Below are 230,686 nucleotides of genomic sequence, written 5' to 3'. Positions count from 1 at the left end.
ATGGAAGTTTTAGAAAATAATATCTATCCGATTTTCGACCGTATGCTGGGTCGTGAGGATAAAGAGGCGCTTTTGGGACAAAGGGGCGTGATGGTGTGGTTCACGGGTTTGAGTGGCTCGGGGAAAAGCACGATCGCTATCGCTTTGGAGCGTGAGTTGCATAAACGGGGATTGCTTTGCCGCATCCTCGACGGGGATAATATCCGCAGTGGTATCAACAATAATCTCGGGTTCTCGCCGGAGGACCGGGTGGAGAATATACGCCGGATCGCCGAGGTGGGTAAACTGTTTGTCGATACGGGTGTTATAACCATAGCGGCTTTTATCAGCCCGAACAATGAGTTGAGAGAGATGGCGTCCGCTATCATCGGTAAAGCGGATTTCTTGGAGGTTTACGTAAGTACGCCGCTCGCCGAGTGCGAACGCCGTGACGTGAAAGGCCTGTATGCCAAGGCCCGGAAAGGCGAGATCAAGGAGTTTACCGGGGTTTCCGCCCCGTTCGAGGCGCCGGAACGTCCGGACCTGTCCTTGGATACCTCCGTATTGAGCGTGGAGCAATCCGTGAGCCGGTTGTTGGAGTTGATCGTACCGAAAGTAGAAATTAAACACTGAAAAAAGATATGTCTGATTACAAGTTAAGTCATTTACAGGAGCTGGAGGCCGAGTCTATCCATATCATTCGTGAGGTAGCCGCCGAGTTCGAGAATCCTGTTATGCTTTATTCCATCGGGAAGGATTCTTCCGTGATGGTCCGTTTGGCCGAGAAGGCTTTCGCTCCGGGTAAGGTTCCTTTCCCGTTGATGCACATCGATTCGAAATGGAAGTTTAAGGAGATGATAGAGTTCCGTGATTCTTACGCGAGGAAATTCGGCTGGAACCTGATCGTGGAGTCTAATATGGAGGCTTTCCATGCGGGCGTGGGCCCGTTCACGCATGGAAGCAAGGTGCATACGGACTTGATGAAGACGCAGGCTTTGCTTCATGCCTTGGATAAATATAAGTTCGACGCCGCTTTCGGCGGCGCTCGCCGTGACGAGGAGAAGAGCCGTGCGAAGGAACGTATCTTCTCGTTCCGCGATAAGTTCCATCAATGGGACCCGAAGAACCAGCGCCCGGAGTTGTGGGATATCTATAACGCCCGTGTGCATAAGGGCGAGAGCATCCGTGTATTTCCGCTATCGAACTGGACGGAGCTGGATATCTGGCAATATATCCGTCTGGAGAATATCCCGATCGTTCCCTTGTATTTCGCCAAGGAGCGTCCGTGCGTGGAGATCGACGGTAATTTGATCATGGCGGACGACGACCGCTTGCCGGAGCAATACCGGGACCAGATCCGTATGCGTATGGTCCGTTTCCGTACGTTGGGCTGCTGGCCGCTGACCGGCGCCGTGGAGAGCGAGGCGGATACGATCGAGAAAATCGTGGAGGAGATGATGACCACGACGAAGAGCGAGCGTACGACCCGTGTGATCGACTTCGATCAAGACGCTAGTATGGAGCAGAAGAAACGGGAAGGGTATTTTTAACACAGAAGAGACATGGCAGATACAAAATTAAATATAAAGGAATTCCTAGATAAGGACGAGCAGAAGGACCTGCTGAGATTCTTGACCGCCGGCTCGGTGGATGATGGCAAATCGACCTTGATAGGCCGATTGCTGTTTGATAGTAAGAAAATATACGAGGATCAGTTGGATGCCTTGGAGCGTGACAGCAAGCGTATGGGCAACGCCGGCGAGCATATCGACTACGCTTTGTTGCTGGATGGCTTGAAGGCCGAGCGTGAGCAAGGTATCACGATCGATGTGGCTTACCGTTATTTCAGCACGAACAACCGTAAGTTCATCATCGCCGACACCCCGGGGCACGAGCAGTACACCCGGAATATGATCACGGGTGGTTCCACGGCGAATCTGGCGATCATCTTGGTGGATGCCCGCACGGGCGTGATCACGCAAACCTGCCGTCACACCTATCTGGTATCTTTGCTGGGGATCAAGCATGTGGTGCTGGCTGTGAATAAGATGGACTTGGTGGACTTCGACAAGGATACGTTCGACCGGATCGTGGCGGATTATAAACGTTTCGTGGAGCCGCTGGATATCCCGGATATCACGTATATCCCCTTGTCGGCCTTGGATGGCGATAACGTGGTGGAGAAGAGTGATCGCACGCCTTGGTACGAGGGTACGTCTTTATTGGATTATCTGGAGAACGTGCCTATCGACTTGGATCGTAACTACGAGGACTTCCGTTATCCGGTGCAATACGTGTTGCGCCCGAATCTGGATTTCCGTGGGTTTAGCGGCAAGGTGGCCAGCGGTATCGTGCGTAAGGGAGATACGGTGATGGCGTTGCCTTCCGGGAAGACCTCGAAGGTAAAGAGCATCGTCACCTACGAGGGTGAGTTGGAGCAGGCTTTCCCTCCTCAATGTATTACGATCACCTTGGAGGACGAGATCGATATCTCCCGTGGGGAGATGCTGGTGCACCCGGATAACTTGCCGATCTGCGACCGTAATTTCGAGGCCATGCTGGTGTGGATGGATGAGGAAGCCATGGACGTGAACAAGCAGTTCTACATCAAGCAGACCACTCATACGACACGTGCCCGTGTGGATAGTATCCGCTATAAGGTGAACGTGAACACGATGGAGCAGTCTTCCGTGGATCATCTGGAGCTGAACGAGATCGGCCGTGTGGTATTTACTACCGGCAAGGAGTTGTTCTTCGATCCGTATAGGAGGAATAAGCAAACCGGCTCGTTTATCTTGATCGATCCGATTACGAATAATACGTCCGCCGTGGGTATGATCATCGACCGTGTGGACGCTAAAGATATGGTGACGGAAGACGCTTTGGCTACCTTGAACCTCCCGGAGATGGGAATCGGAGAGGAGCACTATGAGGCGATCCGTAAGGTTTGTGAGGAGTTGGGCCGGCAGGGCGTATCTGTGAAATGTATAACGGAAAAACGATAGGATATGGGATTGTTGGAGTTTGATAAGCTACCGATCAATACGTTGGTCGGGGCGGATTGGGATACGTTCAGGAAGGTGACGGCCCGGCAGCAGATAGACAAGGGCTTTAAGGGTAAGTATCGCCTTACGACCGGTGTTTGCCGCCTGTTGAGCGCCTTGAAGCCGATCGAGGATAGCCGGTTCAAGAAATTGGCCGATAAGCCGCTTGAGATGGACCCCTTGTTTATCTTGGGGCATTGGCGGAGTGGTACGACTTTTGTTCATAATATCTTCGCCTGCGATAAGCATTTCGGTTATACCACGACGTACCAGACGGTATTCCCGCACCTGATGCTCTGGGGACAGCCTTTCTTCAAGAAGAACATGGCTTTCTTGATGCCGGATAAGCGTCCGACCGATAATATGGAGTTGAAGGTGGATCTTCCGCAAGAGGAGGAGTTCGCCTTGTCGAACATGATGCCTTATACGTATTATAATTTCTGGTTCTTCCCGAAACGCTGGATGGAGTATTGCGATCGTTACTTATTGTTTAACGATATCACGGAGGAGGAGCGGCGGATCTTCATGGATACTTTCATGCGTCTGGTTAAGGTTTCCCTCTGGAATACGAACGGTACGCAGTATTTGAGCAAGAACCCACCGCATACGGGGCGTGTGAAGACATTGCTGGAGATGTTCCCGAACGCTAAGTTCATCTACTTGAAGCGAAATCCGTATACGGTATTCGAGAGTACCCGCAGTTTCTTTACGAATACGATCCAGCCATTGCGTTTGCAGGATATCACGAACGAGCAGATCGAGGCGAACTTCATCGAGGTATATCGCCGTCTTTTCTACAAGTACGAGGAAGAGAAGCACCTGATACCGGAAGGCAATCTGGTGGAAGTGAAGTTCGAGGATTTCGAGAAAGACGCTTTCGCCATGACGGAAAATATTTACGGGTCATTAAACTTACCCGGCTTTAAGGAGTCTAAGGCGGATATAGAGAAGTATCTGGGCAAGAAGAAGGGCTACAAGAAGAACCAATACAAGTACGAGGATCGTACGGTCCGGCTCGTAGAGGAAAATTGGGGCATGGCCTTGAAGGAATGGGGCTATAGCTTATAAATAAAGGGTTAGATAGGTATTAAATTGATAGAGGGATGGGTTTGAGTTTAAGAAAGAAAGCGTTATTTTTGGCAATCGCTTGTATGCCTTTGTCCGTGGTTCTCGCGGACGGGGATGGGGTGACATCGGAGAATGTGGTGCCCTTCGCTTATGGAGACATGGATAATTGGATTGTCCGTGAGATTCATGAGTCTGGCATTATCGGGGGAAATACGAAATGGCTTTATGAGCTGGGGCCCTCGGATACGATTGTCGGTAATACGGCGTTTCGTAATATGGGCGGTTCTCCGTGGGCTACTTCCAACGTGATGGCGAAAGTGGCGGGAGTGGTGAAAACCAATACGTCTGTTTTCCCGGAGAAACGGGGGGATGGGATGTGCGCCCGCATGGAGACCCGTTATGAGAGCGTGAAGGTTTTCGGTTTGGTGGATATCGAGGTGATCGCCGCCGGCTCCGTTTTCTTGGGTACGGTGCATGAGCCGATCAAGGGAACAAAGAACCCCCAAGCGATGTTACAATCAGGAGTGCCTTTCTCCAAGAAGCCGAAAGCGTTGCGGTTTGATTATAAGGTGAAAGCCGCTCCCGAGAAGAATCGGGTACGTAGTACGGGGTTCAGCCGTAAGAGTACGGTGGCCGGGCAGGATTCCTTGGCGGTGATCTTGTTGTTGCAGAAACGATGGGAAGACGAGGAAGGGAATGTTTATTCCAAGCGGGTCGGTACGATGGTGCAACGCTATACGGAATCTACCCCTGATTGGGTAAATGACGCTACTTACCCGATCCTTTATGGAAATATAACATCCAAGCCCGAATATAAACCGTATATGCGTATACAAGTAGAGGAACGTTATACGTTAAATAGTAAAGGAAAAAGCGTTCCTATCCAAGAGGTAGGCTGGGCGGAGCCGGGCGAGGCACCTACGCATATGGTGTTGCAGTTCACCTCCAGCCACGGAGGGGCCTATATCGGCTCTCCGGGAAATACGTTTTGGATAGACAACGTAGAATTAATATACTAATATGGTCGAAGCAAAGATAAAAGCCCTGCGTGATGAGCTGGAGCGGCATAATTATAATTATTATGTGCTTTCGGCACCGACAATATCAGACTTTGAGTTTGATAAGATGATGAAAGAGTTGCAGGAACTGGAGGCGGCGCATCCCGAGTTCGCCGATCCGGATTCCCCGACTCGGCGAGTGGGGAGCGACCTCTCGAAAGAGTTTGAGCAAGTAGTACATAAATATCCGATGCTTTCGTTGGGTAATACGTACTCCGAGGATGAGATCCGAGATTTTTATGATCGTACGGTCCGCTCCTTGAATGAGCCTTTCGAGATTGTGGCGGAGCTTAAATATGATGGTACTTCTATCTCTTTGACCTATGAGAAAGGACGCTTGACGCGTGCCGTGACCCGTGGCGACGGTACTCGTGGTGATGACGTGACGGCGAATATCAAGACCATCCGTTCGGTTCCATTAAGACTCCGGGGCTCTGATTTTCCGGAGGAGTTCGAGATCCGTGGCGAGGTATTGCTGCCTTGGGCGGAGTTCGATCGCTTGAATAAGGAACGGGAGGAGCAGGAGGAACCCTTGTTCGCCAATCCTCGCAATGCCGCTTCCGGTACGTTGAAACAGCAGAACCCGGCTATCGTGGCCTCCCGTAAGCTGGATGCTTATTTCTATTATTTATTGGGTGAGAACCTGCCGGCCGAAGGGCATTATGAGAATTTGCAGGCGGCTCGCGCATGGGGTTTTAAGATTCCGGACGTGATCCGCAAATGCCAGAGCCTACAGGATATATTCGATTATATCGCTTATTGGGATGTGGAACGTAAGAACCTGCCCGTGGCGACGGATGGAATCGTGTTGAAGGTAAACTCGCTTCGTCAGCAGAGGAACTTAGGTTTTACGTCGAAAAGCCCTCGCTGGGCGATCGCTTATAAGTTTCAGGCGGAGCGTGCCGAGACTCGCTTGAACTCGGTCTCTTTCCAAGTGGGACGGACGGGGACGGTTACTCCGGTGGCGAATCTCGAGCCCGTATTGTTGGCGGGGACGGTGGTGAAGCGGGCTTCCCTGCATAACGCCGATATTATCGAGGGGCTTGACTTGCATATCGGCGACCAAGTGTATGTGGAGAAAGGCGGGGAGATCATCCCGAAGATCGTGGGAGTGAACGTGGAGGCTCGTTCGATGCTGATGGGGGATAAGGTCCGCTTTATCCGTGTGTGTCCGGAGTGCGGGACTCCTTTGGTGCGTCCGGAGGGAGAGGCGGCGCATTACTGTCCGAACGAGTCGGGCTGTCCTCCTCAGATCAAGGGGCGTATAGAGCATTTCGTGACCCGGAAGGCGATGAATATCAATATAGGCCCGGAAACGGTGGAGGATTTGTACAACGCCGGTTATGTAAAAGACTCGGCGGACTTATATACGTTGACGGTTGCCGATTTATTGCGTCTGGAACGGTGGGCGGAGAAGAGCGCCCAGAATCTGATGTCGAGTCTGGAGGAATCCAAGCAAGTTCCTTTTGAGAGGGTCTTGTTCGGTCTGGGGATTCGTTTCGTGGGAGAGACGGTCGCTAAACGCTTGGTCTCGGCTTTCCATTCGATCGAGGCATTGGAGCAGGCGTCCTTAGAGGATTTGGTAGCCGTGGACGAGATCGGCGAGCGGATCGCCCAGAGTGTATTGAGTTATTTCTCGGACGAGAAGAACCGTACGTTGGTGAACCGATTAAAGGAACAGGGCTTGCGGATGGCGGTTTCCGAGGAGCAATTGGCGAACCGTTCCGAGAAGTTGAAAGGATTGACGATCGTGATCAGCGGGACATTTTCCAAGCATTCACGTGACGAGTATAAGGCGATGATTGAGCAACATGGCGGCAAGAATAGCGGCTCCGTCTCAGGGAAGACCGATTATATCCTTGCCGGCGAGAATATGGGACCGGCCAAGCTGGAGAAAGCGGCGAAGCTGGGTGTGAAGATTATCAACGAGGATGCGTTCTTAAATATGCTGGAATAAATGTTTACGAATTATTTTATCAAGAAGAAGATACAGGCTTTAGTGTCGGACGCCGGGGGGCGTCCGCATCGTTCCCTTTCCTTGGATGAGGCACGTTCGCTTTTGGTCTTGTATAATATAGAGGATCACGAGGACGTCATGAGGGCCTTGGAGCCTTTGCGCAAGGCGAAGAAGGATATCAAGACGTGTGTGTATGTGCCGTCCGGAGGAGCGGATATTCCTTTCGACGATTCCAATATTCCTGTACATTCAAAGAGCGATCTCAATGCGTGGGGATTCCCTTCAGATAGTGTCTTGGAAAAGGTGGGCGCTCTCAAGGCGGATATCTTGATCGATATCACCCGGCCGGGTTGTTATGCCTTGCAATACATCGCTCTCCGGCATCCATCCGCCTTCAAGGTCGGGATTAAGTATCCGGGCCAAGAATGGTACGACTTAGGCTTGACTGTAACAGATAAGGACGATATTCAGTATTTATTCGGACAGATATTATTTTATTTGCGTTCCATCCGTGCTAAATGATATAATTTCCTTATTTTTGCAGTGCTAAATAACAAAAAGGAATATTTTCCCCATGGCAGACATAAATTTAAAAGGAATGGGTGTGGCGTTGATCACGCCATTCAAGGAAGATGAGAGTGTAGATTACGAGGCGTTAGGCAAGCTGGTGGATTATCAGGTGCAGAACGGTACGGATTATTTGGTAGTGCTGGGTACTACAGCGGAAACCCCTACACTTACGGAAGAAGAAAAGAAAAACATTATAAGCTTGGTAGTGACTCGTGTACGGGGCCGTATCCCTATCGTATTAGGCGTGGGAGGTAATTGTACACGGTCGGTTGTCGAGAAGTTGAAGACAGATAATTTTGAGGGTATCGACGCTATCCTCTCGGTCGTACCTTATTATAATAAGCCTTCCCAAGAAGGGATTTACCAGCATTACAAGGCGATCGCCAACGCTACTCATTTACCGATCGTACTCTATAACGTACCGGGGCGTACGGGTGTGAACATGACGGCCGAGACCACGCTTCGTATCGCCCGTGAGTTCGATAACGTGATCGCCGTGAAAGAGGCTTCCGGCAATATCACCCAGATGGATGATATCATCAAGAACAAGCCGGCCCGTTTCAACGTGATCTCCGGTGACGATGGTATTACTTTCCCTTTAATGACATTAGGTGCGGTGGGAGTGATCTCCGTGATCGGTAACGCCTTCCCTCGTGAGTTTAGCCGTATGGTACGTCTGGCCTTGGCGGGTGATTATGATAGCGCACGTACGATCCATCACAGCTTCACGGAGCTGTTCAGCCTGTTGTTCGTGGATGGAAATCCTGCCGGAGCGAAGAGTATGTTAAATATGATGGGCTTTATCGAGAATAAGCTTCGTTTGCCTTTGGTTCCTACACGTATCGTCACGTATGAGAAGATCCGTGAGGTGTTGCGACAGTTGAGCATTAAGTGCTGATCCGCTTTTAACGGCAACGATTCTTATTATTTATATAGGATAACAAAAGGGGCTTCATGTGTCATAGAGGGCATGTGAAGCCTTTTTCTATTGATATGCTCCAACTCCTCATACCGATACTTCAACCTTGATTTCGGTCACTTCATTATTTTATACGGGGCAGACAAACGCTTACCTTTTATTTTTGTAACTATTATATTAAATAAATGAAGTGATGTTTAAAGCGATTGTCCATTTTTCTATTCAGAAGAAACTATTCGTTGGGTTGACAACCTTGTTTCTGCTTCTGGGGGGAATCTATGCCATGATGACTTTACCGATAGATGCCGTACCGGATATAACGAACAATCAAGTGCAAATCGTGACGGTATCGCCAACCTTGGCCCCGCAAGAGGTAGAGCAATTGATCACCATGCCTATCGAGATAGCGATGAGTAATATCATGAACGTGGAAGAGATCCGCTCCGTTTCCCGCTTTGGCCTGTCATTGGTAACGGTCGTGTTTAAGGAAAGCGTGCCTACCTTGGATGCCCGCCAACTTATAAACGAGCAGATACAGACCGTGGCGGGAGAAATCCCCACGGAACTGGGTACGCCGGAGCTGATGCCTATCACGACCGGCTTGGGCGAGATTTATCAATATGTATTGAGCGTGGAGCCCGGTTATGAGGAGAAATACGACGCCATGGAACTCCGTACCATTCAGGACTGGATCGTGAAACGGCAACTGAGCGGTATACCGGGTATCGTGGAGATCAATAGCTTTGGCGGCTATCTGAAACAGTATGAGGTGGCGGTAGATCCGGATGCCCTTTATTCCTTGAATATTACGATCGGCGAGGTGTTCGAGGCGCTCAACCGGAATAACCAGAATACGGGCGGCAGTTATATCGAGAAAATCAATAAGGCTTACTACATCCGTAGCGAGGGAATGATCGGCAAGATAAAGGACATCGAGCGCATCGTGATCACGAACCGTGGAGGGATACCGATTCATATAAGCGATGTCGGCTCGGTTCGCTTTGGTTCCGCCAAGCGTTTTGGAGCCATGACAAAGGATGGCGAGGGAGAGTGCGTGGGCGGTATCGCCATGATGTTGAAGGGTGCGAACGCCAATGTCGTGACCAAGGAACTGGAGGCACGGGTCGAAAGGGTACAGAAAATGTTGCCGGAAGGTGTTCGTGTAGAACCTTATTTGAATCGTTCCGAATTGGTAGACCGAAATATATCCACCGTGATCCGTAACTTGATAGAGGGAGCGTTGATCGTCTTTATCGTATTGATCATCTTCTTGGGGAATGTGCGGGCCGGCTTGATCGTGGCTTCCGTGATCCCGTTGGCGATGCTTTTCGCTTTTATCTTGATGCGTGTTTTCGGGGTCTCCGCCAATTTGATGAGTTTGGGGGCCATCGATTTCGGTATCGTGGTCGATGGATCGATCGTTATATTGGAGGGGATGTTGGCGCATATCTATTCGAGGCGGTTGATGGGGCGTACGCTCTCTGCCGAGGAGATGGACCGGGAGGTCGAGGCCGGAGCCGGTCATGTCGCCCGGAGCGCTACCTTTGCCGTATTGATCATTTTGATCGTCTTCTTCCCGCTACTTACGCTGACCGGGATAGAGGGCAAGTATTTTACCCCCATGGCGAAGACCTTGGTATTTTGTATTATCGGAGCTTTGATCCTTTCGCTCACCTACGTGCCGATGATGGCCTCCCTGTTCCTAAAGCGTACGATCTCTTCGAAGCCTACATTCGCCGATCGTTTCTTCGGGAAATTAAATGGGGTTTACAGGCGTACGCTTCATTTCTGTCTGCGTCATATCTGGGGAACGATCGCTTGCTCTTTCGCGGCTCTGGCTGTGTCCCTTTTCTTATTCACGAGGTTAGGGGCGGAGTTTATCCCTACGCTGGATGAGGGGGATTTCGCCATGCAGATGACGCTTCCCGCCGGTAGTTCCCTGACGCATAGTATCGAGCTATCGAAGCAAGCGGAAGAGACCTTGATGAAGAGTTTCCCGGAGATCAAACACGTGGTAGCCAAGATCGGAACGGCCGAGGTTCCGACCGACCCGATGGCGGTGGAAGACGCAGATATCATGATCGTGATGAAACCTTTCAAGGAATGGACCTCGGCCTCCAGCCGTGCGGAGATGGTGGAGAAGATGAAGGCTTCCTTGGAACCGATTACGGGGGCGGAGTTTAACTTCAGCCAGCCGATCCAGCTTCGCTTCAATGAATTGATGACGGGAGCCAAGGCGGATATCGCGATCAAGCTATATGGAGAGGATATGGCGGAGCTTTATAAGAAGGCGAAGGAAGCTTCTCTTTTCGTGGAGCAAGTACCGGGAGCCGCCGATGTGATCGTGGAGCAGGCGATGGGGCTGCCGCAATTGGTCGTACACTACGACCGTGCCAAGATCGCCCGTTACGGGATGAATATAGAGGAGTTGAACACGATCATCCGTACGGCTTATGCGGGAGAGGCGGCGGGTGTCGTTTTCGAGAATGAGCGACGTTTCGACTTGGTGCTTCGTCTGGATAATGATAAAGTGGCGGATCTGAATTTGGATAAGCTCTTTGTACGGACTGCCGAGGGAATCCAGATCCCGGTTAGCGAGGTCGCTACGATCGAGCTGGTCAACGGGCCTCTACAGATTAACCGGGATGCCACGAAACGCCGTATCGTGATCGGGGTGAATGTCCGTGACGCTGATATCCAGAAAGTCGTGCGTACTATCCAAGAAACCCTTGACAAGCATATCAAGCTGGAACCGGGATACTACTTTGAGTATGGCGGCCAGTTCGAGAACTTGCGGAATGCGATCGATACGCTTACGATCGTGATACCGGTCGCCTTGTCATTGATCTTATTGCTGTTGTTCTTTGCCTTTAAGAGTGTTACCTACTCGCTGGTGGTATTTTCTACCGTCCCGTTATCCTTGATAGGGGGTATTCTGGCCCTTTGGTTACGAGGGTTGCCTTTCAGTATATCGGCGGGGGTCGGCTTTATCGCCTTGTTTGGCGTAGCGGTTTTGAATGGTATATTAATGATTAATCATTTTAATAACTTACGAAAACAAACTAAATATCAAATGACAACGAATCGTATCCTTGCGAAAGGATGTCCGCATCTACTTCGCCCCGTATTCTTGACCGGCTTGGTAGCTTCTCTAGGATTCGTGCCGATGGCGATAGCGAAGTCCGCGGGCGCGGAGGTGCAACGTCCGTTAGCGACGGTCGTGATCGGAGGCTTGATTGTCTCCACGATCTTGACGTTGATTATTATCCCGGTATTTTATCGGTTGGTAAATAGCTCGGCCGCTTGGAAGCGCCAACACTGGTTGAAGCGCCTATTGCCGTTTCTTCTTTTTTTAGGTATCTTATTCCCCACGCATGCCCAACAGACGGTGTCGTTGGAAGAAGCCGTGACGATCGCCTTGGAGAATCATCCTCGCCTGAAGACTGCCACGGCATCCATTGAACGTAGTCGTGCTTCACGGGGAGAGAGCTGGGAGGTGTCACCGACCACCTTTAATTATTCATGGGGGCAGATCAACGGTGAGACACGAAACGACAATCAGATGGAGATCACGCAATCCTTGGGCTCTCTATTGACCCCATTTTATAAGAACGCCTTGGTGAACCGTCAAGTCGCCACGGGAGAATATTACCGGGACTTGGTGAAGAAGGAGATTACGGCCGAGGTAAAACGGGCATGGGCTTATTATCAATATGCCTTTCATCTATGTGCCTTGTATAAAGAGCAGATCGAGTGGGCCGGACGTTTGCGAAAGGCAAGTCAGTTGCGTTATGAGCAAGGGGATATCACGCTATTGGAGCGGAATATGTCATCTACCTTGGTCGCCGATCTACAGACCCGTTTGTCGCAGGCGGAAGAGGAGTTGCAATTGGCTGCCCGTCGTTTCTCATGGACTTGTTATTCGGATTCCCCATTGCTGCCTATGGATACGACATTGGTTTTATTCCCCGCTCGCGTAGCCGAGATCGCTCCGTCCGATATCCATCTGAATTACTTCCGGAGCGTGGCCGATGAGAAGAAAGCCATGCTTCGTATCGAACGAAGCCGTTTCTTCCCGGAACTATCGGTAGGATATGTGCGTCAGAAAATAGCCCCGTTGAGCGGTCTGGACTCTTGGATGGTCGGGATCTCGTTCCCGGTATTGTTCTTCCCGCAGCATAGCCGGGTAAGGCAAGCGAAGATCGATTCCTATATCGCCCGCACGGAAGCGGAGAGCAACATCCGTCAGTTGAACAATAAGGTGGAGGAGTTGAGCGTTGCGCTTCGTAAGGAAGGAGAGCATATCCGCTATTATACGACCGGCGCTTTACCGGAAGCGGATGCTTTGTTGAAGAGCGCGACGGTACAGTTCAAAGAGAGCGAGACAGATATCACGCAGTTTGTCCAAAGCCTGAACGCCGCCCGGGAGATCCGGCGGGGATATATCGAGGCCGTATATGCCTATAATATATCGGCGCTTGAGTTGGAGTTGTATAGTAGATAACCAGAAAAATAGTATAAGATGAAAAAGATATGGATTCCTGCGGCTCTTATGGCATTGGCCGCATGCAGTATGACAAACAATGCGGAGAAAGGACAGGGCGATTCGCAAGACATAACTGCCCGGCCCGCTATTACTCAAGTAGCAGAAAACGTACCGTCCGAACCATCCGTGGATAGCGTAGAGGTGGATGGGATTTCCTCGGCTACGGCCCTTCCGAATCACTCCTCTTTCAACGGGATCATGGTAGTTCCCCCGCAGCGGCAGGCTACGGTTACATTGACGATGGGAGGCACGGTTCATGCTACTACGCTGCTTCCGGGCGATTATGTGAAGAAGGGCTCCGTGGTCGTCAGCTTGGAGAATCCGGATTTTATCACGTTGCAACAGACCTATTTGGATGCCCATGCCCAAACGGAATACTTAGAGGCTGAGTATAAAAGGCAACAGCGTTTGAGCGAGCAAGAAGCGGCCTCGCAAAAACGTTTCCAGCAAAGCAAGGCGGATTATCTTTCCATGAAGAGCCGTCAAGATGCCGCCGCTGCGCAACTTGCTATCCTAGGTGTCTCCGCCGGCGATCTTCTGGAAGACGGTATCCAACCTTATTTGGAGGTAAAAGCGCCACTGAGCGGTTATGTCGCCGGGCTGTCCATTAATCTCGGTAAATACGTGAACGCGGGCGAACCGATCTGTGATGTGATCGATAAAGGCGAGACTCTTCTTTGCCTGACCGCTTATGAGAAGGATTTAGCGGACTTATCCATTGGGAACCAAGTGCAGTTCCGGGTGAATGGAATGGGGAAGGAGACCTTCCATGCGGTCTTGATCTCGATCGGACAGGAGGTGGACGAGACGAGCCGTTCCTTGGAAATGTACGCTCGGGTAAAAGAGACAAATCCTCGTTTTCGTCCCGGTATGTATGTTTCCGCACGGGTAGAGAAGAAATGACTATCTTTGCCTTCATGAAGAAAATGAATATAAAGAATAAATATGTGTTCTCGTTGGTCATCATATCGATCATGGTGGCCTTCTTGATCCATTTCCCGGAATTGGTGTCGTTGTTTGACGTTACCGGGCAGAACGCTCTTTTTCCGGATATGTCGGTATTGGATGTAGCGAATGAGGTCTTTTTCACCTTCGTGTCCCTCTTACTGTTATTTGCGATGAACACGTATGTCTTTGGTTTCAATCGGCAGAAAGCGCATATCTCTTGGCGGAAGGTCCTGCTCTCGTTCGTGATGACTTGGTGCGTGAATAATTTATTAGGAAAGGGTTTCGTGTTCTTGCACCATCAGTTTGATATCCCGGCGATCGACGCCTTGGTGCATCATTATCTGCATCCGTTGAGGGATTTTATCATGTCGTGCGTCGTTACGGGTAGTTGCTATATGATTTACCTGATTCGTCAAAGCCAGCAAGTACAGGTCGAGAACCAGCAATTGCGGGCGGAGAATCTATTGAACCAATATGAGGCCTTGAAGAGCCAGCTTAATCCTCATATGTTATTTAATTCCTTGAATACGCTCCGTTCCTTGATCCGGGAGACTCCCGGGAAGGCACAAGAATATTTGCAGGAGTTATCCCGTGTCTTACGTTATACCTTGCAAGAGAATGAGTGCCGTAGTGTTACTTTACGGGAGGAGATGGATTTCGTGAACGCTTATATCTTCCTTTTGAAAATGCGCTATGAGGATAATCTGGTCTTCGATATAGACTTAGGGAAGGAGCACGAGTCTAAGCAACTGCCTCCTATGTCGGTGCAGCTTTTGATCGAGAACGCCGTGAAGCATAACGAGATTAGCAACCGTCATTCATTGACCATTTCCGTTCGTTCTGACCATGATTCCTTGACGGTTAGCAATCCCATCCAACCGAAATTGACACATAGCGGAGGCACCGGTATTGGTTTGGTGAACCTGAGTAAACGTTATAACCTCTTGTATAAGAAAGATATTTCCATAAAAGAAGATGCTAGTATATTCAGCGTAACAATTCCTTTGGTATGAAAGCTTTGATAATAGAAGACGAGAAAGCGGCTGTCCGTAATTTGATGGCATTGCTGGGAGAGGTTGATCCGGATATCGAGGTGATCGATGTCCTAGATAGTATTACGGATAGTGTCGAATGGTTTCAATCGCATCCAATGCCGGAACTTATCTTTCTGGATATCCATTTGGCGGATGGTTCGGCTTTCGAGATCTTCGGTCATGTGGATATCTCTTGCCCGGTCATTTTCACGACAGCCTATGATGAATATGCGCTGAAGGCGTTTAAAGTGAATAGCGTAGATTATCTGCTGAAACCGATCGATGCGGATGATATACGGAAAGCTTTGGATAAGCTGTCACGGTTACAATCGACGGCTGTGGAGAAAGAAGCGATCGATTATTCCGCTGTCATGCAAGCCTTGAAGCGGGTGGAAGGATATAAAACGCATTTCTTGATCCCTATGAAAGGGGATAAGCTGCTACCTGTTTCCGTGGATATGATCTTATTTTTCTATATAGCGGACGGAAATGTAAAGGCGGTGATGACGGACGGGAAAGAATACCTTTTCACGCAGACCTTGGATGAGCTCGCCGATAGCCTTGATCCCGCCTTGTTCTTCCGGATCAATCGTCAGTACTTGATATCCAGAAAGGCGGTGCAAGATATCGATCTCTGGTTTAACGGACGCCTTGCGATCAATTTGATCGTACCGACCTTGGACCGTATATTGGTTAGCAAGGCGAGAGTGCCGGATTTCAAGACGTGGTTTACGTCATGATGGATTATCAAAAGGGTTGTAGGGATGGAGTACGATGAACCGGGCTCCATGCTTATACGTCGGGTCTAATTGAATGGAGCCACCTAAATGCTCGATAATTGTTTGGCTGATGGATAACCCTAAGCCTGTACCCTGTGCATATTCATCTACCTTTTCGAAACGCTCGAATATGGCTTTCTGCTTATCCTCCGGTATTCCACATCCGGTATCGGTTACGGTGATACGTACATGCTGCTTGTCCTCATCTATTTGATAAGATAGGTTGATCTCTCCTTCTTTCGTGAACTTGCAGGCATTGGTCAATAAGTTTATCAATAATTGTTGGAGACGTATCGAATCTGTCTGGATATGTAAGGGGTCTTCAGAAGGTGTATAGGTCAATTGAACACCCGGAAAGACCCGGTGCTCTACACTTGCCAAAGCGTTCCGGCAACAATCTGATAAGCTTGTCTTCTCTATAATGAACTTCATATTCCCGGATTCTAGGCGAGAAAGGTCAAGAATGTCATTTATCAGATTAAGTAATAAATAAGAGTTATTGTTGATAATGGAGAAAAACTCTTTCTTTTCGCCAGCGGAAATAGATTCATCGGATATTAATTCCGAAAAGCCGACAATTGCGTTAAGTGGCGTACGGATCTCATGGCTGATATTGGCGATAAACGTGCTTTTCATCTGGTTGGCGTGTTCCGCTATCTCTTTGGCTGTACGAAGTTGACGCTCGGACTCTACTAAGGCTTCCTTGTCTTTCATAAGTTCTCGTTGGTAGCGGCGTGCGGAGCGATAGGACTTGTATACGATGTATAGCATCACTAAAAGAACGATCGATACTACGAGTAGAATAATCATTAACAACCTTTGGGTATGCAGTTGTTGTTCACGTAGCTGTAGTTCATATGCCTGCATCTCTTGATTGTTTAGATCATGTAATGTCCGGAGCTGATTGATCTGCCGGTTGAAGGCCTCGTCATGCAACATCTTGGTATGTTCTACAACTTCTCTACTAAATGCGAGCGCTTCTTTATAACGTCCCAATGCTTCGAGTATCTCGACTTTCAGCTCCGAGGTTCGTATATCTTCTTCTGTTAATTTATTTTTATCTATGATATTCAGCGCCCTTTCATACATACCTATTAAATAGTAATACTTGGCGAAAACGAAGTTGTAGCAGAATTCCGTATAATCATCTCCGGTTTTCTCTACGATCGGTGTCGCTTTCAACAAGGCGTCCAATGTCTCCTTGGGCTTGTCTTGAAGGACATACATATCCGCATAAAAAACATACATTAACGCACGGCAACGATCCACGGGGAAAGCGGTTCCTTGCTCTTCATTCTCTCTTTCTCTATCTTGGATCATTTCATCGTAACGAGTTAATAATTCCTTGGCTTCGGTGAAATGGTCGGTTCGAAGATAAGATTCGATGAGGTTTCCCATGTATTGCATCTCGAATTTCGGATTGTCACCTCGTTTCTGTAATAAATCGAGACCTTCCCGATAAGCTACTATCGCATCACTATCCCGATGTATCTCTTGATAGATTAAACCTAGGTTCTCATTGCAACAAATCAATCCATATTCACTTTTTGTATCACGGGCATAGTTGTATAGGCTGATCGCCCCGTTCATTGCTAACTCATAATTGCCGTCCCATAGATCCATTTGGCAAATGAATCCTCGTGCATCGAATAATGCGTCTGGAACCTCATTCTTGGCCGCGGCCAATGAATCTATCTTATGCGACCAGTAAATCAGGCTATCCCTGTTTTGTATATTGTAATAATGGCGGGATAAGTTGGCCCATGCGTAATATAAAGAAGCATGACCTTTCAAAGTGGAGCTTGCCACATCCGCCATTTTGTTTAGGTAAACAATCTCCTTGGGCGTTTGCCTGTACATTGTCGCTAAATCTTTATATAACTTGATCTGTTCATCTACGGTTGGCGAGGACTTTAATAGGGATAAAAGACTATCTTCCCTTTGTTGGGTAGTATAGGTGTTTTCCGCTAAAGAAAACATTGGGATCATTAAATAGATAAATAATACTAAATAGGTATTTCTCATGATATTGTATGATGTTCAATACAAAAATACATTTTAATATTAAATATCAAGCGTATGTTATGGAATTTTCGAGGTCTGCCTCATAGTTTCTTTTTCAAAGTGAAGAAAAAAGTAACCCCTTTTCCCGGACTGCTCTTCGCCGATATTTGTCCTTTATGAAAATTAACCCCGTTTTTAACGATAGATAATCCTAATCCGGTTCCTCCGATCTTACGACTGCGTCCCTTGTCTACCCGGTAGAAGCGCTCGAATATGCGATTGATATGTTCTTCCGGGATACCCACTCCATTATCGGAGAAGCTAAAGTAATAATATTTAGGATCTTCTTTATAGCAGTTGACGGTAATCTTTATGTTTTCTCCCGCATAAGCGATCGCGTTGTCATATAGATTCCGGAATATGGAATAGAGTAGGGAGTTATTCCCGAACACGGTCGGATCTCCCGGGAGGATAATTTCCGACGTGATGTGTTTTTCTTCCATATCTTGGGAGCATTCTTTTTGTATCTCGGCGATAAGCTTCGTGATATTTACTTCCGTGAGGTCGAACATCTCGGATGCCTCGTCAAGTCTGTTTAATACGGAAATATCTCGTAATAATCCTGTAAGGCGGGTACTTTGGGAATAACAACGTTCCAAGAAAAATTGACGTTTGTCCGGACTCAAATCTGGGTTGGATAGGATTGTTTCCAAATACCCTTGAATGCTGCTGACCGGTGTTTTCAGCTCGTGAGAGACGTTCTGCGTAAGCTGTCGTTTCATCCGGCTTTCTTCTTCTTGACGGGATATATCATTAATAGAGATCTCATAACTATTATCGAGGAATAAAATACATTCGATCAAGAATATTTTACCGTTCTTGTCAATAGTCACGGACTCTCTTAATACTTTCTTTTTCCGATTCAGATTCCGGATATTCTTATTCAAGAAGGTACGGATTGGTTCTAATTCGGCTATATCAGTAACGTCTTCCACTTGGTGGATCTGGGTGTCGGATATGACATTTATGAATTGAATGAATAGGATGTTAGAAAGAATCTCCCGCCCTTCACTTGTAAACATGGCGAAGCCTTCCTTGGAATATTGGAAATGTTTGATAAGCTTTTCCCGCTCCATGGATAACTCGTTTTTCGCTTTCTGCTGCCGATGGTATAAGGTTACGATATTCTGTGAGATGTCACCTAGCTCATCATTCGGGAAAACATAATCGACCGCAGGCATTCGATCTTTCTCTACGTTTAAGGCGAAATCCCTTAGTTTGGATATCGTTTTACCTATGCTGAAAGTAAAACGGGAAAGGACAAAGAAGAAAATCAAGGTCATCAATGCCATGAAATAAATGAAGTCCTTGTTTACCGTCAATATCCCTCTTACATATGGATCATAGGGCAGGGCTGAGCGGTAAATATAACCTCCTATATTCGATGCCGAATAGAAATACCTTTTTCCCGTAGATTCCGAGGAACGGATAGCGAACCCTTCATTATATAATCGGGCTTTGCGTACCTCGCTTCGATCGTTATGATTATTGAACTCATCCGTCCCGCTATTATCAAATAATACGTCGCCGGACGGATCTATAATGGTTACCCGCAAATCCTTTTGAGGGATGTCGTCCATGAAACTTATTACGGTCTGGTTGATGTCCGTACTTTGTTGGCATTTGCGGAATAATTGGTAATTATAGTTACTCAACACATTGTTCAACTTTTCTTGCGCGAACTCCCTTTCCCGCTGATATTGGAATAGCAGGAAACAGACCGTAAAGCCCAAGAACATAAAAAAGACCGACCAGAAAAGCCGTTGGCTAAACGGTATCCGGTGTCTTTTCTCACCATCTATCTTTACCATGATTCAGCGACAATATTAGCATTCAAAACAATAACCGAAACCTAAGCGAGTTACGATGTTCTTTCCATAAGGACCTATTTTCTTACGTAACCGGGTGATGTTGACATCGATGGTACGGTCTAGAACATATACCTCGTCTTTCCAGATGCGAGACAGTATTTCCTCTCTGGAGAAGACGTTCCCTTTATTTTCCAATAGAAGTTTTAGTATCTCAAACTCTTTTTTGGTCAATGGAACTTCCACCCCGTCTACCGTAGCCTTGATGCGTTTCGTATCAAGAGCTAATGTCTCATACTCGAGTTTCTCAATCTCTTTTTCTTTTGATTTCTCGGAAGTTCTTCTTAGTACGGCCTTAACACGCGCTATCACTTGGCGGATGGAGAAAGGCTTGGAGATATAGTCGTCCGCCCCGAGATTGAACCCTGTGAGCATATCGTTCTCCGTATCTTTGGCCGTGAGGAAGATGATAGGGGTATTAGCCGTCTTCTCATCTTGTCGCAGGATACGTGCCATCTTGAAACCGGAGATTTCTCCCATCATGACATCCAACAATAATAAATTGTAAACGGTCAGATCCTTTTTCAATGCCTCTTCCGCACTATAGGCGGTATCTACTTCATAACCTTCTATTTCTAAGTTGAATTTAAGGATCTCACACAAATCCTCTTCATCATCCACTACAAGAATACGAGTTGTTGCCATAAGCTGTTCTGTTTTTAAAAGAGTGCCTTACGGCTCTCCATATACAAATATAATTATTTTTGGCAAAGAACGGATATTCTTATTTCGGAGAAATGAAATATATGTTACATTGCTGTTAAAATCGCTCATGTAACATTTCTGCCGCAGGATATGTGTTAGTATAATAGATCATTAGGGATGCTACTTCCTATAATAATTATAATCCGTGACAAAACCCTCGCAAAGCCAGTTGGCCAAGGCTTGCCGATTGTTGCTGAGGATGATCCGTTGTTGGTCGTATTGGTTTTGTATGTTGCCCAATTCGACGAATACGGAGGTCGGGGTCGTGTGACGTAATACATATAAGTTACGATCGTCTACCGTGCCCGAGAATCCCCGGCCCGGCTGGTGGCGGTTGTATTTGCGCGAGAAAGTGGATTTCATCGTTTTAGCCAAGCGCTTGCTCGCTTGATCCTTGGGCTTATGATAGAAAAAGACATCGGTCCTTTGATGCCGGCTCCGGCTGTCCACATGGATGAATATCGCTCTCTTATAAGTTTCTTTATCTTTCCGGCTCAAGCTGTTTATCTTGGCGCAACGCTGATCCAGACGGCTTACTTGGCTGAGGGGGATCGGACTACCCATACAAGTTTCCCGTTTGCTGTTATTGAGAAATTGCTGGTCACGTATTCCGTCCTTTGCGTCTTGGATGATAATATATACCTTTGCGCCTCGCGTTAAAAGATTGCGTGCCAGACGTAACATGATGTCGTAAGCGTATTCATCCTCATGCAATTCATGGGAGCCCATTTTACCGATCGCCCCGGGGTCCGGACCGCCATGACCGCTGACCAGATAAAAGCAAGCTCCCTTTAAATCGGAAGAAGTTACTTTGTAACTGGCTAGTGACTTGCCGAATAGGGGCTGATAATTCTTCTTCTGAGGGGCGGAGGCGAGCGGAGGCAAGGTATATTTTACGCCCATGCGCAGAGTGTTATTTTTACCCAACTTCCCTTTATTAAGCTCGATAAACTCTTTCTGATACGTCCCGCCGGTACGGTTGAAGCGTTTGAGAAAAAGAGTGATGCCCTCTCCGTTTTTCGGATACGCCTTTTCTTGGGCAGTCAAGGAACCTGTATATACGAGAGCGATAATAAAGATGAAGAAAATACGGATACTATGTTTCACAGACATCTTAAAAATTGATTCTACGCCGTAAAGATAATTAAATCAACCTATAGTCAAAAACGATAATTTATAAAAAGAATCAATCAACCCATAAATGAGAGGGAGGATATCCTATTATAAATCTCTTTGGTTAATTGAATATCATAGGACGCGTCGTGCAATTTCGCGGAATCTATTTGTATGCCTAAAGCCCTTGCCACCGTTTCCTGCTTGAAATCTGTCATCTCATGCCGTTTGCGCATCAAATGCTGGGTAGACAATACCATTACGTCGATCGAGTTCACCCAGAACCATGAGTAGAAATAATGATCTCCGTTCTGTACGAAGAAGGCTTTCAAGAAGTGATTATCGAAAGAGGCGTTGTTGTATCCTACGAGAAAGAACTTGTCTTTTTTATCAAACTTGTCCACGTATTTGGACAGCATGTTCACAAATTTAACGTACACCTCTCGCATGGGAGGATAAGCCTGTATCTGTTCTTTGGACACGTTGCAAATGCGAAGCGCTTCTTCCTCTATCTCACATTGGGGATGTGGGCAGACATTGAAATTAAAAGATTCCTTCGTAACTCCATCAATTACGATCTCCCCACTTATTTGGTGGACGCCATTTCTCCAGTATTTTATGCCGGTAGTCTCTAAATCAAAAAAAAGTAGTTTCATAAATGCTTTTTGGTATAGGATGCAAAAGTAAGTTTTTTTATTCTTAAATGAGAGGATCTATAAGGTTTTCTCCGTTTATTTTATTATCTTTGCGAAAGTTTGAGTCTAGAATCATTATCGACATAGTTCTTCTTTTTATATTATTATTAAGCGGATCTCTCCTTTAATCATCAATTCTCACGCTAAGTTAGTATAAACAACGCTTCACGGAACGTGAGGCCCTAGTATAAATTAAAATCGACTGTATGGCAAAATACGCATCATTTGGTAAACGTGAAAACGAGAAAAAGAAACAAGCCCGCCGAGTAGAGAAACAGAACAGGAAAGAGGAAAGAAAATCGTCCGGCAAGGCGACTAGCTTTGAGGATATGATCGCTTATGTGGATGAAAATGGGATGATCACCTCTGTCCCTCCCGAACTTCGTCAAAAAGAAGAGATAAATCAGGAAGATATCTTGATCTCGACTCCTAAGAAAGAGGATGTGGCTCCCGTTATCTTAAGGGGCAGGGTAGACTATTTTAATGAGGCAAAAGGGTTCGGGTTTATCCGTGACTTGTCGGGGACGGAAAAGTATTTCTTTCACGTGAACAATGTTGTGGATGATATCTCCGTGAACGATATCGTGACGTTCGACCTTGAACGTGGCGACAGAGGCTTAAGTGCCGTGAATGTTTGTCTTGAAAATAAATAATAATACTTACCTTTGCGGCCGAAACAATTAATAAAAATATAATATGTCTGTCGCAAAAGTAGATGATAATAGAAAGGTGACCACACATCGCTTGATAGAGATGAAGCAGCGTGGCGAGAAAATATCCATGCTTACCGCCTATGATTATTCGATGGCGAAATTGATCGATCAAGCAGGAATGGATGTGATCTTGGTGGGAGACTCCGCTTCTAACGTAATGGCTGGAAACGTGACCACTTTGCCGATTACGCTCGACCAGATGATTTACCATGGTAAATCGGTCATGAAAGCGGTGAATCGTGCGCTGGTGGTGGTAGACCTGCCTTTCGGTACGTATCAAGGAAACTCTAAAGAAGCCTTGGCCTCCGCTATCCGGGTGATGAAAGAGACGCATGCCGATTGTATCAAGTTGGAAGGCGGGGCTGAGGTTCGGGAATCTATCGAACGTATCTTGTGTGCCGGTATTCCAATTATGGGACATTTAGGATTGACGCCGCAATCGATCAATAAATTCGGTACGTATACGGTACGTGCCCGTGAAGAGGCCGAGGCTAATAAACTGATCGAGGATGCCCATTTGCTAGAGGAGATAGGTTGTTTCGCCTTGGTGTTGGAAAAGATCCCGGCGGAGTTGGCGGCTCGTGTCGCTTCGGAGCTTACGATCCCGGTTATCGGCATTGGCGCCGGTGGAGGCGTAGATGGTCAAGTGTTGGTTATGCATGATATGCTCGGTATCAATCAAGGCTTTTCTCCCCGTTTCTTACGTCGCTACGCTAATTTAGGGGAGGAGATTACTCGTGCCGTACAAGCGTACATCGAGGACGTGAAATCTCAAGACTTCCCGAACGAGAAGGAGCAATATTAGAAACAGAATACATGAGATCTCATTTGCTAATAGGCGCCGCTTCGTCGGGAAGCGGGAAGACTACTTTTACCTTAGGATTGCTTCGTGCCTTGAGAAATCGTTCTTTACGGGTGCAGCCTTTTAAGTGTGGGCCGGATTATATAGATACTCGTCATCATAAAATGGCGGCTGGTTGCGCTTCCGTGAATTTGGATGGTTTCATGATGTCGGAAGGGCATATCAAGGATTTATATGCCCGGTATACCTCGAATGCGGATGTAGCCGTGACCGAAGGGGTGATGGGGCTGTTCGATGGCTACGATGCCATGCGAGGGAGTAGTGCGGAGATCTCCGGTTTATTGCGGATACCGATCGTATTGGTGGTGAACGCTAAAAGTACGGCTTATTCGGTAGCTCCCTTGCTTTATGGCTTCCGGAATTTTCGGAAAGATCTGAATGTCGTGGGGGCGGTATTTAATTTCGTGGCGTCGGAGAGTCATTATTCTTTCTTGAGACAAGCGTGTGAGGATGCGGGTGTGGAAGCGTTAGGCTATCTACCGAAGTGTGCGGATGTAGAGATCCCGAGCCGGCATTTGGGGTTGTCGTTGGATGAGGATTTTTGCTTTGAGGAGTTTGCGGACCGGGTTGCTTGCTTGGTGGAGGAGCATGTGGATATAGACCGCCTGTTGGCAATCACGGCTTTGCCAGAGCGACAGCCAGTTCCTCGGGTTAAGGAAGTCATGAGGACTGTTTCAAAGGCAAACTTAAATATAGCCATCGCCCGTGATCCCGCTTTTAATTTCTCATATGAGGAAAATATACATTTCTTATCTACTCTAGGCAAGATTACCTATTTCAGTCCATTGAGGGATGATTGTTTACCGGAGGCCGATTTTGTCTATTTGCCGGGTGGATATCCCGAGTTATATTTATCGGAGTTGAGCATGAATTCCGGGATGCGTGAATCGATTCATTCCTTTGTGGAAGTGGGGGGCAAGTTGCTGGCGGAATGTGGGGGGATGATGTATCTCTGTAAAGAGATTATCGGTACGGATGGGAATGCCTATCCAATGGCCGGTGTATTACCGCAATCCGCCACGATGGAGAACATGAAGTTACGTTTAGGGTATCGGACTTTATGCTATAAGAATGATGTCTTACGAGGGCATGAGTTCCATTATTCCCGGATCGTGCCTATGGAAAGTCCGCTGCCTTCGGTAGCGAAAGCCTTTACGGCGAAAGGAGGTCAAACGGATACCCCGCTATATCGCTACAAGAACGTATTGGCGGGGTACACGCATTTATATTGGGGAGATCCTTGTCGGAACGATTGGTTTATTGATTATCTGTATGGGGAAGCCCCAGATTGTTCTCGATAAACATTTTCAATATATTGATGGCGATCTGGTTGCTTCCTCCTTCGGGTATAATTAGGTCGGCATATCGTTTGCTAGGCTCTATAAATTGCAGGTGCATAGGCTTTAGTACCCGGGTATAGCGTTCCATTACCGCTTCCGCCGTGCGTCCTCTCTCGATCATATCCCGTTGGATCACACGGATAAGACGTTCGTCCGAATCTGTATCGACAAATACTTTCAAGTCCATCAAGTCTCGTAATTGAGGGTCGCATAAAGCGAGGATCCCTTCGATGATGACAACATCACGAGGCTCGATATGAATGGTCTCGGGCAATCGGCAGCAGGTAAGATAAGAATAAGTCGGCTGCTCGATGCATTTCCCCTCTTTCAGCAAGGTGACTTGCTCTGAGAGGAGCGGCCAATCAAATGCGTCGGGATGGTCGAAATTAATATATTGACGTTTCTCTACCGGCACATGGCTGTTATCTTTGTAATAAGAATCTTGAGGGAGTAATACGACCTCACCGGGAGGTAAACTTTCTATGATCTTTTTTACCACTGTAGTTTTCCCGGAACCAGTCCCGCCCGCTATACCTATAATTAGCATGATTTCTTATATTAATCCATATTTATGTTTATAAATGCAAAGGTAAGAAATATTTATAGTGGTAGTATTTCGCTATTAATAGAAAAAACGAGATAAAAAGAGCTGAATTCTATGTTGTATAGCATGTTTGTCTTAAATAAAGTTAATGAGTAAGCTTTTCTTGTTGGAAAATTATGCTGCATAACATAAAGTCTCTATATTTGCACTGTGTTTTTCATGGTATTAGATTTAAGGTTAACAATGAGATTGGCTGTCCGTGACGGATGGCCTTTTCTTTTATAGTAGGTCACCTCAACAATAATGATAGTTAGATGCGTTCCCCATTGTATTCATGATTTATTACTGTAGAACCTTCCTGTTGGATAAAGGTATTATCGGAAGTAGCTTGTACGCCTGTATCCAAAGATCTTTTCACGGATGTGAAATGATCTTTTCACAAGGGTGAAACGATCGTATCACGAGCGTGAAAAGATCTCTTCACATCCGTGAAAAGATCAGATCGTCCGGAGCTTGGCTATATTATCCACCGTTCTTATCCCCTGAGTGGGATTACTTGCGGCACAGATCTTCAATTGATTGTTACGATATCACGAGTCCATCCCCTTTATTTACTAAAGATGGGAATCAGATAGGTTAGTTTCGCGGATATTATTTGGCTGGAAGATTTAGAGAAAGTGTCTCCTTTACGACTATTGAACATATCGCCCAGCGCATAGTAATAACGACCTTCCAACAAGAAAGAGCCTATTCCGGTGCGGAGCTCGATTCCCGGTCCGCCGCAAAGCCCCCAATCGAACTTCTTTTGGACTTCCAATGTATGTTGTTCGTCCGGACGGTTCGCGTTCGGGTTCTCGCCATTAAGGTTCGACTCCGTGCTTTCGCTCAGCGCATAACCGATTTTAGGCCCTAGATTGACGAATACACGCACTCGCTTGCTTCCGAAATGGATGTGAGTCAAGAACGGAAGCTCCATATAGTTTACCGTACGGCTATATTTATATTGAGGTTTCTCCTCAAACTTCTCTTCCCATCCATGTTGGGTAAAGTTCAATTCCGCCTGTATGCCTAAATTGGGTTCCGTATTCCAACGTATCGTCGCTCCCCCGTTAAACCCAAGTTTCATCTTCGTAGGGACTTTTGGGGCAAAACTTACGCTAGAGAAATTTAATCCGAAGGACGCTCCAACCGCAAGCTCTTGCTTAAAAGTACTTTTCTGCGCATAGCAAATCGATAAGCTTGCCATGCACAGAAATATCGCTACAAATATCTTTTTCGTCATCATATCAATTATCTTACCTCACCGCGGGTTACCGTATAATCATTCTTGTAATGTACAATAAACAAGTTCGTATTGATAAAACCGCCCCAATTATTCACTCTATGGAAATCGAATCCGGTCTGGATGCTCTTATAATGGATCTTGTCTAAATTATTCTCGAAGTTCGAGCCATATTTATTGATGGCGCCTAGGAAATACATACCCGTGTCAAAGCCTAGGATTCCATATTTCGGGAATGTGTTGATTAAATTCTTGCTATACCAGTTTTTATAATCGGAATAAAAGCTATGGACTTCCGGAGATAAGTTGTCCGCATAGAAATTACTATAGATATAGGTGTTCAATGCGTAGAAGTCCTCCAGACACTCTCTTGTATAGGTCTGCCATTCCGGATAACCGAATAGGTTGACCATATAAGGCTCTTTCTCCTCCTCTTTCAACTCGGAAAGCATACGGAGCGGTGCCTTGATCTTATTCACCGCATCTAAGGAGGCGGAGGTTGGCAATACCACATTCCGCTTGTCCCTTACCATGGCTGCCTCTATATCCGTGGCGAAAGTATCCCCTTTATAAGTTACTTCCTTGAACGGGATATCGCGTTGCTGCATCTCCGTCTTGAAGGCTTTGATAAATTCTGGCTTTTCTTCTTTATCCTTTATATTGACAAGTATGATATTGTAATCCGAGAATAAATCGCATCCGGCTTGTGCCGCCTTGGAGTATAAATAGGAATGAGGTGTGTTTACTTGATAAACATTTGCGTTTGACAAGACATCATCATTCTTGGAGGTGAAAGGGATCACGTATTTGATATTATGCTTTTGGGCAAAATCAGCGATCAATCCGATTTGGTCGTTCTGTACGGCGCCAATGATCAAATTAGCGTTTGATAACGCATCTTCTTTCAATATCTCCTTGACTTTCTTCGTACCGTTTCCAGTATCATATACCGATAGCTCGATAGAGGTTCCCATATTTCGCAAGCTGTCGACCGCCAATAGCAATCCCTCGTAATATTCCACGAAACGGGAGGTCGCGGATGATTGCGTTGTCTCGTTCGTCATGAACGGCAACAATAAGGCGACTTGGATACGGTTCACCTTCTTTATATCTTTAGGAGTAGAGAGGAGGGCGTTCACCTCACGCTCTTCCGGCTGTCTTATGTTTTGGGTGATCACTTCTTCACTGGCTACCGGTATCTTGATAACCATGCCCGCTTTCACTCCGTTTTTCAGCTCGGGGTTGAGTCTTAAAAGCTCCACGCTGGAAATATCGAACTTCCGGCAGATACGGTACATGGTCTCTTTTTTCTGTATGGTATATTCCATTTCCTTCTGTACGGTCTTTTTTTCCGTAGTAGGCAAGGTCTCCAGTCGTGTCGGCGGGATCCGGATATTCTTACCAATCGTAAAGGTCGATGTGGAGAGACCCGGATTGGCGGCGATAATATCCGTAGCGGGCACTGAATATTTAATGGATAAAGAGTACAAGGTCTCTTTCGACTGGATCGTATGGTATGTATAGTTATCTGCTTTGCCGGAAGGTGCGATAGCGGAGTCCTTCTGCGGGATTCTTAACGTAGAACCGGCCTTGATCCCTTCTTTACTTTCCGGATTCAACCGATAAATATCCTCTACGCTTACGCCATACATGGTCGCTATGGCGTATACGGTTTGTCCGCGTTCGATGGTATGATAAAATATATCGCTCCCTTGTTCGTTAGTAAAAATAACTTGCTTATTATTCTTTTGGGAATAAACGGTTACGCTCGATAAACTTAAAAAGAACGTCAATGCGTATATACTAATCTTGTTCATTTGCTGTTCGGAGTATTTTGTGACAAAGATAGTGAATTTTGCTTATCATGCTACGTATGTCCTTTTATTTCCCTAATTTTGGAACCGTAATTTTTAGACTATATATGCTAAAGAAGGAATTAAGAAAGATACTGTTATCGCTAAGTTTTGTGTTTGTAGTGGCTGTCTCGTATGCCCAATATGTGGTGACGGGAGGAAGTGGTAGCCCGATGAAAGCCACGCAGAGTTCCGGCGATTCCGCCGAGCGGCTTGAGGTCTACTTGGTGTATGGAATGGATAATGTGACGATTAGTTATACTTCATCTTCTTCTTCGCATCAATGGTACCGTTATAAAACCAAACGATTGGAGGCTGAGAAAGTCGCTTCCACCCAAAATGGAACTACTTCCACCATTCGGAATGTAGAGGAGGGATATGGCTATTTTGTTGAGGAAGGAGCCGTATCTCGTTACGTCTGGATCGTTGATTACAGCAAGTACACCTTAAACATATCCAACCTGCATGTCTCCGATAATAGCGATCCATGTAGCGGATTGGTCTTGGCTGGGACAGGTACGATCCAACCTATTTATTATTATTGGCCGAATACGGGAACAAGACGTGAACTGTCTCGCCAATTTGATGTTATTTATAATACATTGGAATATAATTCGGATAAAAAAGAATATACCTCTAAACAAGAGACGGCGGTCATCGAGGGTAATTTGTTCGGTAAATCCATTCCCGCTCCTTGGTGTGATACGGAGATCTGTGTGAAAGGCGATTATTTCGCTCGTCATTTTGGAAAGGAGGTCACGCTTTGTATCGATGAATATCAGGCCGCTGCGGTAGATGCTCATATAGACACGTTGCTGATTGAGCAAGAGGCCCCGAATATGAATACGACGAAGAGCGGTTATTGCGCTCCCGCCACTGTTCAATTCTCGGCTATCGCGAATACGCCGACAGCCGCCCTGTTTAATTGGAAAATCTATCGGCAAGGGGAAGAAGATAATCCGGTTGTTCGTTTTACGGGTGAGGAAGTGGATTATACGTTCAACCAATCCGGGACTTTTATCATCAAGTTGGAAGTAAGCGACCAAAGCACTACTTGCAGCACGGAAGATGAGGTTCAGATTGATATCTCGGAGTCTTATCTGATGATACCGAACACATTCTCCCCGGGTACCACGCCCGGAATTAATGATGAGTTCCGGGTTGCCTATAAGTCGTTGGTGAAATTTAAGGCATGGATATTTAATCGCTGGGGCCTACAGATGTATTACTGGACAGATCCGGCCCAAGGATGGGATGGTAAGAAAGGTGGTAAATACGTTCAGCCGGGTGTGTATTTTTATGTGATAGAAGCCGAAGGTTCCGATGGTATTAAGTACAAGGAAAAAGGCGATATAAACATTCTTAGACCTAAAACAATTCAAGATGAAAATGAGAATATCCAAGAATAATTTAGCTAGTTTTTTATGTGGAGGCGTCGTTTGCTTGACCGCATGTATCTCGATGGGTTCGAATGACGTGGAAAAAGTGATAGAGAGCCGTCCGGTTGTCTCATCCATGACCCTGTCGCCGGATGTTCCGTCCTCGGTTCCTTTTTGTGGAAAACTAATCGATATTACCCGCTATGATATGCGGGAAGCCTATGACCGTGAATTGAGTAGCTTTACTTATTTCCATTCTACGACGATGCTTCTGATCAAGCGGGCGAACCGTTATTTCCCGGTGATCGAGCCGATCTTGAAGGCGAACGGCATTCCCGATGATTTCAAATATCTAGCGGTGATAGAAAGCCATTTGGACCCCCGTGTATCCTCTCCGGCTCGTGCTGTCGGGATGTGGCAATTACTGGAGGGCACGGCAAGGGAGTATGGTTTGACAATTACTCCGACGGTCGACGAGCGTTGCCATGTGGAGAAAGCGACCGGGGCGGCTTGCCGCTATTTGAAGGCCGCCTATAAGAAATATGGAGATTGGGCGGCGGTAGCCGCTTCTTATAATGGCGGCATGGGACGTATATCCGGTGAGCTGGTCAAACAAGATGCGGATTCCTCCTTTGATCTCTGGCTGGTGGAGGAGACTACCCGTTATATTTATCGAATCATGGCGATCAAGCAAATTTTCGAGAATCCGTCGAAGTACGGTTTTGTGCTTCGTGCCCGTGACCTGTATAAGCCGATCCCTACCGTAGACGTGGCTGTAAGCCAAGATATACAGAATCTGTCGGCTTTCGCTAAAGAGCATGGGATCACTTATGCGGACTTGAAACGTTTTAATCCTTGGCTCCGTGATCGGAAGTTGGTGACAGGTGGGAAGACCTATAAATTAAGCATTCCTCAAGGAAAGGATATGTATTATAAGACCCCGAATACGGAAGTATACGATTCGGCTTGGGTCGTGTCGGAGAATTGATCCGATTTTTATTGATACAAAAAATAAAGTGTTTCATTTAGATGGTATAACTGCCCATCGTAATGAAACACTTTTTCTATACTATTTCTCGTTTAAACTGATTCAGTCTATTAGTCAACGATCGTCACACGGTGACCGTTGAACACGTTCAATCCGAGTTTATTCATTACATACTTAATAGCAAGCTGTGCCTTTACAGAGTTACCAGCTTGGTCAATAGGAGGAGCGAATGCGGAAATACCGAATTGTCCGGGAAGTACACCCATGACACCACCGCCTACGCCAGTTTTTGCGGGAATACCGGAAGTGTACAACCAATCACCGGTGTGTTCATAAAAACCTACGGTAGAGATCATGGAAGTGATCTTCGGAGATAACTCTGCATCGAATACTTGTTTCTTTGTCACAGGATTAAGACCTAAATTTGCGACCGTAGCGGCAGCGACAGATAGTTGCTTAGCCGTGATACCCAAAGAACATTGACGGGTATACAGATCCAAAGACATATCCGGATCGTCATAAATGCGATTGTAATTCTTTAGCAACCAAGCGATGGAGCGGTTATTGAAGTTCGTTGCAGACTCGGATTTGTAGAGTTCGTCGATCAACTGCGGTGCGCTTCCGCACAAATCCGTGATATTGGCTACGATAGCATCCCACTTCTGTTTGGAATCACCGACAGGCTTCACCATACTACAAGCCGTGATAGCGCCGGCATTTACCAATGGGGTAGAAGGATGGTCGTTTTCCAATAGGATAGCGATGATGGAGTTAAATGGCAATCCGGTAGCGTCGGCACCAATTTTCTCCAATAATTCTTTCGCTCCGTATTGGCGCAGTACCAAGATAGCGGTGTGTACTTTCGATACGGATTCAATACCGAAACGATATTCGGAATCTCCCACCTCGATGGTTTGTCCGTTTAAAAGGCAAATACTGATTCCGAATAGATTTTTATTGATATTCGCCAGATAAGGAATGTAATCGGCATTCTTACCATCCGTATTTGTCTTGTAAAGATCGTAAGCCTGTTGAGCTACTTCCTTAATTTGGGCGATCGTTATTTTTTTGTCCATATATGAATTGGATTAAAGAAGGCGTGTATGAAAACACTGATAGCCCTTTCATGCACGCCTTGATGAATTTTGTTTTTATTTCTTAGCGTTGCTCATTGCGGTGTGAGTAAATACCTTACCCTTAACCGGAACGTTCTTGTCTTGAGCGATGCGAGTAGGAGTCGGATATTCAAGTTTCTCCAATGCCTCTACAGCGTTCTTGATATCACCTAATAACATATCGGCCATATCACGGCTGAAACCTTGACGAACTACGACACGCATAACCACGTAGTTATCCAGCTTCTTCGGTAGTGTATACGCTGGAACCATCCAACCGCTTTGTTGCAATTTATCTTGCAAATCGTAAAGTGTCCATTTGGCGTTCTTAGCGTAATCCGGTTTCATGTACCAAATAAACAATGGATTCACAACCTCGTTGCTGTAATTAACGAATGGGGCCATCTTACCGATTTCTTGGTGGATGTATTTCGTGATTTCCATACTGTTATATTGGATTTGTTTGTAGCCCTCGAATCCGAGACGAATAAACTGATAGTATTGTCCGAGGATTTGTGCGGCAGGACGAGAGAAGTTCAAACCAACCTGAGTGATATTCGCTCCAAGATAGTTTACGCTGAATGCCATTTCTTCCGGCAAATATTTCTTGTCTTTCCAAACAACCCAACCCAATCCCGGGTAAACCAATCCGAATTTATGTCCGGATGTGCTGATAGAAAGAACCCATTTCAAACGGAAGTCCCATTTTGTCTCCGGGCTTAAGAACGGAAGGATAAAACCACCGCTGGCGGCATCTACGTGGATAGGTATATCATAACCGGTCTTGGCATTGTATGCGTCGAGCGCTTTGTCCAAGGCTTCTACGTCATCGTTCAGTCCTGTCCATGTTACACCTTGGATAGGAACGATACAAATCGTGTTCTCGTCACACATCTTAAGCGCTTCTTCCGGATCAAGTGTCGTCTTGTCTAAAGTCAAGGGAACTTCACGCATTTCGATTTGCCATAGCTGGGCGAATTTCTCCCATACGACTTGGAAGCCAGTAGAGATCACGAAATTAGGCTTGTCAGTTGGTTTACCTTGTGCTTGTCTCTTTTTGCGCCAACGTAACCAAGCGGCTACACCACCTAGCATACAAGCCTCTGAAGAACCGATAGCCAAGGCTCCGGTTTTCCATTTTTCTTGCTCGGGAGAATTCCAAAGACTCGCCATGATATTAATACATTTGGCGTTCATAACAGCGATTCTCGGATACTCTGTTTCGTCAATATAGTTGATGTTGATAGCTTCGTTCATCAATTTTGTTGCGTACTCGTCCATATACGTAGTAACGAATGTAGCTAGGTTCAAGCGAGGCTGTGTTTGTGCGAAAGTCTCGTCTTTAACCATTTGATAAGCGATCTCCGGGGTTGTAGGGCCATCTGGAATCTTATCTACAGGAGAGGGTGTCAACATCACTTCTGAGCCAAAAATCGCTGTTTTGGCATCGCCATTTCTGAAATTTGAGTCTTTCATTTTTCTTTAGTTTTTTTGTTAATAAAATGATTTGAGTCAATGGAATACTGCTTCCACTGAGCGTTTATGCCAAAACAGATTATGGATTGGAATGTTTTTTGGATTTACATTATTTGGGGTTTATTAGCGATACAAGTCCAGTCCTCTTGGAAAGAGCGAAAATGATGAACTTTCACATAAAATGTTTGTTTTGATTAGATAAAAACGTAAAACTAAATCTTTATGAGAATACAGACAGGCCGGGGCACAATTCCCCTTATAACTCTGGTAGGGATATGGTCTATCTCCGCTTTAAATGCATTACCGGGTTTAGCGGTTTCTCCGATATTAGGGAAACTTTCCGTTATTTTTCCTCATTCTACGGAACTGGATATTCAGATGCTTTCCTCTTTGCCATCGTTATTGATAATTCCATTTATTATATTGTCGGGTAAATTAACGGAGAAAGTAAATGAGATACGTCTATTGCAATTAGGCTTGGTGATCTTTGCCCTAAGTGGTATTCTATACTTACTCTCTAATAAGATGTGGCAGTTGATAGCGGTGAGCGCCTTAATGGGAATCGGATCTGGCTTGATCGTACCCTTATCGACCGGTTTGATTTCTCGTTTCTTTATCGGGAAATACCGGACGAAGCAATTTGGTTTAAGTTCTGCTATTACAAATGTAACGTTGGTATTAGCCACGATCTTAACGGGATATCTGGCGGAGGTGAATTGGCATTTACCGTTTGCCGTTTATCTATTGCCCTTGATTTCCATCGTACTTTCCGTATACTTGAAAAGGAGTATGGAGAATGAGCCGGCGATCGTATCGAAATCAGAAGTGAAAGCCCCTGTTGCGGCAGATCCCGTCACGGTTCCGGGTAAATATGGTGTGGATATAAAGCATCTGGTACAAATCATGTGTTTTTATGGATTGGCTACGTATTTAGTGATTATAGTCAGCTTTAACTTACCGTTTTTAATGAAGGAATATAAGTTTACAAGCGGTAATTCCGGATTAATGATTTCATTGTTTTTCTTGGCTATTATGGCTCCCGGTTTTATCTTGAATCAGATCGTTGATTTATTTAAGCAAAAGACAAAATTTGTCAGTCTATTGGCGATCGCTTTAGGGATGGCCTTGATTTTGATATCTCGTACGGAATGGCTAATTGGATTGGGATGTATTTTTATCGGTTTCGGATATGGTGTTATCCAGCCAATCGCTTATGATAAAACGACTCGTACGGCCATTCCTGAGAAAGTTACATTGGCATTAGCTTTCGTGATGGCGATGAATTATTTGGCGATATTACTTTGTCCGTTTATTATCGATTTCTTCCAGTCTATACTCCATGTCAAGAGCCAGCAATTCGCGTTTATTTTTAACCTCTGTATTGCGCTGGTCGCTACGATCTGGGCTTATGTAAAACGAGACTCGTTCCTTTTCAACGATAAAATTTGATTTACGAATATAAAACTAAAAAATGATAGACAGTGAAAAATAAGAAAACAGAAGCTAATATTAGCATGGTGGTCTCAAAAACTTTCAGTGGATTGAATATGAACGCCTTGAAATACTTGCTTCCCTTATGGATGAGCCCGTTGACGGGCGCTTCTTTCCGATGCGTGTTTGCGGCCGTGGCGTTTTGGGTGATCGGCTGGTTTATGAAACCGGAGGTTTCTACGACGAAAGATAAGGTGTGGCTATTCTTACTAGGCGCTATCGGTATCTATGGTTTTATGTTTCTTTATTTAGTGGGGCTTAGCAAGACAACGCCGGTCTCGAGTTCTATTTTCACGAGCTTGCAACCGATCTGGGTATTTTTGATTATGGTATTCTTTTATAAGGAAAAGGCTACTTGGATGAAAATACTCGGTATCTTGATTGGTTTATCTGGGGCCTTGGTTTGCATCTTGACCCAGCAAAGCGACGATTTAGCGGCGGACGCTTTTAATGGAAATATGCTATGTCTGGCTAGCTCCGTGTTTTATGCCGTGTATCTGGTATTAAGCCAGCGGATCTTACAAAAAGTAGGGACGATGACGATGCTTCGATATACATTCACGGGCGCCGCTTTCTCCAGTCTATTGATTTTGCCGATAGAAGGCTTTCATGCTCCTTTATTCTCGGAGCCATTTCATTGGTGGCCTTTTGCCGTATTGATGTTTGTGCTTATTTTCCCTACGGTAATTAGTTATCTGTTGATTCCTATCGGATTGAAGTATTTGAAAACTACGTTGGTGGCTATTTATGGCTATCTGATCTTGATAGTGGCAACGATTACATCCCTATTGATCGGGCAAGACCGTTTCAGTTGGACACAGACGTTCGCCATTATCTGTATTTGCGCCGGGGTTTATCTGGTTGAGATAGCGGAAGGAAAAGAGAAAAAGACAGTCAAGGTTTGACTTATTAAATATGAACTATTAAATTGTAGCGTTATGGATAAAAAACAAGAAAAGAAAATCTGGAACTCTCAACTTGCGATTGAGAATCCGAAGAATGATAGGATCGCTGTTATTTACTCTGTAAAAGTTAGTAGTGTACGAATCCTAGAGAAACCTCGTAATCCGAAAAGAGGGAAGACCCGTTGACAATCATCATCCCCTATTCTATATATAAATATATGAATAGGGGATGACTGTCTATTTATTCTCCACTTCCATGCTCATGATATAATCGTTCATGAAATAGCCGTTTCCTATATGATGGTCCCGTGTGCCTATTTCCCGTAATCCCATATGTCTGTAGAAGCCTATGGCGGGATTGTAACGGTTTACGTATAATTCTATAGTGAAAGGCCCGGTATGTACCTCCTTCAAATAATTAATACCTTGTTCGATGATAAAACGCCCGATTCCCGTGCCATGCATTTCCGGTAGGGAATAGATCTTTTGAAAATTGTACGTGTTTTCACCTGTTTTCTCTATGGATAAATAGCCTGCCGGCATATCGTCCGCCAATATAATAAAATATTGATGATGTAACTCTTCCATTTGTTTAAGAATGTTATCCGGAGCGTACATCATATCGAACATATAATCCAATTGCTCTTTAGAAAGTATCTTTCCATACGTGTTCTCCCAAATGCGTGAGGCAAGATCATGAATAAGAGAACGATCATCAATAGTCGCTTTTCTAATCGTAAACATGTTAATTTTGTATTTTGACTCACAAAGATACAAATAGACGAACAAAAATACAATATAGACGAATGTAAATAGAATTTTACTTGACTAGTGTTATTTTTTAGCTTGATTTCACACTTATTTTGATGTTAATCCGCGAAAAATAATAACTTTGTGGGCGTTTACTATTGAAAAATACAATTCAAATACATAATAGGAAATGGATACAAAGATTCAGGAACTAACAGACAAGATCTACAAGGAAGGTGTAGAGAAGGGGAACGAAGAAGCGGGGCGTATAATCGCCGAGGCCAATGCTCAAAAGGATACGATTCTTAAAGATGCGGAAGCGGAAGCGAAACGTATCGTAGCGGCTGCTGAGAAACAAGCTGCCGAGTTGAAGAAGAATACGGAAGCCGAATTGAAATTGTTCGCCACCCAGTCTGTCGAGGCATTAAAGAGCGAGGTGACAAACCTTATCACTGGTGATATCGCTAGTTCGAATGTGAAAGCGGCGTTGATGGATCCCGCCTATATGCAGAAAGTGATCCTTGAGCTTGTGAAAAGCTGGCCCGCTAATGAGTTCTTGACTATCCAAGCTTCTGATTCCGATGGCTTGAAGGCGTATTTTGAGGCCAATGCCAAAGGCTTGCTAGAGAAAGGGTATAAGATCGAGAAGGTAAGCGGAAAGAAAGCGTCTTTCTCTATTATCCCGGCGGATGGGTCTTATAAAGTGACGTTTGGCGAAGACGAGTTCATCGAGTTTTTTAAAGAGTTCTTGCGTCCGCAATTAGTAGAAATGCTGTTCTGATATGAGTAAGTATTACTACTTAATCTCCGGACTTCCTAACATAGCGTTGGATGATAGTAAACTAGCCTATTCGGTCTGTGAGTTCCGGACAGAAATAGAGGATATGCTATCTTCTAAGGACAAAAAGCTGATTGATTTATTTTATTTGAAATATGATAATATAAATCTGCTGGCTCACGCTAAAAGACCGGACTCCGATCCGGATCAAAGAGGAAGAATAACGTATGATGAGTTCAATACTTTATATAAAGCGTTGAAGGATGAGGAAAAAATTCCCAAAAATGATAATCTCCCGCCTTATTTCGTGGACTTTTTTAAACTGTATCTAGCCGAAGAGGCTAAGGACACCAAAAATGAGAAAGAATATATATCATGGGAAGACCGCTTGGCTGCGTTATATAATGAATATGCCATGAAATGTGGGAATAAGTTCGTTGCCGATTGGTTCGAGCTTAACCTGAATATCAACAATGTTCTTACTGCGATCACTTGCCGTAAATATGGATTTGATAAGGCCAATTATATCGTGGGGCATAATGAGATAGCAGAAAATATCCGTACGTCGAACGCCCGTGATTTCGGCTTGGGCGATTCCGTGGAATATTTGCCCGAGTTACAACGCATCGCCGAAGAGACCGATCTGATCGTTCGTGAGAAGAAAATCGATCTTTTGAAATGGAAATGGCTGGACGATAATACCTTCTTCAAGACGTTCGACATAGAGAGTGTATTCGCTTATTTATTGAAATTGGAGATGATAGAGCGCTGGGTAACCTTGGATAAGGCGAGAGGCGAGAAGACTTTCCGTGAATTGGTAGGCGCCATGAAGATGGGTAGTGAGAATGCGTTGGAAGAATTTAAAAGAAACAATATAAAATAAATTATGGCTACGAAAGGAATTGTAAATGGAATCGTATCCAACCTAGTAACCGTAGAGGTGGATGGTCCGGTTTCTCAGAATGAGATCTGTTACATTTCTGTCGGAGGCGTGAAGCTGATGTCGGAAGTAATCAAGGTGATAGGTAAGAATGCCTTTGTACAAGTATTTGAGAGCACACGTGGTATGCGTGTCGGCGACGAGGCTGAATTCCAAGGGCATATGTTGGAAGTTACGCTGGGTCCGGGTATGTTGTCCCGCAACTATGACGGTTTGCAGAATGACTTGGACAAGATGGAAGGTGTATTCTTGAAACGTGGCGATTATACGTTTGCGTTGGACAATGATAAGAAGTGGGATTTCAAGCCTCTGGCTAAAGCGGGCGATACCGTGAGCGCCGGTGATTGGCTGGGAGAGGTGGACGAGAATTTCCAACCTCATAAGATTATGGTCCCCTTTAAGTTCGAGGGATCTTATACTGTGAAATCGGTGGTTCCAGCCGGACAATATACCATCAATGATACGATGGCTGTCCTTACGGACGAAAATGGCACGGACGTAAACGTGACGATGATCCAGAAATGGCCAGTAAAGAAAGCTATCACTTGTTATAAGGAAAAGCCCCGTCCATTCAAATTGCTGGAGACGGGCGTTCGTACGATCGATACCGTGAACCCGATCGTTGAGGGTGGTACCGGATTTATCCCCGGTCCGTTCGGTACGGGCAAGACGGTGCTTCAGCACGCTATCTCTAAACAAGCGGAAGCGGATATCGTGATTATCGCCGCCTGCGGTGAGCGTGCGAATGAGGTCGTAGAGGTATTTACGGAGTTCCCGGAATTGGTAGACCCGCATACGGGACGTAAATTGATGGAACGTACGATCATTATCGCCAATACATCCAACATGCCGGTAGCTGCTCGTGAGGCATCCGTATATACGGCGATGACCATCGCCGAGTATTATCGCAGCATGGGTTTGAAGGTTCTGTTGATGGCCGACTCTACTTCCCGCTGGGCACAGGCTTTGCGTGAGATGTCCAACCGTTTGGAGGAGTTGCCCGGACCGGATGCCTTCCCGATGGACTTGTCCGCTATCGTGGCGAACTTCTACGCTCGTGCGGGATTCGTCCATTTGAAAAACAACGCTACAGGTTCCGTCACTTTCATCGGTACGGTATCGCCGGCCGGTGGTAACTTGAAGGAGCCGGTGACCGAGAATACGAAGAAGGTGGCCCGTTGTTTCTATGCCTTGGAGCAGGAGCGTGCCGACCGTAAACGTTATCCGGCCGTAAACCCGATCGAGAGTTATTCCAAGTATATCGAGTATCCGGAGTTTCAGGAATACATCGCTAAACATATCTCCCCGGAATGGATCGAGAAAGTAAACGAGATCAAGACCCGTATGTTGCGTGGTAAGGAGATCTCCGAGCAAATCAATATCTTGGGTGATGATGGTGTGCCTGTCGAGTATCACGTTACATTCTGGAAGTCCGAGTTGATCGACTTCGTGATCTTGCAACAGGATGCTTTCGATGCCATTGATGCGGTTACTCCGTTGCAACGTCAGGAATTCATGCTGGATAGAGTCGTGAACGTTTGCCGTTCAGAGTTTAAGTTTGATAACTTCCTTGAGGTTATGGACTACTTTAAGAAGATGATCAACATCTTTAAGCAGATGAACTATTCGGAATATGAGAGTGACCAATTCAAGAAGTTTAATACGGAACTGGATGAACTTTTGAAGGAGAGAATCGAAAATTAAAAGAGTTATGGCAACAAAAGCATTTCAAAAAATATATACGAAGATTACCCAGATTACAAAAGCTACCTGTTCGCTGAAAGCAACGGGAGTTGGGTATGATGAGTTGGCCTCTGTAGACGGAAAGCTGGCTCAGGTGGTAAAGATTATCGGTGACGAGGTGACGTTGCAGGTATTCTCCGGAACGGAAGGTATCCGTACGAATGCCGAGGTGGTATTCATGGGGAAGGCCCCTTCCTTGAAAGTAGGTGACCAGTTAGCCGGACGTTTCTTCAACGCTTATGGCGAGCCTATCGATGGCGGCCCGATCCCCGAGGGACGTGAGGTCGAGATCGGTGGTCCGTCCGTGAACCCGGTACGTCGTAAACAACCCTCTGAATTAATCGCTACGGGTATCGCCGGTATCGACTTGAATAATACCTTGGTAACCGGTCAGAAGATCCCGTTCTTCGCCGACCCCGACCAGCCTTTCAACCAAGTTATGGCGATGGTAGCCTTGCGTGCGAAGTCCGATAAGATTATCTTGGGAGGTATGGGCATGACGAACGACGACTACCTGTTCTTTAAGAATACATTTAGTAACGCCGGAGCCCTAGACCGTATCGTTAGTTTTATCAACACGACCGAGGACCCGTCCGTAGAGCGTATCTTGATCCCGGATATGGCGTTGAGCGCCGCTGAGTATTTCGCCGTGGAGAAGAACGAGAAGGTCTTGGTATTGCTTACCGATATGACCAACTACGCCGATGCCTTGGCGATCGTATCAAACCGTATGGACCAGATCCCGTCTAAGGACTCTATGCCGGGTTCCTTATATTCGGATTTGGCGAAGATTTACGAGAAAGCCGTTCAATTCCCGGCGGGAGGTTCCATCACGATTATTGCCGTAACGACCTTATCCGGTGGTGATATCACGCATGCCGTACCTGATAATACGGGTTATATCACGGAAGGTCAGTTGTATTTGCGTCGTGATAGCGATGTGGGTAAGGTCATCGTCGATCCGTTCCGAAGCTTGTCTCGTTTGAAACAGCTGGTAACCGGAAAGAAGACCCGTGAGGATCATCCACAGGTAATGAACGCCGCCGTACGTTTGTATGCCGATGCCGCCAACGCTAAGACCAAGCTGGAGAATGGTTTCGACTTGACCGACTACGACACCCGTACCTTGTCTTTCGCCAAGGATTATTCTTCTAAGCTGTTGGCTATCGACGTAAACTTGGATACGACGGAGATGCTGGACGTAGCTTGGGGATTGTTCGCTAGATATTTTAGCCCGGAGGAGGTAAATATCAAACAAGGATTGGTTGATAAGTACTGGAAGTAAATTAAATAAACATGGCAATAAAGTTTCAATATAATAAAACCTCTCTTCAGCAATTGGAAAAGCAACTGAAGATGCGTGAACGCTCCCTGCCTACGATCAAGAGCAAGGAGAGCGCCCTGCGTATCGAGGTGAAGCGGACCAAGGACGAAGTGAATAAATTGGAACTTCAGCTAGAACGAGAGATTCAGAGTTACGAGAATATGGTGGCTTTGTGGAACGAGTTCAATCCGGAGCTGATCTCCGTGAAGGACGTGACGCTTTCCACGAAGAAGATCGCCGGCGTGATCGTCCCGTTATTGGACGAGATCAAGTTCGAGATCGGACACTATAGTCTCTTTAATGCCCCCGCATGGTATACGGATGGTATCGAGTTGCTGAAAAAGCTGGCTCGTACCGGTATCGAGGCGGAGTTCTCGGGCATGAAGCTGGAGTTGTTGGAGCATGCTAGGAAAAAGACCACTCAGAAGGTGAACCTGTTTGAGAAGGTACAGATTCCGGGTTATAAGGATGCGATCCGTAAGGTGAAACGGTTTATGGAAGACGAGGAGAGTCTTTCTAAGTCCTCACAGAAGATCATGAGAGCCAATCAGGAGAAACGTAAGGCAAAAGAAGAAAAAGAGGAGGCCGAGGTATGATAGTAAAGATGAGTAAATATGCCTTTATGGTGTTCCATAAGGAGTATGATACGTTCCTTTCTACGCTTCGTGACTTAGGTGTCGTCCATATCAAGGAGACAAACTCCGTGATGGATAACGAGAGGTTGCAAGAGCTTCTGGCTGAGCGTAAACAGATCAATACGCTGATGCGTTACTTTAAGAACCTCCATGCGGCGGAGAAAGACGTTAAGTTTGCCCCGGCCCGTGAGTTGACGAAAGAGGAAGGCTTGAAGTTGGTGCGTAAGATAGAGGAATTGCAAGATAAGAAAGCGCAATTGATCGCTTCCAAGCAATCGATCGAGAAGGATCTGGCTTATATGGAAATATGGGGTGAGTTCAGTTATCAGAATATCAACCGTCTGAAAAGAGCGGGATACGATGTTACGTTCTTTACCTGTCCTACCGCTAAGTACGAGCCGGAATGGGGCGTGCTGTATAACGCCATTCTGATCAATAACTTCCAATCGGTAACGTATTTTATCACGATTACCAAGGAAGGTACCTTGATCGATATAGACGCTGAACGTCCGAAGATGCCGGTTCAAGGATTGGCGAAGTTGCGTGCCCGTCTGGATCAACGTACCAAGGATATCCAGAATGTGGAGGATGAGCTGAAACATCGTGCCGTGGGGGATTATAAAACGTTGGAGGAATTCGATAAGAACCTGCAGGACGAGTTTAATCTTTCTAATGCGTTAGTGCAGACAGATCGGCAAGCGGGTGATAAGCTCATGTTGTTGGAAGGTTGGGTGCCGACGGAAAACGCTCCGGCCTTGGAGCACGAGCTGGATAAGCAAGGTTATTTCTTCCAGCAATTAGAGATCGAGGATGGGGATAAGGTGCCTATCAAGCTACGGAATAATAAATTCAGTAAGCTGTACGAGCCTATCACGAAGATGTTCTCCTTGCCTAATTACGGTGAACTTGATCCGACCCCGTTGTTCGCCCCGTTCTTTATGCTGTTCTTCGGACTTTGTTTCGGCGATGGCGGATATGGTTTGCTGGTCATGATCGCTTGTACGATCTTGAAGAAGAAGGTGAACCCGGATTTCAAGCCTTATTTGACCTTGTTCCAGTATTTAGGCTTTGCCGCCTTATTGGTGGGTACTTGTACGGGATCTTTCTTCGGAGTGGCCTTGGCGGATATCCCGGCTTTGTCAAAGATCAAGAACTACTTTGTGAATAGCGACAACTTGATGACATTCTCTATTGTCATCGGTTTGGTACAGATCATATTCGGTAAATGTGTCGCTGCTTACAAGATCAAGATACAGAAAGGAACGAAACACAGTATCGCTCCGTTCGCTTGGGTGTTCGTGATCATATCCTTGGCATTGGCGTTCGGACTTCCGATGTTGAACGTTCACTTGCCGAACGCTGTCGTTATGGTATGTTACGGAATCGCCATCTTGGGTCTGGTTATCGCTTATTTGTACAATACACCGGGCAAGAACGTATTCTTGAACTTTGGTACCGGACTTTGGAACACGTACAATATGGCCTCCGGATTGCTGGGGGATACGTTATCATACATTCGTTTGTTCGCTATCGGTCTGACCGGTTCCATCTTGGGTGGCGTATTTAATACGTTGGCGGTTACGATGACAGACGGTATGAATATCGTGGCACGTGCGATCTGTATGTTGTTGATCTTGTTAGTGGGTCACTCCATCAATATCGCTCTTTGTACGATCAGCTCCTTGGTACACCCGCTTCGTTTGATCTTCGTGGAATATTACAAGAACGCGGAGTTCGAAGGTGGAGGTAAGGCCTATGAGCCATTCAGAAAAGCATAACAATTAAACGAGAAAATAAAACAATAAAAGAATAATTTAAAAACACATTTTATTATGGAACCAATTTTATTAGCTTATGTAGGTATTGCGTTGATGACAGGTTTAACTTTTATCGGCAGTAGTTATGGTGTTACGATCGCAGGTAATGCGGTGGTAGGTGCGATGAAGAAAAATCCGGATGCTCTGGGTACGTACATCGCTTTAAGTGCGTTGCCTTCTTCACAGGGCTTGTATGGATTCGTGGGCTACTTTATGATGCAGAAGTTCTTGGTCGCTGATATTTCCATGTTGGCTGCTACGGCTGTTTTCGGCGCTGGTTTAGTGTTAGGTTTCGCTGGTTTTTACTCTTCAATCCGCCAAGCTCAAGTTTGCGCGAATGGTATCGCTGGTGTTGGTGCCGGACACAACGTATTCGGTGCTACGATGGTAATGGCCGTATTCCCAGAGTTGTACGCTATCTTGGCCTTATTGGTTGTGATCTTGATTGGCGGAACGATTCCTGTCGCCTAATCATTCAAACATCTGGATATAATAGAGGCCGTCCCGGACATTCCCGGGGCGGTTTTTTTGATTGGATCAATGAATAAACTATCTCTTTTAGTTTATTAACTATACAAATTAGTTTGGTAACTAAAAGTTTTAGTTACTTTGTCGCAAACAAGATAAGGTTATGAAACGACTTACGGTGAAAGAAGAAGAAATCATGGGCTGGTTCTGGCAGAAAGGCCCACTGTTCGTGAAAGAGTTACTTGAATATTACGAGGAGCCTAAACCTCATTTCAATACCCTTTCTACGATTGTCCGAGGCTTGGAGGAGAAAGGTTTCCTCGCCCATAAGAATTTCGGGAATAGCTATCAATATTATGCGGTCTTAACAGAAAAGGAGTATAGTAACGGTACTTTGAAAAATGTGATCGCTAAGTATTTCAATAATTCTTATCTGGGGGTTGTCTCTACGCTGATCAAGGAAGAGGATATCTCTGTGGATGATCTGCGAAAACTAATAGATGATGTAGAACAAGGGAATCGTAAATAAGAGCGAATATGGGAATCTTCTTTGTATATATCCTTAAATCATCCGTGTGCTTGACGATATTTTATCTGTTTTATAAGCTATTGTTGAGCCGTGATACCTTCCATCGTTTCAACCGGATCGCTTTATTAAGCTTGATCATGCTTTCGGTTATCATCCCATTTTGTGAGATTACTTTGGAGAAAGCGACGGCCATTCAGCGTCCGGTCATGGATTTGGAGAATTTGCTAGCGGCGGTTTCCATGAGAACGTCGGCAGAATCCGCTAGCCAACCTGTATGGTTACGAGTTATGGTGATAGCCTATATAATCGGAGGGATATTAACGCTTTGTCAATTCGCATATTCATTTTATGCCTTGTTTCGGTTGATGAGACAAGGTACACCGAAGCTGGTGGACGGAATCCATCTGATTCTTACGGACCAACCAGTCGCCCCGTTCAGTTGGATGCAAACGATCGTAATAAGCCGGAAGGATTTTGAGGAAAGTGGGATAGAGATCATGACGCATGAGATGGCGCATATAAAAGCCCGTCATTCCATTGATCTGCTGATCTCCGAGATTTGTATCCTGTTCCATTGGTTCAACCCATCTGTCTGGTTGTTGAGACAGGAATTGCAAAATATCCATGAATACGAGGCCGACGAGAGCGTATTAAATCAAGGCGTCGACGCAAAAAGATATCAATTATTATTAATTAAAAAAGCTGTTGGTGCACAGCGCTTCACTTCTATGGCCAACAGCTTTAATCACAGTTCACTTAAAAAGCGAATAGCTATGATGTTAAAACAAAAATCAAGTCCATGGGCACGGTTGAAGTATCTGTATGTACTCCCGTTGGCAGCCTTAACGGTGGTAGCCTTTGCCCGTCCGGAAATCTCTCACGAATTGGAGAAGATTTCGAGTGTCAAAATTAGCGAAATTATTCCGGTTCAGGAAAAAAAAGAGCCTAAAAGAAATGTAGAAGTTGAGACCCTCGCAAGGGATTCGGTCGTTTCTGAAAAAGATATGCAAGCGATACAGGAAAAGGTCTCGGCCGTGATGGAGAAATACCAGCCGGAGATTGACAAGGCGGTTGAAGAGGCAGTGAAAGCGGCGAATATCGACGAGATCGTTTCTGCGGAAATGGCGAAACACCAGGCTGAGATCGACAAGGCTGTGCAAGCGGCGATAGAGGCCGCCAAGATAAATGAGACTATCGCCGCCGAGATGGAGAAGATTCAACCGGAGATCAACCGAGCCATAGAGGAGGCCATGAAAGCCATAGACATCAATGAGAAGGCTGCTAAGGAGGCATCAAAGGAAAAGTCCTCTTTCTCCGGTATTGTCTACATCGATGGGATGGAATCTTCTAAAGAGAGGATGGACAATTTGAATCCCGATCGTATTGCGTCTATGAATGTGTACAAAGGAAACGAGGCGATCGCTAAATTCGGAGAGAAAGGTCGTAATGGCGTTATCGAGATAAAATTGAAGAAATGATTTTCGCGTATATATGCAAGGTAGGCTTGTTCGGCTCCCTCTGTGCGGGAATGTTTCTAACCTCCTGTATGGAGCGTGAAAACGAAGAAGCGAGCAAGCGGGTGATTGAGGTAGGTAAAGCTATCTCATCGCCTGCCGAGCTGAAAGCCTCTGATTATTTTGATGAGATCCGGTATGTCCCTTTAGAGACGAGGGATGATTGTCTAGTCGGAAGTTCTCCTGATATCAAGTTATTGGATAAATATATTCTGATCACTTCCGCTAACCGGCAATGTCTTTTGTTTGATAAGGCTACAGGAAAGTTTAAATGTCAGATAGGGCATGTAGGGAAGGATCCGGGTGGCTATAGAAACGTAGACTGCTTGGTGGACGAGTTGAACGGGCGTTTGCTGTTTAATGGATGGGGACATGATTTGATTAGCTATAATCTGGATGGCAATTATATCGGAAAGATAGAGCTTCTTATTTTTCTAAGAAAGTATTCTTGAGGTTAGTAAATAGATAATTTGGAAACAGCTTTATTCGATATAACACGGCCTTGTCATGACTGACTTGTGCCGTGTTTTTTTATTTATTTACTTGATCATTGTAATGATATTCTTCCCAAGTATGATCCCAAGGAAGACCGCTATCAAACCAAGGATATTACTGGCAAGTACATTGAGTAGTGCCATCTTGTATTCTCCGGTACGCATAAGTACCATCGTGTCGAGAGCAAAAGAAGAGAAAGTCGTGAAACCACCGAAAAGACCAGTGAATAGGAAAGCTCTTGTATTGATAGAAAAATTATAGGCTTCCGCTATACTCCAGCAGAAACCGATTAAAAAGGAGCCGATCACATTGACCGACAAGATACCAAAAGGAAAGGAGTAAAGCATCGATCGTTGCACCCACGTGGAAACTCCGAACCGTAGCGCAGATCCGATAGCTCCTCCTATTATTAAAAGAAAAACCTTTATCATATCAACCTAGTGTGTTTCCCCCGGGCTAGGTTAAGGCCCGGGGAGATGGTAAATGATTTAGGTTTTCAATTTAATTGGCCGACTCAAACTGTCTCAAGAAACGAACATCGTTTTCCGAGAACATGCGTAAGTCTTTTACTTGGTATTTCAAATTGGTAATACGCTCGATACCCATTCCCAATGCGTAGCCTGAATAAACCTTGCTATCGATACCGCAGTTCTCAAGCACGTTCGGGTCTACCATACCGCAACCGAGGATCTCTACCCAACCGGTTCCTTTACAGAAGGGGCAACCCTTACCTCCACAAATGTTGCAGGAGATGTCCATCTCGGCGGATGGCTCCGTGAACGGGAAGTAAGAAGGACGCAAGCGAATTTTTGTATCCGGACTGAACATTTCCTTGGCGAAGAACAACAAGGCTTGTTTCAAGTCGGCGAATGAGACGTTCTTATCTACATATAACGCTTCTACTTGATGGAAGAAACAGTGAGCACGATAGGAGATAGCCTCATTACGATATACACGTCCCGGACAGATGATACGGATAGGCGGTTCTTGCTTTTCCATTACTCGGGTCTGTACGGAAGAAGTATGTGTGCGAAGCAATACATCCGGGTTATGCTGGATAAAGAACGTATCTTGCATATCGCGGGCAGGATGGTCCTCGGCGAAATTCAAGGAAGAGAAGACATGCCAGTCGTCCTCGATTTCCGGTCCCTCAGCGATGCTGAATCCTAACCGTCCGAATATATCGCAAATTTCTTTCTTTACAAGTGATAGAGGATGACGAGTGCCTAGTTCGATCGGGTAAGCCGTACGAGTCAAATCGATATCATCGTTTGCGGTCTGTACATTCTCAAAGCTTTCTTTTAATTCGTTGATCTTGCTCTGGGTTGTTTCCTTTAGTTCGTTCAAGTATTTGCCAACCTCACGTTTTTGATCAGCCGCTACATTACGGAAATCATTCATCAACGCCGATATCTCGCCTTTTTTGCTGAGATACTTTATACGTAAAGCTTCTAGTTCCTCGGCATTTGCCGCTTTCATATTCTCTACTTCTTGAAGCAGAGCCTTAATTTTATCGAGCATTTCTAATCACACTTTGTATTTGTCATGCAAAAGTACGCCTTTCTTTTGAAACCGCAAGGGATTCGTAAGGTTTTTTAGTTAAATGTAAGCGCAGACACTTAGGTGTCTTGTTTTATATATTAAAGTATTTATATATCTTCGCAGCATAATCAAACTATAAATTAATTAATGGAAATAGTCATTATTATTGGCCTTATCTTACTGAATGGAATTCTTGCGATGTCGGAAATCGCCTTGGTCTCAGCCCGGAAGGCTAGGTTGGAAACCGAAGCGAAACGTGGTAATAAATCTGCGGGCACTGCTTTGAAGCTGGCAAATGAGCCGGATAAGTTTCTCTCAACCATCCAGATCGGAATTACCTTGATCGGTATCTTGACCGGTTTGTACTCTGGCGAGGCGTTAGCTCATAATTTCGCTGTTATAATAGCGCAAATACCGGCCCTAGAACCGTATGCGTTGGGGATCGCTAAAACGACGATCGTTATTATCGTGACGTATCTTACACTTATATTCGGAGAGTTGGTACCGAAGCGGATCGGCATGGGGTGTGCCGAGAAGGTCTCTATGTTAGTTGCTAAACCCATGAATTTTCTTTCCTTGATATCCTCTCCTTTTGTTTGGCTACTTTCAAAGAGTACGGCGTTGGCTGTGAAGATGACGGGCGTGGATACGAAAGAGGAAAATAGGGTAACAGAGGAAGAAATCAAGGCGATCGTGAAAGAGGGCTTCGACGGTGGCGAGGTGCAAGAGGTAGAGCAGGACATCGTAGAGCGAGTCTTTAATCTGGGAGACCGTAACGTGGGTTCTATCATGACGCATCGTAGCGAGCTGGTTTGGCTGGATGTGACGGATAGTACGGAGAAGATTCGGGAGAAAGTGGAGGAGAACTTATTTAATATATATCCCGTGGCCTCGGAGAAGTTCGATAATATAGTAGGGGTCGTTTATCTGAAAGATTTGTTCGGAAGGATCGACCAACCGGATTTCTCGATCAACCAAGTACTTCGCCCGGCACAGTTCGTTCCCGAGAACCAGAGCGTATATAACGCCTTGGAATCTTTCAAACAGACACACGTGAAATATGGACTCGTTACGGATGAGTTCGGAGGTATCCAAGGTATCGTAACCTTGAAGGATATTATGGAAGGCTTAATCGGGCAAGTACCGGAAGTCGGAGAGGAGTCCGAGATCATACAACGTGAGGATGGTACTTGGTTGGTGGACGGCCAATATTCTTTCTATGATTTCTTGGAATATTTCGACATGGAGGATTTGTATGCCGAGCATGATTATAATACCTTGAGTGGCTTGATCCTAGAGATATTGGAACGTGTACCGAAGACGGGTGAGAAATTAAAGTGGCTGGACTTTGAGTTCGAGATCGTAGATATGGATGGTGCCCGGATCGATAAGGTTTTGGTTAAGTACTTGAAAAATGGGTAAAATGTCTTTTTAGAAGAGTACGCCGAGTGAGATACTCATCACGTTCGTTCGCTTGTCAATATTGATATCATAATTAATCTCGGGAACTGGATTGTTGACTTTCTCGAAATCGGATTCCACTTGATTCAATCCGAACTCATAGACAAAGTCGAAGAATAGCCGTCCGATGCTAACCCCTACGCCCGTAGCGATATTGACTCCGAACGGGGTGTTGTCATTCACGTATTCTACATGCGTGGTGGAAGATTCTACCGTATAGGCGATCTTATAGTTGTATTTTAATTTGGGGCCGACCATAAGGCTAAGTCCGTAAGGCCCTTTCTTCACTAGGTTATAGCCTACCATTATGGGAACCTCTAAGGAACTGGTTTTCATCATCAAGAGGTCGGTAGTTGCCGATGTATTGGACATCATATTATTTTCCGGCAAACTTTGAGGTATGGAAAAACGGATATTTCCCTCAGAACGATGCCATGAGAAACTTGGCTGGAGGAAGAACCGTTCGATATTGACCCGGCAAAAGACCGCGGCCAGATAACCTACCTTATATTCGATGTCTATATTCTCCGCTTCCTTCCCATTGATGGAAAGGGAGTTTATGACTGGGAAAGTGGCGTTGAATCCCACTTTGGCTCCAAAGTTGAATGCCTTGTCCTCGAAACGCATGAAGCTCTGGGCTTCTGCTAACAGACCGAAAGATAGCAACGCTCCTATAAGGTAGACTTTTTTCATACCGTTATTTTTTCTTTTTCACGGACCAGCCGAATTTACCGACAAATTCACCTAACCCGTAATACTTACCATGCGAGTAAGCCAAAAGATCCGCTTTCTGCATATCAAAAGCCCCTGTCTCTGGGTCTAGATATCGGTCGTCGGCCTGTACGTTTACGACATCAGCGATAAACATATCATGACTTCCGAGAGCGATTACCTCTTTTACCCGGCATTCGATACAAAGCGGAGACTCGTCTATCGTAGGGGCGTTAACGACGGTCGCTTTTCCGGGAGTGAGCTTCATCTCTTCGAATTTATGATGGTCTTTCCCTGAGTTTACCCCGCACCAATCCGTGGCGTAGGCCAGCTCACGATTCGTCAAGTTGATGACGAATTCCATATTCTTCTTCAAGATCGGATAAGAGAATCGTTCCGGACGTACGGATATATAGCACATCGCCGGATTCGTACAAATCGTACCGACCCATGCGACTGTTATTATATTGTACTCGGAAGGCTCATTCCCACAACTCACCATTACGGCTGGCAATGGATAGATCATGGTTCCCGGTTTCCAATCGTGCTTCATAATAAAAACTGCGTTTTTATAATTGAAAGTTGAGAATTGAGAATTAAAGATTCCGTAAAGCTAATTCTCAATTCTCAATTCTTAATTTTCAATTATCTAATGATTATGTCTTCTTTATTAATCTTACGTTCGCAATAATGACATTTAATGGTTCCCTTCTCCTTGTCGATCACGTGGAAGCGGGAAAGCATCGGCTCATTATTGGTGATACATTTCGGATTGTTACATTTGACCAAGCCAATCAGCTCGTCGGGTAAAGTAACCGTCTTCTTCTCTACAACCTCATAATCACGGATAATGTTCAATATAATATTCGGGGCGATCATGGCGATACGGTTGATCTCGTCCTCCTCGAAAAACTTGTCGGCGATCTTGATCATACCCTTGCATCCCATCTTGTTGCTATGGAAATTATTGCCGATCGTGATCGTATTGTTCATTTTCTCCAGTCCCAGTAAAGAGGCTACCTTGAATAATTGGCTGGGAGGAATATGGTCTATGGCGGTACCGTTCTCTAAAGCGGCTACCTGCAACTCTTTTTTCTTTTCTGCTGACATAAAACTTCGTTTTTATTCGTCGATAGATATACCTAAAACTTCGCAAATGATAGCTTGGCGTGCGAACAGCCCGTTGCGTGCCTGCTGGATGTAATAAGCCTTTGGATTGTCATCTACATCGTAAGCGATCTCGTTCACACGGGGTAGCGGATGTAAGATACGCAGGTTTTCACGGCTGTTTCTCAGCATGTCGTTACGCAGGATATACACGTTCTTTACCCGCTCGTACTCTTCCAAGTCTGTGAAACGCTCACGTTGTACACGGGTCATATAAAGGATATCCGTCTGGTTGATGATATCTTCCGTGAAATCGGTATGCTCTTCGTATTTGAGCCCGTGCTTGTCGCAGAAGTTCTTTTGCTCGTCCGGCATGCGCAGCTCGTTCGGCGCGACGAAGTGGAAGGTCGGATGGAAGTGAGACATTCCCACGATCAAGGAGTGAACCGTACGGCCATACTTCAAATCGCCGACCATCGTGATGGTGAGGTTATCCAGCTTGCCTTGTGTCTTGCGAATGGAATACAGGTCCAGCATGGTTTGCGAGGGATGTTGGTTCGCCCCGTCACCAGCGTTGATGATAGGGACATCCGTCACCTCAGAAGCATAGCGGGCGGCTCCTTCCAGATGATGTCTCATAATGATCAAGTCCACGTAATTGCTTACCATCAAGATCGTATCTTTCAAGGTCTCGCCCTTGGAGGAACTAGTCGTGGAAGCGTCCGAGAAACCGATCACCCGTCCACCTAAACGGTTTACGGCTGTCTCGAAACTCAGTCTCGTACGTGTAGAGGGCTCGAAGAACAGGGTGGCGGCGACTTTGCCTTCCAGTAATTTCCGGTTCGGATTCTCCTCAAACTTCCTTGCGTTATCCAGAATACGAAGAATGTCCTCTTTGGAACATTGATCGATAGAAACTAAACTTTTACTTTTCATAGGTTGTGTATATTCTGTCTTATGTACGCGAATGTATAAAAAAAGCGGAGACCGAAGGGCCTCCGCTTTATATTTTATTTTAAGAAATCAACTAGACTTGCCGGAAGATAGAACGTGTTATTTTTATCGACATAAACGACGACAGAGTTTAACCGTATCTCATCTTGGCCTTTCTTCCCGGACTTCACGATATTGGAGAACGGGGTGATCGTTAGCTGTTTTTTCTTATCTTTCTTGTTCTTAACGATCAAGGTTGGAGAACCTTTCTCGTCGGTGGCAGGGACGATCTCGCAAGTGTAATCCTCGAATACGTCCGTGTGGCGTGCGAAGTTCTTGCTTGTAAGATCTTCCAAGTTTCCGTGTGTCAATCCGAACAAATTGCATAAGTACTCATTCAGCTCGATGTTCGTATTCATACCTAGGGGTAAGGTTCCTTGCGGATGGTAAGCGGCTAGGAATACTTCCTCGCCCGTATGACCGCCGGTCGTGAAACCGAAGCAAGTGCGGGAAGTGATGATATGCGCCATCAATCCGGTTAACGAGCCACTGTACATGGAGGAATTATCTTCCGGTTTGCGTTGGTCTTCTGGTATCGGGCTGTTCTTGTAGTCCTTGCAATTGTTCAACGCGTTCATCTCTTCCGGAGTCAGCTCGAAGCCGGCGTAGGTGCGGAATACGTTTTGCACTTCTGAGTTAGGAACGCTGTTTACCTTGTTGGCGAAACCCTCGGCTGTCAATTTATACAGGGAGAATTGGTGGAACAATTGGTCTTTCGTCAATTTATCGTAACCTTTACAATCTTTTCTACCTAAGCTGATACCGCTGTTTCCGTGGTCGGGTACGATGACAACGGCAGTCTCGCCATTATTGCGTGCGAACTCCAATGCGGCACCGCAGGCACGATCGAATGCCAAGAAATCGGTAGCCATACCTACCGGGTCATTTCCATGAGCGGCCCAGTCTACCTTACTGCCTTCTACCATTAAGAAGAAGCCATTCGGGTTCTTGGATAATTTGTCGATCGCCTTACGAGTCATTTCCTCGATAGAAGGTTGCTCTTCCGGATTGCGGTCGATATCGTAAGCCATTTCCTTGTTGCCATATAAAGCCCACATCTTCTGATTATTATCGGCACGCATACCTTTCAAGTCATTTTTATAAACATTGTATCCGTTCGCCAATAGATAATCTTCCATATCCTTTGTAAGGATAGAAACTCCACCACCGATAACGACATCGATATCATTATGAACCATCTGCGGAGCGATCCAGTCGTATTTACCACGGTTGTAGCTATGAGCGGAGCAGTCCGCCGGGGTAGCGTGCGGGAATTCGCAAGTGAAAACCAATCCCGTGGCTTTGCCCTGCAACATCTTTCCAGCCTCCAATACGGTGGTAAGCGGTTGGAAAGCACGGGCCGGATCGGTCGGATAGATATCGTTATCACCGTCGTTCTCCGGGTAAGTGGATACATAACCCGTACGGCTCGGCTGTCCGGTCATGTAGCATGATGTAGTAGGAGCGGAGTCGCCGATAGGGGCGTTAGAAGAATGCGTACGCACCGTTCCGCACAAATACGGGTCGATGTTCAATTTCGGTTTGCTGGGATCTTGGTACCATTGCAACCAACGGGCGATAGAGATAGTCGCCAATGAGGTTCCGTCCGGGATTAAAAGGATCACGTTCTTGACAGGCTTCACGTTCTCCTTTTCCACGGCATTGGCCGGCATGATGATAATAGCCAGCAAAAGCAGAAAAGCTAATGTTTTTTTCATGTGCTTTAATTTAATAATGTATAACAAATTCTTCTATTAAATCCTAATTTCCAAGTGGGATGATCTCCTCGTTGAACCGTGTCAACTTCTCCACGCCCGTCTCCGTTACAAGGAAACTGTTCTCGATACCCACGGCACCGACACCCGGGATCACGAATTTGGGCTCCAAGGCGAACACCATATTCGGTAAAAGCTCCTCTTTCGAGCGAGGGGTAAGCACAGGTAGCTCATTGATCTGTATACCGATGCCATGTCCTACGAATTTAGCCTGTTGCTCGGTTCCCATAAAGTTAGCCGAAAGACCTTCTTTCTTAGCGATATTCGCCGCTATATTATATAAATCCGAACAAGCGGTTCCCGGGCGGGTAGCGTTTTCTACCTCCTGCTGTATCGTAAGGGCCACTTGATGCGCCCGATAAGCTTCCTCCGTCAGGCGGCCTACGGAGAAGACACGGGTCATGTCCGTCATATAAGCCGTATAATTGCCGGCCATATCCACCATGATAGCGGTACCTTCTTTTAATAAAGTACCGTTAGCGCCCAGCGGACAAGAAGCGTCTATGCCGCCTCCACCCAAAGCGAAATCAAAAGGGGATGGGGTCTCGGCGTTTTCCCCGGCGAGAATACTGCCCATATAGATATCCATATTGGCTCCGAAAGCACGGAAAAGACCGATCGAGCCGTTCTTGCGCATACGTTTCTCGATCTCGTACTGAAACTCCAAGTCTGTCATACCGGGACGGAAACATTCCGGGATCTCGCTATAAGTAGCCTCATGCTTGCGGGCGGCGATACGGAATTGCCCGATCTCCCAAGGGGTTTTTACCCGGCGAAGGTTTCGCATGAAAGCGGTGGCGTTACCGGCCTCCTCCGGTTGGAATACCTTTTGTAAACGGATATATTCATTATAAGTTAACTCATCTGCCTCTAATAAGAGTCTTTTCGGCATCTTAATTCCTCGTTCCGCAAATAAGGTTGGGATGTCTTCCGGCTTACGGATGTATTCCACTTGATGTCCTGAAAGCCCGTTCGGTCGCTTGATCAGGAACCACGGCTCACCGTCTACCGGCAAATAAAAATAACCACTATAGATTTGTCCTGTCGTATAATAAAGATTTACATCTACGGTAAGCAAACAGGCATCCATACCCATCTTTGCCATACCATCTCTCATCCGATCCCATTTTATCTTTAGGTCGTTCTTCAATTCTTCTGAAATCATCTTCCTTTGTATTACTTTTATTTTGTACCGGGCATCAAAGGTAACAAGAATTTACGAGATTTAAGTGGATTTGAGGTGAATAAAGTATTACAAACGCATATATGCGAATATACGGTTGAATAGGGAAATCTTCTTATGAATAAAGATAATCATATCTGTATCTATTCCTTGATTCTCGTCGTGAATCCTATAAACCACGGCGTGGTCTTTACAGATCATGGCGTGGTTTACAAAGACCACGCCGTGGTTTGTAGAATAGAAGTAGATCCGATATAGAATATATAAGTATTCAGCTGGTTATTCTTGCGGAACAGATAGGGTATTCGATACTATTGGACCGGGATCTTGATAACCACCTTCCGGATATTCCCTTGGCCGATACCCGGGGCGTGCCCGTCTTCCGGGAAATAAATGGCGAATTGTCCGGGATAGATTTTCGTATAGGCGGTAGGTTTGTCGATATAAAAGGCGATATCTTGCTCCTCGTTGTATGGAACGGACTCCTCTAGTAATTGATCTCCCGGTTTCCACCCGATTTTCTCTACGCCCAATAAGGGGAATTGGATATCGATAAATTTCTTGTGGGTCTCGATGGCCGCTTCCGACTTCTCCTTTCCGAAGAGGCTGGCGATGCTAACCGTGAAACCAGCGTCCGCTATATCGTATTTACCATCTTCCATTTTTGAAAAATCAGTAGACTTAACATAGTCAAAAGCCTGCTTAAACAGCGGATGGATACATTCGATCCGCTTAGAGTTCTCAAGTGAGTCTAGAATCATATTGTTATTAAGTTTTAGTAATTGGTTTGAAAATCCTTACAAAGGTCGGGTATTTCCCTGTTAAATAATAGTCATATTTCTCAAATAAATCTATTAAGTTCCTAGGTTTCTTAACGTACGTAAATACTGTTTCGTAAAGTTTGCAATCTGGTTGCAATCATATTTATCGTATCTTTGTTATTCATTTATATATAACTAAACAGGTGATACGATCTATGAAAGATTTGGAGACAATTATATTACCGGTTCTCGAGATGAGTTGCGCCGTATGTGCCAATAACGTAGAGAATACGGTGAAGGGACTTCCCGGCGTGGAAGAGGCATCGGTGAATTTCGCGGCGAATACGCTTTCCGTCAAATACCATCCATCCTTGATTACTCCTCAGAAAATGAGAGAGGCCGTGCAGGAGGCCGGATACGATTTGGTCGTGGAGGTAGAGGATCCGACGGCGGTACAGGAAGAGATGGCACGAGAGCATTACCGGAAGCTACGCCGGAATACGATCGGGGCGTGGGTACTTTCCATTCCGCTGGCCCTGCTGGGAATGGTGTTTATGCATACGCCCGGCGGTAACTGGATCATGATGGCGCTGGCCTTGGTGATTATGATCGTGTTCGGGCAGTCGTTCTACGTGAACGGCGTGCGCCATGCGTTGCACGGTAGCGCCAATATGGATACATTGGTGGCGTTGAGTACCTCGATCGCTTTCCTGTTCAGTTTCTTCAATACCGTATACCCGCAGTTCTGGTATGAGAAAGGATTGGAGCCGCATGTTTATTATGAGGCATCCGGCGTGATCATAGCATTCGTTCTGTTGGGTAAACTTCTGGAGGAGCGGGCGAAGAACAGCACTTCTTCCGCTATCAAGAGCTTGATGGGATTGCAGCCTAAAACCGCCCGTCGTGTGCGAGATGGTCAGGAGGAAGAGGTCTCTATCTCGTTCTTGCGGGTGGGAGATCTTGTCAGTGTCCGTCCCGGTGAGAAGATCCCGGTGGACGGCACGGTGTCTCAAGGTTCCTCTTCCGTGGATGAGAGCATGTTGAGTGGCGAGCCGATTCCTGTCGTGAAATCACAAGGCGACCGAGTCTTGGCCGGGACGATCAACCAAAAGGGCGCTTTCTTGATGGAGGCGACCGGGGTGGGGAGTGCTACCGTATTATCGCAAATCGTACAGATGGTACAAGCCGCTCAAGGAAGTAAGGCGCCCGTGCAGCGTATCGTTGATAAAATAAGTGGTATATTTGTACCGATCGTTGTCGGATTGGCGATACTTACTTTTATCGTCTGGCTGGTAGTAGGAGGAAGCGGGTACTTCTCGTACGCTCTCTTATCGGCGGTATCGGTATTGGTGATCGCTTGCCCTTGCGCGTTGGGACTTGCTACGCCAACTGCCTTGATGGTCGGGATGGGTAAAGGCGCCGAGCATCATATATTGATCAAAGACGCTTTTGCCTTGGAAAACCTTTGTAAGGTGGATACCGTCGTGCTGGATAAGACCGGGACCTTGACCGAGGGCGTGCCCGAGGTGACAGACTCTTTCTGGATATCGGAGGCGAGCCGGGATATGCTGGATATCCTTTATACCGCCGAGATGAAGTCTGAGCATCCTTTGGCGTCCGCTATCCTCTCATGGTTGAAAGGAACGGAGGCCGCGGAGATCGACGCTGATAGTTTCGAGAGCGTAACGGGGCGTGGTATCCAAATGCAGGTACATGGCGTGACGTATTGGGTAGGAAGCAAAGGCTTTTTGGAAACCTTCAAGGCGATGGTTCCGCCCGAGGCTGGGCGGGAAATCATCCGGTGGGAAGAGGATGGCAAGAGTATCGTTTATTACGGTTGGGAATCGGAATTGCTTGCGGTCATGGCTATTTCGGATCGGTTGAAACCTACGTCGGGAGAGGCGGTAGAGGCCTTGAAAGAAATGGGTATCGAGGTTCATTTATTGACCGGCGATGGAAAACGGACCGCCGAGACCGTTGCGGCCATGCTGGATATCCGTCATTATAAGGCAGATGTCTTGCCGAGCGATAAGGAGGAGTATATCCGTTCCTTGCAAGCCGCCGGAAGGAAAGTGGCTATGGTTGGGGATGGTATCAACGACTCGCAAGCTTTAGCCCGTGCGGATGTGAGCATTGCGATGGGTAAGGGAACGGATATCGCCATGGATGTGGCGATGGTCACGTTGATTACTTCGGATTTGATGTTATTGCCGGATGCGATCCGCTTGTCGAAACGTACGGTTCGCTCGATCCACCAGAATTTATTCTGGGCATTTATCTATAACTTGATCGGAATCCCATTGGCGGCGGGTGTCTTATTCCCGGTGAACGGACTGTTACTGAACCCGATGTTGGCGAGCGCCGCGATGGCTTTCAGTTCCGTGTCGGTGGTATTAAATAGCTTACGGTTGAAATGGAGTAAACTTTAAATAATAAGTAGAGATATGGCAACATTAAAATTTAAGACAAACGCTAAATGTGGCGGATGCGTGGCGGCTATCGGCGCTAAATTGAATAAATTAGTAAAAGAGGACGCATGGTCGATCGACTTGAAATCCCCGGATAAAACATTGACTATAACAACCGATCTTCCGGCGGAGACAATTCTTTCCGCCGTATCGGAGGCCGGTTTCAAGGCTAGCGCCTTGTAGTCGTAGCGATCGGATGGATGAGAAAACAAAGACAGACTCATGGTGAGGAAGTAGCGAATGTGCTTACGCATGGTGCGGGCATGTTGTTCGGCTTAACGGCGATTGTCGTCTTGATGATCGCCGGGATTCGTACAGGTGATCCGTGGGTGATCGGTAGTTTCGCCGTTTATGCGTTGTGCATGACTTCCTCGTATGTGACCTCTACCTTTTACCACGCCGCTTCCGATCCCAAGCGGAAATGCCAGTTGCGCCGTTGGGATCATAGCGCTATTTATTTGCATATCGCGGGTACTTATACGCCATTTACCTTGGTGGCTCTCCGCGACGAGGGTTTCTGGGGCTGGGGATTATTTATTACAGTTTGGCTGGCAGCGGTTATCGGCGTATGGTTTAGCTTCCGTCGGATGAAGAAAAAGGATAATCTGAAAACGGTTTGTTATCTGCTGATGAGCTGGGTGGTGATTATCGCTTTCAAACCATTGATCGATGTTTTCCAGCGTACGGATTCGATGTATGTCTTATATTGGTTGATCGGAGGAGGCTTGTTCTATTCCTTAGGAACGATTTTTTTCTTTCTGGATAAATATAAATATATGCATTCCGCATGGCATTTATTCGTTCTCGGGGGAACGGTTTGCCATTTTATAGCGATCTATAATTTGGTGTAAGGAAAAATAAAGAAGCCGGAACTGTGTTTAGCGGTTCCGGCTTCTTTTATTCTTGTTCTTCCGGATGTTGTTTCTTGTATTTATAATCCGCTAAAATCAACCCCATTGAAAAGCAAGGAAGGGATTCGCCAGCTGGAGGATAGGCGGGGGTCGTTTCCGACTTCCGCTAGGTTACTCCATAGGGAGAGCATATTACCCGTGGCGTTCATCTCGGAGATCGGTTGGGATAGCTTGCCTCTCTCGATCAAGAAACCTTCCACACCATACGAGAAATCGCCGGTCGTGCTATTGCAGTTTCCACCGTTGAAGCCGGTCACCAATATACCTTTGTCGATAGAGGCGATCAATCCGTCCAGATCCTTATCACCATTCCGCATGGTAAGAATCGAGGGAGAGCCGATCGTTTGTTCCATGCCCATCTTGTTGGCGGAATACGTATCGATATAATACGTTTTCAATATACCCTGCTCGAATACCGGAAGACGTTTCGTGGCAACACCTTCGCTATCGAAATAACGTGCGCCGGAAGCCTTTACCAAATGAGGCTCATCTATCAAGGTCATCTTGTCGCTCGCTACCTTTTGGTCGATCTTATCCAACAAGAAAGAGTTCTTTTGCTGGATGGAGGAACCATAAATGGCTCCGATTACTGGAGAAAGCAGACGACTGGAGTTCATGTTATCCACGATCATGGTATATTTACCGGACGCCACTTTCCGCTGTCCCAGTTTTCGAAGCACCCGTTCCAGCGCTTTCGTACCGATACCGGTCTTCACCAGCTCGTCATAATACAAGGAAGAGTCGTACCAATAAGACTCGGGACGGGCGTCACCCTCCCCACGGATGCTGACACTCCCCACCAAGCCATAAGAGGAACCAGAAGCCTCGCCTTCGAAACCGTTGCTGGCTACCATGTACTTAAAGTCCTTCTCGTCGCTGTAGGAAGCGTTGGCGGAGATGATCCGGTCGTCTTTGCCCATGATTTCCTCACAGACGCTCATGGCCAACGCTACCTTGTCGTCCGGTTGCACGGAGTCGAAATTCGGGTCGACCAATCGCAAGTCCGCCGCCCCACCTTTATAATACAAGGAAGCGTCCGGCAGCGTGCGAGCCTTGTCCTCGGCGAGGAAACGAGTGGCGGAGATACCATCCTTGATGAACTTCTCCAGCTCTTTCTTATCCAAGCGATTGGTAGAGTAGGAGCCGTAACGGCCGTCCACGAACAAATGAACCACCATGCTGTTCTCGGACGCCTGTTGCAGACGGTCTATTTTCATATCCCGTATCTCAAACGAACTGCTGGAACCATTGTAAAGCGTGACACGTGAAGACTGACAACCATTCTTCAAGGCATATTCCATGGCCCATTGAGCCAATTTCTTATTTTCGTTTGTTATCATATTAGTTTTCTCCTCCTACTGTAAGTTTGCTGACTAAGGCCGACGGCATACCGCAGGTTACCGGGCAAGACTGTCCATCCTTACCGCAGGTCCATGTGCCGTTATCCATTTTATAATTATTACCCACCATCGTGATATCCGCCAACGCTTTCGGGCCGTTACCGATGATATTGATATCCTTGATAGGTTGGGTGAGCTTGCCGTTCTCGATCAAGTAACCATCCTTCACGAAGAAGGTAAAATCGCCTGCGCCAATCTGTACCTGCCCGTTCGTGAAGTTGGCGGCATAGATACCTTTCTTTACGGTAGAGATGATCTCCTCTTCCGTCACGTTGCCCGCTTCCATATAAGTGGCACGCATACGGGGGATAGGCATCTGACGGAAAGACTCCCGGCGGCCATTGCCCGTAGAGGGGATGCCGTAATGTTTTGCGCTGATACGATCGTGCAGATAACTGGTCAAGACTCCCTCCCGTACGATATAGGTTTTTTGTCCGTCCACACCCTCGTCATCGATATTGACCGAGCCCCGGTTGAAAGGAATCGTGCCGTCGTCCACCACGTTGATATGCTCGTTGCAAACTTTCTTGTTCAGCTGATCGGAGAAAATAGAGGTGTTCTTACGGTTGAAATCCGCCTCGAAAGCATGGCCGATCGCCTCGTGCAATAAGATGCCAGAGCCACCGGCACCCATGACAACAGGCATTTCCCCGCCTTTTGGCTTGATCGCCTGAAATAAGATAGAGGTCTTATCCACTGCCTCTTGGGCAAGCTCGTCGATCAGGTCGTCCGTCAGGAATTCCGCTCCCATACGAAAAGCCCGTGCGGCGTACGAGTTCTCGATCTTCCCGTTATCCTCCATGATGCAGACGGCGCTCAAGGCGCTCATCGGGCGATAATCGTAATAAATCTGCCCTTCCGAGTTACAGAATAAGATATGAGAGGTCGTGTCTCCCAAAGAGGCCATCACCTTGGTGACCCGCTTGTCCTTTGCGAATATCTGATCGTTCAGTTTCTGCAAGAAAGGCATCTTGTCATTAATGGCTATCTCGTCCCAAGGTGTTTGTACGCTATAGAAATTGTTCGTATGCTTTTCTTCCGTTAAGTTGATAGGAGCGGTATTCGCTGATCCGGTGGCGATCCGTGCGGCCGTACGAGCCGCCTTTAGCATCTCGTCCAAGCTGACGTTCTCCACGTAGGCATATCCCGTTTGGTCGCCGGACAAAACACGTACGCCCATCCCAAAATCGATGTTAGATGAGGCACGGTTTACGGCACCATCCTGCAACCCTACGTTGTTCCTGTATGAATGCTCAAAAAACAAATCGGCATAATCCCCGCCTTTCTCCAAGGCTGCCGCCAATACCTTCCTCAAATCCCCCTCACTCACCTTGAAATAATTCATGGCGAATGAAATACCGGCTGCTTTATCCCCCTCACTACCGGTGCAACTTCCTAGTAAGGAAGGAGCCGCTAATGTTCCAAGCATAACCATACCTCCTGTTTTAATGAAATCACGTCTGTTAATATTCATGTTGTTGTTGTTTAGCCCAATCCATCACGTTTGCGGGTGGACGTTGATTCAATAATTCTTTTTTCATAAAGTCCATGTAAGGAGCTACATGCTTGAAGAATTTCTTGTATCCCTTACATAGATAATTTAGTCCCGGCTCTCCATTCGGCGTATGGAGAAACCGGTTTTTCGGGCACTCTCCATGGCAAGCGAAAAGATATTCGCATTCCTTGCATTGCGTAGGGAGCTTATCTTCTTTATCCGTTCCAAACTTTTGTTGTACCGGACTGTACATCATCTCCGTTAATGTCTTTGTTTGGATATTCCCGAGTTTGTATTCCGGGAATACGAAATGGTCGCAAGCATATACGTCGCCATTGAACTCCATTACCCCGGCGTGACCGCAATGGCGGGCCAAGGAGCAGACCCCGGGTTGTTCGCCTACCCAGTTCGCCAAGGTGGAATCGAATAATTGGATGTAGAACTTGCCGACATCCTCTTTTAGCCACTCGTCGAACAAGGCGCAAAGGAAATCCCCCCATTTCTCGCTATCTACCGAGAACGGAGCTAGCTCGATCGCTGCGTCTTGCTCCTCGGGAGAAGATAGCTTGGTGCCTTCCTTGTGCCGGCCGATACGCTCCACGATCGGGGCGAATTGGATGAAACGGCAATCCAGTTCCTTGAAGAAATTATAGAATTCCAGCGGATAATCCACGTTATAATCATTCACGACGGCCATGGCGTTATACTCTACCCCATGTTTTTTCAGCAACTCGATTCCCTTCATCACCTTATAGAAAGAGGGGAGTCCCTGCCGGTTCCTACGGTATTCGTCGTGGAACTCTTGCGGGCCATCGATAGATACACCCACCAAGAAATTATTTTCCTTGAAAAATTGGCACCACTCATCATTCAATAGGGTACCATTGGTTTGGATACAGTTATCTATTTGCCGTCCTCCCGCATACTTACGCTGCAACTCCAAGGCTTTTTTATAGAAGCTGATCGGCCGCATCAGCGTCTCGCCTCCATGCCATGTAAACAAGACTTCTTGCATGGTTTGGCATTCCATGTATTCCTTGATGAACTTCTCGAGTATCTGATCTGTCATGATGTGATTCTTCACGTCTGGATAGAACTTACTTTTCTCAAGGTAATAACAATACTCGCATGCCAAATTACAAACAGAACCAACCGGTTTCAACATGATGTAGACCGGCTTAGCGAAAGGGGAAATATAGGAACTATTCATGGTATATTATTAGATGTTACATTTCTATTTCAACTCGAACTCGCTAAGTACAATTTTTTGTTTTAGCTCGCTGAACGTTTGATCGGACTTAGTCAGTGTACGGAAGGTATATTTATTCCCGTATGTGGAAAGTACCTTTTCCATCTCATTTTCTCCGATCAGGAAATAACCTTTGGCGGGTGTTTCTTTATCGAAGTCATGGAAGATATTTCCCATATAGAAGTTTAACCCGTACAGATTCCGATAAATCCGAAGGTTATTTACGACATATACATTCTTTTTATTCAATGGATATTCTTTCAGGATACGTTCAGCGAAAATGCGGCAAGAATCCCCTTCACGAATACCTCTCATAATGACACCGTCGATTAATAAATTAATCGAGAATGTTAAGGCTATCGTAGCGTAGAGAATCTTGATATTTATTTTCTTGAACATCTGGTAATAGACCGTTCCTAATATCAATAGATTTATGAAGATAATACAGATCGTAAGCGTGCTGGGATGAACCAATACTTTTGATACCATTCGTACCATGTCCAAGGTCGATGCGTTTTGTGTATATTGACCGACGATACCAACAGGATCAATAATACCGAATACCGTAAGCAAGATCGCTATCATGACGACACTTACTACGGAAGCTAAAAAGGCAGCGAATACCCGAGTTACTTTCGTACGGTATTCTGTAATATATAAGGCATACTGAGCCAAGAACAAGGCAATGAACGGATAAGCCGGCATTAAATATACGCTTCGTTTACTGGAAGGGATCGAATAGAAGAAAAGGATGCCGATTAAAGCAACCAAACTAAATAAACGAACTTTTTCCATGGAGCGGATACGTTTCCACGTATTCTTTAAGATCTCTTTAATAGGTTGCTCAGGCTTGCTAAGTTTCAGCCCGAATAAAGAGAAGAAAAAGAAAATAGTCCAAGGTATAAAGCCTGCCGCCAACGTCATGAAATTGTACCAAACACCATTCTCATGCCCCAGATCATAGGAAATTTCAGGAGTGTTTAGGTGTAAGAAACGAGCGAAATTCTCCGCTAATACGACATTAAGGAACTCATCTCCCCCCTGCTTCCATGCGGCGGTATACCACAACATCGGTAGGAATAAAGAGGAAATTCCCGCATATAATAAAGTCTTGAATATGGTGAGATAACTGTATTGACCTAACATTAATAGATAAATGCCGAATACGAATAGGGGCAATACTACGCCTACCGGTCCTTTGGTCAGAACGGCGCATCCTAATAATAAAGGTATGAATATGGGAAGTCCTTTCAGCTCTAATTTATCTTCCCATCGATATAGCTGGAAAAGCCCTATGACGATGAAAGTAGTGAGCAACATATCCACCCGAGTCGTCATGGCCGCCCGATGTATCTCTACGCAGGTGACCAATAGGAGGGTCGCTATGAATGCCTCCTGAAACTTTACGATTCGTTTACCGAAAAAGACCAATACGAACCCGATCAAGGTAATAAAGGCTAAAGCCGATGGCAAGCGGGAGGTGAACTCGGAAACATATCCCTGTGGATAGGAGAAAGCAGCCATTAACCAATGCGCCATCGGTGGCTTAAAAGCGAACTCGTTGGCGTAGGATTGTGGCAAGACCCAATTGCCCGTCTCGAGCATGGAGATCGCTACGGCCGCTTCCCGGGGTTCCCCTTTGGTGGAGAAGTCGCCGAGGCCGATCCAAGGTAACACAGATATAATACAGATTACTACCATCATGGTTACCGGCTTTTGCAAGTAAAGATATTGAAGTGTAGGTGTACGCATATGACAATTAATATATAGGGCTTTGGCCCATTAATGTTATAAAACAGTTTGCAAAAGAACAATTTTTTATGGACTTTCCCCGCATTTTTAGAAACTTTTTATGTGCCCAATGAATGTTTGATAGCCTTTCGTATCGCTTCCGCATCCTCCTTGTTTTCCTTTAATATGGAGAGAATCAGGTTTAAATAACTCTCTTTGTTACTGATACCGCAGATCGCGCATAGGCGGCTCTGTGGTAACATCCCTTTTTGATTATAAACACGGAGGATGCTTTTGTAGTTCTCCGTTTCTATATAAGACTCGAACTCTTCTTTTATGTTTTTGTATATTTCTTCCACATGGATGTTCAGACGGATACTCTCTACATGTTCGGTTAATTGCTCCACCGTCGTTATCTTGCGATCAACGGTAGTCTCCAGTTTTTTACGGACTTGATGTTTGGCATGAAGGATTACTTGCGAGTCCAGTTCTTTTTGGAAAAGACGTACTACGTTTTCTTTCACTTGCTTGAAAACATCGTCCGGATCTTTCATCAACCGTTTGGCGACCGTCTTGATCACATCCTCTATCATCAATAGGTTCTCCACTTCCGCTACGTCCGGTACATAAATATGTTGTTCCCGTAGATAGTTTATTTCTCCTTGTGTACGCCTATCACGATCTACGATACCTTTGCTATCTAATGTATGGAAGTCTTTCAGTTGGCCGAACGCTTTGGTTGTCTCGATTACTTTTTGGCAACCACCCATCGGTTTCACCAAATAATCGGGGAATATGAAGGGGTAAAGCTTACTGTCGATACTGTTCGTGTCGGTCCCTTCGATAAACAAGATCGGTTTCCGGCTGCCAAGTATTTCCATATATACTTCTTCCGGGAAACTTTCATTACTCTCGATCAACTCGTAATCCCATACGGAATGATCCGCGTCGTAAGAACGAATCCAGATCCGTTTGCTGTCGGAGCGGGAGGTGGCGAAATCAATGTCATGTGTGAGATAAACAAACGTACAGTCCGGACGTATCGCCTCAATCTCGTCCCAAAGCTGGTTCTTTATGGAGTTGTGGAGAAGGGTTTCCGGCTCTTCGATCACGAGCAAGGCGTTCGGGCATGCGCATAATGCGGCCCCAATCAAGTAGAACACCAGTTTCTCGCTATCGCTCATGCGTCCGGCGGTGTAGGAATTTGAATCACGCCCCGTGGATACAAGCTCGATAAATCCCGACTTTCGTATCAGACGATTATGCGGAAACATCTTTTCCCAGATCGCTTGTATAATATCTATCTTGGTGATCGGAGGATCTACTTCGTTATTAGTCTTGCAGGCTTCCTTGAAATTGACTGCCGCCTCGAACTCCTCGCTCTGGAGTTGCAAAATCAGTTTCTCGTATTCAGAAATACGTGGCATGAACAGTCGTTCTTTGATCATAGACTGTAAACGTGCGAATTCATTGGAGGCCGATAATTTAGATTCGTCATCGCTGATGAATAAGGCATGTATACCGGATATTCTTTTCGCTTGACCCGCATATCTCTCCAATAAATCTCTGCCAAAAGAGCTTTTTCCCGCACCGTTCGCTCCGATCACGACTAATATCTTCGTGTCTAGCATGATGGGATGTGTCACATTAACTTTCGTTGGGAGTGTTAGTTCCATACATGTTATTGATTAGGTTTTCAAAGATAAGCTTTTTCTTTGAAAGTTCGCACGAGACCTAAAAAATAAAGTGCCTTTTCCGAAACATCCTTAAAGACGGGAAAGGCACTTTTATTAAAACCTTAGCAGAGTTTTTTCTTATTTGCTCTTCTCCAAGATAACGCGAGCGAGGCGAGCTTGTATTTGCATTAATGTATTAACATCCTCGTTCTCGAAATTGATGTCAGCTACTTTTAAACTTCTTTTGGAAACTACCGGAGCCGATTTAGCAGCCATTAATTCTTGTACTAATTCATCTACTTGCTCTTTGATTTTCTCTGCCTTTTTTGAATAATCTACTGTACGTGCCATAGTTCTTTTGATATTTTATTTTATGAATACTATCGCAAAGATAATTACATTTTTATAATACACATAATAAAACGTAAATATTCTGTGCTATTTTTACGAAAAAGTCCGAGCTACAATATTTTCGCAGCCCGGACTAGGTTATTATCGAGATGAATGTGTGTTATGCTTTTGTCGTATTCGTCTCGGATACGTCATTTTTTACTTCCCAATGGAACGGTTCGAATTCAGTGTTCGGATCTACCCAAGATGCTTTCTTAGACGCATAGATAATAAACGGTGCCGCAACGACAACAATTACACCGATGAAGAGAACGGCGAACCAAACCGTATTATTTCCTGTAGAAATCTGGCTAGGAGGAATGAAACTTAATACGAACGCTAATAAGGAACCACAGAATCCTAAACCTCCGATCAACCACATCAAGCCATTGCCACCTTTTCCGATACGGAAAGGACGACCTGCCTTTTTCATCTTATAACGTAATGCGATCGCTCCGGAGAACATCAACATATACATTATTAAATATAAGATCACCGTAAGCTGTGATAAGATCTGATAAAAGCTTTGTACGGATGGCATTACCACGAATAATAAGCTAAGAAGTGTAACAGCCGCTCCTTGGATATAAAGGATGTTTTTCTGTACGCCGATCTTATTGGTCTTCTGGAAGAACGGGGGCAGATAACCTGCTTTACCAACTGCGAATATACCTTTGGAAGGACCAGCGACCCATGTCAATACTCCTGCTAATACGCCAAATGCCAAAGCGATAGCGATAATTGGGGATAACCATGAGGCATGAATGTACTTGAAGTAATTGTCGAATCCCACTAATAAACTTTGCGTAAGATTGATGTCTTTCTCTGGGATAATAATACCCAACGCAAAAGTTCCTAGTACGAAGATTACAACGGTGATCAAGGCACCGATAAATACAGCTTTCGGATAGTTTTTAGAAGGATTGTCAACGTCTTTCACGTGAATACCGCCCATTTCCATACCTGCGTAAAAAAGGAAGATACTTGCGGCTAAGACTAAGTTGTCGAATTTACTGAAGTCGGGGAAGAAGTTACTGTGGAAATCCATATTGGAATGCCCGCCAGTCGCTAGGTATACGATACCTAAAATGATGAGTAACGCCGCTGGTATGATAGTACCTACCATACCTCCGATTTTCGCTACTTTTCCAACCCAACTCAATCCCTTTAGTGAGATAAATGTAGCCAGCCAATAAATAATTAACACGATCGCTAATGTGTAGTATTTGTTATTCGCCAGCAGCATATCTTCGGGATGATCCATACCGATGAAGGCGATGGATACGGCTCCAAAAGTTAATACTGTCGGATACCAGATCGTACTTTCAATCCATTGAACCCAGATAGCCAGAAAGCCTAGACGTTTTCCATAGGCCTCACCTACCCAACGGAATACACCACCTTGTTTGTCTTGGAACATTGCCGCTAATTCCGCTGCCACCAAAGAGGTCGGGATTAAGAATACGATTGCCGCGAATAAGTAATAGAAAGCCGAACTTAGTCCGTATACGGCTTCTGCTGGCAGTCCGCGTAAAGATACTACTGCCGTCACGTTCATGATTGCTAGGGTAAACACACCTAGCTTTACTGTCTTGTTGATATTTGCCATAGATTTATGTTTTAAAAATGAGAATTACTTCTCTCGTTTAAGTCTGAGTTTATAACAGCGAATCAAAGAAGATGTTTTGTTTTTGCTACGTAAAACTTGGTTAATTAACACATTTCGCTGTTTAAACAAATGGTATATGAGGTTTGTTGTCATAAACCAAAATGAAAAGGATTATAATTAAATAAATAGTAACGCTTATGAAAATGGCCGTATTTGATTTCGCATTGAGAAAGAAGGGAGTATATGGTGTGTTACATATCATTATACTATTGTTGTCGCTGTTCTTGGTTATCAGTATCTCCATCGATACATTTAAGAATATTCCCTTTTACACGCAAACTTCTTATAAGAAGATTCAATTATGGATCTGTTTGTTTTTTCTTTTCGATTTTGTTTTGGAATTTTTCCTGTCGAAAGATAAATTACGTTATTTGCGAACGCACTTTATTTTCTTGCTCGTAGCGATCCCTTACCAAAATATAATAGAATATTATCATATTATCACCTCACCCGAGCTTAGTTATTTCTTACGTTTCGTTCCTTTGGTACGGGGTGGGTATGCGTTGGCGATCGTGGTGGGATGGTTGTCGTACAATAAGGCGTCGGGCTTGTTTGTCTCTTACTTGACGATGTTGCTGGCCACGGTTTATTTCTCAAGTCTTATATTTTTTGTCTTGGAGCACAAGGTGAACCCGTTGGTGGCTAATTATGGGGACGCTCTATGGTGGGCGTTTATGGATGTGACAACGGTTGGCTCTAACATATCCGCTATTACGGTTACGGGGCGAGTCCTTTCGGTCGTATTGGCTGCTTTGGGCATGATGATGTTTCCAATATTTACGGTATATGTGACAAGCCTTGTCCAAAAAAGTAACGAGGAGAAAAAAAGGTTTTATGAGAACATGCAGGCTCCTTCTCCCCAGCCAGAGGTGAAGGATAAATAGAAACTCTAGTTCCTACAGTGGATACTGCGAGGTCTTCCCGTAGGGAACAAACAGGCTGGAGGAAGTGGCGGAGATTACACTATGATTTGCTGGAAAGTTTGATTGGCTTCTGTTTTTTTCGTATCTTTACGGCCCCTAAAACCAGATAGGTAAAAGATGATAAAAGATAAGCAGGCATTGGAAGGCGGGCGCATATCCATACTTGGCGCACGTGTTCATAATCTGAAGAATATAGATGTAGAGATTCCGAGGAATAAGTTGACGGTGATTACCGGCATGAGTGGTAGCGGCAAGTCATCATTGGCGTTCGATACGATTTTCGCTGAGGGACAAAGGCGGTATGTGGAGACATTCTCGGCTTACGCCCGGAATTTCTTAGGGAATATGGAGAGACCCGATGTGGATAAGATAACGGGTCTGAGTCCGGTTATCTCCATTGAGCAAAAGACAACCAATAAGAATCCTCGTTCCACCGTCGGTACGACTACCGAGATCTATGACTTTTTCCGTTTGCTTTACGCTAGGGCGGGAGAGGCCTATTCCTATTTGAGCGGGGAGAAGATGGTGAAATATACCGAGGATCAAGTCTTACGGCTGATCTTGGATGAGTACAACGGGAAAAAAACGTATCTCTTGGCTCCGTTGGTCCGTAATCGTAAGGGGCACTATAAGGAACTTTTCGAGCAGATACGTAAAAAAGGATATCTGAACGTCCGTGTCGATGGCGAGTTGAAAGAGATCTTCCATGGGATGAAGCTGGATCGTTATAAGATGCACAGCATCGAGGTGGTGATCGATAAGATGATTGTCTCCGAGGCAGACGAGCGTCGTTTGAAAGAGAGCTTGAAGATCGCCATGAAGCAAGGCGATGGCCTTGTGCTGATACTGGATGCCGAGACTAACGAGGTTCGCCATTATAGTCGTCGTTTGATGGACCCGGTGACCGGATTGTCTTACAGTGAGCCGGCTCCGCATAATTTCTCGTTCAACTCCCCTCAAGGAGCGTGTCCGAAATGTAAAGGCTTAGGACAGGTCAATTTGTTGGATATGGACAAGATCGTTCCCGATCCATCCTTAAGTATATATAGCGGTGGCATCGTCGCTTTGGGTAAATATAAGAATTCGTTGATATTCTGGCAGATTGAGGCGCTTTGCCAAAAGCATGGCGTGACGATCAAGACGCCTATACGGGATATTCCCGAGGAGGCGATGGACGAGATCATGAACGGTACGGACGAGCGGTTGCAGATCAAGAATGACTCGTTAGGATCGTCTAACTATTTTTTGTCGTATGAGGGAGTCGCCAAGTATATCTTGATGCAACAGGAGAGCGAGGCATCCGCCTCGGCGCAGAAATGGGCGGGACAATTCATCAAGATGGCCACTTGTCCGGAATGTAACGGCTGGCGATTGAATAAGGAGGCGTTGAGCTACCGGATAGCGGGAAAGAATATCGCCGAGTTGTCGGCCATGGATATCTCGGAATTATACGAGTGGCTGGAGGGTATCGAGGAGAAGCTGGACCCGAAACAGCTTCGGATCGCTACGGAGATATTGAAGGAGATACGCTCCCGCCTGCGCTTCTTGCTGGATGTGGGATTGGATTATCTTTCCATGAACCGGGGTTCCGCTACCTTGTCTGGCGGTGAGAGCCAGCGTATCCGTTTGGCTACCCAGATCGGAAGTCAATTGGTGAACGTACTTTATATATTGGATGAGCCGAGTATCGGTTTACACCAACGGGACAACGTCCGTTTGATTAATTCCCTGAAACAATTGCGTGATACGGGAAACTCCGTGATCGTCGTGGAGCATGATAAGGATATGATGCTGAGTGCCGATTACGTGGTGGATATGGGGCCTAAAGCGGGCCGTCTGGGTGGTGAGGTCGTCTTTGAGGGAACGCCCAAGGAGATGTTGCGTGTAGATACCTTGACCTCTTCCTATCTGAATGGAAACACGGAGATAGCCGTTCCTGCCGAGCGTCGGAAAGGCAACGGGCAGTTTATTACGATCAAGGGAGCCAGTGGCAATAACCTGAAGCATGTGGACGTGTCTTTTCCCTTGGGTACGCTTATTTGCGTCACGGGTGTGTCGGGTAGCGGAAAGTCTACCTTGATAAATCGCACGCTGCAACCGATCTTGAGCCAGCATTTCTATCACTCGCTGGAAGACCCCTTGGCATACGACGTCATCGAGGGAATCGAGCATGTAGATAAGATCGTGAATGTGGATCAATCTCCGATCGGTCGTTCCCCCCGGAGCAACCCGGCTACCTATACGGGGGTATTCTCGGATATCCGGAATCTGTTCGTGGAACTTCCGGAATCGAAGGTGAGAGGGTATAAACCGGGACGTTTCTCTTTTAACGTATCGGGCGGACGGTGCGAGACCTGTAAGGGAAATGGCTATAAGACGATCGAGATGAATTTCCTACCGGACGTGCTGGTGCCTTGCGAGGATTGTCACGGCAAGCGATATAACCGGGAAACCCTAGAGGTTCGTTTTCGTGGGAAATCAATTGCGGATATCTTGGATATGACGATTAATATGGCAGTGGAGTTCTTCGAGAATATCCCGACGATCTTATCCAAGATCAAGGTCCTGCAAGATGTAGGTCTGGGATATATCAAGTTGGGGCAACCCTCTACTACCTTATCCGGTGGCGAGAGCCAACGTGTCAAGCTGGCTACCGAGCTGGCGAAGCGGGATACGGGAAAGACGCTTTATGTATTGGATGAACCTACCACCGGTCTGCACTTCGAGGATATCCGGGTCTTGCTGGGGGTATTGAACAAGTTGGTGGATAAAGGCAACACGATCATCGTTATCGAACATAACCTCGATGTTATCAAGAGCGCCGATTACTTGATCGATATGGGTCCCGAGGGCGGTCGTCGTGGAGGCAATGTCCTTTTTACCGGAACTCCGGAAGCTTTAGCAAAGAGTGGCGTCGGGTTTACGGCTCCGTTCTTGAAAGAAGAGTTAGATATAGCAAATAAGAAAAAATGAAGAATCCTATACAAATGATCAAGCAGTGCGTGGAGAAGGAGGAACCTTACTTCGTGCTGAGAGGGCAGGACGTATGTGCGTTGGCTGCCATAGAGACCTATTATGAGGAGGTGAGGAATAAGGTGAAAGATCCTTATTTCATCGAGGAGATCGAAGAGATCATGAAAGATTTCCGGGCGTACCGGGAGGAAGTGTCTAACACTAAAATACCGGATTGATTTATGGCAGACGACAGTTACAAGACCATCAAGCAAGTAGCCGAGGGATATTATACCGAGAAGCGCAGCCGCTTTATCTCGTATGCTATCCCCGTGCGTACGGTAGAAGAGGTGAAGGAGCAACTGGAGAAATACCGTAAACAATATTATGATGCCCGCCATGTATGCTGGGCGTATATGTTAGGTCCAGAGCGGCAGACGTTCCGGGCCAACGATGACGGGGAGCCTTCTTCCACGGCCGGGAAACCGATCCTCGGACAGATCAACTCGAATGAGCTGACCGATTTATTGATTGTCGTAGTACGTTACTTTGGTGGAATCGAGTTAGGAACCAGCGGGCTGATCGTCGCTTATCGCACGGCCGCCGCCGAGGCTATCGCCGCCGCAGAGATCGAGGAACGTACGGTAGACGAGGACATCACGGTCGTTTTCGAATACCCATACCTGAACGGGATCATGCGTATCGTAAAAGAGGATAACCCCGCTATCATCTCACAGAAGTTCGAGATGGATTGCGAGATGACGCTTCGTATCCGTAAAGGGGAGGCCGAACGCCTCAAGAATCGCTTGTTAAAGGTTGAGACCGCTTATCTAAAAGAGTAGCAAGCGATCAACTAATTCAATTTTCAATTGTTTTTTGTAGAGACAAGGCTCATGAGGAACCCTGCCCCTGCATTTTATTGTGTAAATATTAATATAGTTTTATCTGAATGAAAAAAGTTCTTTTATTCTCTTTTTTTCTAGTGTTGGGTTTGGTCGTGTCGCAAATGCTTCCCGCTATGGTGGGGGAACAGTATTCGCTGGTAAAGACGATCTCTAATACATTTTTGTTTATTTGCCTTGCGTTTATCATGATTAATGTGGGGCGTGAGTTCGAGATTGATAAGACCCGGTGGAGGTCTTATACCGAAGATTATTTCATAGCGATGGCTACGGCTGCGTTTCCGTGGATATTCGTGGCTTTATATTATATGTTTGTCTTGCTTCCGGGCGATTTATGGGGAAGTTGGGACGCTTGGAAGGAGAACCTGTTGCTAAGCCGGTTCGCCGCGCCTACCTCGGCGGGTATCTTGTTTACGATGTTGGCCGCCGCCGGGCTAAAAGCCTCTTGGGTGTATAAGAAGGTACAGGTATTGGCGATCTTCGACGACTTGGATACGATCCTGTTGATGATCCCGTTGCAAATCATGATGATCGGCTTGCGCTGGCAATTGGGAGTCATTATTCTGGTTGTGGTATTGCTCTTGATTCTGGGTTGGAAGAAAATGGGATATTATAATGTACGTCAAGACTGGAAAGCCATCTTGTTCTATGCTGTCGTGACGTTTGGTATCACGCAAGTGATTTATCTGGTATCGAAACATATGTACGGGGAGGAGGCTAGCATCCATATCGAGGTACTTTTACCTGCGTTTGTCGTAGGTATGATCATGCGGCATAAGCATATCGATACCAAGATCGAGCATCAAGTGTCCGATTTTATCTCTTATCTCTTTATGTTCCTTGTCGGAGTGAGCATGCCGGTGTTTATGGGCGTGGATTTCGCTCAGCAAGCGGCGGAAGTAACTACGGTGACAGGTTCCCAGCCGATGATGTCATGGTCAATGATCGCTTTACACGTCGTAATCGTCTCATTCTTATCCAATATCGGTAAACTATTTCCTTTGTTTTTCTACCGTGACCGGATGAAACGGGAGCGTTTGGCGCTGTCTATCGGTATGTTTACCCGTGGAGAGGTAGGAGCCGGCGTTATTTTCATAGCCTTGGGATATGGATTAGGTGGCCCTATGTTGATAATTTCTGTGTTAACTATTGTGTTTAATTTAATTTTAACTGGTATCTTTGTCATCTGGGTAGAGAAACTCACACGCAGCGCTTATAACCTGGAGCAAGCAGGAAAAGCCAAAGCTGTCAATTAATAGAAAAAACACTTGAAGGTATTTCAAGATGATATCCCGTTTCCCTCTTGGGAGGGAAAGGGAATAGTCATAGTACGATCAATTGTTGAAGACCTTCATCTAACTTATTATTTATGGACCGTACGATTAATGTTATCCTTAAACCGTTGCGTCGCTTCGCTATACAGAAGCCGAACGCTAGTCTTTTATTGTTTGCCGCTACCATCGTTGCTATGGTCTTGGCCAATTCGCCTTGGGCAGATAGGTATCACCAGTTATTAGCTTTTCCAATCGATCTGCAAGCCGGGCAGTTTAACTTCTTTGCGCATCATGGCGAGACTATGTCTATGCTGGCTTTCGTGAACGACGCCCTTATGGCGGTTTTCTTTTTCGTGATCGGTCTGGAGATCAAGCAAGAGGTATTGATCGGTGAGTTGAGTTCCGTGCGGAAGGCGCTATTGCCTATTATCGCCGCCTGTGGTGGAATGATCGTGCCGGTCTTATTTTATATGTTAGTATGTAATACGCCTCCCGAGGTAAACGGGGCGGCTATTCCGATGGCTACGGATATCGCTTTCGCCTTGGCCGTATTGGGCTTGTTGGGGAAGCGGGTGCCGTTGAGCATGCGTATCTTCTTGACCGCCTTGGCTGTGGTGGATGATATTGGAGGTATCATAATTATCGCCCTGTTTTATAGCGGGCATATCGCTTTCGAGCCTTTGTTGATATCCCTGATAGTCCTCGCTTTGTTGTATGTGGGAGGAAAGTTCCGGGTACACAACCGATTGTTTTTCTATATCGGTGGCTTTATCGTTTGGTTGCTATTTCTGGAGTCAGGAATCCATCCGACAATCGCCGGCGTGTTGATCGCCTTTACGGTTCCTGCCCGTCCGGTTGTTAAGCTAGATGATTTCACGTGTGATATGACCGGGTATTTGAATATGCTGGACTATACCGAGGTTCGTCAGTCCCGTAAAGCGGAAGTGCTTACGCCTACACAAATTCAGGTATTGAATAACATCCATACGTTGGCGGATAAAACGATCAGTCCGTTGCAGACCATCGCTGATAAGTTGCATCCTTTGGTAAACTATGTGATACTTCCTTTATTCGCTTTCGTGAATGCCGGTGTGACATTCGGGGATATCCAACCCCAGACATTAGTTAATGTTCCGTTGGCAGTGTTCGTGGGCCTATTTGTAGGAAAGACATTAGGTATATTCTCTTTCTCTTACTTGTTCGCGTGTACGCCATTTGCCTCCATGCCTACAGGCATGAGCAAGCGTAATTTATTTGGAGTATCCATGTTGGGAGGAATCGGTTTCACGGTCGCTTTGTTTATAGCGAATCTTTCCTTTGACGGCAGTACGGCGGCGGGTGCCGATCTCTTGAATCAGGCGAAGCTGGGTGTATTCACGGGATCGTTTATATCCGGTCTTTGCGGTTATCTGGTATTGAAATGGGTTTTACCTAAAGAAAAAGTGGAAACGATCTAAATAAAAAGGCAGTCCGGCAAGGACTGCCTTTTACATTATATTATGCCGTAACTAAAGTTTCGTGAGATCTTGTTGCCATGTAATATATGATTTGATAATTGAGCACGCCTTCTTAAACCTCTTTGGATTTGTTGAATAGCGAGCCGATCCATAATAACAAAATAGCTCCGACCGTAGAGGTTATCAAGCTTCCTAAGATACCACCGGCCGATATGCCTAGTAAGCTGAATACCCAGCCACCCAATACACCTCCAATAATACCTAGGATCAAATTAACAATGACCCCGAAACCTCCTCCACGCATAATCTTACCAGCCAGATAGCCGGCAACGATACCGATGATAATAGACCAAATAAATCCCATAACGAATAGTTTTATATTTTATTTAAAAGTTCTGATGCTTTGTATTTAAACACATCCGAAAAGTCTTTGGTTGCGCTTTGTATCTCTTTTTAACGAATCATTCCAAAAGATCTAGCGAATCTATGAAGGATTCATAGACGGGATGGTTCAATTGAAAGACAATCGCTTCGAAAGGACGGAGCGTGATATCTTTTTGAGGCGCCATATGACTTCGGTCCCCGTAATTGTCCAATAGGACGTGTGCGTTACTCATATCTATCCCCGGAGTGGAGATTGCCGCCTTGGGGGAGAAATTGAGCATAATCAGATAAGTGTCGGCCCCAGTCTTGCGTAAAAAGGTATAGGATTGGGGATTCTCCGCATCCAGCAAATGATAACTGCCATAAATCAAACTCGGATTCTCCTTACGGAAACTGACTACTTTCTTAAAATAATTAAGTATGGAGGTCGGATCTTTTTCTTCGTCCGCTACGTTTATCCAAGTATAATCCGGATTTACCTTTAACCAAGGGGTTCCTGCCGTAAATCCCGTTTCCGGCGAGCGATCCCATTGGAAAGGAGTGCGGGCGTTGTCTCGTCCGGTCTCTTTCTGTTCGTCCAATACCGCCTGCGGATCTTTACCCTCTGCTTTCGCTTTCTTATAGCGGTTGATCGTATCGATATCGTTATAATCCTCGATACGGTCGAACCGAATGTTACGCATACCTATCTCGTCCCCGGCGAACCAATAAGGCGTTCCTCTCATCGTAAGCAGAAAAGTAATAAGCATCTTAGCGGACAAGGCCCTGAACTCATCCTTATCGCTACCAAAGCGACTGACCATACGGGGCTGGTCATGATTACCCAAGTAGATCGAGGGCCAACCCTTATCTACCGCCTTATCCCATTCCGTAAACATCTTCTTTAGGGCGATCAAGCTATAGTCTATACCGGATTCCGGATTGTCCGGTAGGGTTGTATTCCGGATACGGGCGGCGTCGAAATGATAAAGCATATTCAACTCTTCCCGGGCCGGATCGACAAATTTAGCGACATCATCTACCATCACGGCCGAACCTTCTCCAACACTCATACAATCGTATTTGCTTAATACCTGCCGATTCATCTCGTGAAGATAGAGGTGTAGGCGAGGCTCTTTGGCATAGAAAGAAAAGATATCCGGATATTTCTTGGAATCTATGAGAGGGAATGAGGGATCTTTGGCGATAAGAGAGATAGAATCCATGCGAAAACCGTCTATCCCTTTATCGAACCAGAAGCGCATCATATCGAAAATCTCTTGGCGTACCTCCGGGTTCTCCCAATTTAAGTCGGGTTGTTTCCGGGAGAAATAATGCAGGTAATACGAGTCGGTTGACTTGTTATACATCCAAGCGTTGCCTTCCTCGTCGAAATAGCTGAGGCGCAAGGGAGGCTCACCTTTCTCGGCCGGCCACCAATGGTAATAATTATAATAGGGATTATGTCTGGATTTACGGGCTTCCTCGAACCAAGGATGCTCGTCGCTGGTATGGTTTACTACCAAGTCCAGTACCAGTCGCATCTCCCGTTTATGAATCTCTTTCAGGAGGCGGTCGAAATCTTCCATCGTACCGAATTCCCGCATGATTTCCCGATAGTCGCTGATGTCGTAGCCATTATCATCGTTGGGAGAGAGAAAGATCGGGTTTAACCAGATGATATCCACACCCAAGCTTTGTATATAATCCAAGCGGGAGGTAATACCGTTTAAGTCACCGATTCCGTCGCCATCGCTGTCTTGAAAGCTACGGGGATAGATTTGATATATAATCGCTTCTTTCCACCAAGTCTTTTGAATGTCCTCTTGACCGGACGTACTCTCTGTAACATGCTTTGAATCCATCTTATTATTCTTTAGTTTTTTACTATAACAAAAGGAGGTGGTGGTTAGTTTCAGCAACTTATGACGCTTGAGAAGTGTTGTTTTATCAACAAATAGAAGAAACATATGGAAAATGGAGTAATGATGCAGTATTTCGAATGGAATCTGCCGAACGATGGAATGCTGTGGAAACGGCTGAAGGATGATGCCTCGCATTTACATGAGATCGGGATCAGCGCCGTATGGATTCCACCCGCTTACAAAGGCCATGAGCAAGCGGACGAGGGGTATGGAACCTATGATCTATATGATTTGGGGGAGTTTGACCAAAAAGGGACCATACGCACCAAGTATGGAACTAAACAGGAACTTCAAGAAATGATCGAGGAACTTCACCGGAACCAGATTGGCGTATATCTGGATGCCGTGATGAACCATAAGGCGGGAGCCGATTATACCGAGTGGTTTATGGCGCAAGAGGTAGATCCTGGGCAACGGGAAAACGCTACCAGCGAACCCCATGAGATAGAGGGCTGGACCGGCTTCGACTTCCCGGGGCGTGGCAATATGTATTCTAATTTTAAATGGCATTGGTTTCATTTCTCCGGGACGGACTATGATGTATCCCGCAAGAAGGAAGGTATATTCCAGATTCTGGGAGAGGGAAAACATTGGAGTGAGGGAGTCGATGATGAGAATGGAAATTACGACTATCTCATGTTCGCCGATCTGGATTTCGATAACCCCGAAGTCGTGCGTGAGATGCAGGACTGGGGGATCTGGGTATCGAACGAACTAAACTTGGACGGTATGCGCCTTGATGCGATCAAGCATATGAACGACCAGTTTATCAAGCATTTTCTGGAGGCGGTGAGAGCGGATCGGGGAGAGGGTTTCTACGCTGTCGGGGAATATTGGAAAAACGATACCGAATCGTTGGAGGCTTACCTGTCGCAAGTAGAATATAACGTGGATTTGTTTGACGTAGCCTTACATTATAACTTGAATGAGGCTTCCGAGAAAGGTCGTGACTATGATTTACGCGATCTATTAAAAGGGACCTTGGTCGAGATATGCCCGGATCAAGCCGTCACCTTCGTGGATAACCATGATTCCCAGAAAAACAGTTCTTTGGAGTCGCAGGTGAAGGATTGGTTCAAACCTTCCGCCTACGGTTTGATCCTGTTGATGAAGAAGGGGTATCCGTGTATCTTTTATGGGGATTATTATGGCGTAAAAGGGAAGAAATCTCCCCATCGTAAGGTATTGGATATGCTATTGCGTGCCCGGAAAGAATATGCGTACGGGGAAGAGGTGGATTATTTTGATCATCCGAACACGATCGGCTTCGTACGCTTGGGAGATTCGGGACATGCTGATTCGGGCTTGGCGTTGGTTATCTCGAACGGGGAAGATGGAGAGAAAACAATGTCTGTGGGGGAGAACCGGAAAGGCGAGGTATGGCATGAGATCACAGGCTCGGTAAAAGATACCGTGGCGATTGATGAGGAAGGGAAAGGCCGTTTCCTTGTCAAGGGAGGCAAATTGGCTGTTTGGGTCAAGGTCAAGGCTTAACGGATGCTTTACTTGACCTCGAATTGTATTCTCTTCTGGTTCCCCTCGTTGTCGATGAGGGTAAGGAGATGTTTTCCTTGGCTCACGGAGCAACTGATCTGGTGATTCTCGGTGGTCTCTCCCAGATAGCTTTCGTCCAGATGCCAGTAAATCGTAGCGTCACGGCGGGCGTGGGCGGCCTTGAAGATAAATTTCTCGGACTTCCCGGAGAAGCCTTTCGGAAGGTAGAGAATGGCGTTATGCTCGGGATAGATCAGTTCGATCTGGCGGTTCAGGTCTTGCCCGCAGCCGGGTTTTACCGGAGGGAGCGGGATATAATCGATGTGATAGTTGCGGTAGTAATACTCCTGCGCGGGAGGAAGCACGAACCACGGGCGGCTGATCATCCGGTCGACAGATTCGCAGGAACTATTGACCCTGTACCGTCCGTCCGCCGATAGATGCACGAGCTTATGGTAGGGGCAAATCCCCGTGTTATTGCCGGACAGCGGCATGTATAAGGTGTCCGTTTGCTCGCAGTAGGGCGAGGCTTTATGTCCGCTGTTCCGGCAGATCGCCATGGGAAGCGTCTCATCGTAGGGCAGGTCGAACCATTCTCCACCGGGCAATAGGGAAAAGAGATCGAAAAGGACCGGGGCGGCGTTGCCGACACCCGTAAGTCCTGGACGGCCCTCGCCGGAAGCGTTACCGGCCCATACGCCGACGACGTAGCGGGGAGTCGTGCCGATCGCCCAAGCGTCTCGTCCCCCGTAACTCGTCCCGGTCTTCCACGCAATCCGTTTCATCGACTCGAATTGTTGCCAGTCGGCCTCTTCCTCGGGACGGTTAAGGGCGGACATCGCCTCGAACGTGTACCACAGGGCCGCGGAGGAAAGGAGAGCCTTATCGGTGAGCCGGCTATCGGTAAGGGAACGGATGGGTTCCTTCCTCTCCGCCGGAAAGGGAGTCAGCGGATGGATGTCCGCCGGATTATAGCGTCCGTTGTAAGTACGGTAATGTTTAAGCACACGAGACATGGAGGCATACATGCCGGAAAGATTCCATAAGGTTCCCTCGGCCCCTCCCAAGATCAAGGAAGCCCCGTAATGTTCCTCGGAGAAACGTAAGGTAGTCATTCCCCACGATTTCAGCAAAGACATAAAGCGTCCGGTATTATACTGGGAGAGCATACGTACCAAGGGCACGTTCAAGGAGCGCTCTATGGCTACATGGGCCGGTACCGCCCCGTAGAATGTCTTGTTGTAATTATGGGGGGAGAAGCCATTTATATTCAAGGGCACGTCCGATACCAGCATGGAGGGGAGCAACAGCCCGTCGTGCAGCATACCGGCATACAGGAAGGGCTTGAGGATGCTTCCCGTGCTGCGGGGCGAGGTAATGATGTCCACTTGGTTCCCCCGCCGCTCGTCGGCCGGATAGGTAGCGTTTCCGGCGTAGGCCAATACCTCCCCGGTCTCCACGTCCGCTACGATCGCCGCCAGATTATAGATATGGTTGGAACTGTATTCACGGGCATAACGGTTTACGAGGGCCTGTGTCTGTCGTTGCAGGGCTTGGCGGACGGAGGTTTGGATGCGTTGCCCCGGTTGTTCCGCGGCCAGTCTTTCCAACAGATGCGGGGCATCATTAGGTAAAGGGAGAGGGGCTTCGGGAAGTGGCTCCATGCAGGCCAGCTCGTATTCGGTCTCCTCCAATACACCTTTCTTTTGAAGGGAAGCCAATAAGCGATCCCGCTTCTCCTTCAGTTGTTTCCGGTTTCTCCCGGGGTGGATCAAGGCGGGGGAGTTGGGAAGAACTGCGAGCGTGGCGCTCTCGGCCCACGATAGCTCGGAGGCGCTTCGCCCAAAATAACGCCATGCGGCGGTCTCCAGCCCGATCACGTTTCCCCCGAAGGGAGCGTGCGAGGCATAGAGGTTCAGTATCTCTTGTTTGCTATGGGTGGTTTCCAGAAAGAGCGCCCAGCACATCTCGATCGTTTTCTCGTAGAAGGTCCGATCTTGGTTCCCTCTCGCTATGCGTGCCAATTGCATGGTCAAGGTGCTTCCTCCGCTCACCACACGCCCCGCTTTCCCGTTCAAGCGGATCGCCCGGAAGATGGCGGCGAGGTCTATACCGGGATGGTAAAAGAACCGTTTATCCTCATACGTGAGCAAGCAATCCACGAATTTATTAGGCAAGCTATCCGCCGCCGGGAAACGCCATTGCCCGTCCGGTGCGATACGTGCGCCTAAAAGCTCGCCCTCGGCCGAATATAATAAGGTAGAGCAGGGGGCGGGAAATAATTGCCGGGGCACGATGCCATACATGACACACCACGCCGCCACGCCGATCCCCAAGAGAGATGCGAGGAGGCGCCATGACACTCGTCCCGGCCTCGGTAATAGCGACTTGGATAGATGGCTAAGGCATCTGCCAGTACTCCGTAGGAAGTACTGTAGTACTGTGCGCAAAGTACTGCGGTACTCCTTACGAAGTACTGCGGTACTGTCCGGCTGAGTATTGCGGTACTTTATAAGGAGTACTGCCTCAATCATACCAATTGACACTCTCCTCATAATGATCGAACCTTAGCTCTTCCGTCACTCCGACCCTTCGCAAGGCGTTTAGCACGATCCTTTGCTCTTTAGGTGAGAGTGGAAATTCGCCCCTTCGCCGCTCGAAGTAGGGGTTACGTCCGAAATGGGACATGAGTATCGACATGAATTGCTGGTATTGCGCCGGGAACATCCGGCTCTGCATTCCGGTGAAACCCCGTGCGTAGGTGACGGGAACGGAGTCTCGGAAGTAGGGGCAAGCCCCATCCCGGGTACAGAGGGTGGGGTTCAGCAGCCGTAATACGGTTGCCGGTTGTTCGATGAGCGGCCGGTAGGCGATCTGGTGCAGACACTTCTCGGCCCGAGGGCAATCTTGTTGCTGGCAGACGGCGTAGTCGATGGGGATTTCCTTGTGTAGTTTCTTGGTCATGATGTTGCTATTTATGTATTATCGGGATTGAAATCTGTCGGGAACAAGGTCTCGCTATCGAAACGGTCAAAATCCGATTGGAAGAGACGGTCTTGAATGACCCGATACTTCTCGAACTCGGCTTCTGCGAAAGCTTTGGCTAATTCGGTTGTCACCTTGCCGGCGTTGGTCAATAAGTCATTACCTCCGGCTTCGAGTATCAGGTCGATACGTTTTGCCCAGTCTTCCATGGTCATGGGTATATGTCGTTTAGCCATCCGCTCTGCCATATCCAGAACTGCGTTGACTAAATGTCCCATGTCGTCCAACTCCATCTCGTTAAGGTAGTTCTTGGCAATGGCCACATCTGTTTTTACGATCTTCCCTTTAGGCGCATTTTCCCATGTGGTCAGTCCCATATATTCTTTTTCCGAGTTGGCTCGGTTCACGATTAACTCGGCGGCGGTATGACCGTGTACGGCATAATGTATCTTATTTTGTACCTTTTGGAAAAAGAGGCGGGTAGTTGGTGCGTCACGATTATAGTCAATAGCGGTAGCATAGATATCGGTCAACTTTTGGTAAAAGCGACGTTCGCTTAACCGTATCTCCCGTATCTCGGCTAGTAGATGTTCAAAATAATCTTCACCGATGAAAGAGCCGTTCTCCATACGCTTCTTGTCTATCACATAACCACGGATAGCGAATTGCCGGATGACCGATGTGCACCATTGGCGAAATTGTGTAGCACGAACGCTGTTTACACGATAACCGACAGAAATGATCGCATCAAGGTTATAAAACAATGTTTTTCGGGATACTTGCCGTCCGCCCTCGGTTTGAACAACCGAGAAAAACTCGGTAGTTGAATCTTTCCGTAATTCACCGGATGTAAAGATGTTCTTTAGGTGTAATCCGATATTGTCTGTAGAGCAGTCAAACAGGGTAGACATCGCTTTCTGCGTGCACCAGATGGTTTCGTCATGATACATTACCTGTATGCCATCTTCCTTGCCTTCTAGCATGAAAATAAGGAATTCCGCCGTGCTATTTCGAATTTCGAATTTCTTCGCCATATACTATTCTTTCCTCTTGTTTAGCGACTCCTGTACTTCTTTGGTGGCATACAGGTCGCTCCATATTTAAGACAAATGTACGAAAAATATCAGTTTGTCTGAAAGTATAGGAGAGAAATCCTTCTATTTATGTACATTTGTGGATTAACCATTTAAACATTCATGTGTATGATACGGTCTATCGGTTTATTCTGCGTACTTTGTCTCTTGTCTCTCTTGACAAGTTGTCATACGACAAGCCCTGCGGATCAAGATCTCCCTCCTTATAATCCGAATGTAGAGGCGTTCACTACCGGGAAGATTTCCCGGTATTCTCCCGTTTACCTGATCTTTAATCAAGAGATCCCGGCGGATCGGTTAAAGGCGGACCGATTGGGGAAACTCGTGCGCCTCAAGCCCGATGTGCCGGGACGATGGGCTTTCGAGAATAACCGGACGTTGGTATTCAAGCCGGAGAAAGGCTTTGAGCGAAACACCTCTTATCAGGTGAACGCCGATTTGTCCGAATGGTTTGAGGCGGAAGGTAAGGATAAGCGGTTCGCTTTCGGTTTTACCACGCTCCCTTTAGCTCTTCGGGGGAATCTGGAGTCGATGGATATCAACAAGAAAAACGAGAATGGGTACGATCTGACAGCCGTGCTTTTCACGCCGGATAAGGAATCTCCGGGGACCGTGGAGTCGTTGGTGGATTTCTCGGAGAAGGTAGACGCTACTTGGCAACACAGCCCGGATGGGAAGAAACATGAGGTAACCTTGACCAATGTTCCCGCCGGGATGGAGGGAGAACGGACACTTAGGCTTTCCGTCTCTTCGAATAAACTAGGCGTGGAAAAGGCCGATGTAGTGACGGTGAACATTCCGGATCAGAATGATTTCTCTGTATACGACGTGGTATATGTATCTGAGCCGGAATGCTACGTGGAGGTCGCTTTCACGAAATTATTGGACTCGGCCCAAGATATGAGAGGCTTGGCTTTTATCGCCGGAAATACCTCGGAGACCGTAAACGTGGATGGCAACAAGCTACGCCTATATCCGGACGCCGACTTGCGAGAGAAGGGTGCGATGAACATCCATCTGAACCAAGGCATCCGCAGTAAGAGCGGCTTGAACCTAAAAGAGGCCGTCGTGCGTCAAGTGGTAGCCAACGAGCAGAAACCTAACGTCCGTTTTATCGGGAAAGGAGTGATCATCCCGCAATCCACGCAATTATCCGTTCCTTTCCAAGCGATTTATTTGCGAGGGGTTACGGTGAGCGTTATCAAAATATTGGAGCAGAATATCGGTCAGTTCCTGCAATCGAACAACTTGGATGAGTCCGGGGAGTTAATGCGTGTCGGGCGCTTGATCGCCCGTAAGACGATCTTCTTGGATGAGGAGGGTCTTGACCTGTCCCGGTGGAATACGTTCGCGGTCGATTTAAAGCGGTTGATCGAGCCGGAACCGGGCGCTATCTACCGTCTGGAGCTTTCGTTTGACCGGCCTTTGTCTGTTTATCCTTGCGGGAATGATACGGTGGTCCTCTCGAAGGAACAGATCTTGGCCTCGGATGAGATCCGTTTCAAGGAAGAGTCCGCCCGTTTTGACGAGGGAGGGTATTACTATTATCGCCAATATGATTGGTCTGATTATAATTGGGAGAAACGGGATGATCCTTGCTCGGACAGTTATTATTTTAATAAGGTGGAGGGAAAGAATGTCTTGGCTACTAATTTAGGACTGGTCGCCATGCTGGGGCAGGATAATGATATGACCGTGTTGGTGCATAATATACAGAATACGGAGCCGGAGCGAGGAGTTACGGTTACCGCCTATAATTACCAACACCAAGCGTTGGCCTCGGGCACGACCGATGACAAGGGACAGGTACGGCTGGATCTCTCCTCGGGACGTCCGTTCTACCTGATCGCCTCACAGGGAACCCAACGTTCCTATCTGCGGGTGGATAACGGATCGGCTCTCTCGCTCAGCTCGTTCGATGTATCGGGCGAGGTAGTCCAGAAAGGGATCAAGGGCTTTATCTATGGCGAGCGGGGCGTATGGCGTCCGGGTGACACGTTGCATCTGGGCTTTATGCTGAACGACCGGGCGAAGCAATTGCCGGCAGAGCATCCGGTGGTGATGGAGCTGTACAACCCGTTAGGGCAAATGTATGCCCGTAAGACACAGACCCGTGGCGAGCTGGGGCTTTATGTCTTCGATTTCGTTACCGAGGCGGATGCCCCCACGGGTGCGTGGAATGTGAAGGCGCAAGTGGGTGGGGTCTCTTTCTCGAAGCGCTTACGCATCGAGTCCATCAAGCCGAACCGCCTGAAGATCGCCTTATCCATGCCGGAGAAGACCTTGTTGCGTGGTGAACCTATGGATGCCCGCCTGCATGTGGAATGGCTGCAAGGAGCTATTGCCCGTAACTTGAAATATGATATACAAGGTACCTTTATCGCCACCCCGACTACCTTCGAGGGGTATAAGGGGTTCTATTTCGACGATCCTTCCCGTGTATTTAATACGGAAGAGAGCAAGCTGATCTCCGGTGTTACCAATGAGCGGGGCGATGCCACGGTACAAGCCCGCTTCGAGCTGGGTTCTACCGCTCCCGGAATGTTGCTGGCAAACCTAGTGACCCGGGTCTATGAGGAATCCGGCGATTTCAGTATCGACGCGGATCGGATGCTTTACTCGCCTTATCGCCGGTATGCCGGTATCAAGTCTCCGCAGAAAGATAAGGAACAACTAAATACCGGAACCAATTACACCTACGAGGTCGCTTCTGTTGATTATTTAGGGAAACCGCAAGCGAATACGGAATTAGATGTGAAAGTATATAAGGTCTATTGGCATTGGTGGTGGGACTCCAACAGTAGCGGTCTGGCCAATTACGTATCGGATTCCTACAATAAGCCGGTAAAGACATTTGCCGTCCGTACGGATGGGGACGGCCGGGGTACGTTCCAGCTCTCTTTCCCGGATAAGGAGTGGGGAACGTATTTCATCTCCGTGAAAGATAAGGAGAGCAAGCACTCTACGGGAGTGATGAGTTATTTCGACTGGCCTTATAACGAGGGCCGACGTAACACCGATGGCAGCGAGTCCGCCACGATGCTTAGTTTCAAGACCGATAAGGATAGTTATACGCCCGGCGAGAAGATGGTAGTCACCTTCCCCTCTACGAAAGGAAGCCGTGCGATTATCAGTATAGAGAACGGCGTGCGTGTCCTTTCCTTGACGGAACATACGTGCGAGGATAAACAAACGACCGTGAGGCTGGATGTGACGAAAGATATGCAGCCGAACGCTTACGTCTATATCACCTTATTGCAGCCTCATGGCATTACGAAGAACGATTTGCCGATCCGCTTGTATGGCGTGGTCCCGTTCACGGTAACTTCTCCGGAGAGCCATCTGACCCCGGTTATCCAATCTCCCGCCGAGTTGAAACCGGATGCCTCTTATACCATATCCGTCTCCGAGAAGAATGGAAAGGAGATGGCTTACACGCTGGCGATCGTGGATGAGGGCTTGCTGGACTTGACCCGTTTCCGTACGCCGGAGCCTTGGAAGGCGTTTAACGCCCGGGAAGCGTTGGGCGTGAATACATGGGATTTGTATAACTACGTGGTTGGCGCTTATGGCGGCCGTATCGAGCAATTGTTCAGTATCGGCGGCGACGATGCGCTGAACAAAGGCCCGAAAGCGATCGTGAACCGTTTCAAGCCCGTGGTGCGATTTGACGGCCCGTTCTTGCTGAAGAAGGGGAAGACCGCCCGGCATACCTATCAGATGCCGAATTATAACGGGCGTGTCAAGATCATGGTGGTAGCCGGAAACGGGGAGGCTTATGGACATGCCGATAAGAGCGTGATGGTACGTAAGCCCGTAATGCTGCTGGGAACCTTGCCCCGGGTGATCGGCGTGGGCGAGGAGATGGTAGTACCCGCTACGGTATTCGCTACCGAGGATGGCGTAGGAGCCGTGAATGTATCTATCGCTTGCAGCTCGAATATGGAAGTGGTCGGCGAGGCGACGAGGAGCTTGAGCTTCGAGCGGAAAGGGGATCAGCAAGCCTCGTTCCGTATCCGGGTGAAGAAGAACCCGGGTATCGGGAAGGTAACGATAACCGCTACAGGTAAAGGGGATAAATCTGTTTATGAGACGGAGCTGGAGATCCGTACGGTACGCCGCCCGCAAGTGAAAGTTACCGCCGCTACCTTGGAGGCCGGCAAGTCTTGGAAAGAGACGGTTGCGATGCCGGGTGCCACGGGTACGAACCAGTTGACTTTGGAAGTGTCGGATATCGCCCCCGTGAACTTATCCTCACGTCTATCTTATTTGTTGGGTTATCCTCACGGATGTCTGGAACAGATCACCTCGAAAGGATTCCCGCAGCTTTATATCTCCTCGTTTACGGATTTGACCCCTCAACAGGCGAAATCCACGGAGGAGGCCGTGAAAGAGGTGATCCGCCGTCTACGCTCTTACCAGACCGTAGATGGGGCTTTCGCCTATTGGCCGGGTGGAACGAGCAGCAATGGCTGGGGTACGGTTTACGCTACTCATTTCTTGCTGGAAGCCTCGAAGAAAGGCTACTTGGTTCCCGAGGCCATGAAACAAAGCGTATTGAATAATCTACGCCGGGTAGCCCGTAATTGGAAGCCGGCTACCTCTTATTATATGGATTCGGAAGAGACTACCCAAGCCTATCGCCTGTATGTATTGGCTTTGGCCGGGTCGCCGGAGATGGGTGCCATGAACCGCTTGAAAGAGATGAAAGACTTGACCTCCATGAGTCGCTGGTCGCTAGCTTCCGCCTATGCCTTGGTCGGCCGTGAGGATGTCGCTCAAGACTTGATCAGTAAGACGACGGCTCTTCCTTCCGGTTATTCCGAGTATGACGAGACGTTCGGCAGTGATGTCCGGGATCAATCCATCCAGTTAATGACGCTTTGCTTGTTGGATAAAGGCAAGGAGGCCGCTACTTTGGTGGAAGAATTGTCCAAACAGCTTTCTTCGGATGATTGGTTGAGCACACAATCTACGGCATTCGCTTTAGTTGCCTTGTCGGACTACCTAGCTAAATATCGGGTAGACGGGGTCATGGATTTCACGTACGCTTGTGGCGGAAAGGATGGACAGGTGAAAACAGATAAGAATATATGGTCCGAGACCTTATTGGATAAGGCGGGGACCTCGGCGAGCGTCGAGTTGAAGAACACGGGTAAATCTACGCTCTTCGCCCGTATCATAACCGAGGGAATACCGGAGCAGGGAGAGGAAAAAGCGTATGCGAACGGTGTCTCATTGGCGGTTAGCTATGTGGACTTGAACGGAAGTCCGGTCAATGTCGCCCAATTGGAGCAAGGTACGAATTTCTCCGCCGTGGTTACGGTAAAGAACCCTTCGGCCCGGGGATATAATAATTTGGTATTATCGGAGATCTTCCCTGCCGGATGGGAAATACTGAATACCCGTTTCTTGAATGAGTCCGTTACGGACAGCTTGAGCGCCGGAGTGAATTATCAGGATATTCGTGACGACCGTGTTTATAGTTATATAGACCGTCTGCCGGCAGGCAGTCAAGTGACCGTGAAGATTAATCTTTGCGCAGTCTACCCGGGCCGTTTCTACCTGCCTCCGGTGTATTGCGAGGCGATGTACGATTATTTAATCCGTGCGAATACCGCGGGACAAGAAGTTACCGTATTCTAATTTCGTGGGGGGCGGGCAGACCCCGCCCTTATATTTTTTCGAAATTTATTGGATTTATAGTTGTATGCTCGAATAAAACCATTACATTCGCAGCATATTTGAGATTGATTTAAGTTAGTATTAGAAAGTATTTGCTCACAACTTGATTTGTTAGGTAAACTTTTTTAGTCGACATACTCAGCTCAATTAACCATTTAATTAAAGTTTACAAAATGAATCTTTACATTTCAAATCTAAGTTACAACATCTCTGATGAGGACTTAAGACTGTTATTTGCTGATTACGGTGAGATTACTTCAGCAAAAGTTATTATGGATAGAGAAACTGGCCGTTCAAGAGGCTTCGGTTTCGTTGAGCTGAGCGATGATGAGCTAGCTAAAAAGGCTATCGAGGAGTTAAACCAAGCAAGTTATGACGGCAAAGTCATCAATATAACAGAAGCCAGACCTAGAGAGGATAGAGGCGACAGAGGTGGTCGTTTCAATAACAACAGAGGTGGCGGCTACGGTTCCAACAGAGGCGGTGGCTATGGCTCTAACAGAGGTGGCGGTTATGGTTCTAACCGGGACGGTGGAAGATATTAATTCTATCTAGATAAAAAGGAAAGAGCGATCAGAGATGGTCGCTCTTTTTTATTTCAAGCACATAGGCTCGTCCACGGTCTGTCGTGATCTTTAGGTTACTGTTTTCCTCCACTAAAGGCCGTAGCCTTCGGATCAAGGTGTTCAAGGTCTCGTCGGCGTTGATCTTTCCCGGCCATAAACTTTCGCAGATATCCGAGCGGTTCAAGATATGCGTAGGCGATAGGAAAAACATCTCCATCAAGGCATATTGCTGAGGGGTGAGTTTTAGTTTCTCCTCATTCTCCTTATAGAAGGAGGCGGTCTCGCAAGAAAGGTTCAAATTACCGAAAGAGATGGTCTTTCCCGGATGGATAGGCTGAGGCATTATCAACTCCTTTCTATAACGTTTAAGCAATAAGGGCAGGGTAGCGGATAAAAAGGCAAGCCCGAGGAATAGGCCGGGCAAAGATTTGTCCGATAGCCCGATAACCGCAAAGGTGGAGCAATTGGCGTACCCTTGGAATGAGATCCCGATATGATCCGTGGTAGCATTGGGGCTGTTCGCTATGGATGATGCCCAGATAATCGTATCGCTGGCGATATAATATTCGTTGAGTTTCTTGTTGGCATTAGCGGGAGCGTTTTCGGTTTGAGGATCTTTATTGAGTACGTGGATCACGATTCCCGTTTTCTTCTTGTCGGGCGTATAACTCAATGCGTCGGAAAAGTCCTTGTTATAACTTTCTATGGATACCGGATTGCCGAAATGCTTGGATAGATTGGCATAGGTGCGTATGGAATCTTGGCTCATCCATTGGTGGGAATTTTGCAGGATCGTTTGTTGCAACGCTTGGTTCAAGTCTGTCACGATCGTTTTCTTAGCTTCCGTATAACTATGGAAACCGAAGCTGAACGAGAGAATCAGCATTAAGGAGGTACCCAAAACAGATAGATTGGCCGATAGTCGTGTATTCATTATTCGCTAGATTAGAATTAACATAAAAAGAACGTTCGAAGGTACTAAATATTATAGAAGGAAAGTATCCTTTTCGATAGGATTCGGGATGAAATAGACATAAATCCAGCTAAATGACCGGATGTCATGGAAATGTCATGGAAATGTCAGCTACTTATCCGGCGATTATTTATGTTGTTGTTGTCTGTTGCCTCTACTTTTGCCCGAAAACAAATCAAATAAGATGCAGATATGAAAAGATTTCTGATGATGATGACCTTGATAGGGCTTGTGGGAAACTGGAACTCGACGTTGACCGCCCAACTCGTCTCTCCCGATTCATTGTATTTGAACGAGGACTTACCCGAGATAAACATTGTCGCCGTGAAACCCTTGATAAAGGCGGAGGCGGATAAGACTACTTACAGTATCGCCGAGGACCCGGATTCCAGAACCTATACCCTGCTGGAGATGTTGCGGAAAGTCCCTCTAGTGACCGTGGATGGCGAGGATAACGTGAAGGTAAACGGACAATCCAGTTTTAAGATTTATATGAATGGGCGTCCCTCGAATATGTTCTCCAATAATCCCAAGGAGGTCTTGCGTAGTATCCCCGCCAGCATGATCAAGAAAGTGGAGGTGATAACAGATCCCGGTGCCCGTTACGATGCGGAGGGTGTCAGCGGAATCTTGAATATCGTGACGAAAGGAGCGGAGTTCGAGGGATATAACGCGAGTATAAACACTACGGTGATGAACTTATTTAAGAGTGTCGGTGGTTTCGCTACGCTGAAATATGGCCGATTATCGCTTTCCGGAAATTATACGTTTAGCCAACAGTCATCCGAGAGCGAGTCAGATTATCTCCGTACTCAGTCGGAAGACGGTGCGAAGCTCCGGATGCTCTCGGACGTAGACGTGAAATATCCGGCTCATTATGGAAGTCTGGAAGGCAGTTTCGAGATCGATACATTGAATTTAATCTCCTTGTCCGGAAACTTGAATATCGGAAACAGCAACTCTATTTGGAATAGCCATTATAGCAGGCTTGATAAAGAGGGGGAAGAAATCTATGCTTATAACGAGGATATGAGTAAAAAGAACGAATGGGGTAGCGCCTCCTTAAAAGCGGATTATCAGCGTTTATTCAAACGAAATAAGGAAGAGATGCTAACGCTTTCCTATCAGTATGATTATATCCCGAACGATATCTATAGCGTGTTTTACGATAAGGATAAGATGGGTAATGTCTCGTTACCCCAACTGGAGGCCGATTATACCCGGCAAATCAGTCATGCCCGCACCCATGAGCATACGGCCCAGCTTGATTACGTGAATCCTTTTACAAGTACGCATTCCATCGAGGGCGGTTTGAAGCTGATTCGGCGTAGCAGTACGAGCCACGCTACTTCGGAGGTAAAGGAGTTGGATGAGGGTGTCTGGTTACCCGCAGATTTACAGCCTTTGGTGGAATATCGGCATGTGCAGAATATATGCTCCGCCTATGCGGGATATGGATTTAAGTATGGTAAATGGAGCTTGAACCCCGGCATTCGTATGGAACATACTTGGCAGGACGTGACTTATAAACAAGGCGAAGGCAAGGATTTTAATTATCGTGTAACGGATTGGGTTCCTTCTTGGACCTCCGCTTTCCGCTTGGATGACCGGAGTTTGTTTCGCTTGGCTTACAACTTACGTTTACGTCGCCCGAATATCAGCTATTTGAATCCTACGGTGTTCGTGTCTGGGACCTCTATCTCGTATGGAAATCCGGGATTGGTATCGGAGAAACATCATCGTCTTTCGGCGTCATACAGTTATTACGGAACGAAATTGAATGTGCAAGCTTCCGTGCTCTGCACCTTGGGAAAAGGGGTGATTGATGAGTATCTGTTCATTGATTCGGCGAATGTGGTGAATAGTACGTATGATAATCTCGTGGACGTGAAAGCAGCGGGAGGAAACCTTTATCTAAGCTATAATCCTTCGCCCCGGACAAGCGTGTCGCTGAACAGCATGTTGCATTATCTGGATTTACGGGCGCAGGAGGGGAATGAGGTTTACGATACGGATGTGCGTAATTCCGGCTTTTGTGGCTCTGCTTTTGTCGATTTCTCGCAGAAGTTTAAGTACGGGTGGCGTTTTGTCCTGTCGGGTGGGTACGTGCGTTCCGAGCCGAATGTGGGGATGGACTCGTACGGCTTTTATTTTTACGGCTTGAGTGTGGTAAAGAGCTTCTTGAAGGATAAATTGACTTGTACGCTGCGGGCGCAAGATTTTCTGGGAGATCATAAGACGATACAGATTAACGAGCGATATCCGGACTTTCATATCCGGCAGACCGAGCGTATGTTTAGTCGTGGTTTCGGCATCGCCATTAGCTACCGGATCGGTGATTTAAAAGCGAGCGTGAAGAAGGCGGGGAGAAGCATAAGGAATGATGATCTGTTGGACGCCCTAGATAAGTAGGGCGGGCACAGGCCCGCTCCCTACGGTATCATAACTCGTCCAGCCATTTCTTGCCGGGCTTCGTGTAAAGCCAAGCGATAAATAAACCTGTAATAACTCCTACTACTAAGAATAGGGCACTTAATGGATTTAATATCATATTCTTTTATTTTAAAATTTTATTTCCTAACCAAGCTAATGAATAGGTGACACTAAGACCTGTCATTATCATGACCCAACAACTCTTATCAAAAACATTCTCTTGCAAAAGGAGTATTTCTCCCAATACTATAGCGGCGAAAACCAACTTAGCCAAATCAAAAAAGAACTTCCCTAAAGTCTCCCTCCTGATCTTGTCCCGCTCTTTCTTAATAATTATTTTCTCAAAATTTCCCATTTCCCCATAGTCTCTTGTTTTGGTTAATACTACTGATTATATGTAGGCAAATGTATATATTATCGGCGACCTGCCCAACTTTTTTATGTGGAATCGCTTATTTTCCCTAATTTTGTATCCCTAAAACGGATGAATGTGGAAGAGTATTTGAATCAACTGAATGAGAGCCAGCGGGAAGCGGTGGTTTACAATGAGGGGCCATCCTTGGTCGTGGCCGGGGCTGGCTCCGGTAAGACAAGGGTACTGACCTATAAGATCGCTTATTTATTGCAATTGGGATTGCCTCCCTATAGTATCTTGGCGCTGACCTTTACCAATAAGGCGGCCCGGGAGATGAAAGAGCGTATTGCGGCCATCACCGGTGACCAAACGGCCCGTCGGCTATGGATGGGAACGTTCCATTCCATCTTCTCCCGTATTTTACGGAACGAGGCGGAGCATATCGGTTATCCTTCCAATTTCACGATTTATGACGCCACTGATTCCAAGAGCTTACTGAAATCCATCATCAAGGAAATGCAATTGGACGATAAGGTGTACCGCCTAGGAATGGTGCAGAGCCGGATCTCCAACGCGAAGAACTCCTTGATAACTTATACGGCCTACGAGCAAAATAAAGAGCTCGTGGAAAGCGATATGAATGCCAAGGTCCCCTTGCTTCGGGAAATCTACAAACGTTACCAGAGCCGTTGCCTGCAAGCGGGAGCGATGGATTTCGACGACTTGTTGCTGCAAACCAATATCCTGTTCCGGGATCATCCGGCCGTCTTGGAGAAATACCGGAACTTCTTCCGGTATGTATTGGTGGATGAGTATCAAGATACGAACTTCGCCCAACACTTGATCGTGCAACGGCTTTGCGAGAGACACGGCCATATCTGCGTGGTAGGGGATGACGCCCAGAGCATCTACTCCTTCCGAGGCGCTAATATAGATAATATCCTGCAATTCAAGAATCTTTATACCGGTTGCCGTATCTTCAAGCTGGAACGGAATTACCGTTCCACCCAGAATATCGTGAACGCTGCCAATAGCTTGATCGACAAGAATACACGTCAGATACCCAAAACGGTCTATTCCGAGAAAGAGGCGGGCAACAAGGTGAGTGTTTTCACCTCGTACTCCGATTATGAGGAGGGCTACACCGTAGCCGCCCGAATCAACGAGATGCACGGGATATTAGGGAAATTCTCGTATGCTGATTTCGCTATCTTGTATCGTACCAACGCCCAGTCCCGTATCTTGGAAGAGGCGTTGCGAAAGCGGGGCATCCCTTACAAGATTTACGGCGGTTTGTCTTTTTACCAGCGGAAAGAGATCAAGGACGTGATCTCTTACTTCCGCCTGATCGTGAACCCGCACGACGAGGAGGCCTTGAAGCGAATCATCAATTATCCCACCCGGGGAATCGGGGATACGACGGTAGGTAAGCTTGTTGGCGCCGCTACTGAATACGGGGTAAGTCTATGGACCGTGCTTCAAGCCCCCTTGGAATATTCGCTACCGATAAATAATGGTACAGCTAAGAAACTGAGCGATTTCCGTAGTTTGATTGAAGTTTTCATTGAAGAGAATAAAAAACTCTCCGCAGAGGAATTGGCTACCTTGGTGGTGAAGCGTAGCGGCATCGTTTCCGACCTGTTTCAAGACCGTTCCGTAGAGGGCGTGAGCAAGCAAGAGAACTTGCAGGAGTTGCTGAAAGGTATCGCTGAGTTTTGCGAGATCCGGCGTGAGGAGGGCATGGAGCAAGTCGCCATGTCCGACTTCTTGGCGGAGGTATCCTTGCTCACCGATCAAGATAACGATAAAGAGGAAAACTCCGATAAGGTCACGATGATGACCGTACATGCCGCCAAGGGATTGGAATTCACGAATGTTTTCGTGGTAGGCTTGGAGGAAGACCTATTCCCCTCGTCCCTGTCGAAAGATAACCCGAGAGCGGTAGAGGAGGAGCGTCGTTTGTTCTACGTGGCGATTACCCGTGCGGAGCAAAATTGCGTATTGAGCTATGCGAAGAGCCGCTATCGTAATGGGAAGACGGATATGTGTACGCCCAGCCGTTTCTTGAAGGATATAGACGCTAAGTATCTGGATATGCCTTCGGATGCCGGCGCTTCAGATGCATTCGCCTCGGCCCGTGAACGCTACGGGCGCCCGGCTTTTGCCTCTCCATTCCGGCAACCAAGGGCGGTTGAGGATGATTTCGTGTCGCCGGTGAAGCAAGCGGCACAGCGTCAAGGGCATCTTACGAAGTTAAAAAACACGATGGAATCGTCCTTTTCGGCGGCTCCAGCCACAGATCTATCGGGGTTACATGTGGGTTCCAAGGTTCGCCATGATCGTTTTGGGGAAGGTGAGATTGTCTCGATAGAAGGAGAGGGTGGTAACGCAAAGGCTACAGTGGCCTTCGATCATTTCGGACAAAAGCAGTTACTTTTGAAGTTCGCTAAACTCACTATGTTGAATGATTGACGGTTAGCTTATGGCATGTCTGGGCATGCTACGAGCCGCATCGTATTTCGCACCGCATTTCGCACTACGTTTCGAATGACCAAGGTGTTGGTTTTTAGTTGATTGAATGAAAAAGGTATCGCTTTTTCGCACTGCGTTTCGCACTACTATATATAAGTATATTAGGAAAGATAAGAAAAAAAGAAGAGGCGACGTCACGTCGCCGTTTTTTTCCTTTAAAACACACAATAGTGTTCACGGTTGAATACAATAATGTTCGCCGCCAAACACAATAGTGTTCGTGGCTAAACACAATAGTCTTTAAATGAAAAATATAGTTGTATTTTTATTGCTTTTTCGGAGCGGAAACCTTGCTTTCTCCGAATGTTTTCGCTATATTTGCACATTTATTATGAAATATTGAGATACAGCATGATAGACATCAACAAGATACCCTCGCCTTGCTATGTGATGGAGGAGAAATTACTGAGAAACAACCTGTCCTTGATCAAGAGCGTAAAAGAACGTGCGGGAGTGAATATCATATTGGCTTTTAAGGCTTTCGCTTTATGGAAAGCGTTCCCGATCGTACGTGAGTACATTCCTTTTTCGACAGCGAGCTCTAAATTCGAGGCCCAGTTGGCCTTCGAGGAGATGGGAAGTCCGGCGCATACCTATTCCCCGGCTTATACGGAGGCTGATTTCCCGTTGATCTTGAGATACAGTAGTCATGTCACGTTCAACTCGCTCTCTCAGTTCCATCGTTTTTATCCGATGGTGCGGGCGGATGGTAACCGGGTGTCTTGTGGATTGCGGATCAATCCGGAATACTCGGACGTGGAGACGGACCTGTATAATCCTTGCGCCCCGGGTTCCCGGATGGGGGTGACCGGCGACTTGCTGGGAGATAAGCTGCCGGAGGGTATCGAGGGGCTGCATTTCCATACCTTGTGTGAGTCTACCTCCTATGATCTGGAGCGGACACTGGCCGAGGTGGAGAGGCGTTTCGGCCGTTTCCTGCCTCACGTCAAGTGGCTGAATATGGGAGGCGGCCATCTGATGACCCGTAAGGGCTACGACGTGGAGCATTTAATCGCTTTGCTGAAAGGCTTTAAGGAAAGATATCCGAACTTGGAGTTGATCATGGAGCCGGGTAGCGCCTTCGCTTGGCAGACCGGGTTCTTGCTGACAACCGTGGTGGACATCGTGGAGAACCACGGTATCAAGACGGCGATTATCGACGCCTCGTTCACCTGCCATATGCCGGATTGCCTGGAGATGCCCTACAAGCCGGCTATCCGTTTCGCCACGGATGCCGTGGAGGGGAAACCTACGTACCGGATCGGGGGGAATAGCTGTTTAAGCGGTGATTATATGGGGGATTGGTCGTTCGACAAGCCTTTGGAGATCGGCGACAAGCTGATTTTCGAGGATATGATCCACTACACGATCGTGAAAACGAATATGTTCAACGGCATCCCGCATCCTTCCTTAGCCCTTTGGAGCAAGGACGACCAGCTGGTGATGTACCGTACGTTCGGCTATGAGGATTATAAGAACAGGATGGATTAAAAACAGAAACAAAATAAATATGGGTATTTTTAGCTTTTTCAGTAAAGACAAGAAGGAAACCTTGGATAAAGGTCTATCGAAGACAAAAGAAAGTGTTTTCTCCAAGATTACCAAGGCGATCGCCGGTAAGAGTAAGGTGGACGACGATGTGTTGGATAATTTGGAGGAAGTACTGATTACCTCGGATGTCGGTGTAGATACCACGTTGAAAATCATCGACCGTATCGAGAAGCGTGTGGCCCGTGACAAGTATGTCACCACCCAAGAATTGACCACCCTGCTGCGTGACGAGATCGCTAGCTTGCTGACAGAGAACAATACGGAGGATGCCGAGGGATTCGCGCTTCCGGAGGGCAAGAAACCCTACGTGATCATGGTTGTAGGCGTGAACGGGGTGGGTAAGACGACCACGATCGGTAAGCTGGCTTACCAGTTCAAGAAAGCCGGCAAGAAGGTCTATCTGGGCGCCGCCGATACGTTCCGTGCCGCCGCCGTGGAGCAACTAGTGATCTGGAGCGAGCGGGTAGGCGTACCTATCGTGAAGCAGAACATGGGCTCGGACCCCGCTTCCGTGGCTTTCGATACGCTGAGCTCCGCCAAGGCGAACGATGCCGACGTGGTGATTATCGATACTGCCGGACGTCTGCATAACAAGATCAACTTGATGAACGAGCTTACCAAGATCAAGAACGTGATGAAAAAGGTGATTCCGGACGCCCCCCACGAGATATTGTTGGTATTGGACGGCTCTACCGGGCAGAACGCTTTCGAGCAAGCGAAACAATTTACCGCCGCCACCGAGGTGAACGCCTTGGCCGTGACCAAGTTGGACGGTACCGCCAAGGGGGGTGTCGTGATCGGTATCTCCGACCATTTCCGTATCCCCGTGAAATATATCGGACTCGGCGAGGGGATGGAGGATTTGCAAGTATTCCGCAAACGTGAGTTTGTCAATTCGTTATTTGGAGAATGAGAAAAAATAAAGTAGATATTATTACGCTGGGGTGTTCGAAAAACCTAGTGGACTCGGAGCAACTTATGCGCCAATTCGTTGCCAATGGCTATACGGTAGAGCATGATCCCCATAAGATCAATGGCGAGATCGTGGTGGTGAATACCTGCGGTTTCATCGGCGACGCCCAAGAGGAATCGATCAATATGATCCTCGAGCTGGGCGAGCAAAAGCAGAAAGGACGGATCGGGAAGCTCTTCGTGATGGGGTGCTTGTCGGAGCGTTTCTTGAAAGATCTGGAGAAGGAACTTCCCGAGGTAGATCGTTTCTACGGGAAATTCAATTGGAAGGAGTTGATCTCCGATCTGGGCAAGTCGTACCATCAAGAGCTGGCTACCGAGCGTGTGCTCACCACCCCGAGGCACTACGCTTACGTGAAGATCGGGGAGGGATGCAACCGTACTTGTTCTTACTGTTCGATCCCGATCATAACCGGGGCTTATCAATCCCGTCCGATGGACGAGATCGTAGACGAGGTTCGTGGCTTGGTGGCGCAAGGCGTGAAAGAATTCCAAATGATCGCCCAAGATCTTACGTTTTATGGCCTCGATCGCTATAAGCGAATGGCCTTGCCGGAACTGGTGGAGCGGGTATCCGACATCCCGGGCGTGGAGTGGATTCGTTTGCATTACGGGTATCCGTCTCATTTCCCCTATGACCTGTTGCCGGTGATGCGTGAGCGTGATAACGTTTGCAAGTATATGGACATCGCCCTCCAGCATATCAGCGACCCGATGTTGAAGATGATGCGCCGCAATATCACGAAGGCCGAGACCTATGAACTGTTGGAGCGTATGCGCCGGGAAGTGCCGGGCATCCATCTACGCACCACCTTGATGGTGGGTCATCCCGGCGAGACGGAACAGGATTTCGAGGAGTTGATCCGCTTCGTGAAAGATATCCGCTTCGAGCGTATGGGCGCTTTCGCTTATAGCCATGAGGAGGGTACCTATGCTTATCAGCATTATAAAGACGAGATCCCGCAGGAGGTGAAGCAAGACCGGCTGGATTACTTGATGCGTGTGCAAGAAGGCATCTCCGCCGACGTGAACGCCTCGAAAGTAGGGCAGACCTTCCGGGTGATCGTAGACCGGGAGGAGGAGGATTTCTACGTGGGACGTACGCAATACGACTCGCCCGAGGTAGATCCGGAAATATTGATTTCCAAGGATACTCCCTTGAGTCCGGGTAGCTTTTACCAAGTAAAGGTGATTGACGCACAAGCGTTTGATCTGTATGGTAAAGTGTTGAATTGATGTAAAAACTGTCAATATATTTGTCGGTTAACGAAAAAATAACTAATATAGCAGCACGAACTGTTATGGAATTAGATATGAAAAACAAGGAACTTATAACGGAATTGGCGAATCGCATGGATTGGACCTCGAAGGAGGTATCCGACATGCTTTCTGCGCTCAGTTCCGTCGTAAGTTCGAAATTAGTGGATAACGATACGATCTATCTGCAAGGCTTCGGCCAGTTCGAGGTGAAAAAGAAAGCGGAACGTATTTCCGTGAATCCGGCGAACGGGAAGCGATATCTGGTTCCCCCTAAATTAGTTCCCGTGTTCAAGCCCGGAACGACCGTGAAGAATCGTTTAAAGGAATTGGGTGATCATGAATAACCGGCTGAATATACAAGATTTAGCCGGTTTATTATCGGAGCGTACCGGCAAGGACAGAGGAGAGGTAGAGCGCTTCTTGAGAGATTTTATCTCGGTGGTATCCGAAGGGGTCTATACGGATAAGATCGTAAAAGTAAAGGGCTTGGGTACTTTCAAGATTATCTCTGTGGAGAAGCGGGAGAGTATCCACGTGAATACCGGTGAACGTTTCTTGATCCCCGAACATTATAAATTCTCTTTCCTGCCGGATAAAGACCTGCGGGAACAGGTAAACAAGCCTTTCTCTATCTTTGAGACGACAGAGATCAACGAGAACGTGGATTTCTCGGACATGGATGAGTCCGTAGAGGAGAAGGAAACGGAAGACGAGTCCGTGGAGGAGGTAATGCCGGATAAGGAAATCCCTTTGGCAAATACTCAGCCCAAAGAGAAGCCCGAACCGATACTAGAACCTGAACCTGAACCATTGCCTGAGCCAGAGCAAGCGTTTGATCCGGAGCCGTCATCGGTATCTGAACCGGAACGTGGATTGGAACCGGAACTGCCCGCGGAGCCATCTCCCATACCAGAGAGACCGGAAGAGCAAGCCCGTAGGAAACCGGAGGAAAAGGGGGTATTAATGATCGTCGCCTTTTTGATAATCGTAATCTCTGTATTCTTCTATCTGGGAAGAAATAATTGGAAACCGGCGCCTGCCCAAGAAGAGGTGATAACGGAAGCCAAGAATACGGCCAAGGACACGGTTCAAGAATCAGCTTGGATGCTTCATCCGGACTCGGTAGCGGAGAAGACCCCGCATACGGAACCGGAGCCTTATGTGGAACCGGCGCCAAAACCATTGGGGCAGGTGAAGATCAAGCATGGCGACCGCCTCACCGTGATCGCCTTGGAATATTATGGCAATAAATTATTCTGGGTGTATATTTACCAACATAATAAGGCTGTTATAAAAGACCCGAACAACGTCCCGATCGGTACCGTGATCGAGATACCCGCACCGGAATCGTATGGCATCGATGCCAAGAGCCGTGAGTCGCGGGAGAAAGCCGCCGCCCTACAAACAGAGATACTTGCCGGGGAGTAAGAGAAATCCCCCTTTTTTAAGTAAAATAAAACAAAACGAGGAAGTGTTGGTTAGTATTATTTAACTGCAAAAGTGAAGGATACGAATTTAACATTTCTAATTTTGTGCATCCTAAAAAATCAACGTAAAATTGGGACAATATAATAACAATATAATAGAATAAATCTTATGAGTCAGACAGTAGACATTCGTGAGTTGAATGAGCGAATTGAAAGTAAAAGCTCGTTTGTGAACATGATTACGATGGGTATGGACAAAGTAATCGTCGGACAAAAGCATTTGGTTGAATCCTTGTTGATCGGTTTGCTTTCGGACGGACATATCCTGTTGGAAGGTGTGCCGGGTTTGGCTAAGACACTTGCCATTAAAACATTGTCGTCGTTGATCGACGCTAAATACAGCCGAATCCAGTTCACCCCGGACTTACTTCCGGCCGATGTGATCGGTACGATGATTTACAGTCAGAAAAGCGAAGAGTTCCAGGTAAAGCAAGGCCCGATCTTCGCTAATTTTGTGTTAGCGGACGAGATCAACCGTGCCCCGGCGAAAGTACAGAGTGCCTTGTTGGAGGCCATGCAGGAGCGTCAGGTCACGATCAGCGAGCATACCTACAAGTTGCCGAAGCCTTTCTTGGTAATGGCTACCCAGAACCCGATCGAGCAGGAGGGTACGTACCCGTTGCCTGAGGCGCAGGTAGACCGTTTCATGTTGAAGGTGATCATCAATTACCCGAAGAAGGAGGAGGAGAAACTGATCATACGCCAGAATATATCCGGAGAACGTCCGGAGATCAAGCCGATCTTAACGAAAGAGGAGATCCTCGACGCCCGTAACGTGGTTCGTGAGGTTTATTTGGACGAGAAGATCGAGCGTTACATCGTGGATATCGTCTTCGCTACCCGTTTCCCGGCTGAGGCTGGTTTGCCGAACTTGGCGAGCATGATCTCTTTCGGCGCTTCCCCTCGTGCGTCTATCAACTTGGCGTTGGCCGCCCGTGCGTACGCTTTCATCAAGCGCAGGGGCTATGTGATCCCGGAGGATATCCGTGCGGTATGCCACGACGTGATGCGCCATCGTATCGGCTTGAGTTATGAGGCCGAGGCGAACAACTTGACTTCTGAGGAGGTAATTAGCGAGATCTTGAATAAAGTAGAAGTTCCTTAAATGGAGACAAGCGAATTATTAAAGAAGGTACGCCGTATCGAGATAAAGACCCGTGGTCTTTCCCGTAACATCTTCGCCGGCCAGTACCATTCGGCTTTCAAGGGCCGTGGTATGGCGTTCAGCGAGGTGAGGGAATATCAGTACGGCGATGATATCCGGGATATCGACTGGAACGTGACCGCCCGCTACGTCCGCCCTTATGTCAAGGTGTTCGAGGAGGAGCGTGAGCTGACGGTGATGCTGCTGATCGACGTGTCCGGTAGCCGTGACTTTGGCTCCGTCAACGTCATGAAGAAGGAGGTGATCACCGAGATCGCCGCTACCTTGGCTTTCTCGGCGATACAGAACAACGATAAGATCGGCGTGGTGTTCTTCTCGGACAAGATCGAGAAGTTTATCCCGCCCCAGAAAGGAAAGAAACATATCTTATATATCATCCGGGAGCTGATCGATTTCCATCCCGAGGAGACGAGAACGGATATCAGCCAAGTGTTGAAATACTTGACCAACGCCATCAAGAAGCGTTGCACGGCTTTCCTCATTTCCGATTTTATCGATAAGGAGGGTTTCAAGGACGCCCTGACGGTGGCCAACCGCAAGCATGACATGGTAGCCATTCAGGTGTACGACCGTCGTGAGACCGAGCTTCCCGCCGTAGGCCTTATGAAGATCAAGGACGCCGAGACCGGGAAGGAGCAATGGATAGACAGTTCCTCCGCCCGTGTGCGCGCGGCCTATAAGGAATGGTGGGAGAAACGGCAGGCGAAGATGAGCGATACGTTCAAGAAATGCCGTGTAGACTCCGTATCTGTCCGTACCGAGGATGATTATGTGAAAGCATTGATTGCTCTTTTTGACAAACGTAATTAAAGCAAGCAGATGAAATTGATAAAGAAAAGTATCCTGTTTCTGGTCGCCGCCGCTTCCCTCGTGGGGGGAAGGGCATATGCGCAAAGGCCGTTGATCGATGTCGCTATCGACTCGGCCGCCATATTGATCGGAGAGCAGACTACCTTGCACCTTACGGTAACGGCGGATAAGGATCGCCCCGTGCAGATCGTGATCCCGAACGATACCTTGATGACGGGGGTGGAGGTACTGAACCTCTCCAAGGCGGACTCCACGGAGATCGAGAACGACCGGCTCGTTATCAAGCAGGATGTATTGATTACCTCGTTTGACTCGTCACTCTATCTGTTGCCTCCGTTGAAGGTGATAGACGGGGTGGATACCGTATATTCCAACCAAGTCGCCTTGAAGGTCTCCACGATTCCCGTGAACGCGGACAAGCCGGAGGAGTTCAACGACATCAAGACCGTATGGAAGCCACCTTTCGTATGGGCCGATTATTATCCGATCATTTACGGGATCTTGCTGGCCCTGTTCTTGATTTGCGTGATCGCCTATATCGTGAAACGGATCCGTGCGAAGAAGTCGTTGATCCCATTCAAGAAAGAGGAGCCGAAACTTCCGCCTCACGAGCAGGCCATCAAGGAACTGGATGAGATCAAGCAACAGAAACTCTGGCAGCAAGGACGAAGCAAGGAGTATTACACCTTGATCACGGATACGCTGCGTAAGTATATCGAGGAACGTTTCGGTATCAATGCCATGGAGATGACTTCCGGTGAGATCTTGGACCTGATCCGCAAGAACTCCGAGGCGCAGAGCGTGTACGATAACTTGAGGCAGATTCTGCAATTGGCCGACTTCGTGAAATTCGCCAAGATGAACCCGCTGCCGGATGAGAATGATTTGAGTATGATGAACGCGTATTTGTTCGTGAACCAGACGAAGGAGGAGGAGATGGTGGAGCTGGTTGACAGTCCCCTGTCAGATGAGCTGACAGCCTCGGGTCAAGAGGAGCGACAGCCTGCTGTCAAAGCCGTTGACAGCCCTCTGTCAAATGAGCCGGTAGCCCCGTGTCAAGACGACTTGACACGCTATCAGCCCAAGTCTACGAACGATACAACTAATTTAAAGGATTAAGAGATGGTATTTGCGAATCCTAATTATTTATATTTATTGTTGTTGCTCATCCCGATGATCGGATGGTATGTCTACAAGCTGAGCAAGAGTCAGGCCAGCTTGCAGGTCTCCTCGTCGGAGGCGTTCGAGGCGCCGGGAGCGGTATCATGGATCGTGTACTTGCGTCACGTGCCTTTCGTGTTGCGTATGGTAGCGGTAGCGCTGCTGATCGTGATCTTGGCCCGTCCGCAATCCACGAATAGTTGGTCCAATTCTTCCACGGAAGGTATCGATATCATGTTGGCGATGGATATCTCGGGGAGTATGCTGGCGCAAGACTTGAAACCGAACCGCTTGGAGGCGGCGAAGGATGTGGCTGCGTCGTTCATCAACGGCCGTCCGAACGATAACATCGGTCTCGTGGTCTTTTCTGCTGAGAGCTTTACGCAATGCCCGTTGACAACCGATCATACGGTCTTGCTGAACCTCTTCAAGGATATCCAAAGCGGTATGATCCAAGACGGAACGGCAATTGGGTTGGGCTTGGCGAATGCCGTGAGCCGTATTAAGGACAGCCACGCTAAGTCGAAGGTGATTATCCTTCTGACCGATGGTTCGAACAACGCCGGCGAGATCGCTCCGGTTACCGCTGCCGAGATCGCCAAGACGTTCGGCGTGCGTGTCTATACGATCGGAGTCGGAACGAAAGGCATGGCGCCGTATCCGTTCCAGACCGCTTTCGGCGTGCAGTACCAGAATATCCCGGTGGAGATCGACGAGGCTACGTTGAAGCAGATCGCCTCTACCACGGGAGGGCAATATTTCCGTGCTACGGACAACGCCAGCCTGAAGGAGATCTATTCCGAGATCGACCAGATGGAGAAGACCAAGATCAGCGTACAAGAGTACAGTAAGAAGCAGGAGGAGTATAAGAACTGGGCCTTGCTGGTGTTCGCCCTGTTGCTGGTGGAGATCTTATTGAGAAATACATTGTTGAGAAATATACCATAAAGATAAAAGGCTTATGTTTCGATTTGCGCATCCGGACTTTTTATATTTGCTTTTTCTCCTTCCCGCGTTGGTGGCGTTCTACGTGTACGCCATGATCGTGAAGAAGAAAGCGGTAAAGAAATACGGTAACCCTACGTTGTTGGCCGAGTTGATGCCCGAGGTATCGACCAAGCGCCAGCATCTGAAGTTTTGGCTGTTGTTCGGAGCCATTACCATGGTTATCTTTATTATAGCGGGGCCTCAATTCGGCTCGAAACTGGAGACGGTGAAGCGTCAGGGAGTAGAGATCATGGTGTGTCTGGACGTATCCAACTCCATGTTGGCCGAGGACGTGTCGCCCAACCGTTTGGATAAGGCCAAACAGATGCTATCCCGATTGACGGACGGCTTTACGAATGATAAGGTAGGCTTGATCGTGTTCGCCGGCGACGCTTTCACGCAGTTGCCGATCACCTCGGATTATATCTCCGCCAAGATGTTCTTGTCCTCTATCAACCCGTCGATGGTCTCTACGCAAGGTACGGCGATCGGTGCCGCCATCAACTTGGCCGCCCGTTCCTTTACCCCGGACGAGACGACCGATAAGGCGATCATCTTGATCACCGACGGCGAGAACCATGAGGACGACGCTATCGGTGCCGCCAAAGCCGCCGCCGAGAAGGGCATCCACGTGAACATCGTGGGAATGGGTGATCCGAAAGGTTCTCCGATCCCCATCCAAGGAAGCAATAATTATATGAAGGATAAGGACGGAAACGTGGTGATCACGAAGCTGAATGAGCAGATGGGTCAAGAGATCGCCGCCGCTGGAAACGGTATGTACGTACGTGCGGACAATACGAACTCCGCCTTGAAAGCCCTTCAGAAAGAAATCGAGAAAATGAACAAGACGGAGCTGGATAGCAAGGTCTATTCCGAGTATGACGAGCAGTTCCAGATTTTCGCTTGGATAGCTTTGTTCCTCTTGATCGCCGATTTCATGACCTTGGATCGTAAGAACCGTATATTTAGGAAAGTAAAATTATTCTCTTAATTCGACGAAGTGATGAGACGTATATATAAATCTATGATATGGGTATCGGTCTTGGCGCTCAGCGCTGGGGCGGTCTCTGCCCAGAAAGCGGAACGGAAGAACGTGCGTGAGGGGAATAAGCTTTATGAGAGCGAGAAATACACCGAGTCCGAGATCGCTTATCGCAAGAGCTTGGAGGTGAATCCCCGCTCTACGGAAGGAACCTATAATCTGGGGAATTCCCTATACAAGCAAGGCAAGTTCCCCGAGGCCGCCGAGCAATATCAATTGATCGCCGGGCAAGGGGAGAAGATGGTGGCTACGCCGGAAGGGAAGGCACGCTTGTCGGAGGTGTATCATAATATGGGGAATATCTTCATGCAGAACAAGGATTACGGCAAGGCCGTGGAGGTGTATAAGCAATCGCTTCGCTTGAACCCGAAAGATGACGAGACCCGTTATAACTTGGCCTTGGCCCAGAAACTGCTGTCGGATCAGCAGAATCAGGATCAGAGCCAAGATCAACAGAACGACGACAAGCAGGAGAACAAGGATCAGAAGGACGATCAGCAGCAACAGCAACAACAACAGCCGCAAGACGACCAGAAGCAGGATAAGACCCAAGAGCAACAGCAATCCAACGAGCAAATGAGCAAGGACAATGCCCAGCAGATGTTGGACGCCTTCCTGCAAGACGAGAAAGACACCCAAGAGAAGGTGAAGAAGGCGCAGATGCAGCAGCAACAACGCCGGAAGACCGAGAAGGAGTGGTAAACTGGATAATTAACGAAAAAATGAGATACACAATGAGGAAATTAATTTTCTTATTCATCCTGATGTTAGCGGTAGGAGTGGCGACAAAGGCCGCGGATGTGACCTTCAAGGCCTCGGCGCCCCAAGCGGTGGTAATGGGAGAGCAGTTTCGCTTGACTTTCACCGTCAATGCCGAAGGCAAGGATTTGAGAGTACAGGAGATGCCAGACTTTGACGTATTGATGGGCCCCTCCCAATCCACCTCCTATAGCAGTAGCTGGGTGAACGGGAAGAGTACCAGCGAGACAACCGTTACGTATACGTATGTCTTGATGCCGAAGAAGGAAGGCACGTTTAATATAGCTCCGGCAACGATCAAGGTGAACGGCTCTAATTATACATCGAATGGCTTGGCCATCAAGGTGCTTCCTGCTGATAAGGCGGGTAAGCAAGAGGCGGAGACAACGACGGCGAGCGGGGCGATCTCTAACGATCGGCTGTTCGTGAAGATGGACGTATCCAAACGAAGCGTGTTCGAGCAAGAAGGTTTCTTGGTGACTTTCAAGGTCTATTCCTTGGAAAATTTCTCGATTACGGGATTGAAATATCCGGAGTTCGAGGGTTTCTTGGTACAAGAGGTTGAGTTGCCGCAAGAGAAACAACTGACCTTGGAAAACTACAACGGGCGTAACTACCAGTCGGCCGTAATGCGTCAAGTGATCCTGTATCCCCAACGTTCCGGTAAGATCACGATCGAAGGTGGAAAGTATGATGCCGTGGTGCGTGTCCGTATGCAACAAGCGGGCGGCGGTAGCATCTTCGATAGTTTTTTCGACTCGTATCGGGATGTGAGCAAGGTGTTGACCACTTCTCCGGTTACTATCGACGTGAAGCCTTTGCCCTCCGGTAAGCCCGCTTCTTTCTCCGGTGCCGTAGGTACGTTCTCCATGACGGCTGATATCAGCTCGAACAACGTCAAGACAGACGAGGCTGTAACCATAAAGGTGAAAATCACGGGTAACGGAAACGTGAAGTTGGTGAAGAATCCGGAAGTGGTTTTCCCGAACGATTTCGATGTCTACGATCCGAAAGTAGAGATGGACATCAAGACCACGACCGCCGGTGTCAGTGGAAGCAAGACGATCGAATATATGGCGATACCCCGTTATGCGGGTGATTTCGAGATCCCGGCGATCGCTTTTTCCTATTTCGATATCAAGTCCGGTTCGTACAAGACCATCAAGTCCGAGCCTTATAAGTTGCATGTGGAGCAAGGTAAGGGCGGTAGCGGTTCTTCCCCGGTCGTATCGAACTTCAGTAATAAAGAGAGCGTGAAATACTTAGGCAAGGATATCCGTTACTTGAAGACGAAAGGTTTCTCCTTTATCGAGGGAGGTGATGGTATTTTCTTCGGTTCCTTTATGTATTATCTTTGCTATATCGTACCAGCTATCTTGTTTATCGTATTCTTCTTTATTTATCGTAAGCAGGTGAAGGAAAACGCCGACATCGCCTTGGTTCGTACCAAGAAGGCGAACAAGATGGCGGTTAGACGTCTGAAGAACGCTGGCAAGCTGATGAAAGAGAATAAGAAGGAAGAATTCTACGACGAGGTGCTGCGTGCGTTGTGGGGCTATTTGAGCGATAAGCTGAGTATCCCGCAATCCGATCTGACCAAGGATAACGTAGAGATAGAATTGGCTAAATACGGTGTAGACGAATCCTTGACGAATGAGTTCATGGATATCTTGAATACTTGTGAGTTCGCTCGTTACGCTCCGTCCCAAGCGTCGGACGCTATGGATAAGTTGTATGAGCTGACGGTAGACGCTATTGGTAAAATGGAGAATACAATTAAAAAGTAAGAAGATGAAGATGACTATAAATTTAAGAAAGGTATTGTTTTTCTTATTGACTCTATGTCTGATAGGATCTGCTTATGCGCAAGATACCGCCTTGAAGGAGGCCGAGGTCGCTTACACGAAAGAAGATTACGCAAAGGCGATCGAGCTATATGAGGGAATCTTGAAGAGCAATGGCGAGTCTGCCGCCGTTTATTATAATTTGGGAAATACCTATTATAAGGCGGGTAAGATCGCTCCGGCTATATTGAACTACGAACGTTGTCTTCTGCTGGATCCGGGTGATAGCGATGCTCGCTTCAATTTACAGATGGCCCGTCAGAAGACCATCGATAAGATTGAGCCGGTTGGTGATTTCTTCTTGGTCAAATGGTTTAAGAGCGTGGAGAACCTCGGTTCCGCAGACTCTTGGGCGAAGACAGGTATCGTGTGCTTCCTGTTGTTTATCGGTTGCTTGATCTTGTTCTTTTTCTCTCGTTGGGTACGCTTGAAGAAGATCGGTTTCTATTTGGGTGTCCTATTTATTATCATGGTTGTTTTTGCCAATATATTCGCCAGCGACCAGAAGGATGAGATGATAAACCGTAAACACGCTATCGTATTCGCCCCGACCGTTACGGTGAAAAGCTCGCCTGACGCTAGCGGTACGGATCTTTTCGTATTACACGAGGGAACGAACGTGACCGTGAAGAGCACGCTCGGCGAATGGAGCGAGATTGAGCTTGAGGACGGGAACGTAGGATGGATGCCTAGTAAAGACATAGAAAAAATCTGATACATGCTAGAACAATTATTGGTTTGGGAACGTGATGCGTTCTTTATGCTTAACGGTAGCGACTCCGCTTTTTTAGATCGCTTTATGTGGATCTATTCAGGCAAGGCGGTTTGGCTACCGTTAGCCTTTTTTATATTGGTGGTATTGTGCTATAAGAAGAACTGGAAGGAGTGGTTGTTGATCTTATTGGCCATTGTCTTGACGATCACGTTATGCGACCAGTTCGCTTCGCATGTTTGTAAACCCATCTTCACCCGTTTCCGTCCGACTCATCACCCTGACTTTATGGATCAGGTAAGGGTGGTGTTCGGTTATCGGGGCGGTATGTATGGATTTATCTCCAGCCATGCGGCGAATGCTTTCGGCTTTGCGACCTTGATGGCGCTGATCTTCAGGAATAAACTATTCGGATGGACTATTTTCTTTTGGGCGATTTTGACTTCCTATACTCGTATTTATTTAGGAGTGCATTTTATCACGGATATTATTCCGGGAGCTTTATCCGGTCTGCTATTCGGGTATCTTGTATATCTGTTATACCACTATATAAGGCCTAAATTGATTCCGGCAGATTCTTGGGTATGTCCGGAGGCCATTTACTCGGATATCCGGAAACGCTGGATCACCTATGCGATTTGGTTGACCATCCTTTTAATAGCCCTATTTAATGAGCAATTGGTATCGTGCTTAATATAAGAGATTTTCGTTAAGTATGTCGTAAAGCATATTTGTTTTCAGCTCATTTTCTCAATAATAATTTGTTTCAATGCTATTAAATGACTAAGTTAGTGCCATAATATTAAACAAAAGTATTAACCTTCAAAATAAGAAAGCCATGACAAAGACGATTACATTTAACGAACTGAGAAGAATTAAAGATTCGTTACCTGACGGAAGTACACAACGCATCGCCGATGAGCTGGGATTAAAGGTAGAGACAGTTCGTAACTATTTCGGTGGACATAATTTTCAAGATGGACGGAGTTGTGGTTTCCATATCGAGCCCGGTCCGGACGGAGGGTTGGTTGTTTTAGATGACACGACTATTTTCGAGCGTGCTTTGCAGATACTGGCCGAGAGTCAGGATGCCGAAGCACAAAAAGCGTAAGAGAAATTCATTCGTATAAAAAATCCCATAGCTAAATGAAAGAACGCTTTGGGATTTTTTTATATTCAACAATTCATAAATCCCGATTGTTTCATCTATAAAAATGTATTGAGTATGGAAGATAAATTAGTGACATTGGCTATCCACACGTTCGAGAAAGCCCAGATTCTCAAGACAATCCTCGAAACAGAAGGCATAGAGGTCTATATACATAATGTAAACCAGATTCAGCCGGTCGTTTCGGCAGGAGTGCGTGTGCGTATTAAGGAGAGTGATTTACCGCATGCTTTACGCATTATTGAAGACAATAAGTGGTTTGAGGAACCAAAGGAGGAAGAGGCGAAGGTTAATGCGGTCAAGAAAGTTCTGATCCCGATTGATTTCTCGGATTATTCCGCCAAGGCTTGTGAGTTGGGAATTAATTACGCTCATGCGGTAGGTGCGGAGGTGATGATCATGCACGCCTATTTCAGCCCCTATTTTCCATCCGCTATCCCGATGGGAGATACTTTGGCTTACCAAGTAAACGAGGAGGAATCCGTACAGCATATCTTACAACGTGTCCGTATCGATATGGAGAATATTTGTACGCATATCAACCGGAAGATGTCCTCTGGTGAATTACCAAAGGTAAAATACGATTATGTATTACGTGAAGGCTTGCCGGAAGAGGAGATCATCGCCTATAGCAAGGAGTATCATCCGACATTGATCGTGATGGGAACGAGAGGTAAGAGCCAAAAAGATATGGATCTGATCGGTAGCGTGACCGGAGAGGTAATCGAGGTAAACCGGGTTCCTGTATTGGCGATACCGGAGAATGTTCCTTTCACGGATTTGAGAGACGCTAAGAATATCGCTTTCGCTACATCGTTTAACCAGAGAGATTTGGTTGCGTTTGACGAGTTTATGGAAATCATCAAAGGCTTTGATCTTAATATCCATCTATTCAATATCTCTACCAGTAATGATGAATGGAATGAGATTCGTTTAACGGGCGTTCGTGAATATTTCAAAAAACAATATCCACATGCCCATATTTCCCATACGGTTCTAGCCGATGGTGACTTGCTGTTAGCCATCGAGAAATTTGTTCGTGATAAACAAATTGATGTTATAGCCCTAAGCACATATCGCCGTAATATCCTAGCCCGGATGTTCAATCCTTCGATCGCGAGAAAGATGTTATTCCACACCGATACTCCGTTATTGGTAATCGATAGCAAGAAATAGCTTCTTATTCAAGTAACAAATAAAAAGTGGATATGAGAAAAGGCTTATCCACTTTTTTATTATATACCATGTGCTTAAAGCAATCTTTGTATCTTTGGCGAAAAAATATAAGGATAGTATGTGGGAAAGAATGTTTGATCTGGTACTTGGATTAAAGAAAGAACATAGATTAATGATAGTTATAACATTGATTTATGCGGTGACCCTCTTTGGTATTACTGTAGATGTAGAAGCGATGGAGAATTGGCTGCAATTAGTGGGGTATACCATACGTACTTTATGTATTGCTTGTATTATACAGCTTAGTGTGTTCTTTTTGACAAATATTTTTTGGAAGGAACTAAACAGAGGCTTGAATAAAACATTTGTTGTTATTAGTGGTAATGTGTTGTCTTTAGCTTTCTTACTTTTCCCTTTTTCTATATCATATATAGATATGACTGCTGAAAGTATGAAATTGAGTTCTTTGAATACAGAAAGAAATAGAATTGATAGTATGGTCCGGTACTATGAGAATTTAAAAAGTCTAGATTCTTCTTTTTCAGAGAATCTAGATTCTTTAATATTGGAAGAAAAGAAAACATTGATTCGGGTTATAAAAGAGATTGACTTAAAGCAATTTAAAATAAACACATAGCGAAAAAGTAAATTTGGGCAAAGCGTAGCGAATTAGCTGATAGAGCGTTCGTTACGCTTTGTTTTTCTATGAGGCAGAGCCAACGAAATGCAACCTCAAAGCCAAACGGTGCAGAAGTTCAGTTACCACCTCGTTACTCCCATAACGGGTGCAAATTTCTTGCTAAAAGGTTCTTTTTCTGCGTTTTGCGTTGATTTACATAGCTGTCGGTAACTCACTAAGAACTAATTTTGTAACCAAAAAAAGGAGTGAGTTATGCGAAGTACATTCAAGGTATTATTTTACGTGAAGAAAGGCAGCGAGAAGCCGAACGGCAACCTGCCTCTGATGTGCCGTATCACGGTGGACGGCGAGATTAAACAGTTCAGTTGCAAGATGGACGTTCCCCCACGCTTGTGGGACGTGAAGAACAACCGTGCTTCGGGCAAGAGCGTCGAAGCGCAGAGAATCAACCTTGCGGTAGATAAAATCCGTGTGGAGGTAAACCGCCGCTATCAAGAGTTGATGCAGACGGACGGTTATGTTACCGCCGCCAAACTCAAAGACGCCTATCTCGGTATCGGCATCAAGCAGGAAACCTTGCTGAAGCTGTTCGAGCAGCACAACGCCGAGTTTGAGAAGAAAGTCGGGCACAGCAGGGCGCAAGGTACGTTTACCCGTTATCGGACGGTCTGCAACCATATTCGGGAGTTTTTGCCCCATACCTACAAGCGTGAGGATATTCCGTTAAAGGAACTCAACCTCACGTTCATCAACGATTTCGAGTATTTTTTGCGCACGGAGAAGAAATGCCGCACCAATACCGTGTGGGGCTACATGATTGTGTTGAAACACATCGTTTCCATTGCGAGGAACGACGGGCGTTTGCCGTTCAATCCCTTTGCCGGATATATCAACTCTCCCGAAAGCGTGGATAGGGGCTACCTCACCCAAACGGAAATACAGACGCTCATGAACGCACCCATGAAGAATGCCACCCATGAACTTGTACGGGACTTGTTCGTCTTTTCGGTGTTCACGGGTTTGGCGTATTCGGACGTGAAGAACCTCACCGCCGACCGCCTGCAAACATTCTTCGACGGCAACCTTTGGATAATCACCCGAAGAAAGAAGACCAACACCGAATCGAACATCCGCCTTTTGGACGTTCCCAAGCGTATCATCGAGAAGTACAAGGGGCTGGCAAGGGACGGTCATGTTTTCCCCGTTCCGAGCAACGGAAGTTGCAACAAAATACTCAAAGAGATAGGCATACAATGCGGTTTCAAGGTGCGCTTGACCTATCATGTTGCACGCCACACGAACGCCACGACCGTGCTTCTGTCGCACGGCGTACCCATCGAAACCGTAAGCCGCCTTTTGGGACACACTAACATAAAGACCACCCAAATTTACGCCAAAATCACCGCCCAAAAGATAAGCCAAGACATGGAAACCTTGTCGCACAAGTTGGAGGACATGGAGAAGAATATCTGCCGAGCCATCTAATTAAAAACAGAATACCGATGAAAGAAGAAAGGAATATTATCACGATGGACGGGCAGGGCAATATCTTCCAGCCGAGCGATATAGGCGCAACCGCCATGACCGAGTGGGAAATCTGCGAACTGTTCGGGGTTATCGCCCCGACGGTTCGGGCAGGGATAAAGGCACTCTGCAAAAGCGGAGGTTTGAATATATATGACATAAAGCGCATTATCCGCATATCGGACAGATACAGCGCGGAGGTTTACAACCTCGAAACGATAGCCGCCCTCGCTTTCCGTATCGAATCGTTCGGGGCGGCGAAAGTCCGCAAGGCATTATTAGAGAGGATTATACACGGGAGAAAAGAGAAAACGACGGTATTCGTGTTGGTTGTTTCGGACGGCAAGCCCAACAGCCGTTGGCAAGCATGATGATATACCAACATATCAACATACCAACATGCAAACGTACCAGCATACCAACATGCAAATCTATCACTATGGTGATATATATTGCAGGTTCTATTCCTCTTTTCAGAGGAAAGCGGAGCAATCATTTCCGTTTACAAAGGCAAAGCAAGCACGGGGCTTTATGTCGGCTAAAAGGTCAGGCGGCTGCGCCGTTTCCCGATAAATCTTCCTCTCGCTTCGCTGCGAGCGTATTTATCGGGAAAACCTTGTATCCGACCGCCCCGTGCAAAAGAGCCTTTGAAAACGGAAACGACCGCCCCGCCACCCACCGACCGAAAGGAAAAAAATAAGGTGGGGTTACGGGCAAGCAGGCGGCAGGGACAGCCATAGCCGAAAGGCAGACGGGCAGACGGACGGCACGCCGCAGGGTATTTACGAAGAAAATACCGTAGCTTATTAGGGAATTTTCCGAGCCGCAATACTACGTATCGCTGAAAATTCCCCAATAAGGCAAGGGGCAAGCCCCTCTGCACACCCCATCGGGGACGGCATTTGCCGCCCCCGAAGATACAAAAAATCATTGTTTCACAAGCCAAAAAAGAAAGGAAAAATATATGGGTTTCGTAGTTTTACACATGGAAAAGGCGCACGGCAGCGACAGCGGAACGACCGCACATATCGAGCGTTTCATCATACCGAAGAACGCCGACCCCACACGCACGTATTTAAACCGCAGGCTCATCGACTACCCCGACGGGGTGAAAGACCGTTCGGCGGCTATACAGCAGAGATTAGAAGAAGCGGGGCTGACACGCAAAATCGGAAGCAACCAAGTACGGGCAATCCGCATCAACGTGTCGGGAACGCACGAGGACATGAAGCGGATAGAGGAAGAGGGGCGTTTGGACGAGTGGTGCGCCGACAATCTGAAATACTTCGCCGACACGTTCGGAAAGGAGAACATCGTGGCGGCTCACCTGCACTTGGACGAGGAAACGCCGCACATACACGTTACGCTCGTTCCCATCGTCAAGGGAGAGCGAAAGCGCAGGAAAAGGGAGGAACAGACGAAGAAGCGATACCGCAAGAAGCCGACCGACACCGTGAGGCTGTGCGCAGACGATATTATGACACGGCTGAAATTGAAGTCCTACCAAGATACCTATGCCGAAGCGATGGCAAAATATGGGCTGCAAAGGGGCATAGACGGCTCGAAGGCTCGCCACAAGTCCACGCAGCAGTATTATCGGGATATACAGAAACTCGCCGACAACCTCAAAGCGGAAGTGGTGGATTTGCAACAGCAGAAAGAAACGGCACGGGAGGAATTAAGGCAAGCGAAAAAAGAGATACAGACCGAGAAGCTGAAAGGGGCGGCAACCACCGCAGCCGCCAACATCGCCGAGAGCGTCGGTTCTCTTTTCGGCAGTAACAAGGTCAAGACACTGGAAAGGGAGAACACCGCCCTGTATAGGGAGGTAGCCGACCACGAGGAAACCATCGAAGCCCTGCAAGACAGAATACAGACCATGCAGGCAGACCACAGCCGACAGATGGCGGAAGTAGAACGGAAGCACCGCAGGGAGATAGCGGACAAGGAAACGAAGCACAAGCAGGAAATATCGTTTCTGAAAACGGTAATCGCAAAGGCGGCGGCATGGTTTCCCTATTTCCGTGAAATGCTCCGTATCGAAAACCTATGCCGCCTTGTGGGATTCGATGAAAGGCAGACCGCAACGCTCGTCAAGGGAAAGCCGTTGGAGTATGCAGGGGAACTCTATTCGGAAGAACACGGACGGAAATTCACGACCGAAAAGGCGGGGTTTCAAGTCGTGAAAGACCCCACGGACGGGACGAGACTGGTTCTTGCCATTGACCGAAAGCCCATTGCCGAGTGGTTCAAGGAACAGTTCGACAAGCTAAGGCAGAATATTCGCCGACCTATACAACCGCAAAGGAAAAGCAGAGGAATGAAGATATAACCGTTTATCTTGCTGGAAAACAATAAAAAAGTGCCGTTCATGATGTCTTATGAATGGCACTTTTCGCTATATTTGCACCTAAAAGTATATCGGGAGCTATGCCGGATACGTGACGAGCAAAAAACTTTCGGAAAAATACACGTGAATACGGAACTATAAATCAAAATAATATGAGAATAAAAAAAATATTGCCTTTTATACTATTGGTATTCTTATTTATTTCATGTGAAAAAGAAGACTTTGAAATAGAAACCAATAATCAAAGAACAGTTTTTATGTATCTCCCATGGTCAACAAATCTGACAAGTTATTTTTATAATAACATTTCTGATATGGAAGAAGCTATACAAGAAAAAGGATTAGAGAATGAAAGAATTATAGTGTTTTTATCTACAAGCCCTTCTGAATCGGAGATGTTTGAAATAACTTTAAATAACGGTTCGTGTAAAAGGACTATCTTAAAAGAATATGTAAATCCTTCTTTTACCACAGAAGCTGGTTTGACAGAGATTCTCGGAGATATGAAAACATTTGCTCCTGCTGAAAGTTATTCAATGATTATCGGTTGTCACGGCACGGGCTGGCTTCCTGTTGTACAAAGCCGTAGCAAAGCGAAGGAAGATTTTGTTTATCATTGGGATTTTGAGAATGTTCCTATGACACGTTTTTTTGGCGGATTAACAGCAGAATACCAAACAAACATAAGCACTCTTGCTCAAAGCTTATCTAATAACGGATTGTCAATGGAGTATATTCTATTTGATGATTGCTATATGTCATCGTTGGAAGTTGCCTATGAGTTACGCCATGTAACCAACTATATGATTGCCTGTCCAACAGAAGTGATGGTCTTTGGTATGCCATATTCCACAATAGGCAAATATCTCTTATCAGAAAAACCAGATTACAAAGCTATATGTGAGTCATTTTATCAGTTTTATTCTAACTATCAATATCCTTATGGAACGTTGGCTGTAACAGACTGCTCTTACTTGGATGAGTTGGCAGAACTAATGAAATATATTCACTCTAATTATTCTTTTGATAGTACACAAGCTATAAATATTCAGCGTATGGATGGCTACTCCCCTGTGATATTCTATGATTTCGGAGATTATGTACAGACTTTATGTGGTACAGACACAGAAATATATAATAATTTTAAAACACTATTGGAGAAAGTTATCCCTTACAAAACTCATACCAAAGAATTCTACACGGCATCAAGAGGTCCTATTACAGTTGAAAGATATTCAGGAATAACAACCTCTGAACCAAGTACAAATAGCAAGATGGTAGATTACCCAAAAACATCATGGTGCATTGACACACATTAAATTATCACTCTGAACCAAGTTGTGATATAGTCCAAAATCTCCAACGAAGTAACTATCCGTGGGGGGCTTGACCCTTGCACATATAAAAAGCAAAAAGAAAGCGTTATCGGAGTATTACACAAAAAACAGCTGGCTATTACATAATGAAACAACATACTTGACTGATTGGTACGCTTCTCCTACCATGCGGACAAATCCCGGTAACAAAATGACAAAGCGGACAATGTTCTTAACATGCCAACTTGTAAATGGGATGAATGATTTTCGTTTTTCGCAAGTTGATTTTATAAAATTGCTGCCAACAGTTCGTACTTTCGGAAAAAGATGTTATATTTGCAAATGAAAGAGTTATTTGACAGCATAGCAACGCAAAACGCTGAAATTCGCACAGTTGCCAAATCGTTACCTCTATTTCTCAAATAATTCGCTAATAGTTTATTTCTCAATCGGTTAAGTCAAACCGATAAAAATCTAAAATAGAAGAGAAACAGAAAAGATATGAAAAGCCATTAGTCTCCATCCTATTTCTTTTGCAAATATTCGGTTTTTATATATTGATTCTATATTCTTCCTATTTTGATAGGACGAATAAGGTGAATCGTGTTATCGCAGTGGAAAATATTCCTTATCGAAAGAAAGTAAGGAGCTATTTTTGCGATAAAGTTTTGAAGCCTTTGGTTTTACTGTTATCTGTTTTTCTTTGGGGATTCTTGTTTTTCCTTTGGCTTAGATAATATATACCTGATATTTGTATAAACCGGAATTTATGCTTTGCTTTGTGGCTCATCAGAAAAATAATAGAATATATGATTACTTATTTGATTATTGGAATAACAGTGGTTCTCTCTTTTATCTGTTTTAGTAATAGGGAGTTATTTATGAAATTAGCGTTTATCCCATATCGTACGATCCGGAATCATGAATATTATCGTATCGTGACACATGGATTTATCCATGCGGATATGACACATTTGCTAGTGAATATGTTCACGTTCTGGTCATTTGGTCTCTATATTGAACGAACGTTTCGATATATGGGATTCGGCAAAGGGGCTTATCTGGCTCTTTATTTCGGGGGAATGATCGTGGCTTCGCTTTATGATTTGATAAAACGACGTAATGATCCGTATTATGTCTCTATCGGTGCGTCTGGAGCGGTATCGGCGGTTCTATTTACCTCTATATTCCTTGATCCTTGGGGAAAGATCTTGTTTTTCGCCGTGCTGCCTGTCCCCGGAATCGTATTCGGCTTGCTATATCTGGCCTATTGCCAGTATATGGCGAAACAAACAGGAGATAACATAAATCATAATGCCCATTTCTACGGGGCTATTTATGGATTGATTTTCCCAATGCTGCTGGAGCCTTCGTTATTGCATCTCTTTTTGTCTCAACTTACGTTTAAGGGATGATCCACCCTGAACGGATAATTTAAGGTTATTTTTTGTCCGAAGATTATTTCCGGGTAGGTAAACTTGTCTATCTTTGTCCCCTTATAAGCAAAAGTTAGATGAACAAAGATAATAATTTGGGTAGAGTGTTAGCGTTACTGTCGCTGACGTTGTTGATGAGCTTTGGTTTATATAGCCTTCCGGATACATTGTTCGGGTATAAGATCAAAAAGGTAGATCTTTTATCGGATTTCAAGGTGAAAGAGGAAAAGCTCTCCTTGGATTCTTTGAAACAACAATTGGAACAAGCGGACACCCTTCAAGTAGATTCGGTAGCATTAAGGGATTCTATCATGCGTTCCGCCGGAATAGATTCTGCGGCTTTGGCCCTTCGTGATTCGTTATACAAAGCGGTCTATGCTGTTCAAGGGGCGGATTCGCTGGGGGCTCATATCGAGGACTATTCTCTTGGACATATCGGTTTGCAACGATTTTTCGCCGCCTTAAAAAACAGGCGGGAATTGAATCGTCCGGTACGTGTGGCCTTCCTTGGAGATTCTTTTATTGAAGGAGATATTATGGTGGCCGATTTCCGTTCCGGGATGCAGAAGGAATTTGGGGGGCGGGGTGTTGGTTTTGTACCGGTCACATCCGTAGCGGCACAGTTCCGTCCAACCGTGGAGCAACGTGCCTCCGGATGGACTACTTGGTCTATGCTGACAGATCATGAGCATGGATATACTTTATCCGGGATGATGTTCGAGGCAAACGAGGAGAACGCCTCTATCCATGTGAAGACGACTAAGCGTTATCCGGAGCTCCAGACGTTCTCTTCTTTGAAACTGATTTATGAGCAGAATAAGAATACGGAGATGCGCTTGGTTTGCAACGCTTCCGCCGATACCTTACAAGAGATGCTTCCCGCCACATCGATCGTAACCCAATACGAGTTGGAAGGGATGTTCACCGAAGCGGATTTCACTTTTAAGAATACTCCGGAGTTCCGGGCATTAGGGGTCGCTATGGAGGATCATTCAGGTGTTGTGGTCGATAATTTCTCTCTTCGGGGAAACTCGGGTATGATATTGGAGCGATTGGATGTCTCCCGTTGCCAAGCATTGAATAAGATCCGTCCGTATGACTTGATTGTCTTGCAGTATGGGTTGAATGTCGTGAGCGATAGCGTGATGAATTATGGATGGTATAGTAGCCGGATGGTAAAGGTCATTAACCATATACAACTTTGTTTTCCGGAAGCTGATATATTGATGTTGGGGGTGTCGGACAGAAGCCGTCAAGACGATGGCGAATTCGAGACGATGCCAGCCGTGTTAGCCTTGCTGCATGCGCAAAGGCAAGCTGCTAAAAAGGCAGGGGTTCCTTTCTGGAATGTATTCGGTGCCATGGGAGGAGAGAATAGTATGGTCCGTTTCGTAGAATTAAACTGGGCTAGTAAGGATTATACGCATTTAAGCTTCAGGGGTGGACGGGAGATTGCCGATGCCTTGCTGAAAGCGTTATTATCAGAAAAAGATTTTTATGATGAAGCGGAGAAAGTGGTTAATTAGTCTGGTTGTTTTAGGAGTGATCATGGGCTTCTCTGTTCCGAAACCTAAAGCCGGAATAAACGGGGATGTATCTCTTGATAGTTTGGCGGTTCGGGATACTGTAGCGTTGCCTCCTTTATCTTATTCTATGAAAGTGGGAAAAGATACGTTGATCTTACCGGATTCTAGTAAGGCGTGGAATAATTTTTTCAATGAACTGGATTCGTTGCGTGCAGGGAAAGATACGGCTATCACAATCGTCCAGTTGGGGGATTCGCATATCCAAGCCGGACATTTAAGCGGTCGTGTCATGCGCCTTTTCCAACAGGCGTTCGGGAATGCCGGACGAGGCTGGATCGCTCCTTTTAAGTTGAGCAAGACCAACGAGCCGGATGATTATTTTATCAAATCCGTCGCTAAGGATTGGATTGCCGGACGTTGTATTCAGCATGTCCGGAAAACCCCGATAGGGATCGGTGGGATCGGGATTAAGTCTGTTTCCCCCTCGATTAATCTGGATGTCGTGATAACCCCGAATAATGGTGCCGGATACGAGTTTAATGAGGCGATCTTATATAGAGGGGAGAAGTCGATGCCCATGCTTCCTGCCGGGGCTTTGAAAGACTCGGTCCAAACATTCCGTGCGGATACCGTATGTGTTCCCGGTGTATTAGCCGACACTTTCCGGATCTCCTGCTTGACCGATACTCTACAATTGCAGAGTACGAGACGGAAAGAGGGCACGAATACATTGCGTCCGGCCTCATCCTTTACGAATTTATATTATGGCCTGACACTGAAGAATGGAGGCAGGGGTATCTTATACCATTCCATCGGAGTGAATGGGGCGATGTATGTGAATTATACTGACGAGGCTTATGTACGTCAGTTGGCTTTATTAAAACCGTCCTTATTAATCATCTCTATGGGAACCAACGAGACGTTTGGCAGACGTTTTAATACCGATGAGTTTTCCGGTCAGATAGAGGCTTTCTTGGCGATCGTCAAGAAGGAGCTGCCGAATACGGCGATCTTACTGACGACTCCTCCGGAATGTTATAGGAGAGTCCGGTCGGGTAAACAGCGAACGTATGTGCGTAATGATAATACCGAGCGGGCTGCCCGTGCTATCCGGAATGTAGCGAAGAAAGAAGAGGTCGCTTGCTGGGATTTATTCACTACGACAGGAGGGAAAAACTCGTGCCGCAAATGGCATAGTTCTCGTTTGATGGGACGGGATCGGATTCACTTTACGAAAGAAGGGTATCAAGAACAAGGAACGCTTTTGTTTAGGGCGTTCATGGAATCATATAATAACCGATAAGAATTTTATATGGAATATAATATACTTAGAGATTGGCTTAGTAATCATCAATTCACGTGGGAGAAACTGGGAGATATCCTGACGTATCATCATAATGCCCCGATCTTGTTTAGTAGCGGGTTGTTCTTCTTCTTGTTTATCGGTTTCCTGATGATTTATATGTCGCTAAGGAAACATACGTTGGCTCGTATTATTTATGTGACATTGTTTTCCCTTTATTTCTATTATAAAAGTAGTGGACTTTGGTTCGGGCTGCTGGTATTTACGGCTACTTCCGATTTCTTGATAGCGCAATGTATCTCGCATACGACATCGGTATTAAAACGTAAATTATTCGTTACGCTTAGTCTCTGCATAAACCTAGGTATGCTGGGGTATTTCAAGTATTTCAATTTCCTAGGCGAACTGTTTACTATGGCCGCCGGGGGAGAATGGCTTAAGATGAACATCTTCCTTCCGGTAGGAATCTCTTTCTTTATCTTCCAGAGTATAAGCTATGTGATAGATGTTTATCGGGGACGAATCCAACCTCTCGGCCGTTGGATCGATTATGTTTTCTATGTATCGTTCTTTCCTCAACTGGTTGCCGGGCCAATCGTTCGTGCCCGGGATTTTATCCCTCAAATGTATAAGAATCCTACGGTGACGCGATCTGAGTTTGGTGAGGGATTGTTCCTTATCTTATGTGGTCTTTTCAAGAAAACGGTTATCTCGGATTATATCAGTATGAATTTCGTGGATCGTATTTTTGACGCTCCGTTGCTTTATACGGGTGTGGAGAATTTATTGGGTGTCTATGGGTATGCGCTACAGATTTATTGTGACTTCTCGGGTTATTCGGATATGGCGATCGGTATCGCTCTGTTGTTGGGATTCCGCTTTAATATAAACTTCGACTCTCCCTATCAATCGGCTACGATTACCGAGTTTTGGCGTCGTTGGCATATCTCCCTTTCCTCTTGGTTAAAAGATTATCTGTATATATCCTTAGGGGGGAACCGGAAGGGGAAGATTCGTACCTATATGAATCTGATGATAACGATGTTGCTAGGCGGGTTATGGCATGGGGCTTCCATTAGTTTCATCTTATGGGGAGCCTTACATGGTATAGCTTTGGCTGCGCATAAGTTCATTATGGGGCATTTCAGTAGCTTTAAGGCCTTAGGATGTGAGATGAAACCTTGGCGACGGGTATTAGGTGTCCTGATTACTTTCCATGTGGTTTGTTTCGGATGGATCTTGTTCCGAGCTACCTCGATGAAAGCCGTGGGAGAGATGCTGAGCCAGATCTTCACGAATTTTCATCCGGAGGTGTTCATGCAATTCGTCTCAGGATATAAAGGGGTGTTTGCGTTGATGGTGATCGGTTATGTGCTGCATTTTATGCCTAAACGCTCTGAGGATGTCTTGAGGGAAATCGTGACTCGTTCCCCTTTATTGATACAGGCCGCTATATTGGCGATAGCGATTTTCATTGTTGTTCAGTTTAAGAGTGCGGGAGTGCAGCCGTTTATTTATTTCCAATTCTAAGGGGACAAATACATATATCGGCATAGCCTCACGCCAGTATAGGCACAACCCTACACCACTAGTGCCGTAAGGCTACGCCGATACTGATTTCATAGGCAAAGTATCTTAGGTTCATTACTGAAGTATCTTAGGTTCACTGGCGAAGTATCTTAGGATCGTCGGCCGATGCACCTAAGATATTTTTTTGACATCTTAGAGTGTTCCTATCATTTCCGGAAAAACATGTACATGAGTTTCTAGAAACACTCTGAGGGTTGTGAGCCGGCGGGAAGTTTGATGATGATATTCTTCAAATCCGCCCCGGATACATTTTGGAATACGCTTAGCCCAAACTCCGGTATTACTGCAAGTACATGGTCGAATATATCCGCTTGAATTCCTTCATATTCGACCCATACCTTATTGGATGAGAAGCAATAAAGTTCGATGGGAATACCTGTATCAGTCGGTTGTAGATGCCTTACCATGCAGACTAATTCCTTACTTACTTCCGGGAGGCTTCTTAGGTAACGTACGAGATAAGCACGGAAGACACCCAGATTTGTTTGTCTACGTCCGTTCACCCAAATGGAACTATCGATATGATGTTCTTCATTATATTCATCTAATTCCTGTTCTTTTCCATCGATGTAATCCGTGATAAGAGAGATCTTACGAAATTTCTCTAGCATTTCCGGGGTACAAAAATGTACGCTGTTCATATCGATATTGATAGAGCGCTTGATACGGCGGCCCGGGGATTCGCTCATACCTCTCCAGTTTTGGAAAGCGTCGCTTACTAAGGCGTAAGGAGGGATGGTCGTAATGGTATTGTCAAAGTTTCTTACTTTCACGGCGTTCAATGTCACCTCGATAACCGTGCCGTCCGCACCATATTTACTCATCGTGATCCAGTCTCCGGCCCGGAGCATATCATTGGCGGATAATTGGATGCCGGCAACGAAACCTAAGATCGTATCCTTAAAGACCAACATCAAGATAGCGGCAGACGCACCCAATCCGGCCAGTAAAGAAACCGGGGATTTATTGATAAGAATACTGATAATCAATATCACCCCAATAAAGAAAACCGTAACCTGCAAGATCTGTATGAAGCCTTTTAACGGCTTGTTCTTAAAGGAATCTTTTTTATTATAGATCTCGTGGATCAGATTTAAGGAAGCGTTTATAAACCTTAAAGAAACCGCTATGATATAAATCTGACAAAGTTTTTGGAGTACTATTAAAATCTTCGGTGTCTCTTCGGCTGAGAAGGCGAATGGTAACAATATATAAATCAATATGGCCGGGATCATATGCATCATCTTATTGATGATCTTACGATCCACGATTAAATCATCCAGTTGATTTTTCGTCTTCCTCGCTAATCGTTTGAACATACCTAGGAAAATATACCGGCAACTATAATCGATCCCAACGGTGACGGCTATAATAAGTAATAAGATCACTATATTGTCTAGGTAACTGGAATTTTCGCTTATCAACCCCATTTGAACTAATAAATTATATACCCATTCTTGTATCTTGCTCATAAATACGATTTTAAACTTTAAGTAGACAATCCGGAGACGAAGATAGGAAAAATAATCCGAACACGTACTTTAGTCTGAATATTGATATACTTTCAATTCAAATTTAGGAATCATAGCGAAGAAATGGTCGAATATATCCGACTGGATCCGTTCATATTCTTTCCATATTTTATTCCGGGAGAAGAAATAAATCTGGACGGGAACACCATATTCCGTGGATTGAAGTTGGCTGATAATTAAATCCAAATCTTGATTTACGACAGGAAGACTTGTCAGATAACGCTCTACATATACACGGAATACTTGGGAGTTTGTAGGTACTACATCCTTATCCGGTTGGTAATCCGCTAATAAAGGAATTTCCTTGCGGAAGGTATCTAGCATCTCCGGCGTACAGAACTTGATCGTATTCAAATCGAGATAAATGGACTTCATAACCCTGCGTCCTCCAGACTCAACCATCCCGCGCCAGTTTTGGAAAGAACTATTCACTAGATTATAAGGCGGGATTGTCGAGATCGTATTATCGAAGTTCTGAACTTTCACGGTGTTTAGGGTTATTTCTTGAACAATACCGTTCGCATTGGCAGAAGGCATCGTGATCCAGTCGCCGGGGCGCAACATATCATTCGCCGAAAGCTGTATACCTGCCACGAAACCTAATATGCTATCTTTAAAGACCAACATAAGAATAGCTGCCGATGCACCTAATCCGGCGAAAAGGGTAGCCGGGGATTTATTGACGAGAATCGCTATAATGACAATGCCGCCAACGAAGAAAACAAGCACTTGTAATACTTGTATAAAACCTTTCATCGGCCTGTTTTTCATTTTCTCCTGTTGGTTAAACAAATCCAGCATCATTAAGAGAAGACCGTTGAGCGCTAACAGCAGGGAAAATATGATATAGATCGCGCAAATCTTCTGGGAAATGAATAATAATTCCTTTCCTCGGATAAAAGCCATCGGGAGCAAAACATATACTAAAATGCCGGGAATCGTATGTACGAGATAATGTACGACCTTACGTTTAATTAATAACGTATCCCATTTATAATGCGTATGCTTAACGATACTACGTACCCCTCCGACAAAAATAGCTTGGCATAAATAATCTAATCCGATAGCGACCGCCACTAGTAAGATGGCGATGATCGCCTCGTCAAATGTGTTCGCTATTTTCTCGTCTACACCCCATCCGGTGAGGACTTTGTTCATCCAACTACCTAAATTTATCATAATAATCGTTTTTTGATATAACACTACTCTTAAAAATAGGTTCAATCCTACGTTAAATTTGCCCTTTTGTTAAGATTGCTTGTAAATGTAAGCGTATTAATCCAATTGAAAAATGTATCTTTGTGAAATAATATAAACTTAAATGGATTCCATGAGATCTCTGTTGTCAACCTCAGATTTTCTACAGGTACGAGAGCATAAATTAAGTAATGATTTGACGGTATGGTTGAATGAGGACCATAGCCAACCTAAGATATTCGGAGCCGTAGTTGTAAAAGCCGGAGCTAAAGATTCCCCTAACACAGGTATCGCGCATTATTTCGAGCATATGATGTTTAAAGGAACGGATAAGATCGGGACGATCGACTATGAGTCCGAGAAAGTCTTGCTGGACATTATCGCCGAGAAATATGACGCTTTGGCGGATACCGAGGATCCCAAGATGCGTGCCCATTTGCAGCAAATCATTAACGACCTGAGCGTACGTGCCGCTGAGTATGTAATACCGAATGAGTTCGACCGGTTGATCTCTCGTTTCGGTGGTACGAAGTTGAATGCCGGGACTTCTTACGACTATACATTATATTTCAATACATTCTCTCCGCAATATATCTCCCAATGGGCCGAGATCAATAGTGAGCGTTTGGTAAATCCCGTATTTCGTCTTTTCCAGAGTGAGCTGGAGACGGTCTATGAGGAAAAGAACATGTATGGAGATACGATGGCTAGTGTCGCCATCGAGAAATTGACAGAGCGTTATTTCTATCCGCATCCGTATGCTTATCCGATTATCGGAAGTGCGGAGAACTTGAAGAATCCCCGTCTTTCGGAGATGCGCCGGTTCTTCGAGAAATACTATGTCGCTTCCAATATGGGATTGATCTTAAGCGGGGATTTCGATACGGAGGAGGTCTTGCCAATCTTGGAATCTACTTTTTCACGGATACGAAAAGGGAAGCCGCCTCACCGGGATATTGTTACATTACCGCCATTCAAGGGACGGGAGAAGGTGAGCGTACGTATTCCTATGCCTTTCGTGAAAATTATGGCATTGGGATTCCGGGGAGTTCCCGCGAATCATCCGGATCAAGTTGCGCTCAATATCGCCGTATCTTTATTGAATAACTCCAATGGTACGGGATTTTTGGATAAGCTGACGGTAGATCATAAGGTGATGGGTGCGATGGCGGTTAACCAAAGTATGAATGAGGCTGGAATATTAGGCTTGTTGGTATTTCCGAAGTTCTTTTTCCAGACCTATGCGGCAGCCGAGAAATTAGTATGGAAACAAATCAACCGCATTAAGGAGGGGGATTTTAGCGATGAGATGTTTCAAAGCTTGAAATTGGAACAGAAACGCGAATATGCCTCCAAATTGGAAGACATAAACTCAAGGGCCGAGGTGATGATGCGTATTTTCTCTCAAGGGAAAAGCTGGCAGGATTATTTGGATGAGGTTACCCGTATCGATGCCTTGTCGAGAGAAGACGTGATTGAGGTCGCCAAGAAATATTTTACGGAGAATTATATGTACGTCACGAAGAAGACCGGACGCTATCCGAAAACGATCTTACCCAAGCCGGATTATTCACCGATTATACCGAAGAACTCCGATGCTTCCTCCGCTTATGTGGAACGTCTGGAAAAGATACCCGTACAAGAATTGAAACCGCATTTTCTCGATTTTGAGAAAGACGCCGAGGTCGTATCCTTGCGTCCGCTTGTCACGTTGTATAAGACTCATAATTCCGTAAATGATATATTCTCGCTGACACTATCTTATGGAGTGGGGCAGTTGGAGCTTCGTGATCTTGATAAATTGTCCGCTTATCTACCTTTCGTAGCGACGGAATCGATGTCTTTTGAGGTCTTTCGGGGTAAATTGCAGGAACTTGGTAGTACATTGACTTTTGATTCCACGGATTCTGAGTTTCTGGTGGTGGTGAATGGTTTTGATGGGCATTTTACCCAAACAATGGCTTTGGTCGGCGATTTCTTGCGGCACGCCAAGCCAGATGACAAGAAGTTACGGCAGATTGTGGACGAGGCGAAGGTAACGGAGAAATCGTTGTTCAATTCCAGCGAGAACGTAGCCGATATGCTGTTAGAGAAAGTCAAATTTGGGGAGCAATCCCGTTATTTGACTAAATTATCGTTCGCTGAAATCAAGAAACTAAAAGGAAAGATGTTGCTGGACACTTTCAGTAAGGTACGTTCGGTCGCTTGTAACCTGCATTATTGTGGTACATTGTCTATGGAGGAGGCCGCCCGGCAGATCAAGCAGCATTTACCCTTGGAGGAGGTAAGTATTCCATCGAACTCTCCCTATATCCGTGATCTTATGACGTATGATAAGCCGACTGTCTTTTTCATGGACATGGAGGATGTCACGCAAAGCATAATCTATGCCTATATGTATATCGATCCGTTGAAGGCTAAGGAAGATCGTCCTATTTCCCGGTTGTTTAGTGCTTATTTCGGAGGGGATATGTCATCCTTGATGTTTCAGGAGATCCGTGAGTTTCGTTCGTTCGCTTATCAAGTAAATGCCCGTTTGAAACATCCTCCTTTGAATCGATCGGAGAAGCCCGCTAGTTTCGTGATGAAATTGGCTACACAGACGGATAAGATGATCGATGCGATGGAAGTGTTGGAGAATTTGGTGCATGATATGCCGGAACGTCCGGAACGGGTGGAGTCGGTGAAGCAGACGATTCGTAATTGGGTGAATAATGAATATCCTACTAGTCGCTCCCTTTCCTTGAAGATCGCCGGTTTCCGGCGTGAAGGGTACGAGAGCGATCCGAACAAGGATTATCTGGAGGTTATCGATCGGATGACTATGGAGGATATCCTTCGTTTTTATAGGGAGAATATACAAGATCATTTAATGATATATGCGATAGTCGGTAATTCAAAGAGTATGGATATGGAGAAACTCTCTAAATTCGGACAGATCGTTAAGGTAACAAAGAAAGACATTTATAGGTAATGTATAGTAAGGAGGAACTGAAGAATCTCAAATTGGAGTTTTGGGAAAGCTTCGCCGCTTTTTGTGAGGTGCAACCCTATTTGCGGGGGCGTAAGAAAATTTGGACATTATATGATACGAAGGTAAAGGGCGTTGAGTTGAAATTCGACGCGAACCGCCAAGGGGCTTACGTTATTCTTGAGGTAAACCACCGTAGCGAGGATTTACGTCTGGAAATGTTTGAGCGCCTGACTTGGTATAAAGAGACGTTGGAACAGGATTTTCCCGAAGGCTTGATCTGGGATATTTGTTTTGTCCGTGAGAATGGCCGACAAGTGGCCCGTATCTATGTAGCAAAAGAAGGATTGGATTTGCATCGGAGAGCGCATTGGGGAGATTTTTTCACTTTTATGGCTAGCCAGATGTATTTGTTGGAACGAAATTTTATGGGTATAGCAGAATACTTAAGAGAATAATTACGAGATATGAATCTAAAGGTATTTATCGGAGCTTGCGTACTGTCCGGTCTGGTTGCTTGTAGCTCTGTTAAACAAGATGAGGCCGGTTTGTCCCGGCCCGGTGTGAGCCTTGAGCTAGCTCAATTCCGGAAGGAGCATTTCTCAAATGTCCGTTATAATCTTTTCTTCTCGATCCCGGAATCTCGTGACGAGGCGATCCGGGGAAAAGTGGAGCTATCCTTGCGATTAGACGAGAAACAGCCGCTTATTATTGATTTCCGCGGAGAACCGGAGCAAGTGACCTCCGTAACCTTGAACGGAGGAGATATTCCCTATGAAGTGAAAGATGAGCATATCGTGATTGCCTCAGATTGGGTAGCGGTGGGAGAGAACCGGGTAGCGATCACTTTTACTCCGGCGGATCAATCCTTGAATCGACGGGATGAGTTCCTGTATACGTTATTGGTTCCGGACCGGGCACGTACGGTATTCCCTTGTTTTGACCAGCCGGATATGAAGTCGTTTTTTACCTTGACCTTGGAAGTTCCTTCCACTTGGCTGGCTGTGGCGAATGGCGCTATCACACAAACGGATAGTACGAGCGTCTCCGGTCGGAATCGTATTTCTTTCAAGGAGACGGAACCGCTTAGTACCTACCTGTTCTCATTCGTGGCCGGTAAACTGACTCGGGAGGTTTATTCCCGGAACGGGCGGGATATCTCTATTTATCATCGGGAGACGGATCCGAAAAAGATCGCTCAATGCCCAGCCATCGCCGACGAGGTGTTCGATGCGTTGGAATGGCAGGAAGACTTTACTGGTATTCCTTATCCTTTCGCTAAATATGACGTGATTATCTTACCCGGTTTCCAATATGGGGGTATGGAACATACGGGTGCTACTTTATATACGGATCGCCGGATGTTTCTGGATGAGCATCCTACCTTAAATGAGCGATTGAGTCGGAGTTCCTTGATCGCACATGAAACCTCTCATATGTGGTTTGGCGATTATGTAACGATGAAATGGTTTGATGATGTATGGACAAAAGAGGTTTTCGCTAATTATTTTGCTTCCCGTATCGTAGAACCTTTATATCCGGACGTGAATCACCGGTTGAATTTTATTCGGGATTATATTCCCGCATCTTATTCGGAAGACCGTACGTCAGGTGCGAATCCGATCAAGCAAGATTTGGATAATTTGCGGAACGCCGGTTTGGTATATGGTAATATCATCTATGATAAATCTCCCGTGGTTATGGAAATGTTGGTACGTGTTCTGGGAGAAGAGGCTTTCCAGCAGGGAATCCGTGAGTACTTGACTACTTATGCGTATGGGAACGCTACGTGGGAGGGCTTGATCCGTATCTTGAATAAATATACGGAAGAGGATCTGGCCGCTTGGAGTGAGGTGTGGGTGAATCAGAAGGGTATGCCGGAGATTACGGCTTCGGTTAAGGACGGCGAGTTGGTCGTAGAGCAGCGTGATCCGTTGGGCCGGGGTTTAAAATGGCCGCAAGAATTAACCTATCGGGTGATCTGTGGAACGGATTCGGAAGAAATCCCGGTTTCTCTCGAAGGAAACTCTGATTCCTTCCGAATGAAATTAAGTTTTCTTCCGAATGGAAATTGTGTCATTCTTCCGAATACAAATGGGCGTGGCTATGGCTTCTTTAAAATAACAGAGGGGGAGTCTTCCGGTCTATGGTCTGTGCTTCGCTTATCGGAAGATGAGGTGTTGAAGGGATCTTTGCTGATTACCCTTTATGAGAATCTTCGTTGGAAAACGATTTCTCCACAAGGGTTCCGTGATGAAATGTTAGCGTATTTACCGAATGAGTCTAATTCTTTATTGTTCTCGATGGCTTTAAGCTATTTAGGAGATTGCCAGCGGATATTCCCGTCGGATTCTCGTCCGTTGGAAGAGGCCTTGTGGAGGATCGTGACAACGAATCCCGTATCCCAACATCGCTTGCAGGCGTTTCGTTTGTATCGTTCGATAGCGGATTCGGAGGAGGCGGTACAACGTCTGTATACGTTATGGCAGGAACGGAAAGCTCCGAAAGATTGCGCATTGAGCGAGAGTGATTATATTGGCTTGTCCTATATATTGGCGATACATTTGCCGGAAAAAGCGGATAAGATTATCGCTACGCAATTATCCCGCATACAGAATCCGGACCGGAAGAAGGAGTATCAATTTATCTCCCCATCCGTATCGCCCCGCAAGGCGGAACGTGACAGTGTCTTCGCTTCCTTGTTGATCGCCGGGAATCGTAGGGTGGAGCCATGGGCCTCTTCCGCTCTCGCTAATTTGAACCATCGCCTACGAGAACAAGAGTCGGTCGCTTATATCCGTCCGGCCTTGGAAGCGATGCCGGAAGTACAGCGGACTGGCGATATCTTTTTCCCCACCGCTTGGGTTCGCTCCTTGCTTTCCGCCCATACATCGAAGGAAGCTCGGGAAGAAGTTGATGCGTTTTTTACCGCGCATCCGGACTTCCCCTTGATGCTTTCCAATAAGATTAAGCAGCAAGCGAGTCATTTGTATTAAAGTAAATCATTATATTTGTCCTTGAGAACGAATTAATAAGAAAGGAGCATTTGTATGACGGCAATGGAACTAAAATGCCTAAAGATGGATTTGGTCGAAGAATTGTTAAGCATCGATGAGACAGAGATCAACTTGCTCTAACATCTACGACAAAGCAGAACGTGAATCTATAAGCTTGAAAGAGATAGAAGAGTTGCTTCGTAAGAACGGATTGAAGTAATATCGATATTGTGATAATATTTTGTCAGAAATATTTGTTCTTTCAATTATTATTGTAACTTTGCGACGTAAATAACAAAAGAAATGAAAATAACGACTACATTATATCACCATCATCATTACAGCGGGCAATAGTTCGGTGGGCTGAATGGTATGTATGTACTCATGATAAAAAGATAAAGGCTTGCCGTTTTGCGGTAAGCCTTTTTTTGTTGATATTTATAATATAAAAATAAGATATAGTTATGTTGAGAATTGCGGTACAATCGAAAGGCCGTCTGTACGACGAGACCATGATGTTGCTTGAAGAAGCAGGTATTAAACTAAACAGGGGCAAACGCATCCTGTTATTATCGGCAAAAGGTTTTCCGGTAGAGGTATTATTCCTTCGTGATGATGATATTCCTCAGTCTGTAGCTAACGGTGTGGCGGATATTGGTATTGTCGGAGAGAACGAGTACGTGGAGAAAGGGCAAGAGGCGAAATTGATCAAGCGTCTGGGCTTTAGTAAGTGCCGTCTATCCTTAGCGATCCCCAAAGATGAGGAGTATAAGGGGGCTGAGTGGTTTGAGGGAAAAACGATCGCTACTTCCTATCCCGCGATCCTACGGTCTTTCTTGGAGGAGAGAGGCGTGAAGGCGGATATTCATGTAATCAGCGGCTCCGTGGAAATCGCCCCGGGCATTGGCTTGGCGGACGCTATCTTTGATATCGTAAGCTCCGGTAGCACTTTGGTGAGCAATCAATTGAGAGAAGTGGAGGTGGTCCTTCCTTGTGAGGCTTTATTGATTGCCAACAATAATCTATCCAAAGAGAAACTGGAGATCTTGGATGAGCTTCTATTCCGCTTTGAAGCGATTCAAGTCGCCGAGGGCAAGAAGTACGTGTTGCTGAACGCTCCGAAAGAAAAGCTGGATGAGATTATCGAGGTGCTTCCCGGTATGAAGAGCCCGACCATCACGCCTTTGGCGAACGATGAATGGGTCTCTGTTCAATCCGTGATCGCCGAGAAGCATTTCTGGGAAATTATTGGTAAACTAAAATCATTGGGGGCTGAAGGCATCTTAGTGCTTCCGATCGAGAAAATGATTGTATAATATGGAGATTATAAAATATCCCGGACGTGAGGAATGGAGCTCACTAATCAAACGTCCCGCGTTGGATGTAACCACCTTGTTCGATACGGTCCGTACGGTATTGGACGAGGTACGTGAGCAGGGTGACATCGCCGTAAAAGCGTATGAGGAAAAGTTTGATAAGGTGCAGCTTTCTTCCCTTCAAGTCTCGGAAGAGGAGATGCGGGAAGCGGATGCCTTGGTCGCTGAGGACTTGAAACAGGCGATCCGTACGGCAAAGGCGAATATCGAGAAGTTCCATGCCTCGCAGCGTTTCGAGGGAAAGAAAGTGGAGACTACCCCGGGAGTCACTTGTTGGCAGAAAGCGGTAGCGATTGAGAAAGTCGGTTTATATATTCCGGGCGGAACGGCGCCTTTGTTTTCCACGGTATTGATGTTGGCAGTGCCCGCACGTATCGCCGGCTGCAAGGAGATCGTATTATGTACGCCACCGAACCGGGAAGGGAAAGTACATCCCGCTATCCTGTTCGCCGCAGAGGTCGCAGGTGTAAGTAAGATATTCAAGGCTGGAGGAATCCAAGCGATAGCGGCGATGGCCTATGGGACGGAATCGGTCCCCAAGGTGTATAAGATCTTTGGCCCCGGTAATCAATACGTGACGGCGGCAAAGCAATTAGTAAGCCTGAAAGAGGTCGCCATTGATATGCCCGCCGGACCATCCGAGGTAGAGGTGATCGCGGACGAGACGGCGAATCCCGATTTTATCGCCGCCGATTTCCTCTCGCAGGCCGAGCATGGAGTGGATAGCCAAGCGATCCTCGTAACCGCTTCGGAAACGATCGTGGAACCCGTGGCCCGTGCCATCCAAGAGCAACTCGATCGTTTGCCTCGAAAGGAAATTACCGAGAAATCATTAGCGCACAGCCGTATCATCGTATTGAAAGATTCGCGGGAAGTCGTAGACTTCACGAACCAATACGCTCCCGAACACTTGATTATCCAGACGGCGGATTACACCGCTATCGCGGAGCGAATCGAGAACGCCGGCAGTGTCTTTATGGGTCCATATACTCCGGAAAGCGCAGGCGATTATGCTTCCGGCACGAATCATACCTTGCCGACCAACGGCTATGCCAAGGCATATAGCGGCGTGAACTTGGATAGTTTCATCAAGAAGATCACTTTCCAAGAGATCACTTCCGATGGTATCCGTGCCTTGGGTAGTACGATCCAAACCATGGCGGCCAACGAGCAGCTGGATGCTCACCGCAACGCAGTAACAATTAGATTGAACACGATATGAAAGACCTAAAAGATTTAGTAAGACCGAATGTCTGGAATTTGAAACCGTATTCATCCGCACGTGATGAGTTTCATGGGGATGCCTCCGTTTTTCTGGACGCGAATGAGAATCCGTGGAATATGCCGTATAACCGTTATCCCGATCCCTTGCAGTGGAAATTGAAGGATCGTCTGGCCGTGTTGAAAGGCGTGGACCGTAGCTCGATCTTCTTGGGCAATGGCAGTGACGAGGCCATCGATCTGGTGATCCGTGCTTTTTGCGAGCCGGGGTTGGATAGTGTAGTGACGATCTCGCCGTCGTATGGCATGTATGAGGTGGCAGCGAATGTAAATAACGTGGAATGCCGTAAGGTTTCTTTGGACGAAAACTTTGATTTGGATGCGGAAGCCGTATTGGAATCGGCGGACGAGTGGACAAAAGTGATCTTCCTATGTTCTCCGAATAACCCTAGTGGCAACAGTCTGGATCGTGGCTCGATCTATAAGATCTTGAAGAATTATGAGGGAATCGTGGTGATCGATGAGGCTTATATCGACTTCTCCGCTTATCCCTCTTTCTTGAAGGAATTATCCGGGTTCCCGAATCTGATCGTTCTTCAAACCTTGTCGAAAGCGTGGGGAGCGGCGGGTATTCGTTTGGGTATGGCATTCGCCTCTCCGGAGATTATCGGTGTCTTGAATAAGATCAAATATCCGTATAACGTCAACCAGCTTACACAGGAGAAAGCTTTGGAGCTCTTGAACGACGAGGCGACCATGAAGCACCAAGTGAACGAGATCCTCACGGAGCGTAACCGGCTGGAGAAGATCCTGTCCGAGCCTCCTTTCTCCTATCAAGTATATCCTTCGGACGCTAATTTCTTGTTGGTGAATGTCGCCAAGGCGGATGCCATGTATAATGGGCTCGTGAAGAAAGGGATCGTAGTGCGTAACCGTAGTAACGTGCAGAAATGCCGGGGTTGCCTTCGTATTACGATCGGTACGCCGAAAGAGAATGATAGCTTATTGAACGCGATGAAAAACATGAAATTATGAGCACGAGGAAAAGAGCGTTGTTTATCGACCGGGACGGCACGCTTGTAAAAGAGCCGCCCGTAGATTATCAATTGGATAGCTTGGAGAAACTAGAGTTTGTCCCGAAGGTGATGCGTAACCTCTATTTCATTCGTGAGCGGTTGGATTTCGAGTTCGTGATGGTCTCCAACCAAGATGGGCTGGGTACGCCCTCTTTCCCGGAGGAGACTTTCTGGCCTGCCCATAACTTGATCCTAAAAACACTGGAAGGCGAGGGGATCGTGTTTGATGATATATTGATCGATCCTTCCTTTCCCGAGGATAATTCTCCGAATCGTAAGCCTCGTACGGGAATGCTTACGAAATATATGACAGGTGAATACGATCTGGAGAATAGCTTTGTGATCGGAGACCGCCTTACGGATATGGAGTTGGCCCATAATCTGGGCGCTAAAGGTATCTGGTTGCGCCCGGAGGAGGGAGCAGAGAGTGAGTTGGCGGCTTACGCTACTTCATTGTCTCCCGCCTATATCACGGATGATTGGGATAAAATCACCGAGTATCTGTTTGCTGGCGAGCGTCGTGCTGTCGTACGGCGTGCCACGAAGGAGACGGATATTTATGTGGACTGGAATCTGGATGGAACCGGAAAGACATCGATCTCTACCGGGCTTGGTTTCTTCGATCATATGTTGGACCAGATCGGTAAGCATTCCGGTACGGACCTGACGGTACGGGTAAAAGGCGACTTGGAAGTCGATGAGCATCATACGATAGAGGACACGGCGATCGCCCTTGGCGAGGCCATGCTGAAAGCGCTGGGTGATAAGCGAGGGATCGAGCGTTATGGGTATTGCCTTCCGATGGACGATTGCTTGTGTAGCGTGGCGCTGGATTTCGGTGGCCGTCCTTGGTTGGTTTGGGACGCTGAGTTCCACCGTGAGAAAGTAGGGGATATGCCTACGGAGATGTTCCTCCATTTCTTCAAGAGCTTGAGCGACGCTGCCCGCATGAATTTGAATATCCGTGCCGAGGGTACGAACGAGCATCATAAGATAGAAGGTATCTTCAAGGCTTTGGCCCGCTCGATCAAGATGGCGATCCGACGAGATATTTATCGGTTTGAGCTACCGAGTACGAAAGGGCTCTTGTAATCTGTAAAAAACACTACTGTATTTGTGCACGAATACAGTAGTGTTTTAGTCTGAATACTATTGTGTTTATCCACAAACACTATAGTGTTTTCGACTCAGATTCTATGACATCAGATAAACCGATAAAAGCCTATAGAGGATATTCCTCGAAAGCATATAGAACCGTGGAGAGATACCTTTCTCCTGTGTCCGGAAGCAACGCCACGATCGTTTTTCCCTCATTCTCCGGAAGTTTAGCTAGTTCCACGGCGGCGTATACGGCGGCTCCGGAAGATATTCCTACCAGCAACCCTTCCTTCCCGGCCAGTTCCCGGCTGGTACGGATCGCATCATCGTTCGTTACTTGCAGGATCTTGTCAACTACCTCCCCGTTGTAGGTCTTGGGGATAAAGCCGGCTCCGATGCCCTGTATCTTGTGCGGGCCGGGCTTGCCTCCGGAAAGTACCGGTGAATCGCTAGGCTCTACCGCTACGATTTGTACGTTCGGGTTGTGAGCTTTCAATCCGGCACCGACACCGCTGACCGTGCCTCCGGTTCCTACGCCGGCTACAAACAGATCGACTTTACCATCCGTATCACGCCAGATCTCTTCGGCGGTCGTACGGATATGTACGGCCGGGTTAGCGGGATTCTCGAATTGTTGTAGGATGATGGAACCGGGAGTCGCATCACGCAGTTCCTCCGCTTTGGCGATGGCTCCTTTCATGCCTTCCGCCCCGGGGGTGAGGACGAGCTGGGCACCTAACGCTTTCAATAAGTTACGACGCTCGGCACTCATGGTATCCGGCATGGTCAGGATTAATTTGTAGCCTTTCGAGGCGGAGACAAAAGCGAGTCCGACTCCGGTATTACCGCTGGTCGGTTCGATAATGGTAGCGCCGGGTCTCAACAAGCCTTTAGCCTCGGCGTCCTCGATCATCGCCAAGGCGATGCGGTCTTTTACGCTACCAGCCGGGTTGAAATATTCCAGCTTGCCGATTACTTGGGCTTTAAGGCCCTTGCTCGCGTTGAAATTAGAGAACTCCAACAGGGGAGTGTTGCCGACAAGGTCGGTCAGTTGTCTTGCTATTCTTGCCATATACAAATGAATTTTGTTGTTTCTGGATTCTTTTATTTATATGACAAAGATAGTGGATGGATTGTTTACGGCATATACCATAAACCGGGTATTTTTTTACCTCCTTCTATGCGTCACGCACAAAAGGAGGTTACAATCATAATTATATACAAGTCTGAAAGGACTCTCTTTAATGTCTGCCTCCTCCTAAGGCTTGGTAGAGGTTTACGGTGGCTTGAAGCTCGTCAAAACGATCCGTTACTTGGGAGAGCTGGGCGCTGAGCAGGGTTTGCTGTGCCGTGAGCACTTCCAAATAAGTAGTGTTTCCATGCGTCATCAGCAATTGGGTGCTACGCACGGCATCTTCAAGCGATTCGATTTGGTGTGTACGCAAGTCGATCTTTCCCTTTGCGGTCTGGGCTTGGGTAAGTGCGTCGTTCACCTCTTTTCCGGCGTTGAGCACGGTTTGTTGGAAAGTGAGCTTGGCCTCCTCTTGCTGCGCTTTCGCTATTTTCAATTGGGCGATATTCGCTCCTTTGTTAAATAGCGGTTGCGTGAGGGAGCCGACCGCCGATAGTAATAGTTTACCCGGATTTACGATGTAACTGCCTGCGCTGTTTGTCCACCCTGCGCTGCCGCTAAGACGTAGCGAGGGATAAAAATTGGAGCGTGCGGAGGCTGTCCCGTAGAACGCTTGCGCCAATGCGTACTCGGCGCTACGTACATCCGGACGGTTCGATAGCAGCTGCACCGGGATGCCGATCGCCAGATCCGGGGTCAAGGACTGCTCTTCCAATCTTCCTCGCTCAATATCCTGAGGTGTCTCTCCCAATAAGACGGCAAGCGTATTCTCGGTCTCCCGGATGGTCTGTTCCAGATCCTTAACAGAGGTCTCGATGGAGTAGCAAGTAGCCTCGGTTTGCGATACGGCCGCCTCGGTAGTCATGCCGGCTGCCATTAACGCTTGGGTGGCACGAAGGCTCTCTTGCCATCTCACGGCGGTTTCCGTCGTGATCTCGTATTGCCGATCCAGCATCAATAGGGTATAATATAAATTGGCGATGTTGGCGATCAGTTGTGTTTGTACGGCTTGGCTATACGCTTGGCTTTGCGACAAGGCGGCTTTTGCTTGTCGTTTGGCGTTTGTCAGCCGGCCGAAGATATCGATCTCCCAACTGGCCGATACCGGGACGTTGTATGTCCACGACGCTTTTGCCTTATTGAAACTACTTGTCGTGCCCTGTGGATCTAGGGAGAGCGACGGGAGGTAGGAGAGGCGGGAGGTCATTAACGCCGCCTCGGCTTCTTGTACCTTTAGATGGGCGATCCGCAGATCTGTATTATTGGCTAATCCCCGTTCGATCAAGGATTGCAAGGCCGGATCGGTGAACAGGTCCCGCCAACTGATATTCCCGATGGAGAAGGTATCTGCCGGGGTTATCTCCTCCCGGTATAGATTCTCCGGGAGGGTGGCGACAGGCTCGTATTTCTTGTAAATGCCGCAGCTATTCAACGCTAGCGTCGCTACGGCAAAGAGTATGATGTTATTCTTCATATACATTATATATATACAACTGGATAGATTATTTCTTGCTATCTAAATATTCTTTTCTTTCTTCGGCGGCCTCTTTTACCTCTTCTTGCACCTGCCAATCAAGGGAACGCTCGAATTGGATCGGGCGTAGTTTCTCTTGCAGGTATTGGAACGTGATGAATAAGCAAGGCACGATAAATAACAAAGCCAATGTACCGATCAACATACCGCCAACGGCACCGGTTCCCAACGAGCGGTTTCCATTAGCGCCTACGCCGTTGGAAACGATCAATGGCAGCAAACCGAATATCATCGTAAGAGCGGTCATCAAGATCGGGCGCAGACGAACCTTCGCCGCGCTAAGAGCGGCCGAGGTCAGGCTCATGCCGGACAAGCGGCGCTGGGTAGCGTACTCCGTCAATAAGATGGCGGTCTTCGCCAACAACCCGATCAACATGATCAGACCGGTTTGCAGATAAATGTTATTCTCCAATCCCATGAACTTAGCGAACAAGAAACTACCCATCAAACCCATCGGTACGGAAAGAATCACGGCGAAAGGAACAAGAAAACTCTCGTACAAGGCACTTAGGATCAAATAAATCATCAAGATACAGATACTGGAGATGATAATGGTCGTATTACTCTGCTGGTTCTCCTCACGGGTGATACTACCGAAGTCGTAGCCATACCCTTTCGGGAGCGAAGTGACCGCTGTCTCTTTTACCGCTTTGATAGCATCCCCGGAGCTATATCCATTGGCCGGTACGGCATTGACGGCGATCGAATTATACATATTGAAACGGGCTAAAGATTCGGCACCGTATACCTTGGTCAAGGTGATAAACTGACTAAGCGGTGCCATCTCGCCGTTCGACATGCGTACGAACGTATTATTCAAGGAGGTCTCATCCAGACGATATTTAGGATCGGACTGTATCATCACCTTATACACCTTCGAGAAGCGGTTGATATTCGACACATATTGCCCTCCGTAATAACCGGAAAGGGTTGATAGAACAGCATCCGGAGTGATTCCGGCCCGCTTGCATTTCGCCGCGTCCACATCCACGCGCCATTGCGGGTACTTGATATCGAAGGTAGAGTAAGCCGTAGCGATCTCGGGCCGTTCACGCAAGGCTGCGAGATATTGCTGGGTCGTGTTAAAGAAGGTCGTTAAGTCTCCACCGGCCTTGTCTTGCGTATGCATTTCCAATGCGTTACCCATACCATATCCGGGGATCATGGCGGGGGCGATGGCGAAAATCGTAGCGTCCTTGATATCTGCTGTACGGCCATATACCTGTCCGATCACGGCTTGTACGTTATCTTCCTTGTCCGGGCGCTCATCCCAATGTTTTAGTTTCAAGATGAACATACCGAAAGAGCTACCTTGTCCGGCCAGCAAACCATAACCGGAAACCTTGGAATAAGATTGAAGCTGTGGAATCTGGTTGATCCGTTGCTCGATATTCGTCATGATCTTGTTAGTCGTAGCCAAGGAGCTTCCGGAGGCCGTACTTACGTTGACAAAGACCGTACCTTGATCCTCATCGGGCACCAAGCTGGATTTTGTCGTGTTCATCAAGACGATAAGTAATACGATGGAGCATGCCAACAGCGACCAAGCCAGCCATTTCCGCTTGATAAAGAACAACACCCCGTGCTTATATTTCTTGATGACCGAATCGAATGCGGCGTTGAACGCCTTACGGAAACGTGCGGCGAAGTTATTCTTTTGGGTGCCGTCCTCGTTGATGTAAGGCTTCAATAAGATAGCGCAAAGCGCCGGGCTTAACGTTAACGCGTTAACGGTAGAGATACCTACGGCCGCCGCCATCGTCAAGCCGAACTGCGTATAGAACGTACCGGATGTACCGCTCATGAAGGATACCGGAATAAACACGCCCATAAATACCAATGAAGTAGAGACGATGGCGGATGTCAATCCTTTCATCGCGTCCATACTAGCCATATAAGAGGACTTATATCCAACGTCGAACCGAGCTTGGACTGCCTCTACAACAACGATCGCATCATCCACCACCGTACCGATCACCAATACCAAAGCGAATAAAGTGATCAAGTTGATGCTAAATCCGGCGACCGTCATAAAGGCGAACGTACCGATCAAGGAAACTACGATCGCTACCAACGGAATCAGCGTAGAACGGATATCCTGCAAGAAGACATATACCACAAGGATAACGAGGATAATGGCCTCTATCAAGGTTTTTACAACCTCATGGATCGAGGCGTACAAGAAATCATTCGTACTCATCAATTTTACGACCTCGATACCTTTCGGGAAGTCTTTCGAGGCTTCCTCAAGAAAAGCGTCGATCTTATTATTCACCTCCGTGGCATTCGATCCGGCTGTCTGGAAAACCATACAGGAGATACCCGGCTTACCGTTTGTTTGTCCGATATAGGCATAACTCTCCTTTCCTAACTCAATGTCTGCTATCTCTTTTAGCTTCAATACCTCTCCATCCTCGGTGGAGCGGATCACGATATCGCCGAATTCCTCCGGAGTAAGCAGGCGTCCGCTATATTTCATGGTGTACTGATACGTCTCGTCCGAGTTCTCGCCTAAAGAACCCGTGGCGGACTCAATATTTTGCTCGGCCAACACGGAGGTCACGTCCGAGGGGATCAATTTGTATTGGGCCATAACGTCGGGCTTCATCCAGATACGCATACTGTAATCGCCACCCATAACCATCAACTCGCCGACTCCGGAGATACGGAGTATCTCTGGTTTTAGGTTGATGCTGATGTAATTACTGAGGAAGTTCTCGTCATAAGAACCGTCCGGGCTATAGAGCGAGAAGATCTGTAACATACTGGTCTGGCGCTTGGAAGTCGTGACACCCACTTGGGTAACCTCGGCCGGCAATTGCCCGGTCGCTTTCGATACACGGTTCTGTACGTTTACGGCGGCCATGTCCGGATCGGTTCCTTGTTGGAAATAGATCGTGATCGTGGCGGTACCGGAGTTGGTAGCCGTGGAGGTCATGTAGGTCATATCTTCCACGCCGTTGATCGCCTCTTCCAAAGGGGCTACGACACTCTTCTGCATGGTCTCGGCATTCGCCCCGAAGTAAGTCGTACTGACCATAACGGTAGGAGGGGCGATATCCGGATATTGTTCTACGGGCAAGGTGAAAAGCCCGATGATACCCGCAACCATAATCGTGATGGAAATTACGGCGGACAGTACGGGGCGTTCTATAAATGTGCTAACTTTCATTGTTCTTAATTTTGTTTTACTTCAATCGGTGTTCCTTCACGCAATAAACCTACGCCTTCGGCTACGATCACGTCGCCGCTATTCAATCCGGCGTTTACGATATACTCTTGTCCTCCGTTCACACGGGTCACTTCTACGGGGGCGGATTGCGTCTTGCCGTCCACTACCTTGAAGACAAATACCCGGTCTTGGATCTCGAACGTGGCGGCTTGGGGAATTACGACGCAGTTATCGTATGTAACCGGAATGATCACATTCCCGGAGCCCCCGCTATTCAATAATTGCTCCTCGTTCGGGAATGCGGCACGCAAGCTGACTGTTCCGGTGTTTTGATCGATAATGCCGCTGATCGTCTCGATCTTTCCCGTTTGGGGATAAAGCGATTTATCGTTCAGTTGAAGCTCTATCTCGGGCATATTCTCCAAGGCTTTGTCTTTCGAGCCGTATTGACGGGTCAAGGCCAATAGCTGATTCTCGGTCATGGAGAAATACACATACATCTCGGAATTGTCCGATACCGTGGTGAGCGGTTTGGGCAGGTTTGCGCTTACTAATGCGCCTACACGATAAGGCAGGGTTCCGATGACGCCGTTCGAGGGGCTTTTCACTTCCGTGTAAGAAAGGTTGTTACGGGCGTTTATCTCTTGTGCCTCCGCTTGGGCTAATTGGGCTTTTGCCGAGAGTAGAGTGTTGTAGGCGGTCTTTAGGTCGAACTCGGAAACTACTTTGTTTTTATACAATTCTTGTTTACTGTCGTAGGTCAGTTGCGCTGTCGCTACAGATGCCTTAGCGGCCTCTACGTTCGCAATGGCGGTGTTTAAGGCCGCTTGATAAGGAACTTGATCAATAATAAATAAGACTTGTCCTTTTTTTACACTCTCGCCTTCCGTTACGCAGAGCTTTGTAATAAAGCCGGATACTTGCGGATAAATATCGATGTCCTGTTTTCCTCGTATACTCGCCGAGTAATTATTGGATAAAGTTTTCTCCGAAGTGAATACGGTCATTGTCGTATACCCTGAACTTTGTTGGATTACAGGGCTTTGTTTACACCCAATAGCTACGATACACCATAAGGCGATCGCAGTCTTCATCAATCGATTTTGCTTTTTCATCTTAACTAATACCTATATTTTCGGATGCAAAGCTACTCGCTTATCGGCGAACCATTGTTTCCACAATGAGGCGATGATTGTTCATTTTGAGATGGAATGATCCGTTATATGCTAATGATCTCTTATATTCGCGGGCAAAATAGTAGACATATGAATCCATTTGAGATAGAGAGAGGAGAGTCGTTCATAATAGGCGATTCCGATTTGAGGGAGTTATTGGATCGTCCTTACAAGAGCGGATATGGCATGATCTTATTTTGCTATAAAGGAACGGCGAATATATCCGTCGATTTGAGCCGATGGGATATCCGGCGCAACACGGTGATCGTATTGATACCGGATACGATCCTGACGTTGAATGCGAGTAGCGAGGATTTCAAGGTACAATATATATCCTTTTCGAAGGTCTTGTTCGACGAGGCCGTATTCCGGCTGGATCCGCCCTTTTTCCGCTTCATAAAGGATAGCCCTTGCTATACGCATCCCGCCGATCAGGAGGAGACCATAAATGTGATCATCCGGCTGTTTTGGCTGATTTACATGGATCGGAATAACGTGTACCGTGATATGATCGTGAAAAACCAGTTGCAATGCTTCTTCCTTAATATGTATGATAAGACAAGGTACTCCTTTTCGAGCCGCCAGCAAAATGGGTGCAACCGTGGGGAGGAGTTGTTCCATAAGTTCATCAATTGCATCCATGCCCATTATCTCGACCAGAAAGAGGTCTCTTTCTATGCGAACGAGCTTTGTATCTCTCCCCGTTATCTCTCCACTATCACCCGGCAAGTGGCGGGCGAGTCGGCGAAGACCATTATAGACCGGCATATCATATTGGAGACAAAGGTGTTGTTGCGTACCACGGAAATGACCGTGCAGGAGATAACGAACCACTTGAACTTTCCCAGCCAATCCTATCTGGGACGGTATTTCAAGAAGCATACGGGGGAGTCACCCATAGAGTATCGAATGAAAAGGAAGTGATACCACTTACTGCAAGGCGGGTTGCAGTAAAATAGCCATGAGGTTTTGTCCTTATAAAGCTGTGGAAGCTTTTCCCGTTTGCCCTTGATCGAACGTATCCGTGATTAAGGTAAGAGCACCATCTCCCGTCACGTTGCAAGCCGTACCGAAGCTATCTTGCAAAGCGAATATCGTAAGCAATAATGCCGTTCCCGCCTCGTCGAAACCTAGGATAGCGATGATCAGGCCCAATGAGGCGAGCACCGTACCGCCCGGTACGCCGGGAGCGCCGATCGCGAAGAAACCAAGCAAGATGATAAATACGAACATCGTCGTGAAGTCCGGCATGCTGCCATATAATATTAGCGAGACAGTCAATACGAAAAACACTTCCGTCAAGATAGAGCCGCATAGATGGATGTTCGCAAACAGGGGGACAGTCACGTCAATTACTTCCTCTCGCAAGATCTTGCTTTTCTTGGCGCAGGTCAAGGCCGTGCCCAAGGTGGCGGCGGATGACATGGTGCCTAAGGCTGTCAAATAAGCGGGTCCGTAGTATTTCAATACGCCCCAGCTATTTTTCCGGGAGTAGATCGATGCGACTACATACAGTAAGGTCAACCAGATGTAATGGCAAATGATGACAATCAACAGGACGGATAAAAAGATAGGCAACTGCTTTGTAATCGCCCCCTCATAACTAAGGACACAGAAATTTGCGGCGATGAAAAGCGGCAGGACCGGCATCAAGACCCGTTCTACCAATTTAAGTACCATGTTCTGGAATACTTCCAGCAACCTCTCCATCTCCTCGGATTTAACCCATGCGGTAGAAAGTCCCAGCATCACGGCCAATACCAATGCCGACATAACGCTCATCACTGGCGGAATCTCTAGATTAAACAACATGGGAGGGATGTCTTTTAGACCTTCCGAGGCGGTTTGAATATGCAAATGCGGTATTAATTCATAACCCACAACGGCGCCAAAGGTAGCGGCGCCAACCGATGACAGGTATGCGATACTAAAAGCGAATAATAAGACTTTGGATGCGTTGCTTTTCAAGCGGGCGATAGAAGGCGCCACGAATCCTAGAATGATCAACGGAACCAAGAAGAAAATAATCTGTCCCGTAATTTGTTTTACGATCATGACCGCTTTTAACACAGACTCGTTTACGGCAAGCCCAACCAGAAGTCCGATCAAGACGGCCAGTATCAACCGTACGATCGTGTTGGAAAGAATCTTTTTCAGCATATTCGGATGTTTTTATTTTTCAATGACAGCAAATATAAGATATTTTCTTGTGTGAATGGGTGAGTGGACAATTTTGATTACTTTTGTTTGATGAAAACAAGATCGTTGGTTTGTATTTTATAATCAAGTAATATGAAAAACATGAAACAAGCTTTACTGGTAGCGGGTTGTTTATTGGCTACCACTACGTTATTTGCCCAGACCGAGAAAGGGGACTGGGCTCAGTTTGGTCGTTATGCGGAGGCTAACAAGACCGTGAAAGTTCCTTCGAACGTGGTATTTATGGGGAACTCCATTACAGACGGATGGTGGCCGGCGGATTCGACTTTCTTTATCCGGAATAACTTCGTAGACCGTGGGATCAGCGGACAGACAACCTCGGAGATGCTAGTTCGTTTTCGCCAAGACGTTATTAACTTGAAACCGAAAGCCGTGGTGATCTTGGCGGGAATCAATGATATCGCTCACAATAACGGTGTGATCGCCTTGGAAAACGTGTTTGGGAACTTGGTCTCTATGGCAGAATTGGCGAAGGCAAATCATATCAAGGTGATTTTCTGCTCCGTATTGCCGGCTTATGATTTTCCTTGGAGACCGGGTATGCAACCGGCCGATAAGGTTATCCAGCTCAATAAATGGATCAAGGAGTATGCGGATAAGAATGGTTTGACATACGTGGATTATCATTCCGCCATGAAAGATGAGCGAAACGGATTGCCCGCTAACCTGTCGAAAGATGGTGTGCATCCTACCTTGGAAGGCTATAAGATCATGGAGAAGATCGTGCTGGAGGCCATTCATAAAACCGTGAAGTAAGCAGATGAGAAACTATTTATTGGCTTTATCTTGTTGTATGGCTTTATCTTGTTGTACGCAAGTGAAAGTTTCCGAGGTATATACGGCGGCGGCAGAGAACTCTTTACGTGCTCCGGCCGTTCCTTTGGTCACGATCGACCCCTATACAAGCGCATGGTCGTTTGCCGATCAATTGAATGATGAGTCGGTACGGCATTGGACCGGCCGTGATTATCCGCTTCTAGGCGGTATACGAGTAGATGGTAAGTCATACCGTTTCATGGGAATGGACGATATACAGGTGACCTCGGTGATCGGTATGGCCTCGGATGGCTTATGGGAGGCCGATTATACGATGTCTCAGCCTGCCGGCGATTGGTTCGCCGAGGCTTATGATCCGAAAAGTTGGAAGCGGGGAAAAGCCGCTTTCGGAACGGAAGATAATCCGAATCGTTCCACGCCTTGGTCTACAGGAGATATCTGGGTACGTCGTACGTTTGACTGGCCTTCGGATGAGCAAAAGGATGCCCTCTACCTCCAATATTCGCATGATGATAATATCGAGGTGTATCTAAATGGAAAGCAAATCGCCGTGGCAGGGAACGGTCTGGACTATGATTTGCTGAAAGAGATACCGGAAGCGGTGGCGGAGAGCTTGAAGCCTACGGGTAACGTGTTGGCCGCTCATTGCCGGAACAATGGGGGAGGCGCTTATGTGGATATGGGAATCATGCGGAAGGTGAAACGAGGAGATACGTTCGATGAGAAAGCGATCCAGAAATCCATGAACGTGATGCCTACGCAAACATTCTATACCTTTGAGTGCGGTGGCGTGAGTCTGGACTTGATTTTCACGGCTCCTTTCTTGCTGAATGATCTGGAGGCTATGACTTCTCCGTTTAATTATATAACCTATCAAGTCCGTTCCATCGACGGTAAAGATCACGACGTGCAACTATACCTGGAAGCCACGCCGCAATGGGCCGTGAATACGATCGATCAAGAGGTGACTTTCGAGAAAACGGAAACCCCTGATTTAATTTACCTGAAGACAGGAACAATCGATCAAGAGGTTCTGGCGAAAACCGGGGATGATGTACGGATTGACTGGGGATATTTCTATTTGGCTATCCCCAAGAAACCGGGAGTCTCCGCAACGATCGACGAGTATTATGCTACGAAGAAAGCTTTCATGACTACTGGTAATTTACCGGCTGGATCGCAAAGTCTCTCTTCGGATATGCGTGAGCAAATGACAGTCCTCGCTTATACGGACCCGATCGGCAAGGTCTCCAAGGAAACCGTCTCCGGACATTTGATGATCGGTTACGATGATTTATATTCGATCCAGTATTTCCAAGACAACCGGATGCCTTATTGGAAGCACGACGGAAAGGTGGATATTCATCAGGCGTTCGAAAAAGGGGAGGCTTCTTACGAGGATCTGATGCGGCGTTGCGGTTCCTTCGATTCTTCTTTGATGAGCGAGACGAGTGCCGTAGGAGGGAAGAAATACGCCGAGCTATGCGCTATCGCATATCGGCAGGCGATCGCCGCCCATAAGTTGGTGACTGATAAGGAAGGGACTCTCTTATTCCTTTCGAAAGAAAATTTCAGTAACGGTTCTATCGGAACAGTGGATATTACGTATCCTTCCGCCCCCTTATTCTTAGTATACAACACGGATTTATTGAAGGGAATGATGAATCCCATTTTCTATTATAGCGAGAGCGGACAATGGAAGAAACCTTTTCCGGCTCACGATGTGGGTACCTATCCGGTTGCGAACGGTCAAACCTATGGTGGCGATATGCCCGTGGAAGAAAGTGGTAATATGCTTGTGCTAGCGACCGCTATAGCAATAGTGGATGGCAATGCTGATTATGCCGCCCAACATTGGGAGGTCTTGACTACATGGGCGAATTACTTGTTGAAGGAAGGCCTTGATCCGAAGAACCAACTTTGTACGGATGATTTTGCCGGACATTTCGCCCATAACACGAACTTGTCCATCAAGGCAATTATGGGAGTTGCCGGCTACGGAAAATTGGCGGAGATGTTAGGTAAGGCCGATATCGCTAGACAATATACGGAAGTCGCCCGTGAGATGGCCGCTAAGTGGGTGAAGATGGCGAACGATGGTGATCATTACCGCCTGACTTTCGATAAGCCGGGCACTTGGAGCCAAAAATATAATCTGGTCTGGGATCGCTTGCTGGGCTTGAATATCTTCCCAAAAGAGGTTGCCGCTACGGAAATGGCTTATTACAAGACAAAACAAAATAAATATGGTTTGCCGTTGGATAACCGGGAGGATTATACGAAGTCCGACTGGATTTTATGGTCCGCTTGTTTGACCGGATCGATGGAGGATTTCAATGCGCTGATGGTTCCGGTCTGGAACTACGCCAACGAGACGACTTCACGTGTTCCTCTAAGCGATTGGCATTTTACTTCCGATGGTACGCAACGAGGTTTTCAAGCCCGTTCGGTTGTCGGGGGATATTTTATGAAGATGCTGGAAAAGAAGCTAGGAAAATAATGTCATTCTAAGAAACGGAAGGAGGTCATTCCTTCCGTTTCTTAGTTTTGCGCATATGGATATTCACAGGGAGCGATACCTGTGATCTTCTTAAATATAAGGCTGAAATACTGTACGTTCGGATAACCTAATTGTCGTGCTACCAAAGCGGGAGTATTACCGTTTTTCAGTAGCATTGTCTTAGCCACGCTCAATCGTTTGAACTGAAAATATTCCTCCAGTGTTTTGCCGGTCTCGAATCTTAACAGGTCGTTGAAGTAAGCGACAGAAAGGTCCAGTTCTGCCGTACAATATTCGGCGGTGGGTAGCTGGCCGTTCTCTAATTTACCGGAAATGATATACTCGTCGAGGAGCCTTTCCAATTTCTCCAAGATAGCCTTGTTCTTATTTTCCCGGGTAATGAACTGTCGCTCATAATAGCGTGTACAATAATCCAATAATAATTCAATGTGGCGGGATAGAATGGTACCACTGTGCGTATCGATGGCATGGTGAAGCTCGTCCTCGATGTTTTCCAGACAACACGTAACTTTGGCTGTCTCACGTTGAGAGAGATGCAGAGCCTCTTCTTTGTGATAAGCGAAGAAGGTATAGTTCTTAATAGGGTTGTCCAATGACGTGTGGAACAATAGGTCGGGATGGAACGCTAAAAGGTACCCTTTGTTGGGTAGCGTATTATTCTCGCTCATGCGGAAAATCTCACCGGGTGTAAGAAACACCATCGTAGCGTTGGAATAATCGTAATACTTACGTCCGCAACAATAGCAACCGTCCGGGCAGTCTTCTATCAAGAGGATCGCGTAGAACTCGAACTTTACGGCCTCTTGCTCTAGGTTCGGGCTCTCTAGATTGATGAGGCTTACTTGTGGGTGCAGCGTCTTGCATCCCAAGCACCGGTTACATTCATATACAGTCTTAATATCTAACATCTTCTTGAACGCCTTCTATAGATTCGTTGATAGACCGATCTGCGCACGGTATTCACTTGGCGTGTACCCTACCCGTTTCTTGAATAGCCGACAGAAGTGCTGCGGATATTGGAAACCGAGGGAATATGCGATTTGGCTGACTGTGTCCGCCGTGCCGGAGATACGTTCTTTGGCTAGCTCGATTACTTTCTCTTGGATGTATTCCTGCGGTGATTTGCCGGTTTCCTTCTTGAACATGTCACCGAAATAGTTCGATGAGAGGCAAAGCTTGTCGGCAAAGTATTTCACCGTAGGCAATCCGTCCTGTTCGGCGAGTGTACTTTCGAAATACTCATCCAACAGGTTTTCGAAACGTGTCAGCACATCCCGGTTTGTCTTGCCTCGGGTGATGAACTGCCTTTCATAAAAACGCATACAATAATTAAGCAGCAGTTCGATATGGTTTACAAGTAAGGTTTTACTATGTTTATCCACGCCATGTTCCAGTTCCATACGGATGATCTTCAGGCAATCCATCACGATAGATCTTTCTTCTTCCGAGAGATGCAACGCCTCGTTTACCTCGTAAGAAAAGAACGTATATTTCTTTATATTCTTTCCGAGTGACGTTCCACGCAGTAAATCGGGATGGAAAAGAATACCATGTGCGTTTACTTGGACTTTATCGGTTGTCGGATTTGTTTCCGCAGTTTGTCCGGGGGCGAAGCAAACGATCGTGCCTTCTTGGTAATCGTATGTCTGGCGTCCGTATTTGATATCGCAGGCTTTCTCTAGTTTTAGATACAGTGCGTAGATGCCGTAATTGAAGCGGATGAGATCTACACTACTCGTCGCTTTATTCAAATCTATGACACTGACAAGCGGATTTAGGGTTTCGAGGCCGTATAGTTTGTTATATAGGTCTACACTATCTAAGTTAAGTATCTTATCCATAAGCCGTACGTATTTAATCAATAATTCTGTATGCAAAAATAGAGGATAATTCATATATAGTTATAACCCTAATTACGGATTATATAACCATTGTTACGGATTATGTGTATTTACAGGCTTTCTGGCTGATTCCACAAAACCTGTAATTGAGGTCATGACACCCGTAATTTGTCTACAAAGGGATGCTATTTGAGCCTCTATCTTTGCCTTCGTAAAAATAAACAAGGAACGACATGAAGAAGTCATTAAGAGAATTATGTACGGCAATAGCCATATGCTTTTGCGCTACGGGAAATCTGTTCGCTACAGACAATCAAATTAATACCGATCATACAATGGACAAGAATTTGAATCTAATTAAGGAGTGGGATAAAGTATTCCCACAGAGTGACAAGGTGAGCCATAGTAAAGTTACTTTTCGTAATCGCTATGGCATTACGCTTGCCGCCGATATGTACAAACCCAAGCATGCGGATGGAAAATTGCCTGCTATCGCTATTAGCGGTCCGTTCGGTGCCGTGAAGGAACAATCCTCGGGTTTATATGCCCAGAAATTGGCAGAACGTGGATTTCTGACGATCGCTTTCGATCCGTCATATACAGGCGAGAGTGGCGGAGAGCCTCGTTATGTAGCTTCTCCCGACATCAATACGGAAGATTTCTGTGCGGCCGTCGATTTCCTTTCGACACGTGATGATGTGGATGCGGAACATATCGGTATCCTCGGTATCTGCGGATGGGGAGGCATGGCTCTTAATGCGGCGGCTATCGATACTCGTATCAAAGCGACCGTAACCTCTACGATGTACGATATGAGCCGTGTGAACGCTAATGGTTACTTCGATGCGATGGATGCCGACGCACGTTATGAATTGCGCAAGCAACTCAATGAACAGCGTACCGCTGACACAAAGAACGGCTCATACGCCCTTGCGGGAGGTTTGCCCGATACGTTACCCGACGATGCGCCCCAATTCTTGAAAGACTACTACGCTTATTACAAGACGAAGCGTGGTTACCACAAGCGTTCGCTCAACTCGAATGGCGGATGGAACAAGACCTCGGCTTTATCGTTCATCAATATGCCTATACTCTCGTATAGTGACGAGATTCGTAGCGCCGTATTGATTATTCATGGAGAGAAAGCGCATTCACGTTACTTCAGCGAGGATGCTTTCAAGAAACTGAAAGGTGACAATAAGGAATTGCTAATTATACCCGGAGCGAATCATGTCGATTTATACGATCAGATGAGTGTCATTCCCTTCGATAAGATTGAACGGTTCTTTGTAGAAAACTTTAAATAAGATTCATTATGCAACAGATAAAGGATATGGAATTTAGTGGTGAGCGTCCTTTGTTCGCCTCTCACGATTTACAATTAGACAATGTCGTTATTCATGCCGGGGAGTCGGCATTGAAAGAGTGTAGCAATATCATAGCCATAGGCTGTCGTTTTGAGGGTAAATATCCGTTCTGGCACGTGGATGGCTTCACCATCAAGAATAGCCTGTTTACCGAAGGTGGACGTGCTGCGTTATGGTACTCCCAAAATCTAGTGATGACGGATACACGGGTGGAAGCCCCAAAGATGTTTCGGGAGATGGACGGTATCAGACTGGAAAACGTACAACTACCCAATGCTCAAGAAACCCTTTGGCATTGCCGGAACGTGGAATTGATAAATGTGCAAATAGATCATGCTGATTATTTATTTATGCACGGCGAGAACATTAAAATCCGGAACTACGCTCAAAATGGAAACTACTCGTTCCAGTATTGTAAGAACGTGGAAATCCGTAATGCGGTCATCAACTCGAAAGACGCTTTCTGGGATACGGAGAATGTTACCGTATACGATTCCGAGATTAACGGCGAGTACTTGGGATGGCACTCGAAGAACCTGCGTTTGGTAAATTGCAAAATCTCGGGTACACAGCCGCTTTGTTACGCCCACGATCTTATGATGGAGAACTGTACGATGGCAGATGATTGCGATCTAGCCTTTGAATACAGTTCCGTGCAGGCGACTATCAATAGCCCGATCCGTAGCGTGAAGAATCCCCGTACGGGAAGCATCACCGCCGGAAGCTATGGTGAGGTAATCCTCGACGAGAACATTAAGGCTCCGGGTAATTGCCAACTGAGGCTATGGAATGAACGTACTTGCTTTTCCGCATAAAGAATATGAGATATAACTTCGATGAAATAGTGCCTCGTACCGGTACGAACTCCTATAAATGGGATAGCGCTGTGGATACGGATGTTCTACCGATGTGGGTGGCCGATATGGATTTCCGTACGGCACCCGTTATTATCGAAACCTTACGGCAACGTGTAGAACATGGTATTTTCGGTTATACTCGAGTACCGGATGCATATTACGAAGCGGTGACAGGCTGGTTTGAACGTCGGCATGGATGGCAAATACGAAAAGAATGGATGATTTGTACCTCCGGAGTTGTTCCGGCAATTTCTGCCGTTATCAAGGCGCTAACCGAGCCGGGTGATAAAGTACTGGTGCAGACTCCGGTTTATAACTGTTTTTTCTCGTCCATCCGCAATAACAGATGTGAGATTATCCGCACCCCTTTGTCTTATGCCCATGATACATTCACGATTGATTATGAGGATTTGGAGAAAAAAGCCGCTGATCCGAAGGTAAAGGTCATGCTGTTGTGTAATCCTCATAATCCCGCTGGAAGGGTATGGACACGTGAGGAACTAAGTCGTATCGGCAAGATCTGTATCCGTAATGGCCTAATAGTCGTATCAGATGAGATACATTGCGAACTCGTATTTCCGGGATATACTTTTACACCGTTTGCATCTATCTCAGAAGAATTCCTACGGCATTCCGTGACATGCCTGTCGCCTAGCAAGGCTTTCAATATCGCTGGATTACAAATCGCCAATATCGTGTGTTACGATGAGAACCTACGTCGGAAGATAGACCGGGCAATCAATATCAACGAGGTATGCGATGTGAATCCTTTTGGTGTAATAGCTACCATAGCGGCCTATAATGAGGGAGAGGAATGGCTGTCGCAACTGATCGATTATTTATGGCAGAATTACTTATACATGAAAGATTTTTGCGGGAAATATCTGCCGGACTTTCCGATAACCTTGTTGGAAGGCACTTATCTTGTATGGATGGATTGCCGTAAGTTAGGTAAATCATCGGAAGAATTGGAGCACTTGCTGATCGAGAAAGCGAAGCTATGGCTCAATGCCGGAACGATGTATGGAGCAGAAGGCGAAGGCTTCATGCGTTGGAATATCGCTTGTCCACGTTCCTCGCTGATAAAGGGGGTGGAGCTGTTCAGGGATTTTGTAGGCTGTGCCTGTTAAAGAATAGTGATGATAGAAAACGTGAGAAGGGGAAAACATCTATTGCTTTCCCCTTCTTTCATATATCTCTCACTAGATAAAAGATTCGTTTTACTCGATCTCGATGCTATGTTTTACCGGAGTAAGAATGAACGTGAACTCATAGTCGCCGTAAGGAATCTGGTATTCCGGGAGTGCGATAGTTCCCCAGCTATTTACACAGCCTAATCCCATCTGTACCTTATCGAGACAAAGGTTTGTCAAGTCGGCTTCCTCTACTTCTGGAGAGTGTCTTTGATCCTTTCGGGCACCGTCGTCCAAAGACTCTATCGTATAATGCAAAGCGGAAGCGGAGAATGGGGCAGAGGCTACGACCTCGATACCGTTGCCAGCCTCGTTCAGCATTTTCCACCAGCGGATATCCGATTTCGTTCCATTCTCTTGCGGACGGATATACGAATAGAATTGCTCGTCTACGGTCTGGCGGTAAATAGCCAAGTCCGCGTTACCCTTGCGGTCGATATAATTCTCCACGGGACCACGGCCGTAGTATTCGATATTCTCGAAATATCTCGGCATCGGCATTTGCATACCGAAGCGGAACATGGGGGATACCTTGGCATTCTTGTCTGCTGTCATTTTCTGGGTAACCTTGATCGCACCCTTGTTATTGATCACGTACGTCAAGTTCAACTTGGCGGATACGGTCGGCATATCGTAAACGGCCTCTACGATCACTTGCTTGTTCTCCATCCGTTGGTTAAGAGAAGTCAGCTTCATTTCCGGATTCTTCCATGCGGCGTACTTCTTCTGTAGGCCAGCTCCGAAATCATTGTCTGTCGGCGCACGCCAGAAGTTAGGAGTCAAAGCCTCTCCTTCCTTGATCATGTCTTGGCCGTTTACCTCGTATTTGATCAGGTAACCATTCTCACGGTTGAATTCGGTACGGAAACCACAACCTTCCACGATCAGGTAATTGGCGTCGTTATCTTGTACGGCTGGAGCCTTGGTTTCGATATTGGTTGTTTCCACGTTTTTCAAATCCATAGATGGAGCCTTGTACGGGTTCAACGTCAGCTGATCCTTGGCCACGGTATGTCCGGCGGGTAATAAGCCCTCACGGTTCTTCAGTTTATAAGATACATTCAGCAACCATTCCGTGCATTGGCAAGTCTCGCCTAGATCCAATCGGATCGTTGATGTTTGTTGGGGAGCTACTTTCAGGTCATCGACACGTCCGCTACGAACAACCTTGCCACCTTTCAGCATTTCCCATTCCAGATAATAAGCGGAAAGGTCACGGAAGAAATTCTCGTTGTACACCTTGATCTCACCTTTCGACAGATCGCCGGGGGTTGTCCAGATATCTTGGTAATAATACCCCACCTCGTACATATGCGGGTTCGGAACACGATCCGGGCTGATCAAGCCGTTATCGCAGAAGTTATTATCGCTAGCGTCGAACTTATTGAAATCGCCGCCATAAGCATAGATCATTTTCCCGTTCTTGCCGGTCCAGCGCACGGATTGATCCACGAAGTCCCAGATGAAGCCCCCTTGATATTTCGGGTATTTACGGATCAAATCCCAATATTCCTTGAAACCTCCTTGAGAGTTACCCATGGCATGAGCGTATTCACATTGTATCAAAGGCTTTTGCATGGAGTTATCCTCGCTGTATTTAGCGCAATCCTCGTAGTTGTAATACATCGGGCAGAAGATATCGGTCTTTCCGTTCTTTCCGGCCTGTTCGTATTGTACGGCACGGCTGGGGTCTTCGTTCTTGATCCAGTCGTAAGCGGCCTCGAAGTTAGGACCGTATCCAGCCTCGTTACCCAAGGACCAGAAGATGATACTCGGATGGTTGAAGCCACGTTGGACGTTACGTTGGTTACGTTCCAGATGCGCTTTCTTATAAGATGGGTTCTTGGCTAACGTCTCCTCGCCGTATCCCATTCCGTGAGACTCTATATTGGCTTCGGCTACGACATAGATACCGTATTTATCGCAAAGATCGTACCAGAAGTTGTCATCGGGATAGTGGCAGGTACGAACGGCGTTCAAATTGAATTTCTTCATGATCTGTATGTCCTGTATCATGCGTTCGCGTGAAACGACATAACCGCCATCGGGATCCATCTCGTGACGGTCGGCACCCTTGAAAAGAACCGGTTGCCCGTTCACGAGTATCTGGGCGTTCTTTAATTCGATCTTACGGAAACCTACTTTTACGGGGATTACCTCGATTGTTTTGCCTCCCTCTTTTAAAGTAGCCCGTAAAGTATATAGATAGGGAGTCTCCGCAGTCCATTTGTGGGGAGAGGAGACTTCTATCGTCGTGCTGACCTTTCCGGAAGCGTTCAAGGATTGGGTAGTGACAGCTTTATTCTGGGCATCCAATAGTTCAAGCTCTACTGTACCTTTACCCTTCATGGTCAGGTTGACTGCCAACGAGCCATTTTGGTATTGAGCGTCCAGATCCGGAGTCACACGTATATCGGCGATCTGTTGCTTTGGGTTACGGGCGTATAAATAACAATCACGTCCGACACCGCTGTAACGGAAGAAATCTTGGTCTTCCAGATAAGTGCCATCACACCAGCGGAATACTTGGAAAGCAATCAGGTTTTTTTGTCCGGGTTTCAAGTAAGGAGTTAAGTTAAACTCCGCTTCCAGCTTGCTGTCTTCGCTATAGCCTACGTACTTCCCGTTTACCCACAAATACATATTGGAGGTAACGGAACCGAAATGGGCGATGATCTCTTTTCCGTTCCAGCTGGCAGGAACCATGATCTCACGACGGTAGGAACCCACATGGTTATTAACGGTAGGGACCTCGGGCGGGTTGTTCTTGAATTGCTCACGCCAAGCGTAACCAACGTTTACGTAGAGAGGATCTCCATATCCGTTCAGTTCCCATACACCGGGCACAGGCATATTGTTCCATCCTTTGTCGTTGTAATCGGTCCGCCAGAAATCGGTAGGACGAGCGTCAGCGTTCTTTACCCAAAAGAATTTCCAAGGACCGTTCAAGGTCATGAAGTTCTGGGATTGTTCCTTGGCGTCCTTCGCTGCCACCTCGGCGGTCTCGTAGGCGAAGAAATTGGCGTGCATCGGGGCACGGTTTACGGCGTTGACCTCGGGGTCTCGCCACTCATTCGACTGGGCTACCGCTGTGAAAGCCAAAGCGGCAAACAGTCCGGTCATAAGTTGTCTTTTCATGCTATTATATTTTTAATCTGCTTTACGGAATTGCAAAACTAAGAATAAAATTCCGGGTATGGCAATAATTCCGGCGGAAACTAACAGGGCGACACGTAAAGAATAGAAATCATTTAGCCAACCTATAAATGGGGCGATGGCAGCGAATATCAAGCGGATCACAAAGTTACGGATCGACAAGACCGTAGCCCGCATCTCCGAGAAGGTCATTTGATTAATGTAACCTTTCAAAATCGGTGTGGCGAAGCCCCGGACTATATAGAAAATGAACAAGATCGCTAATCCCCAATAAGTAAGGTTATAAGCGAGCGATATATATCCACCTACGATTATAAGTAGTATAAACGTGTTTGATTTACGCATCCCGAAATACCGCTCTACCTGATCAGAATAGAGGGCGGACAATCCCACAGTCAGATTGAGCACGGTCCAAATGACACCGTAATAGGAGGTCGGGGTTTCCAACTTCATCAATACGGGCTGCACGAACCATGCCATCGTTAATGTAGCGGCTCCGATGATACCGGAGAACATGATGTTATAGCATAGCTTACGGTTCGTGACCAAGGAATATTTCAAGATGCGGAGAATCTCGGAAACCGGGTTCTGCACCTTGCTCTTAGTATTGAATTCCTGCAAGGCGAACGCCGCTGGAATGCCGATAAAGGCGACAAACGCTTGGGCGTAAAACGGCAATCGCAAGGAATAGGCGGCCAGCAATCCACCGAATATCCCGGCGATGGCCTCGGCGAAATTACCGATCATCGTGATACGTCCCTCATACCGCAAATAAAGTTCTTCTTTTTTATATCGTACGGTTGTATCGTAGAGCAGCGCCGAATCCGCTCCGTTTACCAAGGTTTGCCCGGTTCCCAACAAAATCTCGGCGAAGAGAAATGCCGTGAAAGTGGAGGTGAAAGAATAACATAGGTACCCTCCAAAGAAAAGTATACAACCTAGAATCAAGCATTTCTTACGCCCCCATACGTCCGCCAGATAGCCCGAGGGAATCTCCAAAGTGACAGCGGCGACCGAGTAGACACTCTTCAAAATAAACACGTCTTGTAGTCCTAAACCATGATCCTCGTAGAATAGGACAATGATAGGCATTACGAGCGAGAACCATTTGGAAAACTTGATCAGATAGAGAGCGAGTATATTTTGTTTCATATTTTTCAACGGGATTGCCCTGTCGTTTTTATTTAGACACGCGAATGTATGAATTCTTTGCCAATAGCCTGAACTTTTTTAGGAAGCTTCTGTTCTTTTTGAAAAAGGAAAAATATGGTATTCAATCAACTTGATATTCATTTACTGATTACGGCCATTTGTGTCATATCATCCGCCTTGATATGCTATACGATCGGGGTCTGGGGCGAGCGTTTCCAAGGACAGTTAAAAGCGTGGCATCTTTGGTTTTTTGTATTAGGACTTTATGCGGACGCTATTGGAACGGGCTTGATGGAGCATATCGCCCAACTGACCCATTTACATGATACGGTACATACCGTAACGGGAATTATCGCTATTTGCTTGATGCTGATCCATGCGATCTGGGCGATTTGGACTTACTTTAAAGGTTCGTTAAAAGCCAAACAGCATTTCAACAGATTTAGCATTGTTGTGTGGTTCATCTGGTTAATTCCTTATTGCATCGGTATCTACATGGGGATGTCTCTCCATAAATAGAGGCCATCGCTCATATATCTTGAGAAATAAATCGTACATTTGGTGATATGTTTACTATATAAACGAGGTGATCGCCCTCTACGAGCGTTCCGCCGAGATGAATCCATTCTCCTCGAAGTTCGATGCTTGGCAAGCCGGCAAATGTCAATTAACAGAAGAGGAGAAACTAGGCTATGAGCTTTTCAAGGAAAAAGGGCTATGTGCCGAGTGCCATATCTTGGATCCCGACGAACGGGCCGGGAAGGTGCTATTCACCGATCATACCTATGATAATCTGGGGATTCCCTCAAATCCGGGCAATCCATTCTTTAAGGTTTCGGCTCCCTATAATACGTGTGGTAAGGATACGATGGATCTTGGCTTGGGCTCACGACTGCGTGATCCGGAAGAATACGGGAAGTTCCGTGTGCCTACGCTCCGCAATATCGCTCTGACAGCTCCATATGGCCATAATGGATATTTCAAGACCTTGGAGGAGATCGTACATTTTTATAACGTAAGGGATGTAGAGGATTTCCCCCCGGCGGAATATCCCGAGACCGTAAATAAGGATGAACTGGGGAACTTAGGTTTATCTCAGGAAGAGGAGACTGCGATTGTCGCTTTTTTACGAACATTGACGGATTGCATCAAATAAAAATCAGTCTTTCCAAAAACTTTCTCCAGCCCTTGATAGTTTTCTTATAAAATAAAAAGAAGAGTTTAAACTATGGCGAAGAAAGTTGCGGACCAGTTAGTGGATACGCTGGAAAAAGCAGGCGTACGACGTATATACGCCGTGACAGGCGATAGCCTGAATGAGGTGAACGAGGCTGTTCGGAAAAACGGCAGATTGCGGTGGATTCATGTCCGTCATGAGGAAACGGGGGCTTATGCCGCTGCGGCGGAGGCCCAGTTGACAGGCGAGTTGGCTTGTTGCGCAGGTAGTAGTGGCCCCGGGCATGTACATTTAATTAATGGGCTGTATGATGCCCAACGATCCGGAGCACGGGTCTTGGCGATCGCTTCCACGATCCCTTCCCGGGAGTTTGGTACGGAATATTTCCAAGAGACAAATACGATCAAATTATTCGATGATTGTAGCTATTATAACCAAGTAGCCACTACGCCGGAACAATTTCCCCGGATGCTTCAAGGCGCTATGCAAGCGGCGATCTCATCACGTGGGGTCGGGGTGATCGGACTTCCCGGTGACTTGGCGGCAGAGAATGCTACAGCGGGTTTGTCCTCTACCTTTTCTTTTCCTACGCGACAACGGGTTTGTCCCGCCGAACAGGAAATCCGGGAATTAGCGGATTTGTTGAATAACGCGAAGAAAGTGACACTTTATTGTGGAATAGGTGCGAAAGATGCCCATCCGGAATTGGTGCAGTTGGCTAAATTACTGAATGCTCCGGTAGCCTATTCTTTCAAGGGTAAGATGGAGATCCAATACGATAATCCGAACGAGGTGGGGATGACCGGTCTATTGGGCATGCCTTCCGGCTATTATAGTATGCATGAGGCAGAGGTGTTGGTGTTGTTGGGAACCGATTTTCCATACGAGGCATTCATGCCAGAGAGCAACACGATCGTACAGGTGGATATCAATCCGAATCGTCTGGGGCGTCGTGCCAAGATACAAATGGGGCTTTGTGGCGATGTGAAGGATACTTTGGATGAGTTGATTCCGTTGATTCACCAGAAAGAAGATAATAGTTTCTTGCGGGAACAGTTGGCTAAATATGAGAAAGTTCGGGAAAATCTCCGTTCTGCCGCCACTGTCCGGGGGAAAGAAGAGAAGATACAGCCAGAGTACGTGATCTCGGTCGTAGACGAGCTTAGCTCGGACGACGCCATATTTACCGTGGATACGGGTATGACTTGTGTATGGGGTGCCCGCTATTTGCAAGCTACGGGTATGCGGAAGATGTTGGGATCATTCAATCATGGCTCGATGGCGAACGCCATGCCGCAAGCGATAGGGGCGGCATTGGCTTATCCCGGCAGGCAAGTCGTGGCGTTGTGTGGTGATGGAGGTATCTCAATGTTGTTGGGCGACCTTGCTACGATCGTGCAATACCATTTGCCGATTAAATTAATCGTATTTAATAACCGTTCCCTAGGAATGGTAAAACTTGAGATGGAGGTGGCCGGACTGCCGGATTGGCAGACCACGATGCTGAACCCGGATTTCGCCCGGGTCGCCCTTTCAATGGGAATGGCGGGCTACAACGTGATCAACCCCGACGATGTATTCCCCACTTTGCAGAAAGTGTTTAACGCTGACGGACCGGCCTTGGTTAACATCATGACCGATCCGAACGCATTAGCGATGCCTCCCAAGATTGAGTTCTCCCAAATGCTTGGTTTTGCCCAGACCATGTATAAGTTAATGATGGAGGGGCGAAGCAAGGAGGTCTTGGATACCATCGATACGAATCTAAAACATTGGAAAGAGGTGTTTTAAACTCTCAAAAGAGCTGGATAACCGCTTTAGATTTCGCGCTTTGAATGGCAGCGTCCAATATCCGCACTACCATTAGGTTATTCTCCAACGAGGAAAGGTCCGTGGGAGGTACGTCAATCTCTTTACGGACAGCGGCTTTCAAGAAATAAAAGGAATCATTATAAGGAGCGTTCAAGGAAGGTGCTATTTCTTGGCGCTCCTTTCCGTTGGTATAAATTCGCATTTCCTTAGGCGTATCTTGGTAAATATATCCTTTGTCGCCATAGATATGCATATCTTTTCTACCCATCGGCCAACACCATGATCCCATGATCTGGACGGTTGCGGAAGGATATTCCACGATAATAGTTGCGTCATCGTCTACCTTGGGATAAAGATTCGGTTTATTCTGCCGTAGTACGGCGTATACGCTAAGAGGCTTTTCATCTTTCATGAGACGGGTGGCTAAGTTGGCTCCGTAACATCCAAAATCGATAACTGCCCCGCCGCCATTCAGCACGGGGTCGGTTAACCAGTCCGTGAACTCTTTTCCGCAGTTGATCTCGAAGGGACCTTGATGCCCGTCGTATACGTTGATACGATCGATCTTCCCGATAGCACCGCTGTCGATAAGGCGGAATGCCTCATGGTTGGTATTATACCACGTAGTCTCGTAGTTGGTAAGCAACAAGATATTTTTCTCACGGGCGAGCGATGCCATTCGGGTAGCATGTTCGTTATTGACGGCCAATGGCTTTTCTACCATAACATGTATGCCTCTCGGTGCGCAAGCCTCTACCACACGAAGATGGTCGTGGATCGGCTCGTATACGATGACTGCCTCCGGATGGGTCTTATCCAGCATCTCGCCAAGGTCCGCATAGAATAGGTTAGGATCCAGCTTATCCCGCAGACCGTTATGTTCCCGTAAGTAATCATCTTTCTCGGCGACTCCTACAATCTTGAAATCGCCTCTATCCAAACGGCTTATCACCTCCCATAGATGTCCGTGGGATACTCCTGCCACGGCCAGTCGCAAAGGCTCTCCATCTTGCCCTTTCGCCGTGAGAGTTAAGAACGTAAATGCACATAACATAAGTAAGTAACGTGTGATCTTGTGTATATTCATGATATTATCTATATATAGTTTTTACAAAGATATACGATTATTTCTTACCTTTGCAACCCATTACTTATTCAGATTAAGGAAAACAGTATAATTTAGAAATATAAAGAAATGGCAAAAGAGCTGAAAGAACTTACACCGAGAAGTGTAAACTATTCGCAGTGGTACCAAGATTTGGTAATTAAGGCAGATTTGGCGGAGAATTCCGCCGTGCGTGGTTGTATGGTGATCAAGCCTTACGGATATGCTATCTGGGAGAAGATGCAACGTATCCTAGACGATATGTTCAAGGAAACCGGTCATGTGAACGCTTATTTCCCCTTGCTGATCCCGAAGTCTTTCTTAAGCAAAGAAGCTGAGCACGTGGAAGGATTCGCCAAGGAGTGCGCCGTGGTTACTCACTATCGTTTGAAGACAAATCATGACGGTACGGGGGTTGTCGTAGATCCGGCAGCTAAACTGGAAGAGGAATTGATCATTCGCCCGACTTCGGAGACCATTATATGGAATACATACCGTAACTGGATTCAGTCTTACCGCGACCTGCCTATCTTGTGCAACCAATGGGCGAACGTGATGCGCTGGGAGATGCGTACTCGCTTGTTCCTTCGTACGGCTGAGTTCTTGTGGCAGGAAGGCCATACCGCTCACGCTACTCGTGAAGAAGCGGAGATAGAAGCTAAGAAGATGCAAGAGGTTTACGCGAACTTCGCTGAGAATTATATGGCAATGCCAGTAATAAAGGGCGTGAAGTCTGAGAGCGAGCGTTTCGCCGGTGCTTTGGATACCTATACGATCGAGGCGATGATGCAGGATGGAAAAGCCTTGCAGGCGGGAACTTCCCATTTTTTGGGACAGAACTTCGGTAAGGCTTTCGACGTTACTTTCATCGACAAGAACGGCAAGAGCGACTATGCTTGGGCTACTTCTTGGGGAGTTTCCACACGTTTGATCGGTGCGTTGATTATGTCTCATTCCGATGATAACGGTTTGGTATTGCCTCCTCATTTGGCTCCGATTCAGGTTGTGATCGTCCCGATTTATCGTAGCGCTGAGCAATTAGCGCAGATCAGCGAGAAGGTCGCTGGTATCGTGGCTAAGTTGAAGGCGTTGGGTATCTCCGTGAAATATGACGACGCTGATAATAAGAAGCCGGGCTGGAAGTTCGCTGAGTACGAGTTGAAAGGTGTTCCCGTGCGTTTGGCTATGGGTGGTCGTGATTTGGAAAATAATACAATCGAGGTGATGCGCCGTGATACTTTGGAGAAGGAAACGATCACTTGTGATGGCATTGAGGAATACGTGAAGAATCTGTTGGAGGAAATCCAAGCGAATATCTTCAAGAAAGCGTACGATCACCGTGAGGCTAACATCATAAACGTAGATACATATGAGGAATTTAAGGAGAAGATCGAGGATGGCGTCTTCATCATGGCTCACTGGGATGGAACCCCAGAGACAGAGGAATTGATCAAGAACGAGACAAAAGCTACGATCCGCTGTATTCCTTTAGCTGGAGATAAGACTCCGGGTAAGTGTATGGTGACAGGTAAACCGTCGGCTTGTCGGGTACTGTTCGCCAGAGCTTATTGATTGTTATGCTAAAAGATGAAATAAAATGGGGGATGCTTTAACCGAAGGGCATCCCTCTCTAAGAAAATGAGCTACCACGAATTTATACTTGTCGTTAACTTTAGTAGCATCATTATCTTGGTGTTATTGGCGATGTTGTTATTGATTGCCACTCGGTTTCGTGGCGAGAGTGGTTATGCCGCAGCGATTATCGTTCTTCCTAACATCCCTGTTTATATTTACAACATGAGCCGCATGCTTGGTTGGCATGATATAACGTTGTTCTTTTTCCCTATCAGTTATTCGGTCAATACGCTGTTGATGCCGTTGCTGTGGTTATTTACCCGCCGCAACTTTGATCTTGATCCTCGTTTCAAGCCTGTCCAATTGTTGCATTTTTTACCGGCGATTGTCTGTGTCGTTATCGTGTTATCCATTCCTATGCGGAAGCGTATGGAGAGTATACTTCATGAGGTCACCGGTGATGATACTTGGATCGGTGATTTTAACGCTGCCGTGATTACCTCGCAGATGATCGGTTATTTTGTCGCTATCTTTATTTATCTTTACCGGAAGAAGCAGTATATAAAGGATAATTGGTCTGATACCGAATACATGCAAAAGGAATGGATTCCGAAACTTATGATCCTGTTCGCTGCCTTGTTTGTCACCGTGATGACCTGTTATGCGATTTGGCCTCGGACTGATGCTTGGTTGATACAGATATTGAATGTGATGGCGATGAGCTTCCTCGTCTATAATTTTATTGCTCATCCAACTGTTCCTTATATCCAAGGAACGTCACGGATGCTCGTTAAGGATGAGACGGTAGGGTTTCAGTCTATACCAGACGAGGAACAAATGAGAGATATATGGTTCCCAAGTGAAAGAGTATCTGGAGACAACAAATGCTTTCCTGCGAAAGGACCTTTCCTTATCCATATTATCGAGAGAGACCGGTATTTACCAAAAATTACTTTCTCGGTCGATCAACGAATACTTAAAACAGAACTTCTTCGAGCTTATCAACGAGATGCGAGTGGGGGAAGCCAAGCGAAGGTTGCTCCTGCCGGAGAATGCTGGTCATACGGTAGATAGCCTTTATGAGGAATGTGGTTTTCGGACTCGTTCCACGTTCTTCTTGGCATTTAAGAAGGTAGAGGGTTTGTCTCCCGCCCAGTGGCTTAATTCGGTAAAAAAACATACGGATCAATAAACGCAACAGCTAAAAAGAGTACATAAACTCTTTCCGGGTCTGATTTTATTACTATATTTGTGTCGCTATCGTTAGATAGCGGACATATTTAGACACTAGGAAAGTGTTTAGCTTCGTTCTCAGAGATAAAATCTGGTAAATTTTTCACGGGAGAATAAGCTGTACTCTTCACGTCATTGTTATATGCTATACGTATATGGACAAAGGGCGTGGGCTGTTGCTTATTTACCGTACGGGTTTACCAGAGCCTATCTCTTAAATAAGTTAATAGTCCCACGCTTTCCTCATATTAATACTATCCGGATCGGGACTTACCGGATGTACATCTTCGAGGCATTATGAAAAAATATCTACCACGTTTCTCTTTCTTTTTAATGATTTTACTCCATTTCATCATGAAATCAGTCTGAATATACAGCTTTCGGACTTCTCTAAACATCTTGTTTTAGGTGATTCGGGAAATAAACACTCCCTTTGCGGTATCGATTGAATCTCTTTGTTTACTTCTGAAAGTATTTGTGATGATTGGTCTTGTTAAATACGTAGGAAATCACTCTTTGTATATAAAGCATTTTTGTTTTATATGCATTTTATTGATGTGGATACTCTCGCTGATACCTTCTTGTCATCGAGAGGGAGAGGTTGGTCTTTCCCAAAATGATCAGGTGGGTATAGATAGTGTGGTCTCGGCCTGTCCGGACATCGATTCTCTACAATCATGTCTAAGGTATTTCGAGAGAACCGCAAATGAGCTGGGAGTGATACTCGCCTATAAGGAATTAGGGGTACGTTACCGGGAAGCGGCCCGTTTTAATGAGGCGATAGGATGCCACCGGGAAGGCTTGCGATTGGCTATGCAAAGGAAAGATACCTCGGAGGTCATACAGGCCTTGAATAATATCGGTACGAACTTCCGGCGGTTAGGTATCATGGACGAGGCCTCCAATTATCATTATAGGGCATTGTCGTTGTGCGAGAGACTGGGTGATAAGGAAAGCTATAAAGCAAGAAAAAACCGGACCATTTCCTTGAGTGGTATCGGAAACGTGTATCTAACATTGGAAAATTGCGAGATGGCTGACAGTATTTTCCGAATAGCGCTGGAAGAGGAACGTACCTTGGATAGTGATCTCGGCTTGGCCATGAACTATGCGAACCTTGGCTCTATCTTCGAGATGCGTGGCATGATGGATTCCGCTTTTGTTTATTACAATTATTCTATGGAGCATAATCGTGCGGCCGGGTCTGTTGTCGGCATTTCGCTTTGCCATAACCATATAGGACGCTTGTTCGAGAAAAAGGGACAATGGGATCAGGCGATACGCGAATATCGTAACGCATACGACCTTATGGTAGCGGACAACGATCTGTATCATTGGCTGGAATCGTGCCTGGCCTTGGCACGGGTGAATATCTACAAGGGAGATCTGCGAATGGCGGAGGCTTTCTTGGAGCATGCGGAGGGTGCCGCTAAGGTGACGCGGGCGTGGAAGCATTTGTCGAGCGTGTATCATCTGGATTACTTGCGTTATGAGAAGCTGGGTGATTATAAGAATGCCCTCAACGCTTATACATCAAGTCTCGCTTATGCTGATAGCATGCGAAATACTGAGAATATGAACCATATACAGAACCTCCGTGTGGACTACGAGAAAGAGAGGAGCAACCGGGAGCTTTCATTGATACAGAAGAATTATGAGATGGGGCAGCGTACCAAGAATATTTTCCTGATCGCTTGCTTGATCGTACTCTTCCTTACGGTGGTAGCGATGGGCTTTTTATGGTATGCCTTGCGGATGAAGTCCCGCAATCAGCAGGTGATGCGGCGCATGGAGGAGGTGAGGGCCAATTTCTTCACGAATGTCACGCATGAGTTTCGTACGCCGCTGACGGTTATCTTGGGTGTGTCGGAAGAGTTGCGGAAAGGGGGAATAGGCGAGGAGGAACTCAAGACCGGGCTGAATATGATTGGACGGCAGGGAAAGAACCTGCTGGAATTGGTGAACCAATTATTGGAAGTGGCGAAAGTGAGATCTGAGATTGGCGATCCGGAATGGAGGACTGGAGATATCGTAGCTTATACGAGCATGATCGTGGAAGATAACCGGGCGTATGCCCGCCAAGGGCAGGTAGACCTTTGTTTTACTCCTTCGGAGACGATTATCAGCATGGATTTCGTGCCCGAGTATTTCCGGAGGATCATGGATAACTTACTCCGTAACGCTATCAAGTTCACGCCGAGAGGTGGGAGGGTTGTCGTGACGATGGAGTGTGTGGGGAGTATGCTTGTCACGCATGTGGCGGATACGGGCTGCGGTATAGCCGAGGAGGACTTGCCGCATATCTTCAAGGCTTTTTACCTAGGTGAGACCGGAGGGGCAGGCACGATGGGCACGGGGATCGGCCTTTCTTTGGTACGGCAGATGGTGAGGAGCATGGAGGGCCGGGGTTGGTTCTGAGTTTGTCGTGATGTTGCCATTGAGACATGGCGACTCTTATTATATCGGCCGGCTGCTTAATGGTGCGTATCAAATAGTATACGCACGAAACGGAGCGGAGGGGTTGGAGATAGCGGCGGAGCAAATGCCGGACTTGATCCTCACCGACTTGATGATGCCCGAGATGGATGGCTATGAGTTATGTAGGCGGGTACGTGAATCCGAGGTGTTGAACCATATTCCGATCATTATCATTACTGCGAAATCAGGAGGAAAGGAACGTGTCTGTGGCTTAGAAGTCGGGGCGGACGCTTATCTGGAGAAGCCTTTCAATGCGGAAGAGCTGAATATCCGGATAACAAAGTTTCTGGAACAGCGTCGTTTGCTGCGTGAGAAGTATTCCAAGGCTATGCGTGAGGGGACGGAACTGAATGTAAAACTAAACCCTGCCGACCAAGACTTCTTGGCTCACCTGAATGATTATATATATGCGTTGATGTCCAACCATGGCTTGAACTCGGACATGGTAGCCGATAAGATGTGCATGAGCCGATCCCAATTGAATCGCAAGGTCCGTGCCATCACGGGCTACAACACTTCTGCCTATATCCTGCAGATGCGCATGGAGAGGAGCAAACGCCTCTTGGCCTCTACCGAGGAACTGATCGGCGACATCGCCCTTAAATGCGGCTTCGAGGATGCCAATTATTTCGCCCGCCTTTTCAAGCAGATCTTCAATGTAACGCCCTCACAATACAGGAAAAGCCTCATTCAATGATTCCGTGTAGCGGGTACTTCCGTGTAGAAAGGGGCTATGAAATTGAGAAATCCATATTTAACCTCATCATTGGGAAATCCGAGGGTATAGATATTGAATTCCGGATTGAAATCCTTGATGGTCAGATAGCCACTTTGGTAAATCACCGGGATAGGTCGGGTGGCGTCGGCTGTACATGGAAATATATTATAAACCAATCCGGGTACAATCCATCCTCAAGAATAACTCTTGTTTATAGAGCGTCTGTTACGATGGGCAACGTGACGTGCTTACAATGGGCATTATAAGGAGCTAATAATGCCCATTGTTATTCTTCCATAGATTCTATCGGAGGCGATTCGGCCAGCTAGCATTTCTAATCGACTGCTCTTTAATTAGTTAATTATTTTCAATGCGCAGATTCTCTTGGTTTGTCCTAGTGAAATGCGTCGATTATCCTATAAGAATGCGTCATTTCTCCTCACGGGCGATCGCTCTCGGGGCTAATTTTGCGAATAAAGAAATCGGACGTTTCACCAAATCTGGTTCGAGTATGGAAGAAGAAAAACACAAGAAGCCTTTGCTTTCTTATGAGGAGGTGATCGAGGTCATCGATGAGCGCATCTCGCGTGACGAGCCTGCCACTGCCGACGAGCGGATCAAACGTGTCGAGGAAGTGGCCGAGCAAATGGAAGAAGAACGTAAAAAAGGGATATCGTGCCGTAAGAAGGTTTCTCGCTTTTTTCGGAGATCCTTGATAAATCTGGACCGATCCATCAGAAGGTGTTTCGGTAAATAAATAGGAATGAATTATTAATCTAATGAATTAAAGGAAATGAAAAAGCTAGTATTTATTTTATCTGCCATGTTGCTCCTAATCGGGACAATGGACGTGCAAGCCCAATGGGGAAAGAAACTCCTCAAGAAAGCGGGTGAGAGTGCCAAACGGGCAACGGAGAGGAACGTGGAACGGAAAGTGGAACAGACCGTAGACAAGGCTTTCGAGGGAGCGGAGGATGTGGTGACGGGGAAAGGGAATAATAATAATGAAAAGGAGGAGCCACCAACAAGTACAAATTCACAAGGGAATTTTGAAACTATGGATGATGGGGAAGATGTGGCACAGCAGGAACAGCAACAACCACAGCAATCACTCGAAATGACGTATGCCAAGAGTGACTTCGTGCCGGGGGATGAGATTATTTTTGAGGATGATGTGACCCGGGAACAGATAGGAGAATTCCCCAGCCAGTGGGATTTATTAAAAGGTACTGTTGAGATCGCTCAAATCAATGGCGATAAGGTGATACTTTGCGAGAGTCAGGATGATCCGGTCATTGCGCCGCTATTCGATAATATGAAAAGTTATTTGCCGGAAAAGTTCACGCTGGAATTTGACTTTTGGGTAGGGCCTTTTACAAAAAAGGGAGATGATGAGCCGGAAAATTGCTATATCGTACGTTTTTACAAACCCGAATCGGGAAGTCGTGTTCAAACTATCAATCTTGACGACTGGTATTATAGTGCTTCAGACCATCGTACACGCCTAAGATGGGACTTTATTCCTTCCTCTGGGGAGAACAGCCGTAGCGGAAGCGATGACTCTTTTCGGACTATCCCGAACTCATGGAACCACTTCTCACTGTCCTTCAATCAACGGGCAATGAAAGTTTACATAAATGGTATCCGCTATGCCAATATTCCGAATACGGTAGCACCCGGACATTTTGACATACAGTTTTATAGAGGCGGTGGATATTTTACGAATAACACTTCCATCCGCAACATACGTGTCGCCAAAGGCGCAGTGCCATTGTACGACCGCATGATGAGCGACGGTAAGTTCATCACGTATGGCATCACCTTCGATGTCGGCAAGTCCACCATCAAACCAGAGAGTATGGGTGAGATCAATCGTATCGTCAAATTAATGACCGATAACCCCGACCTGAGATTCTCCGTAGAAGGCCATACCGATAGCACCGGCAACGAGGCTTCCAACCAGACGTTAAGCGAGGCCCGCAGCAACGCCATCGTAGGTAAACTGGTTGAACTGGGCATCAGTGCCGATCGCCTCTCCGCTTCCGGCAAAGGACAATCATCTCCCATCGCCGATAACGGAACGGACGAGGGTCGTGCCAAGAACCGGCGGGTGGAGTTTGTCAAGATGTAACGAATAAGTGAGCGATATGAAAAAGAAATTCTACATACTGATGTGCTTGGCGAGCCTCGTCTTGATGGTGACGGCTTGCGGCGGCAAGGAGAAGATCAAGGAGAAGCTCCGTGCGGCTACCGAGGCCGTAAAGGAGCGGAAGGAAGCGGCCGCCTCCGAAAAGGGGAGCGATCTGGAAATGGATAAACAAGGCGACAGGCCGGATAACGGTGCCTTTGTCGATCCGTCGCTCACGCCGGCCCAGCGTAAGGCGCTCGACAAGGAGAATCCGTGGTTCGCTCGCAACTTCCGTATGGAACTGACAGCTAAGTCAATGAGGAACAAGGTGAACGTGGAAATACAAAAGTCGGGCAAAATCCTTTATTACCATTTCTGGAACAACTCTGGCAATGTCGAGACGCTTATCCTGCTTGACGAAGGCGATTATAAGATTTACCAGATTTCGTCTAAAAACAAGGTGGCGCAGCTAAAGGCGACTTCCGACTCGGACTATTATGCGTTCTTTTGCGACAAGATAGGGAATGTGTATGGCATTGTCCATACTGCTCAGAAAGAGAAAAAGGTGGAACAGGACGATAGCTTTGTCCAGTCCAGCACGCAAGAATCTGTCGGGGTAGAGGACGTGCGTTGGGGCGGCTTCGATTGTGAGAAGATCACCCGTGTCACTGGTACCGAGAACGACCTGAGTGCCGGGATGAAAGCCATAGGAGACCTCTTTGGCACTAAATCCAGCATGGACAACTCGATTAAAGACTTGAAACATATCGAGACGACCGACATCGTCTGGATTGAAAAGAATAGCGGAGCTGTGGTACACCGCAAGTTCTCCGTGAAAGGAGGAGCCGGAATGGGTAACTATGCGGAACGGATGAAACCGCAACCCTCCGTCACGTTGCTCACCTTCTCGCCCGATCCGTCGTTGATACCGACCTCTCAGGAGGGCTATAAACTGGTGAAATAGGTATTCATATAATATAGAATGTATAACACGCTCAAATAAGAAAGCCATGAAGAAGCTATCGATTCTACTACTCAGTCTTGCCGCTATGGGAGCATTCGCTTTCGTCTTGCCTTCCTTGCCCACCGGGCAAAGTGGCGCTTATCCTACGGAAACGGCTTTTATGGCCGAGGCCGAAGAGATGTTCCAAAAAGGGAACAAGCTTTACGAGCAAGGCTATATGCTACAGGCGAACTACTATTACGGGCAAGCCGTGGTAGCCGTGGCCAGCCTTCGCTACGGGTTGAGCGAGCTGATCTACGTAAAACAGCGCGACGAGAGGGCCGCCGCCAAGAAAGCCGCCGAAGAGAAACAGCGCAAGGAGGACGAGGAAGATATGGAAGATTGGGGATGGGAAGATGAGGGAGGACTCCTTACTGCGCTTACCAACCTAATCGGGAAGCTGGATACGATGACCGAAAAACTGAGCCAGGAGCTTGTCAATATGGAATTGGATGAGGACAGCGAGCGGAGCGAGGCTTGGGACTTGTTGGCTACCCAAAGCATAGCGTCGCCTTACCCTTACTTCTTCGAGGCCATCTCGTGGGATTACAAGGGAAAGGAAGATAAGGCGAGAGAATGCTACGCCAACGCGATGTGCAACCCCGCTTTCCCGTCCACCGTATGGGATTTCTCCTATTGGCAGGACCTTACGAGCGGCGAGCTCAGGGCCATTGCCCGCAGGCTGCTCCCCAAGGAGGAGGAATACCGCAAGTATTTTCACCTGAGCACCTATAGCTGCCCGCACCATTACCTTAATTTCGACGATGACTACCTGACGGCGAAAGCCGCCGACACCTTGGTCGTATTACCCACGGCCGTGGGAGCGGCGCTCATGCTGTATGAGACGGCCGTACAGGCGAACCCCTTCAACGCACGCAATTTCGCCGGTGCCTCGTTGCTGAGCGTACAGAACGGCGATAGCGTAAAGGCCGCCTACTACCTGAACGAGGGGCTGCTGATAGATCCGGAGAATAAAGGATTGCAAACATTACTGAACGTATGGAAAGGAGGACACAAATGAAACGCATAGGATTCATATTTACCGTGATAACGCTATTCTGCTTGTCCGCTGTTTCCCGGGTGATAGCGCAATCGGATTGGAGCTTGATAAACTTCGACTTGATCAACCTGCCTTGCGAGCCGGGAAGCCATTCGTTGACCTATACCATGTATTACGGAGTCAACCCGTTTAAGGTTAAGTCGTTTAACGATATAGAGCGCCCCATCATCTTCGGGGGAGAGTTGGTCTGCACCAGATCCATCGACCTGAAAGAAAAGAAGGAGGCGGTAAACCGGGCCCTAAGCGACCTGGGCTGGAATTTCGCCACGCTGCGGCAAGTGATCGAAAGGGCGGCGCAAGCCAAGCCGAACGATATAACGAACGAGCAATTCTGGGACGACCTCGTGAGCATGAGCGGGTTGAACGGCCTGGCGGGAGACGCGTTGGCGCTGATCAGCGGCGTGAAGGATCGCGACAAGTATTACGAGGCGGAGAGGATACAGGGACGGCTCAAGAGCGAGGCGTACAAATACTTGGTGAATAAGACACTCAGCACGGTGGGTAAGATCTTCAGCCTGAAAGGGCGTATCGAGATCTTCTTGAACGCTCGAGAACGGGATAAGCAGAAATGGATCAACTGCGTGGCCGAGGACAATCTGGTCTCGCTCGCCCGTTTCTATCGCATCGCCAACAACCGCTTGTGGCAGATCGCGCAAACGAAAGGACAGACGTGGGTGCTGCGCATGAACGGTTCGGCCAACGCTCCTTTCTTTTATGAGGGAGAGATGTGCGTACAGCAATGGAAGATCAAGATGAAGCTGGAGAAGAGTTATCACGGGGCCAACGAGAAACTGACGGAGCAGCAGTTCTACGGGACTTTCGCTGGTGAGTACATCGGGTGGCTGGACGCCGAGGTGTTGTATGCAGAATTGGGATGCGCACTATTTTGTGGATAAGGAACTGCTACGTTTCGGACAAACAACGATCGTTGGAGACGCCCCGATGTTCGCCTCCGATATAAGGATAAACCAGTCGTATATGAAACTATGGGCGGAGAGCTGGGGCCTTGGCTTCAAGCACAGCACGAAACCCACGCAGGCCCACAACATATACCGCCTGCCGGTGAAGGTGGTGGTGAATATGCCTAAGAAACCGACCAAATCTGTTTACGCCAGCACGGAAGTATTCATGGGAGACAGGGAATGGATGCCGGGCGACAAGCCCCAGCCAGAGATCGAGACCTATTTCCAGTTGCAGCATAACGTGGCGGTATCCGGTACGGTCAGCGATGAGGGAATATCGTTCAAAGCCGATCACTACCTGAATTATTACGCCACGCGAGATTTCATCGTCATCGATGGGAACATAAACGACGGGCTTAGCATCAGCGGATTGGGAACGATCCCTTTCCGCAGCCAGGGTAGCGTGAACGACCCGATCCCCAAGGAGGGATTCGGAGGCAAGCCCGACGGGAGCATCCAGATACATATAGATCAAAGCTTGGATGACGTGGAGAAATGGGAGCGTATCCGATACGAATAGACGACAGAATATTCACCTTATAAACAAATACAACGATGAGAAAGATCTTGAACATCATGGCAATCGCCCTTGCGATATTCTGCAGGATACCGGTGGAGGTGCACGGCCAGAGTTTCTTGAAGAAACTGAAACAGAAAGTGGGCAACGTAGTAGGTACCAAGGATGATACCGCCGAGATAGGAGAGGAGCCTTTCGTCGGTGGAGATGGCGATCAGCCGACACGATCTGTCACCCCCACGGATAAGCTACAAAAACGTCGCACGGCTACCGCCACGTGGGACGAGATGATCGCTCCCAGCAGAGCCAACTCGCCGGAGGCCTTGCTGAACGAGCTTCCCCCGTTGCCTTCCGTCGAGAGCATCGTCTACCCGGAGGAAACCGCCCGTGCGACCTACTACCGCAAGATCGTAGCCGTGGATATGCGTATAACGGAACTGGATTCGATACATACCTGCTCGGACGAGGAGATGATCGCCCTCCGGGATAAGTTCTATGTAGAGTTGGCCGATATCAACGGGATTACGGTGGAGGAAATGAAAAGCTTGGAAGACCCGAACCTCCCCGAAGCGGAAAAGGAACGCTTGATCGAGAAGATGAAGAACGCCTTGGTAGGCGATACCCGGGGGCTTGAGGCCATGGGCGCCGATCTGGAGAAACGTGAGGCAGCCAAAGGAGGCAAGTTGACCAACGAGGAGAAGATGGCCTTCTTAGCGGAGAACCAAGGCAACCTGAGCGACCTAGGTTCCATGATGGAAAAAATGCAGGCGACGAACGAGAAAACGACAGCCTTCAACGCCAAGTTCGTCAAGCTGGAACAAATGACCGTGCAGCAAACCGAGAAGATGAAAAAGATACTACAGGCGAGCGATGGCGCGATCACGAGTTGCGAGAAGATCGCCGGGGAATACGAATCGGAATTAAAGACCCTCTATGCCCAGATCTATGAGACCGACGACAGCCAGAAGGTTGAGGAACTTTATGCCCGTGCCGACGAGCGGATGAAAAACTATCGCCTCCGTGCCGCCAAGCTCTGGCGCAACAGCCTGCAAACCCAATTGGATGGGGTAAAGGCCATGTATCCGGACATCGTGAAGTTGCAGAAAGAGATGATGCAGGAGGGAATCATCCCGGCCTGCGCCGAGAAACGTGCCTCGTTCAACGCCGTGACCAATTACACCAATATCTTGCACAAGGCGTATTGCGACTTCCCGCAACCGCGGGTGTTGCCGGTCTACATGGAGACGATCATTGAGATTCCCGAGGGTGAGCACCTGTTTTACGCGGAGAGTGGTTTCGCCACGTCGGTCGACGGCTTCTTGAACAACAGCCGCGTCTACACCGCCGACAATGCGGGCAAGAGATACCTTTACGAAAACGGCAAGAAGCGGGAACTGGGGCCGAACGATCCCGGCGATTTCCAAGCGAAAGGGGCACGGACGGAACCCACCTACGGAGCTTGGACCTCGGCTAGCGGCACACGCAAGGTGACCTACACGCGCGACGGATCGCTTACCCTGCATGACGGCACCTCCTTCTATCCGCTGGCTTTCAAGAAGGAGAGCGACAGGCTGGTGTGGATCATCGCCTCGTCTGCAGGTGTTGAAAAATGCACGTACAAACTATAGCGGTATTCCTCGTTGCGTTGTTGGCGCGAGCTCTCAGCGGATCGACCGCCTTGGCGCAGGATTACCAAAAGATCTTTGAAAAGGAATGGATAGAAGCTGATAAGTACGTGGCGGGATAACGGGAGGTCTGGAACTTGATCTTCCCGGAGTTCGGTATCCGGACGGAGTTGGCCGTGGCGGTTGTCTTCCCCGAATTGGTTCGTTACTCGGCCTTGATGGACTTTATGGAGACAACAGCCGTCAAGGCGCTTTACCAGCAAAAGGGGGTAAAGGGAGCCGATTTCTCCATTGGCCGCTTCCAGATGAAGCCTTCCTTCGTGGAGGATCTGGAACGACAGTGGATGCGAACGGAATGGCGACACGAGTACGGGATCTATTTCGATCTCTCCGAGACGTTGGAGGCCCACCGCATATGCGTACTCCGGCTGGACGACCGGAACTGGCAATGTATTTATCTGGCCATGTTCTTGAAACTGTTATACCGCCGTTTCCCGGAACTGGCCGAGGAGGAGGATATCGAGCAAGTCCGCTTTTGCTCCACCGCCTACAACGCCTCGTTTTACGGCACCTACGAGCGCATCCGTAGCAAAAGCGCCCGCCGCTTCTACCATACTGATTTCATACCGACTCCCGGAACGAAGCGTTACGCTTATTCCGAGATAGCGGTCTTTTATTACAAGATAGCTCTCTGACATGCTGGAATGATTTTTATTTCCCTCCCTTCAAATCGTTCCAGCACTATGTGAAAGCAAGACACAAACGGGGATAGATTCTGGTAGACCCGTCGGAGACTCCGGAAGCGCAGGGATTCCTTCCCTCTGGCTTCCGGGGAATCCGATTCCCGACACCGGCTTCCCCTTATGAAGTGACAAGAATTAAAGAAACGAACGATAAAAAGAATGACTATGGCCAATTACGGTAAATATGGATTCCTTCCCGCCATCGCCCTCTGCCTTCTTTGGGCGACGGAGGTATCGTGGGCGCAGGTGAAGCTCGTGCGGATGCCCGTCGTTGAGAAGAGCGGTTCAATATCCTCTGGGAAGAGTATAATACGCTTATGGAGAATCAATTAAACACCGAGACGAAGCAAACACCCGCACAAATGCAAGGCGAATCGGGCGACGGTGGCCAGAGGGGAACGCTGGGGAGTCATCGACGAGCAAGACCATCGTGCGACGTTAACGGTGTCACACGTATGACATCAGCTGCCTCACACGTGCGACACCTAGAGCCTCACGCCTGCAAGACCGGCAACGAGAATAGAGAGAAATAACAATTATCACATTATCAACAATTTAAAACAAAACAAGATGGCAAAGTACAAGTTAATTAAGAAAGTGAATCCGCAGAAAAGACAGGAACCTGGCAAATGGTACGCGACCCCCAAAAGCGAGACCCCGCTCTCGGGCAAGGCGATGATGTGCGCCGCCACCGCCAACACCACTACTGCTCCCATCGAGATGGAGGCCTCGCTGGAGCTTCTGGCCAAGTTCGTGCCCCAACAACTCCAGCAGGGACACACGGTGAAGATACCGGGCTTGGGTACTTTTCGCCTCACCTTCAAGAGCGATGGCGTGGAAGATATTAACAGTTTCCGGGCGAACAGCATGATCAAGAACGTCCGGATCGTATTCACTCCCTCGAAAGAATTGCGGGAGAGCGTGCTCAGCGGCCTTACGTTCGAGGACGGCGGCGTACTGGAGGACGACATCAGCTACGCTTCTATAGCCGATTACCGTTTGGCCAAAGGTGTCCCGGAGGGCGGCGGAGACTCGGAAAGCCCGGGTGAGATTTAAGGTAACCATTAAAACAGGAACGGGATGAACATTTTCTCTTGCCATATACGCCGGATCGTGTTGTTGCTATTGGCACTCCTCTGAGTGCCGATGGCGACGCTACGGGCGCAGGAAGAAAAAGCGGACGGCACGAACCGGGTGATAGTATCCAAACAGGATATGCGGATAACCGTTCTTTGTCCGCAAGGCGATACGCTCGCCGTTTTTCCCATCGCTTGCGGACGCAATTACGGCGACAAGCAGCAGGAATGGGATTTCCGGACACCGGAAGGGCATTTCGTGATAGAGTCCGTGGAAGATACCTCCCTTTGGCCGCGAGACTCGACGAGGCAAGAAACTCCCGGCGAGATATACGGCCCCCGCTTCTTCCGCTTGAAAGCACCCGGCTTCACGGGCATCGGCATACACGGGACCGCCAACCCCCAAGTGATACCCGGACGGATAACGATGGGCTGCATACGCCTCAGCAATGAGGACCTGAAAGCCTTCTCCCGGCTGGTGGACGTAGATACAAGGGTGGATATCCTGCCCGACAAAGGGAGAGAACGCGGCTCGCTTTCCAAGCTAGCCCGGGACGATGATTACTAACAACACTAAAAGGAATGGACATGAAAAGGTTAATCTTATTATTGATATGCGCGCTGTACGTAACGACGGCGGCGCAGGCGCAAATTTCTTTCTATGGTGAGTGGTGCCGGAAAGGGGGTGGCGAAAAGACCATCATGATCTTCGATATGAAGGAAAAGAAAGCCTACGTGATGAACGAGGCCCGGAAGACCTGCATGGTGATGGAGGAGATCGACAAGTTATCCACCAATAAGCTGGTGGGTTACGACTGGGAAGTGTCTCACTCTACCTCCCGAGAGTTTTTGGGCATGGAGGAGATAGACGGTAAGGAGTGTGCCCACTACTATGTCAAGAGCGAATCGATCTACAAGGATGGCGGCAAGGATGGCGCCGGCTATCACGAATGGATTTACTCGCCCATGAAGGTATCGAACTACAACGGCTGCATCGCCCACGACAATACGGTGTATGTGATGGACAGGACCATCGTGCTTCGCTGCGTCAAGATGGGGCCGCAACCGGCGCACCTCTTCCAAGTGCCCGAAGGGTATCAAATGACTGTGATGCCTGCCGGCGGCCTGCTGGAGATGATGACGGGGAAATCGTGCGAGGAGAACACCCAAAAAGTGGACGAGACACGCGATGCCATCCAAAAATCCAATGAGCAGATCAAGGAGCAACTGAAAGAGGTCAACGACAAGAGCAAGAGCGACGAGGAACGGATGAAGGCCTTGCTCGAGATGCTGGGCGGACAGAAGAAGAAATAGAGAAAAATTATTCACTTTAAAATAACAACGATTATGAAAACGAACATTAGATTTCTAGTTATGATCGCCGTTTCCTTGCTGACGGTATTGGGAATGAGCGCGCAAGAACCTTTCTTCCTACATAAGGAAGGCGTGAAACTGACTTACGCCGACAAGGACAAGAAAGGAAAGATCAACAGTTACACGGAGACTACCGCTACAAAGGTGACGGGAGATGCGGACAACTGCACCGTTACCTACTCGATGATGGTGATGGACAATAAAAAGAACCCGGTGCTCAAGCAACCGATGACACAGACATTCGAGGTGAAGAATGGCACGGTGACCTACGATCCCAAGTCGTTGGTAGGACAGATCATGGAGGGCATGCAAGTAACCGTGACCGGAACACCCTTCCAACTTCCCTCCAATGTCAAGGTAGGCGATACCTTCGGCGACTATACCATCACCTTGAACTTGGCCGGCATCAAGACCAATACGGAGGTGACGGGCGTGAAGGCCGTGGCCGAGGAAACCCTCGACGTGAACGGGACGAGTATCGACTGCGTCGTGATTGAGAACACTACCGTATCGAAAGTGATCGGTATCAAGCAGACCACTATCCAGAAGATCTGGTATGGCCACGGCATTGGCCCTGTGAAGACAAACATGTATAACAAGAAGGGAAAACTGATGACAAGCCAAGAGCTAGTTTCAATAGAAGGATTGTAAACCATTAAAAACATACGTATCATGAAACAGACATTATTTACATTCATGTTCATCATAAGCCTCGTGCTTATGACGGCATGCGGAGGTTCGCCGGTAGATAAAGCCTTGGCAAAACTGGATGATGCCATTGAAAAGCTGGAGAAAAAAGGAGATAAGATGACCAAGGACGAGATGGATGCCATCATGAAAGACTTGGAGGAACCCGTTAGCGTATTGAACAAAACGATAGAAGACAACGAGGTGGGAGGTGTCACCAAGATCAAGATAATCGCCAAGGTGACGAAACTGACGGCGCTGGCCACGAAGGTCGGGATAAAGAATCTGGATATGGGAGATTTCTCGGATAAGGCGAAAGGAACTAAGAAAGAGTAAGGTGGTATGGGAGATATTTTAACAGGAATCGTAAAAGGCTTGTCCGGATTCATGCTGCAGGATGATCCCGACGTGAAGATATTCAATGCCCAGACCGAGATGAAAGAGTTCTCGGAAAGGGAGGGAAAAATCTATGCCCGTCTCGGACGGCAAGTATATGAGACGGATGGCGGCGAGAACTATCCGGAGATAAGGGCAGAGCTAGATTTACTCGCAGCCAACAAGCAGGCGGCGGAAAGCCGCCCTCGAACGTGCCGAGGCCGAGGAACGTGCCCGCCGGGAAGCCGAGGAGCAGGAGCATAGCTGCCCCAATTGCGGGGCCTATAATCCGGAGGGAACCAACTTTTGCCAAGAGTGTGGAACCCGTTTGACGCAACCCGTGCAACAAGCGCCTGCGGCGAAACGTTTCTGCCCGAACTGCGGCACGGAAGTTATCGCCGGGCATCGTTTCTGCAGCGGTTGCGGAACAAAAATGGAATGATGTATAACAGTTACTTTAAAGAAAGGAGAAATCATGGCTTTTTGTACAAACTGCGGGACAAATGTCCCGGATGGCATAAAATTCTGTACCTCATGTGGTACGCCGATGTCGGTACAGGCACAACCGCAAGCCCCGCCACCGCCCCAGCAAACCTATGTGCAGCCGCAACCTGCGCCTCAGCCACTACCGCAGCAGGCTTATGCCCCGCCATCGCAACCGGCTTACGCACAACCTCAACCGGGATACGTGGCTCCGGCGGGCGATCCGAACGCTCCGCTTCCCCCGGGAAGCAAGTATGAACCGATCACGACGGGTGGGTATATCGGTATCTTCCTGTTGATGCTTCTTCCGTTGATCAATCTCATCCTACTCATTATCTGGGCCTGCGGAGGCTGCCAGAAGGTGAACAAGGCGAACTTCGCCCGTGCGATGCTGATCATGATGATAATCGGTTCGGTCTTGTCGTTGCTGATGTTCTTCGCCGTACGGATGCTGTTCGGTAGCGAGATAGACAGCTTGATGGAAGCTTTCGGAGATCTACTCAAATAATAACAATACTAAAATTAGGAGGAAACAAATTATGGCATTCTGTGGAAAATGTGGACAACAAGTGAATGAAGGCGTGAGATTTTGCCCGGCCTGCGGATCACCTATGCAAATAGTTGCCGCCGAACCGAACAGGCAACAGACACCTCCGCCGGTACAACCGACCGATGCGGAATCAATGGCTAAGGCTACCGCCACGGCCGATGCCTTGAGCGACAAATTAAGTGGTATGAACAAGACCGCGGACCTGACCGACCAGTTCGATAAAGCCGATGTAGAGCAAAATAAGGTAATGGCTATCCTTGCTTATTTCGGGATTCTGGTATTGATCCCGATCCTTGCGGCCAAGGACTCGAAATTCGCCCGGTTCCATGCCAACCAAGGCTTGCTTTTATGCATCGCCATGTTTGGCTGGATCATAGCGGACTCCGTTCTGACCGCCCTCTTGCGGGCGATCCTATGGAGGGGATTGGGCTTATGGAGCATCTACTCTCTTTGCGGTACGGTATTGAACCTCGTTTACATCGTGTTTACGGTACTGGCAGTCATCGGTATCATTAACGCGCTGAACGGGCGAGCTAAGGAATTACCTATCATCGGTAAATACCGTCTGTTGAAATAGCATAATAACCCATAAATGTATACTTTATGACAGCAAAAGAGATTTTCTTCAAGACCCTGCAATTCGGTTGGATAAAACTAGGATTAGGATTGCTGAATATATTGATAGCCGTGCTGCTCTTCGCTATCTTGATGGGCATATCGGTCCTGTTCAATAGCGACGGAGTGGTAGCGATCATGTTTTTCATCTGGTTGGGACTTATAGGGGTAGTGAATTTCTTCTTGAATCACTACATCGGTTATCTCGTAAAAGCCGGGCATGTGGCCGTGATCGCGATGGCGTATCAAACCGGCTATGTACCTGCCAAACCCTTCGAGATGGGAAAGACGATGGTAAAGGAACGTTTCGGTACATCCAACGTGTATTTTGCCTTGGATAAACTTGTGGCGGGTTCCATTAAACAGTTACAACGTACGTTGGGACGTGTTACGGACAGTTTGCTCGGGGCGCTCCCCGGAGCTGACGGGATAAAGAGCCTCACCAACATGTTTCTCGATATCTCGTTGGGGTATGTGGACGAGTGCTGCTTAGGTTACACCTTTTACCATCCGGCTCAAAACCCTTATAAATCGGCGGCAGATGGTGTCATTATCTATTTTCAGAACGTGGAAGACGTTGCTCAAGGATGCGGCGAAGACAACGGGGATGGTCATCTTATCGTTCGTGGTGGTTACGTTGATTGCGTTTATCCTCTTCGGTGGATTGTTCCGCTTGTTCGGCTGGAGCGGTTTCATGGCTTTCATTATTTCATTGTTGTTCGCCTATACAGTAAAGTATGCCTTTATTGATAGCTGGATCTTGGTGAAAATGATGAGCAGCTATATGCAAGTAGCTCCCGCCACGCAAGTTACTTTCGATCTGTATGGTAAGTTGAGCGGCTTGTCCGGTAAGTTCAAGGAGCTTTTCAAGAAAGGTAACGAGATGCCGCAACCGAATCCCACCGCTACTTCCGCAGCATAAGATCCTTTGCGACCGCAGATACCGGGACAGGTCTCAACGCCGGAAAGCCGCTTTTGCCCTCAATGCGGAATGCAATTAGCTCCGACCGCTACATTTTGCGGGAATTGCGGAGAAAGGTTATAGTTTTTAAGTTTAATCGTAAAAAATCAAGAATATGAAACGAGTATTATTTACATTGGTAGCCTGTTTAGTAGGTATTTCTTCATTGATGGCGCAATCATTCTCTCTTCCGGGGTATTTGTTTGGAAGATGTCCGGACTATAGTATTACCTATGACAAGAACGATGCGCAGGAACAGAAAGATGTTTATATATGCGATGGTAATAAAAGCGTGGTTCGTATAGACAGTTATAAATGGAACTCAAGTTCGTCTGATTGGGTATATGATGGCAAGACCGTGATGGAGAATGATAACCAAGGACGCACTTTGGTCGCTATCTCTTATTCGGCAGCCGACGTGGCAGGCGAGAAAACAGAATACACTTATACCGGAAATGGCTATGAGAAGTTCTCCGTCACTTCCTCCAGCTTTGAGGGAGGCGCATGGAAAGCCGAGGCGAAAGTGGATATAGAAGCCACTTTCAACAAAGATAAATATCCGGTCTCGATACTCATGACAGGTACGGCTGAGGGAGAGACGTTCAAGATGAAAATGGAGTGGTCTTACGATAAGAATGTCACGAAAACCTCGTCTTCCATTGATTTCGGTGGTAGTTGGATGCTTATGTCAGAAAGCAAGACGGAGATCGTGGACGCGGGAAACCCGATGATTTCGAAAAATTATCAGAAAATGTATTTCCCCGCTGAGACAAGCTGGGAATATTCAGGAAAGACACATGACTATTTCAATGGAACAACCTCTATCGCTCCTGTAGTAGAGGAGAACGAACTGAAACTTCATATTTATGGAGATGTGTTGGAAGTACAAGGAACGGAAAGCGGGATTTCTATTTATGCGATAACTGGAGGGAAAATGGCAGAGAGTAAGTCGAATCGTATTGACATCTCTCGCTTGCCAGCAGGAATCTATTTGCTAAATACAGCTAGAGGTTCTATAAAGTTTATTCATAAATAAGCAAAAGTAAGGTGCGCCTTACTGAATGTGTGAGGCGCACCTTTTTTATTTGAATCGTTTTACTGTCTATTAACTCAATCCCTCAATCATGCCATCCACGATATCGATCTTTCGGGCTTGCGGCTCTTTCGGGAGTCCCGGCATACGCATGATCTCGCCCATGACGACAACGATCATCTCGGCTCCGTTATTGATGATTACATCTCGTACTTTTAGTTCGAAATCTTTGGCGACCCCATAAGCTTTCGGATCGGAAGAGAATGAATATTGAGTCTTGGCGATACAGATCGGATAATGGGAAATACCCAAGCTTTCGATCTGACGCAATTTTTTATCGGCCAAAGTCGTATAAACAATCGAAGAAGCTCCGTATATCTTCTGGGCCACTTTTTGTACCTTCGTACGGATCGGATCATTCAGATCATATGTATATTGTAAAGGAGCGGAAGGATGATTTTCGATCGTATCAACCACTAAGCGGGCAAGCTCCGTACCCCCTTCACCGCCTTCGGCGAAAACGTTATTCATGGCGAATCCAACCCCTTTCTCCTCGCAATGCTCAGCCACTAACGCAATCTCCTCGTCCGTATCGGTAGCGAAACGGTTGAAAGTAACGATTACTTGCTGGCCGAAGCTCTTCATATTCTCAATGTGTTTATCTAAGTTAGCGAATCCGTTCTTTAATCCTTCGATATTCGGTTCCTTGATTTCTTTCTCCGGAACGCCACCATGAAGTTTCAAGCTCTGGGCAGTCGCTACGATGACTGTCAGTTTCGGTGAAAGCCCCGCTTTTCTACATTTGATATTAAAGAATTTCTCTGCGCCCAGATCAGCGCCGAAACCAGCCTCCGTAATCACATAATCTCCATAAGTAAGAGCCATTTGGGTGGCCGATATGGAATTACATCCATGGGCGATATTAGCGAAAGGACCTCCATGTACAAATGCGGGAGTATTCTCCGTTGTTTGTACAAGGTTCGGCAGTAATGCGTCTTTTAGCAATACGGTAATAGCTCCGGCTATGCCAAGATCATTTACCGTGAAAGGCTTATCTTCGTTTGTATAACCCAATAAAATATTTCCGACACGTCGTTTCAAATCCTCTATATCCGTAGCCAAGCAAAGGATCGCCATGATCTCTGAAGCGGGAGTGATGTCAAATCCGGTCTCGGTAGGGACACCGTTCGCCGAGCCGCCTAGACCCGATACGATGTTACGTAAGCTACGGTCGTTTACGTCAAGAACCCGTTTCCATTTGATCTCCTTCAATCCCTCGCAGGTGTTGCGGGTCTGATAAATATAGTTATCCAATAAAGCGGTAATCATATTGTGGGCGGAAGTAACCGCATGAAAATCCCCTGTAAAATGCAAGTTGATGTTTTCCATGGGAAGCACTTGGGCATATCCACCTCCGGCAGCACCACCTTTCATGCCGAAACACGGGCCAAGAGACGGCTCACGTAAAGCGACCACCGCTTTCTTCCCTATTTTATTCAGCCCTAAAGCCAGACCGATCGAAACCGTAGTCTTTCCGATTCCCGCTTTAGTGGGAGTGATAGCGGTCACTAAAATTAAATTATGCTGGTCCATTTGCTTTTTATCGATCAAATGGATAGGAACCTTGGCAATATACCTGCCATAATTTTGTACTTCCTCACGAGGGATACCTAACGTTGTCGCAACTTCCTTAATTTTACGCAAGTCTGTTTCTCTTGCTATCTCAATGTCCGATTTCATGTGCTTTATGTAAGTTTATATAGTTTGAACAAAGTAAATCTAATTTATTATAATAACAAAATGATACGGAACAAGGTTTTCCCCCTTTATGGAATAATAAGATTGTGTTATTTTGATATTTTTGTGCGAAGATGGCGAGGATCTTGCTTTTTGTGATAGCTGTCAGGCTTGAAATTAAACTTTTTGTAAAGTGAGCTTTGCAAAAATCATACGTTTTGCTTGTTGTACTTTTAAAGAATTATAAAATAGTCTTTAAAATTATTCATCTGTAATAATTTGATTAATTTTGTGATGTCACAACGATAAAAAGAAACCTAAAATGGTTTGAGTGTGATAAATTGAAACAGATAAGAGACTAATAACATTAGCAATATAATATGTAAATTTAAGGTTATGTCAACAGTAAGATTTAGTCAGGTTACATTTGCTACTAAATCGTGGGTAGCAGAAGCATGGGAAAAGATGGTAGTGGAATTGTTTAGCGGTCGTGTCGTAGCGGAAGTCAAACAATTGGATGAAGTATGTGAATCAAAGTGGGAAGTAGAATTGAAGAAGCTTCAAAACGAGGTTCATTCTTTATGTCATCATGCGATCCATCAATTGCTCCCGATAGCCGGCTCTTATCAACAGGCGTTACTGGATGACGTTGCCCAAGCCTATACGGTATACGCTCCGGAAGAAGCAGAGTCTATCTTCAACCGGGGAAACCAAGCGATCGAGGATATCAAAGGACATGTATCGGGTATTCGCTACAACGCTTGTAAAATGCGTGAGGCGAACCGTAAAGTAAGCGAGTTGGAAGATATGCACGCAAAAGCGGTCATGTACCATAATTCAGTGAAACCTTATATGGATACACTTCGTTTCCATATCGATCAGCTTAAGCATATATTGCATGTAGCGTAATAAGATGGGCTGTCCGGGTTTGGTTACTCTCCGGGCAGCCTTCTTCTTTTAGCGAGGTTGGATAATCAGTAGGGAGAAATAGGGGAAATCCTTGGAATGTATAGTGGCGATATCAGTAGTATAATATTCTTTTCTTGTTCCTACATTCTCGAAATAATGAAAAACCGCCTTATCCGCATACTGCCGGATACAAGTATGAATAGCCTCTTGGCAACCCGGTAATTTCATGATGACGATGATCATTCCATTTTCTATTTTTGCCGAAAGTTCATCGAACGACGCAGTCCCGGGGATTACGTTAATTTGCTCCTCTTGTTTTACGATATGTATCCCGGCCAAGGCACCTGCCGCTATAAATGCCGGAATTCCTGCGATTCGATCTACCGGGATTCCTGTTTCCTCGAATTTATCGTATACATATTGTATAGATGAATAAAAACCAGCGTCTCCCTCGGCGACGATCACGATTTGTTTCCCTTTCAAATATTCAGCTTGGGCATCCAGAAACAATTCGTTATAAGCGTTTAACGCATCTGTCCGTTCCTTACTCATTGGCAAAATAAACGGATGGATCAAGGATTCGTCTACCTCAATAGCTTTCAATATATCCGTCGCCCGAGATATGATTCCATGCTTGCCTTGTGTAGCAGGACAATAGATAATATCAGCCTTTTGTAATGTTTTAAGCCCTTTCAGCGTAATTAATTCCGGATCACCGGGACCTAATGAGACGAAGTGAATAGGATGATTCATGTGTATCTGTTTTTATTTGAAACGCAAAAGTCCTTAAAATTGTGGATGTATACAAATATTCTTACTACTTTTGTCACTGTAACAGGCTCCGCTTATCTCTTTTTCCGGGAGGCGGATTAAAAGGGAACCGGGTGAGAATCCCGGACAGACCACGCTGCTGTGAACTTTTAAACATTCGGACAATACCTTGGCCACTGGTTTTGTAATCGGGAAGGCGTCCTGAATGGAAGTAAGTCAGAAGACCTGCCGGTTCATAAATAAATGTTGCTGTCCCGTGGAGCAGGACGAGAGTAACTGTCAATGATCAACTGTCAATTAAACAAGGATTATGAATAAGTTTATAGCGGGTGGATGCTTGCTTTTATCGGTATTGACTTTATCATGTACTTCAGGTATCCGTGAAAAAGGAGAAATAGGGAAGACGGCTTCCGTAGAGCAATCTGCGTTCTCGCAAGAGCAGGTTAAGCCTTTATACGCCCAAGGATTCAAGCTTACCTATGCGGATCAATATCTCTTGGCTGATATCCAAGATCCTCAAAATGAGGAAAGCACCACGTTTCATTATGCGTTCGTGAAAAGAGGTGCGAAACCCACGGGGATTCCCGCTGATTATACGGTGATAGAGCTTCCTATCCGAAGCGTTATCTGTATGACTTCCCTGCAATTATCGAACTTTATTAAATTGGGTGCCTTGGATAGGGTCGTTGGGATTACCAGTACACGGCATTTGTTCAATAAAGAGATGAACGAACGCCTGAAAGAAGGTAAAACCGCTAAGATCGGTATCGAGGGGAATTTCGATAACGAGGTTATCATGAGCGTGAATCCTGATTTGATCCTTGTATCGCCATTCAAGCGGGGAGGCTATGAGATGCTGAAAGACGTGGGTATTCCCTTGATTCCCCATTTGGGTTATAAGGAGACTACGCCATTGGGACAGGCCGAGTGGATCAAGTTCGTAGGCTTGCTGTTGGGGATAGAGAAAGATGGCAATGAGCGTTTCGCCACCATCGAGAAGAGGTATAATGAATTAAAGGAACTTACGGCGGATGGTAAGGTTAAAAAACGTCCGATCGTTTTTAGTGGCGAGTTACGGGGTGGAAACTGGTATGCCGTAGGAGGAAAGAGCTTCTTAGCGCAACTTTTCAAGGATGCCGGCGCTGATTATTTCTTGAAAGATGATGAGCGATCCGGTGGTGTTACATTAGACTTCGAGACGGTCTATAACCAAGCGGACGACGCTGATTATTGGCGTATCGTGAATAGTTTCCCGGGAACGTTCAGCTATGAGGCATTGAAAGAGCAAGATCCTCGTTATGAGGATTTCCGTGCGTTCCGGGAGAAAGGAATTATCTATTGTAATATGAAGAACACGCCGTTTTATGAGAGTATGCCGACAGAACCGGAGATCGTCCTAGCGGATTTGCTTCATATCTTTCATCCGGATTTATTACCGGATCATGAGTCGGTCTATTATTCTCGACTTAAATAAGGAACACTGATGAGACATTCAAATACCCTATGGATGCTGGCGATTGTCACGGCTATTTTTGTTCTAATCTTTTTGAATTTGGTGTTGGGGTCAGTCTCTATTCCTCTTCAATCGGTTTGGCATATTATCTGGAATTTAGGAAATGAGCCTATTACATGGCAGAATATTATCTGGAAATCCCGACTACCACAGGCATTGACAGCGTTGGTAGCGGGAGCTGGCTTATCCATCAGCGGCTTACAGATGCAAACCGTTTTCCGTAATCCATTGGCCGGACCTTCGGTCTTAGGTATCAGTTCGGGAGCGAGCATGGGTGTCGCTTTCGTGGTGTTGTTAAGCGGTAGTTTAGGGGGCGTTGCCTTGAGTAAACTTGGTTTTATGGGGGAGATCGCCTTATCGATAGCGGCCGTGATCGGTTCCTTATCCGTGATGGCGCTGATCGTGTATGTTTCCCAAAAGGTAAAAGGAAATGTCACGTTGTTGATTATCGGTGTGATGATCGGTTACGTGGCAAACGCCGTGATCGGTGTACTTAAATTCTTTAGCGTCGAGGAGGATATCCGTGCATACGTGATTTGGGGATTGGGTAGTTTCGCCCGTGTTTCCGGTAATCAGATGACGTTGTTCGTGATTCTTATGACAATCTTGATCCCTCTCTCGTTCCTGCTTATCAAGACCATGAACTTGATGCTTCTTGGGGATAGCTACGCACGCAATTTGGGACTTAATATCAAGCGGGCCCGTTTGTTGGTTATCACCTCGGCTGGGGTCCTTACGGCGATTGTCACTGCTTATTGCGGACCTATTATCTTCTTGGGGCTAGCCGTTCCGCATTTATGCCGGGCCATATTTCAAACTTCCGACCATCGGATTTTAATGCCTGCGGTCTTATTCGCCGGTGCGGCGTTGGCGTTGATCTGTAATTTGATCGCCCGTATGCCGGGGTTCGAGGGAGCGTTACCTGTCAACTCGGTAACCGCTTTAGTAGGTGCTCCAGTAGTGGCCTCAGTATTATTTAGAAAACGTAAGAATGAATTGAACGAGTAAGATGAAACAAGATACGATTCATATTAACGGACTTTCGATCGGTTACCATTCTAAGAGTAGTACAAAGCTGGTAGCTAAAGGTATACACTCTACGATCTATAGTGGTGAATTAACCTGTTTGCTGGGTGCTAACGGGGTGGGGAAGTCTACTTTATTGCGCACGTTATCGGCTTTCCAACCTAAATTAGATGGGGAAATATTGGTCCTAGGAAAAGATATAGATACTTATTCCGATAAGGAATTGAGCACCACGATCGGTGTCGTGCTGACCGATAAATGTGAGATCCGGAATATGTTGGTACGGGAATTGGTCGGGATGGGACGTAGCCCGTATACCGGCTTCTGGGGTAAGTTGAGCAAGGATGATAAGCGGATCGTGGAAGAATCCATCGCCCTTGTCCGCATTGAGGAACTAGCATCCCGCATGGTCCATACCTTATCGGATGGAGAACGCCAGAAAGTGATGATCGCTAAGGCGCTCGCTCAGGAGACTCCGGTTATTTACTTGGATGAACCTACCGCATTCCTTGATTTCCCCAGCAAGGTAGAGATTATGCAATTACTCCATCATCTAACCCGGAAAACGAATAAGACGATATTTATGTCCACTCACGATTTGGAGCTGGCTCTTCAGATATCGGATAAGATCTGGTTAATGGACAAAGCGAATGGTATCTCTACCGGTACTCCCGAGGATTTGGCATTGAGTGGTCATCTAAGCAACTTTTTCGCCCGGAAAGGGATTGTTTTCGATAAGGATACCGGATTATTCCGTATAGATAATCAATTCTCTCGACAGATTCGCCTCGTTGGACATGGACAGAAATACGCTATGGTGCGTAAAGGGCTCCAGCGAAACGGAATTTTGGCGAATCGGGAAGTGGAATCGAATATTTGGATTGAGACTGGCGATTTAAAGACCACCCACTTTATCATCCATGAGACTTCCGGCGGTACCTATATCACCCAAACGATAGAAGAATTACTTGCCTATTTTGATACTGAAAAATCATAACTATGAAATTTTCAATTCATAACTATGTTTTTCTTCATTCATAGTTATGAATTTTTTCCATTTACATCCATTGTTTTAAAGTAAGCTAGCTTCGTCGACTTTCCTGTAATTGCTTGAAAGATACATACAACTTTAATTCCACCATTCCTGTCACTCCTACGGCTGTGTGGAGTACAGGTGTTGTATATACCAACACATCTTCTCGCTTTTCAATTTCAGTTTGATCAAATGGTCCGGGAACAGCCACCCCTAATACTTGTCTGCCTTTCGTAGGGAATGGCTACAGACAAGAAGAATAAGCTTCCCATACAGATAATTTTTCTTGTTCCCATATAATTATTATTTAAAAGTTTTTTGGGAAAAAATAGCGGTTATTTGGGGTGTAGACTGTATCAATTCCACAGATATAATAACCAATTTCATCGGACGGTGAGAAACGTATGAAAGAAAAGGTTATCTTTGCAATCGAAGCCAAATACAATTGAAGATGAATGAGATAAAGAGAATAGACACTGTGCAGCAATACAACGATTATTTCGGTATGGAAACGTTGCATCCGCTGGTTACGGTCATCGATGCGCGAGAGGCTAATCCGGTACATTTCTGTCCGAAACTCTATAATTTGTATGCTATCTTGATGAAAGACCCGGACTGTGGTACTCTCAAATATGGTCGTAGCATCTATGACTATCAGCAAGGCACGATGCTTTTTCTCGCTCCGGGGCAGGTCATGGGGTCTGACGATGACGGTCAGTTGCATCAACCCGGTGGATGGCTGCTCGCTTTTCATCCCGAACTGGTACGTAACACTCCGTTAGCCCAATTCATCAAAAACTATAGTTTCTTCTCCTATTCCGCCAATGAAGCACTCCACTTGTCTGAACAGGAAAGGCGAACCATTATTGACTGCATGTGCAAAATCAGAGAAGAATTGCTCCATCCCATAGACAAGCATACGAAATCACTGATTACAGACAATATAAAACTCCTACTTGATTATTGTGAGCGGTTCTATGACCGTCAATTCGAAACGCGGGAGAATGTGAATCTTGACATCTTAGCCCGATTTGAGCAAACGCTGGATGATTATCTTGCGTCCAATCTTCCCATAAGTAAAGGTACGCCCACCGTGCAGTATTGTGCCGACAAGCTTTGCCTGTCGGCTAACTATCTAAGCGACCTTCTGAAAAAGGAAACCGGTGTTTCTGCGTTGAAACATATCCAGCAGAAGATGCTCGATATAGCGAAAGAGCGTGTATTCGATGTCACCAAATCCATCAGCGAGATATCCTACGAATTGGGATTTCCATATCCGCAACATTTCAGCCGTTGGTTCAAGAAAATGGTTGGGGTTACACCTAATGAATATAGACAAAATCGAAACAATTAGACATTTAAACCACGGATCGTAATATTGCGATCACGGTTTAGTCAATCATAAAGGCACGGACATAACGGCAAGATGTCTGCGCCTTCGTATTTCCTAGTCCTTATCAATTCAACGTCATGTAACAATATGAAGTTTGCATGTATGGATCTTTACACGGTTCCCCCGTCGGGAATCGTGCTACCTCGTGCGTGCCGTTTCGGACAGTAAGTCCTAAATGTTAAATGAGTAGTGAGATGTAAAGAGACAAACGGTAAAATAAACGATAATGTAAAATGAATCGAAAAACAGAAGTGATTGAGAATAAAGAAGTATGGAGAAAAAAAATGTCTCTTTCTTACGCAGAAAGAGACAACTCTCAGAATGACGGATAAATAGTATAAATTCTATCTTGGGGTGACTTGGTGACCGATTACAATATCTATCAAGATTATCATTATAAGCTGACGGTGAATATCGCCGGCCCTAATAGTGCCGACCTCCGTGTAACGATAACAAACGGCAACGTGGCTGTCTTTGATGATGTGGACAATGTTGAGAATACCGTTAATTTTGGTGAAGAGAAATAGTATCCATTCTAAGGGCTGTGCAGGAATGCCTTGACGAATCTACCCTTTGGCATTCCTGCATGAACTATCTTAAATAAATGAGAATAACTTAGAGGCAATCGAGGAAATGAGCTTCTTGTATTTCTTGCCGATTGTCTCTTAAAGCCATCACCTTATTTTTACTTCTTTGTCGGGTGGAAGAGCTGCGAACCAAATTGTTCAACATATTATCGGAGGCCCTGTCTATTTTAGATACTGATATCCGGCCAAGATAGATCTCGATAGTCCGTAGGGACATATGTCCTAAGGATTGGCTGATAATGCCGATTTCCGAATTCGCCTCCAGCATCATGGAAGCCCAGCTATGCCGCATCACATAGGTAGTGAATGGCTGTTCGAAGTGTAATTGCTCTCCCATTTTCTTTAAGTGGCGGTTCACTCTCCGAAGCGCGGACTGAGCCGTGACTTCTCCCTCTCCGCTGATTTTCTCGTGTAAGAAAGGGAATATCCACGGGTTATTGAAACGCCGATAAGAGAATATGATGTTCTTTATCTCGGGGGTGATCTTTACTTGCATCGCTACGCCAGTCTTGCTACGTACGTAGTGGATATAATCATCGTTTATATTGCTGTGCGCAGATTAAAGACATCCACGAAGCACATACCTCTAGCGTAAAATAAGAAAAGAGCCAAGTGAAGGGCCGTACAGGCGTATGGGTTTTTGGGCCGCTCAAGAGTCGCCAGATTTTGTAGGTCGAGACTTGGCAAAGCCCTTTTCCGGGTGGGTGGGACCTTTATCTGCAGGCCAGAGAACGGGCTTTCTCTCGGAACATCCATTTGTTTATCTTGGGCGATCTTGTTGTACATTGTCTTTAGATTACGAATGTAGAAGTCCAAACTACCCGGTTTCAAGGGAGCCTGTTTCCCGTCTTCCCCTTGCATCAACCATAAAAGATAGTGATGAAGAAAATCGGTCGTTAAGTCGGCAAATATAAATTCCATTACCCTCGGACCTAAAAAGGTGGATAATTTATTCCATGCGCTTCGATAATTCCCAGCGGTTCTTCCTTTCCCCTCATCGATTTTACTATTGATCAATTCTTCTATACATTCCTGTAGCAAAGGAGAGTTGTCTGTTGTTTCTATATTCATATGATTACTATTTATGGATATAGAATAACGAAAATAGAAAAGATTGGTTTTATCAAAACCTCCCCTTACCAATTGTGGTAGAGGAGGCTTTATTTTATTTATAGTTTATTTGAAAGCTTTCTCACTAATTCCGTCTCCATCGAGCCTCAATCGCTCCATATAATCCGGAACGGTACGGCCTAACGCTTTATCTACGTATAGTTTAGCCAAGTATTGAGCGAGCATGAAGCCGTGACCTTGCAAACCTACGAATAGTCCGTTATCCGGATCGATAATGTAGCGAGGCTCTACATAATAACCGGACCATGTGGCTTGTACGGGTACTGTGGCTAACGATGGAATCCAATCGCAGAACACCTCGGAGATGATCTCCATGAAACGACGGGTATTAAACTTCAACTCATCAAAGTTGCTGATCTCCGCTTTAGCGTCGACAGCGGGGGAGGCGCAAGCGATAATCTGTCCGGTCTCGGCGAATTGCTGACCGTAGACAGCGGAGAAGTCGTTACGTTTCCGGCGGTCTATCAACATATCGAGGATATCCCCGTTTTTACCCAGATTCGGTAGGCGATGGGTAATCAACGCTTGGTGCTTGACCGGATAGAGGCCGGTGTAAAGGCCTAGCATGCGGGCGAAACGCTCGGCGCTATAACCGAGGGCGTTCACGAAATGATCGCATTCGCATTCGATGTATCGCTTATCATGCGTATATAATAAGACGTGATATTTTCTACCGTTTTTGTGTACTTCCACTAGGTGTGTGTCTTCCCAAACCTCACCTTGCCGCTCTTTGCCTTTGTTTCGTATAAAGTCTATCACACGCCCCGGGGTAGCTTGCCAACAATGCTGGGAGATTTGTGCGGCGAAATAGGTGTTTTGGTTCGTGTTGAAGTAGGGGGATACCTCTTTCTGAAAGTCTTTCTTGTCGATCAAATAAGCGTTGGACCAACCGCAGGAACGTTCCAGATCATTGTAGGTAGCCTCGTCGTGGGCGAACGTGATATAGCGTATCTCACGGTAATGGATATCGTATTCTTTTTGTGTCTCCTCGAATATCGTTTGGTTATTACGGGCGATCTCCGCTAATTCGGGGATCGAGAACGCTGGACGACCACCACCGATATTACGCCATGATGATCCTCGATCCGCATTAATAAGCACGGTCTTTTTACCGGCTTCCGCAAAATAACGGAACAATGCGCTACCACCTATACCTCCGCCGGCGATTAAGACTTCCGTCTTACGAACCTGCTTTCCAGAATCTACTTTATAGGTATCCGCTATCTGACGCTGTGGATACATTTCCCCTAGGACGAAGCGAGTAGATAGGGGAGCACGGGGGGTAGCGTCGCCTACCAGTTCGATACCTTTTTCCCTTAGTTTCATGCGTAGGCGGGGTATGCAGCGTTTTCCACGGCATGGCCCCATTCCTAGGCGGGTGATATGTTTTACCTCGTCGACGGAGATATATTTACGATCCCCAATGGCGGAAAGTAGCTCGTCCAAAGATACGTCCTCGCAATGGCAAACATAGGTCTCCGACTCACACTCCGGCTCTTGCTTGAAGTCGATCTCCTCCGGATAGTTTTCTTTTACGATGAATCCTGTGATATTCAATAAGGCATCGTTTTCCATTCCTGCCGCTTTCACACGGGCCACGTTTGTTTTTGTCGGCTTCTTTAATACTTTCTCAATGATACCTTCGCCTTGTTTCTTCCCGTTATCATCGACAAGCCACACCTCGGCACCTACTTCTACCTCGTATTCTACCGGTAAGAATAAGTTTTGCTTCCGGGTATCGTAGCCGAAAATAGCCAGCCCCGGACAATGGGATACGCATTGCATACAGCCGGTACATTTTTCGTAATCGATCTCGGGCGTTACGCTGGTGGAGCTTTTGGTGATTGCCTTTTGAGGACAAGCGAAAGAGCAAGGGTTACAAGCGAAACCGTATAAGCAATCCAAGCGAACGAAAGGGCGTTGGGCTTGACGCTCGGGAGTGGGCCTTGGGGACTCTTCCTTGATGCGGATCGGATGTTGCTGGGAGTCGATGTATTCCTTAGATATTTGTAAGTAATCGTTGTAGTTGAAACGTACGCCTAGCTCTTGGGCGATCTCATAAGCGGCTTGCTTTCCTCTTAGTACGGCGGTAGTACCTTCTCCGATCCGTACGGCATCACCTACGCCGGCACAACGTTTTCCAAATGTATATTGGCCTTTGGTTAGCAATTGGTTGTCGGGAATCAATCCTGTACATATATTAATGACATCAATACCATCGATCACTTTCTCTGTTCCCGGGATTGGCTTGAAGTTCTCGCATTCGCAGACAACCGCGCCGGTGATACCTGTCCGATCCAGGTTTGGAATGGCTTTCAAAAGCATATGAGAGGTATAAATAGGTATGCCAAGGCGGCGAATTCGATTCGCTTGTACCGGAAATCCACCTTCATGGGGCATCGCCTCTAAAATAGCCTTGACTTTCGCTCCGGCTTGCATCAATTGGTAGGACGTTAGGTAACCTATATTACCGGCGCCTACTGTCAATATGTTTTTGCCGAGTAACGTGAATTCAGCGTTCATCATTTTCTGTACGACTGCCGCTGTATAAACTCCGGGCACATCATCATTCTCGAAGGTCGGCATAAAAGGAACCGCACCGGTAGCGACTATCAAGGCTTGAGCTTCTACATAGAAATTTTTATGGTTAAGCATGTCTTTTACGGCGATACGCTTATTTTGTAGGATATCCCAGACCGTAGAATGTAAGAAAATACCAGAGTGGTCGTCTCCGGCTAAAGTTTTCGCGATATCGAAACCACGCATACCCCCAAAGCGCCGCTCTTTCTCGAAAAAGAAAAATGCATGGGTTTGCATCAAAAATTGACCGCCGATCTTATCATTGCTATCGATTACGATGCTGTTCAAGCCTAGTTCTTTTAAGGTTTCCCTACAAGCTAATCCAGCGGGGCCGGCACCAATGATGGCCACATCTGTTCGATAGATCTCTACCGGTTCTTCTCTGGGTTCTATTTGGGAATCTGTCGTATAATTCTGTACTGTTATTTCCGATACTTCCTTTACATTGTCTACTTTCGTAATACAGATACGCTTTACTTCTCCGTCTACCAGCATTTCGCAGGCGCCACATTTACCGATACCGCAATTCAGCGAACGATTGCGGCCATTTACGCTATGACTGTGTACTGGATAGCCGGCCTGATGTAAGGCGGCGGCGATGGTAAAACCCTTCATTCCCGTTACGGGTTTGCCATTGAATAAAAAAGTGTGTTCTCCCTCTTGTGGAATTGTTAAAATAGGATGATTAACGATTCTTTCCATAATTGCTATTGATTTAATTGGGCTAAAATTACGGATATAATTGGATAAATGTCCTAATTTTACTTGAAATCTATTCATGAAAAAGCGATTATCCCTAAAGATTTAGGAGTAATCGCCGTGTTTTACTTGAAATTTGTCGTTTTGAGTAACCGCTCCACCAACCATAGCGTCGGAAGCGCTTTCATTTAATGTTAATTCTAGTGCGCTAACGATAGGAACCGTTAGAAAAGTGTTCCTCATCCGCTTCCGCATTCATCCGGAAGGCAAAAAGCATTATCATAAACAATAATATAGAAAATAACTTCTTAATCATGCCTCAAACCGATCAATCATCATTTTTATCTTTGTTTGTAAAACAATTTGCAGCTTGAAATGTTTTATATTCAAACAGTCGATAAAAAGAAAAGCTCTCAGACTAAAAGAAATTACTGGTGAACCTTTTCAAACAATCTTCTGTTATACTATAAAATGACTCAGAAGTCACCTTGATAGTAGTCATCGTATAATAATTTGTTAGTAGTATTTGTTTTTTCATATAAGTAGAGTTTGTTATTTGTTTGGTCCGCATGTAGCTGTGAAGCTGGATGCGGATTTTTATTTGTTTCCGCATGGAATCTGGCTTTCAATAGAATTTAGATGGCTAAATATATCGTTTTTGTCTAACTCTGTTTGCTCAAAAACAGATAATTTGTTTCACAAATGTTTTACAAGGGTTATGGCAATGAATTGGGACTTTTGGGGCATAATTACCCAAAAATGTCCCATAAAATCCCGTAATATCCCAATTCATATGTTAATGCTAAAATATAAGATGTTGTGTGTCATGACTATCTGTAGATAGGCGAAATTTGGCATATCCGTTGTTCTATATCTATTGATTACGTTAATATGAATAGATTGTTTAATTAAAAATCAAGAGTCATGAAAAAGGTATTAGTTGCAGTAGTATTGATGATGGGTATTGGTAGTTTCAGCGCATTTGCCGCAGAGACAAGTGTTGATTCAGTGGTAATCGCTTGTGAGGTTAATCAAGATGACTTTGTTAAGGTCGAGGTAAAGGATCTTCCGGGAGTAGTTACGCAATCCATAGAGAAATCTTATCCGGATTCAGTGATCCAAGAGGTATATGTTGCGGAAAAGACTGAAGGGAAACTCTTTAAGGTGATTTTGGTAATCGAGGGCAAGGAGGCTATCGCTATCTTTAATGAAAAGGGAGAAGAGATGAAGTAGTTATTAATGAATAGGATAATCCAAGATAGAAATAAACTCTATATTTGTCCCAATAACCGTATGCAATGAGCGTCTACCACTTTTTAGGTAGGCGTTCTTTTTTTCTTCTATTCCCATTCTCCCTTCCAAATGGGAGATCATTGTACTTCGACACTACACTGGCGATTCAAGTCCAGATTTTTTAATTAGCTTGAGAAAGAGACTGTTTTTTGAATTTCGGTATTTATTTATTGATTATCAATAAATATTTGTTACATTTGCAACGTCGTTTAAAATTAACATCATACGTCATGAAAAGAATTTCAACAGCATTTCTTCAAACAGTTATTGTTCTTATCGGTATTGTGGCACTTATTATTTTGATTTGGTTTCCCTTAACTGAGGGACGAGCCACACACCTAGATTTATTTAGTACTTACGCTGATCCATTTATCTTATATGGATATGGAGCGTCAATGGCTTTTTTTGTTGCGTTGTACAATGCTTTTAGGTTGCTCGGTTATATTGGGCAAAATAAAGTATTTTCAACAAACTCTGTAAAGAATTTAAAGAACATAAAGCATTGTGCGATCTTACTAAGTATTTTAATCGTGGTGGCAGGACTATTTATAAGGTTGACCCATAATACAGAAGATGACCCCGCAGGTTTTCTTGCCATTTGTATCGTAACTACTTTTGTCGCTATCGTAGTTGCGACAGCCGTGGCTGTATTTGAAAAATTATTGCAAAATGCGATAGATATGAAATCAGAGAATGACTTAACAGTTTAATTATGCCTATTATTGTAAACTTAGATGTAATGATGGCAAAGCGGAAGATTTCTTTGAACGAACTTTCTGAAAGAGTTGGTTTGACATTATCTAACCTTTCTATCTTAAAAACGGGAAAGGCGAAAGCAATTCGTTTTAGTACCCTAGAGGCAATTTGTAGAGCATTAGACTGTCAGCCAAGCGACATTTTGGAATATGTAAATGATGAGAAAAAAACAACATAAGGAATCAACACTTTGATGCGGTTCAGTCTGCTTATTAGTATAATACAACTTTATGTAGTGCCTAACTCTTGTAAGAGTTTGTTATTTTGGATCCGCATGTAGCAGTGACGCTGGATGCGGATTTTTATTTTCTGTTTTATTTTGGCTATTGAAATTCATCAAAAGCATAAACATTATGACCTTTAATCTGGTTGTAATAATATAAGGTATTAGTTTAAGGCAATATATCCACTTCCGCTTCACCTGTGAAGGCCGAGCGGTTTGGTTTTCTAACTTTACTTCATGGCGTTTAAATCCTGTTCATGCAAGACTTAAGCGCCATTTTTCTGTACTTTCCCTTGAAAACTTTATGGGATCTACTCGGTATCTTTATTTTCAGTTTCTAGTTCCTTGATCTCTTTATTCAGAAAGACAGACAGAACTGTTCTCAGCACGACTATTCCACCTAAAATGGCCAATTCATTAAGTGTTGGCTCCAATACTGTTTTTAAGATATCTGACGCTATCAAAAATTCTAGTCCGAGAAGTAAGTATGTACCGAATACAGCTCTTAGTTTTCTTATGTTAGTAATGGAATAATTACCAGTAAGTCGCTTAAGCTCATTTCTGAAAAATGAGATGACTCCGATTAATGCACCATAGGTGACAATCAGAAGGCTTGTCACACTTATTATTGTCGCTAAGGTATTTAAAAAACCAGTAAGCATAAATAGACCATTTTATAACCATAACATAAAAGGCCTATAGAATGTTTGTTGGAAGGCCCGCAGGTATGGTAGGTTTTCGGACTCACACTTTTACCCGTATAGGATCAATCATGGATAAAAAACAACCTGATAATACAAAACTTGTAATAAGATGAGTGTTCTTAAAGTGAGTAATTATCTTTTAGGAAAAATGGATTATTTGTCACGTATAAAAAGTGATAATTCAAGTAAGATACTAAAGTATATAGAGTCTTTTGTCTGGATGATAAATCATGCGGGTAACCGTAGGCTAAGTTATGTCTCTGATAAAGATTATGAATTGATGCAAAAATTATTTGCGATTATTTATAGGAATAGTATTGTCCATTGAGTAGAATCGAAAGTCTTTTTTAACTTTAGGCTAAATCAAAAGAATTTAGCCTAAAGTCATTGATAGTGTCGTAGAATCTTTAATGATTACAAACCTTTGTAATATCTACCGTGAAACCATTTTCGATAGGCATGAATTTCCCCTTTTGTTTCAGAAATACGATTAACTCATCCGCATCCATATTTTCCGCCGAACAAGTATAGAAACGCTGATCCTCACCAAAAGTCTTAACGATCGCTTCTTTTAAAGAAGCTTCTGAATAACTATTACCCTCCATCATATGAAGGACTTCGTGTGCATGTAACTGTTCCATAAATCAAATTACTTAATTATCGGATACAAAAATAAGGGGTTTATCCATATAAAGGTGTAACAAATGTGACATCCTTTCAACTTTAGGCTTTTCTAAACAAAAATTAATCAAACCTGTTTAAATGATAGGACGTCTTATTTTTTAATAACTAAAATATATCACAATATGAAACGTATATTCTTCATGACATTGTTTGTCGCATTAACGACAATCACATATGGTCAAACGGATGATAAAGGATATGAGGAAGGCAAATGGGTACTGAAAGGTGTGACAGGTTTGAACTTGTCGCAAACGGCGATGTCGAATTGGTCGGCTGGCGGTGAGAACTCTGTTGCCGGAAATGCGTATCTGAATGGGGCATTAACACATAAAACCGGTGACTGGTTATGGGTAACCAATCTCGCTCTCGATTACGGATTATCAAAGACTAAATCGCAGGGAATGAGGAAAAGTACCGATAATATAACCCTGTCTACCCAATTAGGATATTCCACCAATAATGTATGGTATTATACGTTGATGGGAGATTTAAACACCCAGTTTGCCAAAGGATATAATTATCCGGATAAGACACATTATATATCGAACTTCTTTGCGCCGGCGTATTCGAATATCTCCGTAGGTATGGAATATCGTCCCAAAAGCAATTACTCGGTTTATCTTTCTCCGGCTTCCACGAAGATGACTTTCGTGGAGGATGATTACCTTTCTGAGTTAGGAGCTTTCGGGGTCGATCCGGGAGATCGCTTCAGAATGGAATGGGGAGCTTACCTGAAAGCTCGTGCGGAATTAACCGTGATGGAAAACGTGAACTTGATTACGACTGCGGACTTTTTCACTCCTTATAGCGATCAATTCGGAAATATCGATGTCAATTGGGATGTATTGATAAGCATGAAGATTAATAAATTCCTGTCCGCTACACTCAATACGACGCTTAAATATGATAACGACGTGAAAACTTTTGAGGATAATGGAGAGAAACGGGGGGCGAAGGTCCAGTTCAAGGAAATATTAGGCATAGGTGTCGCCTATAATTTTTAAGTGGCATTTACTTGCAGAAAATTCATAGTTATGACTACTTTCACTCATAGCTATGAATTTTTTTATAACTATGACTTTTTCTTGTAGTAATGATAACGCTCCAACACTTCCCGCACGTAATTATATGTTTCTGAGCCACGCAAGTATCCATGCTTGCAAACAGGATCGTTATAATACTCGGGATCATTTTTCAAACGAATATATTCCGCTACATTATTATCCCATTTATTGGGATCTTTTCCATATTTTCGGGCCAATCGCTGCGCATCGTAAATATGTCCGATCCCAGCGTTGTAAGCCGCTAGGGTAAACTTGACTTTTTCTTCAGGATCCGTAATCTCAGAAAAACCTTGACGGAAGCGCCGTAAACAATCTACTCCCGTACGGATTCCCGTATCCGGATCTTTCAATTCATGCGGGGTGACACCTAATGCCTTCGCTGTATTTGGCATGATTCCCATAAGCCCCTCGGCACCGGCCCACGATACAACCGTAGGATTGAAATGAGACTCTTGATAGGAAATAGACGCCAACAGCTGCCAATCCCATCCGATGTTTTTCGCATGTTTCTTGAATAAAGGGTCATACGGGGAAATATGTCCATTCTTTACCTCCGGAATATCTGCGGTAAAAGGTTGCTTGCTTAATTCAAAGTACCGCTTAGTAACTGCCTTGAAAGAATGTTTACCCGTTTTATCAGAAGCCCATTCATCGATGGCCTTCGCCAAGTCCGGACTACTTTTCCTTACCCCCCATGAAGAGCGTTGGGGAAAACTAACCTTTAGGTCGACATTGATATTCCAATAATAAGTCTTGTTTAGGCGGGCGGTGTTATCATCGCTGATCGTATAGGGAATTTCGCCCAAGGAGACCATCTCGATAAGATCTTCGGTAGCAATGGAGTCATTTTCCACTTTTTGGATATGGATTCCTCCGCCGAGTTCCTCATCCAAGTTCTTCAGTCGTTCGGAGTATTTGGTGTTAGGCTTTACGTAAACATTCTTATCGATTAATTGAGTGACATCGGTAAGAAGCTTATCGCCTTTATTGGCCCGTTGTATCAATACTTGACTGGAGATATCCTCCCGGCCGCAATAAATGACCTCTTGTTTCAGCTTGTTATTGATTGGGATAGGGTAGGCTACAACATCGACCTCGCCGGCTTCTAGCATCTCGATCAGACGGGCAGGATTCTCGGCGACCTTGATGTTTAATTTCAAACCTTGGCTCTTGGCAAAATCGTTTATCAGATCGTATTCGTAACCCATGGGTTGCATCTTATATTGGAAGTAGGAGGTAGAACTGTATAAAGTCACCGCCGTGATCTCGCCTTCCGCTTTCAGTTGCGGTAAATCCACGAAAACGGAAACGTCCTCTTTCTCCTCTTGTTTGTTACCGTTGCAACCATACAAGAAGAACAAAAAGAGCAGAAAGGGGACGTATTTCCTATACATTATATTATATGTTTATTTTTTCTCAAGCAAAACCACGTTCTCCACATGATGTGTATGAGGAAACATATCGACCGGACGGACTTTCTTGACGGAGTATTTCACGCTCAACAAACTCAAATCGCGGGCTTGCGTAGCAGGATTGCAGCTAACGTAAACGATACGTTCCGGCTCGGCGAAGAGAATAGTGTTGATCACATCATCATGCATACCGGCACGTGGTGGATCGGTAATAATAACATCCGGACGTCCGTGTTGGTTTATGAAATCCTGCGTAAGGATATCTTTCATATCACCGGCATAAAAAAGCGTGTTCTCTATATGGTTCAAGGCGGAATTCACTTTTGCGTCCTCGATAGCCTCCGGTACGTATTCGATGCCGATAACCTTCTTTGCTTGGCGAGAGACGAAATTTGCGATCGTACCTGTCCCGGTATATAAATCGTACACCATCTCATTTCCGGTAAGACCCGCAAATTCTCTAGCCACTTTATATAGATTATAAGCCTGTTCACTGTTTGTCTGATAGAAAGACTTAGGACCTACCTTGAATTGAAGCCCCTCCATCTCCTCGATGATATGATCTTTTCCCTTGAATACGAGAACTTCTTGGTCGGTGATCGTGTCATTACATTTGCCGTTGATGACGTACATCAAGGACGTGATTTCCGGGAATCGTTCCGCCAGATGAGATAATAACGCTTCCCTGCGCTCTACATCCTCATGGAAGAAAACCAATACGACCATCAAATCCCCAGTGGATGCCGTACGGATCATCAACGTACGAACGAATCCCTCTTGGTTCCGTAAATCGAAGAAAGGATATCCCTCATGAGATAGGCAATATTCCTTGACGCAAAGACGGATCTTGTTCGATATATCATCTTGCAACCAACATTTATGGATGTCCAATACCTTATCGAACATCCCCGGTATATGAAACCCGACACCATTCATGCAATCGAAAGAAGCACCGGACTGGATCTCTTCCTCCGTAAGCCATTTCTTGTTTGAGAAAGTAAACTCAAGCTTGTTCCGGTAGAAAGTCGTGCGCTCGGAACCTAAGATCGGAAGTTTCTCTTCCATTTCGACTTTCCCGATGCGGGTAAGATTATCGTAGACCTGTTTTTGCTTATAGTAAAGTTGTTCCTCATAGGGAAGATGTTGCCACTTGCAACCTCCACAGACACCGAAGTGCTCACAAAACGGCTCCGCACGTTTGGCCGAGTACTCATGGAAATATACAGGTTTCCCCTCCGCATAACTATTCTTCTTACGGGTCAGTTGAATATCAACCACGTCTCCCGGAGCGACGAAGGGTACAAATACCACCATATCGTTCACTCTCGCGATAGCCTTGCCCTCGGCGGCTACGTCCGTAATGGTTACCTTTTCTAATATAGGCAACTGTTTCTTCTTTCTTGCCAATGTCGTTAAGTTTTAAATTCGCTTCGCGAAAATACTTACAATTCCGCTAAGAACAAAGAGCTTCGTTCTATATACTTAAATGAGTCCGGCAAACAGTTCTCGTTATTCTATCAAGATTGATGAAGATATGATTATGGACAGAAAGGGATGTATAGTATGTGTTTATAAATCAATATATTGCAGTTTCTTAAAATTTCTTATAAGGAAAACTTTTGTTTTGCTATAGAAAAACTTTAGTTCCACTAGGGAGAAACTTTAGTTTCATGCTGTAGAAACTAAAGTTTCTTCAGCAAAAAACTCCTGAGTCTTCCTATTGGAAATAAATAGACACAAATAAAAGAAAAAGATCATATAATTATATGTAAGGGGCAAAGAGATAGGCGGGAAATCCGATGGGAAATGGAAGCGTCAACAAACTTCCGCACGCAAATGTAAGCATTTGCTGGATATAAATGGTAAAGAATAGTTGTAAAACATGTAAAAATCTTTAACGCTATTCGTGCTTGCAAAGTAGAAATAGCATATATTTGCAGCATTGCAAAGTTGAGATAGCAATATAACAGTTGAAATCAACAAAACTAGAATCTAAATTCAATACTGTCGAATATGGAAAGAAAAAGAGTTTACACGTTCGGAAATGGAAAAGCCGAAGGTAAGGCAGATATGAGAAATCTGCTGGGTGGTAAAGGCGCTAACCTTGCCGAGATGAATCTGATTGGTGTACCGGTTCCTCCGGGATTCACGATTACAACAGAAGTTTGTATAGAGTATTACGAGTTAGGCAAAGATAAAGTCGTAGAGTTGCTGAAAGCGGATGTTGAGAAGGCGATCGCTAATATCGAAACGTTAATGAACTCTAAGTTCGGTGATGTTGCCAATCCTCTGTTAGTTTCAGTTCGCTCCGGTGCCCGTGCGTCCATGCCAGGTATGATGGATACGATATTGAACCTTGGCTTGAACGACGAGGTAGTGGAAGGATTGTCTCGTAAGACGGGCAACGCTCGTTTCGCTTGGGACTCTTATCGTCGTTTCGTTCAAATGTACGGAGATGTCGTATTAGGCATGAAACCGACAAGCAAAGAGGATATCGATCCGTTTGAGGCGATCATCGAGGAAGTAAAGAAAGCGAAAGGCGTTAAGTTAGATAACGAGCTTGACGTTGAAGATTTGAAAACATTGGTCTCTAAATTTAAGGCAGCCGTTAAGGCCCAGACCGGACAGGATTTCCCGACTTGCGCTTATGAACAATTGTGGGGCGCTATCTGTGCCGTGTTCAATAGCTGGATGAATGAGCGTGCTATCCTGTATCGTAAGATGGAAGGTATTCCAGACGAGTGGGGAACGGCGGTTAGCGTACAAGCCATGGTATTCGGTAATATGGGCGATACTTCCGCTACAGGCGTTTGTTTCTCTCGTGACGCGGGTAATGGTGAGGACTTGTTCAATGGCGAGTACTTGATTAACGCTCAAGGTGAGGATGTTGTAGCAGGTATCCGTACCCCGCAACAGATTACGAAGATCGGTTCACAACGTTGGGCTGAACGTGCCGGAATCTCAGAAGAAGAACGTATCGCTAAATATCCGTCCATGGAAGAAGCCATGCCGGAAATCTATAAGCAATTAGACGCTATCCAAGAGAAATTGGAAGATCATTATCGGGATATGCAAGATATGGAGTTTACCGTACAAGAGGGTAAACTTTGGTTCTTGCAAACCCGTAACGGCAAACGTACCGGTGCCGCTATGGTGAAAATCGCTATCGACTTATTGCATCAAGGCATGATCGACGAGAAAACAGCGTTGAACCGTATCGAGCCGAATAAACTGGATGAGTTGCTTCACCCAGTATTCGATAAAAAAGCCGAGAAACAGGCGAAAGTATGGGTAAAAGGTTTGCCGGCTTCACCGGGTGCCGCTACCGGACAGATCGTATTCTTCGCTGATGATGCCGCTAAATGGCATGCCGATGGCAAAAAGGTTGTCATGGTCCGTATTGAGACTTCTCCGGAAGACTTGGCCGGTATGGCTGTCGCCGAAGGTATCCTTACCGCTCGTGGAGGTATGACTTCTCACGCCGCTGTCGTGGCTCGTGGCATGGGTAAGTGCTGTGTATCCGGCGCTGGTGCCTTGAATATCGATTATAAGAACAAGACTGTAGACGTCGATGGCGTAACCTTGAAAGAAGGTGATTATATCTCTATCAATGGTACGACCGGGGAAGTCTATGTAGGACAGGTCGAGACGAAAGCGGCAGAGTTGTCAGGTGACTTCGCGGAGCTAATGGCTTTAGCCGATAAATATACAAAATTACAAGTTCGTACAAACGCTGATACGCCTCACGACGCTTCGATCGCTCGTAGCTTCGGTGCCGTTGGTATTGGCCTTTGCCGTACGGAGCATATGTTCTTCGAAGGTGAGAAGATCAAAGCTATGCGTGAGATGATCTTGGCCGAGGACGCTGAAGGTCGTAAGAAAGCGTTGGCGAAGATCCTTCCTTATCAGAAAGAGGACTTTAAGGGTATCTTCAAGGCTATGGCCGGATGTCCTGTTACCGTTCGTTTGCTCGATCCTCCTTTGCATGAGTTCGTTCCTCACGATTTGAAAGGTCAAGAGGAAATGGCTGAGACAATGGGCGTGTCCGTTAAGGAGATCCAAAAACGTGTGGAATCTCTTTGCGAGCATAACCCGATGTTGGGTCACCGTGGTTGCCGTCTAGGTAATACATATCCGGAAATTACGGAAATGCAGACTCGGGCCATTTTAGGTGCCGCTTTGGATTTGAAGAAAGAAGGTATTGAGGCTAAACCGGAAATCATGGTACCATTAACAGGAATCTTATATGAATTCAAGGAACAAGAGAAGGTGATCCGTACCGCGGCCGAAGAGCTATTCAAGGAAGTTGGCGATCGTATCGAATTCAAGGTAGGTACGATGATCGAGATTCCTCGTGCGGCATTGACAGCGGATCGTATCGCTTCCAGCGCCGAATTCTTCTCATTCGGAACGAATGATTTGACTCAGATGACATTTGGTTACTCTCGTGACGATATCGCTTCCTTCTTACCGGTTTACTTAGAGAAGAAGATTTTGAAGGTCGATCCGTTCCAAGTACTAGACCAAAATGGTGTAGGACAGCTGGTTCGTATGGCAACTGAGAAAGGTCGTGCCATCCGTCCGGATTTGAAATGTGGTATTTGCGGCGAGCATGGTGGTGAGCCTTCTTCCGTTAAGTTCTGCCATAAAGTTGGCTTGAATTACGTATCATGTTCACCTTTTAGAGTGCCCATAGCTCGTATCGCAGCGGCGCAAGCGGCTCTAGAAGACTAATCAAGGGGTTGATTTTTAATAGTTTAAGCACACGGTAGACAGGAGGGTGGATTGAGTGATCAATCTACCCTCTATTTTTTTATAGTCATATGGTATAATCTTATATATCAGGATATTGAAGTGGAGGGGAAGGCAACAAAACGACTAGTTTAATCGTTCGTTTTAATTAGTCGTTTGCAAATATCGCAAAAAACATTTACTTATGAAAGTCAAAAAGACTTTAGAATATAATTTTGATGCGGTTTTTGGGGTATTTTACTAAACCTATATGTTCCCTATAAAATAATCGATATAAACGACTAATTAAAACGAACGATTAATTCATTCGTTTTTTATGGCTAAACCCTCTTTTTGCATAAATATAATGAGAACGGATATATATGAAAACGACATTAGGCATAGAGTTCGAGCCTTTTTTTCCTCAGATAAGTCATCGTGCCAAGATCGGCTGCGCAAAGTATGATTTGTCCACTGGGGAAGGAGTGGCGATGGAACAATGGTATCTGAATATGGGTGAAGTTCCGGGAACTCCATTGAGCCAGATAGTAGGCATATATTCCAATGTCAAGCCAGAAGACCGTGAATGCTTGAAAACTTCCTTGAGCCGACTTGTCCACGGAGAAACTGATCATGATCAACGGGAAGCCCGGGTCAAGGATGGCGAGGGATGGAAATGGATTCGTCTGGATATAATGGAGGCGGGTCTGGAGAAATCAAGCCCCATCCTATTACTGATGAATTATGATATATCTGAACTGAAAGCGATGGAAGAACGAATGCTGAAGGCCGAGAAATCAGAGCGTTTGAAATCCTCCTTTTTGGCAAACATCAGCCATGAGATCCGCATGCCATTAAACGCTATTGTCGGATTCTCTTCTCTTTTAGGGGATGAAGAGGATGGTGAGCTAAGACAAGAGTATATTAATCTTATTCAGACCAATAATGAGTTATTATTGGGTATCGTTAATGATGTATTGGATCTGGCTAAGCTCGAGTCTGGTACCATGACCTTTGATTTCATGGAATTTGATCTAAGACAACTTATTGTAGAAACGGTAGCTTCTTTCCAGATCAAAGTACCGAGAGGGGTAGCTTTGACCTATCCGGAATCTTTGAATTCCTTTTTATTACGCTCTGACCGTATCCGTTTGAAACAAGTTCTTGGCAATTTTATAACAAACGCAATAAAGTACACCTCTATAGGTAGCATCATCTTGTCATATCAAGCCATGGAGAACGAGGTTCTGTTATCCGTGACCGATACGGGGGAAGGAATGTCGGAGGAAATAAAACTTCATGTGTTCGATCGTTTTTATAAAGGACGAAACCAAAAGCAAGGCATAGGGCTTGGACTTTCTATCTGCCAAAATATAATTGAAAGGCTGGGAGGGCGTATCGGTGTCTCTTCTGAGCAGGGAAAAGGCTCTTGTTTTTGGTGCACTTTACCAATCTTTCCCCCAAAAGATACCTATTAAATAAAGAAAATACCGTATATTTGTTTTTGAAAGAGAAACGAAAAAACAATTTCTACGTATGGAGCGGTATTTAATTATAAAAACAAGGGATGAGTTGTTGCGCATTAAGATTGGTCAGATCCTTTATTTTGAAGCAGACAGGAACTATACGAAACTATTGTTGTCAAATGGCATCCAATTTACCTTCGCTATAAATATCGGAAAAATAGAAGAGATCTTAGAGAAGCAGGTCGCTGGTTGTAACAAGATATTAATGCGTGTCGGAAAAAGTCATATCATAAATAAAAATCATATCTTACAAATAAATCTCCCTAAGCAGCGTTTATTATTATTGACGGAAGAGGGTAAGCCTAAAGAGTTGGTAATATCCAAGGATCCGTTGAAAGTGCTGAAAGATAATCTTGAGAAGGAGATGGGAAAGCCTCAAGAGGAAGAGGAAAAGGAATAAGACGATGATTATAAAGATAGGAAAAGCAAAAGACAACGATTTTATTGCAAACGATCCTCATGTAAGCCGCCATCATGCCCGTCTGATACGTGAGGATGGTGGCAACTTATTATTGGAGGATACGGGATCTACTAACGGTACGTTCGTGAATGGTGCCCAGATCGTAAAGAAACGTGTTACTCCTACGGATCATATTCGCTTGGGGGATAGCTATGTATTAAATCTTTCCGAGGTGCTTAAATACAATAATGATTATAGCGATGAATTTGCCGCATTGAAAAAAGTCTACGATGATTATATTCAAGCAAAAGTTAAGATTCAATCCTCTAATCAGTTTAAGACCAGATTATTTCAATCCTTACCATTTGCTTTGCCCGGAATAGTGGGGGTCGTGATAGGCTTCTTAGGGAAAGGTAGCCCGGAGCTATTCGGCATCAGCCTCCTGATAACGATTTGTGCCCCTACGGTAGGAATCTATCTAGGAGCCAAGCAGTCGGCCAAGATTCCCCAGCAATTGCAGGATATCGCCAATCAATTTAAGATAGACTATGTTTGCCCGAAATGTGGGACATTCTTGGGTGAGATCCCTTGGGAATCATTGAAAAACCGAAAGCAATGCCCAGTTTCTTCCTGTAAGGCCAAATGGGTGAGAGAATGAGCCTTTTCTTTTCGTATAGTAAAACAGCCTCTTTTGTACATGAAACCCAAATGTTTGATTATAAGAGAGAATAACAAGTTTATTAATCCATTGCTTTTTGTACTTTTGTTTTCGGAATATTAATATATTAGGAACAAAGGTTATGCAAGAAGAGGAATATACATTCGTAACTTTAGACGGCAATGACGTCATGCCAGCGGATGCTGTCATAATAGACGTGGAAGGAGGAGGTGTCGACCTAGGCGACGCCATAGTTATAGACGATAGTAGCATCGAGTCTTTCGATCATTCAGACTTTATAACATTGGCGGACGATACGGTTATGCTTTCCGATACAGATATGATGGATCTGTACTCTACGGATATGGATGGCGCAGATATTTCGTTTATCGTATGATCGCAGTTAAATGTCCACATTGCCATGTAGGATTAAAGGTAGCCGAGGGGAAGATTCCCCTCGGCATTACCTCCTTTAAGTGTCCGAAATGCAAAGAGCCTATTCCTTTGTCCTTATTATCCGAGAAAAGTAATCATCAGGAAGTCGATTCCGATACGATTTTAGTGACACCTGTCAAGACTGGAATCGGCAGACTGACGGTTCTTCCAGACGCCGATACACCTGAACAAGCGTTTCCTCTTCACGAAGGGAAGGTTGTCATTGGCCGGAAGTCGAACGCCTCACAAGCTACGATGCCAATTATCACGGCTGATCGCACGATGAGTCGCGAGCATATTTGCATTGAGGTGAAAAAAGATTCAAAAGGTGGATATAAACATTTCCTTACCGACAATAATAGTAAAAACCATACGTTATATAATAACAGTTACCTAGAGAATGGCGAGGTGGTCGTGCTCAATGATAATGACGAGATTATTATTGGTCGCACCGTCTTACGTTTTAATGAATAAAACTCATTTGTTATGATTATAACGATCGGTAAGCCATGTGCTATTACGGAAAAAGGAGGCAGATCGAATAACGAGGATTCCATTTACCCGCTTCCCGAACAAGTGACCCTTGACCAAAAATTGTTTATGGTTTGCGATGGTGTGGGTGGAGCCGAGAAAGGGGAGGTAGCCAGCTCATTAGCTTGCGAGTCCATACAAACTTTCTTTTCTACGTTCCTAAAGGATGATCCCACGCCAGAGTTTATCCATAAAGCCGTACATTATGCGGAAGTCTGTTTCGACTCCTATGTTCAAGAGCATCCGGAAGCGATGGGTATGGCTACTACGCTCACCATGGCCTATATCGCTTCTTCCGGAATCGTATTGGCTCATATCGGAGATAGCCGGATCTATCATCTGAGGAAGGGGGAGATTTTATATCAAACAGAAGATCATTCATTGGTAAATTCGTTGGTTAAATTAGGTAAGATCACTCCGGAAGAAGCGTTAACCCACCCCCAGCGGAATGTGATTATCCGGGCTATACAAGGCACTCATACTCCAACAGAAGCGGACATTATTACCTTGAACGATATTCAACCCGACGATTTCCTCTTTCTTTGTACGGACGGGGTTCTTGAAAGACTGAAGAATGAAAAGATCGCAGAGATATTTAATGGTCGTTTATCTGTTCCGGAAATAAAGGACGCTCTCATGGAAGCCTGTGACGGCAAGACTCGGGATAATTTTTCTTTTTATATCATAACTATTCAAAAAGTGGAAGATAGCATGGGTTTTAAGCAAAATATTCTCTCTTTTCTTTATTCTTTTATATAAATAACGTACTTTTGGCAGATTAAATGGAATTATTCAAGGTTATGAATCTGCCAGACGGACATCTTCTTCAAAACGGAAAATACAGACTTACTCATGTGGTTGGTCAAGGTGGTTTTGGCATAACCTACAGAGGAGTTTGGTACACAGAGGTTAAAGGATCTTTAGGTACCGTAAAGACGGAGGTCCCTATCTGTGTCAAGGAATATTTCTTCAAGGATTATTGTTATAGAGAACCCGGTTCCCAAGCCGTAAAAGTACATTCGGAGACGGGAAAGGTCTTATTTAACAAGTTCAAGGAAAAACTGATCAAAGAGGCAAAGATCCTATCGGAAGTTCACCATCCCTATATCGTAAACGTGTTGGAGGTTTTCGAGGAAAACAATACGGCTTATATTGCCATGGAGTATATTTCCGGCTTCTCGCTAAAATATATGCTTGAGAAAAACGGGATATTGCCCGAAGCTACGGTCCTTAAATATGTACGGCAAATTGGCGAGGCGTTACAATTCGTTCATGATAAGAGTATCTTGCATCTGGATATCAAGCCTAGCAATATCTTGATCGATAAGAACGGGAACGCCCGCTTGATCGATTTCGGAGTCAGCAAACGTTACGATATCGAGCAGGAAGAGACCAGCACTACGATGTTAACCCTTTCTAAAGGATTCGCATCCATAGAGCAATACGATAACGAAGGAACACAAGTGTTCTCGCCCCGTCCGGATATTTATTCCTTGGGAGCCACGATGTATAATCTGTTAACGGGAACAATCCCTACAGAATCTATACTACGTGCCGCACGTCCTTTGCGAAACCCCTCTGAAATCAATGCGGCGATCAGCCCGAAAACAGAGGCTGTTATCATAAAAGCGATGCAAATCATTCCTGCGGATCGCTTTGAGACGGTGGGCGAGATGTTGGCGTCTTTGGATTTTTCTCAAGCGGAAAAGGAAGTTCAGGTTGTCCCAAGTCCATCTCCCGAGATTGTGAATGAGGAAACAACGGTGGTTTATTCATCACCTGTAGATTCTAAATTAGTAGGATCGGATGATGAAGAGACTGTTGTCAATGTGGCTAATCCACCTGCCGTGGAGCCAATAACAGAAAAGAATAATTCCAGAAAGAAAATAATTCCTATCGGAATCGCTATATTTGTCGTTGTAGGATCCGCTACGGCTCTTTTAGTGCATAGCAATAGGCCCACAAAAGAGGTTGTCGAGAGTATTGATTTACCTTCAGCTGTGGAGCCGGATAGCAATGTCTCAAAAGAAGTAGAAATGCCAGATCACCCAGTTCTACATACGGAACCTCCTATCTCTGAGATAAAGAAAGCGGAGAAACAAGAGCCTAAAGTGGAAGAGAAACGACCTATGGAAACAGAGCATACGATAGAAGAGAATGTTCTCCCGGATCAGCCATCGGAAAATGAGATGAATGAGAAATATAACTCGTTAATCGCCTCCGGTAAGGAAAAAATGGCCAAAGCTGATTATTCGGGAGCTAAGAAAGATTTGTCGGAGGCAAAGGATACGAAACTTACGGAAGAGGTAGTCCGGTTGATTATCGCTTGCGATGAGAAAACCGAGGAGAAACGTATAGCGGACAAAAAGGCCCTGTATGAGGAGAAAATGGCTTTCGGACGATATAAGATCGTACGCAAGAAGTCAAATAACAGATACGGGGCGATCGATTCGAAAGCCGAGGAACGTATTCCTTGCAAATACCTAAGTGTCGGTATCGCGGATAACGGCCGGGCATTCGAACGGGAAGACAATTTGTTTGATATTTATAATTCTGACGGATCATTGATTAGCGAAGGCCTTACTTATTATTGATTGTAATATTATGAACAACTAAACATGTATTTACCTATTATATGAAAAGACTTTGGATATTGATGATATGTGCGGTATTTCCCCTCGGACTGCTGGCGCAACAGCGTACGGAATACAACCGTAAGGGAGATGAAGCGATGAAACGTCTTGATTATAGTGACGCTAAAATGTGGTACGAGGAAGGCGTATCGCAATGCGACGCATACAGTATTGATCAGCTGACTACGATTTGGCTTTCCAACGAGCGAATGCGGCCTTCCATGCGTAGCTTGATGAATAAATGTTTAAACTGCCTGACGGTCAAAGCTACGGAAGATGATCCGGATGCCATCTCTAAATTAATCATTTATTATTCGGAAGGTATCGGAACCCCTAAAAGTGAGGAGCTAGCAACCTATTGGAAAGAATACCAAGAGATATTGTTAAAGCCGGCGGAACCGGCGGCCCAACCAATAGATTCCGCGGCGGTATCCCCTAAGAAACGAATGGAGTTTTTCGCGGGATACTCGTATTCGATCGAATCTCCTTATGGAATCACGGTAGGAGGTATGGGGCAACGCTTCGGTTGGTATGTCCGTTTCAAGACGAATATGTCTTTTATGAATTATACGGACGAATGTAATAACCAAGGGCAGATTATTAAGTTCTCTAATTCGGAAGGGGAATCTTATGAGCTTAATACAGGTAAATCCTCGAAGACAAATAGTATAGCCGGAACGGCCGGTTTAATCGTAAAATGCTTTCCGTGGTTATATGCCTCCGTTGGTTTGGGATATGGTGAAAGAGCTTTACTACATTCGTTCACGACCCATTCCTATGAAAACTACGACAGTACACGAGAGGTATGGTGCCGGAATATTGATTCCTCATACAAAGGGGTCGCTGCCGAGGTTGACTTGATGATGAAAATAACGAACTCTGTATTTATTAGCGTTGGATGCAACACGGTTAATTTTAAGTACTTGGATCTAAACGCTGGCTTAGGTGTATTCTTTTAATATTGATTATTTATGAAACATATATACTCACTCTTCTCTATTCTATTTGCGGCTTTATTAATGGCCGGATGCGTGAATGATCCGGATATAGATGGTGGCATTCGAAACGCTAAAAAACCGTCTGTTAAGACAGACGAGATATTGAAGTCCACGGCTAGTTCAGTGACAGTATCGGGGGAGGTCCTGCAAGAAAACGGCGCTCCCGTGACAGAGGCCGGTTTTTGTTGGAGCACGGAATCTACCTTTACTGTGATAGAGAAAAATAAAAAAGCCGTATCCAAGCGTAAGGTAAAATATGAGGCTACGATCGAGGGCTTAACCAATGATCTGGATTACTATATCCGGGCCTATGCGATCAATGCGGTAGATACCGCTTATGGAGAGATTTTACCTTTTAAGACGAAAGATGGATTAGGAAGCGTTAAGACCTTATTTCCAGTCAACGTGATGTCTACTTCCGTTCAATGCGGAGGTATGATAACCAAACAAGGAGAAGCCGAAATCGAGGAAAGGGGTATTTACTTAATGCTGAATCCGGAGCCTTCAGCATCTGACTCCACGATTCGTATAGACATGGAAGCCGATTCGTTCTATTGTACGATCTCCGATTTAAAACCGGAAACTACCTATTACGTTAGAGCTTACGCAAAAAGTAAATATGGTGAGTATAACGGGGCGAAAGTCGAGACCTTTAAGACTACGAATGGTCGTCCTGTATTAGATGATAACAAATTCAAGAAAATAGCGACAGAGTTTACCTATGCGGAGTTCTCCATGGAAATAATAAGCGAGGGAGATTCTCCGATCACGGCATGTGGTTTCTGCTTTAGTACTGATAAATCACCGACAATAGAAAATGGGGATACGATTATTTGCGGAGCGGGTATCGGAGAATTTGCCGGGAAAATCTATGATATGCAACAGCAGAAAGGGTATTACGTACGTGCTTATGCGACAAACGCTTTAGGTACTACCTATAGCGCAGGCGAAGGTATCCATACGATTCTGGAAAGTGAGTTGCCTACAGTTAATACAAAGGAGGTGTCTACTATTAAAAACGGTACCGCATGGGTAGGAGGAGAGGTCTTAGCCGAAGGTGCCTCACCGGTTACAGAGGCTGGTGTATGTTGGGGAACTAGTCCTAGTCCGGCCTTTGGTAATTGTGAAGGAGCGGTAGCTCTTTCTTCCGGTACACAAGCGTTTACGGGTACGATAAAGGAATTGAGAGGAGGCACGAGCTATTATTTAAGAGCTTACGCTAAAAATAAGAATGGTATCGCTTACGGAGAGGAAGTTCGCTTCCAAACTCCGGATATATTTGGAGTAGGGGCAAGGTTTGAGGGAGCTTTCCGGATACCGGGATCTACCTCTTTCTGTACCTTGGCTAATAGCACGGGATTCTTATTAGGCGGTGACACGGGTAGGGAATACACCGATGAGTTTTGGGGATATATGACCTCTAAGAAAGAATGGTTGCCCTTAAGGTCTCAGCCTGAGAAATTATCGGGCCAAGCATGTTTCAGTATCGGATTTGGCCTATGGACTTTTGGTGGTTTAGATAACACGGGAAAGATATGTGACAGTTTATATGTATACTCCACGTCCGATAATTCTTGGAGCGCCGTACAAACAGACCAGCAACGGCCTAAAGGTATGTATCGGACGGCATGTTGCAGAATGGAAGATCAGGCGTTCCTCATAGGTGGACGTAGAGGTAACGAACTAATCGATGAAGTCTGGACTTATGAACCGAGCGCTTTCGTTTGGAGCAAGAAATCTAATTTCCCGATTAAACAATACGGCGGAATATCCGTTGTAATTGGTGACCGTATATATGCCGGACTGGGGATTATTAATAAAGCGGATCCTTCTTTGGAATATACGACACAGTTTTGGTCTACAGACAAGAACGCTGTAGCTTGGGAAAAGGAGGCTTCGTTCCCCGGAAGGATGCTTTTATGTGCTATCGCTTATGGTAATTACGTATATGGCGTAGACGGGGACGGTTATATTTGGCGCTATGATCCGGACTCTCAGAACTGGAGCCAGAAATCCCAGTTACCAGCGGCTAACAGGTCTGTACATTGCATGTATGTCTTGGATAATTATATCTATATCGGTTTGGGCAATGCCTCTAACTCATTAATCAGTTACGATCCTACTTGGGATAATTAAAGATGAATAGAACAGCGATTTTAGAACAGATACAGAAGAACGTAGAACGGCTGTCGGCTCCTGATCTACCGGAATACAAATATATCCCGTTGCATCAGAAGCCATCGCCTTCAGTCGCTACGTTGCATGAGATCATGCGCCTATTACGTACGGTTATCTTCCCCGGATTCTTTGGTACGGAACAAGAGGCTCAATTAGGCTCTATCCAATATTATACGGGAGTCTATTTGGAAAAGATCTATGATCTCTTGCAAGAGCAAATATATAATGGACTTTGTTTTGAGGTAGAGCGTTGTTGTGATTCCAAGGACCGGGCTTCCGAGATCTCGATCGCTTTTATTAACCGGATTCCTCATATCAAATATTTACTGTCCACCGATGTAAAGGCCATCTTGGATGGTGATCCGGCAGCCAAGAGCGTGAGTGAGATTATATTCTGTTATCCGGCGGTCTACGCGCTTTTACATCAACGGGTCGCTCATGAATTATTCGAGCTAGGCGTACCGGTACTCCCGCGTATCATTACGGAAATGGCACACTCGCAAACCGGGATCGACATTCATCCCGGGGCGCAGATCGGAGAATATTTCAGTATCGATCATGGAACGGGTATTGTCGTGGGACAAACCGCCATTATCGGAAACCATGTCCGCCTTTATCAAGGTGTGACGTTAGGAGCTAAGAGTTTTACGCTGGACGAGGAAGGACTTCCGATAGATTTACCCCGTCATCCGATCATCGAGGATTATGTGACCATTTATTCCAACGCATCCATATTAGGACGGATCACTATTGGCCGAGGATCTATTATCGGGGGTAACATCTGGCTCACCCATAGTGTACCTCCCAATTCCAAGATATCTCAATCACGTGTCGAAGAAAAATTCACGGAAATATGATATTATTTGAAAGAGATTCCGTATGTTTGTGCAAATGACATTACGGTGTTTTCCTTAAATAATAGAATATGACCATGAACAAAGTAAAGACATTAGATGATCTCAAGAAAATGCGTGAATCTCTTCGTGCGTCTTTGGATCTGCGTGAAAAAAGCAATACCCCTGATCAGCTCGTACAAATTAAGGTTTCTATGGCCACTTGCGGTATAGCTGCCGGAGCCAAGGAGATAATGAGTTATTTTATCGAGGTTTTAGACCGGCAGAAAATCGATGCGTTGGTAACTCAAACCGGATGCATGGGCTATTGTTATGCGGAACCGACTATCGAAATCAAGCTTCCGGGTCAGGAGCCGTTGGTATTCGGTTATGTTGATAAGGCAAAAGTAGAAGAGATCATAGATAAGTATATCCGTAAGGGTATCTTGGTAGACGGCATCATTCCTGTAACTTACACCACCGTAAAACCCGAATAAGAAATTTAATATCTTACATAAATGGCACAATACACGAATTATATATTGGTGTGCGGTGGCACAGGTTGTCGTGCATCACAAAGCGAGCAGATCATCGAGAATCTGAGAGCCGCCGTCGAGCAATACGGATTAGAGGATACACAAGTGATCCGTACCGGATGCTTCGGTTTCTGCGAGAAGGGTCCGGTGGTTAAGATGATCCCCGATAACACTTTTTACGTACAAGTTCAACCATCGGATGCGGACGAGATCGTACGGGAGCATTTGGTAAAAGGCCGTAAAGTGGAACGGTTACTTTATATGAATCCAGAGACCCGTGAGCTGGTTCCGGACTCCAAGCATATCAGATTCTATAAGAAACAGCTACGAATCGCCCTTCGAAATTGTGGCTTTATCAACCCTGAGAATATCGATGAGTATATCGCTCGTGACGGCTATGTAGCGTTAGGAAAAGCCCTTGTGGAAATGACTCCCGAGGAAGTAATCAAGGAAATCATGGATAGCGGTTTACGGGGTCGTGGGGGCGGTGGTTTCCCCACAGGTTTGAAATGGCAGATTACCCGTAAGGTACAAGCACCTCAAAAATACGTGGTTTGCAATGCGGACGAGGGTGACCCGGGCGCTTTTATGGATCGCTCCATATTGGAGGGCGACCCGCATTCGATTGTGGAGGCTATGGCGATTAATGGATATTGTACGGGAGCTAGCAAAGGTTTGGTATATATCCGTGCCGAATATCCGCTAGCCGTGGAACGTTTGAAAATCGCCATACGGCAAGCGAAAGAATATGGATTGCTGGGCGAGAATATATTTGGGACTGATTTCTCATTCGATATCGAGATCCGGTACGGTGCCGGAGCTTTTGTTTGTGGAGAGGAGACTGCTTTGATCCACAGTATGGAAGGTTTGCGAGGCGAGGCTACCGTAAAGCCGCCGTTCCCTAGTGAACACGGGTATAAAGGTTGTCCGACCAATGTAAATAACGTAGAGACTTACGCAAATATCCCGGTGATCTTGTTAAGAGGCGCTAAATGGTTCAGTAGTATCGGAACGGAGAAAAGCAAAGGAACAAAGGTGTTCGCCTTGGCTGGAAAGGTAAACAATGTGGGGCTGATCGAGGTTCCTATGGGTACGACTTTGCGTGAGGTTATCTTTGGAATTGGGGGAGGTATCAAGGATGGAAAGAAGTTTAAGGCTGTGCAAACCGGTGGCCCGTCAGGAGGTTGCTTGACTGAAAAGCATCTTGATCTTCCTATCGATTATGATAATTTGCTTGCCGCTGGTTCCATGATGGGTTCCGGAGGTATGATCGTCATGGACGAGGATGATTGTATGGTAGCCATGGCTAAGTTCTATCTGGACTTTACGGTCGAGGAATCTTGCGGTAAATGCGCACCGTGCCGTATCGGTAATAAACGCTTACATGAGATATTGCAGAAAATTACGAGTGGAAACGGAGCCGAAGAGGATTTGACCCGTCTAAGGAATCTGGCGATGGTGATTAAGGATACCGCTTTATGCGGCTTGGGACAGACTTCTCCGAATCCGGTTTTATCTACGATGGATAATTTCTACGATGAATATCTGGCGCATGTCCGGGAGCATCGTTGTCCGTCTCATCAATGCCGGGAACTTACTCAATATTTCATCAATCCGGAGAAATGTAAAGGATGTACGCTCTGTGCCCGTGTTTGTCCGGTGCATGCGATTACAGGTGGACGGAAAATTCCTCATATTATCGATCCGCAAGCTTGTATCCGTTGCGGTACCTGTATGGAGAAGTGTAAGTTCGGAGCGATTTATGTCCACTAAATTTATTTATAAGCATGGAAACAATTCAATTAATCATAGATAATAAAGAGGTGGAAGTGCCGAGAGGAACCACCATTTTAGATGCGGCAAAAAGTGTAGGTATCCACATCCCGACACTCTGTTATATGAAACTGGAGGACTTGCACTACGAGAATAATCCGGGAGCTTGCCGTATTTGTGTCGTAGAGATCGAGGGACGTAGAAATCTAGCCCCATCCTGTAAGATGGAATGTACGGAAGGCATGGTCGTACGGACACATACCCCCCGGGTGATGAATGCCCGTAGGACGGTGATGGAGCTGATCCTCTCGAATCATCCGGCGGAATGTCTGACATGTAGCAGCAACGGACATTGCGAGTTACAAAAGATCGCACATGACTTAGGAATCCGTGAGATCCGGTATAAGGGAGAGATGTCCACATTTACGATAGACCGTTCCCCTTCCATTGTGCGGAACATGAACAAATGTATCATGTGCCGCCGCTGTGAGACCATGTGTAATACGATACAGACAGTTGGCGCCTTGACTGCCGTGAACCGTGGATTTAACGCGGCCGTATCGACTGCTTTTGAACGGGATATGGCCGGAAGTACCTGTTCGTATTGTGGACAATGCGTATCCGTCTGTCCTGTAAACGCGCTTAGCGGACGTAATACGCAACAGCCGGTCTTGGACGCTTTGGCCGATCCTACTAAAATTGTTATCGCCCAGACAGCGCCGGCGGTTCGCACAGCGTTGGGACGTGATTTCGGGTATGAGCCGGGTACATTGGTTACAGGCAAGATGGTTTCAGCTTTGCGTCAATTGGGTTTTGATTATGTATTCGATACGGACTTTGCCGCCGACTTGACCATTATGGAAGAGGGTACGGAATTATTACATCGCCTAGGTAGTTACCTAAATGGAGACAAAGAGGTGAAAATACCGTTAATGACGAGTTGTTGTCCGGGTTGGGTTAGCTTTGTGGAACAACATTTCCCCGAGTTACGGGATAATTTATCTACAGCCAAGAGCCCGCAGCAAATGTTCGGAGCGATCGCCAAGAGTTATTTCGCCGAGAAGTTGGGAGTGGACCGTAAGGATTTGGTAGTCGTATCTATCATGCCTTGTTTGGCGAAGAAGTATGAGGCTAGCCGCCCGGAGTTTAGCGTGGAAGGTAATCCCGATGTAGATTATTCGATCTATACCCGTGAGTTAGCCCGTTTAATCCGTTATGCGAATATAGATTTCAATGAACTGCCGGATGGTGAGTTCGATAGCCCGTTGGGTGAATCTACCGGAGCGAGCGTGATCTTCGGTACTACCGGCGGTGTTATCGAGGCCGCTTGCCGTACAGCTTATGAATTATATACGAAGAAAAATCTGGATAAAGTGGACTTCGAGGAGTTACGCGGGCTGGAAGGTATTCGTAGCGCTACGATCGATTTTAATGGGACTCCGGTAAAGATCGGTATCGCTCATGGTCTGGGGAATGCCCGCAAATTGATCGAGGAGGTGAAGAACGGTACCTCTCCTTATCATGCGATCGAGGTGATGGCTTGTCCGGGAGGCTGTATCGGCGGTGGTGGACAACCGTTCCACCGAGGCCGTATGGAGGTACTTCGCCGGCGTGCTTCCGCTCTTTACCGGGAAGACGCTAACAAACCGCTTCGCAAGAGCCATGAGAATCCGTATATCCAGCAATTATACAGCGAGTATTTGGGAGAGCCTTGCGGACCGAAAGCCCATAAATTACTGCATACCCATTACATAGATCGTAAGGAAGTAATCGGTATGTATATAGAAACCGAAAAAAGTAAATAAGCCATGAATGAGATACATTTGCCTAAAACAAAAGTAGCGGAGCTACATGCGATATGCGCTGAACGCAACAACGATCCCGGGGAGTTGATCAATATCTTGCACGCCGCCCAAGGCTTGTTCGGATATTTACCACCGGAAGTCCAACAGGTTATCGCCGCCGAATTGAATATCCCGGTCTCAAGGGTATATGGCGTAGTTACTTTTTACTCATTCTTTACGATGACCCCCAAAGGGAAATACCCCATCTCTGTTTGTCTGGGAACGGCCTGTTACGTGCGTGGCGCAGAAAATGTTCTGGAAGAAATGCAACGTCAATTGGAAATAAAGGTAGGAGAGACTACACCGGACGGTTTGTTCTCCTTGGATTGCTTACGCTGTGTCGGTGCTTGCGGATTAGCTCCGGTGGTCATGATCGGCGGGAAGGTCTATGGAAGGGTTACTCCCGAGAAGGTACGGGATATACTTTCCGACTACTATCTGAAAGAGCAATAAGATACGAAAACACAAGCGGTCACATAAGGTTTTACGTGACCGCTTGTATAAAATAATGCGAATAATCGTATTTTCAGAAACGACTGATCGAACCGCCACCCCCGGAGCTTCCACCTCCCCAAGAGCCGCCACCGCCGCCTCCGCTAAAACCTCCGAAACCACCACCGCCACCCATAATAATAGGGCCACCTCCTCCTCGGTGTATGCGGTCGATGGTACGATTTTTTTTCTCTGTATACCCGCAACTCTTACAGCGGTATACATCTTCGGCCAGACCTTCCGAGAAACGAGTCGCTTCCCGGATCACCTGCTGCCCCATATACACAAAGGTTTTCTTTCCACAACGGGGACATGCCTTCGGACGATACTTTAAGTATGCGATAAACGCCGAGAAACCGATCATCCCGATAATCCCCACCACGAATATCCACATAAAATCATCATCGGACGAGGAAGAAGAACGGTTGCCAGTCATGCCTGCCCGTTCATAGTCGCTGGACATTAAATACTTGGTAACCGCCATGACTCCTTTCAACATGCCGGCGCTATAATTCCCGGCCTTTAGATCGGGCATCATATACCGCTGCTGGAGCCGGTAGCAAATCGCATCGGGGAGGACACCCTCGATACCATATCCCGTCTCGAAAACGACCGAACGTTGGGAAGGTTCCGTCACCAACTGGATCAATAAACCATTATCCTTGCTCTTTTGTCCCAATCCCCAATGTTTGAATAAATCCGTAGCGAACATCCGGGCATCCTGATCCCCGATGCTATTCACGGCAACGACAGCTACCTCGATACCGAGACTATCTTCCACTACATTTAATAATTGATTGATACGTGCCGCATCATCCGGGGTAATGATACCATCCGGATTACTGACATGGTTCAACCGGTTGGAAAGACGTACGTTCGGAATGGTCTCGATCGAATAATCCTTTGCCGCGAAAATAGAAGAGGCAAAACCAACCAGCAATAAACTGATCCATAAAAGGCTTACCGGACACTTGCACCTAGATCCTATATTCTTTATCTCACTCATTCAGCGAATGGCTATTAGAATTCTACCTTAGGAGCCTTTTCCGCACCGGATTCAGCGGCGAAATAAGCTTTCGATTGGAAGCCGAACATTCCGGACAAAATATTGTTCGGGAATTGGCGAATATAGGTATTATAAGACTGAGCTACCTCGTTAAAACGTTTACGCTCTACCGAGATACGATTTTCGGTCCCTTCCAATTGCGCTTGAAGCTCCATAAAGTTTTGATTCGCTTTTAAGTCTGGATAACGCTCTAAAACAAGCATCAAACGGGAGAGGGCATTTCCTAACTCTCCTTGTGCAGACTGGAATTTCTTCAAGGATTCCTCAGTAAGGTTAGAAGGATCAATCGTAGTCTTCGTCGCCTCGGCACGAGCGTTGACCACACCTTCTAAAGTCTCTTTCTCATGCGCGGCGTATCCTTTTACCGTATTTACCAGATTCGGGATCAAATCCATACGGCGTTGATATTGGTTCTCAACTTGGCTCCATGCGGTTTTCACGCCTTCGTCTTGAGTTACCATATTATTATACACGCCTTTCACCCAAAAGAATAATATCGCTACGATAGCGATGATAATCCATACAACTTTGTTCTTAAACATCTTTGCCTTATAATTTATTGATTATACATAATGAGACAAAGCTATATAAAAAAATCGGATTATCCACATAGCGATTGGCGGTTGCTTATAACTGCGATTGTTAGCTGCTTATAATGGGCATTGTAACATCCTTATATTGCCCATTGTTAGAACCTCATACTGGGCATTATAGGAAGGAGCTTGCCGCAATGCTGCGGATGGAAGCCTACCGCATAGATTCTATTTATCTTCCCATAGATAAAACTGATCAATGAAATCCAAGGCTTTTAGGGTACATGTAAGTGAATTGTTCTATATTTGCACTTAATAAATCTAAATAAATATAGTTATGCGTAAAACAATTTATGCTAAAATGACGGCATTACCGGTAGGACTCTGCGCTTTAGCCTTTGCGGTTACCTCGTGCGGTTCTTCCGAATACAAGAAATTTGCCGACAATGAAGGTAAGCAAGTGGCCTCTATCCTGCGGGAAAACGACTGTTTGGCCTGCCACTCTGAAAATGCGCCTCTGCCATTTTACGGTAATTTACCGTTGATCGGTCCCGTAGTACAGGCAGACATGAAGGAGGCCGTTCACTATGTGGACTTGACTGCTATGGTGGAAGCCTTGGAGAACGGGCAGCCCGTTTCAGAGGTTGATTTGGCGAAGGTGGAGAATACGGCCCTAAGCGGCTCTATGCCCCCGGCTAAGTATTCCCATATGCCGATGCACTGGGGAACCAGCCTTGACGACAATGAGAAAGCGGTGATCATCTCATGGGCGAAGAATGTCCGTAAAGATCGTTTCACGACCGAAACCGTAGCGGAAGAATTTAAGAATGAGCCTCTTCAGTCTCTAATGAAGAGCTTGCCTACAGATCCGGCGAAGGTAGAGTTGGGTTTTGCCCTGTATCATGATACTCGTTTGTCTGCGGACAATACGATCTCTTGCGCTACTTGCCACGGATTGAACACAGGTGGTGTAGACCGTAAGCAATATTCGGAAGGTATTAATGGACAGTTCGGTGGTGTTAACGCTCCGACCGTATATAATGCGGCGCTTAATTTCGTTCAATTTTGGGACGGACGTGCGGCAGACCTAAAAGAGCAAGCGGCTGGTCCTCCATTGAACCCAGTGGAAATGGGTTGTACCTCATTCGACCAGATTTGCGAGGCTTTAGCGCAAGATAAGGATTTCACGAAGAAATTCACGGAAGTGTATCCGGAAGGTTATTCTCAATCTACGATCACGGACGCTATCGCTGAGTTTGAGAAGACCTTGCTTACGCCGAGTCGTTTCGACAAATACTTGATGGGAGATAAAAACGCGCTTACAGCGGAAGAATTAGAGGGTTATCAACTATTCAAGGACAATAAATGCGCTACTTGTCACGTTGGTGTAAATGTCGGTGGTCAATCTTACGAGTTCATGGGTATCAAGAACAGCTATTTCGATTACCGGAATACAGGGTTGACGGACGGTGATAACGGACGCTATGCCGTGACTAAGAAAGAATCCGATCGTCATAAGTTCAAAACCCCGACACTTCGTAACGTGATGCTGACTTATCCGTACATGCACGACGGAACGGTAGCCTCTGTAGAGGATGCGATCCGTATCATGCATGAGTTCCAGATCGGAAAGGAGATCAATGATGTAGAAGTTGAAAAAATCGTTGTTTTTCTAAGGACTTTGAACGGAGAATATAATGGAAAAATGCTTCAATAATTGATTAAAAAAAGGTACATGTCCTTCCGCTTGTTCTACATATTACTTATATTTGCCGCAGTTAAGTGTGGAGAAGGAATATGGGCACAGGAGGAAGGACTTGCTTCGTATTACCATCATCGTTTCCACGGCAGGAAATCATCCAGTGGAAGGGTTCATGATAAAGAAGAATTAGTCGCCGCGCATCGTACGTATCCTTTTGGTACTTTTTTAAGAGTCACGAACTTGGAGAATATGAAAAGTACCATTGTATGCGTAACGGATCGTGGACCTCGTTATAGAAAACGAATCATTGATGTATCAGCGAGCGCCGCCGAGATATTGGATTTTATCGATAAAGGTGTCGCTAAGGTACGGATAGAAGTCGTTCCCGGCCCCTTAGACCTCCGCTATCTGGACTTGATCTATCCTAAGATTCCTTATCTGGATATAGATTATTTACGTCCGGATCCACCTTATAGGGTGAAATTCACGAAATAAATTTAATATAATGAAGCAAATACTTATCACCGGGGGCGCCGGCTTTATCGGTTCTCATTTATGTGCCCGTCTTTTAGAAGAAGGAAATGAAGTAATTTGTCTGGATAACTATTTTACGGGAAGTAAGGAGAATGTGATTCCTCTGCTGAAAAATCCACATTTCGAGTTGATCAGGCATGATGTTTCTATACCGTTCCAAGCCGAGGTCGATGAGATTTATAATTTGGCATGTCCCGCATCTCCAGTTTATTATCAAATAGATCCGATACAGACGATCAAGACATCCGTGTTAGGAGCGGTCAATATGTTAGGTCTGGCAAAACGGGTGAACGCTAAGATATTACAAGCATCTACTAGTGAGGTGTATGGAGATCCCATGATACACCCGCAGCCGGAAAGCTATTGGGGAAATGTCAACCCGATAGGGCCTCGCTCTTGTTATGACGAGGGCAAGCGTTGCGCCGAGACCTTATTTATGGATTACCATCGCCAAAACAAGGTTCGCATTAAAATCATCCGCATCTTTAATACGTATGGGCCTAATATGAGTACGAACGATGGCCGTGTCGTCTCTAATTTCATTATACAGGCATTACAAAATAAGGACATTACGATTTATGGGGATGGAAACCAAACTCGTAGTTTCCAATATGTAGACGATTTGATCGAGGGGATGATTCGCATGATGAATACCCCGGATGATTTTACCGGCCCGGTAAATATCGGAAATCAGGGAGAGTTCTCGATGAACGAGTTGGCCAAGATCGTGATCCGTTTGACAAACTCCTCCTCTAAGATCGTATACCGCCCGTTGCCGGGAGACGATCCCAAGCAACGTAAGCCCGATATTACGTTGGCCAAAGAGAAATTAGATGGGTGGGAACCTACGGTTTGTTTGGAGGAAGGATTAAAGAAAACAATATTATACTTTAAATCTCTCTAATAAATTTCTAATTTGGCCTAAGAGTATTCTAACTAAATATTCATAAGCGATAAAAGAGTGACTTCTACCTTTGCGTAAAATTTAACGCAAATGGACAGACGAGTCACTCTTTTACTTTTTTTATCTCTTCTTTTCTCTGGGGCGAAAGCCTCTGTTGTCTCCCTCTCCTTGAAAGAGTCCGAGCAACGTTTCTCTGAACACAATCTGGAAGTGATAGCCGAACGGTATAATATCGATATAGCCGAGGCCCAAGTAGTACAGGCCAAACTTTTCGAGAATCCCGTGGTCTCTTTGGAGCAAAATGTTTATAACCGGTTGAACGGACGTTACTTTGATTTCGGGAAACAAGGGGAAACGATCGTAGAGGTGGAACAGTTGATCTATATTGCCGGTCAGCGAAACAAACGTGTCCGTTTGGAGAAAATCAATAAGGAAATGGCCCTTTACCAATTCGAAGAGGTATTGAGAACCCTCCGGAGCGAGTTGAAGGAGAAATTCATAGCGC

At 46.3% G+C, this 230,686-nt stretch carries 203 protein-coding genes, 2 pseudogenes and 1 riboswitch (2 of these 206 only partly in view); of the genes and pseudogenes, 146 read left to right on the top strand and 59 right to left on the bottom strand.

The features are described from left to right. Positions 1-13, top strand: the 3' end of a protein-coding gene (locus CI959_RS18725; protein WP_005857436.1) for an SLC13 family permease. It extends 1,541 nt beyond the left edge of the window; 13 of the gene's 1,554 nt are visible here — the last part of the coding sequence; its start codon lies off the left edge, out of view; its stop codon occupies positions 11-13. Next, a complete protein-coding gene (cysC, locus tag CI959_RS18720; protein WP_057316959.1) occupies positions 1-612 on the top strand; it encodes an adenylyl-sulfate kinase in 612 nt (203 codons plus the stop codon). The genes CI959_RS18725 and cysC overlap by 13 nt, the downstream gene beginning before the upstream one ends. 8 nt (positions 613-620) lie before the next feature. Further along, positions 621-1,529, top strand: coding sequence for a sulfate adenylyltransferase subunit CysD (gene cysD / locus CI959_RS18715; protein ID WP_048928417.1), 909 nt, complete (start codon positions 621-623; stop codon positions 1,527-1,529). Positions 1,530-1,541: 12 nt separating this feature from the next. Continuing rightward, positions 1,542-2,984 (top strand): sulfate adenylyltransferase subunit CysN, encoded by a 1,443-nt coding sequence (cysN, locus tag CI959_RS18710; protein WP_008772343.1) that lies wholly within the window; start codon positions 1,542-1,544, stop codon positions 2,982-2,984. 3 nt (positions 2,985-2,987) lie between these two features. Then, positions 2,988-4,091, top strand: coding sequence for a sulfotransferase (locus tag CI959_RS18705; RefSeq protein ID WP_005857428.1), 1,104 nt, complete (start codon positions 2,988-2,990; stop codon positions 4,089-4,091). A gap of 35 nt (positions 4,092-4,126) precedes the next feature. Continuing rightward, entirely contained in the window at positions 4,127-5,110 is a 984-nt protein-coding gene (locus CI959_RS18700) for a PCMD domain-containing protein (protein WP_005857426.1), read from the top strand. A 1-nt stretch (position 5,111) separates the two neighbouring features. After that, positions 5,112-7,106, top strand: a complete 1,995-nt coding sequence (gene ligA / locus CI959_RS18695; protein ID WP_005857423.1) for an NAD-dependent DNA ligase LigA — start codon at positions 5,112-5,114, stop codon at positions 7,104-7,106. Beyond that, positions 7,107-7,628, top strand: coding sequence for a hypothetical protein (locus tag CI959_RS18690; RefSeq protein WP_005857421.1), 522 nt, complete (start codon positions 7,107-7,109; stop codon positions 7,626-7,628). 52 nt (positions 7,629-7,680) lie between these two features. After that, positions 7,681-8,574, top strand: coding sequence for a 4-hydroxy-tetrahydrodipicolinate synthase (gene dapA / locus CI959_RS18685; RefSeq protein WP_005857419.1), 894 nt, complete (start codon positions 7,681-7,683; stop codon positions 8,572-8,574). Positions 8,575-8,788: 214 nt separating this feature from the next. After that, positions 8,789-13,099 (top strand): CusA/CzcA family heavy metal efflux RND transporter, encoded by a 4,311-nt coding sequence (locus tag CI959_RS18680; RefSeq protein ID WP_011966171.1) that lies wholly within the window; start codon positions 8,789-8,791, stop codon positions 13,097-13,099. Between the two features lie 18 nt (positions 13,100-13,117). Then, positions 13,118-14,044 (top strand): efflux RND transporter periplasmic adaptor subunit, encoded by a 927-nt coding sequence (locus tag CI959_RS18675; protein ID WP_011966172.1) that lies wholly within the window; start codon positions 13,118-13,120, stop codon positions 14,042-14,044. Beyond that, positions 14,041-15,102: a sensor histidine kinase gene (locus CI959_RS18670; protein ID WP_057316960.1), complete on the top strand. Its 1,062-nt coding sequence runs from the start codon at positions 14,041-14,043 to the stop codon at positions 15,100-15,102. The genes CI959_RS18675 and CI959_RS18670 overlap by 4 nt, the downstream gene beginning before the upstream one ends. Continuing rightward, complete coding sequence (locus CI959_RS18665; protein WP_057316961.1) at positions 15,099-15,863, top strand: LytTR family DNA-binding domain-containing protein; 765 nt, start codon at positions 15,099-15,101, stop codon at positions 15,861-15,863. Before CI959_RS18670 ends, CI959_RS18665 begins: the two co-directional genes overlap by 4 nt. On the opposite strand, the gene CI959_RS18660 is transcribed toward CI959_RS18665, so the two are convergent. From CI959_RS18660 to CI959_RS18640, 5 genes are all read right to left on the bottom strand, one after another. Further along, complete coding sequence (locus CI959_RS18660; protein WP_057316962.1) at positions 15,858-17,927, bottom strand: sensor histidine kinase; 2,070 nt, start codon at positions 17,925-17,927, stop codon at positions 15,858-15,860. The two genes, CI959_RS18665 and CI959_RS18660, sit on opposite strands and share 6 nt — an antisense overlap. Before the next feature lie 80 nt (positions 17,928-18,007). Continuing rightward, positions 18,008-19,777 carry an ATP-binding protein gene (locus tag CI959_RS18655; protein ID WP_008772333.1) on the bottom strand — a complete coding sequence of 590 codons (1,770 nt, stop codon included), beginning with the start codon at positions 19,775-19,777 and terminating at the stop codon, positions 18,008-18,010. Between the two features lie 15 nt (positions 19,778-19,792). Beyond that, positions 19,793-20,479, bottom strand: a complete 687-nt coding sequence (locus tag CI959_RS18650) for a response regulator transcription factor (protein WP_005857410.1) — start codon at positions 20,477-20,479, stop codon at positions 19,793-19,795. A 180-nt stretch (positions 20,480-20,659) separates the two neighbouring features. Beyond that, complete coding sequence (locus CI959_RS18645) at positions 20,660-21,652, bottom strand: N-acetylmuramoyl-L-alanine amidase (protein ID WP_036612734.1); 993 nt, start codon at positions 21,650-21,652, stop codon at positions 20,660-20,662. Positions 21,653-21,729: 77 nt separating this feature from the next. Beyond that, complete coding sequence (locus tag CI959_RS18640; protein WP_008772331.1) at positions 21,730-22,308, bottom strand: 3'-5' exonuclease; 579 nt, start codon at positions 22,306-22,308, stop codon at positions 21,730-21,732. A 245-nt stretch (positions 22,309-22,553) separates the two neighbouring features. Here CI959_RS18640 and CI959_RS18635 point away from each other — a divergent pair, with 245 nt between their 5' ends. Genes CI959_RS18635 through CI959_RS18625 form a run of 3 tightly spaced genes read left to right on the top strand, consistent with a single transcriptional unit; the run spans position 22,554 to position 25,223 of the window. Further along, on the top strand, positions 22,554-23,000 hold the full coding sequence (locus tag CI959_RS18635) for a cold-shock protein (RefSeq protein WP_005857403.1): 447 nt from the start codon (positions 22,554-22,556) through the stop codon (positions 22,998-23,000). A gap of 43 nt (positions 23,001-23,043) precedes the next feature. Further along, positions 23,044-23,865, top strand: coding sequence for a 3-methyl-2-oxobutanoate hydroxymethyltransferase (panB, locus tag CI959_RS18630; RefSeq protein WP_005857401.1), 822 nt, complete (start codon positions 23,044-23,046; stop codon positions 23,863-23,865). 11 nt (positions 23,866-23,876) lie between these two features. Next, a complete protein-coding gene (locus CI959_RS18625; protein WP_009017295.1) occupies positions 23,877-25,223 on the top strand; it encodes a cobyrinate a,c-diamide synthase in 1,347 nt (448 codons plus the stop codon). Here CI959_RS18625 and udk read toward each other — a convergent pair. From udk to CI959_RS18610, 3 genes are all read right to left on the bottom strand, one after another. Next, on the bottom strand, positions 25,180-25,809 hold the full coding sequence (udk, locus tag CI959_RS18620; protein WP_005862771.1) for a uridine kinase: 630 nt from the start codon (positions 25,807-25,809) through the stop codon (positions 25,180-25,182). The genes CI959_RS18625 and udk overlap by 44 nt on opposite strands. A 604-nt stretch (positions 25,810-26,413) precedes the next feature. Beyond that, positions 26,414-27,088 (bottom strand): porin family protein, encoded by a 675-nt coding sequence (locus CI959_RS18615; RefSeq protein ID WP_022191964.1) that lies wholly within the window; start codon positions 27,086-27,088, stop codon positions 26,414-26,416. 8 nt (positions 27,089-27,096) lie between these two features. Next, positions 27,097-28,905: a LysM peptidoglycan-binding domain-containing protein gene (locus CI959_RS18610; RefSeq protein ID WP_057316963.1), complete on the bottom strand. Its 1,809-nt coding sequence runs from the start codon at positions 28,903-28,905 to the stop codon at positions 27,097-27,099. Positions 28,906-29,009: 104 nt separating this feature from the next. Here CI959_RS18610 and CI959_RS18605 point away from each other — a divergent pair, with 104 nt between their 5' ends. Together CI959_RS18605 and CI959_RS18600 are read left to right on the top strand one after the other, a co-directional pair. Further along, complete coding sequence (locus tag CI959_RS18605; RefSeq protein WP_057316964.1) at positions 29,010-30,350, top strand: gliding motility-associated C-terminal domain-containing protein; 1,341 nt, start codon at positions 29,010-29,012, stop codon at positions 30,348-30,350. Further along, on the top strand, positions 30,325-31,308 hold the full coding sequence (locus CI959_RS18600) for a lytic transglycosylase domain-containing protein (protein ID WP_057316965.1): 984 nt from the start codon (positions 30,325-30,327) through the stop codon (positions 31,306-31,308). The genes CI959_RS18605 and CI959_RS18600 overlap by 26 nt, the downstream gene beginning before the upstream one ends. Before the next feature lie 110 nt (positions 31,309-31,418). Here CI959_RS18600 and glsA read toward each other — a convergent pair whose 3' ends face one another. Then, a complete protein-coding gene (glsA, locus tag CI959_RS18595; protein WP_005857387.1) occupies positions 31,419-32,384 on the bottom strand; it encodes a glutaminase A in 966 nt (321 codons plus the stop codon). A 75-nt stretch (positions 32,385-32,459) separates the two neighbouring features. Continuing rightward, the gene (locus CI959_RS18590; protein WP_005857385.1) at positions 32,460-33,899 is read right to left on the bottom strand and encodes a glutamate decarboxylase; all 1,440 of its coding nucleotides are present in this window, start codon (positions 33,897-33,899) and stop codon (positions 32,460-32,462) included. 222 nt (positions 33,900-34,121) lie between these two features. Here CI959_RS18590 and CI959_RS18585 point away from each other — a divergent pair, with 222 nt between their 5' ends. Genes CI959_RS18585 through CI959_RS21620 form a run of 3 tightly spaced genes read left to right on the top strand, consistent with a single transcriptional unit; the run spans position 34,122 to position 36,481 of the window. Further along, on the top strand, positions 34,122-35,348 hold the full coding sequence (locus CI959_RS18585) for an MFS transporter (protein ID WP_005857383.1): 1,227 nt from the start codon (positions 34,122-34,124) through the stop codon (positions 35,346-35,348). A gap of 32 nt (positions 35,349-35,380) precedes the next feature. Further along, a complete protein-coding gene (locus CI959_RS18580; protein ID WP_005857381.1) occupies positions 35,381-36,295 on the top strand; it encodes a DMT family transporter in 915 nt (304 codons plus the stop codon). Positions 36,296-36,328: 33 nt separating this feature from the next. Further along, positions 36,329-36,481, top strand: coding sequence for a hypothetical protein (locus CI959_RS21620; RefSeq protein WP_005857379.1), 153 nt, complete (start codon positions 36,329-36,331; stop codon positions 36,479-36,481). Positions 36,482-36,532: 51 nt separating this feature from the next. On the opposite strand, the gene CI959_RS18575 is transcribed toward CI959_RS21620, so the two are convergent. Further along, positions 36,533-37,039, bottom strand: a complete 507-nt coding sequence (locus tag CI959_RS18575) for a GNAT family N-acetyltransferase (RefSeq protein ID WP_005862768.1) — start codon at positions 37,037-37,039, stop codon at positions 36,533-36,535. 196 nt (positions 37,040-37,235) lie between these two features. Here CI959_RS18575 and CI959_RS18570 point away from each other — a divergent pair, with 196 nt between their 5' ends. The 10 genes from CI959_RS18570 (at position 37,236) to CI959_RS18525 (ending at position 47,245) form a co-directional block, all read left to right on the top strand. Further along, positions 37,236-37,826 carry a hypothetical protein gene (locus CI959_RS18570; RefSeq protein ID WP_005857375.1) on the top strand — a complete coding sequence of 197 codons (591 nt, stop codon included), beginning with the start codon at positions 37,236-37,238 and terminating at the stop codon, positions 37,824-37,826. A 1-nt stretch (position 37,827) separates the two neighbouring features. Next, positions 37,828-38,706, top strand: a complete 879-nt coding sequence (locus tag CI959_RS18565; RefSeq protein WP_057316966.1) for a DUF2764 domain-containing protein — start codon at positions 37,828-37,830, stop codon at positions 38,704-38,706. A gap of 3 nt (positions 38,707-38,709) precedes the next feature. After that, entirely contained in the window at positions 38,710-40,467 is a 1,758-nt protein-coding gene (locus CI959_RS18560; RefSeq protein ID WP_057316967.1) for a V-type ATP synthase subunit A, read from the top strand. Between the two features lie 7 nt (positions 40,468-40,474). Further along, on the top strand, positions 40,475-41,791 hold the full coding sequence (locus CI959_RS18555) for a V-type ATP synthase subunit B (protein ID WP_057316968.1): 1,317 nt from the start codon (positions 40,475-40,477) through the stop codon (positions 41,789-41,791). 11 nt (positions 41,792-41,802) lie between these two features. Further along, positions 41,803-42,426 carry a V-type ATP synthase subunit D gene (locus tag CI959_RS18550; protein ID WP_005857366.1) on the top strand — a complete coding sequence of 208 codons (624 nt, stop codon included), beginning with the start codon at positions 41,803-41,805 and terminating at the stop codon, positions 42,424-42,426. Beyond that, positions 42,423-44,243, top strand: a complete 1,821-nt coding sequence (locus CI959_RS18545; protein ID WP_057316969.1) for a V-type ATP synthase subunit I — start codon at positions 42,423-42,425, stop codon at positions 44,241-44,243. Before CI959_RS18550 ends, CI959_RS18545 begins: the two co-directional genes overlap by 4 nt. Before the next feature lie 54 nt (positions 44,244-44,297). Next, a complete protein-coding gene (locus CI959_RS18540; protein WP_005857362.1) occupies positions 44,298-44,753 on the top strand; it encodes a hypothetical protein in 456 nt (151 codons plus the stop codon). Between the two features lie 160 nt (positions 44,754-44,913). Continuing rightward, positions 44,914-45,279: a BlaI/MecI/CopY family transcriptional regulator gene (locus CI959_RS18535; protein ID WP_008772319.1), complete on the top strand. Its 366-nt coding sequence runs from the start codon at positions 44,914-44,916 to the stop codon at positions 45,277-45,279. A gap of 8 nt (positions 45,280-45,287) precedes the next feature. Continuing rightward, a complete protein-coding gene (locus CI959_RS18530; RefSeq protein WP_008779780.1) occupies positions 45,288-46,757 on the top strand; it encodes a M56 family metallopeptidase in 1,470 nt (489 codons plus the stop codon). Continuing rightward, a complete protein-coding gene (locus tag CI959_RS18525) occupies positions 46,754-47,245 on the top strand; it encodes a DUF4934 domain-containing protein (RefSeq protein WP_008779781.1) in 492 nt (163 codons plus the stop codon). Before CI959_RS18530 ends, CI959_RS18525 begins: the two co-directional genes overlap by 4 nt. A gap of 87 nt (positions 47,246-47,332) precedes the next feature. Here the strand turns inward: CI959_RS18525 and crcB are convergent, their stop codons facing one another. Beyond that, positions 47,333-47,719, bottom strand: a complete 387-nt coding sequence (gene crcB / locus CI959_RS18520; RefSeq protein ID WP_008779782.1) for a fluoride efflux transporter CrcB — start codon at positions 47,717-47,719, stop codon at positions 47,333-47,335. A gap of 70 nt (positions 47,720-47,789) precedes the next feature. After that, positions 47,790-48,809 (bottom strand): phenylalanine--tRNA ligase subunit alpha, encoded by a 1,020-nt coding sequence (gene pheS, locus CI959_RS18515; RefSeq protein ID WP_005857329.1) that lies wholly within the window; start codon positions 48,807-48,809, stop codon positions 47,790-47,792. 168 nt (positions 48,810-48,977) lie between these two features. Between pheS and CI959_RS18510 the strand changes: the two genes are divergently transcribed. Further along, positions 48,978-50,252 carry a hemolysin family protein gene (locus CI959_RS18510; protein WP_005857328.1) on the top strand — a complete coding sequence of 425 codons (1,275 nt, stop codon included), beginning with the start codon at positions 48,978-48,980 and terminating at the stop codon, positions 50,250-50,252. 9 nt (positions 50,253-50,261) lie between these two features. Here the strand turns inward: CI959_RS18510 and CI959_RS18505 are convergent, their stop codons facing one another. The 6 genes from CI959_RS18505 to CI959_RS18480 all read right to left on the bottom strand — a co-directional run bounded on the left by CI959_RS18505 (position 50,262) and on the right by CI959_RS18480 (position 56,042). Then, on the bottom strand, positions 50,262-50,984 hold the full coding sequence (locus tag CI959_RS18505) for a porin family protein (RefSeq protein WP_005857327.1): 723 nt from the start codon (positions 50,982-50,984) through the stop codon (positions 50,262-50,264). A gap of 4 nt (positions 50,985-50,988) precedes the next feature. Beyond that, entirely contained in the window at positions 50,989-51,555 is a 567-nt protein-coding gene (locus tag CI959_RS18500) for a flavin reductase family protein (RefSeq protein ID WP_005862715.1), read from the bottom strand. A gap of 92 nt (positions 51,556-51,647) precedes the next feature. Beyond that, positions 51,648-52,112 (bottom strand): aspartate carbamoyltransferase regulatory subunit, encoded by a 465-nt coding sequence (pyrI, locus tag CI959_RS18495; protein WP_005862713.1) that lies wholly within the window; start codon positions 52,110-52,112, stop codon positions 51,648-51,650. A gap of 12 nt (positions 52,113-52,124) precedes the next feature. Further along, positions 52,125-53,045: an aspartate carbamoyltransferase gene (gene pyrB, locus CI959_RS18490; protein ID WP_005857322.1), complete on the bottom strand. Its 921-nt coding sequence runs from the start codon at positions 53,043-53,045 to the stop codon at positions 52,125-52,127. A gap of 74 nt (positions 53,046-53,119) precedes the next feature. Next, the gene (locus tag CI959_RS18485) at positions 53,120-54,820 is read right to left on the bottom strand and encodes an alkaline phosphatase (protein ID WP_036631539.1); all 1,701 of its coding nucleotides are present in this window, start codon (positions 54,818-54,820) and stop codon (positions 53,120-53,122) included. Between the two features lie 43 nt (positions 54,821-54,863). Continuing rightward, on the bottom strand, positions 54,864-56,042 hold the full coding sequence (locus CI959_RS18480; protein ID WP_005857318.1) for a Xaa-Pro peptidase family protein: 1,179 nt from the start codon (positions 56,040-56,042) through the stop codon (positions 54,864-54,866). A 135-nt stretch (positions 56,043-56,177) separates the two neighbouring features. Here CI959_RS18480 and CI959_RS21615 point away from each other — a divergent pair, with 135 nt between their 5' ends. Next, entirely contained in the window at positions 56,178-56,318 is a 141-nt protein-coding gene (locus tag CI959_RS21615; protein WP_170078648.1) for a hypothetical protein, read from the top strand. Between the two features lie 53 nt (positions 56,319-56,371). Here CI959_RS21615 and CI959_RS18475 read toward each other — a convergent pair whose 3' ends face one another. Further along, positions 56,372-56,821 carry a YhcH/YjgK/YiaL family protein gene (locus tag CI959_RS18475; protein WP_005857314.1) on the bottom strand — a complete coding sequence of 150 codons (450 nt, stop codon included), beginning with the start codon at positions 56,819-56,821 and terminating at the stop codon, positions 56,372-56,374. Between the two features lie 215 nt (positions 56,822-57,036). Between CI959_RS18475 and CI959_RS18470 the strand changes: the two genes are divergently transcribed. The 3 genes from CI959_RS18470 to CI959_RS18460 are packed head-to-tail and all read left to right on the top strand — an operon-like array spanning position 57,037 to position 60,140. Further along, a complete protein-coding gene (locus CI959_RS18470) occupies positions 57,037-59,250 on the top strand; it encodes a cation-translocating P-type ATPase (protein ID WP_051659787.1) in 2,214 nt (737 codons plus the stop codon). A 15-nt stretch (positions 59,251-59,265) separates the two neighbouring features. Then, positions 59,266-59,472 (top strand): heavy-metal-associated domain-containing protein, encoded by a 207-nt coding sequence (locus CI959_RS18465; protein WP_005857310.1) that lies wholly within the window; start codon positions 59,266-59,268, stop codon positions 59,470-59,472. A 17-nt stretch (positions 59,473-59,489) separates the two neighbouring features. Next, positions 59,490-60,140, top strand: a complete 651-nt coding sequence (locus CI959_RS18460; protein ID WP_005857308.1) for a hemolysin III family protein — start codon at positions 59,490-59,492, stop codon at positions 60,138-60,140. An 80-nt stretch (positions 60,141-60,220) separates the two neighbouring features. Here CI959_RS18460 and CI959_RS18455 read toward each other — a convergent pair whose 3' ends face one another. The 7 genes from CI959_RS18455 to gadC all read right to left on the bottom strand — a co-directional run bounded on the left by CI959_RS18455 (position 60,221) and on the right by gadC (position 69,750). Continuing rightward, positions 60,221-61,540, bottom strand: a complete 1,320-nt coding sequence (locus CI959_RS18455) for a TldD/PmbA family protein (RefSeq protein WP_005857306.1) — start codon at positions 61,538-61,540, stop codon at positions 60,221-60,223. Position 61,541: 1 nt separating this feature from the next. After that, complete coding sequence (locus CI959_RS18450) at positions 61,542-63,074, bottom strand: metallopeptidase TldD-related protein (protein WP_057316970.1); 1,533 nt, start codon at positions 63,072-63,074, stop codon at positions 61,542-61,544. Further along, positions 63,064-64,305: an anaerobic sulfatase-maturation protein gene (locus tag CI959_RS18445; RefSeq protein WP_005862697.1), complete on the bottom strand. Its 1,242-nt coding sequence runs from the start codon at positions 64,303-64,305 to the stop codon at positions 63,064-63,066. The genes CI959_RS18450 and CI959_RS18445 overlap by 11 nt, the downstream gene beginning before the upstream one ends. A gap of 24 nt (positions 64,306-64,329) precedes the next feature. Next, positions 64,330-66,096, bottom strand: coding sequence for a glycosyltransferase family 39 protein (locus CI959_RS18440; RefSeq protein ID WP_057316971.1), 1,767 nt, complete (start codon positions 66,094-66,096; stop codon positions 64,330-64,332). Between the two features lie 98 nt (positions 66,097-66,194). Continuing rightward, entirely contained in the window at positions 66,195-67,751 is a 1,557-nt protein-coding gene (locus CI959_RS18435) for a DUF4435 domain-containing protein (RefSeq protein WP_005857298.1), read from the bottom strand. 138 nt (positions 67,752-67,889) lie between these two features. Then, positions 67,890-68,102, bottom strand: a complete 213-nt coding sequence (locus CI959_RS18430; RefSeq protein ID WP_005857296.1) for a hypothetical protein — start codon at positions 68,100-68,102, stop codon at positions 67,890-67,892. Positions 68,103-68,262: 160 nt separating this feature from the next. Next, positions 68,263-69,750 carry a putative glutamine/gamma-aminobutyrate antiporter GadC gene (gene gadC, locus CI959_RS18425; RefSeq protein WP_005857294.1) on the bottom strand — a complete coding sequence of 496 codons (1,488 nt, stop codon included), beginning with the start codon at positions 69,748-69,750 and terminating at the stop codon, positions 68,263-68,265. Between the two features lie 197 nt (positions 69,751-69,947). Between gadC and CI959_RS18420 the strand changes: the two genes are divergently transcribed. From CI959_RS18420 to nhaA, 6 genes are all read left to right on the top strand, one after another. Continuing rightward, positions 69,948-70,694 (top strand): potassium channel family protein, encoded by a 747-nt coding sequence (locus CI959_RS18420; protein ID WP_005857292.1) that lies wholly within the window; start codon positions 69,948-69,950, stop codon positions 70,692-70,694. A 156-nt stretch (positions 70,695-70,850) separates the two neighbouring features. Next, on the top strand, positions 70,851-73,706 hold the full coding sequence (gene uvrA, locus CI959_RS18415; protein WP_005857289.1) for an excinuclease ABC subunit UvrA: 2,856 nt from the start codon (positions 70,851-70,853) through the stop codon (positions 73,704-73,706). Continuing rightward, positions 73,703-73,924: a hypothetical protein gene (locus tag CI959_RS18410; protein ID WP_005857287.1), complete on the top strand. Its 222-nt coding sequence runs from the start codon at positions 73,703-73,705 to the stop codon at positions 73,922-73,924. The genes uvrA and CI959_RS18410 overlap by 4 nt, the downstream gene beginning before the upstream one ends. A gap of 3 nt (positions 73,925-73,927) precedes the next feature. Beyond that, positions 73,928-74,527 (top strand): YigZ family protein, encoded by a 600-nt coding sequence (locus CI959_RS18405; RefSeq protein WP_005857285.1) that lies wholly within the window; start codon positions 73,928-73,930, stop codon positions 74,525-74,527. Between the two features lie 107 nt (positions 74,528-74,634). After that, positions 74,635-75,843: a cation:proton antiporter gene (locus CI959_RS18400; protein ID WP_057316972.1), complete on the top strand. Its 1,209-nt coding sequence runs from the start codon at positions 74,635-74,637 to the stop codon at positions 75,841-75,843. A 113-nt stretch (positions 75,844-75,956) separates the two neighbouring features. Then, positions 75,957-77,318 carry a Na+/H+ antiporter NhaA gene (gene nhaA / locus CI959_RS18395; RefSeq protein WP_005857282.1) on the top strand — a complete coding sequence of 454 codons (1,362 nt, stop codon included), beginning with the start codon at positions 75,957-75,959 and terminating at the stop codon, positions 77,316-77,318. 112 nt (positions 77,319-77,430) lie between these two features. Here the strand turns inward: nhaA and CI959_RS18390 are convergent, their stop codons facing one another. Together CI959_RS18390 and CI959_RS18385 are read right to left on the bottom strand one after the other, a co-directional pair. Further along, positions 77,431-77,682 carry a GlsB/YeaQ/YmgE family stress response membrane protein gene (locus CI959_RS18390; protein ID WP_005857281.1) on the bottom strand — a complete coding sequence of 84 codons (252 nt, stop codon included), beginning with the start codon at positions 77,680-77,682 and terminating at the stop codon, positions 77,431-77,433. A 97-nt stretch (positions 77,683-77,779) separates the two neighbouring features. Then, positions 77,780-79,546: an alpha-glucosidase gene (locus CI959_RS18385; RefSeq protein ID WP_009275111.1), complete on the bottom strand. Its 1,767-nt coding sequence runs from the start codon at positions 79,544-79,546 to the stop codon at positions 77,780-77,782. A 105-nt stretch (positions 79,547-79,651) separates the two neighbouring features. Here CI959_RS18385 and CI959_RS18380 point away from each other — a divergent pair, with 105 nt between their 5' ends. Next, positions 79,652-81,100: an alpha-amylase gene (locus CI959_RS18380; protein WP_005857277.1), complete on the top strand. Its 1,449-nt coding sequence runs from the start codon at positions 79,652-79,654 to the stop codon at positions 81,098-81,100. A gap of 8 nt (positions 81,101-81,108) precedes the next feature. Here the strand turns inward: CI959_RS18380 and pbpC are convergent, their stop codons facing one another. The 3 genes from pbpC to CI959_RS18365 are packed head-to-tail and all read right to left on the bottom strand — an operon-like array spanning position 81,109 to position 85,119. After that, positions 81,109-83,655 carry a penicillin-binding protein 1C gene (gene pbpC / locus CI959_RS18375; protein WP_081033142.1) on the bottom strand — a complete coding sequence of 849 codons (2,547 nt, stop codon included), beginning with the start codon at positions 83,653-83,655 and terminating at the stop codon, positions 81,109-81,111. Further along, a complete protein-coding gene (locus tag CI959_RS18370) occupies positions 83,627-84,064 on the bottom strand; it encodes a DUF6078 family protein (protein WP_057316974.1) in 438 nt (145 codons plus the stop codon). Before CI959_RS18370 ends, pbpC begins: the two co-directional genes overlap by 29 nt. 11 nt (positions 84,065-84,075) lie before the next feature. Continuing rightward, the gene (locus CI959_RS18365; RefSeq protein ID WP_057316975.1) at positions 84,076-85,119 is read right to left on the bottom strand and encodes a virulence RhuM family protein; all 1,044 of its coding nucleotides are present in this window, start codon (positions 85,117-85,119) and stop codon (positions 84,076-84,078) included. 168 nt (positions 85,120-85,287) lie between these two features. Between CI959_RS18365 and CI959_RS18360 the strand changes: the two genes are divergently transcribed. Beyond that, the gene (locus CI959_RS18360; protein ID WP_057316976.1) at positions 85,288-90,825 is read left to right on the top strand and encodes an alpha-2-macroglobulin; all 5,538 of its coding nucleotides are present in this window, start codon (positions 85,288-85,290) and stop codon (positions 90,823-90,825) included. Positions 90,826-91,037: 212 nt separating this feature from the next. Further along, positions 91,038-91,409, top strand: a complete 372-nt coding sequence (locus tag CI959_RS18355; RefSeq protein ID WP_005857269.1) for an RNA-binding protein — start codon at positions 91,038-91,040, stop codon at positions 91,407-91,409. Positions 91,410-91,437: 28 nt separating this feature from the next. Here CI959_RS18355 and CI959_RS18350 read toward each other — a convergent pair whose 3' ends face one another. Beyond that, a complete protein-coding gene (locus CI959_RS18350) occupies positions 91,438-92,364 on the bottom strand; it encodes a helix-turn-helix domain-containing protein (protein ID WP_005857267.1) in 927 nt (308 codons plus the stop codon). Between the two features lie 231 nt (positions 92,365-92,595). Between CI959_RS18350 and CI959_RS18345 the strand changes: the two genes are divergently transcribed. Next, the gene (locus tag CI959_RS18345; protein ID WP_005857266.1) at positions 92,596-94,815 is read left to right on the top strand and encodes an outer membrane beta-barrel family protein; all 2,220 of its coding nucleotides are present in this window, start codon (positions 92,596-92,598) and stop codon (positions 94,813-94,815) included. 145 nt (positions 94,816-94,960) lie between these two features. On the opposite strand, the gene CI959_RS22135 is transcribed toward CI959_RS18345, so the two are convergent. After that, the gene (locus CI959_RS22135; protein WP_005857263.1) at positions 94,961-95,191 is read right to left on the bottom strand and encodes a DUF6722 family protein; all 231 of its coding nucleotides are present in this window, start codon (positions 95,189-95,191) and stop codon (positions 94,961-94,963) included. 129 nt (positions 95,192-95,320) lie between these two features. Here CI959_RS22135 and CI959_RS18335 point away from each other — a divergent pair, with 129 nt between their 5' ends. The 20 genes from CI959_RS18335 to CI959_RS18240 all read left to right on the top strand — a co-directional run bounded on the left by CI959_RS18335 (position 95,321) and on the right by CI959_RS18240 (position 116,355). Next, on the top strand, positions 95,321-97,663 hold the full coding sequence (locus CI959_RS18335; RefSeq protein WP_011966254.1) for an ATP-dependent helicase: 2,343 nt from the start codon (positions 95,321-95,323) through the stop codon (positions 97,661-97,663). A 411-nt stretch (positions 97,664-98,074) separates the two neighbouring features. Continuing rightward, positions 98,075-99,214, top strand: coding sequence for a carboxynorspermidine decarboxylase (nspC, locus tag CI959_RS18330; RefSeq protein ID WP_005857258.1), 1,140 nt, complete (start codon positions 98,075-98,077; stop codon positions 99,212-99,214). A 19-nt stretch (positions 99,215-99,233) separates the two neighbouring features. After that, complete coding sequence (gene ftsY, locus CI959_RS18325; protein ID WP_005857252.1) at positions 99,234-100,187, top strand: signal recognition particle-docking protein FtsY; 954 nt, start codon at positions 99,234-99,236, stop codon at positions 100,185-100,187. Then, a complete protein-coding gene (rimO, locus tag CI959_RS18320) occupies positions 100,184-101,482 on the top strand; it encodes a 30S ribosomal protein S12 methylthiotransferase RimO (protein WP_005862651.1) in 1,299 nt (432 codons plus the stop codon). Before ftsY ends, rimO begins: the two co-directional genes overlap by 4 nt. Before the next feature lie 77 nt (positions 101,483-101,559). Continuing rightward, positions 101,560-101,850 carry an HU family DNA-binding protein gene (locus CI959_RS18315; protein WP_008778384.1) on the top strand — a complete coding sequence of 97 codons (291 nt, stop codon included), beginning with the start codon at positions 101,560-101,562 and terminating at the stop codon, positions 101,848-101,850. Next, positions 101,843-102,934: an HU family DNA-binding protein gene (locus CI959_RS18310; RefSeq protein ID WP_009275120.1), complete on the top strand. Its 1,092-nt coding sequence runs from the start codon at positions 101,843-101,845 to the stop codon at positions 102,932-102,934. Before CI959_RS18315 ends, CI959_RS18310 begins: the two co-directional genes overlap by 8 nt. A gap of 168 nt (positions 102,935-103,102) precedes the next feature. Then, the gene (locus CI959_RS18305) at positions 103,103-104,098 is read left to right on the top strand and encodes a MoxR family ATPase (protein WP_005857243.1); all 996 of its coding nucleotides are present in this window, start codon (positions 103,103-103,105) and stop codon (positions 104,096-104,098) included. Beyond that, complete coding sequence (locus CI959_RS18300; RefSeq protein WP_005857241.1) at positions 104,099-104,968, top strand: DUF58 domain-containing protein; 870 nt, start codon at positions 104,099-104,101, stop codon at positions 104,966-104,968. A gap of 9 nt (positions 104,969-104,977) precedes the next feature. After that, positions 104,978-106,087 carry a hypothetical protein gene (locus CI959_RS18295; RefSeq protein ID WP_005857239.1) on the top strand — a complete coding sequence of 370 codons (1,110 nt, stop codon included), beginning with the start codon at positions 104,978-104,980 and terminating at the stop codon, positions 106,085-106,087. A 3-nt stretch (positions 106,088-106,090) separates the two neighbouring features. Then, positions 106,091-107,077 carry a VWA domain-containing protein gene (locus CI959_RS18290; protein ID WP_005857237.1) on the top strand — a complete coding sequence of 329 codons (987 nt, stop codon included), beginning with the start codon at positions 106,091-106,093 and terminating at the stop codon, positions 107,075-107,077. A 13-nt stretch (positions 107,078-107,090) separates the two neighbouring features. Beyond that, positions 107,091-108,110 (top strand): VWA domain-containing protein, encoded by a 1,020-nt coding sequence (locus tag CI959_RS18285; protein WP_095231509.1) that lies wholly within the window; start codon positions 107,091-107,093, stop codon positions 108,108-108,110. A gap of 12 nt (positions 108,111-108,122) precedes the next feature. After that, positions 108,123-108,863 (top strand): tetratricopeptide repeat protein, encoded by a 741-nt coding sequence (locus tag CI959_RS18280; protein WP_005862642.1) that lies wholly within the window; start codon positions 108,123-108,125, stop codon positions 108,861-108,863. A gap of 32 nt (positions 108,864-108,895) precedes the next feature. After that, on the top strand, positions 108,896-110,707 hold the full coding sequence (locus tag CI959_RS18275) for a BatD family protein (protein ID WP_057316977.1): 1,812 nt from the start codon (positions 108,896-108,898) through the stop codon (positions 110,705-110,707). 4 nt (positions 110,708-110,711) lie between these two features. Further along, entirely contained in the window at positions 110,712-111,479 is a 768-nt protein-coding gene (locus tag CI959_RS18270) for a tetratricopeptide repeat protein (RefSeq protein ID WP_005857229.1), read from the top strand. A gap of 3 nt (positions 111,480-111,482) precedes the next feature. After that, positions 111,483-112,175, top strand: a complete 693-nt coding sequence (locus CI959_RS18265; protein ID WP_005857227.1) for a phosphatase PAP2 family protein — start codon at positions 111,483-111,485, stop codon at positions 112,173-112,175. Positions 112,176-112,314: 139 nt separating this feature from the next. After that, positions 112,315-112,587: a hypothetical protein gene (locus CI959_RS18260; protein WP_005857225.1), complete on the top strand. Its 273-nt coding sequence runs from the start codon at positions 112,315-112,317 to the stop codon at positions 112,585-112,587. A 114-nt stretch (positions 112,588-112,701) separates the two neighbouring features. Continuing rightward, entirely contained in the window at positions 112,702-113,820 is a 1,119-nt protein-coding gene (locus CI959_RS18255) for a universal stress protein (protein ID WP_005857223.1), read from the top strand. Between the two features lie 118 nt (positions 113,821-113,938). Beyond that, a complete protein-coding gene (locus tag CI959_RS18250; RefSeq protein ID WP_255223125.1) occupies positions 113,939-114,457 on the top strand; it encodes a hypothetical protein in 519 nt (172 codons plus the stop codon). Between the two features lie 255 nt (positions 114,458-114,712). Continuing rightward, the gene (locus CI959_RS18245; protein WP_061447512.1) at positions 114,713-115,945 is read left to right on the top strand and encodes a site-specific integrase; all 1,233 of its coding nucleotides are present in this window, start codon (positions 114,713-114,715) and stop codon (positions 115,943-115,945) included. A gap of 17 nt (positions 115,946-115,962) precedes the next feature. Beyond that, positions 115,963-116,355 carry a hypothetical protein gene (locus CI959_RS18240; RefSeq protein WP_061447513.1) on the top strand — a complete coding sequence of 131 codons (393 nt, stop codon included), beginning with the start codon at positions 115,963-115,965 and terminating at the stop codon, positions 116,353-116,355. Between the two features lie 167 nt (positions 116,356-116,522). On the opposite strand, the gene CI959_RS21610 is transcribed toward CI959_RS18240, so the two are convergent. Further along, complete coding sequence (locus CI959_RS21610) at positions 116,523-116,915, bottom strand: hypothetical protein (protein WP_176471229.1); 393 nt, start codon at positions 116,913-116,915, stop codon at positions 116,523-116,525. A gap of 33 nt (positions 116,916-116,948) precedes the next feature. Here CI959_RS21610 and mobV point away from each other — a divergent pair, with 33 nt between their 5' ends. From mobV to CI959_RS18195, 6 genes are all read left to right on the top strand, one after another. After that, on the top strand, positions 116,949-118,316 hold the full coding sequence (gene mobV, locus CI959_RS18230; protein ID WP_095231508.1) for a MobV family relaxase: 1,368 nt from the start codon (positions 116,949-116,951) through the stop codon (positions 118,314-118,316). Positions 118,317-118,486: 170 nt separating this feature from the next. After that, positions 118,487-119,653, top strand: coding sequence for a clostripain-related cysteine peptidase (locus tag CI959_RS18225; RefSeq protein WP_061447515.1), 1,167 nt, complete (start codon positions 118,487-118,489; stop codon positions 119,651-119,653). 806 nt (positions 119,654-120,459) lie between these two features. Beyond that, positions 120,460-121,065 (top strand): rhomboid family intramembrane serine protease, encoded by a 606-nt coding sequence (locus tag CI959_RS18210; RefSeq protein ID WP_005857219.1) that lies wholly within the window; start codon positions 120,460-120,462, stop codon positions 121,063-121,065. 98 nt (positions 121,066-121,163) lie between these two features. Continuing rightward, entirely contained in the window at positions 121,164-122,612 is a 1,449-nt protein-coding gene (locus tag CI959_RS18205; RefSeq protein WP_005857217.1) for a hypothetical protein, read from the top strand. Then, a complete protein-coding gene (locus CI959_RS18200; RefSeq protein WP_057317688.1) occupies positions 122,584-123,915 on the top strand; it encodes a GDSL-type esterase/lipase family protein in 1,332 nt (443 codons plus the stop codon). The genes CI959_RS18205 and CI959_RS18200 overlap by 29 nt, the downstream gene beginning before the upstream one ends. A 9-nt stretch (positions 123,916-123,924) precedes the next feature. Beyond that, the gene (locus CI959_RS18195; RefSeq protein ID WP_057317687.1) at positions 123,925-125,445 is read left to right on the top strand and encodes an MBOAT family protein; all 1,521 of its coding nucleotides are present in this window, start codon (positions 123,925-123,927) and stop codon (positions 125,443-125,445) included. A 236-nt stretch (positions 125,446-125,681) separates the two neighbouring features. Here the strand turns inward: CI959_RS18195 and CI959_RS18190 are convergent, their stop codons facing one another. After that, positions 125,682-126,977, bottom strand: coding sequence for a mechanosensitive ion channel family protein (locus tag CI959_RS18190; RefSeq protein ID WP_009275127.1), 1,296 nt, complete (start codon positions 126,975-126,977; stop codon positions 125,682-125,684). Between the two features lie 69 nt (positions 126,978-127,046). After that, positions 127,047-128,216, bottom strand: coding sequence for a mechanosensitive ion channel family protein (locus CI959_RS18185; RefSeq protein ID WP_008779815.1), 1,170 nt, complete (start codon positions 128,214-128,216; stop codon positions 127,047-127,049). 142 nt (positions 128,217-128,358) lie between these two features. Here CI959_RS18185 and CI959_RS18180 point away from each other — a divergent pair, with 142 nt between their 5' ends. From CI959_RS18180 to hisB, 8 genes and pseudogenes are all read left to right on the top strand, one after another. Next, the gene (locus tag CI959_RS18180) at positions 128,359-131,208 is read left to right on the top strand and encodes a pitrilysin family protein (protein WP_005857207.1); all 2,850 of its coding nucleotides are present in this window, start codon (positions 128,359-128,361) and stop codon (positions 131,206-131,208) included. Continuing rightward, complete coding sequence (locus tag CI959_RS18175; protein WP_005857205.1) at positions 131,208-131,663, top strand: DUF4268 domain-containing protein; 456 nt, start codon at positions 131,208-131,210, stop codon at positions 131,661-131,663. The genes CI959_RS18180 and CI959_RS18175 overlap by 1 nt, the downstream gene beginning before the upstream one ends. 9 nt (positions 131,664-131,672) lie before the next feature. Then, positions 131,673-134,201 carry a M1 family aminopeptidase gene (locus CI959_RS18170; RefSeq protein WP_057317686.1) on the top strand — a complete coding sequence of 843 codons (2,529 nt, stop codon included), beginning with the start codon at positions 131,673-131,675 and terminating at the stop codon, positions 134,199-134,201. A gap of 126 nt (positions 134,202-134,327) precedes the next feature. Continuing rightward, positions 134,328-134,421: pseudogene (locus CI959_RS21605) on the top strand (addiction module toxin RelE); the annotation flags it as partial. Positions 134,422-134,665: 244 nt separating this feature from the next. Further along, positions 134,666-135,517: an ATP phosphoribosyltransferase gene (gene hisG / locus CI959_RS18165; RefSeq protein ID WP_008779818.1), complete on the top strand. Its 852-nt coding sequence runs from the start codon at positions 134,666-134,668 to the stop codon at positions 135,515-135,517. Position 135,518: 1 nt separating this feature from the next. After that, positions 135,519-136,799, top strand: a complete 1,281-nt coding sequence (hisD, locus tag CI959_RS18160) for a histidinol dehydrogenase (RefSeq protein ID WP_057317685.1) — start codon at positions 135,519-135,521, stop codon at positions 136,797-136,799. Next, entirely contained in the window at positions 136,796-137,833 is a 1,038-nt protein-coding gene (hisC, locus tag CI959_RS18155) for a histidinol-phosphate transaminase (protein ID WP_005857193.1), read from the top strand. Before hisD ends, hisC begins: the two co-directional genes overlap by 4 nt. Continuing rightward, positions 137,830-138,966, top strand: a complete 1,137-nt coding sequence (hisB, locus tag CI959_RS18150; RefSeq protein ID WP_008772239.1) for a bifunctional histidinol-phosphatase/imidazoleglycerol-phosphate dehydratase HisB — start codon at positions 137,830-137,832, stop codon at positions 138,964-138,966. The genes hisC and hisB overlap by 4 nt, the downstream gene beginning before the upstream one ends. 130 nt (positions 138,967-139,096) lie before the next feature. On the opposite strand, the gene cysK is transcribed toward hisB, so the two are convergent. From cysK to CI959_RS18130, 4 genes are all read right to left on the bottom strand, one after another. After that, positions 139,097-140,044 (bottom strand): cysteine synthase A, encoded by a 948-nt coding sequence (gene cysK / locus CI959_RS18145; RefSeq protein WP_034526981.1) that lies wholly within the window; start codon positions 140,042-140,044, stop codon positions 139,097-139,099. A gap of 169 nt (positions 140,045-140,213) precedes the next feature. Further along, positions 140,214-141,578, bottom strand: a complete 1,365-nt coding sequence (locus CI959_RS18140) for an efflux transporter outer membrane subunit (protein WP_057317691.1) — start codon at positions 141,576-141,578, stop codon at positions 140,214-140,216. Between the two features lie 28 nt (positions 141,579-141,606). Beyond that, positions 141,607-144,810: an efflux RND transporter permease subunit gene (locus CI959_RS18135; protein ID WP_057317684.1), complete on the bottom strand. Its 3,204-nt coding sequence runs from the start codon at positions 144,808-144,810 to the stop codon at positions 141,607-141,609. 5 nt (positions 144,811-144,815) lie between these two features. Then, complete coding sequence (locus tag CI959_RS18130) at positions 144,816-145,904, bottom strand: efflux RND transporter periplasmic adaptor subunit (RefSeq protein ID WP_230327275.1); 1,089 nt, start codon at positions 145,902-145,904, stop codon at positions 144,816-144,818. 171 nt (positions 145,905-146,075) lie between these two features. Between CI959_RS18130 and CI959_RS18125 the strand changes: the two genes are divergently transcribed. Beyond that, on the top strand, positions 146,076-146,909 hold the full coding sequence (locus tag CI959_RS18125; protein WP_005857181.1) for a helix-turn-helix domain-containing protein: 834 nt from the start codon (positions 146,076-146,078) through the stop codon (positions 146,907-146,909). A 51-nt stretch (positions 146,910-146,960) separates the two neighbouring features. On the opposite strand, the gene CI959_RS18120 is transcribed toward CI959_RS18125, so the two are convergent. Next, positions 146,961-148,145: a dicarboxylate/amino acid:cation symporter gene (locus tag CI959_RS18120; protein WP_011966264.1), complete on the bottom strand. Its 1,185-nt coding sequence runs from the start codon at positions 148,143-148,145 to the stop codon at positions 146,961-146,963. 132 nt (positions 148,146-148,277) lie between these two features. On the opposite strand from CI959_RS18120, the gene CI959_RS18115 reads away from it, so the two are divergent. Then, on the top strand, positions 148,278-148,961 hold the full coding sequence (locus tag CI959_RS18115; RefSeq protein WP_005857175.1) for an SGNH/GDSL hydrolase family protein: 684 nt from the start codon (positions 148,278-148,280) through the stop codon (positions 148,959-148,961). 4 nt (positions 148,962-148,965) lie between these two features. After that, positions 148,966-151,482, top strand: coding sequence for a DUF4965 domain-containing protein (locus tag CI959_RS18110; RefSeq protein ID WP_057317682.1), 2,517 nt, complete (start codon positions 148,966-148,968; stop codon positions 151,480-151,482). Positions 151,483-151,523: 41 nt separating this feature from the next. Here CI959_RS18110 and CI959_RS18105 read toward each other — a convergent pair whose 3' ends face one another. Together CI959_RS18105 and CI959_RS18100 are read right to left on the bottom strand one after the other, a co-directional pair. Then, entirely contained in the window at positions 151,524-152,411 is an 888-nt protein-coding gene (locus CI959_RS18105; RefSeq protein WP_005857170.1) for an AraC family transcriptional regulator, read from the bottom strand. Between the two features lie 15 nt (positions 152,412-152,426). Beyond that, positions 152,427-153,344 (bottom strand): AraC family transcriptional regulator, encoded by a 918-nt coding sequence (locus CI959_RS18100; RefSeq protein WP_005857168.1) that lies wholly within the window; start codon positions 153,342-153,344, stop codon positions 152,427-152,429. A gap of 233 nt (positions 153,345-153,577) precedes the next feature. Here CI959_RS18100 and CI959_RS18095 point away from each other — a divergent pair, with 233 nt between their 5' ends. From CI959_RS18095 to CI959_RS18085, 3 genes are read left to right on the top strand one after another with little or no spacing between them, the layout of a single operon-like run. Next, positions 153,578-154,651 carry an alpha/beta hydrolase gene (locus CI959_RS18095; RefSeq protein ID WP_036631579.1) on the top strand — a complete coding sequence of 358 codons (1,074 nt, stop codon included), beginning with the start codon at positions 153,578-153,580 and terminating at the stop codon, positions 154,649-154,651. Positions 154,652-154,659: 8 nt separating this feature from the next. Then, complete coding sequence (locus tag CI959_RS18090; RefSeq protein WP_011966268.1) at positions 154,660-155,526, top strand: DUF3737 family protein; 867 nt, start codon at positions 154,660-154,662, stop codon at positions 155,524-155,526. A 5-nt stretch (positions 155,527-155,531) separates the two neighbouring features. After that, positions 155,532-156,698 carry a MalY/PatB family protein gene (locus CI959_RS18085; RefSeq protein ID WP_011966269.1) on the top strand — a complete coding sequence of 389 codons (1,167 nt, stop codon included), beginning with the start codon at positions 155,532-155,534 and terminating at the stop codon, positions 156,696-156,698. 90 nt (positions 156,699-156,788) lie between these two features. On the opposite strand, the gene CI959_RS18080 is transcribed toward CI959_RS18085, so the two are convergent. Both CI959_RS18080 and CI959_RS18075 read right to left on the bottom strand, forming a co-directional pair. Continuing rightward, positions 156,789-159,899: a glycoside hydrolase family 2 TIM barrel-domain containing protein gene (locus CI959_RS18080; RefSeq protein ID WP_005857161.1), complete on the bottom strand. Its 3,111-nt coding sequence runs from the start codon at positions 159,897-159,899 to the stop codon at positions 156,789-156,791. Positions 159,900-159,911: 12 nt separating this feature from the next. Continuing rightward, the gene (locus CI959_RS18075) at positions 159,912-161,069 is read right to left on the bottom strand and encodes an MFS transporter (protein WP_011966270.1); all 1,158 of its coding nucleotides are present in this window, start codon (positions 161,067-161,069) and stop codon (positions 159,912-159,914) included. Between the two features lie 114 nt (positions 161,070-161,183). Here CI959_RS18075 and CI959_RS18070 point away from each other — a divergent pair, with 114 nt between their 5' ends. The 3 genes and pseudogenes from CI959_RS18070 to CI959_RS18060 all read left to right on the top strand — a co-directional run bounded on the left by CI959_RS18070 (position 161,184) and on the right by CI959_RS18060 (position 164,037). Then, the gene (locus tag CI959_RS18070) at positions 161,184-161,588 is read left to right on the top strand and encodes an HsmA family protein (RefSeq protein WP_005857157.1); all 405 of its coding nucleotides are present in this window, start codon (positions 161,184-161,186) and stop codon (positions 161,586-161,588) included. A gap of 55 nt (positions 161,589-161,643) precedes the next feature. Next, positions 161,644-162,225 (top strand): annotated as a pseudogene (locus CI959_RS18065) (cytochrome-c peroxidase); the annotation flags it as partial. Positions 162,226-162,297: 72 nt separating this feature from the next. Continuing rightward, entirely contained in the window at positions 162,298-164,037 is a 1,740-nt protein-coding gene (locus CI959_RS18060) for a ubiquinone-dependent pyruvate dehydrogenase (protein WP_011966271.1), read from the top strand. A 4-nt stretch (positions 164,038-164,041) separates the two neighbouring features. On the opposite strand, the gene CI959_RS18055 is transcribed toward CI959_RS18060, so the two are convergent. Next, positions 164,042-165,145: a Gfo/Idh/MocA family protein gene (locus tag CI959_RS18055; RefSeq protein WP_011966272.1), complete on the bottom strand. Its 1,104-nt coding sequence runs from the start codon at positions 165,143-165,145 to the stop codon at positions 164,042-164,044. A gap of 108 nt (positions 165,146-165,253) precedes the next feature. Between CI959_RS18055 and proS the strand changes: the two genes are divergently transcribed. The 28 genes from proS (at position 165,254) to CI959_RS17940 (ending at position 186,362) form a co-directional block, all read left to right on the top strand. Next, a complete protein-coding gene (proS, locus tag CI959_RS18050; protein ID WP_005857149.1) occupies positions 165,254-166,735 on the top strand; it encodes a proline--tRNA ligase in 1,482 nt (493 codons plus the stop codon). Positions 166,736-166,801: 66 nt separating this feature from the next. Then, positions 166,802-167,812: a hypothetical protein gene (locus CI959_RS18045; protein ID WP_249931846.1), complete on the top strand. Its 1,011-nt coding sequence runs from the start codon at positions 166,802-166,804 to the stop codon at positions 167,810-167,812. Then, complete coding sequence (locus CI959_RS21935) at positions 167,703-167,930, top strand: helix-turn-helix domain-containing protein (RefSeq protein ID WP_249931838.1); 228 nt, start codon at positions 167,703-167,705, stop codon at positions 167,928-167,930. The genes CI959_RS18045 and CI959_RS21935 overlap by 110 nt, the downstream gene beginning before the upstream one ends. Before the next feature lie 596 nt (positions 167,931-168,526). Further along, the gene (locus tag CI959_RS18040) at positions 168,527-170,389 is read left to right on the top strand and encodes an ATP-binding protein (RefSeq protein ID WP_234061868.1); all 1,863 of its coding nucleotides are present in this window, start codon (positions 168,527-168,529) and stop codon (positions 170,387-170,389) included. 10 nt (positions 170,390-170,399) lie between these two features. Continuing rightward, a complete protein-coding gene (locus tag CI959_RS21930; RefSeq protein ID WP_227204353.1) occupies positions 170,400-171,146 on the top strand; it encodes a helix-turn-helix domain-containing protein in 747 nt (248 codons plus the stop codon). A gap of 391 nt (positions 171,147-171,537) precedes the next feature. After that, positions 171,538-171,924, top strand: a complete 387-nt coding sequence (locus CI959_RS18030) for a hypothetical protein (protein ID WP_005857143.1) — start codon at positions 171,538-171,540, stop codon at positions 171,922-171,924. 36 nt (positions 171,925-171,960) lie between these two features. Continuing rightward, on the top strand, positions 171,961-173,298 hold the full coding sequence (locus CI959_RS18025; RefSeq protein WP_057317681.1) for an OmpA family protein: 1,338 nt from the start codon (positions 171,961-171,963) through the stop codon (positions 173,296-173,298). A gap of 16 nt (positions 173,299-173,314) precedes the next feature. Then, positions 173,315-174,259 carry a hypothetical protein gene (locus CI959_RS18020; protein ID WP_057317680.1) on the top strand — a complete coding sequence of 315 codons (945 nt, stop codon included), beginning with the start codon at positions 173,315-173,317 and terminating at the stop codon, positions 174,257-174,259. Positions 174,260-174,305: 46 nt separating this feature from the next. Further along, positions 174,306-175,319 (top strand): hypothetical protein, encoded by a 1,014-nt coding sequence (locus tag CI959_RS18015; RefSeq protein WP_005857137.1) that lies wholly within the window; start codon positions 174,306-174,308, stop codon positions 175,317-175,319. Continuing rightward, positions 175,316-176,254 carry a hypothetical protein gene (locus CI959_RS18010; RefSeq protein WP_227742535.1) on the top strand — a complete coding sequence of 313 codons (939 nt, stop codon included), beginning with the start codon at positions 175,316-175,318 and terminating at the stop codon, positions 176,252-176,254. The genes CI959_RS18015 and CI959_RS18010 overlap by 4 nt, the downstream gene beginning before the upstream one ends. Then, positions 176,220-176,840 carry a hypothetical protein gene (locus tag CI959_RS18005; protein ID WP_005857133.1) on the top strand — a complete coding sequence of 207 codons (621 nt, stop codon included), beginning with the start codon at positions 176,220-176,222 and terminating at the stop codon, positions 176,838-176,840. The genes CI959_RS18010 and CI959_RS18005 overlap by 35 nt, the downstream gene beginning before the upstream one ends. Positions 176,841-176,875: 35 nt before the next feature. Then, a complete protein-coding gene (locus tag CI959_RS18000; protein WP_005857131.1) occupies positions 176,876-178,465 on the top strand; it encodes a hypothetical protein in 1,590 nt (529 codons plus the stop codon). Continuing rightward, entirely contained in the window at positions 178,447-178,584 is a 138-nt protein-coding gene (locus CI959_RS21600) for a hypothetical protein (RefSeq protein WP_154394869.1), read from the top strand. Before CI959_RS18000 ends, CI959_RS21600 begins: the two co-directional genes overlap by 19 nt. Positions 178,585-178,599: 15 nt before the next feature. Continuing rightward, a complete protein-coding gene (locus CI959_RS17995; RefSeq protein ID WP_005857129.1) occupies positions 178,600-179,157 on the top strand; it encodes a hypothetical protein in 558 nt (185 codons plus the stop codon). A gap of 213 nt (positions 179,158-179,370) precedes the next feature. After that, positions 179,371-179,538: a hypothetical protein gene (locus CI959_RS21595; protein WP_005857127.1), complete on the top strand. Its 168-nt coding sequence runs from the start codon at positions 179,371-179,373 to the stop codon at positions 179,536-179,538. 237 nt (positions 179,539-179,775) lie between these two features. Beyond that, on the top strand, positions 179,776-180,261 hold the full coding sequence (locus CI959_RS17990; RefSeq protein WP_057317679.1) for an HU family DNA-binding protein: 486 nt from the start codon (positions 179,776-179,778) through the stop codon (positions 180,259-180,261). A 90-nt stretch (positions 180,262-180,351) separates the two neighbouring features. Then, on the top strand, positions 180,352-180,849 hold the full coding sequence (locus CI959_RS17985) for a L,D-transpeptidase (protein WP_057317690.1): 498 nt from the start codon (positions 180,352-180,354) through the stop codon (positions 180,847-180,849). 20 nt (positions 180,850-180,869) lie between these two features. Further along, positions 180,870-181,595 (top strand): DUF4412 domain-containing protein, encoded by a 726-nt coding sequence (locus CI959_RS17980; protein ID WP_057317689.1) that lies wholly within the window; start codon positions 180,870-180,872, stop codon positions 181,593-181,595. Positions 181,596-181,628: 33 nt separating this feature from the next. Beyond that, entirely contained in the window at positions 181,629-182,306 is a 678-nt protein-coding gene (locus CI959_RS17975; RefSeq protein WP_041525561.1) for a hypothetical protein, read from the top strand. Positions 182,307-182,327: 21 nt separating this feature from the next. Beyond that, positions 182,328-182,678 carry a hypothetical protein gene (locus CI959_RS17970; RefSeq protein WP_005857116.1) on the top strand — a complete coding sequence of 117 codons (351 nt, stop codon included), beginning with the start codon at positions 182,328-182,330 and terminating at the stop codon, positions 182,676-182,678. A gap of 6 nt (positions 182,679-182,684) precedes the next feature. Next, entirely contained in the window at positions 182,685-182,981 is a 297-nt protein-coding gene (locus CI959_RS17965) for a hypothetical protein (RefSeq protein WP_005857114.1), read from the top strand. Then, positions 182,884-183,159 (top strand): zinc-ribbon domain-containing protein, encoded by a 276-nt coding sequence (locus CI959_RS22130; protein WP_080598096.1) that lies wholly within the window; start codon positions 182,884-182,886, stop codon positions 183,157-183,159. The genes CI959_RS17965 and CI959_RS22130 overlap by 98 nt, the downstream gene beginning before the upstream one ends. 33 nt (positions 183,160-183,192) lie before the next feature. Next, positions 183,193-183,708 (top strand): zinc-ribbon domain-containing protein, encoded by a 516-nt coding sequence (locus CI959_RS17955; protein ID WP_005857112.1) that lies wholly within the window; start codon positions 183,193-183,195, stop codon positions 183,706-183,708. Between the two features lie 31 nt (positions 183,709-183,739). Next, on the top strand, positions 183,740-184,327 hold the full coding sequence (locus CI959_RS17950; protein WP_005857110.1) for a DUF4870 domain-containing protein: 588 nt from the start codon (positions 183,740-183,742) through the stop codon (positions 184,325-184,327). Positions 184,328-184,353: 26 nt separating this feature from the next. Continuing rightward, complete coding sequence (locus tag CI959_RS17945; protein ID WP_011966282.1) at positions 184,354-185,115, top strand: hypothetical protein; 762 nt, start codon at positions 184,354-184,356, stop codon at positions 185,113-185,115. A gap of 19 nt (positions 185,116-185,134) precedes the next feature. Then, positions 185,135-185,287, top strand: coding sequence for a hypothetical protein (locus tag CI959_RS21925; protein WP_249931820.1), 153 nt, complete (start codon positions 185,135-185,137; stop codon positions 185,285-185,287). Between the two features lie 69 nt (positions 185,288-185,356). Continuing rightward, positions 185,357-185,410, top strand: coding sequence for a hypothetical protein (locus tag CI959_RS21920; protein WP_229033850.1), 54 nt, complete (start codon positions 185,357-185,359; stop codon positions 185,408-185,410). Positions 185,411-185,441: 31 nt separating this feature from the next. Further along, positions 185,442-186,362 (top strand): hypothetical protein, encoded by a 921-nt coding sequence (locus CI959_RS17940; RefSeq protein ID WP_005857106.1) that lies wholly within the window; start codon positions 185,442-185,444, stop codon positions 186,360-186,362. A 69-nt stretch (positions 186,363-186,431) separates the two neighbouring features. On the opposite strand, the gene CI959_RS17935 is transcribed toward CI959_RS17940, so the two are convergent. Continuing rightward, the gene (locus tag CI959_RS17935; protein ID WP_005857104.1) at positions 186,432-188,099 is read right to left on the bottom strand and encodes a formate--tetrahydrofolate ligase; all 1,668 of its coding nucleotides are present in this window, start codon (positions 188,097-188,099) and stop codon (positions 186,432-186,434) included. Between the two features lie 393 nt (positions 188,100-188,492). Between CI959_RS17935 and CI959_RS17930 the strand changes: the two genes are divergently transcribed. Continuing rightward, complete coding sequence (locus tag CI959_RS17930; RefSeq protein WP_005857102.1) at positions 188,493-189,005, top strand: hypothetical protein; 513 nt, start codon at positions 188,493-188,495, stop codon at positions 189,003-189,005. A 48-nt stretch (positions 189,006-189,053) separates the two neighbouring features. Here CI959_RS17930 and CI959_RS17925 read toward each other — a convergent pair whose 3' ends face one another. Then, positions 189,054-189,758 carry a precorrin-2 C(20)-methyltransferase gene (locus CI959_RS17925; protein WP_005857099.1) on the bottom strand — a complete coding sequence of 235 codons (705 nt, stop codon included), beginning with the start codon at positions 189,756-189,758 and terminating at the stop codon, positions 189,054-189,056. Positions 189,759-189,824: 66 nt separating this feature from the next. After that, positions 189,825-190,024: riboswitch (cobalamin riboswitch) on the top strand. A 62-nt stretch (positions 190,025-190,086) separates the two neighbouring features. On the opposite strand from CI959_RS17925, the gene CI959_RS17920 reads away from it, so the two are divergent. The 5 genes from CI959_RS17920 (at position 190,087) to CI959_RS21590 (ending at position 195,268) form a co-directional block, all read left to right on the top strand. Further along, entirely contained in the window at positions 190,087-191,250 is a 1,164-nt protein-coding gene (locus tag CI959_RS17920) for an ABC transporter substrate-binding protein (RefSeq protein ID WP_011966284.1), read from the top strand. Positions 191,251-191,259: 9 nt separating this feature from the next. Beyond that, positions 191,260-192,297, top strand: coding sequence for an iron ABC transporter permease (locus CI959_RS17915; RefSeq protein ID WP_005857096.1), 1,038 nt, complete (start codon positions 191,260-191,262; stop codon positions 192,295-192,297). A 1-nt stretch (position 192,298) separates the two neighbouring features. After that, positions 192,299-193,312: an ABC transporter ATP-binding protein gene (locus CI959_RS17910; RefSeq protein ID WP_005857094.1), complete on the top strand. Its 1,014-nt coding sequence runs from the start codon at positions 192,299-192,301 to the stop codon at positions 193,310-193,312. A 487-nt stretch (positions 193,313-193,799) separates the two neighbouring features. Then, positions 193,800-194,702: an AraC family transcriptional regulator gene (locus tag CI959_RS17905; RefSeq protein ID WP_005857092.1), complete on the top strand. Its 903-nt coding sequence runs from the start codon at positions 193,800-193,802 to the stop codon at positions 194,700-194,702. 398 nt (positions 194,703-195,100) lie between these two features. Further along, positions 195,101-195,268, top strand: a complete 168-nt coding sequence (locus tag CI959_RS21590) for a hypothetical protein (RefSeq protein WP_008779843.1) — start codon at positions 195,101-195,103, stop codon at positions 195,266-195,268. 88 nt (positions 195,269-195,356) lie between these two features. Here the strand turns inward: CI959_RS21590 and CI959_RS21915 are convergent, their stop codons facing one another. The 4 genes from CI959_RS21915 to CI959_RS21350 form a co-directional block, all read right to left on the bottom strand. Then, positions 195,357-195,824: a tyrosine-type recombinase/integrase gene (locus CI959_RS21915; RefSeq protein ID WP_230323757.1), complete on the bottom strand. Its 468-nt coding sequence runs from the start codon at positions 195,822-195,824 to the stop codon at positions 195,357-195,359. Between the two features lie 44 nt (positions 195,825-195,868). Continuing rightward, a complete protein-coding gene (locus tag CI959_RS21910) occupies positions 195,869-196,399 on the bottom strand; it encodes a phage integrase SAM-like domain-containing protein (RefSeq protein ID WP_230323756.1) in 531 nt (176 codons plus the stop codon). 105 nt (positions 196,400-196,504) lie between these two features. Then, entirely contained in the window at positions 196,505-199,741 is a 3,237-nt protein-coding gene (locus tag CI959_RS17895) for an FAD-dependent oxidoreductase (protein ID WP_057317678.1), read from the bottom strand. A gap of 102 nt (positions 199,742-199,843) precedes the next feature. Then, positions 199,844-199,981, bottom strand: coding sequence for a sodium ion-translocating decarboxylase subunit beta (locus CI959_RS21350; RefSeq protein WP_138995458.1), 138 nt, complete (start codon positions 199,979-199,981; stop codon positions 199,844-199,846). A 681-nt stretch (positions 199,982-200,662) separates the two neighbouring features. Here CI959_RS21350 and CI959_RS17880 point away from each other — a divergent pair. From CI959_RS17880 to CI959_RS17870, 3 genes are all read left to right on the top strand, one after another. After that, the gene (locus CI959_RS17880) at positions 200,663-200,971 is read left to right on the top strand and encodes a hypothetical protein (protein WP_057317677.1); all 309 of its coding nucleotides are present in this window, start codon (positions 200,663-200,665) and stop codon (positions 200,969-200,971) included. A gap of 290 nt (positions 200,972-201,261) precedes the next feature. Then, on the top strand, positions 201,262-201,741 hold the full coding sequence (locus CI959_RS17875) for a DUF2975 domain-containing protein (protein WP_010183028.1): 480 nt from the start codon (positions 201,262-201,264) through the stop codon (positions 201,739-201,741). Between the two features lie 2 nt (positions 201,742-201,743). Then, positions 201,744-201,965: a helix-turn-helix transcriptional regulator gene (locus CI959_RS17870; RefSeq protein ID WP_005862373.1), complete on the top strand. Its 222-nt coding sequence runs from the start codon at positions 201,744-201,746 to the stop codon at positions 201,963-201,965. 356 nt (positions 201,966-202,321) lie between these two features. Here the strand turns inward: CI959_RS17870 and CI959_RS17865 are convergent, their stop codons facing one another. Together CI959_RS17865 and CI959_RS17855 are read right to left on the bottom strand one after the other, a co-directional pair. After that, positions 202,322-202,672 (bottom strand): DUF1622 domain-containing protein, encoded by a 351-nt coding sequence (locus CI959_RS17865; protein ID WP_005857075.1) that lies wholly within the window; start codon positions 202,670-202,672, stop codon positions 202,322-202,324. 449 nt (positions 202,673-203,121) lie between these two features. Beyond that, entirely contained in the window at positions 203,122-203,355 is a 234-nt protein-coding gene (locus tag CI959_RS17855) for a YecH family metal-binding protein (RefSeq protein WP_005857071.1), read from the bottom strand. 165 nt (positions 203,356-203,520) lie between these two features. Between CI959_RS17855 and CI959_RS17850 the strand changes: the two genes are divergently transcribed. Then, positions 203,521-204,402, top strand: a complete 882-nt coding sequence (locus tag CI959_RS17850; RefSeq protein ID WP_005857069.1) for a DUF3078 domain-containing protein — start codon at positions 203,521-203,523, stop codon at positions 204,400-204,402. A gap of 68 nt (positions 204,403-204,470) precedes the next feature. Here CI959_RS17850 and CI959_RS17845 read toward each other — a convergent pair whose 3' ends face one another. Continuing rightward, positions 204,471-205,856 (bottom strand): transglycosylase SLT domain-containing protein, encoded by a 1,386-nt coding sequence (locus CI959_RS17845; protein WP_005857066.1) that lies wholly within the window; start codon positions 205,854-205,856, stop codon positions 204,471-204,473. A gap of 12 nt (positions 205,857-205,868) precedes the next feature. Beyond that, complete coding sequence (gene rlmD, locus CI959_RS17840) at positions 205,869-207,281, bottom strand: 23S rRNA (uracil(1939)-C(5))-methyltransferase RlmD (RefSeq protein WP_005857064.1); 1,413 nt, start codon at positions 207,279-207,281, stop codon at positions 205,869-205,871. A gap of 606 nt (positions 207,282-207,887) precedes the next feature. Between rlmD and ppdK the strand changes: the two genes are divergently transcribed. The 15 genes from ppdK to CI959_RS17765 all read left to right on the top strand — a co-directional run bounded on the left by ppdK (position 207,888) and on the right by CI959_RS17765 (position 225,403). Then, a complete protein-coding gene (gene ppdK, locus CI959_RS17835; protein WP_005857062.1) occupies positions 207,888-210,608 on the top strand; it encodes a pyruvate, phosphate dikinase in 2,721 nt (906 codons plus the stop codon). A gap of 380 nt (positions 210,609-210,988) precedes the next feature. Next, positions 210,989-212,083: a HAMP domain-containing sensor histidine kinase gene (locus CI959_RS17830; protein ID WP_057317039.1), complete on the top strand. Its 1,095-nt coding sequence runs from the start codon at positions 210,989-210,991 to the stop codon at positions 212,081-212,083. 58 nt (positions 212,084-212,141) lie between these two features. Continuing rightward, positions 212,142-212,531, top strand: a complete 390-nt coding sequence (locus tag CI959_RS17825; RefSeq protein WP_005857058.1) for a LytTR family DNA-binding domain-containing protein — start codon at positions 212,142-212,144, stop codon at positions 212,529-212,531. A gap of 4 nt (positions 212,532-212,535) precedes the next feature. Continuing rightward, positions 212,536-213,189, top strand: coding sequence for an FHA domain-containing protein (locus tag CI959_RS17820; RefSeq protein WP_005857056.1), 654 nt, complete (start codon positions 212,536-212,538; stop codon positions 213,187-213,189). A 142-nt stretch (positions 213,190-213,331) separates the two neighbouring features. Beyond that, positions 213,332-213,586: a hypothetical protein gene (locus CI959_RS17815; RefSeq protein ID WP_005857054.1), complete on the top strand. Its 255-nt coding sequence runs from the start codon at positions 213,332-213,334 to the stop codon at positions 213,584-213,586. After that, a complete protein-coding gene (locus tag CI959_RS17810; protein ID WP_005857052.1) occupies positions 213,583-214,098 on the top strand; it encodes an FHA domain-containing protein in 516 nt (171 codons plus the stop codon). Before CI959_RS17815 ends, CI959_RS17810 begins: the two co-directional genes overlap by 4 nt. Positions 214,099-214,110: 12 nt before the next feature. Continuing rightward, complete coding sequence (locus tag CI959_RS17805) at positions 214,111-214,914, top strand: PP2C family serine/threonine-protein phosphatase (protein ID WP_005857050.1); 804 nt, start codon at positions 214,111-214,113, stop codon at positions 214,912-214,914. Between the two features lie 41 nt (positions 214,915-214,955). After that, positions 214,956-216,749: a serine/threonine-protein kinase gene (locus CI959_RS17800; RefSeq protein WP_158593295.1), complete on the top strand. Its 1,794-nt coding sequence runs from the start codon at positions 214,956-214,958 to the stop codon at positions 216,747-216,749. Between the two features lie 41 nt (positions 216,750-216,790). Then, a complete protein-coding gene (locus CI959_RS17795; RefSeq protein WP_008779854.1) occupies positions 216,791-217,747 on the top strand; it encodes a hypothetical protein in 957 nt (318 codons plus the stop codon). 12 nt (positions 217,748-217,759) lie between these two features. Then, positions 217,760-219,922 carry a kelch repeat-containing protein gene (locus tag CI959_RS17790; RefSeq protein WP_005857043.1) on the top strand — a complete coding sequence of 721 codons (2,163 nt, stop codon included), beginning with the start codon at positions 217,760-217,762 and terminating at the stop codon, positions 219,920-219,922. A gap of 2 nt (positions 219,923-219,924) precedes the next feature. Next, positions 219,925-220,821, top strand: a complete 897-nt coding sequence (locus CI959_RS17785) for a serine O-acetyltransferase (protein WP_005857041.1) — start codon at positions 219,925-219,927, stop codon at positions 220,819-220,821. Between the two features lie 74 nt (positions 220,822-220,895). Then, positions 220,896-221,294 (top strand): ferredoxin, encoded by a 399-nt coding sequence (locus tag CI959_RS17780; RefSeq protein WP_005857039.1) that lies wholly within the window; start codon positions 220,896-220,898, stop codon positions 221,292-221,294. Between the two features lie 21 nt (positions 221,295-221,315). Continuing rightward, positions 221,316-223,106 (top strand): NADH-ubiquinone oxidoreductase-F iron-sulfur binding region domain-containing protein, encoded by a 1,791-nt coding sequence (locus tag CI959_RS17775; RefSeq protein WP_005857037.1) that lies wholly within the window; start codon positions 221,316-221,318, stop codon positions 223,104-223,106. A 14-nt stretch (positions 223,107-223,120) separates the two neighbouring features. Further along, complete coding sequence (locus tag CI959_RS17770) at positions 223,121-224,911, top strand: NADH-dependent [FeFe] hydrogenase, group A6 (protein ID WP_005857035.1); 1,791 nt, start codon at positions 223,121-223,123, stop codon at positions 224,909-224,911. A gap of 3 nt (positions 224,912-224,914) precedes the next feature. Continuing rightward, positions 224,915-225,403: an NAD(P)H-dependent oxidoreductase subunit E gene (locus tag CI959_RS17765; RefSeq protein WP_005857033.1), complete on the top strand. Its 489-nt coding sequence runs from the start codon at positions 224,915-224,917 to the stop codon at positions 225,401-225,403. A gap of 73 nt (positions 225,404-225,476) precedes the next feature. On the opposite strand, the gene CI959_RS17760 is transcribed toward CI959_RS17765, so the two are convergent. Both CI959_RS17760 and CI959_RS17755 read right to left on the bottom strand, forming a co-directional pair. Next, entirely contained in the window at positions 225,477-226,448 is a 972-nt protein-coding gene (locus tag CI959_RS17760) for a TPM domain-containing protein (RefSeq protein WP_005857032.1), read from the bottom strand. 14 nt (positions 226,449-226,462) lie between these two features. Next, on the bottom strand, positions 226,463-227,050 hold the full coding sequence (locus tag CI959_RS17755) for a LemA family protein (protein WP_005857030.1): 588 nt from the start codon (positions 227,048-227,050) through the stop codon (positions 226,463-226,465). 328 nt (positions 227,051-227,378) lie between these two features. Here CI959_RS17755 and CI959_RS17750 point away from each other — a divergent pair, with 328 nt between their 5' ends. The 4 genes from CI959_RS17750 to CI959_RS17735 form a co-directional block, all read left to right on the top strand. Continuing rightward, complete coding sequence (locus tag CI959_RS17750; protein ID WP_057317040.1) at positions 227,379-228,758, top strand: cytochrome c peroxidase; 1,380 nt, start codon at positions 227,379-227,381, stop codon at positions 228,756-228,758. 18 nt (positions 228,759-228,776) lie between these two features. Then, positions 228,777-229,238: a septal ring lytic transglycosylase RlpA family protein gene (locus tag CI959_RS17745; RefSeq protein ID WP_005857026.1), complete on the top strand. Its 462-nt coding sequence runs from the start codon at positions 228,777-228,779 to the stop codon at positions 229,236-229,238. 10 nt (positions 229,239-229,248) lie between these two features. Beyond that, a complete protein-coding gene (locus CI959_RS17740; RefSeq protein WP_057317041.1) occupies positions 229,249-230,181 on the top strand; it encodes a UDP-glucuronic acid decarboxylase family protein in 933 nt (310 codons plus the stop codon). Between the two features lie 90 nt (positions 230,182-230,271). Continuing rightward, on the top strand, positions 230,272-230,686 hold the 5' portion of the coding sequence (locus tag CI959_RS17735; RefSeq protein WP_009275923.1) for a TolC family protein. 845 nt of this gene lie beyond the right edge of the window; only the first 415 of its 1,260 coding nucleotides appear in the window; its start codon is at positions 230,272-230,274; its stop codon lies off the right edge, out of view.

This window comes from Parabacteroides sp. AT13 (genome assembly GCF_002272965.1).
Lineage (GTDB): Bacteria > Bacteroidota > Bacteroidia > Bacteroidales > Tannerellaceae > Parabacteroides > Parabacteroides distasonis.
Note: the sequence above shows the minus strand (reverse complement) of the source record. Positions and strands in the feature narration are given on the sequence as shown.

Bases quoted from the DNA above. Each gene is read 5' to 3' on its own strand.
- cysC (WP_057316959.1), top strand. From the start codon at position 1: ATGGAAGTTTTAGAAAATAATATCTATCCGATTTTCGACCGTATGCTG.
- cysD (WP_048928417.1), top strand. From the start codon at position 621: ATGTCTGATTACAAGTTAAGTCATTTACAGGAGCTGGAGGCCGAGTCT.
- cysN (WP_008772343.1), top strand. From the start codon at position 1,542: ATGGCAGATACAAAATTAAATATAAAGGAATTCCTAGATAAGGACGAG.
- CI959_RS18705 (WP_005857428.1), top strand. From the start codon at position 2,988: ATGGGATTGTTGGAGTTTGATAAGCTACCGATCAATACGTTGGTCGGG.
- CI959_RS18700 (WP_005857426.1), top strand. From the start codon at position 4,127: ATGGGTTTGAGTTTAAGAAAGAAAGCGTTATTTTTGGCAATCGCTTGT.
- ligA (WP_005857423.1), top strand. From the start codon at position 5,112: ATGGTCGAAGCAAAGATAAAAGCCCTGCGTGATGAGCTGGAGCGGCAT.
- CI959_RS18690 (WP_005857421.1), top strand. From the start codon at position 7,107: ATGTTTACGAATTATTTTATCAAGAAGAAGATACAGGCTTTAGTGTCG.
- dapA (WP_005857419.1), top strand. From the start codon at position 7,681: ATGGCAGACATAAATTTAAAAGGAATGGGTGTGGCGTTGATCACGCCA.
- CI959_RS18680 (WP_011966171.1), top strand. From the start codon at position 8,789: ATGTTTAAAGCGATTGTCCATTTTTCTATTCAGAAGAAACTATTCGTT.
- CI959_RS18675 (WP_011966172.1), top strand. From the start codon at position 13,118: ATGAAAAAGATATGGATTCCTGCGGCTCTTATGGCATTGGCCGCATGC.
- CI959_RS18670 (WP_057316960.1), top strand. From the start codon at position 14,041: ATGACTATCTTTGCCTTCATGAAGAAAATGAATATAAAGAATAAATAT.
- CI959_RS18665 (WP_057316961.1), top strand. From the start codon at position 15,099: ATGAAAGCTTTGATAATAGAAGACGAGAAAGCGGCTGTCCGTAATTTG.
- CI959_RS18660 (WP_057316962.1), bottom strand. From the start codon at position 17,927: ATGAGAAATACCTATTTAGTATTATTTATCTATTTAATGATCCCAATG.
- CI959_RS18655 (WP_008772333.1), bottom strand. From the start codon at position 19,777: ATGGTAAAGATAGATGGTGAGAAAAGACACCGGATACCGTTTAGCCAA.
- CI959_RS18650 (WP_005857410.1), bottom strand. From the start codon at position 20,479: ATGGCAACAACTCGTATTCTTGTAGTGGATGATGAAGAGGATTTGTGT.
- CI959_RS18645 (WP_036612734.1), bottom strand. From the start codon at position 21,652: ATGTCTGTGAAACATAGTATCCGTATTTTCTTCATCTTTATTATCGCT.
- CI959_RS18640 (WP_008772331.1), bottom strand. From the start codon at position 22,308: ATGAAACTACTTTTTTTTGATTTAGAGACTACCGGCATAAAATACTGG.
- CI959_RS18635 (WP_005857403.1), top strand. From the start codon at position 22,554: ATGGCAAAATACGCATCATTTGGTAAACGTGAAAACGAGAAAAAGAAA.
- panB (WP_005857401.1), top strand. From the start codon at position 23,044: ATGTCTGTCGCAAAAGTAGATGATAATAGAAAGGTGACCACACATCGC.
- CI959_RS18625 (WP_009017295.1), top strand. From the start codon at position 23,877: ATGAGATCTCATTTGCTAATAGGCGCCGCTTCGTCGGGAAGCGGGAAG.
- udk (WP_005862771.1), bottom strand. From the start codon at position 25,809: ATGCTAATTATAGGTATAGCGGGCGGGACTGGTTCCGGGAAAACTACA.
- CI959_RS18615 (WP_022191964.1), bottom strand. From the start codon at position 27,088: ATGACGAAAAAGATATTTGTAGCGATATTTCTGTGCATGGCAAGCTTA.
- CI959_RS18610 (WP_057316963.1), bottom strand. From the start codon at position 28,905: ATGAACAAGATTAGTATATACGCATTGACGTTCTTTTTAAGTTTATCG.
- CI959_RS18605 (WP_057316964.1), top strand. From the start codon at position 29,010: ATGCTAAAGAAGGAATTAAGAAAGATACTGTTATCGCTAAGTTTTGTG.
- CI959_RS18600 (WP_057316965.1), top strand. From the start codon at position 30,325: ATGAAAATGAGAATATCCAAGAATAATTTAGCTAGTTTTTTATGTGGA.
- glsA (WP_005857387.1), bottom strand. From the start codon at position 32,384: ATGGACAAAAAAATAACGATCGCCCAAATTAAGGAAGTAGCTCAACAG.
- CI959_RS18590 (WP_005857385.1), bottom strand. From the start codon at position 33,899: ATGAAAGACTCAAATTTCAGAAATGGCGATGCCAAAACAGCGATTTTT.
- CI959_RS18585 (WP_005857383.1), top strand. From the start codon at position 34,122: ATGAGAATACAGACAGGCCGGGGCACAATTCCCCTTATAACTCTGGTA.
- CI959_RS21620 (WP_005857379.1), top strand. From the start codon at position 36,329: ATGGATAAAAAACAAGAAAAGAAAATCTGGAACTCTCAACTTGCGATT.
- CI959_RS18575 (WP_005862768.1), bottom strand. From the start codon at position 37,039: ATGTTTACGATTAGAAAAGCGACTATTGATGATCGTTCTCTTATTCAT.
- CI959_RS18570 (WP_005857375.1), top strand. From the start codon at position 37,236: ATGGATACAAAGATTCAGGAACTAACAGACAAGATCTACAAGGAAGGT.
- CI959_RS18565 (WP_057316966.1), top strand. From the start codon at position 37,828: ATGAGTAAGTATTACTACTTAATCTCCGGACTTCCTAACATAGCGTTG.
- CI959_RS18560 (WP_057316967.1), top strand. From the start codon at position 38,710: ATGGCTACGAAAGGAATTGTAAATGGAATCGTATCCAACCTAGTAACC.
- CI959_RS18555 (WP_057316968.1), top strand. From the start codon at position 40,475: ATGGCAACAAAAGCATTTCAAAAAATATATACGAAGATTACCCAGATT.
- CI959_RS18550 (WP_005857366.1), top strand. From the start codon at position 41,803: ATGGCAATAAAGTTTCAATATAATAAAACCTCTCTTCAGCAATTGGAA.
- CI959_RS18545 (WP_057316969.1), top strand. From the start codon at position 42,423: ATGATAGTAAAGATGAGTAAATATGCCTTTATGGTGTTCCATAAGGAG.
- CI959_RS18540 (WP_005857362.1), top strand. From the start codon at position 44,298: ATGGAACCAATTTTATTAGCTTATGTAGGTATTGCGTTGATGACAGGT.
- CI959_RS18535 (WP_008772319.1), top strand. From the start codon at position 44,914: ATGAAACGACTTACGGTGAAAGAAGAAGAAATCATGGGCTGGTTCTGG.
- CI959_RS18530 (WP_008779780.1), top strand. From the start codon at position 45,288: ATGGGAATCTTCTTTGTATATATCCTTAAATCATCCGTGTGCTTGACG.
- CI959_RS18525 (WP_008779781.1), top strand. From the start codon at position 46,754: ATGATTTTCGCGTATATATGCAAGGTAGGCTTGTTCGGCTCCCTCTGT.
- crcB (WP_008779782.1), bottom strand. From the start codon at position 47,719: ATGATAAAGGTTTTTCTTTTAATAATAGGAGGAGCTATCGGATCTGCG.
- pheS (WP_005857329.1), bottom strand. From the start codon at position 48,809: ATGCTCGATAAAATTAAGGCTCTGCTTCAAGAAGTAGAGAATATGAAA.
- CI959_RS18510 (WP_005857328.1), top strand. From the start codon at position 48,978: ATGGAAATAGTCATTATTATTGGCCTTATCTTACTGAATGGAATTCTT.
- CI959_RS18505 (WP_005857327.1), bottom strand. From the start codon at position 50,984: ATGAAAAAAGTCTACCTTATAGGAGCGTTGCTATCTTTCGGTCTGTTA.
- CI959_RS18500 (WP_005862715.1), bottom strand. From the start codon at position 51,555: ATGAAGCACGATTGGAAACCGGGAACCATGATCTATCCATTGCCAGCC.
- pyrI (WP_005862713.1), bottom strand. From the start codon at position 52,112: ATGTCAGCAGAAAAGAAAAAAGAGTTGCAGGTAGCCGCTTTAGAGAAC.
- pyrB (WP_005857322.1), bottom strand. From the start codon at position 53,045: ATGAAAAGTAAAAGTTTAGTTTCTATCGATCAATGTTCCAAAGAGGAC.
- CI959_RS18485 (WP_036631539.1), bottom strand. From the start codon at position 54,820: ATGAAAAAAACATTAGCTTTTCTGCTTTTGCTGGCTATTATCATCATG.
- CI959_RS18480 (WP_005857318.1), bottom strand. From the start codon at position 56,042: ATGATTTCAGAAGAATTGAAGAACGACCTAAAGATAAAATGGGATCGG.
- CI959_RS21615 (WP_170078648.1), top strand. From the start codon at position 56,178: ATGAATAAAGATAATCATATCTGTATCTATTCCTTGATTCTCGTCGTG.
- CI959_RS18475 (WP_005857314.1), bottom strand. From the start codon at position 56,821: ATGATTCTAGACTCACTTGAGAACTCTAAGCGGATCGAATGTATCCAT.
- CI959_RS18470 (WP_051659787.1), top strand. From the start codon at position 57,037: ATGAAAGATTTGGAGACAATTATATTACCGGTTCTCGAGATGAGTTGC.
- CI959_RS18465 (WP_005857310.1), top strand. From the start codon at position 59,266: ATGGCAACATTAAAATTTAAGACAAACGCTAAATGTGGCGGATGCGTG.
- CI959_RS18460 (WP_005857308.1), top strand. From the start codon at position 59,490: ATGAGAAAACAAAGACAGACTCATGGTGAGGAAGTAGCGAATGTGCTT.
- CI959_RS18455 (WP_005857306.1), bottom strand. From the start codon at position 61,540: ATGATAACAAACGAAAATAAGAAATTGGCTCAATGGGCCATGGAATAT.
- CI959_RS18450 (WP_057316970.1), bottom strand. From the start codon at position 63,074: ATGAATATTAACAGACGTGATTTCATTAAAACAGGAGGTATGGTTATG.
- CI959_RS18445 (WP_005862697.1), bottom strand. From the start codon at position 64,305: ATGAATAGTTCCTATATTTCCCCTTTCGCTAAGCCGGTCTACATCATG.
- CI959_RS18440 (WP_057316971.1), bottom strand. From the start codon at position 66,096: ATGCGTACACCTACACTTCAATATCTTTACTTGCAAAAGCCGGTAACC.
- CI959_RS18435 (WP_005857298.1), bottom strand. From the start codon at position 67,751: ATGGAACTAACACTCCCAACGAAAGTTAATGTGACACATCCCATCATG.
- CI959_RS18430 (WP_005857296.1), bottom strand. From the start codon at position 68,102: ATGGCACGTACAGTAGATTATTCAAAAAAGGCAGAGAAAATCAAAGAG.
- gadC (WP_005857294.1), bottom strand. From the start codon at position 69,750: ATGGCAAATATCAACAAGACAGTAAAGCTAGGTGTGTTTACCCTAGCA.
- CI959_RS18420 (WP_005857292.1), top strand. From the start codon at position 69,948: ATGAAAATGGCCGTATTTGATTTCGCATTGAGAAAGAAGGGAGTATAT.
- uvrA (WP_005857289.1), top strand. From the start codon at position 70,851: ATGATAAAAGATAAGCAGGCATTGGAAGGCGGGCGCATATCCATACTT.
- CI959_RS18410 (WP_005857287.1), top strand. From the start codon at position 73,703: ATGAAGAATCCTATACAAATGATCAAGCAGTGCGTGGAGAAGGAGGAA.
- CI959_RS18405 (WP_005857285.1), top strand. From the start codon at position 73,928: ATGGCAGACGACAGTTACAAGACCATCAAGCAAGTAGCCGAGGGATAT.
- CI959_RS18400 (WP_057316972.1), top strand. From the start codon at position 74,635: ATGAAAAAAGTTCTTTTATTCTCTTTTTTTCTAGTGTTGGGTTTGGTC.
- nhaA (WP_005857282.1), top strand. From the start codon at position 75,957: ATGGACCGTACGATTAATGTTATCCTTAAACCGTTGCGTCGCTTCGCT.
- CI959_RS18390 (WP_005857281.1), bottom strand. From the start codon at position 77,682: ATGGGATTTATTTGGTCTATTATCATCGGTATCGTTGCCGGCTATCTG.
- CI959_RS18385 (WP_009275111.1), bottom strand. From the start codon at position 79,546: ATGGATTCAAAGCATGTTACAGAGAGTACGTCCGGTCAAGAGGACATT.
- CI959_RS18380 (WP_005857277.1), top strand. From the start codon at position 79,652: ATGGAAAATGGAGTAATGATGCAGTATTTCGAATGGAATCTGCCGAAC.
- pbpC (WP_081033142.1), bottom strand. From the start codon at position 83,655: ATGAGGAGAGTGTCAATTGGTATGATTGAGGCAGTACTCCTTATAAAG.
- CI959_RS18370 (WP_057316974.1), bottom strand. From the start codon at position 84,064: ATGACCAAGAAACTACACAAGGAAATCCCCATCGACTACGCCGTCTGC.
- CI959_RS18365 (WP_057316975.1), bottom strand. From the start codon at position 85,119: ATGGCGAAGAAATTCGAAATTCGAAATAGCACGGCGGAATTCCTTATT.
- CI959_RS18360 (WP_057316976.1), top strand. From the start codon at position 85,288: ATGATACGGTCTATCGGTTTATTCTGCGTACTTTGTCTCTTGTCTCTC.
- CI959_RS18355 (WP_005857269.1), top strand. From the start codon at position 91,038: ATGAATCTTTACATTTCAAATCTAAGTTACAACATCTCTGATGAGGAC.
- CI959_RS18350 (WP_005857267.1), bottom strand. From the start codon at position 92,364: ATGAATACACGACTATCGGCCAATCTATCTGTTTTGGGTACCTCCTTA.
- CI959_RS18345 (WP_005857266.1), top strand. From the start codon at position 92,596: ATGAAAAGATTTCTGATGATGATGACCTTGATAGGGCTTGTGGGAAAC.
- CI959_RS22135 (WP_005857263.1), bottom strand. From the start codon at position 95,191: ATGGGAAATTTTGAGAAAATAATTATTAAGAAAGAGCGGGACAAGATC.
- CI959_RS18335 (WP_011966254.1), top strand. From the start codon at position 95,321: ATGAATGTGGAAGAGTATTTGAATCAACTGAATGAGAGCCAGCGGGAA.
- nspC (WP_005857258.1), top strand. From the start codon at position 98,075: ATGATAGACATCAACAAGATACCCTCGCCTTGCTATGTGATGGAGGAG.
- ftsY (WP_005857252.1), top strand. From the start codon at position 99,234: ATGGGTATTTTTAGCTTTTTCAGTAAAGACAAGAAGGAAACCTTGGAT.
- rimO (WP_005862651.1), top strand. From the start codon at position 100,184: ATGAGAAAAAATAAAGTAGATATTATTACGCTGGGGTGTTCGAAAAAC.
- CI959_RS18315 (WP_008778384.1), top strand. From the start codon at position 101,560: ATGAAAAACAAGGAACTTATAACGGAATTGGCGAATCGCATGGATTGG.
- CI959_RS18310 (WP_009275120.1), top strand. From the start codon at position 101,843: ATGAATAACCGGCTGAATATACAAGATTTAGCCGGTTTATTATCGGAG.
- CI959_RS18305 (WP_005857243.1), top strand. From the start codon at position 103,103: ATGAGTCAGACAGTAGACATTCGTGAGTTGAATGAGCGAATTGAAAGT.
- CI959_RS18300 (WP_005857241.1), top strand. From the start codon at position 104,099: ATGGAGACAAGCGAATTATTAAAGAAGGTACGCCGTATCGAGATAAAG.
- CI959_RS18295 (WP_005857239.1), top strand. From the start codon at position 104,978: ATGAAATTGATAAAGAAAAGTATCCTGTTTCTGGTCGCCGCCGCTTCC.
- CI959_RS18290 (WP_005857237.1), top strand. From the start codon at position 106,091: ATGGTATTTGCGAATCCTAATTATTTATATTTATTGTTGTTGCTCATC.
- CI959_RS18285 (WP_095231509.1), top strand. From the start codon at position 107,091: ATGTTTCGATTTGCGCATCCGGACTTTTTATATTTGCTTTTTCTCCTT.
- CI959_RS18280 (WP_005862642.1), top strand. From the start codon at position 108,123: ATGAGACGTATATATAAATCTATGATATGGGTATCGGTCTTGGCGCTC.
- CI959_RS18275 (WP_057316977.1), top strand. From the start codon at position 108,896: ATGAGGAAATTAATTTTCTTATTCATCCTGATGTTAGCGGTAGGAGTG.
- CI959_RS18270 (WP_005857229.1), top strand. From the start codon at position 110,712: ATGAAGATGACTATAAATTTAAGAAAGGTATTGTTTTTCTTATTGACT.
- CI959_RS18265 (WP_005857227.1), top strand. From the start codon at position 111,483: ATGCTAGAACAATTATTGGTTTGGGAACGTGATGCGTTCTTTATGCTT.
- CI959_RS18260 (WP_005857225.1), top strand. From the start codon at position 112,315: ATGACAAAGACGATTACATTTAACGAACTGAGAAGAATTAAAGATTCG.
- CI959_RS18255 (WP_005857223.1), top strand. From the start codon at position 112,702: ATGGAAGATAAATTAGTGACATTGGCTATCCACACGTTCGAGAAAGCC.
- CI959_RS18250 (WP_255223125.1), top strand. From the start codon at position 113,939: ATGTGGGAAAGAATGTTTGATCTGGTACTTGGATTAAAGAAAGAACAT.
- CI959_RS18245 (WP_061447512.1), top strand. From the start codon at position 114,713: ATGCGAAGTACATTCAAGGTATTATTTTACGTGAAGAAAGGCAGCGAG.
- CI959_RS18240 (WP_061447513.1), top strand. From the start codon at position 115,963: ATGAAAGAAGAAAGGAATATTATCACGATGGACGGGCAGGGCAATATC.
- CI959_RS21610 (WP_176471229.1), bottom strand. From the start codon at position 116,915: ATGATTTTTTGTATCTTCGGGGGCGGCAAATGCCGTCCCCGATGGGGT.
- mobV (WP_095231508.1), top strand. From the start codon at position 116,949: ATGGGTTTCGTAGTTTTACACATGGAAAAGGCGCACGGCAGCGACAGC.
- CI959_RS18225 (WP_061447515.1), top strand. From the start codon at position 118,487: ATGAGAATAAAAAAAATATTGCCTTTTATACTATTGGTATTCTTATTT.
- CI959_RS18210 (WP_005857219.1), top strand. From the start codon at position 120,460: ATGATTACTTATTTGATTATTGGAATAACAGTGGTTCTCTCTTTTATC.
- CI959_RS18205 (WP_005857217.1), top strand. From the start codon at position 121,164: ATGAACAAAGATAATAATTTGGGTAGAGTGTTAGCGTTACTGTCGCTG.
- CI959_RS18200 (WP_057317688.1), top strand. From the start codon at position 122,584: ATGATGAAGCGGAGAAAGTGGTTAATTAGTCTGGTTGTTTTAGGAGTG.
- CI959_RS18195 (WP_057317687.1), top strand. From the start codon at position 123,925: ATGGAATATAATATACTTAGAGATTGGCTTAGTAATCATCAATTCACG.
- CI959_RS18190 (WP_009275127.1), bottom strand. From the start codon at position 126,977: ATGAGCAAGATACAAGAATGGGTATATAATTTATTAGTTCAAATGGGG.
- CI959_RS18185 (WP_008779815.1), bottom strand. From the start codon at position 128,216: ATGATAAATTTAGGTAGTTGGATGAACAAAGTCCTCACCGGATGGGGT.
- CI959_RS18180 (WP_005857207.1), top strand. From the start codon at position 128,359: ATGGATTCCATGAGATCTCTGTTGTCAACCTCAGATTTTCTACAGGTA.
- CI959_RS18175 (WP_005857205.1), top strand. From the start codon at position 131,208: ATGTATAGTAAGGAGGAACTGAAGAATCTCAAATTGGAGTTTTGGGAA.
- CI959_RS18170 (WP_057317686.1), top strand. From the start codon at position 131,673: ATGAATCTAAAGGTATTTATCGGAGCTTGCGTACTGTCCGGTCTGGTT.
- hisG (WP_008779818.1), top strand. From the start codon at position 134,666: ATGTTGAGAATTGCGGTACAATCGAAAGGCCGTCTGTACGACGAGACC.
- hisD (WP_057317685.1), top strand. From the start codon at position 135,519: ATGGAGATTATAAAATATCCCGGACGTGAGGAATGGAGCTCACTAATC.
- hisC (WP_005857193.1), top strand. From the start codon at position 136,796: ATGAAAGACCTAAAAGATTTAGTAAGACCGAATGTCTGGAATTTGAAA.
- hisB (WP_008772239.1), top strand. From the start codon at position 137,830: ATGAGCACGAGGAAAAGAGCGTTGTTTATCGACCGGGACGGCACGCTT.
- cysK (WP_034526981.1), bottom strand. From the start codon at position 140,044: ATGGCAAGAATAGCAAGACAACTGACCGACCTTGTCGGCAACACTCCC.
- CI959_RS18140 (WP_057317691.1), bottom strand. From the start codon at position 141,578: ATGAAGAATAACATCATACTCTTTGCCGTAGCGACGCTAGCGTTGAAT.
- CI959_RS18135 (WP_057317684.1), bottom strand. From the start codon at position 144,810: ATGAAAGTTAGCACATTTATAGAACGCCCCGTACTGTCCGCCGTAATT.
- CI959_RS18130 (WP_230327275.1), bottom strand. From the start codon at position 145,904: ATGAAGACTGCGATCGCCTTATGGTGTATCGTAGCTATTGGGTGTAAA.
- CI959_RS18125 (WP_005857181.1), top strand. From the start codon at position 146,076: ATGAATCCATTTGAGATAGAGAGAGGAGAGTCGTTCATAATAGGCGAT.
- CI959_RS18120 (WP_011966264.1), bottom strand. From the start codon at position 148,145: ATGCTGAAAAAGATTCTTTCCAACACGATCGTACGGTTGATACTGGCC.
- CI959_RS18115 (WP_005857175.1), top strand. From the start codon at position 148,278: ATGAAAAACATGAAACAAGCTTTACTGGTAGCGGGTTGTTTATTGGCT.
- CI959_RS18110 (WP_057317682.1), top strand. From the start codon at position 148,966: ATGAGAAACTATTTATTGGCTTTATCTTGTTGTATGGCTTTATCTTGT.
- CI959_RS18105 (WP_005857170.1), bottom strand. From the start codon at position 152,411: ATGTTAGATATTAAGACTGTATATGAATGTAACCGGTGCTTGGGATGC.
- CI959_RS18100 (WP_005857168.1), bottom strand. From the start codon at position 153,344: ATGGATAAGATACTTAACTTAGATAGTGTAGACCTATATAACAAACTA.
- CI959_RS18095 (WP_036631579.1), top strand. From the start codon at position 153,578: ATGAAGAAGTCATTAAGAGAATTATGTACGGCAATAGCCATATGCTTT.
- CI959_RS18090 (WP_011966268.1), top strand. From the start codon at position 154,660: ATGCAACAGATAAAGGATATGGAATTTAGTGGTGAGCGTCCTTTGTTC.
- CI959_RS18085 (WP_011966269.1), top strand. From the start codon at position 155,532: ATGAGATATAACTTCGATGAAATAGTGCCTCGTACCGGTACGAACTCC.
- CI959_RS18080 (WP_005857161.1), bottom strand. From the start codon at position 159,899: ATGAAAAGACAACTTATGACCGGACTGTTTGCCGCTTTGGCTTTCACA.
- CI959_RS18075 (WP_011966270.1), bottom strand. From the start codon at position 161,069: ATGAAACAAAATATACTCGCTCTCTATCTGATCAAGTTTTCCAAATGG.
- CI959_RS18070 (WP_005857157.1), top strand. From the start codon at position 161,184: ATGGTATTCAATCAACTTGATATTCATTTACTGATTACGGCCATTTGT.
- CI959_RS18060 (WP_011966271.1), top strand. From the start codon at position 162,298: ATGGCGAAGAAAGTTGCGGACCAGTTAGTGGATACGCTGGAAAAAGCA.
- CI959_RS18055 (WP_011966272.1), bottom strand. From the start codon at position 165,145: ATGAATATACACAAGATCACACGTTACTTACTTATGTTATGTGCATTT.
- proS (WP_005857149.1), top strand. From the start codon at position 165,254: ATGGCAAAAGAGCTGAAAGAACTTACACCGAGAAGTGTAAACTATTCG.
- CI959_RS18045 (WP_249931846.1), top strand. From the start codon at position 166,802: ATGAGCTACCACGAATTTATACTTGTCGTTAACTTTAGTAGCATCATT.
- CI959_RS18040 (WP_234061868.1), top strand. From the start codon at position 168,527: ATGTGGATACTCTCGCTGATACCTTCTTGTCATCGAGAGGGAGAGGTT.
- CI959_RS21930 (WP_227204353.1), top strand. From the start codon at position 170,400: ATGTTGCCATTGAGACATGGCGACTCTTATTATATCGGCCGGCTGCTT.
- CI959_RS18030 (WP_005857143.1), top strand. From the start codon at position 171,538: ATGCGCAGATTCTCTTGGTTTGTCCTAGTGAAATGCGTCGATTATCCT.
- CI959_RS18025 (WP_057317681.1), top strand. From the start codon at position 171,961: ATGAAAAAGCTAGTATTTATTTTATCTGCCATGTTGCTCCTAATCGGG.
- CI959_RS18020 (WP_057317680.1), top strand. From the start codon at position 173,315: ATGAAAAAGAAATTCTACATACTGATGTGCTTGGCGAGCCTCGTCTTG.
- CI959_RS18015 (WP_005857137.1), top strand. From the start codon at position 174,306: ATGAAGAAGCTATCGATTCTACTACTCAGTCTTGCCGCTATGGGAGCA.
- CI959_RS18010 (WP_227742535.1), top strand. From the start codon at position 175,316: ATGAAACGCATAGGATTCATATTTACCGTGATAACGCTATTCTGCTTG.
- CI959_RS18005 (WP_005857133.1), top strand. From the start codon at position 176,220: ATGCAGAATTGGGATGCGCACTATTTTGTGGATAAGGAACTGCTACGT.
- CI959_RS18000 (WP_005857131.1), top strand. From the start codon at position 176,876: ATGAGAAAGATCTTGAACATCATGGCAATCGCCCTTGCGATATTCTGC.
- CI959_RS21600 (WP_154394869.1), top strand. From the start codon at position 178,447: ATGCACGTACAAACTATAGCGGTATTCCTCGTTGCGTTGTTGGCGCGA.
- CI959_RS21595 (WP_005857127.1), top strand. From the start codon at position 179,371: ATGGCCAATTACGGTAAATATGGATTCCTTCCCGCCATCGCCCTCTGC.
- CI959_RS17990 (WP_057317679.1), top strand. From the start codon at position 179,776: ATGGCAAAGTACAAGTTAATTAAGAAAGTGAATCCGCAGAAAAGACAG.
- CI959_RS17985 (WP_057317690.1), top strand. From the start codon at position 180,352: ATGGCGACGCTACGGGCGCAGGAAGAAAAAGCGGACGGCACGAACCGG.
- CI959_RS17980 (WP_057317689.1), top strand. From the start codon at position 180,870: ATGAAAAGGTTAATCTTATTATTGATATGCGCGCTGTACGTAACGACG.
- CI959_RS17975 (WP_041525561.1), top strand. From the start codon at position 181,629: ATGAAAACGAACATTAGATTTCTAGTTATGATCGCCGTTTCCTTGCTG.
- CI959_RS17970 (WP_005857116.1), top strand. From the start codon at position 182,328: ATGAAACAGACATTATTTACATTCATGTTCATCATAAGCCTCGTGCTT.
- CI959_RS17965 (WP_005857114.1), top strand. From the start codon at position 182,685: ATGGGAGATATTTTAACAGGAATCGTAAAAGGCTTGTCCGGATTCATG.
- CI959_RS17955 (WP_005857112.1), top strand. From the start codon at position 183,193: ATGGCTTTTTGTACAAACTGCGGGACAAATGTCCCGGATGGCATAAAA.
- CI959_RS17950 (WP_005857110.1), top strand. From the start codon at position 183,740: ATGGCATTCTGTGGAAAATGTGGACAACAAGTGAATGAAGGCGTGAGA.
- CI959_RS17945 (WP_011966282.1), top strand. From the start codon at position 184,354: ATGACAGCAAAAGAGATTTTCTTCAAGACCCTGCAATTCGGTTGGATA.
- CI959_RS21925 (WP_249931820.1), top strand. From the start codon at position 185,135: ATGATGAGCAGCTATATGCAAGTAGCTCCCGCCACGCAAGTTACTTTC.
- CI959_RS17940 (WP_005857106.1), top strand. From the start codon at position 185,442: ATGAAACGAGTATTATTTACATTGGTAGCCTGTTTAGTAGGTATTTCT.
- CI959_RS17935 (WP_005857104.1), bottom strand. From the start codon at position 188,099: ATGAAATCGGACATTGAGATAGCAAGAGAAACAGACTTGCGTAAAATT.
- CI959_RS17930 (WP_005857102.1), top strand. From the start codon at position 188,493: ATGTCAACAGTAAGATTTAGTCAGGTTACATTTGCTACTAAATCGTGG.
- CI959_RS17925 (WP_005857099.1), bottom strand. From the start codon at position 189,758: ATGAATCATCCTATTCACTTCGTCTCATTAGGTCCCGGTGATCCGGAA.
- CI959_RS17920 (WP_011966284.1), top strand. From the start codon at position 190,087: ATGAATAAGTTTATAGCGGGTGGATGCTTGCTTTTATCGGTATTGACT.
- CI959_RS17915 (WP_005857096.1), top strand. From the start codon at position 191,260: ATGAGACATTCAAATACCCTATGGATGCTGGCGATTGTCACGGCTATT.
- CI959_RS17910 (WP_005857094.1), top strand. From the start codon at position 192,299: ATGAAACAAGATACGATTCATATTAACGGACTTTCGATCGGTTACCAT.
- CI959_RS17905 (WP_005857092.1), top strand. From the start codon at position 193,800: ATGAATGAGATAAAGAGAATAGACACTGTGCAGCAATACAACGATTAT.
- CI959_RS21915 (WP_230323757.1), bottom strand. From the start codon at position 195,824: ATGCAAGTAAAGATCACCCCCGAGATAAAGAACATCATATTCTCTTAT.
- CI959_RS21910 (WP_230323756.1), bottom strand. From the start codon at position 196,399: ATGAATATAGAAACAACAGACAACTCTCCTTTGCTACAGGAATGTATA.
- CI959_RS17895 (WP_057317678.1), bottom strand. From the start codon at position 199,741: ATGGAAAGAATCGTTAATCATCCTATTTTAACAATTCCACAAGAGGGA.
- CI959_RS21350 (WP_138995458.1), bottom strand. From the start codon at position 199,981: ATGAGGAACACTTTTCTAACGGTTCCTATCGTTAGCGCACTAGAATTA.
- CI959_RS17880 (WP_057317677.1), top strand. From the start codon at position 200,663: ATGAAAAAGGTATTAGTTGCAGTAGTATTGATGATGGGTATTGGTAGT.
- CI959_RS17875 (WP_010183028.1), top strand. From the start codon at position 201,262: ATGAAAAGAATTTCAACAGCATTTCTTCAAACAGTTATTGTTCTTATC.
- CI959_RS17870 (WP_005862373.1), top strand. From the start codon at position 201,744: ATGCCTATTATTGTAAACTTAGATGTAATGATGGCAAAGCGGAAGATT.
- CI959_RS17865 (WP_005857075.1), bottom strand. From the start codon at position 202,672: ATGCTTACTGGTTTTTTAAATACCTTAGCGACAATAATAAGTGTGACA.
- CI959_RS17855 (WP_005857071.1), bottom strand. From the start codon at position 203,355: ATGGAACAGTTACATGCACACGAAGTCCTTCATATGATGGAGGGTAAT.
- CI959_RS17850 (WP_005857069.1), top strand. From the start codon at position 203,521: ATGAAACGTATATTCTTCATGACATTGTTTGTCGCATTAACGACAATC.
- CI959_RS17845 (WP_005857066.1), bottom strand. From the start codon at position 205,856: ATGTATAGGAAATACGTCCCCTTTCTGCTCTTTTTGTTCTTCTTGTAT.
- ppdK (WP_005857062.1), top strand. From the start codon at position 207,888: ATGGAAAGAAAAAGAGTTTACACGTTCGGAAATGGAAAAGCCGAAGGT.
- CI959_RS17830 (WP_057317039.1), top strand. From the start codon at position 210,989: ATGAAAACGACATTAGGCATAGAGTTCGAGCCTTTTTTTCCTCAGATA.
- CI959_RS17825 (WP_005857058.1), top strand. From the start codon at position 212,142: ATGGAGCGGTATTTAATTATAAAAACAAGGGATGAGTTGTTGCGCATT.
- CI959_RS17820 (WP_005857056.1), top strand. From the start codon at position 212,536: ATGATTATAAAGATAGGAAAAGCAAAAGACAACGATTTTATTGCAAAC.
- CI959_RS17815 (WP_005857054.1), top strand. From the start codon at position 213,332: ATGCAAGAAGAGGAATATACATTCGTAACTTTAGACGGCAATGACGTC.
- CI959_RS17810 (WP_005857052.1), top strand. From the start codon at position 213,583: ATGATCGCAGTTAAATGTCCACATTGCCATGTAGGATTAAAGGTAGCC.
- CI959_RS17805 (WP_005857050.1), top strand. From the start codon at position 214,111: ATGATTATAACGATCGGTAAGCCATGTGCTATTACGGAAAAAGGAGGC.
- CI959_RS17800 (WP_158593295.1), top strand. From the start codon at position 214,956: ATGAATCTGCCAGACGGACATCTTCTTCAAAACGGAAAATACAGACTT.
- CI959_RS17795 (WP_008779854.1), top strand. From the start codon at position 216,791: ATGAAAAGACTTTGGATATTGATGATATGTGCGGTATTTCCCCTCGGA.
- CI959_RS17790 (WP_005857043.1), top strand. From the start codon at position 217,760: ATGAAACATATATACTCACTCTTCTCTATTCTATTTGCGGCTTTATTA.
- CI959_RS17785 (WP_005857041.1), top strand. From the start codon at position 219,925: ATGAATAGAACAGCGATTTTAGAACAGATACAGAAGAACGTAGAACGG.
- CI959_RS17780 (WP_005857039.1), top strand. From the start codon at position 220,896: ATGAACAAAGTAAAGACATTAGATGATCTCAAGAAAATGCGTGAATCT.
- CI959_RS17775 (WP_005857037.1), top strand. From the start codon at position 221,316: ATGGCACAATACACGAATTATATATTGGTGTGCGGTGGCACAGGTTGT.
- CI959_RS17770 (WP_005857035.1), top strand. From the start codon at position 223,121: ATGGAAACAATTCAATTAATCATAGATAATAAAGAGGTGGAAGTGCCG.
- CI959_RS17765 (WP_005857033.1), top strand. From the start codon at position 224,915: ATGAATGAGATACATTTGCCTAAAACAAAAGTAGCGGAGCTACATGCG.
- CI959_RS17760 (WP_005857032.1), bottom strand. From the start codon at position 226,448: ATGAGTGAGATAAAGAATATAGGATCTAGGTGCAAGTGTCCGGTAAGC.
- CI959_RS17755 (WP_005857030.1), bottom strand. From the start codon at position 227,050: ATGTTTAAGAACAAAGTTGTATGGATTATCATCGCTATCGTAGCGATA.
- CI959_RS17750 (WP_057317040.1), top strand. From the start codon at position 227,379: ATGCGTAAAACAATTTATGCTAAAATGACGGCATTACCGGTAGGACTC.
- CI959_RS17745 (WP_005857026.1), top strand. From the start codon at position 228,777: ATGTCCTTCCGCTTGTTCTACATATTACTTATATTTGCCGCAGTTAAG.
- CI959_RS17740 (WP_057317041.1), top strand. From the start codon at position 229,249: ATGAAGCAAATACTTATCACCGGGGGCGCCGGCTTTATCGGTTCTCAT.